Origin of the sequence: Nocardioides pocheonensis (assembly GCF_003725535.1) — a bacterium.
GTDB lineage: Bacteria > Actinomycetota > Actinomycetes > Propionibacteriales > Nocardioidaceae > Marmoricola > Marmoricola pocheonensis.
Map to the genome: position 1 here is coordinate 193924 of NZ_RJSF01000047.1, position 163457 is coordinate 357380.

The following is a 163457-nucleotide window of genomic DNA, read 5'->3' on the forward strand; positions in this document are numbered from 1 at the left end:
GCGATCACGGAGCTGTCCCAAGGCGCCGGATCCCGCAAGGCTGCCGGCGCTGCAACCGCGGGGTAGGACCCGGCCGATGTGCGCAGGTGAGCTCCACGGTCGCCATCTCGACCGTGGCGTCTTTCTGGACACGAGAGTTCACTGGTTTCGCTACTTCGCCGACGGGCTCTCGTGGTGACTGCCGCCATCCAGGCGCGGACGCACCAGGAGCGATTGGGTCACACCTTCTACCGAACGATTTGCTGAGAAACATCCTCACGCGAGGCGTTTGCAGATCAGCGCGAGGACAAAGACAAAGTTCCCGACACGACCGCCTGTAGAACGAGCGATTCCCGCATCGCGCCGCCGGGTCGTGGTGGTGAGGCTGCCTGCGGCCGGGTGAAGACTGCTGGCCAGGCGCACCCCACCCAGGACGAGTGCTGTCAGCCAATTTTCCACACCAGCCGCGGCCGAGTGAGTGTTACGACGGTACTAGTCGCAGTACCCCGTGGACGGCGGCACAGCCTGCTCATTGCGACCCGCGGCCGCGACCTCGCGTTCGAGGCGCGGCACCCACTTCCCCGCAAACCGCCGCGCCCACTGCCAGGCCGCAGGAGAGCTGATCGCCGCCTTGCCCCAGCTCGCTGCGCCGACGACGCGCGGGACGTAGACCCGGGCACGCTGATTCACCAGGCCGTCGACGATCGCCGCCGCCGCCTTGTCCACGCTCGTCGTCACGTTTCCCGGATAGGGCAGTTCTCTGCGCATGCGGACGAAAGACGGGATGTCCCGCTCAATGCTCGTCACAAGATCGGTCTCGACCCACGACGGGTGCACCAGCCCAACCGTGATACCGAGGTGCGCCACCTCCTGCCGGTACGCCAGCGCCAGCATCTCGACGCCCGCCTTGCTCGCGCCGTAAGACGCCATCGACGGCAGCGCCAAAAACGACAACGCCGAGGCCACCACCATCGCGTGACCACGGCTGCGCTCCAGGTGGGGAGTTGCGTGCTTAAGAGTCCGGAAGGTGCCGTTCAGGTTCACGTCGACCACCCTCTCGAACGCCGCGTCATCGGCCTGGCGCACCGTTCCGTAGGCCACTACTCCCGCATTCGCGACAAGGAGGTCGATGCCGCCCATGGCTCCCGCGCTCTCGTCGAGAGCATGCTTGACGGCATCGGAGTCGCGCACGTCAGCGAGATGCCACGAAGCCGTCGCGCCGAGCTCGTCAGCCAACAGCCGGAGCCGATCAGGCTCGAGCCCGACCAGCGCCACCCGGGCACCGCGCGCGGCGGCCGTTCGCGCCACGTGTTCACCGATGCCTCGTGCCGCCCCTGTCACCACGAGCCTGCGGCCGACCAGATCCGTCCCCATATGGACTCCTTGCCTCACCACTATAACGAGGTTATCGTAGTGAGGTCGTCAACCCCGAGGGAAGCAGGCCAGCCGCCGTGAAGGCATTCGTCGTCAACAAGTACGGCCCTGGCGGCCTGCGCGCCACCGAAGTGCCAGAGCCGCAGGTCCGCGCGCGCGACGTCTTGGTGAGGGTCAGCGCAACCAGCGTCAACCCGCTGGACAAGATGGTCCGCAACGGTGAGCTCAAGCTCCTCCTGAAGTACAAGCGCCCCTTCGTGCTCGGCCACGATGTCGCCGGGATCGTGACCGAGGTCGGCGCCGACGTCCGCGAGTTCAAGGTGGGCGACGAGGTGTACGCCCGCCCTCGCGACCTGCGCATCGGCACGTTCGCGGAATACATCGCAATCGACCAGGACGATCTCGCCCTCAAGCCGAAGTCGTTGACCCTTCAGCAGGCCGCCGCAGTTCCGCTGGTCGCCCTCGCTGCGTGGCAGGCGCTGGTCGACGTCGCCCAGGTCGAGCCCGGCCAGAAGGTGTTGATCCACGCCGGCGCTGGCGGCCTGGGCTCGACCGTGGTCCAACTCGCGAAGCACCTCGGAGCGTATGTCGCCACGACAGTGAACAGCTACGACGTAGACCGAGCACGCGAGCTCGGCGCCGACGAGGTCCTCGACTACACCAAGTCCGACTTCGCCGACTTGCCGTCGGACTTTGACGTCGTCCTGGACTCCCTGGGCGGATCCAACCTAGAGAAGTCTCTGAAGATTCTCAGGCCCGGCGGCCTGGCGGTCAGCGTCGTAGGTCCCCCCGATCCCACGTTCGCCGACCAGGTCGGCCAGCCGCTCCTGCGCCCTGTCATGGCCGTTCTGAGCCGCAAGGTGCGCAAGCAGGCACGAAAGCTCGGCGTGCGCTACTCCTTCTTCTTCACGAGGGCCAGCGGCTCGCAGCTGCGCGACCTCGCCGCCCTCTACGACGCCGGCCACCTCCGACCAGTCGTCGACGAGCACACATTTCAATTCGACCAGGCAGTCGAAGCCTTGGCGTACGTCGAGCACGGCAAGGCCCGCGGCAAAGTTGTCATCACGATGGACCAGGAGTCCCGATGAGCGAGACCAGAACCGTGCTGGATGCCCGTACATCCCCGACGCGGATCATCAACATCAAGGGAACGAATTTCGCCTACCGCGAGTTCGGGCCGAGCACCGGCGTACCCGTCGTCTTCCTGCACCACTTCACGGCGGTGCTCGATGACTGGGACCCCCGCGTGATCGACGGGATCGCGACGGAGCGACGCGTGATCACCTTCGACAATCGCGGCGTGGGAGGATCCGGCGGACGCACGCCCACAACGGTCGCAGCGATGGCCGACGATGCCATCGCCTTCATCCGCGCGCTCGGGCTCGAGCAGGTCGACCTCATGGGCTTCTCCCTCGGCGGATTCGTCGCGCAAGTGATCGTGACCAAGGAGCCCCAGCTCGTTCGGAGGATGGTGCTTGCGGGCACCGGGCCCGCCGGGGACATCGGCAAGGTCAGCGCGAGGCTGCTCGGCGATTTCCTGCACGGCATTCTCACTTCCACCGACCCGAAGCGCTACCTCTTCTTCACGCGAACGTCCAACGGCAAGGCTGCAGCGCTCGCCTATCTGGACCGACTGACCGAGCGGACCGAAGGTCGCGTCAAGAAGACCTCAGCACTGGGCGTAGCTGCGCAGATCGTCGCGATTCGTCGATGGGCAGCCCAGGACCCGATGGAGCTAGAGACGATCGAGCACCTGGTGCTCGTCGCGAACGGCGAGGACGACCGCATGGTTACCACTCGGAGCTCGTTCGAACTGGCACATCGCCTGCGCAACGCCTCACTCCGGATCTACCCGGACGCCGGGCATGGAGGCGTCTTCCAGTATCACGAGCGGTATGTGCCCGAAGTCCTAGCATTCCTGAGCTGATCAGCGGCTTCGAACGCGGCTTGGAAGAGCGGGGCGAGCGCTCATCGCATTCGGGCAGCGCAGCCAACCGGTTCTGTCTGATTCAAACCCGGCGGCAGGGTCGCAGAGTTGCAGAGCATTGGCGAGGCACCACGCATGGATCCGTGCGCTAAGCGCACCGTCGAGGCGCTGATGAAGGTTGCGGAGAAGGTCTGCCGAGATGCGGCACTCTATCCGGCGTCTGGCCCACGCGAGACGTCAAGCGTCGTCGGTTCGGCCACTTCGACACCTACTTCGGCGAGCCGTTCGAGCGCGCGGTCCGCGACCAAAGCCGAGTTCCTCCTCCGCCACCCTCATATGGGCGTGACCGCGGGTGTCGTGACGGTCCTTCCGGAAGCTGAGGAAGACCGACCGGTCTACCCTGCCGGTCTACCTGGATGTGGTTCTTGTTGACGGCCGTCTAAGTCGCAACTCACGTGTCGGCCTGGGTTCTGAGATTGCGGCTGCGTGGGTCGACGCGCTTAGAGATGCGCCGCGACGGGGGGCCTAGCCCCGAGCGCCACCAACGTCGCCAGGCGCGAGGCCGGCCAGCGACGCTAGCCAGCAAGTCCAATGGATCGAAGTATGTGACGCGGCCCTTGACGAGGCCGTCCTCGAACCAGAACCTGTCGCAGGTTTTCCAGGTCATTCGGCGCCCTCCAAGGGTGCCGCTCAGACGCGCCTCGATGTACACGCCGCCGTCATAGATGTTGGCGTGCAGGACCTGACCACGCAGGTCCGGGACAAGTGCGTACACCCGGGCGAAAAGGGCGAGAAGGCTGGCACGGCCCACGACGTCGGGGGTTCGCGGTTGGACGCCCGTGTACTCCGGATGGATGAACTCAACAAGGCGGGCTAATGCGGCGTAGTGGCCGGCGCCCAAGGCTTGAGTGAAAAGTTCGATCCAATGGGCGGCACTGTCCACACGTGGCACGACCGAACGCTCGTCAGAACGGTCGTCAGCAGGCGGTGAAGTCATGGTGGACTCCTCGAGCTGGATGGAGGCTCTGGTCATGAACGGAGCAAGCCGCACGGGTCATATTGCATTCGGCGGGGCAGGTTCTTGCGACGCCTACTGCTGGTCGGCCGGTCGGCGTGGCAACTGCAAGTGAATCTCGTTCACGCTGATCGTGTCGCCGTGCTGGTCGGTCGCGATCGCGCGGATGACCGCGAAATCCTTGCCGTCGCCGATCGGGTGAGTGTCGCGTACTTCGCCGCGCACAGTGACGGTGGAGCCGACCGGAACGGGCTTTGTAAACGTGCTCTCAACTGCAGTTATGCGCGCCGACGCTCCGAAGGCGCGCAACACGAGCGAGGCGGCGTAGGACATGCTCATCATGCCGTGGGCGACGGTCTCCGGAAATCCGAACACCTGGGCGCGCGCGGCCCACTGAGGGTCCATGTGGACCGGATTGAGGTCCAGGCTCGCCATGCCGTAGGCGTCGACGCACTCTTGGGTGACGTCATAAACAAGCTCAGAGAGTTCGTCACCGGTCTTGAGGTCATCGAGAAAGGGGGCTCGTGGACTGCCGAGAATCATGGCTGTGCGCTCCTGATGAGTTAGGGACGTGTGTCGTTGAGTGCGGTGGCGAAGGCGCGTGCTTCATCGTGGTTAGCGGGCAGTATTAGGGTTGCCCAGGACTCGGCCTTGACGGCGCCGCGCTGGTCAGACATCACGACGTGCGCGCTCAAGTAGTGCTTACCGCGGCGGATGTAGCGGTCGGTATTTTCCACGGTCAGCGACAACCGGTCCCCGATTTTGATCGGCTCGCGAATCACGACCCGTTGAAAGGGATTTCGCGCGCCCGGGGTGCGGGTCCATGACAATGGCGTGCCGGGCGCCGCCAGCCAGAATCCAATCGAAGTGGTGAACAGGGGGTGCACCACAACCGTGCCACCAGGAGCGTGTACTCGCGCGTACTCGGGGTCGACTAGGAGCGGGTCGGTTTCGCCAAGAGCCAGGTTGTAGGCCAAGACATCTTCTTCTTCGACGATGAACTCGCCGGGCAGCCTCACGGCTTCACGCATCGGCGCGCGGTCCCAGGTGACGTGGTCGCGCCAAGTTGCGACGAAGTCTCGGGCGTATTCGCGTTGTTTCGTCGTGCGGGCCAACGCCGTCAATCGTTCTGCGTTCGACGCGGACACTGCCATACTTCTCCGCTCGGATAAGTTCTCCATGCGGAGGAATTTATGGTTAGGTATGGCGCATGTCAAGCAATCGCGAAGACAGCGGTGAGAACCCGGTGGGCATACACCACCCGGGCCTGACCCGGCGTGGGCAGGACCGCAGGAGGGCACTGATCGAGGCGACGTTGCGCATCATCGTGCGCGAGGGTCCGGCGGCTGTCACCCATCGATCGGTGGCCGCCGAAGCTGGTGCCACGCACGGCTCGGTGGCCTACTACTTCGGCGGTCGTGATGAGTTGCTCCACCAGGCACTCGAATGCGTGGCAGACCAGAACGTGAGGTGGTTGCAGCAGGGCGAGCTCAGCGACACCGATCCCACTCGCGACATCGACAACGTCGCCGCTCGGCTGGCCGCGATGGTTGATCAGCAGCTGATCCGCGATCGCGCGATGGGATATTCGGTTCTGGAGTTGCATCTGGCAGCGGGCCGAGACCCCAAGCTGCGCCCGTTGATTCGCGCGTGGGGCAAAGCCTATGTCGCCAGCGCCACACCCGTCCTTGAAGCGATCGGCTCGACGGACTATGTGCGCGACACCCGCATGCTCGCTGCTCTGATCAATGGCATGGTTCTCGAACAACTGGCTTCACCGCGTCCCAGATTTCGGCCCGACGTACTTGAGCCCGCGCTACGACAGGCGCTGACGGCGATCGCATCAGCTGCGACGGCCGGGCAACTACGAGCACCGTGACCATGCGATTTCGGGCAGGTGGCATGGCTGGCACTTCTCCGTGGCGCGGAGATCGACATTGGTGACCTGCTGCCACTAAGACACGGACACGACACGACCACTTCGCGGAGCGGCCCCTCGAGGTCCGAGTCCGCGATGAACTCAGCGACTTGAAGTCCGGTGAGCACCAGATAGGGCCTCATGCGCCCAACGATGCGATGGAACCGAGCTGGATTTGGACTTTCCGAGACGGTGGGCAAAGTTGTCGATCGTCCCCGAAGACACGTCGGCCTGGGCTCGCGCACTATTGCCGTATTGCGATTGGTGCCGCCAAACAGTCAACCCGCCGAAGCAAATCGCTCGACCTACGGCGCGGCCGCCGGTACGTGCCGGCCCCAAGCCGTGACTCGTCACGTCGATGCGCAGTGGGCCTTCGATGATGGGAAATCGGCGGTTCAGTCCGTCTTTGTGGTGACGACTGCGGCGTCTCCATTTTGCAGGGCTGCGGCATACCCACCCGGCTGGTACACCAGCAGTTCGCCGACGCTGGCAGTATCGCGCACATAGTGCGACATGATCGACTGGGCCTGTCGCTCCGGTAGCAAGGCGAGGAACTCGGCGCGCTCGAGATGCAGGCCTTCCGCCATTGACAAGGACCCACCTACGTTGACCGCCCGTTTGATGGCAGCGATCGCCTTCGGTGGCCGCGCTGCCAGATACTTGCCGCGCTCGATCGCCCGGGCAATGAGCTGGTCGGACGGGACGATTTCGTCGATCGCCCCAATCGCCAATGCGTCTTCAGCGGAGAAGGGTCGACCCTCCAACATGGCCACCAAGGCACGATGTGAGCCGATAAGTCGGGGAAGGCGCTGGGTGCCGCCGGCGCCGGGCCCAAACCCGAGCAGAACCTCCAAGTGCCCGATGACGTAGTCTCCTTCAGCCATCAGCCGCAAGTCAGACGCCCACGAAATCTCAGCCCCCAAACCGAGGGCGGAGCCGTTAATGGCCGCCACGAAAACTGTTGAGCTCGTCGTCATCCGAACAAACGTCTCATGTATCTGATCCAGTTGGATTGCCCCATTCAATGGCGTCTTTCTCGCCACCCACCGCGTGAACCTTGTTCGGCGGGCATGGTGAGCGACCCTGGCCACCAAACTCGTGATACGGCGGCTCAACGGAGGAATGCCGGAACCATCCTTTTGTAGCCAGTCAAGGTCTGCGTGGCTGATGAATCGGTGCGGATGAGACCCAGTGAGCACAACCACCCGTACCTCAGGATCACGGTCGGCGTGCTCGATGAGATCAACCAGTTCGGGGGCAGCCTCACGCACAAAAAGTCCCAGGTCGTTACCCACGAAACGAGCCAAGACCACACCGCTGCCGAGATCTTGAATATCGATGTGCTGCCCGCGGCGATCCTTCCAAGACACCGGCGTCTCCTCATTCTTGTTTGGCGGCGTGTCGCCGGGCTAGCAGGCTCGTGGAGGCGGTCCCGCACGAAGGTTCATAACTTCGTTACACAACGATAGGCGCGTGCGGGACATAGGACAACCCCCTCGTGGGGCAACTCGCCTTCCACGCCATGGGCGACCCGCGGCCGCGACCCCAACCGCAGGCTGCGTTGCGTGCATTGCTCTAAACAAGCTTTTGGCGCTCGGTAACCCGGCAAGCTCCCCACACTCGGATCGGTCATCACGGACGTGCCGGCACTCAAGCAAGCTGACGCTTGAGGATCTTCCCAGTTGCCGTCATCGGAAGTGAGTCGACGAACTCGACGATGCGCGGGTACTTGTACGCCGCGAACTGCTCCTTGGCCCAGGTCACGAGCTCAGCCTCAGTGGTCGCGTCCCCGGCGGTCTTGACGACAACAGCCTTGATCTCCTCGCCATGCGAATCGTGCGGGACACCGATGACTGCGACCAGCGAGACGGCCGGATGCTCGATGAGCACTTCCTCGAGCTCGCGCGGATAGACGTTGAATCCACCGCGGATGATCATGTCCTTGGATCGGTCGACGATGTAGTAGAAGCCGTCCTCGTCTTTGCGGGCCAAGTCGCCGGATCGGAACCATCCGTCACGGATCACCTCTGCAGTGGCATCCGGTCGCTTGTAGTAGCCCTTCATCACGTTGTGCCCCTTGATGGCGATCTCGCCGATCTCGTCGGGCGCATCCTTCGTGTCGGACCAGTCGTCGTTGATGAGCTTCATCTCCACGCCCGGGATCGGCACCCCAATCGATCCGACACGGGGTTCTTCGCCGAACCGCGCGAAAGATGCGACCGGTGAGGTCTCCGAAAGTCCGTATCCCTCCAGGATCGTGACACCGAAGCGTTCCTTGAACTGCTTGTGGACCTCGGCCGGGAGCGCGGATCCTCCTGCTACCGCCACGCGAAGGTTCGCAGCGAGGCGGGCGACGTCGATCGAGTCATCCAAGGCCGAGAGTAGGGCCCAGTACATCGTGGGTACGCCGCCGAAGAACGTCACCTTGTGCTCCAGCATGAGCTTGAGGGCCGACGCGGCTTCGAACCGCGGCTGAATTACGAGCGTGCCGCCGTAGGCAACGGCCCCGTTCTGGAGAACCACTTGGCCGAAGGAGTGAAACAAGGGCAGCACGCACAGGTAGGTGTCAGGACGGTCGGCATCCGCGTCGAATAGGTCGCGTCCGGTCAGGGCGTTGTCGTAGACGTTTCGGTGCCTCAGTTCCGCACCCTTGGGCTGACCGGTCGTGCCCGAGGTGTACAGGATCACCGCGGTGTCGTCGTCGTCGCGCGCGATCGTTTTGAACGTCGTCGAGTGCTCGGCGACCGCCGGCTGGTACAACTGCGAGGCCTCGACCCCGTCAAGGGAGCCGCCGGTGCCGATCAGGAAGAACTCGGTACACCCGTCGGCATCCTGGAAGCCGCCCCAGGCAGCTTCACCGATCGGCAGCTCCGGTGTGCCCTCGAAAGCGAAGTACGCCTTCGCGTCGGAGTCATTGAGGTGGTACGCGACCTCGCGTGCCTTCAGCAGGACGTTCAGGGGCACGACGGTCGCGCCTGTCTTGAGAATCCCGAAGTAGATCACTGTGAAGTGCGGAAGGTTGGGGCACGACAGAGCGACCTTGTCGCCGGGCCTGACACCGCGCGCGACGAGGAGGTTCGCCACCTTGTTGGCCGCGGCCTCTAGCGCGGCGTAGGTGATCCGTTCGTCGCCGAACACGATCGCCGTTCGCTCTGGATATCGATTGACTGATCGGGTGAGCAGGGCGGAGAGATTGCGGGTCGAGTCGTTCATCAGGCTCCTTTAGAGATGGGCGTGAGAGTTCAGCAGTACCGACGGTCGCGGGAAGCCGCTCAAGTTCACCTCGGATGTCATTGATCGGCTAGCACACGATGTCGGGGGCGTCGTAGGCAGCAAGGCCCCGGACCTTCGGCACGACGCGCGCACGCTGCTGCAGCCGGCTACCGGCCCCACCACCTCGCTGGGGTCGATCATCACCCCGGCGTTGAAGCGGTTCTGCGGCGCGATTTTGACGAGAGTCGTGATGCAGGCCTTATCCGGTAGCTGGAAACCCATCGCGTCTCCTCGTTGATTGCGACCACATCGCTGCCGGTAGGATCACCAGTAAAGGAACACTCTTGTTCCTTTGTCAAGAGGCATCCTGCTTCAGGGAGGATGTGGCTGTGAAAGGGTTTGACCTGTGACGTCGAGAAGGCCATCCAGAACGGCTAAGGCACAGGGGCAGCGGGCGGTGAGCCCCGGACGCCCTCCCAAAACGGAGGTGGCCGGACGACTCCAGCACATCCTTCGAGTCGCATCCGCGGAGTTCGTCAACCGCGGATACGCCGACGCCAGCGTCTCCCGCATTGCCGCAGACGCCGGAGTCTCCAAGAAGACGATCTACGCGCGCTACCCAAACAAGGACGCCCTGCTCATGGCCGTGGCCGGGGAACTCGCCACCAGCGTCTACGACGTGGTCATGACGGCAATGGGCGGCGCGGCCGACGGTGAGCCTGAGGAAGTGCTGACCGCCTTCGGCACCGCGATCGCGACAAACTGGGCAACGCCTGAGACGATTGGCGTCTACCGCTTGTTTGTGGCCGAGGCCGTCCGGTTCCCGCAATTGGGTTCGATGTACCGCGAGATCATGGCCCGATTCCGCTCGGCCCTCGCCGACTACCTCCGAGAGCAATGTGATGCCGGCACTTTGCACATCGTCGATGTCGATGCGGCGTCACATCAGTTCGGGATGCTCGCCTACGGTGATATCCGCGAACGGCGGCTACTCGGCGAGACGGTGACCGAAGACGACATCGTCGAGACAGTGCGCCAAACCGTCGACGTGTTCCTCCGTGGCTACTCGACTACAGACCCGGCAGGCGTCCACGTCGGACCGTCGATCGCAGAGTAGGTCTCACCGCGGCCGTCCAGCCTCTTCATCCTCCGACCGGTGAGCTCGACCATGAGATCCTCGGCCAGCGGCGGCACGAACGCGTTGTCGACCAGGGTGTACTCGGCCGCGAGGCGGCCTATCGGGTGTATCCCGCCGAAGTCGACACGACCATTGACGTATAGGTCGTCACGGATGTTGAAGCCCACGACGTCGCCGATCACGAGATTGCTCATCCCGTCGGGCGACGGCGCAATCATTGCGACTTTGCACTCCAACGCGATCGGTGCACCCTTGATCCGGGGCGGCTTGACCATCGCCGACGCCTCGCGCTCGACCCCGACAGCCTCGAACTCGTCGACGTCAGGCTCGAACTCGATGGCACTGCGGTGGAGTGCCCCCACCTGCGGCAAGGTCGCCAGGTTCGTGACGAACTCCCCTGTATCGCGGATGTTGACGAACGTGTCCTTCAGTGTCACCCGGTCGGTGCGCGGCTGGATCGACAGCGAGATGCGTGGTGGCTTCCGCCCCACACAGGTGAAGAACGAGATCGGGGCGATGTTCCCGATCCCTTCGGTCGACAGCGTGCTTACCCACGCGATCGGACGAGGAATGATGCTCCCGATGAGCAACTTGTAGGCCGAGGTCTCGTCGAGGTCTTCTGAGTCGATGATCATGGGAGCTTCCTTCCAGCAGGTCGCGACTGGAATCGCGATCGCCCATTAAAGGAACCTTAGCGTTCCTTTGTCAAGGACGCGTTCTCTCAGCGTCGGCCGGATCAAGTCGGAGGCGCCAGGGCGTGCACGGCCGCTGATCCAGTCCTCGAACGCACAGAGCAAGCGACAGTTCAGCCACCCGCTCCCCCAGCTTCGCCCGCCGCCCTCCCGATTCGGCCCCCCGGGGGCCAGCAACTCCAGTTCCCCCGCCTGGACCGCGACCCGTGGCACTATCCGGCCCTATCGGATCGTTGCCTAGTCGTAGGGACTGGACCGCAGACGGCGTGCGCCAGGCTGCGCCACTGAACCAACGCCAAGTTAGATCGTCCGACGCGTTGTCCCCGGTGCCGCCGGTATGACTGCGCGTCAGTTGATTCACGATCGGGGTGATTGACGAGCGCGTATCCGGACCCCGGTCGAACGTCCCGGACGCCTCGACGGGACGGCACAAGCCGCAGAGCTACGCCTATTGACAAAGGAACAGCCTAGTTCCTTTAATGGCGCCATGATCATCGCCACAGACGCGCTGCCCCCGGAGCCGCAGCTCGTGAAGGGCACGGACTACGACGTGATCGTCGTTGGCTCTGGATTCGGCGGAAGCGTCGCGGCGCTCCGGCTGACCGAGAAGGGATATCGAGTCGCGGTGATCGAGGCGGGGCGCCGCTTTACCGACGACGAGCTCGCCCGCACCACATGGAACCTACGCCGGTACCTGTGGGCACCGGCACTAAGATGCTTCGGCATCCAGCGCGTCCACCCGCTCAAGGACGTCCTGGTGATGGCTGGCGCCGGCGTCGGCGGCGGGTCCCTCGTCTACGCGGCCGCGCTGTTCCGTCCGCACGACGCCTTCTACAGCGACCAACAGTGGGCACATATCACGGACTGGCGATCCGAGCTCGCGCCGCACTTCGACCAAGCCAGTCGCATGCTGGGCGTCGTGACGAATCCCCATCTCGCCCCGACCGACACCGCGATGCGCCAGGTCGCCGACGACCTGGGGGCAACGGATACCTTTCATCCCGCCCCGCTCGGCGTGTTCTTCGGGGTACCCGGCGAGTCCAACGCCGATCCCTACTTCGGGGGCGCGGGGCCGCAGCGCCGCGGCTGCACACAGTGCGGTTCGTGCATGTCCGGCTGCCGGGAGGGCGCGAAGAACACTCTGCTCAAGAACTACCTCTACCTCGCCGAACGTGGCGGCGCGAGCGTTCTGCCGATGGCGACGGTCGACACCATCCGCCCGCGGCCGGACGGATCCTTCGTGGTCGACCTGCACAAAACCGGCACTCGGTGGCGCCGCCACCGGCGCAGTCTGACGGCAAGCCAGGTTGTGCTCGCGGCCGGCACATGGGGAACGCAGCGACTGCTGCACCGGATGCGTGATGACTCGGTGCTGCCCGACCTCTCGCCTCGTCTAGGCGAGCTCACCCGGACGAACTCGGAGAACATCCTCGCCGTCAGCCGCACGTCGCGTGACCCTGACCTCGAGTTCACCAAGGGAGTGGCAGTCAGCTCATCGTTCTACGCCGACGAGCACACTCATATCCAGTCCGTGCGGTTTGGCAAGGGCAGCAACGCGATGAGCCTTATGCAGACCGTCGCCACCGATGGTTCATTGACCAGGTCACGACTCGCGCAAGCGCTTCGATCGATGGCTCGACACCCGGTCACCTGGCTCAAGATGGTCAACCCGCGTAGGTGGAGCGAGCGGACCCTTCTCCTGCTGGTGATGCAGAGCCTGGACAACTCCATCACCACCTACACCAAGTCCGGTCTGTTCGGCCGACGAAAGTTCACCTCGAAGCAGGGGCACGGCGACCCGAACCCGACCTTCATCCCCGCCGGGCACCAGGCGAACCTGCGCACTGCCCAACACATCGGCGGGCTCCCCGGCGGCTCCTGGGGCGAGGTCTTCGGGATGCCGATGACCGCCCACTTCCTGGGCGGCGCCCCGATCGGCACCAGCGCCCACGACGGAGTGATCGACCCCTATCACCGGGCGTTCAACTACCCCGGCCTGTCCATCGTCGACGGAGCCGCGGTGAGCGCGAACTTGGGCGTGAATCCGTCCCTGACTATCACCGCTCAAGCCGAGCGCGCGTTCTCCTTCTGGCCGAACAAGGGCGACCCCGATCCGCGCCCGGCGCAGACCGAGCCCTACGTCAGGCTCGATCCGATCGACCCGATCGCGCCAGCGGTCCCAGCCCACGCACCAGCGGCGCTGCGATTCACCAGCCGGCAATGAGCACCTTGTCGCGATCGACCCTGTCACCTGAGTGCCTGCCCGAAGGAGAAGCCATGACCGCCATCGACACCCCGACCGACCCGACCACGGTCCCGGATCTGATCGATACCGTCGCGCGCGTACGGGCAACCTTCGCGAGCGGACGAACCAAGCCGCTGGCATGGAGGAAGCAGCAGCTTCGCGCTCTACGACGCCTGCTGATCGACCACGAAGTTGAGTTCGCCCAGGCGCTGCGCGCCGATCTCGGCAAAAGCGCCACCGAGTCGCACGTCATGGAGCTCGGGTTCCTCGTGCGCGAGATCGACCACACTCTGCGTCACCTCGATCGGTGGCTGCGTCCCCGCCGGGTCTCCGTACCCGTCTCGCTGATGCCCGCCCGAGCCCGAACCGTGATCGAGCCGCTGGGCACCGTTCTGATCATCAGCCCGTGGAACTACCCCATGAATCTCGCGCTGGCTCCCCTGATCGGCGCGATCGCCGCCGGCAACGCGGTAGTCCTCAAGCCCAGCGAGGTCGCGCCCGCAACCTCTGCAGCACTCGCCCACTGGTTGCCAAAGGTCCTGGACGCAGAGGCCGTCGCCGTGGTGGAAGGAGGAGTTCCGGAGACCACTACCCTGCTTGAGCAGCAATTCGACCACATCTTCTACACCGGCAACGGCATCGTCGGGCGCATCGTGATGGCTGCGGCGGCCCAGCACCTCACGCCGGTGACCTTGGAGCTCGGAGGAAAGTGCCCAGCAGTCGTCGAGCCAGGCACCGATCTCGCGACGGCCGCTCGTCGCGTCGCCTGGGGCAAGTTCATGAACGCCGGCCAGACGTGTGTCGCTCCTGACTACGTGCTGGCGATCGGCCGCGCCGCCGATGAGATCCAGGCGCACCTGAGCGCCGCGATCCGCGAGATGTACGGCGAGAACCCCGCCAAGAGCGCTGAGTACGGCCAGATCATCAACGAACGACACTACGAGAGACTCACCCGTCTGCTGGCCGACGGCCGGACCGTCGTGGGCGGCGAGCACGACCGACCCACGCGCTACATTGCGCCGACCGTCCTCGCGGACGTCGACCCAGAATCGGCGGTGATGGGCGAAGAGATCTTCGGTCCGATCCTGCCGATCGTCCGCGTCCCCGATCTGGACGCCGCCATTGCGTTCATCAACCGGCGAGCCAAGCCGCTCGCCCTCTACGCCTTCACCTCGTCGGCGCAATCGAAGCGTCGACTGACCCATGAGACGTCGTCGGGCGGGCTCAGTTTCGGCGTGCCGACAGCCCAACTCGGTGTACTCGGCCTTCCGTTCGGAGGTGTCGGCGAGAGCGGCATCGGTCGATATCACGGAAGGTACTCCCTCGATACCTTCAGCCACACCAAGTCGGTCGTGGACAAGCCGCTGCGATTCGACACACTCCGGCTCGCCTACCCGCCGTACACCCGGAACAAGGACCGGATCCTGCGTCGGCTCACCTGAGGCGGCGGCCGGTGCCGTACACCAGATCTCGGCTGGGTCGCTTCGAGCACTGCATTCTGCCCGCGTCGGCGGAACCACCAGTCACGCCGCTGTGACTGCCTTGATGAAACCCGCCTGTGGGATCCAACCGCGATATGAGCGCGGACCAATGAGGGCGCCAACAAGCACAACGAGGAGAGAGCATGAAGGACCACCACGCCCGGATCATCGCCCACGACGTATCACGGATCGAGATTGCCGTGGAGCAACCGTTCGATGCATTCCGCCAACGGTACGAGGATGCGGTTCCGGCCTTCGACCTCAGCCGCTATGGCGCCCTGGATCCGGACAGCGTCAATTGGGACACGATCTGCAAGATCACCGCGGAGCAGGCTCCGCACGACTTCATCCTGTATTGGCGCGCCGAAACCGACCTGATCATGCGGTTCGCCGGGCACAGTCGTCGCTGCACGTCCTACCTCATGGGCAACCACACGATCGCCGAGCGCATGTACCGCCACAACGCCGGGGTGATGCTCTACGCTCCGTTGCGCACGAGCATCTATGAGGACCAAGAGGACCAGGTCTGGTTCTCCATTGATCAGCCGAGCACACGTTTCGCGAGCTTCGGTGATCCGGAAATCGCCAACGTCGGCGTGGACCTGGACAGCAAGCTCGCAAAGCTTCTCACGACTCTCGATCTCGTCGTTCCAGCAGAGTTGACGTCTTAGGACGGGCAAGCACGTCGAGTACGGGCAGGTCGCCACAGCGGGTCTTGTTCCGCCGCCCGTGAACGTCGGGTGGGATGCGGCTAGATCCGCGGTCTGAGCGTTCTGGGGCCGGTTCGACGCTGGCCACTTCATCAGCCGGCGATGCCCGCGCTACTCCTCGCAGCCTTCTCGGCCGGGTCGAACCCGGCACCTGATGCGCTCCCGAGGCTCCGGTCCTCTAGTGAATGACGGCAGGCTTCGTGACCGCGCCGCCCGGCGATTGCAGCGAGACCGGTACCGGATCCTCTTGGAAGGGACGGGTCGGAGCCACCCTGTCACGTGGCATGAGGAACCCGTGTGTCCTGCTCGGGGTGGCCCACATCGAGGCGCCCGCGCCGATGGGCATGGCGACCCTCACCTGCGATCCTCGTCGAGTCTGGAAGGCGGGCTACGGGAGGCGTTCGCCTTCGGGCTACGGGAGGCGTTCGCCCTACTTCGCCCACGCCGGGAGCGGGTTGCCGACAGCTTGATCGGCCGGCGTGGCGGCCACAGGAGCACCTGCGCGCCGGTCGTGACCAGCTGAGCCGGCCGGCAAGCCCCGCGGCCCTGGAACTGCCGTGCGGATCATGGGGTGTGCGCCCTTCGGTCGCCCACCGTTCTTTCGCTGCCACCACGGTCCGCACAATGCGCTGCAGAGAATGCCGATGTCGCCGCTCTTGATCAGCGCCCCGCGAACGTGCATCCAGCGGTGCATCGGCGCCGATCAGCACTGCGACCCGAGTCTTCCCCGGCGCGGAAGGCAACCGTCATGCCGGTGCCGTCGTCGACGAACGCACGGTCGGATGGCAGCGCAGGACAGCCCCGCAAGCATTGCAAGCGGGTCTGGGGCGATGAAGCATGTCAAGGTGCCGTAGAAGATCGGTCATCGCCTCGCCCGAGGGGGTGGAGCTATCCAGCGGCAGCGAATGGATGGGCGATGGGCGTCGCGTTCCCGCATCACGATCGCGTTGACCGACACGTAGCTTGCACGAGCACCGGTGCGACCCGAGCGTGGTCATGACCCTGCGGCATCCGCGATCTGCAGGCGTGTTCGCTCGTGACTTGCCCGGGCAGTGCGGTCGCTGTGCATCGCGATCGCGCTGGGTGGGCGCCACCGACGACGGCGGGGTCAGTGGGCGGAGAAGTTCGCCTCGACGTCGGCGGCGGCGTACGCACTGACCATCTGGTCGGCGGACACGACAGATTCGAGTCGGGCCACGATTGATGCGAGGTCGCCCGCCGGGATCGCGCACGTAAGGTCGGTATCGGGCAGTGAGGTGCGGGTGCGGCTGACCGCGCAACCGGGGCTGACGGCCACTTGGCCCGCGTGGGCGAGCGGCACGATCATGCATTGGGGCTTTTGGGCGAGAGTGAGTTCGGGCACAGCAGCGTGCAGCCTCATAAGGGCGGCCGGGGTCAGCCGCGCGAGCACGACATCCGGGTCCGATGCGTCGGCGAGCGGCTGGTAGGTGATCGATTCTGGCTTGAAGTCCAGAGCGGGAGTCGCCTCGAGGTCCTCCTCGGTCACCCAACCGCTGCCCACCAGGGCGCCGGTGTCGTCCTGGGCGGCTGCGATCTCCAATGGGATGAGCCCATGGGTGTAACTGCCAACGCTGCAGTTGGCGTGATCCGATGCGACGGTGTCCAGCCTGGCGCGCTGGGCGGGTTCCCAGAAGCAGCAGCCTGCAGGCTGCGATGGGACCGGGGCTGCTCGGTCGGCGTCGGCGGCGTCGAAGGTGACGCCGACGGGGGCATCGCCCAGCCCGAGGAGAGTCCTCAGCTTGTCGGCCAGGGTGGGGATGTTGCTCATGTCAGGCCCTTCTGTCGTACGGATCGAGGTTGGGTCGCTGGGCGTACGCCAGCTCAAGGTGGTGGCTATCGACGGCCAAGTCGATTTCGACCTTGTCCGGTCCGGTGCGTCGCCAACCGTCATGGGGCCGGCCATCGAGACGCACGCGCAGCGCGTCGACCGGAAGGTTCTCCACGGTGAACGTTGTCGGACCGCCCCGATGCGCGGGGGTCGCGGCGAAGGTGTCGACCTCGAGTACTTGTCGCTCCAGATCGTGGTGGGTGCGACGGACGCCGATCGTCGGGTAGTCGACTCCGCGGAGCGTCGGTTGGGCATGCAGGTGCGTGCGCGGGGCGTTGAAGACGCGGGACCAGGCGCCGGGCTCGGCGCACTCGATCATGGCCATCGTGGCGTTGAACTGGCCCCGCGGCCAAGGTTCGTCAAGTCCGAACCAGTAGGCGAAGCGGGTGTTGTCCTCGCCGAAGAACCGCGGCTCGAACTGAGACTCGGAGATCTCGCGCAGCCTGTCCCAGGTGGTGGTGTCCCCGAGTTCGCGGGCCATCCACATCGCCGTGGACAGCATCTGTGGGTCGTCTGCCCATTGGATCACCGGCACCGACGGGTCGTTCCAGCCGAGCTGACGCATCGCGCACTCGTAGAGTTCCTCGCCGAGTCTGGCGTCCTGCGGGTACAGGTAGTGCAGCAGGCACAGTGCGCCGTACCCGCCCAGTCGACCGGGGAAGCTCAGCATGGAGGCCTCGATCGGGTCGTAGTAGAACGCGACCCAGTCCAGCCGGCCACGTCGGTCGCGGCCCATGTAGTGCTTCTCAGCGAAGGCGACCCAGTCCAGGAACGGCTGGTTGACCGTGGTGCCGAGCAGGGCGTCGTAGAGCTGCAGCCCGAGCCCGGCCGCGCTCATGCAGAACATCCACACTTTTGTGTTCTCGCAGTGGGTGCCTTGCGGTCGCGCAACCAGCTGGTCGGAGATGAAGTGCGCAATCCTCTTGTGGGTCCAGGTGAAGGTTCGGTTCTGGTACCCGGAGACCTCGAAGGGGGCGTCTTCCTGTGGCTCGGCCGAGACGTAGCGTCGGATGCTCAACAACAGATTGAGCCAGCCGCGGTAGAAGAGGTTGCCGTCACTTCCAACCGGGTCGGGCTGGAGTCCCCAGGGCTCAACACCGTTGGCGGTCCACCCGGGCAGTGCGTAGCGGCCACGGAGCTGCTCAGGGGCCATGGCCAGCCACTCGGGGGGGTATTTGTCGACGTTGGGGTCGGGCCCGATCAGCGTGTTCCAATCCGCGGCGCCCCAGAACGTGGTGTAACGACGCGCGAGCTCGTCGAGGATGCGGACGTAGGGCTCACGCCAGGCAGGCGTGGCCTCGAGCATCATCGGCAGCACGTAGGACATCTCCGCCAGGTCGAACCTGGGGAAGGCGCACATCGGTGGTTCGCTGTAGCGGTCCCACCACGGGTGGGGCTCGCCCTGATCGCTCCAGTCGTCGGGTGTGGTGGCCTTGTCCCACATGAACCTCAACCAGCCCAGCGACCTGTCGTTGAGACCATCTGCCCGTGTCGAGGTGTCCATCGACTCCGCTGAGCGAGAGACCCCGACATTGTTGTTCACGGCTCACCCACCGGCTCGCCGATGGCTGCTCGAACCATCAGCAGGGAGGATCGCGCCTTCCAGGCGTCGCGCCACGCCGGGTCCAGCCGGGTGACTGCCGGCTCGATGAGGATCTTTTCCGCCCCGTTGGCTCTCGGATCGTGCTGCAGGTATGCGCCAGGGATCGGCTGTCGTGGCTGCCGTTCGGCGCCGAGACGCACGAACATGCGCGTCAATCCATAGAACCACAGCACGATGAACGGACTGCCGTCGATCTGGACGGTGCCCCGGTTGCGGCTTTCGACGAGCTTGTCCACCGTCCGGGTGGATACGAGCACCGCCAGCGCCTGCCGGCTCGTGGCGAATCGCAACCGATTGTCGGCCTCGCTCGCCGGCCCTGCCACACTGCGGACCCGCCTGGATGGGGCATCGAAGATCCAGTGGCGCGCCACGTTGCCACCGGAAAGCTCAAAGATCAGCGTACGAGTGATCTGCGAACGCAGCCCCGGCATGAACCGAGAGCCGTGGGTCATGCACTGCCCGAAGACCCACAGCAGTACCCGTAGGAGAACGTTGGACATCGACTAGGAGTCCAGGCCGGTGGGCTGCGAGGTACTGCCGGCGAGCTGCGGCCTGAGGTGGGAGACGAGGAACTCCGTTTGGTCGGTTACGAGCTCCTCGAACGCCTCGCCGAGGTAGAAGCCGAAGTGGCCGGCCTCGTAGTGCCGCACGTCCCCCAGCGGCGCCTGTCGCGCGTAGGCGTCGGCGACTTCGCCCGGCGTGACGGTGTCGTTGTCGCTGATACAGATGAGGATCGGAATCGCGATCCGCTTCGCCGACCGACCCGGCCGATAACGCAAGATGCTCAGCAAGCTGCGGCCGGCGGCCTCGTTGACCCAATCGTGGCCGGGGGGAACCAGGGCGAGCATGCCCGGCAGAGCATCCGGGGCAACCATGAAGCCCCGTTCGCCAGGATTGGCCGCGATCGGCACGGTGACTGGCCGCCGCCCGAGCGCCGCTGCGACCAGGTCGCGCATGATCGGACCGGTCATCGACAGCACCTCCCCGACCCCGAGCGCCTTCGCGGAGACGATCCCGTCGGTGAAAGGGCATTGGGAGACAGCGGCGCAGAGCTCGGGATGCCGCGAAGCCACCTCGATCGCGTGCCCGCCGCCGATGGAGGAACCCCAGATTGCGACCCGTTCGGGGTCGACCTCAGGTCGGCTTCGTGCGTGCTCGATCGCCGCGTCCCAGTCGGCTAGCTGCTTCGGCATCGACAACACTTGGCGCGGCTCACCGCCGCTATCACCCAGGCCACGATAGGTGAACACCAAGGCGCCGAGACCGGCCTCGACGAAACGCTCGGCATAGCGGTCCAGCCCGAGCTCTCGAGTGGCGCCGAGGCCGTGTCCCAAGACGACCAACGGCACCCGTTGATCGGCCGACGCGCCCTCGGGCAGGTAGAGCCAGCCGGCGCAGTAGGAATCTCCTGAACGGAAGGTGACGTCCATGCGCTGAGCCGACGCGGCGGCCCTCTTGGGTCGCGTACTGGTCCGATCCTTCACTGGGTCACCGCCACCTTCCGCGCGCGCCCAGTTTCGGCCGGTACAGGGCACCCGTGCTGAAGCGCCGTGGCGTAGCCATCGGGCTGAGGGAGCGTCAATTCGCCGTGCTTGCGCGTATCGCCACCAAACAACCCCTGCGGGTTGCTCGCCAACCGCGCGACAAGCACCTGGTTGCCCAACTCGCTAACCCTGATCCAACTCGACGACCAGTCCGCTGACATTGCGGCTCCTCTCAGCGCGGGTACGCTCAGACTAGTGGAACTTCGTTATAAACTTCGTTACACACTAGACGCCGGTCACACACGTGACAAGCCCCGAGACCTCGAATTCCACAGCGCCGGAGGCGTCTGGTCTCGCTAGGAGATGCACCGATGCCGTCACGCCGCACGAACGCCGATAGCCGCAGTTCTTCAGAGGAGACAGTTCGGCGGCTCATAGGGGCAGCGACACAACTGCTGTCCGACAAGGGGCCATATGAGATCAAGGCACGAGCGGTCGCCGAGATCGCCCAGGTCTCGACTACCGCCGTGTACTACCACCTCGGCGGCCTACCCGAACTCCTTCAAGCGGTCGTCGATCGGGCGTTCCGCGAACTCGACCTGCATTTCTCCACAGCCGTCTCGATTGGAGACCCGGTCGCCGAATTGTTCTCCATGGCGCTGGCTGCCCGACGCCTGGCCAAGGCCAACCCACACCTCTACGACCTGATGTTCGGACTGTCCGCCCGGGGCAACTACCGGGCCCCCGAGGCGACATCCGAGCAAGGCGGCAGCCGCACGGGGGCGTTCGCGGATGCCTACGCTCACCTGGTACAGGCGTGCGCCCGATTGCATGCCCAGGCCCCCATGTGTGAAGGCGCTGAACCAGAGCTTGTCGCCAGTCAACTGTGGAGCTGTGTGCACGGGTTCATCACCCTCGAGCTCGGCGGACAGTTCACAAACCTTCACGACCCGGTTCGCGAGATTCTCGTCCCGATGACCACCGGCGTACTCGTAGCAGCGGGCGAGGAGCCCTCGCGCGTAGCGGCGTCGTACCGGGTTGCGTTGGCCGACGACGGTGCTCCCACTGAGGGCATTGTCGGATCCTGACGGCCGCGACCTCCTGAGGCGGCGCATCCTCCCCGCCGAGCCGGTTCGGCAGGCGGCGATAGATCAGTCTCATTGACCTGCGGGCAGGTGCTCGAAACGGGCGTTAGCCACCACAACGGCGAGCCCTCGGAACTGTTGACCGTGGACTGCAGCATCGCCGAGTTGCCTCTGACCTGGCGCGTGTAGCCTCGCATCACTGAAGAGGGGAAAAGCGAGGTGGCGAGCGGCATGTCGCGATCCAAGACGACCTCGATCGCCAGTCGAATGAGTTCCGAGGAGGCCGTGCCGCGACTCGTCGAGGCGACGATCCGGCTCCTGGCCGAGGAAGGGCCAGCGCAGATCAAGGCCAGGTCGGTCGCCGACGCGGCGGGCGTCTCGACTCAGGCGCTCTACTATCACCTCGGCGGACTTCCGGAGCTGCTGCAGGCGGTCATCGACCGCGGATTCGGTGAACTAGGTTCGGCGTTCGCTGCGTTAACAATGACGACGGACCCGGTGACCGACCTGTTTGCAATGGCCCTGACCAGCAGGCGTCTAGCGCGGGAGAACCCTCATCTGTACGACGCCATGTTCGGGTTGTCCACGCGCGGCAGCTACCGAGTGCCGCACTCCCCGGCCCCCGCGCCGGCCGCGCGATCGGCGGCGTTTCAGGCTGCCTATGACCAGCTTGTCGGCGCCTGCAGGCGGCTCGTGGAGATCGGGCGAGTCGATCCGGGCGTCGACGCCGAGGTGATCGCGAGCCAGTTGTGGTCCGCGGTCCACGGCTTCATCACACTCGAGCTCGGCGGGCACCTTGACCAGTTCCACGAACCGGTGCGCCAGGTTCTCGAGGCGACCACCGTGAACATCCTGGTCGGACTCGGAGACGATCGGTCGACCTCAAAGAAGTCCCATGATCTCGCCATTGAGATGCTCGGCATCGGCTGATCATCGGGCAGAACCGAGCGAGTGGACCACTTTGCATCTCGTGATCACGAGGAGCGCAACGTCGTGGCCGCGTGCGGTCAACAAGTAGGCGAGCGCGGCCGGTGCTCGCCGCGTCGTCCGGGTCCAGGACCGCTACGGCGTTAGGGTCCTGGTCGATCAGGTCGTATCGAGGACGTCGCCGCCGCGGGCGTCCTGGTCGACCGTGCCGTTGCGGGTGCAAGCGCCTACCTGGTTGGCCATGGACAAGAAGCAGGCGCCCCCCCAACTCCATGATCACGGAGGTCTCATCGTCCGCATCGGGGAACGCCCCTCCCCGGGTCTGGAAGGCGCGCACACGTGCGGATCGCTCGGCGCCCTCATTAGAGAAACAGCGTCGCGTGCCCTGGTTAGATCATCTGCTCGCCGGGAACGGGGCGATCAATGACCAGACATCCCGCCATCCACGGCCAGCGTGATGCCGGTGATGTACGACGACGCCGAACTGGCGAGGAAGACGACCGCAGTGTCGAGCTCGTGCTGACGACCCAGGCGGCCGAGTGTCGAAGTCTGATTGACGTACGCCTGCAATTCGTCCCCGCGGATCTGTGCCGTCAACTCGCTGTCGAAGTATCCCGGTGCGATCGCGTTCACCCGGATGCCCTTACGACGCGACCACTGCTGAGAAAGGTCGCGCGTGAGCCCGATCAATCCGGCCTTGCTCGCGGAGTACGCCGCCTGTGGGCTGTAGGACTTGATCAGACCGAGGACACTGGCGATGTTCACGATGCTGGAGCCGGGCTCCATCACGCGAGCGGCCGCTTGAGCCGCCCAGTAAGCGCCCATCAGGTTGACGTCGACAACGCTACGGAACTCGGACGGGGTCTCTTTCAACGCAGGCACCGCGCTGCCGACTCCAGCGTTGTTCACCAGCACATCGACGCGGCCGAATCGAGCCATGGCGGCTTCTGCCAGGCGAGCGCACGCACCTGGATCGGTCACGTCGGTCTGTACGCACAGCACCGAACGCCCGCGTGCCGCGACCGACGCCGCGCTGGCCTCGAGTCGATCCGCGCGTCGTGCCGCGAGGACCACATCCGCGCCGGCTTCGGCCACGGCGACCGCGAAGCCGGCACCCAGGCCGGAGCTCGCGCCGGTGACGATTACGACTCGGCCATCCAGGGAGAAGAGATCGAGCAAGGTGTTGGTCATGGGGTTCCTCTCGAGCGGGTGGGCGGGTTCAGCCGGCGCGCATGAGCGCGATCGCATACTCGGCGTACTGCCGGGCAACCTGGTCGGCAGCGAGCTCACCGTCCGGCCGGAACCATGACGGCAGCGACGTGCACAATGTCGCGATCGCCCTGGTCGCCGTGCGCGGGTCGCGTGTGCTGAGCTCTCCGGCCGCGATCGCACGTGCGGCCTGGTCGTCGAGCAGGTGTTGCACGTCGTCGCGCAAAGCGGTGATCCTTGTGCGATCATCGGGGTCGAGACCGCGCATTTCGCTTGCCCCCAAGAACGCAAGATCGCCGCGGTGGGCATGGAAGAGGGCCAAAGCCTCCACCATCAACGCGAACGACTCAGCCTCACTCGCGCCATCGGCCCGGGCGGCGAGGAGGCGCCAGCGGATCTCGGCCATGGTCAGGTCGAGCAGGGCGGCCAGCATGCCGGTCTTGCTCGGGTGGTGGTGATAGACACCCGCAACGCTGAGGCCGGCTTCGTCGGCGACCTCCCGCATCGTGGCGGCATGGAAGCCGCGCCGCACGAAGACCCGCGACGCCGCCAGGAGCACCGGGTCGAGGTTGACCGGGTCGAAGGACCTCCACTGCTGCGCGATCTGCTGCGGAGGCGGCGCGCTCGGCGGCGGAGCAGCGTGGAGCAGGTCCGTGGTCGAGACCTCGAGCAGCCCGGCGATGCGGCGCAGACGTGCAACCGTCACCTCGGTCCGCCCCGTCTCGATGGCGCTCACAGTCGCAGGGCTCACGTCGAGCGCCCCCGCGAGGCGGCGCAGGCTCAGTCCGCGCGAGACACGGGCGGACCGGATTGCGGCACCTATCATGTGTTCAGCCATGCCGAACAAGATATCGCACACTGAGCGGACTGAACACGTCCGTACATTCATTCGGTACTGTTCAGCCATGTCGCGGACAAACAACTCGTCGAGCACCAACGACCTGGTTAGCCTCGACCGGATGGCGCCCGCGCTCGCCGCGGCCCTGGGCGACGACCGGTGGCTGGGGGTCGGTGCCCAGCTGATCAGCGGCGGCAAGTCCAACCTCACCTTCATCCTCGCCTGCGACGCCGGTGAGCTGGTGCTACGCCGACCCCCGACCGGTGACCTGCTGCCCAGTGCCCACGACATGGCCCGCGAAGCGCGGGTGCAGCGGGCCCTCAGCGGCAGCGGAGTCCCGGTCGCCGAGGTGGTTCTCTCCGACGACGGCGCCCTCCTGGGGGTGCCCTGCTACGTGATGAGGAAGGTGACCGGCCACGTCGTCCGCAGCACACTCCCACCGGGATACGCCAACTCTGCGTCAGCACGGGAGGCGATGGCGTGGGCGTTCGTCGACACCCTCGTTGCGATCCACTCCGTGGACGCCGTCATGGTCGGACTCGGCGACTTCGGGCGTGCCGAGGGCTTCATGGAACGACAGGTGCGTCGATGGGGTGCCCAATGGGAGTCGAGTCGTACCGAGGAGGTCGCCGAGATGACCGAACTGGGCAGACGGCTTGCAGCGCGGGTCCCTGCGCCCCAGCCAGGCGCAGTCGTGCACGGCGACTACCGGATCGACAACGTGATCTTCGACGCCCAGGACGTGGGTCGCGTCAGGGCCGTCCTCGACTGGGAGCTGTCCACCCTGGGCGACCCCCTGGCTGATCTCGGGATGCTCATGCTCTTTTGGCGAGAGGCCGGAGAGCCACCCATCGAGCTGATCCCTGGTGTCACCCACCTGAGCGGCTTCCCGTCCAGGGCCGGTGTGGTTGAGCGGTACGCCGCCGCGAGCGATCTCGATCTCAGCGCCCTGAGGTTCTATGAGGCCTTCGCCCACTACAAGTTCGCGGTGATCGCCCAGGGCGTCGCCGCCCGATCGCGGACCGGTGCGATGGCCGGGCAGTCGTTCGGCGATCTAGACGGCCAGGTCCGTCAGCTCGCCGCCAGCGGACTCACCAGGATCTGAAGGGACACGACATGGATTTCGCTCTTTCCCAGCAAGCCGAAAAGATCAGCGAGAAGATGTGGGAGTTCATGTGCGAGCACGTGTTCCCCGCGGAACCCGTATGGGCGGCTTACCTGCGCGAGCACGGCGCACACACCCACCCCCCGGTGATGGAGGAGCTCAAGGCGGTGGCCAGACGTCGCGGGCTCTGGAACCTCTTCCTCCCGTCGCTGTCAGGGCTGTCCAATGTGGAGTATGCCGCCGTAGCCGAGATCTCCGGCTGGTCGCCGGTCATCGCTCCGGAGGCGATCAACTGCCAGGCGCCGGACACCGGCAACATGGAGACCCTCGAGCTCTTCGCCACTACCGAGCAGCGCAAACAGTGGCTCGAGCCGCTGCTCGCCGGCGAGATCCGCTCGGCGTTCGCGATGACCGAGCCCGACGTGGCCTCCTCTGATGCCACGAACATCACCACGCGGATTGCTCGCGACGGCGACGAATACGTGATCAACGGCCGCAAGTGGTGGATCACCGGAGTCGCTGACGAGCGCTGCCATCTGTTCATCGTGATGGGAAAGACCGACCCCAGCGCCGAGGCGCACCTCCAGCAGTCGATGATCCTGGTCCCCCGCGACACTGCCGGGGTGACCATCGAGAGACACCTGCCGATCTTCGGCTACCAGGACCAGCACGGCCACTCCGAGATCACGTTCCGCGACGTGCGGGTGCCGGCGAGGAACCTGCTGGCAAGCGAAGGAGACGGCTTCGTCATTTCCCAGGCTCGCCTCGGGCCCGGTCGTATCCACCACGCCATGCGTGCCATCGGGATGGCCGAGAGGGCGCTGGCCCTGATGGTCGACCGGGCCAAATCCCGGATCGCGTTCGGCAAGCCCCTCGTCGACCAGGCGAACGTCCAGGACCTCATCGCCGAGTCACGCATCGACATCGACCAGGCTCGCCACCTCGTGTACAACGCCGCCTGGCTGATCGACCGACACGGCGCCAAGGGAGCACGTACCGAGATCGCCACCATCAAGGTCGCCGCCCCCGCCATGGCGTGCCGGGTTATCGACCGAGCGATCGAGGTCTTCGGCGCGGCCGGCGTATCCGACGACACGCCACTCGCCTACCTCTATGCGTGGGCTCGAGTGCTGCGAATCGTCGACGGACCGGACGCCGTCCACCGTCTGACCATCGCCCGCATGGAGCTGCGCAAGCAACCCCGGTACCTGGGCTGAAGGAACCCACGCAACTTCGACGGGCTCTGTGAAAACTTTGCAGGCCCACGGCAGGGCGGGGGCAACCTGCTGGACGATCCCTCGAGACTCAGGGTGAACACCCGACGAACATGCTCGGCCATGGCGAGACGGCCTTCACCTCGCCGACGGGTGACCCGTCCCCAATCTGCATTTGGTGCAGATTGCTTCATGCAATGCATCTTTGTAGCATCGGTGCATGCTCCAGTCCGCTGTCAGCAGGTAGTGGAGTGTCAGGTCATCGAACCAGGTGATGGTGACGCGTACACGATCCGGAAGAGGAGTTCGGCGTCGCCGCTGATCGCAACATCACTGTGGCGCCACGCAGATTCTGCGTCGCCAACGAGGACCCGTCGCGGCCGGGCGCCCTTGTCTCGGCCGCGACGGGACCTGCCCGACGAAGCCAGTCCCCGGTGTTGGTCGGGCCGCTACCGGCCCATCACGACCCGTGTTACCAACCCGCGGCATCTCCAAGAACAGGAATCTGAAATGAACAGCATCAGCCCGGACAGTGAGCGGCACCTTCTGGAGGAACTCGAGCCCGTGGTAGCGACGAACCTCGACCGCCATCTCGACGTTGCACAGGAGTGGCATCCCCACGACTACATTCCCTGGAGCCGCGGACGCGACTTTGCCTTCCTAGGCGGCGAGGACTACGACCCCGAACAGTCGGACCTCACCGAGACGGCAAAGGCGGCGATGCTGACGAACCTGCTCACCGAGGACAACCTCCCCTCTTACCACCGGGAGATCGCAACCCGCTTCGGTCGTGACAGTGCCTGGGGCACATGGGTCGGACGTTGGACGGCAGAGGAGCATCGACACGGCATCGCGTTACGGGACTATCTCGTCGTGACGCGCGGAGTCGACCCTGTCGAGCTCGAACGGGCCCGGATGGATCACATGACGGCCGGCTACGACTCCGGCGACAAGACACCACTGGAAACGGTCGCGTACGTCTCTTTCCAGGAACTCGCGACCCGCGTCTCGCACCGCAACACCGGCAAGGTCACAGGTGACCCACTTGCAGACACGTTGCTCGCCCGGATCGCGAAGGACGAGAACCTCCACATGATCTTCTACCGGAACATCGTGGCCGCAGCTCTCGACATTGCACCCGAAGAGACGATGCGCGCGATTGCAGACGAAGTGATCGGCTTTGAAATGCCTGGCGCAACGATGGCTGGCTTCCGCCGCAACTCTGTGATCATCGCGAGGGCCGGCATCTACGACCTTCGGCTTCACCACGACGAGGTGATCATGCCTGTGCTGCGATACTGGGACGTCTTCGAGCGGACCGGACTCGGTCCTGGCGGAGAGCAGGCGCGCGAAGAGCTGGGTAGCTTTCTAGAAGTCCTCGACGCCCAGGCCACTGCGTTCGTGGATCGCCGAGCCGAGATCGGCGACCGGTTCGCACAACGCTCGGAACAGCCGGGAGTCATCGTTGCGTGAGTCAACCACGAACGGCTTGCACGGCTCTGTCGTAGAGATCGAAGACGTCGCCCTTTCCGCGCAGCCGAGCCCACTCCTCGTTCGCGGTCTGGAGACAGGTGATCGCCGCAGCCGCGATCGCGCGTGCTTCGAGGCTGCGGTGCGCGGACTTCGGCAGTCGCGGCTCGATCAGAGGAGCAAGTAGGTTCTGCCATCGCGCCTGCTTCTCCGCATGGCCGGCGCGCAGGGACTCGTTGCCGTCCCCGAAGAGGAGCGTCACCATGTCGATCCGACGCTCCACCGCGACGTCAATCTCGTCGAGAACCTGGAACGCTGCGCGCAGAGAGTCCCAGACGTCCTCGTCGGTCGGCCGCTCGGCGAAGCGTGCGGCGATGAGCTCGCCCTGTTCGGACAGGCTGCCGAGCGCGAGGTCCTCCTTGCTGCGGAAGTAGTTGAACAAGGTCCGCCGAGACACGCCGGCAGCGGCAGCAATGTCATCGATCGTTGTGTTGTCGAACCCCTTTTCAGCGAACAAGTCGAGAGCGGTCCTGGCGAGCAGGGACCGCACCACCGCGCGGGTCTGTTCACGAAGAGAGGTTTGTGCCATCCGCTGAGATTACAGCCCCTGCCCATGATGTACGAACATGCACTGTAGGCATCTTCGTGCATATAGTGTTCCGCCATGGCACAGAAGAGGTACGGTGTCGATTGCGCGACGGCCGCGGGTCTTGATCTCGTCGGCGACCGATGGACGTTGCTTATCCTGCGCGAGTTGTCGTTTGGCGAGCAGCGGTTCACCGACCTTCAAAAGGCGTTGCCCGGCATCGCCTCGAATCTGCTGGCAGAACGGTTGCGGGACCTTTCGCGACGCCGCCTCATCGAGCAGCGTGAGCTGCAAGTTCCGGCGGCTCGCATGGTGTATGCACTTACCCCCGATGGCGAACGTGTTCGACCGGTACTGACCGCCTTGGAAAGGTTCGGCATGCCGTACTTCAGGAAAGCTCCCCGAAGGCAAGGCGTGTCCGAGATGGGGCGATGAGGAGATCATCCTCGGGTCGAAGCGATCGCGGCGGCGATGGAGCGGCCGTCACGTTGAGGCGCGTCTCCGAGGCCGACCGCGACGTGATTCATCAGCGACGCGAAGACCTCGGTGACCGGGTCCGCAAACTGAGAGCCAGTAGCCGGCCAGTTCGAGGGTCGTGAACGCATGGACGAGGCCCAGACCTCGGCCGCGACTCGTTCGAGATCCTGACAGCGGAAACGCTTGCCACGGATTGCTCGCTGCGCGTTCTCCACGAACGGGCCGGTAGGCGTCGTCCAGCGCATTGGCCGCCTCTGCTCGCGGCGTACGGCGCTGTCGTGCGATCTGGCGGTAGCCACCGGGTGTTGAGAGACCGAACATGAGGTCGAACAGATGCGGATTCTGCCTCGTGGTACGCGAGCGCGTGTCGGGCCATGTCTGCGACGGGGGTCCGCAGAGAGCTCGAATCCGGCGACGCAAATCGCCAGCCTTTCAAACCCCTCTTCAACTGCGGCCCCGACCAGCTGCGGGCATCCCGCCGAAACGGCCCTACACCACTTAGGAGACCCCGACCGTCGCGGCGACCCGCCGTACTTGCAAGGCCTGCGGGCCTTCTTCGGCAAGCAGCTGGATCGTTGCGTTCACCATGCGCTGACGCACCTCCGACTGTCGGAGGAGGCTCTGTGGGCTGGCCACGCGCAACGACGCGAGTCCGTCGGTAAAGGGACACTGGCTGATCACAGCCGCGACCCCGCCGTCATGAGCGGCCACTTCGATCACGTGGCCGCCGCCGAAGGAGGTGCCCCACACGGCAATCCGGGTGGGGTCGATCTCCTCAATGGTGCGGGCGTAAGCGAGCGCCGCGATCCAGTCACCGAGCTGGTGGTCGACATCGATCAACCGGCGCGGCATGCCCTCGCTGTCTCCGAAGTGCCGATAGGTGAAGACGAGCACGGCCATGCCCGCCAATGCAAAGGCGCGGGCGTACGGTTCGAGGCCCATTTCACGAGTTCCGCCGAGCCCGTGGCCCATGACCACCAACGGCGGCCGCTCGGTGTTGGTCAGGAACAGCCAGGCCTTGCATTCTTCCCCGTCAGACGAGAACGCGACGTCTCGCCTCGTGGGTTCGCGCGGCGCCATGATTGACACCGTGTGTAACCTCGTTATTCTCGTCAATGATTGTTATGCGCGACCCGAAGGCGAGGAGAGCGAGATGACCGAGCCGGGGAAGCATTGGACCGGGATTGACGTGGATCAACGCGGACGAGTGCTCCTGGCCCGGATCGACGGCGGACCGCGGGCAGAGTTCAGCCGCGAAATAGCGGCAGATCTGAGTGAGCTCGTGACCCGCGCGACCGAAGACGAAGGCGTCGGTGCAGTCGTGCTCACCGGGACGCACCCGACGCGGTTCATCGGCCACGCGGAGGTCGGGTGGCTCAAGGAGCTGGGCGCGGCCAGCCCTCCTATCGGACGACGTGCCGCCTCTGTGGTCTTGCGCGCTGCAGGCGCCGGGCGCCGCACACCCGGCGTGCGGCACATCATCGAACGATCCCGGCTCGGCGACGCGGTGGGCTACCTCTCCTTCCACGACACCATGCTGCAGATGAACACCAGCGGTGCAGCGTTCGTTGCCGCGCTCAATGGCTCGGCGCTCGGGGCTGGTTCGGAGTTGGCGCTGGCATGTGACTACCGGTTCATGGCGGACGGCGATCACGTCATCGGCCAGCCCGAGATTCTGCTCGGCTTCCCCCCGGGCGGCGGTGGAACCCAACGCCTGTCCCGGCTAGTAGGGACCCACCGAGCAATGACCATGATGCTCGAGGGCGCGGGCCTCGACCCCCAATCCGCGGCACAGATCGGGTACATCGACGAGGTCGTCGATCCCGACAGCCTGATCGAGCGCGCGGTCGCCCATGCCGATCGGCTCGCGCGGCGCGTCAAGGATGCCGTCGCGGCGGTCAAGCGCTCGGCCTACCTCGGAGGCTCCCAGACCCTCGAGCGTGGCCTGCACCTCGAACGCGCAGAGTTCCTTTCGAGCATCGGCCAGCCTGGAGCACAGCAGGCCATGGCCGCCTACATCGAGCAGACCGCCGTGCTCGACGACCTACCGGCCTACGACAAGGACACCTTCGCGCGGATGCGGGCCGACGGCACGTCTGGTCTAGGAAGCGACATCGCCGGAACCAACGCCTCGCCCCCGACTTAGGAGGCCGGCATCCCTGCCCCTCAGCGCCGAACAGGAAAGACCACCTTCCATGTCCCGACACATCCGGGTGACCCGAACCATCCCGGCCCCGGTCGCTGAGGTCTTCGCCATGTTTGCAGACTCCGACCGGTTGAGCATGCTGCCCGGCGTTCGCGTCACCGTCCTCGAGCCGGGCCGCGAGTTCCGAGACGGGGTGGGCTTGCGCCGGCGGCTCGATCTGGGAGGAGGTGTGTTCCTGGTCGAGGAGGTGGTCGGTCTCGAACCGCCTCGCCTCTTCAGCTACCGCATTCGGGAAAGCCGTCCCGCATTCCGCCATGAGCAAGGCGACATCTCCTTTACCGAGCGCGGGTCCGGCACCTTGGTGGACTGGACGTCGACCTTGAGCACCCCGGCCGGACCGTTCACCCCCCTTGTCGAGGTTGGCGCGTCCCTCCTCGCGCGCACAGGATTCAGCGTTGTGCTCACACGGATCGCGCGAACGCTCAGCCTGCGCGGGAAATGACGCACAGTCTCGACGACAGTCGTCGGGTCTCACGGCGACGCCCGGCCCGAGGGAGCGCTCCTGAACCACGACCGCGTACGAGTTCCTGCTCATAGTCACCAGGATCGCGCGTTCTTGATAGCGGCGTGGCGGTACGGCGCGGCCGGCGGGAACGCGCCGAACTGAGGCCGTCGCCGCGGTCGGGGATCGCGACGAGTTGGCGGCGCACCATGCGTGCGTCACTCCGGCCATTACCGCGGTGCCATGGGTGCCGGCGCCCCCTTCAGGCCCTTGACTACGGCCAAGCTATTACATTAACGTTCGTTCAACCGCGAATACTCCGTGTCATGCCCCACAAACAGCGCTTGATCCGCCGTAAGGAAATGGGCAGCGCGCGTTCGGCCGCCACGCCTAACAACATCCGAGATCGCTCCGAAGGTTCGCCGCCGCATGTCGGCGGGCGCCTCACTCGGCGATGTCAGCAACTTCGAAGGAACTGATCGAATGAAGATTCCTACCGCCGTCGCAAGACCAGACCTTCCTACTTGCGACATGGGCCTCAACGAGGATGCTTCGCCTCAGGCACCCCTCAGCGGATTCTCACGTAGGACTCTGATCGGTGCTGGAATGGCAACGGCGGCGTTCGTCGCCCTCGATCGGGCAACTCCCGCCATGGCCACCGGCTCGCAGGGCGGTGGCGGGGATCGGCTGATCTTCCTCGGGACCATGGGCGGCCCGGTGATCAATACCAAGAGAGCGCAGACAGCCACCGTACTCGCGGTCGGCGGATCCCAATACCTGATCGACTGTGGCTACGCGGTTGGACGGCAGATGGCCGCGGCAGGTCTTGGCATGCAGCAGATCTCCGACATCTTCATTACCCATCACCACTCCGACCACGTAGCAGACCTTCCTGGCCTTCTACTGCTTACCTGGTACGGCGCGGGCCGCACCGGCACCCACGTGTGGGGTCCGCCGCCCGTCGAGCGCATGATTGGCCTCATCCCTGAACTGTTCTCCGTCGACGTCGAGTCACGCGTGGAGGAGGGGATGGACATCCCGTTCGACGAGTCGGTAACTTCCCACGGCTTCACGCTGCCGGCCGTAGGGACGGTTCGCGTGATGGAAGATGACAATGTCACGGTTGACGCCGTCCGCGTGCCTCATGGTGACGACATTCATGACGCGTATGCCTACCGGTTCGACATCAAGAGCACAGGCCGCTCCGTCGTCTTCTCGGGCGACTGTCGAGCTAACGAGAACTTGATTGCTCTGGCCGACGGGGCCGACTTCCTAGTGCACGAGATCATGTCGGTGCCCGGCGCCGAGGCACTCATCCAGACTGTGCCGCCAGGACCGGCCCGCGACGCATTTCGTGAGCACCTCTTCACTTCCCATACGACGGCCCAGGGCCTCGTTCACGCAGCGAAGGCAGCGCAGGTCAAGGCGATCGTTCTCTACCACTATGTGCCCGGATTCATGCCTACCGGCGACTTCGTGGCTGAGGTCCGGGTCGAGGCAACCAAGCAGGGCTACCAGGGGCGAGTCATCGGAACGAGCGACCTCACAGAGGTGGGCGTCTGAGGTCTGCGCCCATTTTCACCGAAGCGGGCGAGTTTTCGGCTGCGCCGGGAGCCTGAAGACCCCCGCGTCCGCTCGGAGCGCACTCTTTCGCTTCGCAGGGGCCTGGATTGTCGCCTGATGGCGTGGACCGGTGGCTCTTCGAATGTGCAGCGCGACCTTTGCGCGACGCGCGGGCGCGCACTAGTTGCCGCCTGACCGTGTGCACGTTCGCGGTTCACTGGCTCAACCAGAAATTCGCCGCCGGCGTGATGCGGAGTTTCGACGTCGCCAATGCGGAGGCGACATCGGCTAGTAGGTGACAGCCCGTTCCCCGCATGACAACTCCGGCAAGCCGCTTCTAGGCAGACGGCTCAAGCCGGACGATCACAGACTTCGACGTGGGGGTGTTGCTGTCCAGTGCTGCGGAGCCGAGCGGTACGAGGGGGTTGGTCTCGGGATAGTAGGCGGCGGCGGTGCCTCGTGGGGTCTCGTAGTCGACGAGCCGGAAGTTGCGGACGCGGCGGTCGCGGTCGTCTTCGGGCCAGTGCGCGACGATGTCGACGAGTTGACCGGGATGGAGCCCGAGGGCTTCGTGGTCGCGGGGGTTGACCATCACGATGTGCCGGCCGCCCTCGATGCCGCGGTAGCGGTCGGAGAGGCCGTAGATCGTGGTGTTGAACTGGTCGTGGCTGCGCAGCGTCTGCAGCACCAGATGGCCCGGGGGTACGTCGAGCAGCTCGATCGCCGAGACCGTGAACTGTGCCCTCGCCGACGGGGTGGTGAAGGTGCGGCTGTCGCGCGGCGGGTGCGGCAGCACGAACCCGCCCGGACTGCTGACCCGCGCCTCGTAGTCGGTGAACCCGGGCACCACCCGTTCGATGCCCTGCCGGATGGTCCGGTAGTCGCCGCGCATCCCGGCCCAGTCGATGGCCGGGTCGCTCGTGCTGTCGACGGATCGCGACCCGAGGGTGGCCTCGGCCAGCCCGGTGACGATCGCAACCTCCGAGCGCAGCTGCTCGCTGGCCGGCGCCAGCCGGCCCCGGGAGGCGTGCACCACCGACATCGAGTCCTCCACGGTCACGTGCTGCGGTCCCCCGGCCTGCTCGTCACGCTCGGTGCGACCCAGGGTGGGCAGGATCAACGCGGTCGCCCCGGTGATCAGGTGCGAGCGGTTCAGCTTGGTCGAGACCTGCACGCTCAGCGCGGTCCGCCGCAGCGCCTCGGCGGTGAGCTCGGTGTCCGGGGCCGCGTGCAGGAAGTTGCCGCCCAGAGCGACGAACACCTTCGCGTCCCCGGCCAGCATCGCGTGGATGCACTCCACCGTGTCATAGCCGTGCTCGCGCGGCGGCTCGAAGCCGTACTCGGCGGCGAGCGCGTCGAGGAACCACGCCGGCGGCTTCTCCCAGATCCCCATCGTCCGGTCACCCTGGACGTTGGAATGCCCCCGTACCGGGCACAACCCGGCACCGGGCTTGCCGAGGTCACCACGGGCCAGGGCGAGGTTGACGACCTCCTTGATCGTCGCCACCGCGTTGCGGTGCTGGGTCAGCCCCATCGCCCAGCAGTACACGGTGGCCTTCGAGGCGGCGATCATCCGCGCCGCCTCGGTGACCTGGTCCCGGGTCAGCCCGGTCGCCTCGGTGACCTGGTCCCAGTCCACGGCCCTGACGTGGTCCCGCCACGCCTCGAAACCCTCGGTGTAGTCCTCGACGAACTCGTGGTCGACCGCGTCCCACTCCACCAGCAGCGAACCGATCGCCTGGAACAACGCCAGGTCACCGTTCAGCCGCACCGGCAGGTGCAGGTCGGTCAGGCCGGTGCCCCGCCCGAGCACGCCGCGGGCCTTCTGCGGGTTGCGGAAGTTCACCAGCCCGGCCTCCCGCAGCGGGTTGACCGCGATGATCCTCGCACCACGCTTCTTGGCCTCCTCCAGCGCCGACAGCATCCGCGGATGGTTGGTGCCCGGGTTCTGCCCGGCGATCACGATCACCTCCGCCGCGTGCAGGTCCTCCAGGCTGACGCTGCCCTTGCCGATCCCGATCGTCTCGATCAACGCCACCCCACTGGACTCGTGGCACATGTTCGAGCAGTCCGGCAGGTTGTTGGTCCCGAACGCCCGCACGAACAACTGGTAGACGAACGCCGCCTCGTTCGACGCCCGCCCCGAGGTGTAGAACACCGCCTCATCCGGAGACGACAGCCCGTTGAGCTGCTCCGCGACGAGCGCGAACGCGCCCTCCCAGCCGATCGGCTCGTAGTGCGTGGCGCCCTCCCGACGGACCATCGGCTCGGTGAGCCGGCCCTGCTTGCCCAGCCAGTGGTCGGTGCGCTGCAGCAGGTCACTGACCGGATGCTCGGCGAAGAACCCCGCCGTGACCCGCGCCTTCGTCGCCTCCTCCGCGACCGCCTTCGCACCGTTCTCACAGAACTCCGCACGATGCCGATGCTCCGGATCCGGATCCGGCCACGCACAACTCATGCAGTCGAAACCATCAGCCTGGTTCAACCGCAACAACGTGCGCGCCGACCGCGACGGACCCATCTGACGCAGCGCACGCCCCATCGCCACCCCGACCGCCTTCACCCCCGCCGCATGGTCCTGCGGCACCTCCACGTGCAGCCGCGACTCGTCCGAGGACCCGAGGAGCTCCTCACCCATGCCCGTCACGCTCACCCGCCGGCGGCCCGTGGTTCAGGGGGTTGCCTCCTCGCCGCGGAGCCGTCGGCTACGACTCAGGATCCTCCTGCTCATCAGTCGCGTGCGTTCGGCGCCGATGGTCGTATCGTCCCCGTGCCCGGCGTGGACCACGGTCTGCAGGGGCAACGTGAACAGCCGATCAGTAATCGATCCCTCGAGGATGGAACGGTCGCTGTAGGACCGGCCGGTTGCGCCCGGTCCGCCCTGGAAGAGCGTGTCACCGGTGAACACGCTGCCCAGTTCCGCGGCGTACAGGCAGATTGCGCCGGGCGCATGCCCGGGTGTGTGCAGCGCCCGGAGTGTCGCGCCGCCGATCTCGATCTCTTGGTCGTGGGACAAATCGTGGTCCCACCGGTCGTCGGCGTGGGTGAGGTCCCACAGCGGCTTGTCGTCCGGGTGCAGGAATATCGGCGCACCGACCGCCTCGCGCAGCGCGGGCGCGGCCCGAACGTGGTCGTCGTGCGCGTGCGTGCAGAGGATCGCTTTCACCTTCCGGTCTCCCGCGACAGCGAGGATGGCTTCGACGCTGTGCGGAGCGTCGATCACCACGCACTCGGCATCGTCACCGACGACCCAGACATTGTTCTCGACCTGGAACGTCTGCCCGTCCAGGCTGAACGTGCCCGCAGTGACGGCGTGGTCGACCCTGGCTCGGACTCTCGACATCAGAAGATCACCACGGACCGCAGCACGTCACCGTCGTGCATCCGGGCAAACGCCTGCTCCACCTCGTCCAGCTTGATCTCCTCGGTGACGAAGCCATCCAGGTCGAGGCGACCCTGCAAGTACAGATCGACCAGCATCGGGAAGTCACGCGACGGCAGGCAGTCGCCGTACCAGCTCGACTTCAGAGCGCCTCCCCTGCCGAAGACATCGATGAGCGGCAGGTCGGGAACCTTCATGTCCGGTGTAGGAACACCGACCAGTACGACGGTCCCGGCGAGGTCACGCGCGTAGAACGCCTGCTGCCACGTCTCCGGACGGCCGACCGCCTCGATGACCACATCGGCTCCATCGGCGCCCGGCTGAGCCTGCCGCGCGATCGCCCGGATCGCCTCGACCGGGTCGACGCGGGACGAGTCGACAAGGTGGGTCGCGCCCATCTCCTGGGCCTTCGCGAGCTTGTTGGCGTCGATGTCCACCGCGATGATCGGCGAGGCACCTGCCAGCGCGGCACCCGCGACGGAGGCGACTCCGACGCCGCCGCAGCCGATGACGGCCACCGACTTGCCCCGCGTTGCTCCGCCGGTGTTGATGGCAGCACCGAGCCCCGCCATGACCCCGCAGCCGAGCAGACCTACCGCGGCCGGTCGGGCCAGCGGATCGACAGGAGTGCATTGACCGGCTGCCACCAGGGTCTTCTCAGCGAATGCGCCGATGCCCAGCGCGGGCGAAAGCTCGGCGCCGGCATCGGGTCCGTCGGCCAATGTCATCTTCTGGGTCGCGTTGTGCGTCGCGAAGCAGTACCAAGGCTCACCCCGATTACAGGCACGACACCGACCGCAGACGGCACGCCAGTTGAGGATCACGAAATCGCCGGGCTTCACCGAGGTCACCTCCGGCCCGATTGCCTCGACAACGCCCGCCGCCTCGTGGCCCAGGAGGAACGGAAATTCGTCGTTGATCCCGCCCTCCCGGTAGTGGAGGTCCGTGTGGCAGACCCCGCAGGCCTGGACCTTCACCACCGCCTCCCCCGGACCCGGGCTGGGCACATTGATCGTGGCGACTTCGACCGGCTGACCCTTGCGGCGCGCGACGACTGCCTTCACCTGCTGCATCGCTATCTCCTTTTCCTAAGCCCGGACACCCACGGATTCGGTCGCCCTTTCGCGGAGAGACCCGAGCGGTTCTTGCTCAGAGTCCCCGTTCGGCGATCGACACGACGTTGGCCAGCAGCATCGCCCGGGTCATCGGGCCTACGCCCCCGGGATTCGGGGAGACCCAGCCGGCGACGTCCCAGACGTCCGCGGCGACGTCCCCGGCGATCCTGCCGTCGACGCGCGAGACCCCTACGTCGAGCACCGCGGCGCCGGGCTTGACCATGTCGCCGGTGACGATGCCCGGCACTCCCGCGGCCGCCACCACGATGTCGGCGGTGCGCACGTGCGCGGCCAGGTCGCGGGTGCCGGTGTGGCACAGCGTGACCGTGGCGTTCTCGCTCTTGCGGGTCAGCAGCAGCCCGAGCGGACGCCCGACCGTGACCCCGCGACCGACCACGACCACCTCCGCCCCGGCGATCTGTACGCCGTGCCGGCGCAGCAGCTCGATGATGCCGTTCGGCGTGCACGGCAGCGGCGCGTCCTGCCCGAGCACCAGCCAGCCGAGGTTCGTCGGGTGCAGCCCGTCGGCGTCCTTGGCGGGGTCGATCAGGCCGAGCACGCGGTTCTCGTCACGACCCTCCGGGAGTGGCAGCTGCACGATGTAGCCCGTGCACGCCGGGTCGGCGTTCAGCTGCGCGACGGCCGCCTCGATCTCCTCCTGGCTCGCGGACTCGGGCAGGTCGATGCGGATCGACTCGATCCCGACCTCCGCGCAGTCCTTGTGCTTGCCGTTGACGTACCAGCGCGAGCCGGGGTCGTCGCCCACCAGCACGGTGCCCAGTCCCGGCACGACGCCCTGCTCGCGCAGCGCGGCGACGCGGGACTTGAGCTCACCCTTGATCGCGGCCGCAGTCGCCGATCCGTCCAGCGTCTGAGGGGCCACGGGTCAGAACACGACCGTGGTGTTGCCGTGACGAAGCACCCTGTCCTCACAGTGCCAGCCAACTGCGCGCGCGAGGACGGTTCGTTCCACGTCAGCGCCAAGGCGAGTCAGAGCACCGACGTCGTGGCAGTGGCTCACGCGGTTGACGTCCTGCTCAATGATCGGCCCTTCGTCGAGATCCTCGGTGACGTAGTGGGCCGTAGCGCCGATCAGCTTGACGCCGCGTTCGCGGGCTCGCGCATATGGGCCGGCCCCGGCAAAGGCGGGCAGGAATGAGTGATGGATGTTGATCACTGGTACGCCGACCAGCCGAAGGAAATCTCCGGAGAGAATCTGCATGTAGCGCGCAAGTACGACCAAGTCACAGGTGCCGTCGAGCAGCTCGAGCAGCTGACGCTCCGCTTCGGGCTTCTCCGCGGGGTTTGCAACCGGGATGTGATGGAACGGAAGCCCTTGGGCCTCAACTGCTTCCCGGTGGTCGGCATGGTTGGAGGCAACCAGGACGACCTCCGCCTCGAGCTCGTTGCGCCGCCACCGATACAGCAGATCCTGAAGGCAGTGGTCCTGCTTGGACACCAGAATGGCGACTCGCTTGGGTACGGCTGGGTTGCCGAACCGCCATGTCATGCCGAATCGCTCGGCGACCGCTCCGAAGCGCTCTGCGAGACCTTCGACGACGTGATCGGTCCCGGCGAACTCCATGCGCAGGAAGAAGGTGCCCCCGAACGGGTCCGATGAGTACTGGTCGGACTGGATGATGTTTGCGCCCGCATCGTGCAACAAGCGGGAGACCGCAGCAACGATCCCGGGCTGGTCGGCACAAGAGGCGAGGAGGCGACGTCGCGCAAGCGGTTTGGCCTCGGCAGGAGCCGCACTTGCAACTCGTTCTTCGAGTACGGTGCGGGTCGGGGTCATGAACGGGGCCTCTTCTTCTCGGGATCGTAGGCAGGGTGGCTGCCGTGTACCACGGCGCCTCGCAACGAACCGCCGACTTCCACCTCGAGCCGCGTACCAGGCAGGGCGAGTGAAGCCTCGACGACCGCCAGGGCGATCGGCCCTGCGTAGGGGCTGAGTGTCGGGCTGGTCAACATGCCGATCTGCTCCCCTCCGCGGACCAGAGGACTTCCGTACTCGGGAAGCGCCTCAGTTTCCAGGCGGAGTGTGATCATCTGATGGCCCCGCGACTCCGGCTCGAGGCTCGCAAGCACGTCACGACCCAAGAAGTCACGACGGAGATCGACGAGGCGGTCCAGGGAAAGGTCGTACGGCGTGTAAGTGTGTTCGGGGTAGTCGGTATCGGTGACGATGATGCCCGACTCGATACGGACGATCTCAATTGCCGTCAGACCGTACGGACGGGCGCCGGTCTCCCGGATCACCCCTCGCAGGAGTTCGGGGGCGACTTCCGGCCGACAGAACAGCTCGTAACCCAGCTCGCCGGAAACTCCTGTCCGCGACAGCCAGACCGGGACGCCAGCGACGGTGACCTGCTCGGGGAGGAAACGGAACCAACCGAGCTTGGTCAGGTCCGCGTCCGTGATGGCTGCCAGCGCGTCGCGCGACGCGGGGCCTTGGAGGAAGAGGTGCGGGAGATCCTGGGTGATGTATTCGATCTCCACGTCCAGGTCACTGGTCGCCTCGGCGAAGTGCTCGGCTCGGGTGTCCTTGTTGGTCATCACCCACAGGTGGTCGTCGGCGAGCTTGAACACCGTGCCGTCGTCGATCATCCGGCCCTCGGCATCGCAGAAGCCGCCGTACCGAACCTGTCCGATCGCCGCGCCGACGATGTTGTTCGTGTGCACGCGCTGGGCAGCTGCCACGGCATCCGGCCCGCGGAAGTCCCACTTGTTGATCGGTGAGGCGTCCATGACCCCGACGCCCTCGCGCTGCGCTCGGTACTCGCCCTCGACATCGCCGAAGCGGTCGGGCCACAACGAGCCGAAGAGCTCGGTGAACTCAGCTCCCAGGTCCGTCATGACGTCGTGAAACGGAGTCTTGCGCGCCGTCGTCTGATTGGTCTCCATCGGGCTTCCTTTCTGTGGCCAACCTTCGTCAATCCACGGCTTCTCGCGGATACCGAAGGCGGCTATGCGAGCGGGGGTTCGGATTTGTCCCGCACCTCGTCCTCGGTCACGCCAGGGGCCACTTCTACGAGCCGGAGGCCCGCGCTAGTGACGTCGAGAACTGCGAGGTCGGTGATGATTCGCTGGACGACACGACGGCCGGTGTAGGGCAGCGTGCACTCGTTGACGATCTTGTAGGCGCCGTCCCTGGCGACGTGCTCCATCAGGACGGTGACCCGCTTGGCGCCGTGGACTAGGTCCATCGCACCGCCCATGCCCTTGACCATCTTCCCGGGAATCATCCAGTTGGCGATGTCGCCGGTGGCGCTGACTTGCATGGCTCCGAGGATCGCCGCGTCAATCTTTCCGCCGCGGATCATCCCGAAGCTCGTGGCCGAGTCGAAGAACGAGGCGCCCTTGCGGACCGTCACGGTCTCCTTGCCAGCGTTGATCAGATCGGGGTCTACGGCATCCTCGGTCGGGTAGGCGCCGACGCCCAGGATCCCGTTCTCCGACTGCAGCACGAGCTCCACGTCGTCGCCGACGTAGTTCGGCACAAGCGTCGGCAGTCCGATCCCGAGGTTCACATATGACCCGTCGGTGAGCTCGGCGGCCGCCCGGGCAGCCATCTCTTCACGCGTCCACGCCATGTCAGCGCTCCTCGACTGTGTCGAGCATGGCCTGAGCCCACTCAGCAGGAGAGAGCGGCTCTGGTTGTTCGATCGCCGGAGCGCCGCCTGGCGCGGCTGTCGAAGCGGCCGTTGTCATCGGACGGTCCTCTTCTCGATCCGCTTGTCCGCGGCATGCTGCGCTGTCAGCGGGACGACCCGCTGCACGAATACGCCAGGGGTGTGGATCGAGTCGGGGTCCAGCTCGCCAGGCTCAACGAGTTCCTCGACCTCAGCGAGGGTGATGCGGCCGCTCATCGCCGCCAGGGGATTGAAGTTGCGCGCGGATTTGCTGAAGACCAGGTTCCCGTGGCGGTCGCCCTTCCAGGCGCGCACGAGCGCGAAATCGCAGACTATGGCCCGCTCCAGCACGAACTCGCGTCGACCCTGCGCCGTATCGAAAGGGCGGACCTCTTTGGGGGGTGAAGCAACCTCGACGTTTCCGTGTGCGTCGTACTTCCAGGGCAGACCGCCTTCGGCGACCTGGGTGCCGACGCCGGTGGCGGTGAAGAAGGCTGGGATCCCCGACCCACCCGCGCGTAGCCGCTCGGCGAGCGTGCCCTGCGGGGTCAGCTCGACCTCGAGCTCGCCGGCGAGGTACTTGCGCGCGAACTCCTTGTTCTCGCCGACGTAGGACGACACCATCCGGCGGATACGGCCCGCACCCAGAAGCAGGCCCAGCCCGAAATCGTCGACACCGGCATTGTTCGAGACTGCCTCGAGGTCCGTGACGCCGGTGTCCAGCAGGGCCTGGATCAGGATCGATGGGATCCCGCACAGGCCGAAGCCACCGACAGCTAGCGAGGAGCCAGAGGTGATGTCCGCAACGGCGGCGGACGCGGACTCGACAACTTTGTCCATCGGTCCTCTCTCGGGCTCGAAGGTCTTTACGCGTCTGCGAAGTTGAGGCATGTGCTGAATGAATGTTTATTAAGTATCGAAGTCGCGTCGACGTCTGTCAAGGACACGACTATTCGCGTCGGCGATCCGGCTGCAGGGTCACGCCTGGTCGTCGATCTCCCAGTAGTCGAGGTACTCCGAAGCCGCGCCGTCGGGATTGGGGCCGTAGATGCCGAGCATGCGGGCGTACGTTGGCGCCCAGTAGTGACCGGTGCTTCCGGCCGGCACCGTGATCGTGTCTCCCGGCCGACCCACAACAGTGGTCTCGTCCACCCGGATGCGGAGCTCGCCCTCGAGGACGAAGGTGACCTCGTCGTGGGGGTGGTAGTCGGACATTCCCGCGCGCGTGAGCTCCCACTCGGAGAGGGCGTAGTCGTCCCAGCCGGTCGCCTTGGGCTCGACGATCCAGCGACCCTTCACTCGCGGCGTGTCCGACGAGAAGACTTCGAGGGCACTCCTGTTAACGGTGACCGGTTCGATGAGCTGGCAAGGGTCGTCGGATTTCATGAGATCTCCTCGGGGGTGCTTTCGGATGCATCCGGTAGCCAGAGCTTTTGCCAAGGGCCCTGAGGCGCATAGGCCACGTGTGAAGCGATGCCTGCGGCGCGGCGTGCAACTCAGCTCCGGGTTCGCCGGTTGTCGGCAGGAGAGCCCTCTAATGAATGTTCATAAAGTACAATCACGGGGCAGCGCGGTCAACGCCTGACGCGGGGCGAACATCGACCCGTCGTCCCTACACCGACGGTCTCGCGTCGCGATCGCAGGCGACCGTGGCGGTCCAGCGTCTCGGACGACCAGAAAGCTGCTTAACCCGTGGAGCGTAGCGGCGACTAGACCCCCAACCCGCGCGTCCTTCAGGGCGATGCAGCCCCCGAAAGCGACACCCAGGATCAGAATGGAGTCGTCAGAAGTCCACGACACGGCTTCGCTCATGAGACCTCGATGGATCGGTGCCTGGTATTGGCTCCCGGTTTCAGTGCGCCGGGGCCAGGCGACGATCTCAGGCGGTCGAAGCCCCACGCGTTTGCGCGCTGGCGGCTCGACATTGAAGTTCCCGGATCCACGGCCGTGGGTTCGGAAGCAAAGACCAGGCTGGTTGTGTTTGCCGTGTCTCGACACGGCGCTCGTGTCGAGAACCTGGCTTCCAATGCCTGAGGAGGACGGTAGGCACCTGGCGACGAGTTGCGAAGCCAGATCGCAGACCTTGGGACGTCCTCTGGCACGCAGGCGCTTAGCCCTCAGGTGGAGTCGCCTCCGGGGGCGCCGCGGGCTTCACGAGCGCAAGCCTCGTTTCGTATGAGACCCGCTGCGATTTGTCGATTCGTTCGAGAACCTCGTGAGCCTTCATCGCACGGAATATGGCTGCGCGTGCGCCAAATGGCAGGACCTGGTTCAACCAGAGCATCCTCCCGATGCTCTTCGGCACAGGCACTTCGAACCTCGGGTGCTGAAGAGTCTCGACGATGCGATCAGCGACATCCTCTGGTTCAATCAGAGGCATCCCTCGCAGGCGTTCGATGCCCAGCGTCATGTCTGTCCTGCATTGGTGTGGCAGGATCACCGAAATATCGACTCCGGTGTCGCGCAACTCGAGGGCGACGGCCTCCGAGAAACCCAACACGCCGAATTTTGATGCCACGTACGGCGCGAGGCGGGCGCCAGCGAGGCGGCCGCCTGTAGAGGCCATGTTGATGATGTGACCGGTCCCTCGTGGCTTCATGCGTTGGACCGCTTCACGTGTCCCATGGATGACCGCGCCAAGATTGATCGCAAGAAGCCGGTCTGTCAATCGTTGGTCCGCGTCCTCGATCGCGCCGACGGTAAAGATGCCCGCGTTATTGATCAGGACGTCGAGGGGCCCAAGGCGATGTTCAACATCGTCCAGCCACGCGCTAAACGCCGCCGGATCGCTCACGTCAACGCCAACTCCGAACGCCTCACCACCGAGTTCGATGGCCACGTTCGCCGCCAACTCTGCGTCAAGGTCCGCAATCGCTATTCGAGCGTCCGCGACTGCAAGCGCTCGAGCGGTAGCAAGACCAATGCCTCGTGCGCCGCCGGTGATCGCAACGACCCGCCCCTCGATGGGGCGCTCGTGCAGATGCTGAATCATTCGATGAAACCCCTTACACGCATAGCGCATTTCCGATTCCGACTCGATTTGAGTTCTGCTTTGACTGCAGCAACCAGGCCAACCCCTCAGGTTCGTGACGTTGCTCCGCGGTCGCGGCATCGAGCGCCCATTTCGCGGATGACTAGAGGTCGGTCGGCATGCTCGGGTTGCGACGTGGCTTCCGCGGCTGGTTGGCGCGATCAACAGAGGCGAGGAAATCCAGAACGAGCGTGGCGAACTCGTCGGGGCGCTCGATCTGTGGCATGTGACCGACTCCCTCAATTAGATGACTCGACGCATGGGGAAGGAGCCGGCGTGCCTCTTCGAGCTGCCGTGCCGGCAGGATGCGGTCACGGTCGCCCCAGAGGACGAGCGTCGGTTTGCCTGCGGCAGCCACGCTGGTGGACAGCGCTTCGCGCCACTCGCGCCGCACTCCGCCGCGTAGCGTCGCCAACGCCTGCGCGGTCTCCCACACGACCTCGGCAGTGCCTGGCTGTCGTGCGATGGCGATCGCGTGCTCGACGCGCGAGGCCGTGGCGAGCTTCGGGTTCGCGAACAGCATGCGCTCGGCCATGCGAGCGCTTGACGTGGTCGTGTGGGTTGCCATGAACCGTCCCAGCACAGGGGCTGACAGGAGTCGCAGCGGCAGTGCGACCTCCTTGCCAAAGCCTGCGCTGCTCACGAGCACCAGACTTGCCACCCGTTCGGGGGCGAGCATTGTCAGCTGCTGTGCGACCGCTCCGCCGAGCGAGTTCCCCATGACGTGCAGTGGTCGCCCCTCACCCAGTTCGTCGAGGGTCGCGAGAACACCCCGTGCCAGGACCGGAAGGGAAGTCGGCGACGTGGACCGCTGTGTGAAACCTGAGCCCGGCAAGTCCATGGAGATGACTCGGTGGCTTCCTGACAGCCTCCAGAATTGGGGGGCCCAGTCCTCCAGGCTTCGGCCGATGCCGTGAAGGAGCACCACACGCGAGTTCGTCCGATCTCCGTCGACACGAACTCGCGTTCGTCGCCCGTCGACGTCGATGATGGCGGTCGAGTTGCTCATCGGGCGGTCGCGAAGGTCTTTGCCGTTGCCGACGTGAAGAACAGGGCCGGGTCCTCAATCGGATCCTTGCCAAGGAGTTGGCAGTCGGCCTTGTAGTCCTGGGCGACGACCCAAGGCCCCGCAGAACCCTGTTTGGGGAAGAGGTGCATGGCTCGGTTCACATAGCCAGTTCCCATGTCGATGTAAGGACGCCGGGTCATCGTGTGGTCGTCGATGACTGGGGTCGCCGTCGAGTAGCCGTGTCGATCCATGTGTGCCAGCAGGCGGCACGTCCATCGCGCGACGAGTTCCGCTTTCAGAGTCCAGGCCTGGTTCACGTAGCCCACAGTGAACGTGAAGTTGGGGATGTCGCTGACCATTACCGTCTTGTAGAACAGGTGGTCGGGCAGATTGACCTGCTCGCCGTCGACGCGCAGCGGAATCTTGCCGAACGGCACCATGTTCAGACCAGTAGCAGTGACGATGACGTCGGCCTCGAGCTCGTCACCAGATTCCAGCAGGATGCCGGACTTGGTGAATCTGACGATCCGATCGGTCACGACCGAGGCCTTCCCGGCCGTGATGGCCTTGAACATGTCTCCGTCGGCAACGATGCACATGCGCTGGTCCCACGGCGCATAATCGGGATTGAAGTGGGTGTCGACGTCGTAACCCTCGGGCAGTGCTTTGATGTTGACCCGGCGAACCAGCGCGCGCATCTGATTCGGGAATCTGCGACTCGCGTTGTAGAGGAGCGTCTGCTTCTTGATGTTGACGTAGCGAGTCACCCTGTGCGCAACAGCGTTCGGCAGCATGCGGCGCAGGAACAACGGCAGCGGGTCCTTTCGCGGTGCGGGCATGACATAGGACGGTGACCGCTGCAGCATCGTTACGTGCTCGGCGTTCTCGGCCATCGCGGGCACGAGAGTCACAGCGGTTGCCCCGCTGCCGATGACCACGACCTTCGTGCCGGCGTAGTCGAAATCAGTTGGCCAGTGTTGCGGATGAACGATTTCACCGCGGAACTGGTCTCGATCCTCGAACTTCGGCGAGTAGCCCTCATCCACGTCGTAGTAGCCGGCCGCCGACGACAGGAAGTTGCAGGTCAGCGTAAACCGCTTGCCGTCGCTGACGCGCTCGACCATGACATTCCATCTCGCGTTCTCCCTGGAGAAGTCGGCCGAGACGACCTTGTGACCGAGATGGATCTTCGGGCCGAGCTCGTTCTCGTCGATCGTCTCCTGCAGGTATTCCAGGATCTCGTCGGCGTCGGCGATCGCGTTGTCCTTGTCCCACGGCTTGAATCCGTATCCAAAGGCGTAAAGGTCTATGTCTGATCGAACACCCGGGTAGCGGAACAGATCCCACGTGCCACCGATGGCGTCGCGAGACTCAAGAATGGCGAAGGTCTTCCCCGGCTGCAGCGTTTGGAGGTGGTAGCCCATGCCGATACCGGTCAATCCGGCGCCGACGACGAGGACGTCGACGTGCCGCGGCAGTGCGGTGGCAGATGAGGATGCGGTCATGAGCGTTCGTCCTCTTGGCGGGTCCGGAGGGTTGGGGAGGTTCAAGCGTCAGTGCGGCATCACGAGTGAGACGATTTCGGGCACCTTCGAGATGTCTGGGACGTCGAGGAAATCGGCCGCCGCGAAAGACGGGTTGGGCCAGCTGTAGTAGCCCCGGCCCGCCTGAGCCCCCAGGAAGCCCCTGTCGAGCAAGTTCTTCTTGATGTACTCAGCGTTTGCCGTCATCTGAGCTTTGCCGTCTACGCCGCCCCAGTACGCAAGGATGTCGTGAGTGGTCTTCATGCCGACCTGGTCAAGCATCCCGAACGGCCCGATCGGGAAGCCGAACTTCATGAAGGAGCGGTCGACGTCTTCGTGGGTGCTGATGCCGTTAGTCACGAGCGTCTGCGCTGCATTGGAGAGGGCGACGGTCCAGGTGTTGACGACATATCCGTTCTGCTCCTTGCGCACGGGGATGGGCATCATCCCGATCTCGATCGCGAACTCCGTAATCTCGGTCAAGGTGTCGCGCGTCGTGCCCGCATGGGCCATGATCTTGGCGAAGTTCATGGCCCAGATTCCGTTACCGAAGTGCAGGGCGCAGAACTTCTCTGGCCGGCCGGTCGCCTCGGCGAAGGTGCTGGGGAGAAAGGTCGAGGAGTTCGAAGCGACCAGCGTCTTCTCCGGCAGGAGGCCGGCCATCTCCTCGTACACGGAAGTCTTCACTTCCGGGATCTCGGGGACGGCCTCGATGACCAGATCGGCGTGACCGACGGCTTCGGCAAGATCTGTGCTGTAGGTGAGCCTTGCGCGGGTCGCCGCGATGCCTGCGGCGCTGGCGCCCACGTCGGCGCGGTAGATCGCGGCGTACTGGTCGTGCATGTGGCGACAGTGGTCGAGTGCACCTTCCGCGATGTCGTAGACCGTCACAGTCTTGCCCTTGTAGGCACTATGCCAAGAGATCTGGCCGCCGAGGTCACCAGATCCAAGGAGAGTCACCTTGTTCAGTGGAGACAAGCTGCGCGGCTTCCTTCGTGAGTTGGGGGGTTGGCGCCGTCGGTGATTTTCGGCGAGGAACGTGCTTCCCAGAGCCATGTGCTCGCTGCAATCGCGGCCTTTGAGGGGTGCCGGCGGACACAACCTATGGCGACGCAGCTGTGTGACGCTCGTCGCGTCGTGCCAAACTTTCGACGGCGGGTTGTCGCCGCGCAACAAGCGGTGTCCGCTGCCCGGAGTCAAGATGAGTTGCACTCGGAACCGTTGTCTGCCGAGGTGTCGGACGCTACGCAAACGACCGAGTTTTCGGGTCGGGATGTGCGGATGGTGCAGACCGTTCGGAAGAGCGTGTTGGCCAGGGGCTCACACCAGAGCCGAAGCGGTCGAGCCCAAGGTAGAGGTGGCGACAATGAATAGAGCGATCGAAGGTGCGGAGCCGGAATGGCCACCGCTGCACGAGGCGACCGCCGAGCGGGTGTGGCGCGACGTCCTCCAGCCGATCGCTGGAGATCTCCGGCAATCTGCTGCAGGCGTGTCCGCCGACACGGTTTCGCTGGTGCGTGGCGAGGTCCCGGAACTGTTCGTTGATTCGCAGAGGGTGGCCGAAGCGATGTCGAGCACAGAGGAGAGCGTTCGGCTCTTTGCCCAGCTCTTGGAGGTCGGTGGGAACCCCGCACACAGCGATCTTCCGCCATCGACCCTTGCGATCATGCGGTCGGCGGTCTGGAGGCAGATGCCACTGTCGTGGCACTCACGCTTCTATCGACTCGCGCAGGAGCATGTATGGCGTTGGCTGCACAGCCGGATCCTTGAACAGACAGTGGAAGGTGCGCAGCGCGCTCTGGCGGTGGATCTTGCCACCATGATGCTCTTCCAGTTCATCGATCGCGCGATGACTCGCGCTGACGAGGCGTACGAGGTCGAGCGGGAGACCTGGTTGCAGGGCGCTGCGGCATCGCGGGCGGCGGCCATCGACGACGTCCTGGCCGATCGTGATCGAGATGTTCGCTCGCTGTCAGCGAGACTCAGGTATGACCTGACCCGTCACCACGTGGGCGTCATCGTGTGGTGGGATCACCCATCGCATGGGGCTGCTTCGCTGCCCGAGCTGAGCGAGGTTGTGGCAGAGGTTGCGCGAGCGAACGGCGCCGAGTCCAGCATCACCCATCCACTCGGCTCCTTGGCGGTGGCCGGCTGGTTCAGCAGCCGTCGCAACTTTGGACCTAACGTGGAGCTCGGTCTCGGGAAAAGGGGCGCCTCGCTGCTGCCTGAAGGAGTCAAGCTGGCGGCAGGAGAGCCGGCTGCCGGCATCGAAGGGTTCAGGCTCACGCACGCTCAAGCCGGGCATGCGCGCCGAGTGGCCGCGCTCCGGCCCCCGGACGCCGTTGGCGCCACGCGATATCGCGACGTTGCGGTGATCGCGTTGTGTGTCGCCGATCCGGAGCACGCGACGCGATTCGCCAGGCAGACGCTCGGCTCGCTGGGCGCCAATGACGAGACGACGTTCCGCCTGGCCATGACGTTGAACGTCTACCTCCGTGAGAACCGGAGCCGAACGAGAGCCGCAGCCGAACTGTCGGTTCATCCCAACACGGTGAACTACCGCGTGCGTCAGGCCGAGGAGCGTCTTGGCCGAAGCATCGACGAGAACTCGCTCGAACTGCGCCTTGCATTGACGATGCTCCCGGTGCTGAGGGGGCTCGACGCGACGGGGTCGGGCACCGGGTGAGGGACCAGACTCGTGACCTCATTGGCCGCTGACATGTGACGTGATCGGTCGCGTGCTCGACTGAGGAAGCTGCCAATCGACGTGCTCGCCGCGCTTGCTACTGGGCGACGTAACCGCCGTCCACGGTCAGCTCCGCGCCGGTCATGTAGCTGGCGGCGTCCGACAGCAGGAAGCGGACAACAGCCGCGATCTCGCTCGGGACTCCGTAGCGGCGCAAGGGAATGGAACCGGTATCGGCGACGGCATCGCTGCCAGAGCCCTCGATCATGGGGGTGAGGGTGTCCCCGGGAAACACCGCGTTTACGCGGATGTTGTGGCTGGCCAGCTCCAGCGCGGCGGCCTTGCTCATGCCGCGGACGGCGAACTTGCTCGCCGTGTACGCGAACGCTTCGCGGAAGCCGACCATGCCGGCAACGGATGAGATGTTCACGATCGATCCGCCACCGGCCGCCTCCATGAGCGGAGCAATCGCGCGCATGCCAAGGAAGACGCCGGTTTGGTTCACGGCCACGACCCGGTTGAACTCATCGACGCTAGTCTCACGCAAGCTGCGTTCGAGAAGAATGCCGGCGTTGTTCACGAGGCCGTCGACCCGGCCGAATCGTGCTTGCGCCACGTCGACCACCCGATCCCAGTCACCTTCTGTGGAGACATCCGCGTGGACGTAGACAGCCCGTCCGTCGGGCAGGCTGCGACAAAGGTCCGCCCCGAGGTCGTCCAGGACGTCGGTGAGCACGACGCGAGCGCCTGCTTCGATGCAAGTCTCTACGTGGGCGCGGCCCATTCCTCGTGCCGCACCGGTGATCACGACCACCCGATCGATGAGTGACAGGTTGGGCGGCACCTCAGGGGAATACGACATAGAACTTCCTCAGCTCCTCTGTGACATCCCACTCGCCGGTCCAGCCGAGGGGGAAGACCGCAACGTCGCCCGGGCCCAGCGCTACCGGCTCGCCACCGTCCTCGGTCACGACCACTCGTCCGGCGAGAACCAGGATCGCCTCGCTGTAGTCTTCGAAGTTCCAGTGAGATCGGCCAACGGAGGCCTGCCAGAAGCCGACGGAGGACTTGGCGCCGGCGGGCGCGAACAGCTCACTGGTGCGCGTGTGAATGTCTCCGCTGAGCGGCGTGGCCGTGGGTGGAAGCAGCAGGCCCGAGTCGGGAATGCCTTCGAAGACACCAGTCGAACTGGCGTGGATGGTCATGAGATCCTTTCGATAGCGGTAGCAGACGAGCGCGAGGCCCGCCCGTCAAACGGGCACCTTCGCGAGCGAATGCACGATGTCGTCTACTCGCTGTTTGGCATCGCCAAAGAGCATCGCGGAGTTCTCTCGGAAGAACAGCGGGTTCTGGACGCCGGCGTAACCCGACGCCATCGAGCGCTTGAACACGATGACGTTGTCGGCATGCCACACCGTAAGCACCGGCATGCCTGCAATCGGGCTCCCGGGGTCCTCCGCAGCGGCAGGGTTGACCGTGTCGTTGGCACCAATGACCAGAACGACCGAGGTGCCCTCGAAGTGGTCATTGACCTCGTCCAGGTCGAGCACGATGTCGTAGGGGACCTTGGCCTCAGCAAGAAGCACGTTCATGTGGCCTGGCAGGCGACCGGCAACCGGGTGGATACCGAACCGGACGTCGACCCCGCGGTCACGCAGGGTCCGAGTCAGTTCTGCGACACCGTACTGCGCTCGGGCGACAGCCATGCCGTAGCCGGGGGTGATGATCACCGAGGATGCGGAGCTGAGCAGTTCGGCCGCGCCTTCCGCAGTGATCTCGCGGTGCTCGCCGTGGTCGCTGTCGTCGGAAGCTCCGGCAGTGATGCCGAATCCGCCTGCGATGACGGAAAGGAACGACCGGTTCATGGCGCGGCACATGATGTAGGACAAGTAAGCGCCTGAGGAGCCGACGAGCGCACCGGTGATGATCAGCAGGTCATTCCCCAAAAGGAAGCCTGAGGCAGCCGCGGCCCACCCCGAGTAGCTGTTGAGCATGGACACCACGACGGGCATGTCGCCACCGCCGATGGACGCGACCAGGTGCCAGCCCATCAGGAGAGCGAGGATGGTCACGATGCTCAGGAGCCACAGCTGCGGGTCGATCACGAACCACACGGTCAGCGTCGCGGCCAGGACGAGCGCACTGACGTTGAGGAAGTTCTTGCCTAGGAGAATCAGTGGGCTGGACCTGATCCGGGCGCTCAGCTTGAGGTTCGCCACGATGGAGCCCGTAAACGTCACTGCACCTATGACGATTCCTACGAACAGCTCGGCCGAGTGGACCCCGAGCAGGCCCTGGGCCTGCAGTGCCAGCGCCTCCTGGCCCTGCGCATCATGCTCGACCAGGTAATAGCCGCTCCAGCCCACCAACACCGCAGCCAGACCGACGAACGAGTGCAGCAAGGCGATCAGTTCGGGCATGCCGGTCATCTCCACAACCCCGGCGCGCCACAGGCCGACCGCGGCACCGATCACCACCGCAACCAGCAGCACCACGCCCGCGCCGCCTGCGCCGCCCAGGTCGCCACCGACCGCGACCGCGATCGTGGCGGCCAGGGCCACCGCCATCCCCGCGATTCCGACGGAGTTGCCGAGCTTGGCCGACTCGTGCTTGGAGAGTCCAGCCAGTGCCAATATGAACAGCAGCGCAGCGACGAGGTACGCCGATGGCGCAGCCGTCTCTACAGAGAACATGGATCCACACCCCTTACGACCGCGAGAACATGGCCAGCATGCGGCGCGTTACCGCGAAGCCACCGAAGATGTTGATGCTGGCCAGCAGGATGGCCACGAACGACAGCACAGCGACCCCGCCGCCGCCGTGCTGATCGGCGTAGCCGAACTGCAGCAGGGCAGCGACGACGACGACCCCCGAGATCGCGTTGGTCACTGACATCAGCGGCGTGTGCAACGCGTGATGGACCTGTCCGATCACGTAGAAGCCGATCACGATCGCCAGTGCGAACACGGTCAGGTGCACCTGGAGCGGCGCCGGGCTGATCGCGACCAGCCCGAACAGGAGCGCAGCACCAGCGAACACCACGGCTAGACGACGACCGGGCGAGATTGGTGCATATGCCGCGGAGGGGGGCGACTCATCGGCTGCTGCGCCCGTACTCCCTTCAGCGGCAGCGGCATGAGCCGCCGAGACCTGCACCGGCGGCGGTGGCCACGTCAGCTCCGATCGTCCACCCACATGACGTACGACGGTGACGCACCGCTGCACCACGTCGTCGAAGTCCAAGACGAGCTCGCCGTCCTGCTGCGGAGTCATCAGCTTGAGCAGATTGACAAGGTTGGTGCCGTACAGCTGAGAGGCCTGAGCCGGGAGCCGGCCTGCTAGGTCGGTGTAGCCGATGATCGTGACTCCATTGCGCGTCACGATCACCTCGTCCGTCACCGTACCCTCAACATTGCCGCCGTTCTGCGCGGCCATATCGACGATCACACTGCCGGGCTTCATCGAAGCGACCATTTCCGCGGAGATGATGCGCGGCGCCGGACGGCCAGGGATCAGCGCGGTGGTGATGATGATGTCAACATCTCGGCATTGCTCGGCGTACAGCTCAGCCTCGCGCTTCTTGTAGTCCTCGCCCATTTCCTTGGCGTAGCCGGTTGTGGAGACCTCGACGTCTGGGGACTCGATGGATAGGTACTCCCCGCCAAGCGACTTGACCTGGTCGCCGACCTCCGGCCGCGGGTCGGTCGCCCGCACGATCGCCCCCAGTGAGCCGGCCGCACCGATCGCGGCTAGACCCGCCACACCTGCACCGACGACGAGCACTCTTGCCGGCGGCACCTTTCCCGCCGCTGTCACCTGCCCGGTGAAGAACCGGCCGAAGACGTTCGCCGCCTCGATGACGGCGCGGTAGCCGGCGATGTTCGCCATCGAGGACAGCACGTCCAACGACTGCGCCCGGCTGATCCGCGGAACCGCATCCATCGCCAACGCGGTCAGCGGGCGCTCGGCCAACTCATCCACCAGAGCCGCATCCAGGGCTGGTGACAAGATTGCGATCACGGTCGCCCCGGGCCGCAACCCATCCAGCTGCGTCGAGGTCGGCGCGTTCACCCCGAGCACGACATCGGCCGCCCTCAAGTCTCCCAAGGTCGCTCCTGCAGCCGAGTACGCGTCGTCGGAGAAGCTCGAGCCAGCTCCGGCACCAGGCTCGACCTCCACGTCGTACCCGAGTTTCAGCAGCTGCGAAACTGTAGCTGGCGTTGCTGCCACGCGTTTCTCACCTGGGCGCGCCTCGTTGAGGACACCGATCAACATCAGAAGTCTTCTCCGTGGTTTTGACGCTTACCGCGCTGACGATTCCGCTTCGAATCGTCAGGCCAGCGGCACCCACTCCTCGGGGAGCGTCTCCATGACGTAAAGGTTCGACGTCAGACCGCCGTCCACAACGAGGTTCGTGCCGGTGATCGCCGAAGCCTCGTCAGAAGCGAGGAAGGCCACAGCGGTGGCGATTTCCTCCGGCTCTACGAGCCGACGCAGCGGCACTCTTTGGAAGTCGTTCAGCATGTGATCCATCACTACCGGTGTCGATGTCTTCTGTGTCATGTCGGTGTTCACAAAGCCCGGTGCAACGCAGTTCACGCGGATGCCGAGCGGTGCGAGCTCCATGGTCATGGTCCTTGCCAGGCTCACCACCGCTGCCTTCGTTGCGGTGTAGGCAGAGACCGGCCCGTCGGCTCCGAGCGCATCGATCGACGAGATGTGCACGATCGAACCCTGCCCGGCGCTGATCATCTCCTTGGCCACGGCCTGCGAGAGCAGGAAAGTGCCCGTCACATTGATGTCAAAGGTCTTGCGGAACGTCTCGGGGCTGATCTCGAGGAACGGCGGCTCCTCAAAGACTGCGGCGTTGTTGACGAGAATGTCGATCGTCTCCCAGCGTCCCTTGGCCTCGCGCACGACGATCTCGACATCGGACTCCGACGAGATGTCCGCTGCAACCGCCCAGGCCTTGCCTCCTGCTTCGGCAATCGACTCGACGGTCTCGGCGAGCGGAGCCATTGATCGCCCGACGACGAGCACCTCAGCGCCTTCCTGCGCCAGTCTGAGGGCGATCGACTCGCCGATGCCGCGGCCGGCGCCGGTCACGATCGCACTCTTGCCTTCCAACCTCGGGTAGATGCGCTTGGTCACGAATTGGTCCTTTCTGGGGCGGCGAATGCCAGTTGGAGTTGGACGGCTACGGCACGAGGCGTAGCGGCAGGCTCTTGAAGTGCCGTGAGAAGTCGGTGTTCTCCATGATCACCTCATCGGCCGGCTCGATCCGGCGGAATCGAGAGGCGACCACTTCGAACACGGTCAGAGCCTCTGCCCGGGAGATGACCTGGCCAGCGCACGAGTGCAGTCCGAGTCCGAACGACAGGTTGCGGCTTTCACCCGTTGGGCGGTTGTAGTCGAACACCTGTGGGTTCTGGAACACCTCGGGATCGCGGTTTGCCGCGCCGATCATGAACCGAATCGTCGACCCCGCGGGGATTTCCACGCCGCGAATTGTGAGGTCCTCGGTCGTAGTGCGATAGAAGGAGAGTTCGGGAGGGTCGAAACGAACAACCTCGTTGACGATCTGCTCGCGCAGGTCCTCCCGGTTCCGGAAGGCTTGGTAGACGTCGGGTCGCTGCGCGAAGACGCACAAGCCCGAGGCGATCGTGTATCCCACGTCCATGTGCCCGAGGCCGTAGAACATCGCGATCGTCGCGAGTGCCTCCTGAGGACTGAGCTCACCCCTTCCGGACGCGGCGAGCAGTTCGTCTGCCAACCCGTCGCCGGGCGCCGACCGTTTGGCGTCGAGGAAGCTTTCCATGCGCCCGAGGAGAAACTCGAAGGCGGTCTCGGCCAGTTCCAGCTCGCCGGGCCTGGGATGGACGCGGAGCATCAGCATGGCCTGCTCCATTGCCTTCTTCACCGCCTCGGCGTCGCCGTCCGGCAACTGAAGCACCCGGCACATCGTCCGGTGCGTCGGGATGACAGAGAGCTCATGCCACCCGTCAACCGTGTCGCCCGCGAGTCCATCGAGTACCTCGCTGGTGACAGCCGCCGTGGTGGTCACCCAGTCCCGGACGACCTTCGGCGTGAACCAACGATTCGTGAGCCGCCTCAGTCTTGTGTGGTCAGGTTGGTCACGTCCGATGATCGTGTCACCCGCAATCGCCCACGGTCCGGCTTGGTCCCACCCAGGCTCGACCGACATGGCGGGGTGCTTTCCGAACTCGAAGACGTCGTCATACCTGGTGACGACGTACATCCCGGACGGATCGCGGAAGACCGGGGCATCTCGTTGGACGCGAGCGAACCACGGGTAAGGATCCTGGAGAAAGTCAGGGTCGTCCCAGGGCAGGTACTCCCCCGGCCGCATGCTCTCGGGCGGAACTGAAGGGACGAAGGTCTCGGGCATTGGGTGATCCGTCACCTTTCAGGTGGAGGCCGCGTTGTTCGCGAGTCTAATTAACGTTCAGTTATCGGTCGGTGTCAAGACCTCGAGCTTGCCCCATCGACCCCACCGAGCGTTTAGGGCGTCCGCTCAGACCACGGTATGCCCACGCAACACCCTTGCTCCACCTGCGAAAATCGTTGGGCTTTTGCTTGATGAACGTTAAGGTGGCCATGCCGGCGCGTTCGTGAGTTGCAGCGACGACCACGTCGAGCCATTAAGGGCCGTCACGTTTTCGGCCGCCAGATGATCCGAGAGGACGCGCATGGCAACCAGTCGAACCAACGGCGCAACTGGGGCGCGGGGCAAGCGCAACGGCGCAGCTCGCGACGTCGTGGGCAAAGAGCGCGTCATGCAGGAAGCTCTCCGCATGTTCCTGCAGCGCGGGTACCCAGGGACGAGCATGAAAGCCCTGGCACAGGAACTGGGAGTCTCCGCGCCAGCGCTGTACTGGTACTTCCCTTCCAAGGAGGATCTATTCGTCAGCGTGATCGAGACGGCGATGAACGACTTCGTCGCCCATGTCAGGAGGTCGATCACCGAGACGGATCCTGTACTCAAACTCGGTCAGCTGGTCCGCGCGCACGTCACGTGGCAGCTCCAACAATCGGACGCCGCGCGCGCTTTCGACCTCACCATGAGCGTGCGATCGCTGGCCAATGACATCCCCCAAGAGCGCCTCGCCCCGATCGTGGAGATGGAGCGCGAATACGTCTTGGAGTTCCGGACTGTTCTCGAGGAGGGCCACAAGAGGGGCTCGATGGTCATCGACGACGTCAAGACGACCGCGTTCGCGATCATCACCCTCTGCGAGTACGTGCACACCTGGTTCAACCCGCAGGGCGATATGACCGTGGCCGCAGTCGCCAACCGATACGAAGGATTGGTGCGCAGCATGGTCGGCGTGACTGCCTCGAGCCGTCCAACAGACATTGGCTCTAGCTCGACGTCGTGAGGTGAGCGGCGACGGCCCGCCGATCCACCTTCCCGCTCGCAGTTCTTGGCAGTGGGTTGACCACGGCAATGCGTTCGGGGACCGCATAGTCAGGAAGACAAGCACGCAACGCCTCGCGAGCAACGGTCTCGTCGAACGTCGTACCGGGGCGCTCTTCCACGGCCGCCCAAACCCTGTACTGAAGGATCGGGTCAGGTACGCCGAACACACAGCTGAGTCCCACTGGGCCGAGTGTTGCCAGTAGCCCCTCGACGTGCGACGGGAGCACCTTCTCGCCACCACGGTTGATGACGTCGTCGACCCGGCCCTCGATGTAGTAGAGGCCGTCCTCCTCGCGAGCAAGATCACCGGTGCGCAACCAGCCATCGTGGATCTTCTGGTCCGTGAGCTCGGGTTGGTGCCAGTAGCCCTGCATCATCGTTGGGCCTTGGCACCACAGCTCCCCAACTTCACCGGGCTCGACATCGCGCAGGTCTTCACCGACGATCCGTACGGTGGTCCCCGGCACGGGGAAGCCGACCGACTCGCCATGCTCGCGAGCGAACTCAGGTAGCAAGAACGAGATGGCCGATCCGTACTCGGTCAGCCCGTAGCCGTGGAAGAGCTGAAGGTGTGGCCAGTTTGCCAACAACTCCTCGATCCAGGCCGCCGGCATCGGAGAACCGCCGTAGAGCAGTGTGCGCAGTGGCTCCAACGCCTTCCTGGCACCGTCGGCGACCGAGATGAGCCGGATGATGCTGGGAACGGCTGCCAGATACGTCACGGGACGTGCTGCGAGTGCGGCGACAGCATCGGCGGTGTGGAACTTGGGGAGCAGGTCGGTGCGCCCGCCCAACAGCAGCATGTGGCCGAACTGATCCACGAACCCGGTGTTGTGGAACATCGGAACGACGACCAATGTGGAGTCGTCTCGGGTGGTTCGCAGGACGCGGACGAACGCCCACGACGCCTCGCTGAGCGCCCGTTGCGTCAGCGTCGCCCCCTTGGGCTTGCCGGTCGTTCCGGACGTGAAACTGATGAGTGCTGGCACATCTGGAGCCGGGAACACGAGCCCACCGGCTTGGGCGAGTTGATTGCCGTCAGCGAGGAGTCTGAGCCGGCCGCGGTCCACCTCGGCGACCGTCTTCGCGTGGGCCTCGTCCGAGAGGACGAGGGCGGCGTCGAGCAGTGCCACCTGGTCTGCGAACTGCCGCGGATTGAGCCGGTTGTTCGCCGGAGCGATCACCGCCCCGAGCGCCAGCACAGCCAGGTAGTGCACCACCCAGGCGAGACTGTTGTGGCCCACGATCACCACGCGGGCCCCCGGCTTGACCCCTTCGCTCTCCAACCATGCAGCACATCGGAGAACACGGTCGGACAACTGCGCGTACGTGAGCTCCTCCGAGCCGACGGTGAGCGCCAAGGCTTCCGGTGTGTTCTCCGCCCAATGGCTGAGAGCCGCCGTCAACGTCGGGAAGGGCAGCGGGCGGTCATCGAGATGCTGCTTCACGCTTGTCTGCTCCTCCTGGGTGTGTGACTTCAAGGTCGTTGCGGCGCGTTCACACGGTCAGGACCGACCGGCCGATGGAAGAGCGGGCGGCCAGCTCCTCCAGCGTGGCACCGTAGTCATGCAGCGCGCCACCTTCGCGGACCAGGGGTGAAATGTGGCCGGCCTCGGCGAGGTCCATGATCTCGTCCCACGCCTTGCGGCTCAGGCCGTGGTCCCACAGGTAGGCCGACTCCACGCCGCGTACGTCAGTGTTGGTGAGCAGCAGCCTGTTCACCTTGACCATGGGGATGTCCCCGGAAGCGAACCCGACAGCCATGACGCGGCCGAACGGGGCCAGGGACCGCAGGGCATTGGTCATGTCGCCTCCGACGACATCGATGACGATGTCCACACCCCGGCCGCCAGTCAGCTCGCGGACCGCGTGAGGGACGTCGTCGCGCAGCACGGCGTGATGAGCACCAGCCTGCAACGCCACGGCCGCCCGGTCATCGGTGGAGACGACAGCGATCACGTGGGCACCGAGACCCGCCGCGATCTGGACGCTGGCGAGGCCGACTCCCCCGGAAGCGCCGAGCACCATCACCCAGTCACCAGCATGGAGGTTGCCACGGGTGACAAGAGCGAAGTGAGACGTCAGATAGTTCATCGGCAGAGCTGCCGCGTCGACGAACGACAGGCCCTCCGGCAGCGGATACAGCCTGTCATCAGGCACGGAGAGGACCTCGGCAGCAGCTCCGAAGCTGAGGCAGCCTGCGACCCGGTCGCCCGGCGCAAACTCCGAGCCCTCGGATGACTCGATGACGACGCCGGCGAAGTCCGAGCCGGGGCTGAACGGCAGCTCTGGCTTGATCTGGTACAGGCCCTGGGAGAGCAGAAGATCCGGGAAGGCGGGTGCCACCGCGCGTACCTCCACGAGGGTCTCCCCCGGCCTCCGTTCCGGTGTCCTCACCTCCAGAACCTCGAGACTGGCGGGGCCTCGGAGATCTGTCACCTGCACAGCCCGCATGGTGGTGTCCATGGCTTCGTCCTTGTCGTCTTGATACGGGTTGGCCCAGGGGCTGGGCCCGTCGCAGACTGCGACGGGCCCTCCCCCGTCGGTCGCGGTCAAGCAGTGACCGGGACGGACCTTCGTTCCGGAAGGCCGAGCATGGTGCGGTACTCCTCAGGGGTTGCAACCGGACGGCCCACGACCTGGGAGATGAGCTGGCCCATCTGGAGCGCCTGCAGGTTGCTCTGGACCCGGTCCTCGCGGTGCGGCCAGAGCCAGTAGGTGTCCTCCATCCCGACACGGATGTGCAGGCCCATGAGGGCCGCCAGCGCCGCAACGTGCGTCGACGCCCGGCCTGCAGCGCACACCATGATGAAGGCGTCGGGGTCTATGTCCTTGATCGCAGCAACCGTGCGGGTCAGGCTCTCGATCATCTGGCGGGGGTTCTCCATCGGACTGCAGCCCGGCAGAGCCGGGAGGACCAGCCACACTGCCGGCGTCTGGATCAGACCACTCTTGATGAGGAACCGATCAGCGTTGGAAACGTCCGCGTCCGTGTAGACCGCAATCTCTGGGACTGATCCGGCCTCGTTGATCAGCCGCACCTTTTCGATCATGATGGGTGCCGGCTTCACGAAGAGCGAGTCACCGATGTAGGTGGCAGTCGTGTTGATTGGTGCCGCATCGAGGATCCCTGCCTGAAGGACCTGCTTCATCAGCTCCCACTCGCCGTCGAGGGCAGGCACCAGGCAGCCGTCGATCGCCAGCGAAGGGAACTCCTCGCGCAGCGGATCAATCACGGCCCGAAAACGCTCTGGGGAAAGGACGTTGTAGCCGTCGTCGTCACGCACGTGCAGGTGCACGGTGGAGGCACCCGCTCGGGCCACCTCGCGCGCCGAATCAAGGATCTCGTTCGGCGTCAACGGCTGGTTCGGGTTCTGGTCGTGCTTGAAGAACGCGCCGGTGATCGCGACCGAGACGGCCAGCTTCTCCGGCACGTCCCAGGGGGTGGAGATGGGCGCATCGTGGAACGACGAGTTCTCCAGGTCCAGCACGGTCGGTAGCCCGTACGGCCGCCAGATCATCTTCTCCCGCTCACGCGCGACGCCCGATGTCACGCGATCCCAATCAACGTTGGCCATGTTCATATTCCTTTCGGTCAAAGCAACAGCACGCCGACACGACGGCCGAGCCCGATGTGTTTGCTCTGTGTGGAGTGCGCCTTTTCAAGCGGTCGCTAGCCCGCGACGGCTTGCGCCTGCTCGAGGAGGTCACGGATGCGGACGGACTCCGTCACCTCACCGCCGTTTGTGCGGAAGGCCGTCATACCGCCTCCACCGGCCGACACGTCGCGCAGGGCGCTGAAGAAGTCGGCAGGACGAAGTACTTCGGGACATACGACTCCTGGACCTGGGACCTGACCGGTCAGTGCGATCAGGCAACCAGCGGCTGCTGGAGTACCGGTGGCGTCGTCCTGGCTCATCTTCCCTCCGGACACGAAGACGATCCCCTCGTCCCCGACCCGTACGTCAACGATCAGGCCGGACCCCACGGGTTCGCGATCACCGTGGCTGACCCGTGCCGTCTCAAACATCGAGTGCATCGCCGCCGTACGTGCATCGCCTTCAGGCAGGCGCGAGATGACCCAGCCAAGGTGGGTGAAGTCCTCCGGAATCAGGCCCCCCTGGTTCGTCGCCTCGGTGACACGGGTGAATCGGGGAAGCGTCAGGACCTCCGGGTGACTCAGTGTCACTACCATCTGCTCGCCGACCGGGTCGGGGAATCGAACGCGCTTCGGTCCGAGCGCCTCCCACGAAGGCGTGCCGCCGGCATCGGGAATGGCCGTCGCGAACGAGTGTGCGAAATGCGGGACCACGGCGCCGACCATGTCGGAGGCGTCGACACACCAGCTGATCGCGACCGATGCATCCCCCGCAGGGAGAGCGTCCAGCGCGAGCCGGACAAGCACGTTCGTGGTGCCGGGCGCTGACCCCATGCCTACCAGCGCGGTGACCCCGGCAGCCCGGGCCGCCTCATCACGGCGAAGCAAGAGATCGGTAGCGTCCGCGTCATCGCAGATGTCGAGGTAGTCGGTGCCCGCAGCGATGGCCGCGTCGAGGATCATTGGGCCGAGCGTGTAGTAGGGACCCGTGCAGTTCACGACCAGGTCGGCACTCTGGAGCAGGTCGTAGAGCTGGTCCGGACTCGCCATCAGGTCGAACTCGACCTGCGTGACCTCCTGGGCGCCGGCGGTCACCACCCGGCCATCGCGGAACTCGCGATCGCAGCTCACGATGCGCATCGGGGTGGAGGACCGTCCGAGTCCGCGCAAGACCCCTGATGCCTGGGCGCCGCCCGCGCCGAGTACGACGACCGTTGGCTTGCTCATCCTGGTACCTCACCTCTACTGATTGACATTCGTTCATGGAGCCGCCGCGCCCGCCCCGCGCGCCCGGCCGGCGCGCTCTCGGGGGGTGTCGAACTAGGCGGAGTCGGACATGGCTGCGGAGCGCCTGGACGCGGTAGCGATCTCGTCCACCGCGAGACCATCCGATGCTTCGATGAACGCGACGCCGTAGGTCTCCGTGGCGTGCGACGCGGTTTCCCACCCCTCGAGCACGTCTTCGAGGACCAGAGCAGGGTCGCGCTCGAGCGGGGACCCGTATCCCCCGCCGGACGCGTCGAAGCCATGGATTACCTCGCCGGCTTTCAGCACCAGCGTCGCGGTGTTCGGCAGTCGCGTGCGCGAGCCATCCGGCGTTTCCAGCCAGGACTCTGCGGTTCGACCGTCCGCGCCGCCAGCGACGCCCTTCGACGGGTTGACCTGTCCGTCGCAGGGGTAGATCACCGTGATGGGGTTCTCTTTCGGCGTGTATGCAAGCTCGAAGGATGGGCCGCCCCGGTACTTCCCGGCACCACCGGTGTCGGTTACGAGGCGCAGGTGCTTGTACACGATGGGCATCTTGATCTCGTCGATCTCGACTGAGTCCCTGTACATCAGACCGCTCACGCACGGGACGCCATAGGTGACCCAGCCATCGGCATGGGCGCTGCCCGGTCCGCCGTTCGCGGTGACCACCAGCTGGTTCACGAACGCGTCGCCGGTGCGAGCGTCAACACCCGAGAGCACGGCGTACCCGACTCCGACACCGACCGCACCCTCGGCGACGCCGTACGGTGCCCCGAGCTGGGCGAATGCGGCGCCGACGCAGTTGATGAGGCGGTCGGTCACGTTGGTGGTGGCGAGCGAGCAGCTGTGTGGGAACTGGGGCTTGCCGACGGCTGATCCGTCGTTCATGTCGATGACCACCCGCCGGAACGCGCCTGAGTTCTTGGGGATGCTCATCGGAATCGCGTTGAAGATGCCCCCGAAGACGGCCGCTCGTGTGGTCGCCTCCGTCATGTTCAGGCCGCAGTCGACGTTGGGGGCGTTCTCGGTCAGGTCGACGTGGATGATTCCTTCATCCGGCTTGATCTCGATGGTGACCCCGATCTCCAGCCCGTCGGGCAGGTAAGGCTCGAAGGCGTCATGCTTGCCGGTGTTGTGAAGGGTGGCGGCGGGAAGGCTCTCGATCGCGTTGACCATCACCTTCTCGCTGTAGTCCAGCCAGTCGCGGATGAACGCCTTGATCGTGGCCGCTCCGTACTTCGCGACGAGCTCCTTGAGCCGGCGTTCTGCGATCCGAGCTGAACCGATCGCGGCGAGAAAGTCGCCGTACCACTGAGACGGCACCCGGATACGCGAGCGGCACATGCGGATGACGTCATCAACGTTTTGGTAGTCCGACTGAACCTTCACGGTCGGGAAGATGAGAGCGCCTTCTTCGTACACGTCCTTCGCAGCGGCGTGGTAGGTCGTCGGGATGGAGTTCCCGATGTCGGCCTGGTGCGCCTTCGAGACGGCGGTGAAGAGGTGCTCGCCATCGACGAAGACGGGCACCAGGATGGTGTGGTCGGCGGCATGCGAGTTACCGATGTACGGGTTGTTGTCGAGGAAGGCGTCACCCTCCCGCAGATCGGGGTGAGCCTCGCTCATTGCTGCGGCCTGTAGCTGTGCGCCGAAGATGTGGACCGGGATGCCCTCGGCAGCAGCCAGCAGTTCGTGATCGGCCGTGAGGATGGCGCAGGAGAAGTCGCGCGCGCTGTTGATGACCGCTGACCGTGCCGATCGGAGGAGGGTGTTGGTCATCTCCCGGACGATCCCGTCGACCTTGTTGGCGATCACTGCCGTCCGGACCGCATCGAAGGTGGTGTCGTTCATGGTCAGGCCCCGTTCGTGATGTGAAGGAGGTAGTTCCCGCTGTCGCTGACTTCGGCCGCCATGCCCGGGTATACGACGACGGTCGTGGTGGGCTCCTCGATGATGGCGGGGCCCTGCAGCCGAGTTCCGGGTAGGAGTTGGTCGGGCTTGAACACCGGCGTGTCGAGCTCGCCCGCCTCGCCGAAGTAGCACCTGCGCACGGAGGCGGGCTCCCCGATGCGCTCGGTGGAGACGTCGTAGGTCTTCTGTGCGCGCGGAAGGCATACGGTTACCCGAGCTCGCCAATTCAGGAACTCGATCGTCGATCCCGGATCCCGGACAGCGAGGATGCGGTCGTGCAGGTCGTGGAAGGCCTCGAACAATCGTCGCTGGCCGGCCTCGTCAACGACGTCCTTGCTCGGGAGCGGGAGGTCGATGGTCCAGATCTGGCTCTGGTAGCGCGCCTCGACGCCGAACTCCATCGAGTAGTCGGGGTAGTGGTCTCCGAAGCGCGACGCGAACTCCGCGAGGGCGGCTTCCAGGTCAGCTAGCACCTTGGCGACACTCTTGGCGGCGAATGCCTCGGACGAGGTGATCAGAGCAGCCGACTCCTCCTTCACGATGTCAGCGAAATGCATGCCTGAGGCCGACAGCGCGGAGGCGACCTTGGGGAGGATCACGCGCTGCGAGCCGAGCTCGTTTGCGATCTGCATGATGTTGATTCCGGCCGCTCCACCGCCGGCGACCAGCGTGCTCTCCTGGGGGTTGAGTCCCTGCGCGATGGTGATCTCATGCACGGCCTTGACCATCGACTCGCTCGCGATGGAGAGAATCCCCCACGCCGTCTCGCGGACGCCGAGACCGAGCACCCCTGCGACCTTGGCGATCGCCGCCTCGGCGGCGGCCGTATCCAAGGCCATCCGGCCCCCGAGGAAGTAGTCGGGATCGAAGTAGCCGAGGACGCACGCGGCGTCCGACAGGGTCGGCTCCATGCCGCCGTTGCCGTAACAAGCAGGTCCAGGTTCGGAGCCGGCGGACTGGGGGCCGACCCGGAGGAGTCCGCCGCCGTCGACCCAGGCGATCGAGCCACCGCCAGCACCGATCGACCGGATGTCAACGGAGGAGATGCCGAGGAGGTCACCTTCCCACTGGGGTCCGATCCAGGTGTCTCGGGAATGGACGACGGCTCCGTCGCGGGAAAGTCCGACGTCGAAGGTGGTGCCGCCTGTGTCGCAGACGATCATGTCACCGCCGAGTTTCTCGAGCAGCGAATAGTTCAGACCGGCCAGCGGCGCCATGGAAGGACCGCTCTTCGCGGCATGTATGGGCGACTCGATGACCTCCTCGATCGTCATGACACCACCCATGCTGGTGGACACCAGGATCGCGCCGTTGTAACCGAAGTCACGGAGGTCCTGCTCGAGCTCGGAGAAGTGCGCTTGCATCAGTGGCTTGAGGGACGCGTCGATCGCCGCCGCCGACGTGCGCCGGTACTCACGGATGATCGGGGCGATCTTGTGCGACAACGTGACCGGGAGCTCGGGAGCAACCTTCTCCAGCAGTTCCGCGACGCGCAGCTCATGGGCAGGATTCGCGATGGACCACAGGAGTGAGACGGCCACCGCCTCGAAACCCTCGTCACGGATCATCGTGAGCGTCTCGAGCAGTCGGTGATCGTCGAGCTCCTCAAGAACGCGGCCCTCGGAGTCGACGCGTTCCGTGATACCGAACGTGTGACGTCGCGGGATGTACGGGTTGGGATACCGCCGCGTGAAGTCGTAGCCGTCCTGCTTTCCGCCTTCCTTGAGGACGAGAACGTCCTCGAAGCCAGCCGTGGTCAACAGTGCAGTCTTCGCGACGTTGCGCGTGACGATCGCGTTGGTGGCCCGCGTCGTGCCGTAGACGAAGAGATCCGTCTGACTCAGCAGCGCCTTCCCAGTGAGCCCGATCTCGCCGGCGGCCGCGTCCAGGGCGGCGGACAGACCGCGGAAGACCCGGTCATGGGTGGTGAGCGCCTTGCCGATGACCTGCTCGCTCGCGGCGTCCTGGATCACCACGTCAATGAAGGTGCCGCCCGTGTCTGCGGAGACTTGGTATGCCATCGAAACTCTCCCTGCTGGTCGTCCTTGCGGCAGCCGGCCCCGGCTCTCTCGAGCCGGACGACTACCCTCCTTATTAAACGTTAAGTAAACGGAGCCGTCAAGTGCCCGCTGCGGCTACGAGAGGTCCCCGAAGAAGCCTTCAACTTCGGCCTGGTTCATGTCGTTGAAGTAGCACTCGACGATCTTTCCGCCGGCGAACTTGTAGGAGCCCAGGCGCTTCGTGGTCACGGCGCGGTCCCCTCGGGTCCATGTTTCGCGGACCATGAGCAAGACCCCGTCCTCACCGGCGATCAGCAGATCGTTCCCCTCGACATCCCACGAATCCGTGTAGTCGGCAACTCGGCCGATCCAGTCGCGCGTGAAGGACTCGCGTCCGTGATAAGTGCCTGCCAGAGGCCCACTCCCAGCCATGTGGACGACCACGTCGTCGGCATAGAAGGCCATTCCGGCCTCTTGGTCGCCACGCTCCCAGGCATCGTGGTACTCCTTCAGCAGAGCCAAGGTCGATTCGGTGCTCATCGGATCTCCTTCGAGTTCGCCACGCGACGTGGCATGGTCGGGTAGTTGGGGCCGCCCTCGGGGGTTCGCCCCTAGTGACATATGGCGCAGTGGTCAGATCGGATTCCTGGCTGCGGCAAGCCAGCCGCCGTCGATGACCATCGCCGCGCCGTGGATGTAGCCGGCGTCGTCGCCTGCGAGGTAGACGGCGAGCTTCGCGATCTCCTCCGGAGTGCACCAGCGCTGCGCTGGAATGCGACCGAGCTCTGCCTCGGTGTCCGGCAGGAAGTCAGAGCCACCTTCGGGCATCGTCAGGCCTGTCGCCGTCGCGCCTGGACAGATCGCGTTGACCCGGATTCCGCGACGGCCGTAATCGAAGGACAGCTGGCGGGTCAGACCCAGGACGCCGTGCTTGGCAGCGGTGTACGCCGAACCGCCCCCGGCGGCGCTGAAGGAGGAGATGCTCGCCGTGTTGACGATGACGCCTTCGCCGCGCTCGAGCATGCCGGGGATGACTGCACGGGCCATCAGGAACGGGCCGGTGAGATCGACGGCGATGGTGCGGTGCCATTCTTCGAGTGGGATCTCGTGCGCAGGCCGGAAGCTGTCGACGATGCCGGCGTTGTTGCACAAGACGTGAACACCACCACCCCATTCGGCGATCTCCGACATGGCGCTGTCGACCGACTCGACGCTGCTCACGTCGACATGCACAGGCAGGCCCTGATCTGGATTCTCCAGAGCCTTCACTGTCGCGACAGCGCTGACCTCGTTGATGTCCAAGGCGGCAACACGGGCCCCTTGAGCGACGAACTCTTGGACCATCGCTCGGCCCATGCCGGAACCAGCCCCGGTGACGACAACTACCTTGTCGTGAAATGACATGCTGCTATCTCCTTGCGTTGATGAGACTGATGAGCGACTGTGAGCGCTCGCAGTGGGGTCGTCGTCGAAGGCTGGGCACCGTTACCGGCCGGCCCAATTCGGGGTGCGACCCTCTGCGAAGGCACGGGCGCCTTCCTGAGCGTCAGCGGTCTCGCTGATGCCGGACACAAGCGGCACAGCTTTGCGTAGCCGGTCGAACGCCTCCTGGTCCGACAAACCCTCGACTTCGCGGACAGCCTTCAGCGTGGCTTCGACGGACAGCGGTGCCGAGAGACAGACCTCTTGGGCCAGCTCGAGAGCGGCACCCAGCACGTCGGCCGGCGAGACGATGCGGTTGACGAGGCCCCATCTCAGCGCCTCATCGACCGAGAACGTCCGAGCCGTCAGTAGCAGTTCGAGTGCCAACGGCCGGGGAAGAAGCGCCGGCAGTCGGTTGAGCCCGCCCGCATCCGGCAACAGGCCCAGTCTGGCCTCAGGAAACGCAAAACGAGCTTCGGACGAAGCCACCACCATGTGCGCAGCCAGCATCAGTTCTACCCCGCCTCCGTAGGCCGCGCCGTTCACCGCAGCTATGACGGGCTTCTTGAGGCCGGGGAACTCCGTCAAACCGGCGAATCCTCCGGGCCCATGGTCGGCGTGGTGAGCCTCACCGTCGGCTGCCGCCTTGAGATCCCATCCGGCGCTGAAGAAGCGGTTGCCCGCAGCCGTGATGACACCGACTCTCAGGTCATCACGTGTGTTCAACTCAGCGAACGCTTCGTAGAGCGCTCGGCTCGTCCGTGCGTCGATGGCGTTTGCTTTCGGCCGATCGAGCGTGATGATGAGCGTCGCGTCCCGCTGCTCGGTGCGAACGCCTTGATGCATGGCCACGTCAGTCCTTCTCACTGTTCGATCTCGAAGCGCGCCGCCTTCAGGAGAGGCGCACGGTGAGGCCCTCGCAGTTGCGGTGGCGGTCCGAGAACACCCAGTCCGGTTCACCAACAACCTCGACCCGCTCGAAGCGCTCGGTAATCACATCGAGCACCGCGGTGGCCGTGGCTCGAGCGATTGCCTGACCAGCACAGTTGTGCGTACCGACACCGAAGGCGAGCGCCATGCTCGCCTCCTTGGGCCGTTCCCAGTCGAACTCGTCCGGATTCCTGAAAACGTCGGGGTCACGCAGCGCCGCACCGAGGATGAACCTGATCTTGGCGCCTGGCGGGATGGTCACGCCATGGATCTCCAGGGGTGCCGTGGTGAACCGATCCAGGAGTACCTCTGGCAGTGCCCGGCGGATCGTCTCGTTCAAGATCGCCTCACGCACGCTGGGATCCTTCTTGTAGGCCGTGAAGGCGTGCGGATTGTTGGCGAAGTCAACCAGCGCGGAGCTCACGTGGTGCCCGGGGTTGTGAGCCGCAGATCCCCAGAGGATCTGGATGGACTCCTTGAGCTCGCGCTCGGTGAGCTGCCCCTCGTCCGCAGCACGGATCATGGTGTCGAGGAGCATGCCGTCACCAGGGTTATGCCGCTTCTCGGCGATCAGTCGCTCAGCCTGGAACATCATGAAGCCGAAGCCCTCGCGAGCCCTGACGACCTCGTCGTCGGTCGGTTGCCAGCCCATCGCCACCATCGTCTGGTTCGTCGCCCTGATGTACGGGAAGCCGTCTTCGCGCTCAACGCCCAGCGCATGTGCCATGGCGTCCTGCGCCGGCTGCACACCGAGGTTGCGATGCGCGTCGATCAGACCGTCGTCTTCGATGCGGTCCAGGGCCTCCTTGGCCGTTCGAGCGGCGGTCTCAGCCCAGGTCCTGACAGCCTTGGGTGTCAGCCAGCCACTGAAGGTCCGTCTAATTCGTGAGTGCCGCTCGCCTTCGGTGAGAAGCACGGAGTTCTCGTTCGCAGCCCAGGGATCGTCGCCCATTCCCTCTGGCGGAACAGAGACCAGGGAACGGTCCTTGGCGTAGGTCATCACGTCGTGGTAGCGGCTCACGACGAACGTGCCATCCGACAGTTCAAACAGTGGGTGGTCCCGCAGTACGCGGTCGAACCACGGCCAGGGCGCGCGGATGAACTCCGGATCGCGCCACGGGAGTAGCTCATCGCTCGTCGCCGTGGCGTCAACAGCCCCGTGCTGCTCCATCAATTTCTCCATTCCACGTTGCGGCAGGGCACGTCGAGCCCCATGTCTGCCTTCCTCGGTGCGAGCTTGCGCACTAGTCGAGAGCCACGTCGTCGAGCAGTTGCTTCAACCAACCCAGCGCCGTGTCGCTGTAGGACTCGCCGCCCGATGCGTCGTGTCGGCCGGTCTCACCGACCTGGGTCGCCCCGAGCTCGGTCAACGTGCTGGCGAGCACCGTGACGGCGTTGTTGTAGGTGTCGTAGGTCCGGTCTCCCAGCCCGAAGGCAGCGAACCGCAGGGACCGAAGGTCCGGCTTCGCGGTCACCAATGCGTCGTGGAACGGAGCGGTGGTCATCGGGAGTTCGCCATCGCCGTAGGTCGAGGTGATGAAGATGGCGAAGTCGGCCGACGTCAGTAGGTCGACTTCGAAGTTCTCCATGGCACTGACCTCGTGCTCGAGCCCCCTGCCCTCGAGAGCATCGGCAATGTCATCGGCGACCATCTCCGCGTTGCCTGACTCGGTGCCGAAAAGAATCTGAATCGGTCCCACGTATGGTGTCCTTTCATGCTGGGTTGACCGGGACTCGTCGAGCGCCGACGAGGTCCCTGAGCTATGTCGACTGGAGTGCCGGACGACCAGAACCGACGGCGACGCCGACCATCTCGTCCAAGTCGGTGACTTTCCTGCGGCAGCGACTGTCAAGAGCCAGCCCGCGCTCGTGCTCGTCGAGCCTGCGCCAGTCGTCGAACTCCACGACGAACGGGGCGATCTGCGACCAGACGGCGGACAGGCCCGGCTTCCCGGGGGCGAGGAGGCCCTCGCGCAGGGCCGCACCGATGCTTTCGCTAATCTGCGACGCGTCGCGTCGGTTCTCCGGAATCGTGCCGCGGGCACCCCGGCGCAGCCATCCCACACGCCACACATTTGGTGCGCTCCACGAGACGGGGGCAGAGTCGTCACCCGCAACGAACCCGGCCGCAGTAATGATCGAATCCGCTTCGTACCGCCTGATCCGCGACGCGTCGTCGGTCCCTTCTGTCTCCAGCACCGCGCGACCGTCGGCGTACGTCACAGCCGTCGGAGACTGACCGAAGTGGAAGGTCACCTGGATTTCCTCGCCGGTCTCAACCCCACGCGCCTTGTCTCGAGAAGCGGCGAGGTCGCGCAAGAGGCCGATGACTGGATTCTCCTCGTCGCCGGCCGTCTCCCCAATGGCGAGGTCGACGTTCGACAGGTGCCCGAGCTCGCGCAGCATCGCGAGGTCGAATTTTGCGTTCGAGGCGGTCGAACGCCCGATGACTTCGATCTGCTCGACGGGTAGGGGGCGCAGGAGGTCCAGCACCCGATCGTCCACGTCCGACCCAGCCAGGGCGCTTCGGTCCTTCGCCAGCAGGCGCAGTGCGTCTATGGCGACATTGCCGTTGCCGACGATCGCGATCCGACTTCCCAGAGGGGCGCTCAACTCAGGCGAGCGACCCAGATCCGGGTAGCCATTGAGCCCGCGGAGCAAGATGCCCGCACCGAGCACCCGCGCCCGGGGATCTTGCCGCACACCAAGCGGACGGTCCTGCATCAGGCCGGTGGCCAGGACGACAATGTCGAACGCCTCGACCAGTTCCGCGAAGTCCAGATCGGTGCCGATCCGCACGTTACCGAGGAACCGAACCCGGTCCCGTTCGAAGAGCCGGTCGAATTGGCACGTCACTGCCTTGGCGCCCTGATGGTCCGTAGCGACGCCGTATCGCACAAGGCCGTAAGGGGCGGGCAGCGCGTCGAATACGGCGATCTCGCTGGTAGGCCACAGCTTCCTGAGGAACTGCGCGGTGTAGCAACCCGATGGGCCGCTTCCCACGACGGCGATCGTCGGGGAACTCCCGCTTGGCGGTCGGTTCACGACGGCTACCCCTTCTGCTCAGCGGATCCGGATCGAAGGCATTCCACAGTGTTCTTGAATGAACGTTAATGTAACAGCGCCGAGTGACCCAGACAACATCGCGTGACACCGATCACCCTCGCTTCGTCTGCCAGAGTGGAGGACTTCTCGATCGAGGACATCTGGGAATGCACGTAGAAGTCACACGTAGATCGGTCCCGTGCAGGCAATCGGAGCCGCGGCGTCATCTGGAGGGAGAAGTAGCATCTTTATTGCTATGTCGGCCTCCTCAGCGCCCACCAAGGGCAACCTTCCTGCCGAGCTGACCAGCTTTGTCGGTCGGCGTGAGGAGCTTCATGAGGTGCAGCGACTACTCGGCTCCTCGCGCCTGGTGACGCTGACCGGAGCAGGTGGTTCCGGAAAAACGCGGCTTGCATTGCGGGCCGCGGCCACCCTTGCTCGAGGGTTCACCCACGGCACGTGGTTCGTAGATTTGGCCCAGTTGGAGGATGCGGCACTGCTTGACCAAGTCATCGCTGCCACGCTGGGCCTCCACGACCGTCGAGCGACGTCACCCTCAATTGCTCTAGGCGAGTACCTGGCCAACAAGAACCTGTTGCTGATCCTGGACAACTCTGACCACCTCAGAGACCGTTGCGCTCAGCTGGCGGACGCCTTGCTCCGGCAATCAGCACATCTCCGGATACTCAGCACGAGCAGGCATACGCTGGGTGTAACGGGAGAGCACGTCTTCCGCGTGCCCCCGATGACCGTTCCCGATCATGGCGCCGTCGTGCAATCTGCCAGCCTCGCTCATTACGAGGCCCTGAATCTGTTCGTCGAACGAGCCCAAGCGGTACGTCCAGGTTTCGAACTGACCGACAGCACTGCGTCAGCCATCACCGCGATCTGCGAGACCCTCGACGGGATTCCGCTTGCCATCGAACTCGCTGCAGCGCGAGTCAGCGCGCTTTCCGTGCACGATCTTCTGGAGCGGCTCGAGGACCGCTTCGGGTTGCTGGTGGGCGGCAGCCCCAGCGCCCTGCCAAGGCACCGTACGTTGCGTGAACTCGTGGGCTGGAGTTGGGACCTCTGCAGCGAGGTGGAGCGCACCATATGGGCGCGCCTGTCGATATTTCCATCCAGTTTCGACGTCGCGGCCGCTGAAGCGATATGCAGCGGGCAACCATTGGACCGCGCGTCGGTCTTGGACACTGTCACCGCGTTGGTGGACAAATCGATTGTCACGGCACAGGAGGAGGCCGGCAGAATCCGGTACAGAATGCTGGAAACCCTTCGCCGGTTCGGGCTGGAGCAACTCGATACCGCGGGAGAGCGCGCAGACCTTAGAGGTAGGCACCGGAATTACTACATCGACATGGCTCATGAGGCCGGGGTCGACTGGCTGAGCACCCGGCAGACGACGTGGCTGGAAAGGCTTCAGCTCGAGCAGAGCAATCTGCGAGCCGCACTCGATGCCAGTCTCGACAACCCAGACGAGGTCGATTCCGGCCTGGACGTGGCATCGGATCTGTGGTTCTTCTGGATCGCCAGCGGGCAGACCCACGAGGCGCGCCGATGGTTCGAGCGGGGACTCGCATCGTCTTCCCTCATGACAACCGCGCGGGCGCGGGCGATGGCGATGTGTGCATACATCTGCGTACAGCAGGAGGACCTCGCTGCAGCGGTGCCTCTGATCGAGTCCGCTCAGGCCGTCGCAGAGGAGCAAGGCCACCGCTCGAACATCGCTTGGGTTACGCAGGTGCGCGCGATGGCCGCCATGTGCGAAGGCGATCTGCGAGTCGCCGAGCGGCTGTTCGGAGAGGCGCTCGATGCACACCGGGCGAACGACGACTTGGTGGGCGCCATCGACACCACCTTCTTTCTAGCCGCCGTTTCTTCCCTGAGCGGATCACCCGACCGCGCCGAGATGCTGTACCGCGAGGGGATCATCAGCTGCGAAGAGCGCGGTGAGACCTGGTACAAGGGATATCTGCTCTGGGGTCTGGCTCTGGTGGCATGGCAACGCGGTGATGTCGAACGGGCCGCGGCGCATGCAAGTCAATCACTTCGCATCGGCAGGGCGCTACGGGAGCGTTGGGTCATCGCATTCTCCGTCGAACTTCTGGCGTGGACCACCGCGGCAGCGGGGAAGGACAAGGAGGCCGCACGCCTTCTCGGAGCCGTCGTCGAACTCTGGCGGGCAGCCGGGTGGCAACAGGCCGGCGTCCCACCCTTCTATGGCATGCACGACCTGAGCGTCTACCACGAAAAGTGCGTCGCGACGGTCGAGGGGCGGCTGGGTGCCGAGAGCCTCGAGACGAGGATGCAAGACGGCGCTGCCCTCGAGGAGGACGACATTCTGTCCGAGGCGCTCGGAGAATCGCGCGTCAAAACTGCCAGTGCATCACACAAGTCAACGGGCGCGCTGCCCTCACTCACAAGGAGGGAGGCACAAATCGCCGAACTCGTGTCGCAGGGCTTGAGCAACCGAGAAATCGCGGCCGACCTCGTCATCTCCCCCAGGACGGCCGAGGTCCACGTGCTGAACATCCTCACGAAGCTGGGCTTCAAGTCTCGAGCGCAGGTGGCGGCATGGGTCGTGTCGGAGCGAGCTCGGCGGGGTGGCGACGCCTGAACGTGCCACTGGCCCGGCGTGCGACCCGCCACCCATCAAACGCGACGCCTCTGGTTACTACGTCTAGCGCGCGCCGCTCCCCGCGTCACCTGTTGTCCAACAGCACACCCTCGAAGTCCGACCACCGCTGGCTCTGATCGACGTCTACCACGTCCCCGAGGTCACGTCCTTCAGCTTCGCCGGCGTCATCGAGCTCAAGCTCCATCACGATTCCTGCTTCCGCAGGACGTTCAACACAATGGCCCACAAAGGCCCTCGGCGGAAGGCCCGCAGCGTGCTCACCCGGCTCGGCTCATCTTGACCGCGCAACCTTATGCCTGGGCCTCGCTGGCTCGAACTGCAGCCGCGCCTAGATCAACGTCGCCCGTGGGGCTGAGTTTGGGCGAGCGCGCCGACGCCGGGGGGTCCGCACGCTCAGGCACCAGGTCGCTCTCATCAGGGCGGTGCTCATCCACAACGACACCGAAACTGGACTCGCGCTGCTTGAACCAGTAGTACGTGACCCCCGTGACCAAGAGCAGGCCGACCACGACGAATGCGCCGTACTGCAGGTACCAGTGGTCGTTGCCGTAGATCGCGGCTCGCGGCCAAGCGACATCCACGACAACTGCGGCACATCCGATCACAGCGAGCAGGTTCGACGCCAAGCCGTATCGACCGAGCGAGAAGTAGCCGTGCCTCTGCTCGACCGGCCAACGGCCGCGAAGGCGAGCAACCAGCATCGGGACCATGACGAACAGGTACGTGATGTAGAAGAGCAAGATGACGACAGCTGCGATGGTGCCGAAGATCCGCGGGTTGCCGTAGTTGACGCCCAGGAGCCCGAGTCCCACGACGGTGACGAGGATCGTGGGAACCACCGGGGTGTGATGCCTCGTCGACACGTGCGCAAGGGTGCGGCTGAACGGCAGTGCGCCATCGCGGGCCATGGCGAAGATGATCCGCACGCCGGTAGCCATGATCGCCGTGCCGGCACCGAACACAGCGATCGCGATCGCGATCAGCACAATGTCTCCGAAGGTCCCGCCCAGCACGCTTTGGATCACGTAGGGGAAGCCAGTTGTCGACAACTGTGGCGCCTGGAGGTCCTTGGCCGACATCAGGGCTAGTAGCACCAGAACGATACCCATCGCGAGCGAGACAACCAGAGCCCGCAGGAGCGCAGTCGGTCCAGCCCTGCGCGCGTCCTTCGTCTCCTCGGCGACCATCGCGGCGTTCTCGAAGCCGAAGAACACATACGCAGCAGCAATGCCGGCGACGAGGAATGCGCCGAGATAGCCGAACTTGTCGTGCGCGCCCAGGCCATTGGTCTCAAAGACGACGCCGGGCCCCCGGTGCACATGGACGGCCAGTCCGATGACGACTGCAAAGACCGCGATGATCTCGATCGTGACGACGACGGCGGCGACCCGTGCCATCAAGCGCACACCGACGATATTGATCATCATCTGGAGGACGAGCGCGATGCCGCCAAGGATGATCGCATTGATCGCACCCGAGGGCGTGACCGACGTGCCGATATCGTCCGGACCGCCGACGAACTGCAAGCGGTGGAAGACGCTCGTCAGCACCTGCTGCCACGTCGGTCCGACGACCGTGACGGTCACCAACATGGCGGCAATGAGGAACCAGCCGGTCAGCCAAGGGATGAACCTCGAACCGGTCAGATGCTTGCACCATTGGTACATCGACCCCTCGACGGGGACCTGCGCGGCCATCTCCGCCAGGTTGAGCGCGATGAGGGTCGTGATGAGTCCAACGATCGGGTACACCCAGAAGAACGCCGGACCGCCCGTGCTGTAGCCGAGGAAGAACAGTGCCGAAATTCCCGTCAGGATGGCGACCCACCCATACGAAACGGAGAACGCATGCCATACGCCGAGGGACCGTTCCAGGCGGGGCTTGTACCCGAGTTGCACGAGGTGCTTGTCGTCGTCACCGTGTGTATGCAACATGCGGAAACCTTCCAACTCGTCCATTTTGGTTGAGTGCGTGAGCTGTGGCTAGAGCGCCCAGGAACAGGAACCTGTGCGGGAACGCGGATGACTGGTCGCCGGTTCTCGGCCCGGGGCGCAGGTCGTCGTTGCCCGTGCCCCCGTCAGTCGCTCGCGCGTCAGCCGCGCTGGCGGCCGATGCGGGCGTATACCTCAGGACGCTTAGCCCGGTAGAAGAGGGCGAGGAGCATACCGAACGCCAAGACGCCCCAAACGAGCACTTGGTAGAGGATCGCCTCGCGGGTGGACCCGCCGGTCATCAACTTGAAGTGCGTGAGCGCGAGATAGAGGACCACTGCCATACCCAGCGCACTAGCGACTGGTGCGACGAGGGTCTGCCAAACCGCGGACCCCAGGTTGCCGCGACGGCGGAAGAAGACGACCACCGCAACGCTGGTCAGAGTCATCAGCAACATCACGCCGAACCCACCAGTGCCCGCGATCCGGCCGTAAAGCGCCAACGGATCTTGGTTCCACAGCACGAACACGGAAATCGTCATCAGGGCCGTCACAGCGAGCGAGCTCACATACGGCGAGTGGTGTCGGGGGTGAACCCTTCCCAGGACGGAAGGCATTACTCGGTCGACGCCGAGGGAGAAGCTGTAGCGCGACATGATGTTCTGGCATGCGAGTGTCGCCGCAGCGGCAGAGGTCACGACAAGGATCGAAACCGCGTCGCTTGCCCACGCGCCGACGAACCGCGTCACCGCCGCCGGGAACATGCCGACGGGATCGCTGGTGGCAGCGCCGAGCGCCTTGTCCGAGCCGTAGGCAGCAATGAGGCACCAGGTGGCCAGAATGTAGAAGACACCGATCGACAGCACCGCTGCGAACGTCGCACGAGAAACGGTCTTGCGAGGGTCCTTGGTCTCCTCTCGGAAGATCGCGGTCGCCTCGAATCCGCCGAAGCAAGTCGCAGCGAAGAGGATCGCAATCGGCGCTCCCGACGAGCTCAGTGACGAAGGAGCGAACGAGTCCAGGGCGAGTCCGTGCTCTCCGCCTTGGAAAAAGACCGCTGCGTCGAAGATCAAGACGATGAGCACTTCGAGCAACATCGCCACGCCCAGAACCTTCGCTGAGAGATCGATGCGGAAGTACCCCAGCGTTCCCACAAGGAAGATCCCACCGAGGGTGTACACGTGCCAAGACAGTGTTGGCCCGCCAAGGACCTCGGCGACCACACTGGAGGTCATGGCGCCGAAGAAGGTGTAGGTCCCCAAGCCCATCAGGTAGTAGGACAGAAGCGCCACCAGACTGGCGCCCAACCCGGGCACCCGACCGAGCCCTTGCGTGATGTAGGCATAGAACGCTCCCGGATTGCTGATGTGGTTGGTCATCGCGATGTAACCGACTGCAAACAGCAGCAGGACGCCCATGGACACGGCGTACGCCAGCGGCGCGCCGACGCCACCGTAGATGACGATGATCGGCGTGAACGCGGTGACGACCACGATTGGTGCAGACCACGCAAGCACGGTGAGCACGAGCTCGATGACACCGACGCGTCCCTCGAGGTGCTCACGGCGCGCCGGGCGTGCGTCAGAGGCGCGGTCCGGAGGGGCGGCGCTCGGGGTGGTTACCAACTCGCTCATAGAGATGCCTTTCGTGCACGTTGCATGGCGTGGGCTGACCAAGCTCGCTGTCTGTCTCCGGCCGTGAGGCAGGTCACTCGCGATTGGCCTTAATGAACATTAAGTCGAGCCTTCATGTCAATACCCTGCGACCAAGAGATGTCCGATCCCGGCGAGTTCGTTCGTCTCGACGCCCGTCCGTCTCCCCGCCCGCGGGTCCACAACACCCCAGTTGGCGCGACCCAGCGAGGGGCGCTTGTTCACACGCCACTTGCCGGGAGTCCCGTGCGACCAGATTGCAGGGCGCAGGACGTTAGGGGATCAGGCAGCCAAGACCCTGAAACCGGCAGCTGGGCCCTAGCCACTGGCGGGCGACTGCTGGTCCGGCCCGCCTCAACATGCCAGCCGAGCTGTCGGCTGCGCTTCCCGATGCCGGATATGGCAACCACATTCTCGCAGCCAACACGCGTCAACCGGTTCAAGAATGATCAGGTGTGATCGAACAGGACGCCCTCAAAGTCCAGCCAGCACCATGGCGAGTCAGCACCGCCGACATCCGACCCTGCAGCTCGAGCACAGTGGTTGTCCTCGATCTCAAGCATGCCAACTCCGAACCTTAATTAGGATTCATTCAAGGTACCGAACTTCTTCGACTGAGTCAACGACCCCGCGGTCGTCCGCGTCCACCAGTCGACCGGTTGTGGCGCCGCGCGAGAGTTGCCGGGTACGATATAGCCGTCGAACGTACCCGCTCACGTACTAAGGTGGAGTTCCATGACGCACCGATCACTATCGCCGGCCGATGGTGGACCGCACGACGCGTCCCCGTTCATCCGTGAGCGGCTAGCTGCGATCCTGAACGACTTCCACGACCCCGAAGCCTCTGCTCCAGCGCTGCTATGCGACCGGCACGATCCAGGCTCGGTCGCGTTCCGGTTCGTCTCCGAGGACCTCGAGGTCTCGGAGATGACCTTCGGCGAGCTGCGGCTTCGGTCCGAGCGGGTCGCGCACGCCCTGGCATCTCGTGGGATCCAGGCTGGAGACCGCGTTGCTTCCTTGCTCGGAAAGGGACCTGACCTTCCCGTGCTGATCCTCGGCATCTGGCGTCTGGGCGCGGTCTACGTGCCCCTGTTCACCGCGTTCGCGGCTGGCGCGGTGGCCGACCGCGTCGCCGCGGCCGATGTCCGCCTGATCGTCACCGACCGGGACCAGCTCCCGAAGGTCGACGGGCTCGACTGCACGATCATGCTGGCCAACGAACGAACCGATGCGCCAGCGCTGGAGACCGACTTGACCGACCTGAGTGCCGCGATCACGGCCGGTGAGCGCTGGACCTCCGACGTCCCAGTGCGCGGACCCAACGCTCCTATCGTCCAGATGGCGACCTCTGGAACCACTGGCAAGCCCAAGGTCGTGGTCCATCCGCTCGCCTATGCGGCCGGCTGGCAGTCCTACCTGGAGCTCGCGATCAATCCGGGGAAGGTCTTCTGGTGTGGTGCCGACCCCGGTTGGGCGTACGGGCTTTACCTGCTGATCGTGGCACCGCTTGCCTCAGGCATCCCTGCCGTGTTCACGTGCGGGACCTTCAAGCCCGCCCTGACATGGCGGGTCCTCTCCGAACTGGGGGTCACGGACTTCACCGCGGCGCCCACGGCACTTCGTGCCCTGCGGACCGTCGACGACGGGACCCCACTCCCCCATCTGCGCGGCCTCTCGAGTGCAGGTGAGCCGCTCACGCCAGAGGTCATCGAATGGTCGACGGCCCGGTTCGGGGTAGCCGTCCACGACCACTTCGGTCAGACCGAGCTCGGCATGCCGGCAGGATTCCCCCACCATCCCGACCTGGCAATCGACGTCGTTGCCGGCGCCATGGGCACCTCCCTGCCAGGTTGGTCGATGACGGTGCTGAAGCACGACGCCGACGCGCCTGCCGCGACCGGGGAGGTCGGCCGGCTGGCGGTCGAGGTCGCCGAGAGTCCCTTCTTCACCTTCACCGGCTACGGGATCTATCGCGACAACCGCAGCTCCCGCTTCACCGGGGACGGTCGGTACTACATCACCGGCGACCTGGCCTCGCTCGGTGCTGACGACCTGATCCGCTTCTCGTCGCGAGACGACGACGTGATCCTCATGGCCGGCTACCGGATCGGCCCCTTCGACGTCGAGAGCGTCCTGGTCACCCACCCCGGCGTGGCGGAGTGCGCGGTCGTCGCGGCACCTGACGAGGTGCGCGGCGAGGTGATCCACGCCTACGTCGTCCCGTCCGGCCCCGTCGAGGACCCCGACGCGCTTACTCTCGACCTCCAGGAGTGGGTCCGAACGAAGTACGCCGCCCACGCCTACCCGCGGCTGGTCTCCCTCGTCGATGCCCTTCCCAAGACCCCAAGCGGCAAGATACAGCGAGCCGTGCTGCGTCAGCAGAGCCAGGCCCTCGCGGCCGCCGGCAAACAACCGGTGCCGGACCGGTGACCGATCTGATCGTCTCGCGTCGTGACCGCTGCTCCACCTGGACGCTCAACCGACCCGGCGTACGGAATGCCCTGGACCCTGGCCTGGTCGAAGCACTGACCGCCGCCTTGCCGGAGGAGGAGCGGTTAGGGACCGAGGTCGTCGTGCTCCGCGGTGAGGGGCCGAGCTTCTGTGCGGGAGCGGACCTGAAGTTCCTCCAGACTTACGGCGCCGACCCCAGCCACACCCCGCGGGCATTCCTGGCCTCCATCTGGGACCTCACCCTTGCAATGGAGCGCAGCTCGGTCGTCTTCGTCGCCGCGCTCCACGGGCACGCGATCGCCGGCGGCATGGAGCTGGCTCTTGCCTGCGACATCGTGCTGGCTGCCACAGGGACCCTCATCGGCGATGGCCACGTGCGCAACAACCTCCTGCCCGGCGGCGGTGCGAGCGCGCGGATGGAGCGCGCAATCGGACGCGCCACCGCGACCTGGATGGCGCTCAGCGGACGCTCCCTGACAGCGGAGGATCCGCGCCTGGCCGTGTGGTTGCACGAGGTCGTCCCCGCGCAGAAGCTGTCGGAGGCAACCGACCGGGTGGTCGAGCAACTCCTCGGCGTTCCAGCCTCCGCCCGCCGCCATTACAAGCAGCTCATCAATGCAGACCAGCAAGCGCTGACGACCTCCGACCGAGACCGCGAGCTCGACGCTTTCGAGCAGCACTGGTCCAGCGAAGACGTTCCGGCAGCGCTGCGCACCTTCCTCGCAGGAAACCGAAAGGCATCATGAACTTCTCCCGATACACCGACCAGGTCGTCCTCGTCACCGGCGGCGCGCAGGGACTCGGGCGGGCCATGGCCGAGCGATTCGCCTCCGAGGGGGCGTTGGTGCACGTAGCGGACCTCAACGAAAGCGCCGCGGCCGATGTCGTGGCGGCCGACGCGACAGGGCGGTTGTCCTGCAGCACGCTTGACATCGCTGACCCGGTCGCGGCGCGCGGCTGGATCGACGGGATCGCGGACCGTCATGGCCGTCTCGACGTCATGGTCAACTGCGCCGGCATCATCCGCGACAACCGGATCGAGAACATCAGCGTCGACGACTGGCACGCCGTCATCGCGGTCAGCCTGTCCGGAACCTTCTACTGCACGCAGGCCGCCTTCGCGCACATGAAGGAGCGCGGGTACGGGCGCGTCCTGTCGTTCTCGTCGATGAGCTGGCGCGGCAATTTCGGCCAGGCCAACTACGTCGCTGCAAAGGCGGGTGTGGTCGGATTCACCCGCGGGTTCGCCCTGGAGGGAGCGCGCCACGGCGTCACCGCGAACGCGATCGCCCCCGGTCTGATCGACACTCCGATGCTCGCCTCGATGAACGGGCCCGCTCGCGACAAGCTGATCGGCAAGGTGCCGATGAGAAGCGTCGGAGAGCCGGCGGACATCGCTGCCGCGGCCACGTTCCTGTGCTCGCGCGAGGCCGGCTACATCACCGGTGTCGTCCTGGACGTCGACGGCGGCATCGGCATCGGTTCCTCAATCCGCTAGCGCTCAGGAAGGACGGCGTCCGCGGATCAGCGGCTGTCGCCGAGACATATGCGACCGACGCCGAACAGATGGTGGGCAGACCGCTCGACATCTACCAAGAGCCGTCCAGACCTGCACCCGCCCACGGGAGGACAAAGCCCTTTCTCTCCTTGCAGGTACGGCGTCACGTCGGGCGAGCCTCTCCAGGGGCCCTACCGTCCCCGTTCGCCGCGACACGGCCAACCGGAACAGCCCTCGCCACGGATGCAGATTTGCCCTCTGAACAGGACGTCTTGGCCCTTCGTCCGGCGGCTTGGGCAATCTTCGGGTACGGCTCTGACCTCTGATGTTTTGTCGTAGGGGCTACGACTGCCTTTTCTGGCCGTCGAAGAGTTGAGGAGCGGCTAGACACCGCTCCTCAACTCTTCGCATCACCGCTGGCCTCGCTTCGGCGAGGACCGTAGCCACGGTTGACGTCTTCAGCCGCACACGCACCGTTCGGGCGCTGGAGTCAACGAGTGTGGGGCCGACGTGGACAGTTCCACCTTCCCCAGCCCATCGCGCGGCCGATCACCTCACGTCTTAGCGGCTGATGATGGGCAGGATCAGTCGGCTCGGATGGTCGGGGCCGTGCAGGACGCGATTGTGAGCGACCACGACATCGTTGGCGCCTTCGTGTGCGATTACGCCTCCGGTGTTGGTGTTGCGGTCGAAGCGGGGGAAGTTGCTCGAGGAGACCTCCAGTCGGATCCGGTGCCCGGGCAGGAACACGTTGGAGGTCACCAACAGGTCCAGTTCCACCTCGTAGACCGTTCCAGGTTCGAGCGGCTCCGGTTGGGCCAGTGAGTTGCGATACCGAGCCCGCAGGATTCCGTCGGTCAGATAGATGGCTCTCCCGTCCGGAAACACATCGACGAGCTTGCCGGTGAAGTCGGTGTCTGGCGTGGTTGAGTCCACATGCAGCACCAGCGAGACGTGGCCGGTGACCTCCACCGGGTGCTCGAGTTCCTCTGTGGTGAAGCAGAGCACGTCCTCACGGGTTTCGACCGGTCGTTGATCGACCGGCCCCGTGCCGTTGACGGTTGCGGGGATCATGACGCGGCCGCCGAGAGTCGGTACCGGGTTCAACGGGTCGTATTCGTAGCTGTCGATTGCCTCGGTGGTCGGCGGCTCGGTCGACAGCACGCCGTCGCCGTCGGCGGTGTTGGCACGACCGCTTCCGTGGAGGTAGTAGTCGGTGTACTTCGTGTCCGGAAGCGGCCAATCCTGCTCGTCGCGCCATTCATCGATGCCCATGACGAAGATTCGCACCCGGGACGTCCCGGCCAGCGCATCGAGATCACCTTTGAGGTAGCGGTCGTAGAAGGCGATGTGTGCGGCAGTGAGGTCAGCCATGGCGATGTCGGCCATCAACCCGAACTGGCGGTCGTGGTAGGCGCCGGTGAACGAGATGTGGTCCCAGGGCCCGATGATGAGCCGCTGACCTTCGCGAGCCTCGCTAGTGCCGGCTTCGCGGCGCATCCGGGTGAAGGTCCGCGCGGTGCTGCCGACGAATAGGTCGTACCACCCGCCGATGTTCAGGGCCGGCACGGTGACGTCGCCGGGTCGTTCGTCAACCGCAAGAGATCGCCACCACTCGTCGCGCTCGGGATGCGCGAGCCACTCCGACCACCAGGGCCACTTCTTTTCGAACACGGGCTGGTCGCTCAAGGGCAGCCGTTCCAAGTGCGGATCCGGAGTCCCCATCAAGTCCGCGGCCTCCATCAAGGCCTCGAAATCACCGCCTGAGCCGAGCGCCGTCTGTGCGGCCAACACTGTCATCAGTGTTGTCCACGACCAGGTCGTGTGCCAGGACAGGGCACCGCCCTCGGAGTACCACGGAGTCATGTAGTAGTCGGTCGAGGTTTCCGTGGGGACGATGGCCTTGAGGCCCTCGGGCGACTCCGCCGCGCTGGCCCACTGCACCATGCCGAGGTAGGAGTGGCCGTAGGCGCCGATGTTGCCGTCGCACCAGGGCTGCTCCATGAGCCAGGCGATGGTATCGGCGCCGTCGTCCGGTTCGTTGACCGTGGGGTCAAAGTCGCCACCGGAGCGGAACGCCCCGCGGCAGTCCTGCCAGACCACCGCGTAGCCGGCCTCGAGCAACGTGAAGATGTTCGGCTGTGTGGGCCAGGTGATGTCGCCTGGAATCAGGTCCTTGCCATAAGGAAGGCGCACCAAGAGCACCGGTGACGGCCCGCCGTCCGGGAGCCACAGATCGGTGGCCAACTCGACCCCGTCTCGCATCGGCACCATCACGTCTTTTTCAACTCGGAAGCTCACCGCTGCCAAACCTTTCGCTCTCATCTCAATAGTCGTTGTCGTTCACGCCTGCGTGCCGAGGGGCATGACTACATGGCCAAGCAGGGCCAAGCAGGCTGGTCAGCCAACCTTCTGCCGACCGATCCGGGCGTAGGTGTCTGGACGGGTGGAACGGAACACTGCGGCGGCAACCAGGCCAGCGACGAAGATGACCCAGAGGGCGACCTGGAGAATGATGGCCTCCTCCATGGAGCCACCGGTCACGAGCTTGAAGTGGGTGATGGAGAGGTACAGCACCGCACCCATGCCGGCCGAGCCAAGAAGCGGGGCAACGACCGTGTGCCAGACGGTCGCATGTGCGGCGTGCTGGGGATGGCGTCGGAAGAAGGCGACGACAGACACGCCGGTCAGGAAGATGAGCAGCATCAGGCCAAATCCACCGATGCCCGCGATCTTGGCGTACAGCGCAATGGGATCGGCCCCGACGCTGAGGAGGACGCCGATCGCCGACACTGTAGTAATCAAGAGCGAGCTGAGGTACGGCGAGCCGTGCGTCGGATGCACCTTGCCCAGGGCCCTCGGCAGGACTCGATCAGTGCCCAAGGAGAAGATGTAGCGGGCCAGGATGTTTTGAACCGACAGCACCGCGGCAAACGCGGAGGAAACCACGAGGATCGTCACGACGTCTCTGGCCCAGACCCCCACATACTGTTCTGCCGCGTGCGGGACCATGCCCGACGGGTCCTTGAAGGCCACCTCGAGCGTCTTCGAATGGCCGAAGGCGACCGTGGTCAGCCACGACGTGACGACATAGAGGACACCGATCAGGACGACGCAGAGATAAGTAGCCCTGGGGATTGTCTTCAACGGATTCTTGACCTCGTCCCTGAAGATCGCGGTGGCCTCGAACCCAAGGAAGGATCCCGCGGCAAACAGGAGTCCCAGCCCGAGGGAACCGGACGTCACGGCGTGCAATGTGAAGGGCTCGAGTGAGCGGCCCTGCGGGCCTCCATCCCGAAAGACCGCCAGGTCGAAGATGGCGACGATGGCTACCTCACAGAGCATCGCGACTGTCAACACCTTCGCGGACAGATCGATTCGGAAATAGCCCAGGACTCCGGTGAGCGCGACACCCACCAGCGACAGCCAGTACCACGTGATCGTCGGCCCGTGGAACGTCGTATCAACGAGGGAGGACGCAACCACGCCCAGCAACAGATAGGTGCCGACCGCCATCATCACGTAGCCGAAGACGGCGATGAAACTGGACGCCAATCCGAGCGGTCGCCCCAGACCCGCGGTGATGTAAGCGTAGAACGCCCCGGGATTTGGGAGGAAACGAGACATCGTCGTGTAACCGACGGCGAAAAACAGTAGCAGTACAGCAGCGATGCCGAAGATGGCAGGGGCGCCGATGCCGCCGAAGACCAGGACGAACGGGATGAACGCCACCACCACCACGATCGGTGCCGTGAATGCCAAGACGGTCATCATCAACTCGAAGGTGCCCATATGCCCCTCGAGCGTGTGCGTGTCACCCTTCGCAGCCTGCACGTCGTTGTCTTGTCCCTGCGCGAGGCCAGTAGGAGGCGGCAGCGTTGAATCTGCTGCTCGGAAATCGGGGCTCATGAATGCTCCTCGCTATCGCGACATTGGCTATGCGGGCCTGCTGAGTGCCAGCAGAGCCTTCCGGGTCGTGCAAGTTGGTCAGCCACCAACTCGGTCATTGAGTCGCCTTTCATCCATATCCGACTGACGCGGGCTACCCGAGGACTCGCTACGTGTCGACTACGTGAGGGACGGTCACAGCGTTAATGAACATTAAGTCGAGACCTGATGTCAACACTTGGCGGGCATCATTCTTCCGGCTCCGCGTCCGACACGCGTCACGGGTTCAGACGCTTCGGGAACAGCCGCAGATTGTGCGTGCGCGCGCGGCTTTGGCACACCTGTCCGAAGCATGGACCTCGCGACGCGAGCACAGAGGGCGCGCTCCCTTTACCCACGTTAAGTTTAGGCATCTTGAGTCGGTCCACTAGGTGGGCCCGACGTTCGTTCATGGCGCGCGCCGCAGGTGCACGGGCGTTGATCAGTACGATATTGAGTACGTTTGGAAGGCTGATCGTACCTTGTTGCCTCGGATCGTGCTAGACCGATCCTGCGAGGAACTATGACGGGTCGGTACGGTCATGCAGTCGGTACGATCATGAGTACGTCCATACCGAGATGCAGGTGTGCACCGTCGAGGAGCGTGGATGACAGCGGACCCCAGGACGCGCCAGATTGGCCGTTCGACGCCAGCCGGCGGAAGGCGACGGCTGGCCGAGGCCCGCCGCGAGGAGATGCTGCGCCGGCTCTTGGAGATGTTCCTCGCCGAGGGCTTCAGTTCCTTGACCGTCGAGGAGATCGCGTCCCGACTGCGATGTTCGAAGTCGACGCTCTACGCGGTGGCTCCCGGCAAGGACCAGCTGGTCGCGGCCGCCATGAAGTGTTTCTTCCGCGAGGCGACCACGTACGTCGAGGACAGCGTCGCCAGGGTCGAGGATCCCAGGGACCGAATCGCGGTCTACCTCGCATCGATCGGCGATCGCATGAGGCAGATGTCGCCCGCCTGCTACAGCGACATGACGGCCTCGGAGACGGCAGGCATGATCTACCAGCTCAACGCGCGTGCGTCGGCCCGACGGGTCCGGGAGCTGATCCATGAAGGCGTAAAGGCCAAGATGTTGAGGCCAGTCCACGCCGAGTTCGTGGCCGAATCGGTCGGACTCCTCATCGACGGGATCATGCACGGCCAACTGCTCGAGCGAACTGGCCTGTCCTCCGGCGACGCCTACCACGAACTAAGCACGCTCGTGTTGCAGGCGATGGCGATCGACGGAGACCGGCGAGCCAGTCGACCGACGCGGAGCGATCTGCCGGCGACGTAAGGGTAGGCCGGCTCGTCGGCATGTGCGCGCGCTCCGCGGCAGATCCGGTGGTTCAGTCGCCGGGCTCGCCGCCAGCTTTTTCGATGGTCAGCGAAAGGCCTCCCCTTGCGTGCGTCGTCGACCTGCCTAGGACGAGCTCCCGACGCGGGAATCCGGCTAACCGGCAGGACTCCCCCACGAGTCTTCCAACTCCTACGCAAGTGACAAACAACTGCGTGCACAGGGGCTCGGACCCCATAGCATCGCCACCACCTCGGCCCAACACCACCGAAGTCCAGACCCTCATGCCCTGACTCACCCTTAGGGCACTCGTTGGCAAGCCAGGCACAACAAGGGACTGCCAAAGGCGCCGAGCCGCACATCGATCACGTCGTGCTACGGGGCCAACCGCGGGCATTCAGGTTCGCCGACGCAGACTTGCTGGTTGCAGAACAACACGGCGCGGTGGAATCGGGGTCGGTGTACTCGCCGTGAAGGTGCCCGACGCGTTACGCAACGGCGTTCGAGGAAGAGCCGGGGGGAAGCCCTCAGATGCCATGCGGTTCACCTCTGATGGGGGATCTGGCAGGTGGCTACTCGCCCAGTTGAACACCGCCCATATTCGCTCGGTACGAACTCTCGTACGTTCGTACTCAGTTTTGGTAGCGTGATCGGCGCCGCGTTCGAGGCCTCCGTCCCGACGGGGTGCCGCCATCAACCACTTCCGAGGAGCACACCCATGAGCGACATCGAGATCGAGCTGGACGTGCCTGTCCCCATGCGCGACGGCACTGTCTTGCGGGCAGACGTCTACCGGCCCGCCAGCGAGGGCCGCTTCCCGGTGCTGCTGAGCCGTGGGCCGTACAACAAGCGGTTCCGCTTGGACACGGTGCTCGACTTCGCCGAAGCGGTGGAAGCCGGGTACATCGTGGTGCTCCAGGACACTCGAGGCCGGTTCGCCTCCGACGGTGAGTGGTTGCCATGGAAGTACGAGCGCAATGACGGCTACGACAGCGTGGAGTGGGCCGCCAACCTGCCGGGAAGCAACGGCCGTGTGGGGATGTTCGGGGGCAGCTACCTGGGCAGCACGCAGTGGAGCGCCGCCATTGCCGGCGCGCCGAGCTTGAAGACCATCGTGCCAAACGTCACCTGGAGCGACCCCGAGAACGGGCTGATGTTCCGCGGAGGAGCGATCGAGCACGGTCTCAACACCTGGTGGACACTCATGATGTCCATGGAACAGTTCCCAAAGGACGGCCTGGACCCCGACACCACTATGGGCAAGGTCGTCGGCGCCATCACCGCCATGGACACCCTCGACGAGCAGACCTACTGGCAGCTGCCGTCGGGGGCGCTGCCGGCGCTGAAGGGAACCGGGCACCCCGACATCGGCGTCGACCGGGCGCTGGTCGACCCCGCGACCACAACCGACTGCCGAGTCGACGGCATCCACGACGCGATCGAGCTGCCGACCCTGAGCATCGCTGGCTGGTACGACGTGTTCGTGCAGGGCTCTCTGGACAACTACACGGCCATGCGCCAACGTGGACGCACGGCCCGGATCATCGTCGGCGCCTTCGACCACTACACCCACGTGTCGGCATGGCAAGGCGGTCGAATCGGCGACGTGAACTACGGACTGATGAGCACCATGCCCGGCGGACAGACCATCACCCAAATCCACCGAGAGTGGTTCGACCACTGGCTCAAGGATGAGCCGGCGACCGCCGCCCACGAGTCGGGCGTCCTGCTCTTCACGATGGGGGCCAACCAGTGGCGGGTCGAGCCCGAGTGGCCCCTGGCGCGCACGGTCGCAACCCCCCTCTACCTCACCAGCGACTCTGCCCTAACTTGGGAGGAACCTACCGCCTCCGCAGACAGCACGAAGTTCACCTACGACCCGGCCAACCCCGTCCTCACTCGAGGCGGAAACGTCGTCATGGGCGTCGGCTACCCAGCCGGACCAGTCGATCAGCGCGAGGTCGAAGCACGCGATGACGTCCTCGTGTTCACCTCAGCGCCCCTGGACACCGACGTCGAGATCACCGGCAAGGTCACCGCCACTCTGTTCGCAGCAACCGACGGCCCATCCACCGACTGGGTGGTCCGCCTGTGCGAAGTCGACCAGGGCGGCGTCTCACGCAACCTCGTCGACGGCATCACCCGGGTCCAAACCCAACCCAACCGCATCGAGGAGGTCGAGGTCGACCTGTGGTCCACATCGGTCCTGGTCAAGGCCGGCCACCGGCTTCGTGTCCACGTCACCTCCAGCAACTTCCCCCGCTGGGACCGCAACCTCAACACCGGTGAGCCTGTCACCGAAGGCACCCAGATGCGCGCAGCCCAGCAACGCATTCTGCACGACAACGAGCACCCGTCTCGGCTGGTGCTACCCGTCATCCCCGCTATCACGGCCGAGGAACCCGCGGCGGTGCAGGCGTGAACGGGCCCTGGCACCTGGACCCGGCGCTCACCAGAGGGCGGGGTTGGGCGGCATGGGTCCTGCGAGGGACCCCAGAGAGATGCGAACACTGATTCTTATGGAGTCTCATGCCATCGGCGAGACGACGCCGGCGCTCATCGAAGAGACCATCGGTAAGAACTTCGAGCGCGTCGCGGCCGAGAACGCCGACCGGGAGGCGCTCGTCGAGGTGGCCAGCGGCCGACGTTGGAGCTACGCGGAGCTCAATGCCGACATCGACCGAGCAGCCCGAGGATTGATGGCGGTCGGGATCGAGAAGGGCGATCGCGTCGGCATGTGGTCGCCGAACTGTGCCGAGTGGACCCTCATCCAATACGCCACCGCCAAGATCGGCGCCATCTTGGTGAACGTCAACCCGGCGTACCGGACACATGAGCTCACCTACGTCCTCAACCAGGCCGGAATACGCCTCCTTGTCTCTGCGACGGAGTTCAAGACCTCCGACTACCGCTCCATGGTGGGGGCTGTCGCGGAAGAGGTTCCCAATCTCGAGAGGGTCGTGTTCGTCGGGACGACGGACTGGGACCATCTTCTCGCTGCAGGGGAACACCTCCCCGAGTCCGTGGTGCGCGACCGGATGAGGACGCTGCAGAACACCGATCCCATCAACATTCAGTACACGTCCGGGACGACCGGATTCCCCAAGGGCGCCACGTTGTCTCACCGGAACATCCTGAACAACGGCTACATCACGACCGACCTGCTCGTGTTCACGGCTGAGGACCGCCTGTGCATTCCCGTGCCGTTCTACCACTGCTTCGGCATGGTGATGGGCAACCTGGGATGCACGACTCACGGCGCAACGATGATCATCCCCGCGCCCGGCTTCGACCCCGCGGCCACACTCCAGGCCATTCAGGACGAGCGCTGCACCGCCGTGTACGGCGTTCCCACCATGTTCATCGCGATGCAGAACCATCCGGACTTCGCGCGATTCGATCTGACCTCTCTTCGGACTGGCATCATGGCGGGCGCGGTCTGCCCCGTCGAGGTCATGAAGCGCTGCGTGAGCGACATGAACATGGCGGAGATCTCCATCGCCTTCGGCATGACCGAAACGTCGCCAGTCGCGTGTCAGACGCGCATCGATGACGATCTGGAACGGCGCACCGCAACCATCGGGCGCGCGCACCCCCACGTCGAGATCAAGATCATCGACCCGGCAACAGGCGAAACCGTCGAACGGGGAACGCCCGGCGAGTTCTGCACACGGGGATATTCCGTCATGGTCGGCTACTGGAATGACGCTGAGAAGTCCCTCGACGCCATCGACTCCGAAGGCTGGATGCACACCGGCGACCTCGCCGTCATGCGCGAAGACGGCTACTGCAACATCGTCGGGCGCATCAAGGACATGGTCATTCGTGGGGGCGAGAACGTCTATCCCCGTGAGGTGGAGGAGTTCCTCCACGCACATCCCGACATCGAGGACGTGCAGGTCATCGGCGTCCCCGATGAGCGGTACGGCGAGGAGTTGTGCGCCTGGGTGAAACTGCGATCAGGCGCTCGATGCTGCTGCGGTGCGCGACTTCGCGAGCGGGAAACTGGCCCACTACAAGATCCCGCGCTATGTCAAGGTGGTCGAGGAGTTCCCGATGACGGTTACTGGCAAGATCCGCAAGTCCCAAATGCGTGAGGAGACAGCCGCCGAGCTTGGCCTTTCCTGACTCCAACGAAACTTGGAAGGCGTGACAGGGCGGGTTGGTAGAACCCGAGGTAGAACAACTGGCAGTCGTCGCCGCCGCGGGCATGCGGAATGTCATAGGGCTTCGCAACGGGATCGAGAACGCCGCCCGGGGCCTCGGCGAATCATCCAATGCAGGGCCGCGATGCAATCGGGGGCATCAACCTTAGTTCGACCGCCCTTTGCCCACCAGATCTGATCGTCATCGTGGGAGTACGTCTCGCCGTGAGTGGCGTAGCCGCCACGCACGGGCGATTCCCAGCAGCGGCGGACGAGTTCCCGGCCGGACAGGTCGCCCCAGCAGTGCTCGAGGTCGCCTTCGTAACCGCACTCGTCCACGACCACGGGGCTTGCGCGACGCCACTTGCTGACCTTGGTCGTCGCCACATAGGGGCGGGGGGCCTGCAAGCTCGCGTGGGTGATCCATTCCCGGCCGGCGTCGTAGGGGATAACGAAGTTGTGGATCGACCGCAGGTGACGGGCGGGATTGTTGGCGACGACCAGACCGGCAAGACGCTCCCAATCGCTCTCGGTCGTGGCATCGACGAACTCGTACTCGTTGGCCACGGACCACGATACGTTGGCGAACGCCGATCGCCGGCGGACGACGTAGGGCACATGACGGTCGTCGACCGCGCTCTCCAGCTGCACGAAGTACGAAGGGTTGAAGCCGGTAAGGTCGAATCGGCCCGCATGGCTTCGCACGAACGGGTGGAGCTCCGGTTCGTCAATGTTGAACAGGAACGGCTGCGGGAACACACACGTCCGCAGCTTGGTGAACCCGGCGTCGCGAAGACTGCGGAGGGTCGCCGTGCGCACTCCCTGGGGTTGATGGACCCACGCGTACGCGGTCCTACCAAGCGGTGCGTGGCGGGTGCTGTTGGCGTGGGCGAAAGAGAACCGGTCGGCGCGTACCGGCCCGTGGTCCCCGAGTGCGCAGGCATGCACTGATGGTATGACGTCTCTTATAGTGCACGAATTTGCACGCTGTGCAGCGTACGCGTAGAGTGAAATCATGAAGAAGATGGACTACCGCCGCCAGACGGTCATCGTCACCGGCGCCAGCTCCGGCCTCGGCGCCGAATTCGCCCGCCAGCTGGCTCGCCGCGGCGCAAACCTTGTGTTGGTCGCCCGTCGGGCGGACCGGCTTGAGAGCCTTGCTGCAGAGCTCACGAAGGCTCACGGGGTCGCGGTGACCACCCTCGCCCGCGACCTCGGACTGCGCGACGCCGGCCGTACGCTGCGGGTCGAGCTCGAGTCCCGCGGCATCTACGCCACCGGGCTGGTCAACAACGCCGGCTTCGGCAGCCACGACGCTTTCACCGACGAGGATCCCGAACGTCTACAGGACATGATCTCGCTGAACATCGGCGCCCTGGTAGACCTCAGCCGCTCCTACGTCGCGCCCCTGGCCGCGGCGGAGAACGGTTTCCTGATCAACGTTGCGAGCCTCCTTGGTTTCCAGCCGATGCCCTACATGAGCGTGTACGGCGCCACCAAGGCGTTCGTGCTCAGCTTCACCGAAGGTCTGTGGGCAGAAGCCCGTGGCACCGGGCTGCGCGTGCTCGCGGTCTGCCCGGGCGCCATGGATACCGAGTTCTTCGATGCTGCCGGCAGCCAAACAGCCGACTTCGGAGCGAAGCGGCTGACCCCGGCGGCAGTGGTCGACAAGGCGCTCGCCACTTTGGACCGTCGCTCCGCACCGCCCTCGGTGATCACCAACGGCCGGCCGCTCGCGCTGGCCAGCAAACTCCTGCCACGCGGCCCGATGGCCCGGCTGATGGGCTGGATGGGCCGCCGCCGGCATTCGCAGCCCGCAGCCGTCCCCACCAACAGCTGAGGAACACCGTCATGACCGTCAACGACCTCGCCACGCAGTCCATCGACGCGGAGCGCTTCAATCACCTACTCAATTCGCAGCGCGCCGCCTATCTGCGCGACGGAGCGCCTTCCTTGGCAGCGCGGCGCAACGATCTGGACAACCTCAAAGCCGCGCTCATCGCCCGACGCGGCGCCATCGAGGAGGCGATCAACACCGACTTCGGTCACCGCTCGCGGCACGAGACCGCGACGATGGAACTCGTCGGGGTCGTGCAAGGCATCGACTACCTGCGGCGCAACCTGCGCCGATTCATGCGCCCGACCCGCCGCCACATCGACGTGCAGCTGCGATTCGGCAGCAACCGGATCGAGTACCAGCCGCTCGGCGTGGTCGGCGTCATCTCGCCGTGGAACTACCCCATCAACCTTGCGTTGATGCCGGTGGTGACGGCGATCGCCGCGGGCAACCGGGTCATGCTCAAACCCTCGAACGTGACCCGGGCGACGAACGCGGTGCTGGCGGAGATGCTTGGCGAGCTCTTCGCGCCGGATCAGGTCGCGATCGTCAGCGGCGACGGCGCCGCGTTCTCCTCCCTGCCGTTCGACCATCTCGTCTTCACCGGCAGCACCGAGGTCGGACGCGCCGTGATGAAGGCCGCGAGCGACAACCTCGTCCCCGTCACGCTGGAGCTCGGGGGGAAGTCTCCGACCATCGTGGCCAAGGGACACGTGCGGGACCAGGTCGTGTCAGACATCGTCTTCGGCAAGCTCCTCAGCGGAGGGCAGACCTGTATCGCGCCCGACTACGCCCTGGTGCACGAGTCCGAGGTCGACGCGTTCGTCGCCAGCTACGACAGGCTGGTGAAGGCCGCCTACCCCGACGGGCCGACGAGCACCGACTACACCTCGATCGTCAACGAGAAGCAGTACTCGGCCCTGGCCGACCTGATCGACGACGCCCGGCGTCACGGGGCGCGGATCATCGAGGTCGGACACCGGCCGGGCGACGCGGCCCATCGTCCGCACACCCTCGCGCCTACCGTTGTGCTCGGCGTGACCGACGACATGAGCATCGCGCACCAGGAGATCTTCGGCCCGATCCTGCCCATCTTCGGATACCGGGACATCGAGGACGCCATCGACTACGTCAACGCCCGCCCGCGGCCGCTCGCGCTCTACTACTTCGGCGACGTCGGCCCTGAGCGGCGCAAGGTCCTCGACCGCACGACCTCGGGCAACGTGACCATCAACGGCACGATCATGCACGTCGCCCAGGACGACCTTCCCTTCGGCGGCGTCGGTGCCAGCGGAATGGGCAAGTACCACGGCATCGAAGGTTTCCGCACGCTCAGCCACCCCAAGGGCATCCACACACAAGCACGGTGGAACGCGACCCGGCTCCTGCGCCCCCCGTTCGGCAAGCGCACCGAAGCCCTGCTCGACTTCTTCCTCCGCTGAAGCGGACGTCAGCCTCGCACTTCGCTACGGCGTCATCACAACGTGGAGTTGGTCATGAACACTGTCAGTCCCTACAGCATCCTGCGGGACAAGCGTCTCTGGATGGTCATCGGCGTTCCCGTGGGCGCTCTCGCCTTCCTCTTCGCGGTGCTCTACGTCGGCGCGAACGTCGATCCTGGCGACCACCTTCACAAGTTGCCGATCGGCCTGGTGAACGCCGACGAAGGCACCATCGCCGGCGGCAAGCAGGTCAATCTGGGCGCGGACATCACGTCCTCGATCCAGGCTTCTGCCGCCGGTAACGACAAGTTCGAGTGGAAGCTGATGACCTCCGACGAGCTTCACGACCAGCTGGGTCAAGGCAAACTGTATGGCGCGCTGGTCGTTCCACGTGACTTCTCTGCCTCGGCAATCGCACTCACCAGTTCCGTCCCGACGGCCTACCCGGTTCGACCGCAGCTGCAGGTCCTCACGAACGCGTCCGCCGGCAGCATGGGTTCGAGCATCGCCCGAACTGCTACAACGGCAGCAGCTGAGATCGCCTCACGAAACCTCGGCGACCAGCTCTCCCGTACCGCCGGGTCGACGGCGCTGCCCGACGCGTCCCAGGTCACGCTGGCCGACCCGATCCTGGTCAAGGTGGCTGATGGGCACCCGCTTCCCGCCAACAGCGGGCTCGGTCTGACGGCCTTCTACTACGCACTTGCTCTCGTCGTTTGCGGGATGCTCGCCGCCAACGTCATCAACGGGCAGGTCGATCACGCGCTCGGCTACGCCCACACCGACCTGGGTCCGGTTCGGTCGCACCGGCCAAGGATCGACGCCACCCGGGTCCAAGCCTTGGCGATCAACACCGTGACCATGGGAGCCATGTCGGTGCTCATCGGCACGCTGGTGCTCGCTGGCGCCGTGGCGGTGATGGGCATGGACGCCTCACACCTGCCTCTCCTGTGGCTCTTTTCGGTTTGCACGATCGCCGCGACCGGGGCAGGAGCGTTGGCGCTGCTCGCTGTCTTCGGCACCCCGGGGATGCTCGCGGCCGCTGTCGTGTTCGTGGCGATGGCTGTGCCGACAGCCGGCGCGACCACACCGCTCCAGGCGCTGCCCGACGTCTACCGGTTCCTAGCCGAATTCGAGCCCTTGCGACAGGTCAATGGGGCGATCCGTGCCATCCTCTACTACGACGCCCAAGGCGACGCCGGCCTGACGCGAGGCTGGTCCATGCTGGCCGCAGGGCTCTCTGCCGCCTTGGTATTCGGCTTCGGAACGACGGCCCTCTATGACCGCAACGGGCTTGACCGAGTTCCGCCACCGTCTGCCTGATCGGGCAGGGTGGTGCCCCGTAGCCAGGCCTGGCCGCGGGGGGCGCCCTCTGGGGGTCCGATTGGTGAATCTTGGAGCCGACCTCCGTGGCGCCGGCACTTCCGAGCGCATCACGTGCTCGCTCGGCTCCGATGCCGGACACAGCCAAGCCGGTTCCCACGCGACAACTCCTGATGGATGGGGAACACGCGACGCCCAGGGTCGTCCGCCCGTACTCGACCGCGTCCCAGGCGAGGCAGCACGACCACGGCTAGACCTCATCGCTCCCCTCCCGCCGTGAAACCGAGGAGCGCACTGACCAGGGTTGAAGCGGTGGGTGGAATAGAGATCGCGCTGCACACCGGGCTGAGCTGGTCGCAGAGCTTGCCAATCAGACCGCTCAGTCCTGTGAGAACAGACAGGTCCAGCTGGACGCGAACCCTGCCGTTGGTGACGGCGCGCTGGATGTTCTGTCCCGCCAACGGGAACGTCTCGAGAACCTCTTCAGGGCTTGCCTGGGCTGGCCGTGGTCGTGGGCAGCACCTTAGTCATGCCTTCGACGTCCTTGCGCAGGAGCGTCGGATTCGTGCGTGCCAGGCGGCTGATGTCATCGATTGCTGCGGATAGCGACGCTCCGAGGTTGAGCCGTTCGCTCGACAGCAGGTTGGCGTCGTCGGAGAGATTCAGGATGAACCGCCTCACGGTCCCTTCGTTTCGCGTTTAGAGTCGAGGTGAGATCGGTCAGCGCTTGCGAGGACGGCGACCGCTGCAGCCATCTCCTCGGGCTCCGCGAGGCGACTGGGTGGGTGCTGGCTCGGATCGATGGTTCGGCGTCGACGTCGTCGCGACCCATGGGGGTGCGCCGTAACTCGGTCGGCAAGCTCCGCGTCGACGAAATCCCCCGCCATGCCGGTCGGGGAGGTAACCATGGCCTGAAGTGTCCAGTAGCGCTGGGTCAGCAGCAGGGGCTCCAGGTCTGCCTTCTTGACCTGGAGGCGGAGCAGCCGAACCGAGTTCGCCACCCAGGCAATGTAGTTGGTGAAGCGGTCGGTGACTGACGGAGACTTTCCCGGCACGTTGATCAGCTCGGTCTGCGCCTCGACGAGGTTGCGCATCAGCATGTCGCGATCGGCACCGTGCCGCGGAGTAGCAAGCACGAGCCGAGTCTGGCGACTTGGATCGACAGTTCGCGATGCGGTGGACGCTCTGACCGCGACGCGACGCGGTTGACCACTCGCCATGTGTGTGGTCCGCGCTACCCCTCACGCCGAACCAGACCTACCCGAACACCGCGCGAGCAGGCCCATCACCCCGGCGTGATCTCTCGTCTTCCTGACAGCCACATTGCCGGTGCCAACACCGTCATCCAGGCGAACTTGACGGCATTCCAGAAGAAGAGCAGAACCAGCACGTTGAACCAACCGAAGCCGGGACGAGCAGCGAAATCGATGGCGAGGGCGGTCAGTCCGAGGTAGGCGGTGGTGACGATGATTGCAACGGGGATCGCCCACTTGAGTCCGCGCGGGCTGCGGAGCCAGTCGGCGGCTCGGTTGGTGGGCATGTACTCGCGCAGGCAGCCGCGAATCGCCGCACTGAAGTTCCAGAGCAAGGTAAGCATGAACGTTCTCCTTCGGTCCGCTCCCTTGACAGGTAATCCGCGAACCGCGCAGCCGCCAACATCAGGGGCTTCCTGTGGACGGCGGGCCCGACGTTGGAGCTATGGGCCTTGGTCAGCCCAGAACCTGCCCTTCGAGCGCCGGCGGGGCCGCTCCGAGACTGGCGACGGCTGAGATGCCAACGGCGTGACGGACAGCCTGCCGGGCCCGAGCCGCGTCGAGACCTTCGACATCGGTCCGAACGTCCGCGCCGACCGGCGCGTGGCCCCCAACGCCGTACCGGTCACGGTAGGCGGCGACTATCCTGACTTGCGCCATCCACTGATCGCGCAACCGGAGGTCAGCCGGCGGCTCGCCGAGCCGCTTGACCCACGGCACCCGTTGGGAAACCGCCGCTTCGCCGATTTCTGAGGCCCGAGACTCCATCAACTCCTGACGCTCAGCAAGGGCGCGGCGCATGTCGTCGGCCATGGCTCCGTCCGCGACGGGCACCAGGCCGGCGATAAGTCGATTTCGACGAGGCTTGGTTCGCCTCGACCCGGAGGTCGTGTGGCGTAGGCGGCTGATGAGCACGGCGCCGATGTCGTCGGCGTCATCGAGTGACCGCTGAGCGACGATCCTCGACAGCACCTTGGCGATGTCGTGGTCGTTTGCCTCGGCCCGGCGCAGGTCGGACGCCAGTGCGCCGAATGAGTCGGAGGCCGTGATGGCATCGACTTGGTCTTCCGAGAGCCCGGCGGCGCGCAGCTCGGCGATCCAGTGGTCGCGCTGGGCCTCGGCGGCGATGGTGAGGTATTCGGCCGCGAGTTGGGCGAACGACGACCAGTGCTCCTGCTCGGTCTCGATGGTCTGGTGTGCCGACAGCTCGACGCCCGAGTGCTGGAGGACGCCGTACAGGATTGTCTTGGCGGTCACTTCGTCGGGTGATGGTGTCGCGTGGATGTCGTCGGGGCGGTCGAGGGCAACGTACGCGATGTTGGAATCGCGGCCCCTTGTCATGGCGACGTAGAAGTTCTCCCGGGTCGTCGATCCGGTCACGACGGCGTGGGAGGTTTCTACGGTGATGCCTTGGGCGCGGTGGGCGGTGATCGCGTAGCCGAGGTCGACGTGGTCGGCGACGTACGGCGCCGGCAGCACGACGGAGGCACCGACCCCCTTGCCGAGGCGTTGGACGACCACCGATCCGTCGGTGAGCACGTCGGTAACGCGCCACCGATCGCCGTTGCGGATCCAGCCGCTGCGCATCGGTCGGATTCGCCGGTCGTTCTGTCTCGTGATGACTAGGTCGCCCACCGATGCCCGCGTGCCGTCACGGAGCTCAGCCTCCCGGCTGGGTCGAGTTTCGCCCTCCAGGATCCGCTCGGCGCGGGCGCGTTCGTTCAGCTCGACCATCGCGTCGGTCGATTCGGTGACGAGCACGCTGCTGCGACCGGCCCGCAGGTCGGCTCTCCAGGCGAGGTAGGCGGCGTCGACCATGTCGTGGTGGGTGCCGTCCTTGACGCGGTCGTGCCGGAAGTAGGTGCTGATGGCCTTGGCGCGTCCGTTGCGCAGGTCGATCGAGGCGAGCTTCTCCCAGTCGTTGGAGAAGCGGTGGACCTCGGTCAGCTCGGGGGTGTCGTCGCGGGCCGCCGCGAGGAGCGCGAACGCGCCGCCGGCATCGACCGACTGCAGCTGCGCCCAGTCGCCGACTAGGAGCACCTTCGCACCGGCGTCGGCGGCAAGGGCGGCGAGGCGGTCGAGGGTCAGCGTTCCTGCGAGGGTCGCCTCGTCGACGATGACGAGCTGCCCCTTCCGGAAGGTGGCTCGCCCCTGGTCGAACTCGTGGAGCCACTTCGCGGTGTTGTCGCAGGCCACGCCGAGGTCCTGGGCGAGTACGTCGGCGGCCGCGGCCGACGGGGCGAGACCGACGACGCTGTCCGTGCCGTGGACGCTCGTCCAGGCCGCGTGCAGCCCACGCATCGCGGTCGTCTTACCCGCGCCCGCGGGGCCGATGAGGAGGTCGACCTGACGACCAGATATGGCGATGGTGGCCAGCGTCGCGACCTGCTCCTCGGAGAGAAGGTGTCCAAGCACCTCTCTCCGGGAGACTTCCTCGATCACGTCGAGAACAACCGTGGGCGCCCCTCGGTCCTCGCCACGGGCGAGTAGCCGATCCTCGGCAGCGAGGATCTCCTCAGAGGTCAAGGTGACCGAGTGCCGGGGACGAAACAGGCTGGTGCCGTCGGTGCGCCGGAAGATGCCCGGGCTGTGGGCCAGCTCGGGCGGGGTCAGCGCGATCGACAGGCGCTCGGCCTCCTCAACGATCGAACCCACCGCTCTCTCGCGATCCTCGACGGTCGCGAAGCGCCACTCCATCGTCTGCCGCGAGGCTTCGGCCCAGAGGTTCCAGTGCCGCCAGGAAGAGCGCTTGACGCTCACCGCGCCTACCGTGGCACGGGCGACCTCGGCGACCGCCACGGGCGAGACATCATCAGCGCGAAGGAGACCCCGGGCGAGTCGACCGGAGTCTGTGCGCGCACCCCGGGCGAGCAAGGCGCGCGCCCACGAGGTTGTTTGTTCGCCGAGCACCCTAGTAGCCCTGGCGCGCCAGCCGCCCGTGAGTTCGGCAAGCGAGTGGATCTGCTTGGGCGGGCGGGTCACTCGAGTCGCCTGCGCCCGAAGCTTGATGACCGTCGCCGTGCTCGGGGGACGCCCGTGGTTGCGCTCGTACTCTTCGATGAGCTGGTCCTTCTCGACCTCGATCGCGCGCGAGCGACTGGAGAACTCGGCCACCAGATCCTCACCAACCCCGGTCAGCTCGAAGGCCAGGTTCCGGTTCGCGCCTCGGGCCCGCCGCTCCCAATCCAGCCCGCAGGTTCGCGTGAGGATGTCGGCCAACACAGCGTTGTAGTGCTCCGACAGCGCGACGACCGAGCGGTACAACGACTGGCCGTCGAGCGTGCGCCACTTCCCGTCGTCGCTGGTCCGGACCCGGTTGGCGATCACGACATGGGTGTGGAGCTGCGGGTCGCCCAGCCGCGAGTCCCAGTGGTCGTACGCCGTCGCCGCCACGCCCCTGATCTTCTTGGTCAGCACCGCTCCCGCTCGGCCGTGGGCGCCCGCCCTCGTGACCGCGACCTCTCGCTCCAGCATCGCGAGCACCTCGGCGACTGCCTCGTGGTGCGCCTCGACGAGGAGGGCCTGGGTTCCTGCGTCGGCGACGCCCCAGAGCACCGAGACCGATTTCGGGACGCTGAACGTGAAGTCGAAGCCGGCGACAGCCGTACGGGTCCCGATGCTCTGCTCGTCGGCCTCGATCTCGTCGACCGGGGCAGCAGGCTCTTCGTCGGTCAGGTGCGGGTTGAGGCTATGCGTGCGGTCCGCGACGCGATCGCCGACCTTCGCGAAGGACCGGTACGGCGTCCCCAGCTGGTCACCCGTTAGGGGGTCGCAGCCCATCCCGAGCAGGAGTTGGAGCTGCTTCTCCAGGACGACGCTGCCGACCGTGATCTCTCCGTGCCCGAACTCACCGACGCCGGACCCCATCCAATAGCCGGGCGGCGTACCGGCCTCGGCGTAGTAGCGAGTCAGTGGCGTCGAGAGACTCCGGTTGCCGTCGCCAGCGACCACGCTGCGCAGTAGGTACTGGTAGCCCTTTCCCGCCGACATCTTCCGCATCGACACGGTCACCGACGCACACCTCCTCGGCATGCAGGTGTGCGTCCACAACCCCGGAAACCGACCGGGTTGTCCACAGAACCCCCCTCGCGTTGCAAGACGTGTGGGGTTGACGGACGAGGGTGGAGTCCAGGTGGGAGCGACGGCGCACCTGGGGATCAGGACTTCCGGCGTCGAGGAGATGGGAGCAACGAGGTGAGGAAGGCCAGGGTTCGGAGTTCCGAAAGTGGCGTATGGTTCAAGAGCGGCGTCCTCGTTGACCCCAACGGCGAGGCGTCGTCTGGTACTCGGACCATGACCTACGTACGGCGAATCTCGGCGCTGGCGACCGCTCTCCTGCTGGCCGCCTTAGCGGGCTGTGCCGGCGGCGATGATCCGGCGGCGACCCAGAGCCCAACTCCGAGTTCGCCGGCCCCCACGACAGCCACCTCAACGCCGCCGACTGACAGCGAGAAAGCCTCAGCGGCGGCGTCCGCCGTCCTGCGTGAATACAACGACGTCGGCAACCAACTCCGGCAGGACCCGAGCCAGCCGCTGAGCCGCCTCCAATCGGTGGCGACCAGCACCGAGCTTGCGGCACAGCGGAACCTCCTGCGGAACGAGCGCAAACGGGGACTCCACCAGGTTGGCGACACGAAGATCGCCGTACTGAAGGTCGAGTCCGTCAACCTCGACAACTCAGACCCGAGCACGGGGAAAGTCCCGACCGTTCAAGTCGACGTCTGTTTCGATGTGAGCAACGTCGATGTAGTCAACGCGAACGGCGAGTCGATCATCAGTCCCGACCGGCCTGACACGAGTTGGATCCAGTTCCTCGTCTCGAACTACCGGTGGGACAAGGATCCCGATCGCGCGTGGCGTGTTGCCTCCAGCCAGGACCTTAAGCGCAAGCCATGCGACGCCTCGTAGCTCGTGCTCTGTCCATCTCACTCGCGACCGCGGGCCTCGTCGCCTTTGTCCATGGGCCGACGTACGCCGACACCGTCTGTCAGCGCACCGACCCCGCGACTGGCATCTGCCTGATCACGGTCGAGGTGCCTGGCAACCCGGGTGAGCCCGGCACCCCTGGCGATGGCGGTCCCAAGGACACCGGGACAGGCAGCGCCTGCTGGTGGGACGGCAGCGCCCAGGGCATCTCGAAGCCTCCACCGGGTCCGGTCCCCTGCAGTTCGCCGGACGGCTACTGGTCAAACGGGTATCGGTGCTACATCTCGCTGGCCAAGCCACAGCCGCCGGCCGGCGATCCGAACTGGCAAGGGCACGAGCCTGGCGACGGTGCGGTCTACAACTGCTATCAGCCTCAAACCGGGATCCTGGTCTTGATCTGGTCGCCAGATCCGCCGCCGAACTCCGGCCAAGGGCCGACGCCTCGCGACGTGGCGCAGCTCGCCATCAAGCAGATGGCCCTGCGGGCGATCGACATCGGCATCACGCCGAGCCCGGGAGCCGACAGCATCGGCATCGTGGGCATGCCCGTTTGGATGTGGGCGGCGAACCCCGACGCTCACACCGTGGGGCCGACGACGGCTTCGGCGACGGCCGGCGGCATCACGGTCAGCGCGACCGCTCGGATCCAGCGGATCACCTGGGACATGGGTGACGGCCACACCGTCATCTGCAACACCGCCGGCACGCCGTACAAGGCGTCGTACGGGAACAAGAAGTCCCCGGACTGCGGGCACGTCTACACAACGTCCAGCTCGTCGAAGCCTGACCAGAAGTTCACGGTCACGGCGACATCGGACTGGGTGATCACGTGGGCAGGCGCAGGACAGACGGGGACCATCCGGCTGAGCGGGCTCACCCGCTCGGTCCAGATCGCAGTTGGGGAAGCGCAGGTGCTCGTGCAGTAACTCGAGCACAAGGAGGGCAGTCAGCGTGCGCAGTACAGCCACCCGAGACGACAGGACACTCGACCAGGAGTCAGGTCCCGCCGCGACTCAACTTGTGCCACCACCGAAGCTCCGGCGTCGCCCGGCCTTGGTCGGCGCCGCACTTGTCGCCATCTGTCTCGGTGCGCTGCTTGCGGCTTGGGCTTGGACCGCGACCACGAACACCGAGGAGGTCCTCGTCGCGCGGCAGACGATCGAGCGCGGCGCGGTCATCCAGTCCGGGGATCTCGCCCGTGTGCGGGTCAGCGTGGACCCGGCGCTCCACCCGGTGCCGGCCAGCCAGATCGACGACATCGTCGGTCAACGGGCCGCGGTAGATGTGGCAGCGGGCGCGATGCTCACTCCGGACTCCTTCACCTCAACCGTGGTTCCGGCGGGCAACAACTCGATCGTCGGCGTCGCGCTGACCCCCGCACAGGTCCCCGGCCTCGACCTCGCGCCCGGCGACCACGTCAGAGTCGTGGTCACCCCCGCACAAGGTGCAGGGCCTCCCGCGGGTGCGCCGCCAGTCAGCGATGCCGAGGTCGCCGGCGTCCATGTCGATGGCGAGACCGGTCAGCTCATCGTCGACCTGCTCGTTCCCCACGCCGACGCCGCCGTCCTGGCCGCTCGCGCGGCGACCGGCAACGTGGCCTTGGTCCTCGACTCGCGGGAGCGTTGATGGCCGTCATCGCCCTCACCTCTGCCTCGGGCTCGCCCGGGGTAACAACAACGGCGATCGGCCTCGCGCTTCACTGGCCCCGGCCGGTGCTGCTGGTCGAGGCCGACCCGACCGGCGCCTCCGGATTGCTGGCCGGCTACTTCCGCGGCACCCGCGAGTACGTGGCCGGGCTGATCGAGCTGGCCTTGACGTCGAGCAGCATCCACGACGGGCTTGCCGAGGTAGCCCAACGGATCGATGGCACGCACGTTTCGTTCGTGGCCGGGACTCGGTCACACACCCAGGCGCCCGCCCTCCGGGACCTGTGGCGCCCGCTCGCCGACGAGCTTGCCGACCTGGAGGCCACCGGCCAGGACGTGATCGTCGATGCGGGACGGCTCGGACTCGTTGGCTCGCCAGAGCCGCTGCTCGCGGACGCCGACCTCACGCTGATCGTCACCCGGATGACCCTTCCGGCTCTCGCCGGGGTCCGCTCGTGGGCCGACTCCGTGCAGCGCGGCACCTTCGACTGGCGGCAGCCCGGAGTGCTGGTCGTCGGCGACGGCCAGCCCTACAGCAGCCGCGAGGTCGCCGGAGTCCTCGGTCTGCCCGTGGTGGCCACGCTCGCCGACGACCCGGAGTCCGCGGCTGTCTTCTCCCGGGGTGCCGCGCCTTGCCAGAAGTTCGAGACCGGGCCGCTCGCCCGTGGGCTACAAGCCGCGATCGCCGCGATCCACTCGACCGTGTCGCACCACCGCGGCCAACTCCTGGAAGGAGCCCGCTCGTGACGAGCGATCGACTCGACCAGGCATCGAACTGGGCATCGGACCTGACCGCCCTGCCGCTGTTCGCCCAGCCGGTGCCGACGAACGGGAATCGGCCTCCCGCCCCAGGGCGGGTGCGGCTGAATGGCGCGAGCCGACACCTGCCTGCGACGCCGTTGGACTGGTCGATAGTCGCCTCGTTGCGGGCTCAGGCATCCGAGCAGCTCAGCCAGGCGGTGGCCGCCGACCGGGCCCGCCTCGACAGGTTCGCGCAGGAAGAGCTCGGTCTCTCGATCGTGATGGACCTGATCGAGGCCGCCATGGCCGAGCGGGTCAACACCGGCAGCGCAGCGTGGTCGCCGGCGGAGCAGGACGCACTCGCCCGGGCGGTCTTCGACGCGCTCTTTCGTCTCGGGCGACTCCAACCCCTGGTCGATGACGACGAGGTGGAGAACATCATCATCTCCGGCCACGACACGGTCCTGCTCGAACTCATCGACGGTTCGTTGGTCGACGGCCCGCCCGTGGCCGACTCCGATGAGGAACTGATCGACTTCCTGGTCTTCCTCGCCTCACGCAGCGAGGTCAACGCTCGCGGCTTCTCCGAGGCACAACCGCGCCTGCATCTTCGTCTCGACGGAGGTGCTCGCCTCGCCGCCGCGGCGTGGGTCACCCCCCGACCGTCGGTCGTGATCCGGCGTCACCGGCTGCTGGAGGTCACCCTGGATGACCTGGTCGACCGGGAGATGCTCACTTCGGTCGCGGCGTCGTTCCTGCGGGCCGCGGTACGGGCTCGCAAGAGCATCGTGGTCGCGGGCTGCCAGGGCGCGGGCAAGACAACCCTGGTCCGGGCGCTGTGCGCAGAGATCGACCCGATGGAGGCGATCGGCACCTTCGAGACCGAGTACGAGCTGCATCTCCACGAGCTGAAACGGCACCGGATCGTCCACGCATGGGAGGCACGCCCCGGCTCCGGCGAGCGAGGGCTGGGTGGTCGCCAGGCCGGCGAGTTCACGCTGGATGAAGCCCTCGTGGACTCCTTCCGATTCAACCTCTCCCGCCAGATCGTCGGCGAGGTTCGCGGCAAAGAGATCTGGGCGATGATCAAGGCAATGGAGTCGGGCACCGGCTCGATCTCCACGACGCACGCTTCCGACGCCGTGGCCGCGGTTCGCAAGCTCGTCACGTGCGCGATGGAAGCCGGGCCGCATGTCACCCACGAGCTCGCCACCAGCAAGCTGGCCGCCACCGTCGACCTGATCGTCCAACTCGACCTGCGCACGACCACCGTCAACGGCGTCTCTCACCGGCGACGGTGGGTCACCGAGATCATCGCTCTGGCCCCGGGCGAGCGGGAGACGGGCTACGCCACGACCCATGTCTTCAGCTCCAGCCCGGACAACACGGCCGGAACGGCGGTTCCGGCGGTCCTTCCCGACGAGTACCGCCAGCTCACGACATACGGCTTCGACCTACCGGGCTACCTCATGGAGCAGGGCGTGCCGTCGTGATCGCCCTCGTCCCAGCGCTGGCCGGCGCGCTGATCGTGGCCGGCATCATCGGCGTGGTCATCGGCCTGCGTCCCACGCCGGTTCGTCCCGCGCCCTCTTCGTCCCGCCGCCCGGGTCGGCTACCGAAGCTCGACCGCACCACCCGAACCCTGCTGCTCGTCGGCTTCGCTGGTGGCGTGGTCGCCTGGCTCCTGACCGGCTGGCTGCTGGCCATCGTCGCAGCGCCGGTCGCCGCGGTCGGGCTACCGAAACTGCTGTCCTCGGGCTCGGCCGCGATCCGGATCGAGCGGCTCGAAGCCATGGAGGAATGGACCCGGTCCCTCTCCGGGGTCCTCACCGTCGGAGTCGGGCTGGAACAGGCGCTGGTGGCCACCCTGCGCTCAGCCCCGACGGCCATTGCTCCCGAGGTGACCCGACTCATGGCTCGACTTCGCGCCCGGTGGGCCACCGAAGATGCGGTGCGCGCGTTCGCCGATGAACTCGACGACTCGACCGGCGACCTGATCGCGGCGAACCTGATCCTCGGGGCTCGCCGGCGCGGAGCAGGGTTGGCCAGCGTCCTTGAAGGCCTCGCAGAATCCGTGGCCGCCGACGTACGGGCACGCCGCCAGGTCGAAGCCGACCGCGCCAAGCCACGGGCAACGGCCCGTTGGGTCACCCTCATCAGCACGGGGGTACTCCTGATCCTGGCCCTGTCGGGCACCTACGTGGCGCCATATAAGAGTCCGTTCGGCCAGGTCGTGCTGGTCGTCCTGCTTGCGGCCTACGTCTCGACGCTTCTGTGGATGAAGCACATGGCGATGGGCCGCAGCCTGCCGCGCTTCTTGGACGCCCGTGCGACAACCGGGGGTGCAGGGTGACCACCGGACTGCAACTCGCGCTCGCCGCAGGCGCGCTCCTGGCGCTTGGCCTGGTCCTCCTGGTGGCCCGGCTGATGCCTGCGGAGCCCGATCTCGCCGATGCGCTGAACCGGCTGACACCCTCCCGGGGGCACGCCGCCGCAGCCGACCCCGGCGCGACCACCGGCAAGGAGCGCATCGGCGTGTGGGCGATGCGGGCGCTCCCGTCCGCGCTGTGGGTGCGGACGCCGAAGCGGGAGCTGGCGCTGTTGCGCATCCCGCTGGCCCGGTTCTACGGCGACAAGATCACCTTCGCCTTCCTCGGGCTCCTGATCCCGCCACTCCTCGCGTTCTTCTTCGACGTGATCGGCCTGGGCTTCCCGATCGGCATACCCGCGATGGCCTCAGTGGGGCTGGCGTGCGTCATGTTCTTCCTGCCGAACTACAACGCGGTCGACGACGCGAGGCGGGCCCGCCTCGAGTTCAGCCGCGCGCTCGGCGCTTACATCGACCTCGTCGCGTTGGAGCGCAACAGCGGCATCGGCGTCCGGCAGGCCATGGAATCGGCGGCCGAGGTCGGCGACTCCTGGGTCTTCACCCGGCTCTCCGAAGAGCTGAGCCGGTCACGTTGGTCGGGGCTGCCGCCCTGGGACGCCCTGCACGCCCTCTCCGAGGAACTGGGGCTTCCCGAGCTCGACGACTTCGCCGACATCATGCGGCTCTCCGGCGAGGAAGGCGCCGCGGTCTACAAGACCCTGCGCGCCCGCTCCGCGGCGATGCGCGCGGCGATGCTCAACGACGAGATAGCCGAGGCCAACGCGATCGGCGAACGGATGACCATCCCCGGGTCGCTCCTGGGCGTGATCTTCATGGCCCTCCTCGTCGCCCCGTCTCTGCTCCGGATGTTCAGCAACACCTGACCTCCGGGACCCGCACACAGGAAGGAACACCGATGAACCCACTGGACCGAATGGCTGGGGCGCTCATCGCGCTCATGCTCGCCTTGGAGACCCGGATCTATCGGCGCGACGAGCGGGGCTCGGTCACCACCGAGCACGTGCTCTGGGCGGTCGCCGTGATCGCCATCGTCGGGATCGTCGTCGCGGCGGTGAAGGCATATGTCGAGCTGCAGGCCGGGAAGATCAAGTAGTCCGCGCACAGGCCGGGACGAGCGCGGCTCGGTGTCCATCGAACTCGTGATCCTGCTCCCTGCACTGTTCGCCGTGATGTTCCTCGGGATGCAGGCGGCGCTGTACTACCACGCCCGAACCGTCGCGATCGCGGCCGCCCAGGAGGGCGCCCGGGCCGCCGGCGGCGAGCAGGGCAAGCAGGTTGACGGCGTGCACGCCGCCACCGCGTTCGTCGACGACGCGGGCGGCGATGACGTGCTGTCCGGTTTGACTACGACAGCAACGCGGACTGCGACGACCGCCACCGTCGTCGTCCAAGGACACAGCCTGAGCGTGATCCCGGGCTGGTCACCGGCGGTCCGGCAGGTCGCGACCGTGGAGGTGGAGAGGCTGACGGAACCGTGATCCGCCTCCGGCGCCATCACAGGGATGAACGCGGTTCGGCCGCCATCGAAGCAGCCGTCGGCGTACCCGCCTTCGTGCTCTTCGTCGGCCTCATCATCTTCGGCGGGCGAACCGCCACAGCCCATCAGTCGGTCGAGTCGGCCGCCGCGGACGCCGCTCGTGCCGCATCCATCGAACGCACCAGCACCTCCGCCCGCGCTGCGGCGATCAGCGCCGCCACGACCAGCCTGTCCAACCAGGGCGTCCCCTGCCTCGACCTCGACGTCGCTGTCGACGCGAATCAGTTCATCAACCGCACCGTCGGCGAAGCCGCGACGGTGTCGGTCCAGGTCCAGTGCCGGATCGACCTGTCCGACCTGTCGGTCCCAGCAGTACCAGGCAGTCGCCTGATCTCGGCAACGATGACGAGCCCGATCGACACGTTCCGGGAGCGCGCATGAACCGGATCTCCGCTGACCGTTGGGCTTCCCGGGACGAGCGCGGGTCGATCTCGCTGTGGATGGTCACCGCGAGCTTCGTGATGATGATGCTCGTCGGCCTCGCAGTCGACCTCGGCGGCCAGGTCCACGCCCAGCAGCGCGCACACGACATCGCCGCTGAAGCCGCCAGGGCCGGCGGCGAGCGGGTGCAGGCGGCGCCCGCCATCGAAGGGCGCTACGTCGGCGTCGATACCGCCGCCGCGCGGATCGCGGCCGAACAGTACCTCGCCTCGGCCGGCGTGACCGGGACCGTGCGCATCACCGGCGGAGACACGATCACGGTGGAAGTCACCGACACCTACACCCCGGACTTCTTGAGCTTCATCGGGATCGGAGACCTGACCGTCACCTCCGATGCCTCCGCCCGCCTCATCCGCAGCCTGGGAGGGACCGAACAATGAGCCCGACAGTGAGTACGACGCGCAACCGTGTCGCCGCACTCGGCGCGAGCCTGCTCATCCTCGCGCTCGTGGTCGGGACGCCAGCGCTGCTCCTCGCGATCGGCGTGACACCGTGGCGCGAGGACCTCGGCGAGCTGAGCACCCTGCTGACCAGCCCCGACGATGGAACCCTCGCGCTGCTGGTCATCGGCGTCGTGGCGTGGGTCGCGTGGGCCGTTGTGGCGGTCTCGCTGGTGGTCGAGATCGCGGCAGCGACCCGCGGCGTCAGCGCGCCGCGCCTGCCGGCTCTCGGGATGCCGCAGCGGCTCGCAGGCCGACTCGTCACGGTCGCCGCCTTGCTCTTCGCCGTTGCCCCGAGCCTGGCGCCCATGTTCACCCCGATGGCCGCTCACGCGGCTGCCGTACCAGAAGCCCCAAGGCACGACCCGGTGCCAGAAGCCGCTCCGATCGCGCCCGTGCAGCAGTCGGCCCCAGCGCCCGCAGCCGTCGACCACCACGCGCAACCAACTGTCGACTACACCGTGCGCCGGGGCGACAGCCTCTGGAAGATCGCCAAGGAGAAGCTGGGCGACGGCACGAGGTACACCGAGATCGTCGCCCTGAACGAAGGTCTGCTCCACGGGCAGCCCAACTTCATCGACCCCGGTCTCGTGCTGCACCTCCCAGGCGACGCCGCACCAACCGAGCGGACGGCGGACGCCGAGGGTCGAGCCGACGCCGAGTACGTCGTCGAGCCGGGCGACTCGCTGTGGGCCATCGCCGAAGAGCAACTCGGCGACCCGACCCACTACCCGGAGATCTTCGAGGCATCCAAGGAGACCCTCCAGCCGGACGGTGCCCACCTCCGCGACCCGAACCTGATCCGACCCGGGTGGAAGCTGACCATCCCCGAGGACAAGCCTGCCGATGCGACCCTCGACCCGCCGGCTGTGCCGTCGCCCGGCGGCAAGCACAGCGGTCCCGCGCCGGACATGACCAAGCCGTCGGGCGATTCACCGAACAGTCCCACCGACATCTATCCGCCCGACCATGACCCAGCACCCTCGACGTCGGACGCCGAGGACGACACGGACACCTCCGTCGGCTGGCTGCTCCCTGGGCTGGCCGGGGCGGGCGCACTGCTGGCCGGGTCGCTCTTGATCACCGTTCGCGCTCACCGGCGCACCCAGCAGCGCTACCGTCGCCCAGGCTTCACCCTCGCCCCGCCGCCACCCCAGGTGCGAGACATCGAGAAGACCGTCACTGCAACCGGGGGCCCAGCTGCCAAGTTCGTCGAGCAGCTCGACAAGCTCCTGCACCACCTCGCGGCCACCACGGATCCGCTGCCCAAACTCGAGTCGATCGAGGTCGGCAAGCACGCCGTCACCCTGCACCTCGCCGAGCCGATCAGCCTGCCCGAGCCGTGGAGCGGATTGGACACGACGTGGACTGCCGACCTCGACTCGCCCGTGGGCGAGGTGGACACGCTCTCGCCGTACCCGCTCCTCGCCAGCGTCGGTCAGGACGACGAAGGCCACCTCTGGTTGCTCGACCTCGAACACCTCGGCGTCGTCAGCCTCACCGGCGACGCCGAGCACGCCGAGGCGCTCGCACGACACCTCGCGGTCGAGCTGACGCTCAACCCATGGTCGGTGATCGCCGAGATCAACACCATCGACCTGGCACCCGAACTGACGCCGCTCGAATCCTGGCGGGTGAGCCAGCACACGGTTGACGACACCGACTTCCTCTCGGACATCCGCAAGCAGACCGAGCCCGCTACCTACTCCACGTACAGCGACCCCGAGCCGTACTACGCGGTGCTCTTGCCAGCGGCGGCGCGAGGCGCCGACGTGACCGCGCTGGTCGACATCGTCCGCCGCCAGAGATCTCGCTCCGGGCTGGGCATCATCACGGTCGGGGAAGCAGAACCTGGTGACGTCGTCCTCGAACTCACTGCAGGTGGCCGCCTGCGGACTCCTCACCTCGGGTTGGACCTCACCGCCGCCGGTCTCACGGCCGATGAAACCGCCGCCTGCGCCGCGATCGTGGACCTCACCTTCGACGCCGAGGCGACCACCCCGATGCCCCGCCACGAAAGGGCCACCGGGTGGAGGGCCCTCGCCGACCAGGCCGGCGCGCTCGTCGACGACCTCACTGAGCAACGCCCAGCAGGTGTAGCCAGTGCGGCCTCACTCCTGCCCGAAGCGCCGCAGCGCTACGAGGCCGTGGCTGCGGCCACCGCCGAAGACGTCGCCACGCTGGCACCAGTAGTACCGGAGACGACCCGCAAGCTTGTCGAGGACGCCGACCCACAGCTCGACGACGACCTGACCGAATGGCGCAACCCGGCCAGCGCCCTGCCGAAGCTGCACTTGCTCGGACCCGTCACCTTGGAGGCCGAAGCGGTGACGGAGCGGCCGGCGTACTTCGCCGAGCTGGCCACCTACCTCGTCCTCCACCCTGCCGGCGTCTCCTCGGCGCAGATCGAGGAAGCCCTCGGCGTCAGCAAGTCCCGGGCACGTACCGACCTTGCGCTCCTGCGCCGCTGGCTCGGCACCGACCCCCGCACCGGTGGCCTCCACCTCCCGACAGCCACGACTTCGCCCGCCCCCGCCAACGGAGGCACAGGCGGTTACCAACTGCACGACGTGCTCGTCGACCTCGACCTCTTCCGCCGGCTCCGCGGCCGCGCCCAGGCCCGGGGGGCTGATGGCATGCCCGACCTGGTCGCCGCACTCGAACTCCTCACTGGGCCCCCGTTCAGCAGCCTGCGCAACCACGGCTGGAGCTGGCTCCTCGACGGCGAACGGCTTCACGAGCTCGCCGCCTACGCGGCCGTCGACGTCGCCCACATCGTCACGACCGACGCCATCTCCCGTGGCGACCTCGCCCGAGCACGATTCGCTGCCGAAACCGGCTGCAAGGCCGCGCCGTACGACGACATCTGCCGCCTCGACCTCGCCAAGGTCGAGGAAGCTAGCGGCCACGCAGACGCAGCCGAGCAGATCGTTGACAAGGACGTCTGCAACCGATCTGACGACCTGCTGCCGCCCATCGACCTCCCCAAACGGACCAACGAGGTCATCAAGAACAACGACTGGGGCGGTCCCAAGAGGCGCAAAGGCGGCCAGACCGGGCGGACCTGAATCCCGCTCCAGCGATGACACCCGGGATGATGACAGGGGCTCGGTCCAACGGATCAGGCTCCGAGTCTTGCGGGCCTGTTGGACTGACTGACGGTGGGACGGCTGCGGGATGACGGCCTCTTTCGAGGATCGCGTGAACTCGCCCGAGATGCGGTACGCCTACCAGTTGGGTACTCGATGCGCATGATCGGCGAGATCGGGGCGCGCTACCGGGCCGCCCAGGACAGCGCCGACCTGATCCCGGCAATGGCGATGCTGGATGCCTTCTATGTGCACCTACGACTCGTGGCCGAGTTCCTGACGCGGCCAACGAACGGTCGCGACTTCGGTCCCATTGACCTCGGCGTCGTCGACTGAGTCGCGCCCAACACACGCGCGGCGAAGCGACTCAGGCAGTACTGGGATCGCGCCAGCAAGTACGTGCACTTCGGCCATCCCCGGGTTCCGGAGAACTTGGAGGAGCTGCAAACGTTCGAGGTAGGCGCGGATGCCTTGAAGTCGATGGCAGGTGACGCCTTCGAGGTACTGAAGGTCTTTGTCGCGCAACTACAGGACGTGGATTACGCGGGACCCGTGCTCACGGTCGAGCGACTCCGCGCGCAGCTCCTGCGGAACGAGTTGGATCGGTCGATAGAACTGCTCCGACACGACTGACAAGCCCAGTCGAACGTGACGCGCGAAAGTACTTGAATTTCCTTCCCGGGCGGGGTTGACCTGCGCAAACGCCGCTCGGCAGGCTCGCCCGTGGCGCCGAGGGCGGGGCGCCCATGGGCGGTGATTGGTGCGAGCAGCGGTGCAGGGTCGTGGCCATGAACGACTCAGCACCGATGAATGTGCCCCCTCCGCGGTGGAGTCCGCGGCTGGCGAAAGCCCTGTCCGGGGTTGCGGATCTCGCGACCGCCTCGGTGTTGCTCGCCCGCCACGACGTCCCGGTGTTCCCGTGCGCGCCCGGCGGGAAGCAACCCCTGACGGCCCATGGCTTCCATGACGCCACGGCCGATGTCGCCGCCGTTCACGAGTGGTGGCGGCGTTGGCCCGACGCCAATCTCGGAGTCCCGACCGGGACAGCCTCGGGGGTGGATGTCGTCGACGTCGACGTCCACACCATGGGAAGTGGGTTCGCCGCGTTCGAGCGGGCCAGGGGTGCTGGCGTCGCCAATGGCTGGGCCTGGCTGGTCCGTACGCCGTCGGGCGGCGTCCACGCCTACTTCCTCCGGCGGACTGCCGAGGTGCAGCGGTCGTGGCAGGTACCGAGTCAGCACGTCGACTTTCGCGGTGATGGCGGGTACATCGTCGCTCCGCCCTCGCGGGTCACCCGGGCCAGCGGGCAGAGTCGCGCGTACGAGCTGATCGCCATCGGCCAACACCAGGGCGGACCCGTTGACTCCCGGCAGCTTCGCGAGTTCCTCGAACCCCCTCGGCCGACCGGACCTCCGGCAGGAATGCCAGCCGTGGGCGCGCGGCCGGACAAGCTCGCCGCCTGGGTGGCGTCCAGGCCGGAAGGCGCGCGCAACCACGGGCTGTTCTGGGCGGCCTGCCGCATGGTCGAGGACGGCCACCCGTTCGATACGACCGCCTCCGTCCTCGGTGAGGCAGCCCAGGCGGCTGGCCTGCCCGAGCGTGAGGCCACGACGACCGTCCGATCGGCGTACCGGATCGCGTGTCGTCTCGGGACGGCACCGGGCCCTACACGACCGGTTGAGGCGGTGTCGCTGTGAACAACAACGAGTTCTACGACCGGCGCGATGACCGGGCGCTGGCGTCCGAGCAGACCCCGCCTCAGCCGCATCCCCAGGAGGCGGTCGCCGCCCTCGCGGTCCACCGTGACCCATCGGTCCCGGACGCTGCCCCCAGCAACGACCCGAAGCCCCAGCGCGGGATCGCCTGGGTCCGACCCACCGACCTGCCAACAGTGCTCGGCTCGAAGTGGGCCGGCCGCGGCATCGACCTGCACTCGGACCTGGTGCGCCGCTCCCGACGGGTCCCGATCACCGCAGCAAGGACCGGGCGTCGGATCAGCCGGTCCGCCATCGCCCGTCCCGAGCCTGCGTCCTCGACTGTGGCCTCGAGAGAGGAGCTGGGGCTGTGACCTCCGCGCCCGAGACGCCGTTGGACTTCAGGACCACCGAGGGTCTCCGGCTGATGTTGGTGCGGCTCCGCTATGCGTCTGACGGCTGGAGCCACGATCCCGATGCATCCGATCTGATGAGCTACGCGATGGAGAAGTACGGCGCGCTCGCCCGCAAGTACGGCTACGAGCCTGTCGAGGCAGCGATCGCCGCGTTCGACGCGATGCACACCCGTGCAGTACGCGTCGCCGAGGATCCGTGGGCCGTGGTCACCCGCGCGGTCGAGCTGACTCTGATCTACGACCATCGCGCCGATGGGCTCCTCTGCTCCAACCAGCAGGCGCGGCGGGAGGTGGATTTCCAACGTCATGACGCCGAACGGTTCAGCGACCGCGAGACTGACCTGGCCGACTTCCATCCTGCTTTCGCGATCCCGGCTCCTCAGGAGTTCCTCGAGTTCGATGACGGGGAGTCGGACGACACCGAGGAGGACGAGGAGCCGACGAACGCATGGTTCGCTGTCGACGACGCCGTGGCCGTGTTCGTCGCGCTGCGATGGCCGGAGGAGGTCGCGCGCCCCGCGATCGAGTACATCTGCACCCGCCTGATGCGGGCAGGCAACCGCGGAACAGCCTTCGAGGCGTTGCGTCGAGACTCTCACGCCCAAGCCATGCTGGACGTCGACCAGCGGGCCTGGCTCGTCTTCCTGCGAGTCATCCTGGGTAACCAGCATCCGGACCGCCGCCTGACCTCGGCGGGCCGCGGAATGCTGCTTCGGCTCGTCATCGGCGACGAACCGCAGACTCTGCTCGCCGACAGGGCGCTCGTCGCCCAGATCGCGAGCATCCGCCACCCGGCTCGGCTCCGGGTCGCGGGAGGTCGCCGTGTCTGAGCATGACGGTCACATCGAACTTGAGCGCAGCGTTGACTCGATCGTCGTCGGCGTACGCCACCGCAAGGACCCCAGCGACGACATCGAGCCGTTGATGGCCTCGATCAAGAAGCTCGGGCTGCTCCAACCGGTAACGATCACCCCGGATGGCGTGCTGGTGTGTGGCGCGCGTCGGCTCGCGGTCGTCAAACGGCTCGGGTGGCGCACCTTGAAGGTATGGGTACGGTCCGGGATCTCCGACGAGCTGAATCGCCTGCTGGCCCAGCAGGACGAAAACGAGCAACGCAAGCCGCTCAACCAGTTGGAGCAGGCAGCACTCTTCCGCGAGTTGCGGAAGCTGATGCACGAGGACGCCCAGCGGCGTCAGCGGGCGTCCAGGTTCGGGCCTGACGGCCGACCGCCGGGATCTGGCGGTCCCGGCGAGTCGCCGGGACCGATGCCGGGGCACGGCGACAGCCGACACCAGGCCGCGATCGCGGTCACCGGCAAGGCGTCGTACCACCTGCTCGAAGAGATCTCCGCCATCGAGCGCATCGCCGCCGATCGCACCCTCCCTGAGACGCTGCGTCGGCTGGCGGACATCGAGCTCGAGGCAATCCAGAACGGTGGCGACGTCCACCCGGCGTACGAACGCATCCGCTCGGCGAAGGCGTTGATCGATGCCGACGACACCCCGATGCCGACCGGCCCGGTCACCGATGAGGAGGTGGAAAGCCTCGCCAACGAAGCAATAGACCTCCTCGGACAGAAGCCAAGCCGGTGCGGAACCCAACGCCGCAAGCCCACGCCCGGCGCATCGGGGCGGACCCTGCGGGCCTTCCTGTTGACCTGGCGTGATCTCGACGGCTGGTCGAGGCACTACAACCCCTCCGACATCGCGGCCCAGCTCAAGCAGTCCGACTGGGAGATGTTCGAGCGAGTGCTCGCCGAGACGATCGCCTTCGCCGACGAGGTTCGCCAACTGCGGACCGCGCCCACAACGGCATCGGCCTGATCGGGTCCGCTGGCATACCTCGCTGTTGTCCCAATTTGCCAGCACAGAGGTGTGCCGATGCTCTACCCGACGACTTCCGAGGTCCTCCGCCGTCGCCGCCTGATCATGGCCGGGGTCGCGGTCGCTCTTCTCCTGATCGCCGTCGTGACCTACGCAGTCGTGGCCCATCGCTCGGCCTCGACTACCTCCCCGCCCAGCGACGATGTCGCCGGCGCAGCAGCACCGAACTCTGGGGCGGGTGAACAACCCGCAAAGCTCGACCCCCTCACACCGACGAGCGACCCGGAGACCTTCGCCCAACAGGTCGCCCGGGCGATCTTCGCCTGGGACACCACGGGCATGGTGAGTCCCGCCGACCACGTCGTGCAGCTCGTCGCGCTCGCGGACCCCACCGGTGAGTCGACCCCTGGCCTGGTGGGAGATCTCGGCAACTACCTGCCGACTGCGGAGGCCTGGACGGTGCTGGCGCAGTACCAAACACAGCAGTGGCTCACGATCACCTCGCTCACCACACCGACCCTGTGGCCCCAGGCAGTAGCTCAAGCCGGCCCCACCGGGCTCCTACCCGGAACGACCGCGTTCACCATCGACGGCGTACGCCACCGCTGGGGAGTCTGGGAGGGCGAGCCCGTCAGCTCGTCGCACGACATCACCTTCACCATCTTCATGGTCTGCGGACCCTCTTACCCGCGATGCCACCTACTCCGGCTGTCGATGCTCGACAAGCCCCTGGACTGACACGGTCCGATGCGCAAGGCGGTCATCGGCTTCGTCCTCGTCGGACTCTTCTTCGGCCCTGCCTCGTGCCTGCTCGGCATCGGAGTCCTGCTGAACCCGGCCGCACAAGCCGCCTGCCTCCCATCGAGCGTGGCCGTCGAGCAGACACCCGACCACCTCACCGTCCGGACGTCCGACGACATCGCGGTGACCCTCGACCAGGCACAGCTGACGCACGCGGCCACGATCGTCAGCGTCGGCGCCGGCACGAACGACGTTGGTCGCGACGGGATCCTCGTCGCCCTGATGGCCGCGCTGACCGAGTCACACCTGCGGATGCTGTCCAACACCAGCGCCTACCCAGACTCGGACAGCTATCCCCACGACGGCAACGGCGGCGACCACGACTCGCTCGGTCTCTTCCAGATGCGACCCAGCACGGGCTGGGGAACCGTCGCCGACCTCATGGACGCCGAGTACCAGGCGGCGGCCTTCTACGGCGGTCCGACCGGCCCCAACGCCGGATCCCCGCGCGGACTGCTCGATATCGACGGCTGGCAGCAGCTCCCCAAGGGTGCCGCTGCCCAGGCGGTGGAGGTCTCGGCCTACCCGGACCGGTACGCCGCCTATCAACCCGTCGCCGAAGCAATCCTCGGCGCGATCGCCACGGGCATGTCAACGAGCTCGTGCGACGATCCGAACGAGGCCGGCGTCCCGCTTCCCGCCGGATTCGCCGGCTCCTTCATCGCGGCCGGGCGCACCCAGCTCGGCAAGCCCTACGTCTGGGGCGGCGGCAGCTACTCCGGACCTTCGGGGATCGGCTCGGATGGCCGGGGTCCCGGCTTCGACTGCTCCGGGCTGGTCCTGTACGCCGCCTACCAGGCGTCCAACGGAAAGTTCCGCCTGCCGCACTACTCCGGCGCCCAGATCACCTTCGGCCACCAGATCGCATGGGACGACAAGCGACCCGGCGACCTCGTCTTCTTCACACGCCCCGGCGCCTCCGCGCCGCACCACGTCGCGATCTACCTCGGCGGCAACAGGATCCTGCAAGCCCCACACACCGGCGACAACGTGCGATTCGGGACCATCGCGGAGTTCGCCGGAGAGGTGTTGACGGTACGTCGCCTCGGTGGATGACGGTGGGCATAACGCACACCTGCCCAGCATGAACACCCTCGCCGCCTCTGTCGGCCCCGACTTCGGTGCCGTCGGCGACTCCAGCCAGCTCCGCGCGATCGTCGGAGCCCTCCTCACCTACGGGCTGTTGACCGCAGTTCTGATGATCGTGGTCTGCGCTGCTACGTGGGCAATGTCGTCGTCGAGTGGCAGCTGGCATGCGGCAAGCAAGGCGAAGGCCGGCCTCTTTGTCGCTGTCGGTGGCGCGGCCCTCACCGGTGCCGCGCTCGCGTGGGCGAACTGGCTGCTGGGCGTGGGCGCCCACCTGTAGGACGTCCACCCGACTCGACAGGAGACTGACCATGCGCTTCCAACTCCCATCGACGATGCCGCTCGACATCACCATCAGCCCGAACTCCGACGGCCTGCCCGGCATCGGCCAGCTCCGCGGGATCGTCGGCGCCTCGATGACGGTCGGACTGATCCTCGCCGTACTCGCCCTGATCGTCTCGGCGATCGTCTGGGCTCTCGGGGCCAACTCGTCCAACCCGCACCTCGCCGGGAGGGGCAAGTTCGGCGTCCTCGTCGGCCTCGGCGCCGCGATCATCACCGGCGCGTCGGTGGCCCTCGTGAACTTCTTCTGGAACGTCGGCCAGTCCGTCTGACCGACCCCCACCGCCCAGAGGAGCGACTCGATGACCGACGTGTGCGACGTACCCGTCATCTCCAGCGTCTGCGACGCCGCCGGCGACGCAGCCGGCTCGCTCGTCGCCGCCCCCTTCGACTACCTCGCCGCAGGAATGGGAAACGCGGCAGCATGGATGTTCGAGGCGGTGTGGAAGGTCTTCGACACCACGACGATGGTCGACGTCACCAGCAGCGGCTATACCAAGGTCTACAACATCCTCTTCGGTGTCGCCGTCTTCGTGATGCTCGGCTTCTTCATGCTCCAGGTCATCGGCGGCATGATCCGCCGAGAACCAGCGGCACTATCACGTGCCGCGCTCGGGCTCGCCAAGTCGATCCTCGGCTCGTTCGTCGCGCTCGCGATGCTTGCGACCGCACTCGAGATCACCGACCAGCTGTGCATCGGGATCGTCAACGCGGCCGGAACCAACATGACCGAGATGGGCGACCGGATCGCCCTACTCGTCGCCGGCCTCGGCGGCATCAGCCTGGCCGCGCCGGGAGCCGGCGCCATCGTGACCATCTTTATCGCGGGCCTGGCCATGGGAGCAGCTGTGATCGTCTGGATCAGCCTGCTGGTCCGCAAGGCGCTGCTGCTCATCGCCATCGTCTTCGCACCGATCGCGCTGGCCGGCTCGAGCTGGGACCACACACGCGCCTGGGTCAGCAAGTGGGCAACCTTTGTGATCGCGATGATCGTTTCCAAGGTCGTCCTGGTCGTGATCTTCCTTCTCGCGACGACACAGGTCTCGGCACCGATCGACGCCGACCTCCAGTCGGTGAGCCAGCCGATCGCCGGGGTGGTGCTCATGCTCATCGCGGGGTTTGCGCCGTACATGACCTACAAGGCGATCAGCTTCATGGGCTTCGACATGTACCACGCGATGTCGGCCGAGCAAGAGGCCAAGTCCTCGCTCAACCGACCCATGCCGATCCCGATGAGCCGCCGTCTTGGGTCCGAGCCGAGAAAGGTCCTCGACGGCGGGGCAAGCGGCGGAGGGGGCAGCGGTTCACCCACGCCGCCGGCTCCCGCCTCGGGCTCGGGAGCCGGCCCGTCGGGCGGAGGTGCTGGGGCTGGCGGCGCGGTCGGCGCTGCCGGTGGTGTTGCAGCTGGCGTCGTGGTTGCCAAGGAGGCTGCGAGCGCCGGGGTGCGCACCGGGCGCTCGATCGGCGCCGCCGCGTCGCAGCAGACCGATGCCGCGAACCAGGCACCACCGCAGTCCGGTGGCCCGATGCCTCCGCACGTGGCCGATCCGTTGCCGGCGGCCGCGAACGGTCGGAAGGCCTGACCGGCAATGCACACCCAGACCTCCGGCGGGCGCCACCATGAACTCGCGCCGGTGAAGTTCTCCCGACTCACCCAGCGCGGCGTGCTGCTCGGCCTGTCGGGTTCGCAGCTCGTGGTCGTCGGCATCGGCGCGGTGACCCTTGTCTTCGCGCTCTACGTCGACGGTGGCGCGGCACTGATCTACGTCGCCCCGATCCTGCTTCTCTGCGGAACACTCGCCTGGGTCGGAGTCGGGGGCAGGAAGCTCGTCGAGTGGCTCCCGATCGGGACGCGGTGGCTTCGGCGCTCGGCTGGTGGGCAGCTCCTCTTTCGCCGCCGAATCGTGAAGCCTCGTCCGGCCAGGACACTGTCGCTGCCTGGTGATGCGGCGCGGCTGCGTCAGTGGCTGGACCCGGACAGCGGCGCGGTGATGGTCCACGACCCGCACCGGGCGACGCTGACCGCGATTGTCGGCGTCACGCATCCGGCATTCATCCTGCTCGACCCGCTCGAGCAGCAGCGTCGGGTGACGAGTTGGGGCCGGGTGCTCGCCACCGCCTGCAGGTCCGGGCGCATCGCCGCGTTGCAGGTCATGGAGAGAACCCTGCCCGACTCGGGCAGGGGCCTCGCCGAGTGGTGGTCCCAGCACGGCAGCCAGGACGGGAGCTGGACGTCGACGACGTACGGCGAGCTGATCGACCGCGCCGGGCCGGCTGGCGAACGTCACGCGAGCACCGTTTCGATCACCCTCGATCTCAAGACGGCCGCGCGCGCGATCCGGGCTGCGGGTGGCGGCAACCGGGGCGCGGCCGCGGTGCTCCGGCAGGAGATGTCGACCATGACCGCGGCCCTCCGTGCTGCGGATCTCGCGCCATCAGGCTGGCTGGAGCCGGGCGACGTCGCCCTCATGCTCCGTATGGCGTATGACCCCGTCGTCGCCGGTGCGCTCGAGCGACACGGCGACCTCGGCCGCGACCTCGCCACGGCCGGCCCTGTCGCGGTTACCGAGAGCTGGTCCAGCATCCGTAGCGACTCCGCCCACCACTGCGTGCTCTGGATCAGCGAATGGCCGCGATCGCTGGTCTACCCCGGCTTCCTCGCCCCGGTGCTTTTGTCCTCCGGGGTACGCCGCACCTTCACGCTGCTCTACACGCCGATGCGCACCGACCAGGCCGCTCGCGACATCCGCAAGAAGAAGACCGAGTACGTCTCCGACGCGGCCCAGCGTCAGCGGATCGGGCAGATCGAGGACGCCCAGCAGAGCGCCGAGTACAAAGACGTCCTGCAGCAGGAGGCCGACCTCACCGCCGGCCACGGCATTCTCCGCGCGACCGGGCTGATCGCCGTCACTGCCCCGGACTCCGAGCAGTTGGAGCGTGCGGTCGCGGAGATCGAGCAGGCTGCGATCCAAGCGTCGTGCGAGACACGGCGGTTGTGGGGACAACAAGCCCAGGCATTCTCGGCCGCCGCACTGCCTCTGTGCCGACCGGTGTAGCGACGGACTTTGTTGTCCACAGATTCGAGAAAACCGCTGACACTGTTCCCTGCCGAGCGGCATGCTTGGCCGCAGACCTCGCAGGTGACCCGAGACGCCTGCGAGGTCTCTCATTTCCGCGGCGCACAGGCGACGGCCTCCCGGCCCGACTCGTCGGTACGACGGACGAGTCCGCGCACCTCCTCGATGACCACTGACCATCGAGGAGACGCACATGCCGACGTTCACGAACCCGAACGACGACGCCGAGGAGGCCCGCGAGGCTCTCCGTGGTCTCGCCCACGCCACACGGTCCATCGACGACCCGACCGACATCTACCCCGTCCTCGGGTCACTCACGAACGGCCTGGCGTCGCTGGCCCAGGCGCTGCATCAGCTCGGCGACTTCCACGACGGCCCCGCGCTCAAACGAACGTGGATCACCAACGACGCACGCAAGGGACGGTCGGCGTCGTACCAGGCGTCCTGGGAGCTGCACCGTGCGGCCGAGATGCTCCGCCTGGTCGCCGAGACCATCGACCGGGCACACGAGGCCGAGGCGACGATCGCCTACGACAGCACCGACTTCCCGACTGCGCGACCGACGGACCGGCTGTCGCTGGATCACGGCATCGGGCTATGAACGCCTGGACCGACGGCCGGCTGCACAGCGCGGTGCTTGTCTCGCCGCGGCGTGAGCGGCGAAGCGACCGCCGCATTCGGCGAGGCGCGGCGAGGTTGTTGCTGGCCGAAGACCGCGAGTCCCGGAAGGCTGCGGCCAGAGCGAAGGCCGAAGAACTCGCGGCCGAGCGACGCGCCACCGTCGTGCTGCCGAGGGCGGGTGAGCCTGGCCCGGCAGCGCTCCGCACTCCGGGTCGCCTCCGGATCCCACGGCATCAGGACACTTCGGCCACCCTTGCGGGCGCGTACCCGTTCCTGGCCGAAGGCGGTCTGGGAAGCGACGGCGTCTTCGTCGGCCAGGATCTCTACTCCGGCAGCTCGTTCGTCTACGACCCATGGGTGCTATACGCCCGCGGCATGATCACCGCCCCGAACGTCGTGCTCGCCGGGATCGTCGGAGCCGGCAAGTCAGCCCTAGCGAAGAGCCTCTACACCCGCTCCATTCCCTTCGGCCGCCGCGTCTACGTGCCCGGCGACCCGAAGGGCGAACACACCGCCGTCGCCGAGGCGGTCGGAGGGAAGGCCATCGCCCTCGGGCATGGCATGGCGAACCGGCTCAACCCTCTCGACGAGGGTCACCGGCCCGGCGGTCTCGACGACGCCCAATGGGCAGCACAGGTGACCGCTCGTCGTCGTGAGCTCGTGGGGGCTCTTGCCGAGACCGTGCTCGACCGGCGCCTGACCCCGTTGGAGCACACCGCGATCGACATCGCCCTCACCGACACTGTCCGGTCCTCGGAGGTGCCGGTGTTGCCGATGGTCGTCGACAGACTCCTCGCGCCGGATTCGGCGAGCGACGCTGACGGGCGCCTGACGGAGGACGGCCGTCTTGTTGGGCATTCGCTGCGGCGCCTTGTCGCCGGCGACCTGGCCGGGCTGTTCGACGGCCCGAGCACGGTGCGGTTCGATCCGACCTTGCCGATGGTCTCCCTCGACCTGTCGCGGGTCACCGAGAACGCGACGCTGATCTCGGTGCTGATGACGTGCGCGTCGGCGTGGATGGAGTCAGCCCTGCTCGACCCGGCGGGCGGGCAACGCTGGGTGGTGTACGACGAGGCCTGGCGACTCATGTCCCACCCCGCGTTGTTGCGGCGCATGGACGCCCACTGGAGGTTGGCGCGTCACTACGGGATCGCGAACATGCTGATCTTCCACAAGCTCTCCGACCTCGACAACGTCGGCGACCAAGGCTCGGCGATGCGAGCGCTGGCCTCTTCGCTCCTCGCGAACGCCGAGACCCGCGTCGTCTACCGGCAGGAGTCCGACCAGCTCGGATCCACGGCTGCCGCGCTCGGGCTCACCCAGACCGAGCAGTCGCTGCTTCCCACGCTGGGCACCGGCCAGGGGCTGTGGCGGATCAAGCACCGGTCCTTCGTCGTACAGCACCAGCTCCATCCAGCCGAACTGGCGCTCTTCGAGACAGGTGCCCGCGCGAGGGGTGTGGCGCCGGAGGCGCACCTGGCCTCCGAGGAGACAGGACCTGTCCGATGAGAGTCCAGAAGCGAGACCTCGCGGCCCGCGAGGCCAAGCTCGAAGCACTGCAGCATCGGCTGACCGAGTCAGTCGGCACACTGGTGACCGGCGAGGACTGGAAGCGGGCGTTGGAGTTCGCCGCGAAGTTCCGCGCACGGTCATTTGGCAACACGATGCTGATCGCAGCCCAGCACTTCGCCGCCTTCCAGGAGGGCCGCGTCCCCGAGCCGGCGCCGACCTACGTCGCCGGGTTCAAGCAGTGGCTCAACCTCAACCGCGCCGTCGTGAAGGGCCAGTCCGGGTACGCGATCCTCGCCCCGGTCACTGCACGGTTCGCGTCGTCAAACCCCGCCGACCCTGACTCGTGGCGGCGACTGGCGCGTGGCGAGAAGCCTGCCTTCGGCGAAGCCGTTCGATCGAAGCTGGTCGGCCTCAAACCCGCCTACGTCTGGGACATCTCGCAGACCGACGGCGAGCCGATCCCCGAAACCCCACGCCCGACGCTCCTGCAAGGGCAGGCACCGGAGGGATTGTGGGACGGGCTGGCGGATCAGATCACCGCGCGCGGTTTCGAGCTGCGGCTGGTCTCGAACTCGAAGTCGATCGGCGGCGCCAACGGACTGACCGACTTCACGACCCGCGAGATCTCGGTCCGCATGGACATGGACGACTCAGCGCAGGTCAAGACGCTCACGCATGAGCTTGCCCATGCAATGCTCCACAGCCCGGACGACGCCGACGCGGCCCTACACCGAGGCATCGCCGAAGTGGAGGCCGAGTCCGTCGCCCTGATGGTCGCGGCCGCCCATGGTCTGGCGACCGACGACTACACCATCCCTTACGTTGCCTCGTGGGCCAGCAGCGTGCCGGGCAAGACACCGGTCGAGGTCGTCCAGTCGACCGCCGAGCGGGTCCGCGGAGCCGCAGTGACGATCCTGGACGGACTCGATACCCCACAGATCGGGGACGGCAACCCTCCTGGCCTGGACCGCGAGGCACTCGCCGCTGGGCGCAGCGCGCCGGTCGTGGAGCCGGCCGTCCACCGACAGGCCGAGGTGCTGGGACGATGAGCATTCTCAACTCAGCCGCTCCATACCGTCGCGACGAGCGCTCGACCATTCGCGTTCCGGTCGTGATGCCGCTGGTCGAGGTCACGGTCGCTACCGACGGCTATCTCGCCGTCACTCTGGACCGGGAACCGTATTCGGCTGACAGTGCCCTTCAGCGTGGTGACCTTCAGCGTCTGGTCGATGGCATCGTCTCTGATCTGGGGACGCCGGTACGGGTTGAAGTCCACGAAGCCGATGGGTCGACGTTCACGGACATCGTCACGCCGGAGCTTCGTCCAGCAGATCCCCCGACGAAGCAGGTCCAGCACAAGGCGCTTGCCTCAGCGTTCGGGATTTCCGGCGGCGGGTTCCTGGCGGGCGAGACAGTCGAGGTTTGCGTCGTCGTAGCTCGGCGAGTCGCCGACGACGAAGGCCTCGCACAGCTTCGGCTTCCGCCGGCGGTCCTCGCCGACCACCCCCACGTCGTCCTCATCGGACGCACCTCTGGCGCATTCGCCGTCAGCCAGGGCTCAGCATGAATGCCCGCGGGCAGGGCGTCGACGACGAGCTGGTCAACCTCGGACTCATCCTCATCGCCGTCGCCACGGTCCTCGCCGCGATCCTCCGGCTGGCCGGTGCCGTTGCAGCCTGGCTATCAGGGGCACCTCAACCGACGCTCGGGTGGGCGGCGGGCTTCCGGGTGCTGAACCATCCGGGTGACCCCGCGGAGGCGCTGGGCGCCCAAAGTCTCGTTGCGTGGGTCTACTGGTTGGTCCTCACCCTCATGGTCGCCGCCGTCGGCGCGAGCGCGCTGCTGGTGTGGCGGCGGATCGGCGCCCTCAAGCACAAGACGACCCACGACCCCCGGCGCCTCGCGGGTGTCGCTACTGGCCGCGACGTACGGACCGTGGCCTCACGCAAGGCGTTGCTGAAACGCGGTCGGACGCTCCGGCCGTCCCTCGACCATCCCGAGCCATCTGACGTCGGCTACCTGCTCGGCCGCTCCCGCGGTCAACAGGTGTGGGCGTCGGTGGAGGACTCGATCCTGCTCCTCGGACCGCCCCGCTCGGGCAAGGGGCTCCACGTCGTCATCAACGCCATCCTCGACGCACCCGGAGCATTGATCACGACGGCGACCCGGCCCGACAACATCGCCGCCACCATCACCGAGCGTCAACGGCGCGGCCCAGTTGCGGTATTCGATCCGCAACGGCTCGCGGAGGGGATGCCCGCCGGCCTGCGCTGGTCGCCCGTCCGGGGCTGCGAAGACCCTCTCACGGCGATGATCCGAGCAACCGGCCTCGCGTCAGCCACGGGCCTCTCGACCGGTGGCGTGGAGTCCGGAGGCTTCTGGGAAGGCAAGACCCGGACCGCACTCCAAGCCCTGTTGCAAGCTGCCGCCCTCGACCACCGGACGCCGCGAGAGCTGTTCGGCTGGACGCTCTCGCCATCGGCCGCCGCCGACGCCGTCGCGATCCTGTCCACCAACCCGAACGCGGCGCCAGGCTGGGCCGACTCGCTGGAGTCGATGATCCACGCCGACCCGCGCACCCGCGACTCGATCTGGATGGGCGTCTCCCTCGCGCTCTCCTGCCTCGCCGACCCACGCGTCCTGGACACCGTCTCTCCCGGTGCTGGCGAGCAGTTCGACCCGGTCGATTTCCTCACCAGCAAAGGCACCCTCTACCTGCTGGCTACCGGCGCCGGAGCCAGCGCGTCCTGGTCGCTCGTCGCTGCGTTCATCGAAGACCTCATCGAGACCGCCCGCCACCTCGCCGCCGCTTCACCAGGCGCGCGGCTTGATCCGCCCCTCCTCATGGCGCTGGACGAGATCGGCAACCTTTCGCCGCTGCCGTCGCTACCCGTGCTGATGGCGGAGGGCGGAGGCACAGGTGTCACGACGATGCCGGTTCTCCAATCCCTCACGTGGGTGTGCAGCTGAGGGTCGCCGGCACGAGAGTCCCAGTGGTCGTACGCCGTCGCTGCGACACCGACGACATCGTGATGCGCGGAGGCTCCGTCTCGCGCGTTGGCGCCGGCCCGCGTCACCGCAACCTCGCGCTCCAGCATCGCCAGGACCTGGGAGACGGCCTGGTGGTGCGCATCGACGATCAATGCCTGACTACCCGCATCCGCTACGCCCCACAGCACGGAGACTGACTTCGGCACGCTGAACGTGTAGTCGAAGCCAGCGGTCGCAGTCTGGGCCTTCGCGAGTTCCTCGGCCTCGATCTCGTCGAGGGTCTGCGCGCGCTCCTCATCCGACAGGTGCGGGTTCAGTCTGGCAACGCGCTCGTCGACTCGCTGCTTGTGAGTGGCGAAACGCTGGAAGGCCGTCCCGAGTTGCTCCCCGGTGACCGGGTCACGCCCCTGCCCGATGAGCAGCACCAGTTGGGGCTCGGAGACCGTGGTGCCGACGGTGAGCTGCCCTGCGCCGAACTCGCTGACCCCCGCGCCCATCCAGACGCCGGGTGGGGTTCCGGCCTCTGCGTAGTAGCGGGTCAGCGGTGTCGCGAGGCTACGGTTGCCGTCGCCGGCGGCGACGCTTCGGAGCAGGTACTTGTAGCCCTCGCCTGCCGACATCTTGCGCATCGAGACGGTCATCGCCGCGCACCTCCTCGGCATGCAGGTGCACGCGCGGTTCCACAGTCGCCCACACGCCGCTGCCCATCCACAGGCCCGGCCACTGAGCCCTCCTCACGGTGCCAGAGGTGTGGACTCTGGAAGAGGCAGGCGTACGTGGCGCGGGAAACCGTGCGCACCTGCCGAACGATCGGCGGCGCTGTCGGCCGCGAGTTGGAAGAGGTGAGGAATGAGAGACGGTTGCGCTTGGTGGGTCACCGATGCCTCAATAGGACATGACGGTGCCTTGCCAGTCCGTCAGCAGGGCGTCGTTCGCACTTCCGTGACCCAACCCCACGGAAGGGAACGGTCTCGGGAAATGACGCGAAATCGGGGAACAGCACTTGTAGCGACAGCAGTCATGCTGCTGGTCGCGGTGACCGCGTGTGCCGACGACGGCAATGATCCCGCGGCGCCTGGGAGCACCGCCCCCAGCACGCCGGCCCCGACCACAAGTTCATCGACGCCGCCTTCCGAGAGCGAGATTGCCTCCGAGGCGGCGTCCGCCATGGTGCGCCAGTACTTCGAGACGGTGGGCCAGATTCGGCGGGACCCGAAGCGTCCGGCGTCCGATCTCGACGCCGTCGCGTCGAGCACCCAGCTTCTCGCGCAGAAGAACCTGTTGAAGCGCCAGCGAGCCGACGGACTGCACCAGACCGGCATGACCAAGGTCGTGAAGCTGAACGTGCAATCCGTCAGCCTCGATGAACCGGCCACTGCGGTGATCGACGTCTGCTGGGACGTCAGCGGCGTCGACGTCATCGATCGCAGCGGCACGTCGGTGGTGACGCCAGAGCGCAAGGACATCGGTTGGACGCGCTTCACCGTCACCAATGACAAGTGGAAGACAGCACCGGCCGACGGTTGGCGGGTGTCCGGCGGCTCGGACCTGGAGAAAGAGCCGTGCGCCGGATCCTGACCGTCGCGGTCACCGTCGCAGCCCTCGCAAGCGGGCTGGTCGGTCTGGTGTCGTCACCGGCGTATGCCGACACCGTCTGCGGTCAGACCGACCCCGACACCGGGATCTGTCTGATCTGGATCGAGGTTCCTGGCACCCCAGGCACCCCCGCTGATCCGGGAGACGACGGGCCGAAGGACACAGGATCGGGCGCGGCGTGCTACTGGGATGGGACCGCGCAGGGCGTCAGCAAGCCACCGCCCGGCCCAGTGCCGTGCAGTTCCGAGTACGGCTACTGGTCGAACGGCTACCACTGCTACATCCAACTGCTCGATCCCCAACCTGCTGCCGGCGACCCGAGCTGGCAGGGCCACGAGCCCGGTGACGGCGGCGTGTATCAGTGCTACCAGCCGCAGACGGATCTCATGATCCTCGTGTGGTCGGCAGACCCTCCGCCCAACTCAGGAAGCGGTCCCACGCCCCGAGATGTAGCGCAGCTCGCCATCGCCGACATGAAGCTGACCGCCATCAACATCGGCATCGCTCCGAAGGCGGAGGACGGGCGCATCGGCCTCGTCGGCATGCCGATCTGGATGTGGGTCGCCAATCCCGATGCGCACACCTGGGGTCCTGCCACCGCCTCGGCGACCGCGGGCGGCATCACCGTGACTGCCACCGCTCGGGTTCACCAGATCACCTGGGAGATGGGTGACGGCCACAAGGTCACGTGCAGGACCGCTGGCACGCCTTACAAGCCGGCCTACGGCAACAAGAAGTCGCCCGACTGCGGCTACAGCTACACCACATCCAGTGCGCCGAAGGCGGACCACAAGTTCATGGTCACGGCGACGTCGGACTGGATCATCGACTGGGCCGGGGCGGGCCAGACAGGAACCATCCGGTTGAACGGACTCGTCCGTGAAGCCCAGATCGCCATCGGAGAAGCACAGGTGCTCGTGCAGTAGCTGGGCGGAGGGAGTAACGGACCATGAGTAAGACGGCCACCCGAGACGACAGGACACTCGACCGTGAGTCGGGTCCCGCCGCCAGTCCGCTTGTGCCGCCGCCGAAGCTCCGGCGTCGACCAGCTCTGATCGTCGCTGCGCTCGTGGCGATTTGCCTCGGGGCTCTCCTCGCCGCTTGGGCTTGGACGGCCACCACGAACACCCAGGAGGTCCTCGTCGCGCGGGACACGATCGAGCGCGGTGCAGTGATCCAGGCCGACGATCTCGCCCGGGTGCGGGTCAGCGCTGACCCGGCGCTCCAACCGGTGCCGGCCAGCCAGTTCGACCAGGTGGTCGGGCAACGAGCGGCGTACGACGTCGCGGCCGGCGCGATGCTCACCCCCGAGTCGTTCTCTCAGGCTGTAGTGCCGGACGCCGACAACTCGATCGTCGGGGTCGCGCTGACGCCGGCCCAGGCGCCCGGGTTGGACCTCGCCACTGGGGATCGAGTGCGCGTCGTCGTAACGCCTCCTGAAGGGGCGGAGATGCCGGAGGGTGTGCCGCAGTTCAGCGAGGCGACGGTCGCCGGCGTGCGCACCTCAAGCGAGACCGGCCAGCTGATCGTCGATCTTCTCGTGCCTCACGCCGATGCCGCTGTCCTCGCTGCCCGCGCCGCAACCGGCAACGTCGCCCTCGTCCTGGACTCCCGGGAACGCTGATGGCTGTCATCGCCCTTGCCTCGGCATCCGGTGCGCCCGGGGTCACCACGACGGCGCTCGGACTGTCGTTGCTGTGGCCGCGCCCGGTCTTGCTCATCGAGGCCGACCCGACAGGAGGGTCGGGTCTCCTGGCCGGCTACTTCCGTGGCACTCGGGAGTATGAGGCCGGGCTGATCGAGCTCGCGCTCACATCGAGCAGCATCCGCGACGGGCTCGCCGAGGTCTCGCAGCGGATCTCGGGCACGACCGTGTCCTTCGTCGCGGGAACCCGGTCGCACACGCAAGCGCCCGCTCTGCGCGATCTCTGGCTGCCGCTCTCAGAGGAGCTTGCGGACCTGGAGTCGACCGGTCAGGACGTCATCGTCGACGCCGGTCGGCTCGGACTCGTCGGTTCACCGGAACCGCTGCTCGCGCACGCCGACCTGACACTCATCGTGGCGCGGACGAGCTTGCCTGCCCTCTCGGCGGTCCGGTCATGGGCCGATTCGGTGCAGCACGGCACGTTCGACTGGCAACAGGCTGGACTCGTCGTGATCGGGGACGGTCAGCCGTATAGCGCGCGTGAGGTGGGCCGGGTTCTGAACTCGCCCGTGGTAGCAGCCCTACCCGAGGATCCCGAGTCGGCAGCCGTCTTCTCCCGCGGAGCTCAACCACCGAAGCGATTCGAGACCGGCCCACTCGCCCGTGGTCTCCAAGCTGCGATCGCCTCGATCCATTCGGCCGTCTCACGCAGTCGGAGCGAGCTGGAAGGAGTCCGCTCGTGACCAGCGAGAGCATCGACGCGACGCCCGACCTCACTCGGCTTCCTCTCTTCACCCAGCCACTGCCCACGATCGGACCACGGGCGAGTTCGACGCCGCGGTTGTTGGGCACGCCAAGGGCGGCTGACGACTCGCCCGCGGTCGGGGTCGACTGGACGCTCGTGGCGTCGCTGCGCGCCCAAGCCTCCGAGCAACTCAGCCAGGCCGTCGCAGCCGACCGGACTCGGCTCGACCGAGCAGCGCAAGAGGAACTCGGCCGCTCAATCGTGCTTGACCTCATCGAATCGGCCGTCGCCGACCGGGTCAACGCTGGCGACCGCGCCTGGCCACTCGGACAGCAGAAGGCACTCGCTCGGGCTGTCTTCGACTCGCTGTTCCGGCTCGGCCGACTCCAGCCACTCGTCGACAACGACGACGTCGAGAACATCATCATCGCCGGCCACGACAACGTGATGCTGGAACTCATCGACGGGTCCCTCGTCGACGGACCATCTGTAGCCGACTCAGACGAGGAGTTGATCGACTTCCTCGTGTTCCTGGCCTCCCGTTCGGAAGTCAACGCTCGCGGCTTCTCCGAGGCCCAGCCCAGGCTTCACCTCCGCCTCGATGGCGGCTCCCGTCTCGCCGCCGCCGCGTGGGTGACGCCCCGGCCGTCGGTGGTAATCCGCCGCCACCGGCTGATGCAGGTCACCCTCGACGACCTCGTCGAGCGACAGATGCTGACGCCAGTCGCCGCTTCGTTCCTCCGGGCCGCGGTTCGGGCTCGCAAGAGCGTCGTCGTCGCCGGCAGCCAGGGTGCAGGCAAGACAACCATGGTTCGTGCCCTCTGTGGGGAGATCGACCCCATGGAGGCGATCGGCACCTTCGAGACCGAATACGAACTGCACCTCCACGAGCTGAAGCGTCACAAGATCGTCCACCCATGGGAGGCACGCCCGGGCTCCGGCGAGCGCGGACCGGACGGCCGGATGGCCGGCGAGTTCACCCTCGATGACGCACTCGTCGACTCCTTCCGCTTCAACCTCTCCCGGCAGATCGTCGGCGAGGTCCGCGGCAAGGAGATCTGGGCGATGATCAAGGCGATGGAGTCCGGCACCGGTTCCATCTCCACTACCCACGCCTCCGACGCGGTGGGCGCCGTCCGCAAGCTGGTGACGTGCGCGATGGAGGCTGGCCCTCATGTCACCCACGATCTGGCGGCCTCGAAGCTGGCTGCGACGATCGACCTGATCGTGCAGCTCGACCTGCGCACCTCGACGGTGAACGGCGTCTCGCAGCGCCGGCGCAGGGTCGCCGAGATCATTGCCCTCGAACCCGGCGAGCGCGAGACCGGCTACGCGACCACCCACATCTTCGCCCCGGACCGGGACGGCACCGCGGTCCCAGCGGTCCTGCCCGAGGAATTCCGGTCGCTCGCGTCGTACGGCTTCGATCTCCCGAGCTACCTGATGCATCAGGAGGTGCGCTCATGATCGCGCTCGTCCCTGCTCTCGCTGGCGCGCTGATCGTCGCTGGCATCATCGGAGTGACCCTCGGACTGCGACCGACGGCGGTCCCGGAGAAGCGCCCCTCCTCTCGTCGGGTGCGGCGATTCCAGAACCTCGACCGCACCACCCGTTTGCTGCTATTCGGTGGACTCGCCGTCGGAGTCATCGCGTGGCTGGTCACCGGGTGGATGCTCGCCCCCATCGCGGTTCCGGTCGCAGCCGTCGGCCTACCGATGCTGCTGTCGGCGGGGTCGGCCGCATCAAGGATTAAGCGGCTGGAAGCGATGGAGGAATGGACCCGCTCCCTCTCCGGCGTACTCACGATCGGAGTCGGGCTGGAGCAGGCATTGGTGGCAACGCTGCGATCCACACCCGCTGCCATTACTCCCGAGGTCACTCGATTGGTGGCACGGCTTCGTGCCCGCTGGGTCACCGAGGACGCGCTGCGTGCCTTCGCCGACGAGCTGGACGACTCCACGGGCGACCTCATTGCTGCCAACCTCATCCTCGGTGCGCGCCGTCGCGGCGCTGGTCTGTCGAGCGTTCTCGAAGGGCTCGCCGAGTCCGTGGCTGCCGACGTCCGCGCGCGGCGGCAAGTGGAAGCTGACCGAGCCAAGCCGCGAGCGACCGCACGCTGGGTGACGTTGATCAGCGCAGGCGTGCTTGTGATCCTCGCGATTTCCGGGTCATACGTCGCGCCGTACAAGAGCCCGTTCGGCCAGGTCATCCTCATCAGCCTCCTCTCGGCTTACGTCGCGACGCTGGTCTGGATGAAGCGGATGGCGTTGGGCCGCAACCTGCCGCGGTTCCTTGGCACACCTGGCGGTGCGGCATGACCACGGGACTCCAACTCGCTCTCGGCGCGGGCGCCCTCGTGTCGCTCGGCGTCGTCCTCCTGGTCATGCGGCTCATGCCGGCGGAGCCGGATCTGGCCGAGGCGCTGGGGCGGCTGACACCCACTCGCAGCCGGGCTCACCTGCTCGCCACGGCCACGGCTACCTCCGGCAAGGAGCGAGCGGGCGTGTGGGCTATGAAGACTCTGCCAGCGGCGATGTGGGTGCGTACGCCGAGCCGCGAGCTCGCGATCCTCCGCATCCCGTTGGCTCATTTCTACGGCGACAAGCTGGCCTTCGCCGGGCTCGGCCTGGTGATCCCGCCGCTGCTCGCCTGGTTCTTCGACCTCATCGGCCTGGGGTTGCCGATCGCCGTCCCGCCGCTGGCCTCGCTCGGACTGGCTGCCCTGATGTTCTTCATGCCGAACTACAACGCCATCGATGACGCGCGGAAGGCCCGGCTCGAGTTCGCCAGAGCGCTTGGCGCGTACATCGACCTCGTCGCTCTGGAGCGGAACAACGGCTCCGGGGTCCGGCAGGCGATGGAGTCGGCGGCCGAAGTGGGCGACTCGTGGGTCTTCAGTCGGCTGGCGGAGGAGTTGACGCGCTCTCGCTGGTCGGGTCTCCCGCCTTGGGACGCGCTGCACACCTTGGCAGACGAGCTCGGCTTGCCTGAGCTCGACGACTTCGCCGACATCATGCGGCTCTCGGGTGAGGAGGGGGCCTCGATCTACACCACACTCCGTGCCCGGTCCGCCGCGATGCGCACGGCGATGCTCAACGACGAGATCGCGGAGGCCAACGCCGTCGGCGAGCGCATGACCATCCCCGGCTCGCTCCTCGGCGTCATCTTCATGGCGCTGCTCGTCGCCCCGTCACTGCTGCGGATGTTCAGCAACACCTGACCACCAACAGATCAACCAAGGAAAGGAGCCCACCAATGGAACGACTCATCGGAGCGCTGTTCGCGCTCACGTTCGGACTGGAGTCGCGACTCCAGCGCCGTGACGAGCGCGGCTCGGTGACCACCGAGCATGTGCTCTGGGCGGTGGCCGTGATCGCCATCGTCGCAATCGTCGTAGCCGCGGTGAAGACATATGTCACGAACCAGGCCGGCAACATCAAGTAGCCGTCGCCGACAGGACGAACGCGGCTCGGCGACGATCGAGCTGATGATCCTGCTGCCGGCGCTCTTCGCCGTGATGTTCCTCGGGATGCAGGCGGCGCTGTTCTACCACGCCCGTTCCGCGGCAATCGCGGCTGCGCAAGAGGGCGCCCGGGCTGCCGCCGGTGAGCACGGTCACGAGTCGGACGGCGTACAGGCAGCTAACGCATTCATCGAGCAGGCCGGCGGTGACGACGTGCTCCCGGGCGCCACCACAACGGCCAACCGCACGGCCACAACGGTGACCGTGGTCGTCCGAGGGCACTCGCTGAGCGTCATCCCCGGCTGGTCACCCGTCGTCCGCCAAGAAGCCTCCGTTCCCGTCGAGAGGCTGACGACACCATGACTCGCCCGCGGGCGCGCGACGAGCGCGGATCGGCAGCTATCGAGGCTGTCATCGGCGTGCCCGCGTTCCTGCTCTTCGTCGGACTCATCATCTTCGGTGGGCGCACTGCTACGACGCACCAGTCGGTTGAAACTGCCGCGGCTGACGCTGCCCGCTCGGCATCCCTTGAGCGCACGAGCGCATCGGCCAGAACGCAGGCGATCTCAGCGGCAACCACCAGCCTCTCCAACCAAGGCATCCACTGCCTCGACATCGACGTCACCATCGACGCCAGCCAGTTCAGCCGTACGGTCGGCGAGGCCGCGACCGTCTCCGTCACCGTCCAGTGCCGCCTCGACCTGTCAGACCTGTCCATTCCCGGGGTGCCAGGTAGCCGCCTGATCCGAGCGACCAGCACCAGCCCTATTGACACATGGAGGGAACGCGGATGATGCGACGAACTCGCGACGAACGCGGCTCCATCTCACTGTGGATGGTGACCGCCAGCTTCGTGATGATGGTCCTCGTCGGACTCGCCGTCGACCTCGGCGGACAGATCCATGCCAAGCAGCGTGCCCACAACGTCGCCGCCGAGGCCGCCCGCGTCGGCGGTGAACAAGTCGAAGCCGGGCCGGCCATCGAGGGCCGCTACGTGAGTGTCGACACCGCGGCGGCTCGAACCGCCGCCCAGGAGTACCTCGCAGCGGCCGGCGTCACCGGAACCGTGACAGTGACCGGCGGCGACACGGTCCACGTCGAGGTGACCGACACCTACACGCCCAAGTTCCTGAGCTTCATCGGCATCGGCGACCTCACGGTGACGTCCGAAGCCTCCGCCCGCATCGTCCGCAGCCTGGGAGGTACCGAACAGTGACCGCACGCAACCGTGCCGCCGGGCTGGGAGCCACCCTGCTCATCGTCGTGATGGTGGTCGGGACTCCGCTGCTGCTCCTTGCGATCGGAGTGACCCCGTGGACCGAGGACCTCGGCGAGCTCGGCACCCTGCTGACCAGCCCGGACGACGGCACTCTCGCGATGCTGGTGATCGGCGTCGTTGCATGGGTCGCCTGGGTGGTTCTCGCTCTGTCTCTCCTCGTCGAGATCCTGGCCGCGATCCGCGGCGTCACCGCACCCCGGTTGCCCGGTCTCGCAATTCCGCAGGGTCTGGCAGGGCGGCTCGTCGCGACGGCAGCGCTCTTCTTCGCCGTTGCGCCGGTCGGCGCGCCGGTGTTCGCCCCACAGGTGGCGCACGCAGCGCCGGTGGTCGAGGCACCTCCGATCGCCAACCAGCCGGAGGCGTCTCTCGCTCCTTCGGCGGCTCCGGCCCCGGAAGCCGCGACCCATGAGGAGACACCCACGGTCGATTACGTCGTGCGTCGAGGCGACAGCCTGTGGAAGATCGCGCAGGAACACCTCGGCGATGGCATGCGTTACCGCGAGATCGTCGCTCTGAACGAAGCGGTCCTCCATGGAGAACCCAGCTTCATCGACCCCGGGCTGACTCTGCGCCTCCCCATTGACGCCGCGCCAGCTGTCGACCCGACCGATGAGCCGAGCTCGGACAACTCGTACGTCGTGGAGGCTGGCGACACGCTCTGGGACGTCGCAGAGGAGGAACTGGGTGACGGCAAGCGGTACCCGGAGATCTTCGAGGCGTCGCACGACACGGTGCAGGCGGACGGTCAGCACCTAACGGACCCCAACCTGATCCGGCCCGGCTGGGAACTGACGATTCCGGCCGCGGTCGACTCGCCCGTGGTCGAGTCTCCTTCCGTCGAAAACCCGCCGGTACAGACACCGGGCGGAAAGCATCTTGGTCCAGATCCCGTCGAAGATGCTCCGCCGATCGAGCCGCCCGGCAACGCCGACACTGCCGAGCCGGCCGAGCCTCCCGCGGTAGCAGAGCCGAACCAGGTCGACGACGCAGATGGCGCCACGGTGACGTGGCTGCTACCGGGCCTGACAGGAGCCGGAGTTCTTCTCGCCGGCTCGGTGCTGCTCTGCGTGCGCGCGCACCGCCGTACCCAGCAGCGCCACCGTCGCCCCGGCTTCGGCATTGCACCGCCCCCAGCCGAAGTCCGAGCCATCGAGAAGACCGCCACCGTCGCTGGTGCGCCCGCCGCAGAGGTGATCGACCAACTCGACCGCCTGCTCCGTCAACTCGCCGCGGCCATGGACGAGGTGCCCAAGCTCAACGCTGTCGAGGTTGGCAGGGAGACGGTCACGCTGCACCTCGCCGAGGCGGCCGACCTCCCGACGCCGTGGACTGGATCGTCGTTCACATGGGCGGCGCACCTGGACTCGCCGGTGGGCGACGAGGACGTCCTCCCGCCGTACCCGCTCCTCGCCAGCGTCGGCCAGGGAGACGACGGGACATTGTGGTTGCTCGACTTCGAGAGGGCTGGATCGACTGCGCTAACCGGCGACGCGGACGTGGCGACGGCACTCGCTCGCCACCTCACAGCTGAACTGGCGCTGAGCCCGTGGACCGTCATCTCGACGGTCGACGCGATTGGTGTTGCTTCTGAGCTGTCGTCGCTGGACTCCGGCCGACTCCGATGCCACGCGCAGGACGACACGGCGTTCCTTGCTCACCTCCAGCGGGATCTGGCCGAAGCTCAGGCTCTCGGGCAAGGCGACCCTGAGCCATTCCACGCCCTGCTCGTGACCGGTCCGCGAACCAGCGAAGTTCGCGCGCTCGCCGAACTCATACGGCACCAGACGTCCAGGTCGGGCTTCGCGGTCGTCGACATCGGAGATGCCGAGCCGGAAGACACGGTGATCGAGTTGACCCACGATGGCCGGCTGCGGGTGCCACACCTCGAACTCGATCTGGCGGCCGCCGGGCTCACGTCCACCGAAGCAACTGCCACCGCGGCGATCGTCGACCTGACCAGGGAGGCAGTCGTGGTGCCGATGCCCCGGGACGAGGGTGCGACTGGTTGGCGGGCCCTCGCGGATCACGCCGGGGCGCTGATCACCGACCTGACCGAAGCACGTCCGCAGGGAGAAGCAGGCGGCACGTCGCTGCTGCCCGAGGCGACACAGCGATACGAAGCCGTGGCACCGACGACGGCTGACGATGTCGAGGTCCTTGCCCCGGTCGTCTCGGCACAATCCCGACGGATCGTCGAGGAGTCGGACCCACAGCTCGACGACGACCTGGCAGAGTGGCGAAATCCGGAGAGTGCGTTGCCTAAGTTGCAGCTCCTCGGTCCCGTAACCGTTATCGCGCGGGGCGATCCGCCATCGGCGGTTGCAGAGCGGCGGGCCTACTTCAACGAACTCGTGACGTTCCTGGCCCTCCACCCGACCGGGGTCTCATCGCGGCAGGTCCGTGAGGCATTCGGCATGACCCAGTCCCGCGCGCGAACCGACCTCGGATACATCCGGACATGGTTCGGCACCGACCCACGGACCGGTGAGCTGCACCTGCCAGCAGCTACAACATCTCCGGCTCACCGCGACCGCGGCACTAACGGCTACCAACTGACCGACGTCCTCGTCGACCTCGACCTGTTCCGTCGCCTCCGTGCCCGCGCTCAGGCCCGCGGCACCGACGGGATGGGCGACCTTGTTGCGGCGCTGGAGCTCGTCAGCGGCGAGCCGTTCAGCGACCTACGCACTCCTGGCTGGAGCTGGCTGCTCGATGGCGAGCGCGTTCATGAAATCGCGGCGTTCGCCGTGGTCGATGTCGCCCACATCGTCGCCACCGACGCCTTCTCGCGGGGCGACCTCGATCGCGCCCACATGGCGGCCGAGAAGGGCTGTGCGGCTGCACCGTACGACGAGGTCTGCCGTCTCGACCTCGCCAAGGTCGCCGAGGCTGAGGGGCACGACACCCTCGCCGAACAGATCCTCGACGAGCAGGTCTTCAACCGGACCGACGACAACCTTCCGCCGATCGACGTCCCCAAGCGCACAAGGACGGTGGCGAAAAACAACGCCTGGGGCGGCGTGAAGCGCGCCGGCGAGCGCTGATACGGACCGCCCCCGAACTTCTTTCTGAGACGACCACGGGCGGGGCTGACCTGCGAAAACGCTCGACCGACAACTCGCCCGTGGCCGCCTGAGCGACTCGCCCGTGGGCGAAACTTGGTGCCCCCTGCAGCGCAAAGTCGTGCGCATGAACTCGGCACAACGGCAGCCCCGGTCTTCGCGGTGGAATCCGCGGCTGCCCGTCTCCCTGTCCGACGCCCCGGACCTCGTCACCGCATCCACGATGCTCGCCAGCCGCGACATCCCCGTCTTCCCGTGCATCCCGGGCGGAAAGCAGCCGCTTACGAGCCACGGCTTCCTCGACGCAAGCTCCGATCTCACGACCGTGAGGACCTGGTGGCAGCGCTGGCCCGAAGCCAACATCGGCATCCCCACAGGCGCGACCTCTGGCGTGGACGTCGTCGACATCGACGTACACCCGGGCGGCAACGGGTTCGGGGCGTTTGAGCAGGCAAGATCCGCTGGACTCACTGAGGGTTGGGCGTGGCTGGTCCGCACTCCGTCGGGCGGAGTTCACGCGTACTACCTGCGCGGGCGGGCCGACGAGCAACGCTCGTGGCAGGTGCCCGGCCAGCATGTCGACTTTCGTGGGGACGGTGGCTACATCGTCGCGCCGCCGTCGCAGGTCGCCGGAAGGTCTTACGACCTGATCGCGGTTGCCCAACACCGCGCAACCCCCATGGATGCGACTGCCCTCCGCTCCTTCCTGGAACCCCCTCGTCCGACCCGACCGCCGGCCTCGATGCCAGCGATGGGCTCGCGTCCCGACAAGCTCGCAGATTGGGTGGCGTCCCGCCCCGAGGGCGCGCGTAACCACGGACTCTTCTGGGCCGCCTGCCGGATGGTCGAGGACGGACATGCCTTCGACGCGGCCGCCGGCCTGCTCGGTGAAGCGGCCCGATCCGCGGGCCTGTCTGACCAAGAGGCGATGACAACGATCCGGTCGGCGTACCGGATCGCAAGTCGGCTGGGGGCGGCGCGCACCGCGCGCCCTATGACCGCGGCTGAGGCGTTGGCGCTGTGAACAACAACGACCACTACGAGCGTCGCGACAACCGGGTTGTGCCCGAGCACGCCGCGACTCAGCCGCAGACCGACCAGGCGGTCTCTGCGCTCGCGCATCATCGGGATCCCTCGGTACCGACCAGGCCGGACGGCCCGGCTCCGAAGGCCGAACGTGGAATCGCCTGGGTACGGCCCAGCGAGCTGCCCACCTTGATCGGCTCGAAGTGGGCTGGCCGAGGAATCGACCTCCAAAGCGAGCTGGTCCGCCGATCGCGGCGTGCGCCGGCCAAGGCAGGCCGGGCGGGCCACAAGATCAGCCGGACCGCCATCGCTCGACCGGAATCGGCCACCCCGACGGTGTCCACGACGGAGGAGTTGGGGCTATGACCACAGCAATCAACGAGGCCCCGCTGGACTTCACGACGACGGAAGGACTCCGGCTCATGCTCGTCCGTCTCCGATACGGCTCCGACGGGTGGAGCCACGACCCCGAGGCATCCGACCTGATGAGCTACGCGATGGAGAAGTACGGCGCACTGGCTCGCAAGTACGGCTATGAGCCGGTCGAGGCAGCCATCGCGGCATTCGACGCGATGCACACGCGAGCTGTGCGCGTGGCCGACGATCCCTGGGCCGTGGTGACCCGCGCCGTCGAACTCACCCTCGTCTACGACCAGCGAGCCGACGGGCTCCTCTGCTCTAACCAACAGGCACGCCGCGAGGTAGACATCGAACGTCACGACGCCGAGCGGTTCAGCGACCGAGAGGCCGAGTTCGTCGACTTCCATCCAGCGTTCGCGATCCCCGCACCTCAGGACGTTCTCGACTTCGGTGACGCGGAGGAAGGGGGAGACGAGCCGACCAATGCCTGGGTCGCGGTCGACGACGCCGTCGCCGTGTTCGTTGCGCTCCGCTGGCCCGAGGAGGTGGCACGGACAGCGATCGAGTACATCTGCACCAGGCTGCTGCGTGCAGGCAACCGCCACACCGCGTTCGAAGCACTACGTCGAGATCGCCACGCGCAGGCGATGCTCGACGTGGAGCAACGCGCCTGGCTGGTGTTCCTACGCGTGATCCTCGGCAACCAGCACCCTGATCGCCGCCAGACCTCCGCAGGCCGCGGGATGCTCCTTCGGCTCGTCATCGGCGACGATCCCGAAGCACTGCTAGCGGACAGGTCGCTGGTCGCCGAGATCGCCAGCATCCGTCAGCCGATGCGCTTCGAGGCGAGAGGGCGCCACCATGTCTGAGCACGACGGGCATATCGAGCTCGAACGCCGCATCGACTCGATCGTCGTCGGCAACCGGCACAGGCAGCATCCAGAGGACGACATCGAGCCGTTGATGATGTCGATCCGGAAGCTGGGGCTTCTGCAGCCCGTGACGATCACTCCGGACGGAGTTCTAGTCTGCGGCGCTCGTCGGCTCGAAGCCGTGAAGCGGTTGGGCTGGCGCACCTTGAAGGTATGGGTGCGTTCCGGGATCTCCGACGAGCTGAATGGCTTGCTCGCCCAGAACGACGAGAACGAGCAGCGCAAGCCGCTCACCCCGCTGGAGCAGACGGCGCTGTTTCGCGAGCTCAAGGAACTGATGCGCGAGGACGGGAAGCGGCGCCAGGAGGCGAGTCGCTTCGGCGTGGACAGCGAATCGGATGAAGCCGACGGTGCCGCCGCGGCGGCGGCACCGCGCGGCCAAGGCGACACTCGCCGCCAGGCAGCCGAGGCAGTGACCGGCAAAGCGTCGTACAACATGCTGGAGCAGATCTCCGCGATCGAGCGAGTGGCAGCCGACCGGGGCCTCCCTGACACCGTGCGGAAGATCGCTCAAGCCGAGCTGGAGAACATCGAACGTGGCGGTGATGTGAAGCCGGCCTACTTCACGGTCCTCGCAGCCAAGGAGCTGATCGCTGTCGATGACACCCCAATGCCCTCCGGCCCGGCGACATCCGAGGAGCTGGAGCAGCTCGCTAGGGAGGCGCAGGAAAGGCTCCGCCAGAACCGTGTCCGCGGCGGAACGAAGAGCAAGCCGAAGAAGACCAGTTCGGCGCACCGAAGCCTCCGAGCTTTCGTCCTGACCTGGGGCGACCTCGACGGCTGGTCGCGGTTCTACAACCCGACCGAGATCGCCTCTCAGATCAAAGCGAACGACTGGGAAATGTTTGAGCGAGTGCTCGCCGAGACCATCACGTTCGCCGACGAGGTCCGCGAGCTGCGGTCCGCACCGATATCGGCCTGACCGGACCGCCCGGCACACCTCTCCGCCATCCCTGCGAGAGAAGACCTGAGGTGGAAGCTGATGCTCTATTCGACCGCTCCCGACGACCTCCGTCGACGCCCCCTCATCGTCGTCGGCATCACGTTTGGCTTGTTGCTGATCTCCGTAGTCGCATACGTCGTCCTGATCCAGCGTTCACCAGTTGCCAGATCCTCCCAGCCGGACGTCGGTCACCGGACAGGCCCAAGGCCCGAGGCCGGGGCGACGCCCCTGAACCAGATCGCACCGTTGCCTGACATCAGCGATCCCGAGACCTTCGCCCGACAGGTCGCCCAAGAGATCTTCGAGTGGGATACCGCGACGCTCATCACCCGCACAGACCATGTCGAGCAGCTCGTCACGGTCGGCGATCCAACCGGCGAGTCGACTCCCGGCCTCGTCTCGGACCTCGACAACTACCTTCCGACCCCGGACGCCTGGAAGGAGCTCGCGAAGTACGAAACCCGTCAGTGGCTCTCCGTCGAAGCGGTCACGACCCCGACCAAATGGCCCGAAGCGGAAGCCGAAGCAGGCGACTCGCTCCTGCCCGGCACGACGGCGTTCACGATCGACGGCGTCCGCCATCGAGCAGGGGTCTGGGAGGACGCGCCCGTCTCGTCGGAGCACGACGTGTCCTTCACCGTGTTCGTCGTCTGTGGACCGTCGTACCCCGAGTGCCATCTGCTGCGGCTGTCATTGCCCGACCAGCCGCTGGAGTGATCAATGTCCAAGGCTGTCGTCGCGGGGGTGACCGCCATCTTGTTCGGGCCGGCCACCGTTCTGCTCGGACTGGCTGTGTTGCTCAACCCGGCCGCGCAGGCCCAGTGTCTGCCGTCGGGTCTGGTCGTCGGCCAGACTCCCGCCAGTCTGACAGCCACGAGGAGCGACGGAATCGAGGTCACCCTCGACAAGGCTCAGCTCACCCGCGCAGCGACCATCGTCAGTGTGGGCGGAGGAACGAAGGATGTCGGACGCGACGGCATCGTCATTGCCCTCATGGCAGCGCTCACCGAGTCGAGCCTGCGGATGCTCTCCAACACCAGCGCGTACCCCGATTCCGCGAACTACCCGAACGACGGGAACGGCGGTGACCACGACTCCCTCGGACTGTTTCAGATGCGACCGAGCACGGGGTGGGGCAGCGTCAAGAATCTCATGGACGCCGAGTACCAAGCCCTGGCGTTCTACGGTGGGCCCAACGGACCGAACCACGGTTCGCCTCGCGGACTGCTCGACATCCCCGACTGGAAGCTGCTTCCGAGGGGCGTGGCGGCCCAGGCCGTTGAGGTGTCGGCCTACCCCGACCGGTATGCCGCCTACGAGCCCGTCGCCGTAGCGATCCTCCACGCGATCGCGACCGGCACATCGAGCGATTCGTGCGGAGACGAGGCTCATGGCCTTGGCGTCCCACTGCCGCCCGGGTTCGCGGGAGCCTTCATTGCCGCCGCCGAATCGCAGACCGGGAAGCCGTACGTCTGGGGCGGCGGCACCTACACCGGACCCTCCGGCATCGGCTCCGACGGCCGCGGGCCTGGCTTCGACTGCTCAGGACTCGTGCTGTACGCCGCCTACCAAGCGTCAGGCGGGAAGCTCAAGCTTCCGCACTACTCAGGAGCGCAACTCGCCTTCGGCCAAACCGTGGCTTGGGACGCGAAACAGCCTGGCGATCTCATCTTCTTCTTCCACGCGGGGGCATCGGCGCCCCATCACGTCGCAATCTACGTCGGCGAAGGCAAGATCCTGCAAGCTCCGCACACCGGCGACAACGTGCGCCTCGGGATGGTGGCTGAGTTCGCCGGCGAGACGATGGCGATTCGCCGACTCGGTGGATGAGGCGCACCTGTTCGGCATGACGATCTCCGGTCTTACTCCCCTGGTCGGACCCGACTTCGGTGCCGTTGGCGGCTCCAGCCAGCTCCGCGCGATCGTTGGCGCGCTACTGACCTACGGGTTGATCGTCGCCGTCCTGATGATCGTCATCTGCGCAGCGACCTGGGCCATAGGCTCGGCCCATGGAAGTTGGCAGACCGCGAGCAAATCGAAGACTGGACTCTTTGTCGCCCTTGGCGGGGCAGTACTCACCGGTGCTGCGCTCGCTTGGACCAACTGGTTGCTCGACGTGGGCGCGTCGTTGTGAGCGACGAACAGCTCGCCCAGATGGAATCGCACCACTTCCTGGTGCGTGCCAGGTCGGTCTCGGGAAGCGCCACGGTCGCCCTACGCGTTGAGGTCTTTGTCGTTTGCCGACCGGGCCACGACGACGCTTGCAACCGATACCGCCACCGCGCCGACTCCGTACAAGGCCTTCGTTCCAGCCTCCTTGGCCGCCACCCTCAACTGGTCGGGCTTCCCCAGAGCAGCCCGCCAGCCGGCGGATGAGACAGCCTCACGCTCGATCTCAATACCCAGCGGCGCTTGGAATGCCATGACCGAGTCCCCGACCGCGTTGCTCGACTGAACGATGGCCCGAACGCTGCGCGAGTGAAGCAGGATCTCCAAGTCGGCGTCGCTTGCCGCTTGATCAAGCCTCCGGACCAGACCCACAGTCGTTTGCGTGATGCGCCCGCGAAGTCCGTCCCTCGACTCGTTCAACGCGAGGCGGTGACCGTCCAGATCCAGTGGCGCCACCTCCCGAACATGATCGAGTTCGAGAACCGCGGCCTCCTCGTGCAACTGGAAGCAGCGAGCGAGAACGGACAACCAGACGTCCACCTCGCCGGCGATCTCTGGCGCGTGCTTCGCCAGCTCCCGAACCTTCGCGGCAGATCCTGCCTTCGACGCCAGCGCATCCAGGGCGCGAAGCGCATTGGATGCGATCTCCGCGATGTCCGCAGTGAGATGCTGAACCTTCGACCACGACGGCGCGGAGACATGTCCCGTCTTCTCTCGGATGCTCATGGCTTCGCTGATCGCAAACGAGACGCCGTCCAGCTTCGCCAGGACCCCGTCCCGTTGAGTCCTTCGTACGTCATCAAGCTTCCCGTCGATCGCGGTGAGGAGCTCCGTGATCTCACGGACCTCGTGCCTCCGCTCAAGCTGAGCCATCGCGCCTGCGGCGTTCGAGAGGAGGGAAGCAAGTCCGGAGAGAGCCTCCGGGTTAGTGGCGGCAGACGCCATCGGCCCGGTCTCGGTAGCAAGCCATTTGCTGATGTCGCCGGGCTTCCCTGCCATCAACCAACGCACACCAGGCGTCTTTGTGTCCATGAGGCCGTGCTGTTTGGCGTCCTCCGCCGACTCCACGGTCAGTTTCACCCATCGGCCCGAGCTGGCGACTGCCTCGGCGGCCGAGTGGACCGCTTCAGCACCGAACGTAAGCACTGGACGAAGCCAACTGAGGTCGAGCCCCGTCGATGCCTCCCATAGACCCTTTCGGCGGAGGTACTGCTCCACGGCCTGCGGGTTCCCGATTACGGCAAGACCATCTCCGTCGCTGATTACGACGTGCTCGCCGCCTTCAACGGGAACCAGTTCGCCGTCGTCGGGCTGCTCGTCGTCCATGCCCCACATTGTTCCGTACACCTCCGACACTCGTGGCGGCACTGCCCGAACACCTGAGCGAGTGAACCGTCCACTCACTCAGGAGGAATCGTGATCAACCTCGGTCTACCCGCAGCCGTCCTTTCGCTCGTGCAGCAGGACATCAACATCGGCCCGAACTCCAACGGGCTGCCGGGCATCAGCCAACTCAAGAGCATCGTCGGCGCGACGATGACCGTCGGCCTCATCCTCGCCGTACTCGCCCTGATCGTCTCGGCGGTCGTGTGGGCACTCGGCGCGAACTCGTCGAACCCGCACCTGGCTGGTCGCGGCAAGTTCGGCGTCCTCGTCGGACTCGGGGCAGCGATCATCACTGGCGCCTCGGTCGCCCTCGTCAACTTCTTCTGGAACGTCGGCCAGGCGGTCTGACCCGCCAGACGCGAGAGGACAGCCAATGGTCGACGTGTGCGACGTACCCGTCATCTCCGGAGTCTGCGATGTCGCCGGCGACGCCGCTGGCGCGCTCGTCTCAGCGCCGTTCGACTGGCTCGCCCAGAGCATGGGGCATGCGGCGGGCTGGATGTTCGAAGCCGTCTGGAACGTCTTCGACTCGACCACCATGGTCGACGTCACGAGTGGCGAGTACACGAAGGTCTACAACATCCTCTTCGGTGTCGCCGTGTTCGTGATGCTCGGCTTCTTCATGCTCCAGGTCATCGAAGGAATGATCAGACGCGAGCCCGCGGCCTTGTCACGCGCCGCCCTGGGCCTCGCGAAGTCGATCCTCGGATCCTTCGTCGCCCTCACGCTCTTGGCGACTGCGCTGGAGATCACCGACCAGCTCTGTATCGGCATCGTCCACGCCGCCGGAACCAACATGGACCAGATGGGCGATCGAATAGCTCTTCTCGCCAGTGGCTTGCTCACGCTCAACATCGCGGCACCGGGCGCAGGCGCGATCGTCACGATCTTCGTCGCCGGCCTCGCCATCGGCGCAGCTGTGATCGTTTGGATCAGTCTCCTCATCCGCAAGGCGCTGCTACTGCTTGCGATCGTCTTCGCACCCATCGCGCTCGCGGGGTCCAGTTGGGACCACACCCGCGCTTGGGTGAGCAAGTGGGCGTCATTCGTGATCGCGCTGATCGTGTCGAAGGTTGTGCTGGTCGTGATCTTCCTGCTCGCCACGGCCCAAGTCTCAGCGCCCATCGACGGCGATCTCCAGTCCATCAGTGACCCCATCGCAGGGGTCGTACTCATGCTCATCGCCGGCTTCGCGCCCTACCTGACATACAAGGCGATCAGCTTCATGGGCTTCGACATGTACCACGCGATGTCCGCCGAGCAAGAGGCGAAGTCCGCCCTCAACCGGCCGTTGCCCATCCCGATGAGCCGTCGCCCCAGCGCCGAGCCGAGCAAGATCCTCGACGGCGGGACGAGTAGCGGCAGAGGCGGTGCGTCGGGTGGCGGCTCACCGACCCCACCGGCTCCCGCATCGGGTTCCGCGCCTGCGGGTGGCGGGTCGGCCAGTGCCGCCTCAGGGGGCGGGACAGTTGCCGCTGGAGGCGCGGCTGCGGGCGGTGTTGCGGCCGGCCTCATCGTGGCGAAGGAGGCTGCGGCAGCAGGAGTCGGCATGGGTCGCTCCGTGGGAGCGGCGGCCTCACAGCAGACGGACGCCGCAAACCAAGCGCCGCCCACGGCGGGCGCCCCGATGCCACCTCACCTGGCGGATTCGTTCCCTGCGCCTCGGACCAGCGGAAAGGCTGATCGATGACCCACCAATCAGCCGTTCGCGATTACGAACTCGCGCCGGTGAAGTTCTCCCGGCTGACCCGTCGCGGCGTTCTCCTCGGCCTGTCAGGAGCTCAGCTGGTCGTGGTTGGTGCCGGGGCGATCACCCTGGTCTTCGCGCTGTACTTCGGCGGCGCCGCATCCCTTGTCTACGTCGTCCCGATCCTGACGCTCTGCGCAACGCTCACCTGGGTCGGCGTCGGCGGCCGCAAGCTTGTGGAGTGGGTGCCGACGGTCAGCCGATGGCTACGCCGGTCGATCCGCGGCCAGCTGCTATTCCAGCGCCGCGTCGCCAAGCCGCGCCCCGCTGGAACGCTCTCCCTTCCTGGAGACGCAGCACGGCTACGCCAGTGGGTCGACCCCGAAACAGGGGCCGTCATGGTCCATGACCCGCATCAGGCGACGCTCACGGCGATCGTCGGAGTCACGCACCCGGCGTTCATCCTGCTCGACCCGGTCGAGCAGCAGCGGCGTGTGACGAGTTGGGGTCGGGTACTGGCCACCACCTGCCGGTCCGGCCGCATCGCCTCCCTGCAGGTGATGGAGCGGACCCTGCCGGACTCCGGAAAGGGCCTTGCGGAGTGGTGGTCCCAGCACGGACGCCAGAACGGCTCCTGGACTTCCACGACGTACGCGGAACTGATCGACCGCGCAGGCCCGGCCGGCGAACGGCACGCGAGCACCGTGTCGATCTCCCTCGATATGAAGGCTGCCGGGCGCGCGATCCGCGCTGCCGGCGGAGGCAACCGCGGTGCCGCCGCGGTACTCCGGCAGGAGATGTCCACGATGACCGCGGCGCTCAGGGCGGCCGACCTCGCGCCCTCGGGGTGGCTGGAACCCGGTGACCTCGCGCTGATTCTGCGTTCGGCGTATGACCCTGTAGTGGCCGGTGCGCTGGAGCGCCACGGCGACCTCGGCCGCGATCTGGCCACGGCCGGCCCGGTCGCGGTTACGGAAAGCTGGTCGAGCGTACGAAGCGACTCCGCCCACCACTGCGTCCTGTGGATCAGCGAATGGCCACGGTCGCTGGTGTACCCCGGCTTCCTCGCCCCTGTGCTCCTGTCGTCCGGGGTACGGCGGACCTTCACGCTGCTCTACACGCCGATGCGCACCGACCAAGCCGCACGCAACATCCGCAAGAAGAAGACCGAGTACATCTCGGACGCCGCCCAACGTCAGCGCATCGGGCAGATCGAGGACGCCCAGCAGTCAGCGGAGTACAACGACGTCCTTCAGCAGGAGGCCGACCTCACCGCCGGCCACGGCATTCTCCGGAACACCGGCTTGATCGCGGTGAGCGCCCAAGACCCAGACGAGCTTGAGCGTGCCGTCGCCGATATCGAGCAGGCAGCGATCCAAGCCTCGTGCGAAACCCGCCGCCTCTGGGGGCAGCAGGCACAGGCGTTCTCGGCTGCCGCTCTGCCTCTTTGCCGCACGGTGTGACCCGCGCACCTGCGTCTCGAACGGGTCGAGAAGGAGACACCGATGCCCACATTCGAGAACCCGGCGGCCGACGCCGATGAAGTCCAGGCAGCGCTTCGCGCGCTCGCGCACGCGACCCGTTCCATCGAGGACCCGCGCCAGATCTATTCGGTTCTCGGGTCGCTCACGTCCGCGGTGGCGTCACTGAGCCAGTCGCTCCATCAGCTCGCGACCTTCCATGACAACGCGGCTATGAAGGGCGTCTGGGTCGCGGGTGACTCCCGGGCCGGACGCGCGGCGACGTTCCAGGTGTCATGGGAACTCCACCGGGCCGGCGAGATCCTCCATCAGGTGTCGGACTCGATCGCCAGCGCCCACAACGCCGAGTCGCGGATCACCTACACCCACCGCGACTTACCGGGGTTCGCTGAGGCAACCAACCGGTCAGCTCACAACGGGCTCCAGTTGTGAACGGTTGGAAGGAGGGCCGGCTGCGCAGTGCAGTCCTTGTCTCCCCGCGACGTGAGCGCCGACGGGATCGCCGTACGCGTCGGGCCGCAGCGAGCGCACTGCTCGCGGACGACCGCGACGGCCGGAAGGCAGCAGCCAAGGCGAAGGCCGACGAACTGGCGGCCGAGCGTCGCGCGACCACTGTGTTGCCCAAGGCAGGCGAGCCCGGCCCGGCGGCTCTCCGCACACCGGGGCGACTGCGGCTCCCGCGGCATCAGGACACTTCTGCCACGCTCGCGGGCGCGTATCCGTTCCTGGCTGAGGGCGGACTCGGTAGCGAAGGCGTGTTTGTCGGCCAGGACCTCTACTCGGGCAGCTCCTTCGTCTATGACCCGTGGGTGCTTTACGCCCGCGGCCTGATCACGGCGCCGAATCTCGTCCTTGCTGGAATCGTGGGCGCCGGCAAGTCAGCGTTGGCGAAGAGCCTTTACACACGCTCGATCCCGTTCGGCCGCCGCGTGTACGTCCCCGGCGACCCGAAGGGCGAGCACACAGCGGTCGCCGAGGCCGTGGGCGGCAAGGCGATCGCTCTCGGACACGGGATGGCCAACAGGCTCAACCCGCTCGATGAGGGCCACCGACCCAACGGGCTCGACGACCTCCAGTGGGCAGCGCAAGTGACCGCTCGACGTCGAGAGCTCGTCGGCGCACTCGCGGAGACAGTGCTCGACCGGCGACTCACTCCGCTGGAGCACACGGCGGTCGATGTCGCCCTCGCCGACGCCGTCCGCTCGTCCGAAGTCCCCGTCCTGCCGATGGTCGTTGACCGGCTCCTCGCCCCCAATCCGACCACAGATACTGACGGCCGCCTCGCCGAGGACGGCCGCCTCGCGGGACACGCCCTGCGACGTCTCGTGGCGGGTGACCTAGCGGGTCTCTTCGACGGACCGTCAACCGTGCGGTTCGACCCGACCTTGCCGATGGTGTCGCTCGACCTGTCGCGCGTGACGGAGAACGCCACGCTGATCTCGGTGCTGATGACCTGCGCTTCGGCCTGGATGGAGTCCGCGCTGCTCGATCCGAGCGGGGGCCAGCGATGGGTCGTGTACGACGAGGCGTGGCGACTCATGTCGCACCCCGCCCTGCTGCGACGCATGGACGCCCACTGGCGCCTCGCGCGGCACTACGGGATCGCGAACATGCTGATCTTCCACAAGCTCTCCGACCTCGACAACGTCGGCGACCAGGGCTCTGCAATGCGCGCCCTCGCCTCATCCCTGCTCGCCAACGCCGACACCCGCGTCGTGTACCGGCAGGAGTCCGACCAGCTCGGCACAACCGCTGCCGCCCTGGGACTCACCGGCACCGAGCAGTCGCTGTTGCCCACGCTCGACACCGGCCAGGGGCTGTGGCGGATCAAGCACAGGTCGCTCGTTGTCCAGCATCAGCTGCACCCAGCTGAGCTGGACCTCTTTGAAACCGGTGCGCGCGCGAGGGGTGCGGCTCCGGCCGCACACCTGACCTCCGACACAGGAGGCATCCGATGAGAGTCCAGACCCGCGATCTCGCGGCCCGCGAGGAGAAGCTCGAGGCCCTACAACAGAAGCTGACGGAGTCGGTTGGCGCTCTGGTCACCGGCGACGACTGGAAGCGCGCACTGGCGTTCGCGGCGAAGTTCCGCTCGCGGTCGTTCAACAATACGTTGCTGATCTACGTCCAGCATTACGCCGCGTTCCAACAGGGCCGCGTGCCGGAGCCGATGCCGACGTACGTCGCCGGCTTCCGCCAGTGGATGAGCCTCAACCGCGCCGTAATGAAGGGACAGTCCGGGTACGCGATTCTCGCCCCGGTCACCGCCAGGTTCGCCTCATCCAATCCCGCTGACCCCGACTCGTGGCACCGACTTGGTCGCGGCGAAAAGCCCGGCTTCGGAGAAGCCGTCCGCTCGAAGCTGATTGGTCTGAAACCGGCGTACGTCTGGGACATCTCACAGACCGACGGCGAGGACATCCCCGAGACACCTCGCCCGACTCTCCTCCAAGGTGTGGCACCTGATGGCCTGTGGGACGGCCTCGCGGACCAGATCACTGCGCAAGGCTTTGAACTGCGGCTCGTGTCGAACGCGAAGTCGATCGGTGGCGCTAACGGGCTGACCGACTACATGACTCGCGAGGTGTCGGTGCGCATGGACATGGACGATGCCGCCCAGGTCAAGACCCTCGCTCACGAACTTGGCCACGTGATGCTCCACGGACCCGACAACGCCGACGCCGCGATGCACCGCGGAATCGCGGAGGTTGAAGCCGAATCCGTTGCCCTCATGGTCGGCGCAGCGCACGGGCTCGCGACCGACGACTACACGATTCCGTACGTCGCCTCCTGGGCCAGCAGCGTTCCGGGCAAGACACCCGTCGAGGTCGTCCAGTCGACCGCCGAACGTGTCCGCGGCGCTGCTGTCACGATCCTCGACAAGCTCGACACTCCGCAGGTCGGTGACGGCAACCCGCCTGGCCTCGACAGAGAGGCCCTGGCCGCAGGCCGTGCCACCGGACCTATGCAGACGACCGCCCAGCGACAAGTGGAGCCGGTCGGACTATGAGCATGCTCAACCCTGCCGCGCCCTATCGCCGAGACGATCGCTCGACTCTGCGGGTGCCAGTCGTGATGCCGTTAGTCGAGGTCGTCGTCGACGCGGACGGATTTCTGACCGTCACACTCGATCGAGAGCCCTACTCGGCAGACGGGGCCCTGCGACGCGAGGACCTGCGGCGCACCCTGGTCGATATTGCCTCCGACCTTGCGACGCCGATCCGAGTCGAGGTGCGTGAGGCAGACGACTCCACCTTCACCGACATCATCACCCCCAACCAACGCGATGCTGAGCCTGCGCCCGCCGCCCGTCGCGTGCTCGCCTCTCCATTCGGCATCTCTGGCGATGGGTTCACGGCCGGCGAGGAGGTGGAGGTCTGCGTCGTCGTCGCGCGGCAGGTGGCTGCGGACGACGGCAGTACGCAACTGCGCCTGCCACCTGCTTTGCTCGCCTCCCACCCGGAAGTCGTCCTCGTTGGTCGAACCTCGGGTGCCGTCGCGCTGAGTGGCGGTGCGGCGTGAATCCCCGCGGGCAGGGCGTGGACGACGATCTGGTCAACCTCGGGCTCATCGTCATCGCCGCTGTCGGCTTCATCGCCGCGATCCTGCGACTCGCCGGCTCGGCCGCTGCTTGGCTGTTCGGCGGTTCCCAACCGAACGGCGGCTGGGAGTCCGGAATCGGTGTGCTGAGCCACCCGGGCGACCCTGCCTCAGCCCTCGGCAGCACAGGCCTCTCGCCGTGGGCCTACTGGTTGGTGTTGATCGTGATGGTCGCGGCGGCCGTCGCCCTCGCAGTCGTGGTGTGGCGGCGCATCGGATCGATGAAACACAAGACGTCGCACGACCCGCGTCGCCTAGCCGGAGTCGCCACTGGGCGCGACGTACGAGCCGTCGCCTCACGACGGGCACTCCTGTCACGCGGCAGGACGCTCCGCCCATCGATGGATAACCCGTCGCCCGCCGACGTCGGCTACCTGCTGGGCCGCTCACGCGGCCAAGGAGTGTGGGCATCTGTCGAGGACTCGATCCTGCTGCTCGGCCCACCCCGCTCAGGGAAGGGCCTGCACGTCGTCATCAACGCGGTCCTCGACGCTCCCGGCGCAGTCATCACCACCGCGACCCGACCCGACAACATCGCCGCGACGCTGACTGCGCGGCAGGCTCGCGGCCCAGTCGCTGTCTTCGATCCGCAACGCCTCGCCGACGGACTGCCTGCTGGACTTCGCTGGTCTCCCGTCCGTGGATGCGAGGACCCGCTGACGGCGATGATTCGCGCCACCGGTCTCGCCTCGGCCACAGGTCTCTCGACGGGAGGCGTCGAGTCGGGCGGCTTCTGGGAGGGCAAGACCCGCACCGCGCTTCAAGCTCTGCTTCATGCGGCGGCGCTCGACAACCGGACGCCGCGTGAACTGTTCGGCTGGACACTTTCGCCATCGGCCGCGGCAGACGCGGTTGCGATTCTGTCGAGCAACCCGAATGCCGCGCCGGGTTGGGCCGACTCGCTGGACTCGATGATCCATTCAGATCCACGCACTCGAGATTCGATCTGGATGGGTGTCTCCCTAGCTCTCTCGTGCCTTGCCGATCCGCGGGTCCTCGACGCCGTGTCGCCGAAGCCAGGCGAGCACTTCGACCCGGTCGACTTTCTCACGACCAACGGCACGCTCTACCTGCTCGCGACTGGCGCCGGCGCGGGCGCATCGTGGTCGTTGGTCGCCGCGTTCATCGAGGATCTCGTCGAGACGGCACGTCACTTGGCCGCCGCGTCGCCCGGGGCACGACTCGACCCACCGCTCCTGCTCGCGTTGGACGAGATCGGCAACCTCTCGCCACTACCGTCGCTACCTGTGCTCATGGCCGAGGGCGGCGGCACAGGGATCACGACGATGCCAGTCCTTCAGTCGCTGTCGCAGGCACGCGACAAGTGGGGCGACCACGCGGCCGGCGCGATCTGGGACGCCTCCATCGTGAAGGTCATCCTCGGGGGCACGTCCTCGGCGCGTGACCTCCAGGACCTGTCCGTGCTCATCGGCGAACGCGACGAACGCACCGACACCGTCTCCGTCGGCGACTACGGCTCCCGCTCGTTGCAGCGGTCCACCCGACGGGTGCCCGTCATGCCACCCGAATCCATCCGGACGCTCTCGTTCGGCACCGCGCTCGTTCTGCTCCGCAGCGCCCCTCCACTGGTGACGGACCTTCGTCCCTGGACGGCACGCAAAGAGGCAGATCAGCTCGGCGCGGACCGCACCGCCGTCGAGGGAGCCCTCCGCCGACGTTGAACCAGCGGATTCGTCGGTGCGGCCCGCTACGGTCCCGACTTGAGGCAGGCACCAGCCGGCTGAGGACGAGAGGGCACCAATGTTTGACCACGACCGTGATATTCCACGCGCCTACACGGTGCCCGGTCTGGCCCACACGGCGGCGAGCGCGCTGGCGGTGACGTGGGCGCTGGAGCAGGCGAAGACCCTCGGTGAGCAGGTCGCGTTGTACGCCCCCGGCAAGCAGAACCTCAACGACGTTCAGCGCGACCATCCAGCCGTCCACGCTCTCATTTCGCGGGGGGTGCCGGTTCGCACATGGCGCGATCATCATCCAGGTCATGGTGTGGTGATCGCGTTGTGGCCGGACGAGAAGCACTTGTTGGAAGCCGACGAGAGCAGTGCCACGCAGGCGCTGGTGTCGGTCACCTGGAACGCGAAGGACACGCTCGCGTGGGCGCAAGCCAAGAACGCGGCGCCCCTCGGTGGTACTCGTCCTGACATCAGCCCGATTCGGGCACTCGACCCGGTGGTCGCTGTCGCGATCGATGGGCTCGGTGTCGTTGTCGGACAACACAAGCCCGTCGACGGCTACTACCGCGGCGCTATTGGGAAGGGGCTAACCATCCTGCTCCGGGCCGGTTACGCGCTGGACCCCACGGCGCTGCACGCACACGCTATCGGCCACGGTTGGCGTGCCGACAACGCTCACACCCTCCGCGAGGTCGCCACCCGGATCAATGAAGGTCGTGTCATCCAAGGGATGAAGACCGCGCCCCTCCGCGACGACATCCTCGACCACTGGCGCGCAGGCGCCGCCGATCCCGACGAGGACGAGGCATGAGCGGCACGCGGGACATTGCGTTCGGCAATCTGGATCGACCGGCAGCTCGCGTTAACCCGCCCTCCGGGCCGAGCTTCGGAGATGTCGTCTCGGCAACCAGCCGCCCGACGTCCAAGGTCGAAGACAGCGTGAAGGACTTCCTCCGTGAATCCGGGTTCCGTGTCACGAAGGGCCCAATGGGCGTGGTTTGCCATCACCCGGACGAACGCGGTCGCAGCCTCACCCTCACCCCCGACATCGTTCTCCGCGAACTATGGCTCGCCATCGAGGTCGACCCGTGCGGTCCCGTCGGGAGCCATGGCTACAGCCACGCTGGCGCCGAGGAGAAGGACCGGACCCGAAACGCGCTCCTCGCCGCCGTGGGCTGGACCGTCATCCGTCTCCGCCTCGGAGCGACGGAGGGCGCACAAATCGGTGAACGCGACCTCATCATCGAGTCGAGCGGGTTCACCAGGGCAGCGCAGACCGCGCTTCTCGAAGCGATCGAGGACTACCGCCAGGAGCGTCCTCCCCGTGTGCGGGTCGTCCCCAAGGGCAAGACCCCGGCGACTGCCGCCCGACGCTCACATGTGGTCAACATCGGGCTCGACCGATACAGCGACGACACCTACTGGTTCACCTGGTACCCGGTCCTCGACGAAGCCGAGAACCACAAGTACCGGCTCGCTGCCGATGGCCGCTACCTCTACGCCCGCACCGGCCGGGGCTCCGCGTTCGTCGCCGAAGTCGGCCTTCACCAGGTCGACCGGGCCGACTGGAGGGCCAGGCTGACCGACTACCTCGCCGACAAGACCCCGGCCAGCCTCCGAGGTACCACCAAATGGCCCTGGGGCGACACCCTTCTGATTCCAGCCCTACCAGACGACCAGGTAGGCAATGAGATCATCCGAGCCAGCGACCACGAGAAACAGACCATCGACCGCATCGAATTCTGGTTCACCATCAGCGGCGACTCCATTGGCGGCTGGACATCAGACGCCTTGCGCCGTGCGGACGAGACGCCAATCGTGACAATCCACCCCGCCGCGGCCGCCCTCGGCTACCGATTCGTTGAGGTCACCCTCGATCGCGGCCACCGAGGTTCCTACCAGCGCATCACCGTCAGCCGCGCCGCCGCCTGAGTCGCGGTCGGCGGAGGCTACTGATGGACTCCTCCCGCCGGCGTCCCCTCCTGCGACCGAGCCGACGGGCTCCGAACGATGGACGGCCACACGCAGAACTGCGCTGAGCTACCAGCACGACTACAGGGCGAACGGATTAGATCGCACACCTGACTTCTGAGAGCGGTCGCCACCCGAGGCGCCGCGCGACATCAGGAGTCAGCATGACGATTCCCATCCAGATGAGCCTGCACGGGTTCATCGCGACTGCGCCGCAGCTCAACTTCACCGGCAACGGCGCGGCGCGCTTCTACGCCCGAGTCGGTGTCGAGCACTACCGCAAGGAGACCGACGGCAGCTTCACGAAGCTGGACTCGACCTTCCACGACATGGTCGCCTACGCCAAGACGGCCGAGCGCGCGTACGCGAACTTCAAGGTTGGCGACAACTTCGTCGCGTCGGGCTACACGAGCGAGTACGAGGTCGACCGCAACGGCCAGGCCGAGGCCCGCGAGGAGTTCGTCGCCCGCCGGATCGGGCACGACCTCGCCCGCACCAAGTACGACGTCGACCGGACGCCGTCGCGTCAGCTCGACCCGCCGAACCTCGATCTGCCAGTGGGCAAGGAGCCGGCCAAGGTCGTCGGTCTCTAAGGCTGCGCGATGACCACCGACATCGAGCAGGACCAGCTCACCTTCATCGAGCCGGACGACTACGCCGTTGGTGGCGACCACCCGAGCGGCAGCCCCGAGCGTCCCAGGGCTGCCGGCTCGGAGGACGAGCCACCGCGCCCGATCAACTGGAACCTGCTGACGGCTGACGAGGCCGAGGCCGAGTGGCTCGACCTCAACGCGTGGGTGAACTGGCTGCGGACGACGTACGGACTTCCGCCGACGGTCGTGCCGCCGTACTGGCATCGCCACGACGAGCTGGTCTGGGAGCTCTCGGCCCTGCACACGCACTGGCTCAACGCCTACGACCAAGAGGGCAGCCCCTCGGCGCCGTTGGCGTGGCACCGCGACTTCGCCGACGCCCGGAACCGGCTGCGCGAGTGGGTCTCCACCTCGGGCACGAAGCTCGACCGCGACCGGCCCACACGGCTCACGACGTGGCCGGGCGAAGAGCCGGCCGAGTCCGGCAGCGAGACCGAAATCGAAGACCGCGACGCCGACTTCATCGCCTACGTCCTCGAAGACGTCGCGGCTCGACGTCGCATCGAGGAAGACGCTCGGCTGCTCGTCCGAGCGTCCTGACTCTCCTCGCCCCCGCCTGTCCACCGAGTTGTCCACAGCTCGCACAACCGGATCGGCGCCATCCCACCACCCGGCCAGACGGTGAAAGGCGATCCACCCCACGAAAGGACCTGGCATGTTGCTCGCCCACGCGGTCACTCTTGCAGAGGCGCGGTCATACCTCGCGGCTCTCGCCGATCGAACACTGACCTTCGACGCATCGGTCGAGTACGAGCGCGTCCTGCTCCAACTCGACTTCCTCCACGGGGACTTCATCCCCGGCATCTCGCGCGTCCCGGCATACAGCCGCGACGTCCTGTTCGACGTCGCGTATGCCGCCATCGAAGAGCTCGGCGAGCACGGGATCGACCTTCTCTCCGTCGAGCTGCTGGTCGACATGCTGGAGGTGGCCTGGGCGAAGGACCTGCCCTGATGTACGGCGAGAACAGCGGCCATCTCCGCGACGCCATGGGCGCGCTCCTACGCGAACACCGCATCCAGCAGCGCCTCGGCGGCAAAGGCACCCACACCGTGCCCGAGACCACCACCCTCGCCGAACGCGAGGAACTCGGCCGGCAGATCCGCCGTTACCGCGAATGCGTGCTGACCTGGAGCCTGCAGGCCGTCCGCGCCGCCAACCCGCGCGCCGACCTCGGAGGCACCACCGTCCACAGCCGGGGGCCAGCCGAAGAGCTGCGGTTCCGACTCACGGAGGCACTGACGGCGTCGAGTGCCGACCTAGCGCCTGCCGTGGAACTCACCACCGAACAGCAGTTCGCCACCGTCGAGGCCTGGCGACAGGCCGCCCGTGCTGCGGTGCTCGGCGAACACGACTTCCCAGCCGGAGTTCGTTACAGCGACCTGACCGACCAGCAGTGCATGACGGTACTCAAGGACGCCGCCGACGTTGTCCGCGGACTCATCGCGCTCGACCGCCGCTACTCGAACGTGCCCGGCTGGGAGAAGCTCCACAACCAAGGGTGGCTCGGCCGCGCCGCGGAGACGTGCGCCGCTCACGCCGGGCACGACGAGCCCGACTACGCCGTCGACCGCCAGGGATGGCAGCCGAAACCTGAACCAATGGACGGCCCTGCGATGCCGGGCCTGGCTGGAGTTATGCAGGCGGAGTACAACCTGCTGTTGAACCTCGACGAGATCCCCGACGCCCGCAGCCTCCGCGTCGTCATGGACTCCCAGCGCGTCATCACCCATGAGGCAACGCTGCGGGTGGCCGAAGCCGAGTCCGACCTGACATCGAGGTGGACGGCCCGCGTGACGACGTACACGAAGCTGGTTCAGGAAACCCGTGATCTCGGCGGCGTCCTCGGCAGAAACCGCGCCGCAGGCCACGGCGCGCTCGCTGCCAGCCGCGCGCAGAAGCTCGGCCCCAAGCCGCTGACCGATCCCAATCAGCTCCGGCAACTCGACCGCCTCTTCAACCGCATCGACCAACGCGTGTACGCGGCAGTCGAGCACGGGGTCCGCGAACGGCTCTACTTCCTCCGCGTCCCCATCGCACGCATCGATGACCACTCGCCTGGCCCCGTCAAGGGACAACGGCAGCGCTATGCGCCGATCACGTCACCCGCCCAGACCGACCTCATCGCCATCGTCCGCAACGAGCTGCGACCCGGGCCGATCCGTCTGAGTCCGCCAGACGGTTCCGCAAGGAGCCGCGCCGACTTCGATGCCGCGATCAATCACCGGCCCGGGGATGACCCGGGACCATCGCTTGCGCTGTGATCAGGCGCTGAGTGCCTTGCGACGTACTGCCGCGAGGTCTGTCTCCAGCTTGTCCAGCGCGGCCTTGAGGTCGTCGACCGGGGCGATTGCCTGGAGCACGAGCGAACGCACCACCGTCGAGATCGGCAAACCTCGCTGCTCGGCGTACGCCGTCAGCTCGTCGAACTCATCCTCACGGAAGCGAACCTGAAGGTTGCGAGCCCTGGGATGTCCACTAGTGACTTTGACGTGGGCAGGCAACGGAGCGCTGGGGTCGCTGGTGAGCTCCGCTTCCTCAGCCGCCTTCGCCTCGGCGGCGATCAGGTCCTCAATCTTCGTGCCCATCGTCGTCTCCTTCCTCTCCGTCGTCGTTTCCTCGGCTGTAAATGCTGCGGTCCTTGCTGTTGGACACCCAACCGTTCGCGCCGAACTCGGTCCCGTCGTGCACAACGACGATGACAGTGATGATGTCGTCTGCGGCGACCGAGAACCCGATGATCCTGACGCTTTGCCCGCTTCTGCTGTTGTAGTCCGGGTCGATCACAATCCGGTTCGGGTCTCCGAGCGCTTCGTTGGCGACGTCAGGCGTGATGCCGTGGTTGGCCTTCATGTGCGCTGCGCCGTGGGTCCAGTCGACGCGCTCGAACCCTCGGTTATCGTAATGCATTTCATTACGAATAGGTAGTGGCGTGACTTCGGCCTCGGCCTCGGCCGGCCGCTCGCTTTCAGACGACATCCCCATCACCGCCCCTCCGGGGAGCCAGTGCCTCCAAGATGTCGGCCGTCACCGGGTCGACGTTCTCGTCCGGCTGGATGTAGTGCTCCTTCGTGATCTTCGTCGACGTGTGCCCGAGCATTTCGGCCGCGAGATCGGGGCCGCTAGCGCGGTCAAGGAAGGTCGCCACTGTCCGTCGGAAGGAGTGCGGGGTGACGCCTTGGATCTCGACGTCCTCCAGCACCGCCCGCAGGCGGCGACGGATGTTATTGGTGGTCAGCGGGGTGTGGTTGCGGCTGAAGAAGATCAGGTGGTCCGGGTCTTCCTCGGAGATCAGGACGAGACGCTGCCGGAGCACCTCAGCTACGAAGGACGGGACGGACACGGTCCGGGTCGACTTCTGCGTCTTGGGGTGGTGCTGGCGATGGGTGGGCTTTCCCCTCGGCGACACGATGGTCCCGCAGATGCGTACCGTCGCAGGGGAGACGGTGACATCGACGTCGCACTTGCGGATCGCCAGTACCTCGCCGATGCGGGCCGACGTCCCGAGCAGGACCTCGATGATCTGCTCCAACTGCCCGTCTGGCGGCGGGCCGGCGAACCCAACACCTCGACGCCAACTCCGAGCTGCCTCCCGGATCGCTTCGATCTCTTCGATGGTGAGCGCCTTGGCCTGCGAGGGCGGCTTGTGGAGCTTCGCGGTGTCACGCACCGGGTTCTCCCGCAGGGCGTCGTACCGAACAGCCAGACCGAACGCGAGGCTAAGTACCGTCTTAGCCTGCTTCGCGGTGCTGTAACTCTTGCTCGCCGCCAGCGCCTTAAGGAAGCGGTCGACCCGACCGACCGTCACCTCTCTCAGGGCATAGTGCTCGAACACCGGCAGCACGAGCTGGCGCATGTTGCGCTCGTACAGCGCCCGTGTGCTCTCAGCCACCTTTCCCGTCAGGTCAAGGTCATCGAGCCACAGGTCGACGAGCTGCTTGAACGAGCTGTCCGGGGTGATCTCGTTGTAGTTGGTCCGGCTCGTACGGGTCCCGAGCTGCTCCTTGAGGTTTCGCTCGGCAGTCTTCTGCGTCGCGCCGACCGCCGAAACCCGACGGACCTGGCCGTCATCGTCGCGGTAGCGAGCCCGAGCCCGGACCAGGCCGGACGGCGTCCTCTCGAAATGAATCTCCCCGAAGGTCCCGATAGGTGTGCGCGGCCTACCCATGACCGATCACCCAGCCTTGTCCGCCGAATCGATCTGATCGAAGCCGCGCTGCTGGCTGAGCCAGTCCCGAACGTCGCAGACGAAGTACCGGACGTGACGACCGACCCGCACCGAGCAAGGGCCGGTGCCTTCCTGACGCCACTTGTAGAGCGTCTTGATGGGTACGCCGAGATACTCGGAGAGCTCCTCGATGCCGATCAACGGCTCCAGGCCGTTCAGTGTGTTGGTCTCCATGACCAACAGGTGCGCTTCCATGCCCGCGGCTGCGGGCAACATCGAGCACCGACGGGCACAGATTCCGCGGGAGACACCCACGCCGGGCGTTCAGCCCGAGTATTTGGACACTTTCTGCCCACACGATCAAATCACCAAACCAAACAGGGCCGTGGATCCACTGGATCCACGGCCCTGACGAGTAGCGGGGGCAGGATTTGAACCTGCGACCTCTGGGTTATGAGCCCAGCGAGCTACCGAGCTGCTCCACCCCGCGTCGGTGAAGAAAAGGTTACCGGCGGGCGCTGCGTACTCCAAATCGAGGGGGCCGCTCGATGTGGTCGGATGCTCGTGCAACCCCGGCGGGTGCGAGATCCGTCTTCGGGGCATGAGACCACCATCCGACCGGAGGTGCCGGTGAAGCGCGACCGCGAGTTCGAGGAATTCGTGCGCCGCCGACGCCGCGCCCTGCTCACCACCGCGACCGCCCTGACCGCCGGGGACGCGTTCCTGGCTGAGGACCTCGTGCAGGGCACGCTGGTCCGTCTCTACCTCGCCTGGAGGCGAGCGCGGTCGGGGAACGTCGACGCCTACGCCCGGCGGGTGCTGGTGAACGCGTTCATCGACCACCGTCGTCGCCCGTTCGTACGCCGGGAACAGGTCGTCGCCGCTCCCCCGGACGCCCCGGCGCCCGGTGACGGCGACCTCGACCACACGCGGCTTCTCGCCGCGCTGGCCGCGCTGCCGCCACGGATGCGCGCCGCGGTGGTCCTGCGCCACGTCGACGACCTCAGCGTCGAGGACGCCGCCGCGGCGCTGGGCTGCAGCACCGGCACCGTCAAGAGCCAGACCGCCCGAGCGCTCGCCAAGCTGCGCGACGCCCTCGGTGCGCCCACCGAACCGTTCGTCACCTCTGTCCAGGGAGACCGCTCATGAACCACGTCATCGAAGACCTCGGCCGGCTGCGTACCCGCACCGCCACCGATCAGACCGTCCCGGACGACGTCGTCCGTCGCGACCTGGCGCGCGGACGGGCCGCGCTCACCCGTCGCCGCGCGCGCCGCGCGGTCACCGGCCTCGGCGCGACGGCGGCCGCCGCCGTGCTCACGGTCAGCGTGATCTCGGCAGGCTCGACCTCGGACCCGCGCCCGCGTGGTGGTTCCGGCGTCGACCTCGTCGCCTACACCGGGGCCCAGCTCCCCGGGTTCACGGTGGCGAAGGTGCCGGAGGGTTTCGTCCTCCAGGGTGCGAACGAGTACAGCCTCGACATCGCCCGCCCCGACGACCACTCCTCGCTCGACGACTACCAGGGCAAGCTCGTCGTGATGCTCCAGTCCCGCGACGCCACGGGCACCCCGACCGGCACACACGTCGAGATCAGCGGCAGGCCCGGCACGATCTCGACGTACGACCCGACCGCGAAGCAGCTCTTCTACTCCGACGGCACCCACGACATCGTGGTGCAGGCGCCGACCGGGCTCGGGTTGTCCGACGCGGAGCTCGTCGAGTTCGCCTCGGGAGTCACGGTCACCACCGAGGCCGTCGCCGGCGTCGGCTGAGCCGAGCCGGCCGAGGACTCAGGCCAGCAGCAGCTCGCAGGCGCGGCGGGTGTCCAGCTCCGCCTCGCCTGCGGGCGTGCGGCCGTTGAGCACGGTCATCAGCACGCCGAACCAGCACAGGATCACCAGGCGCGCGCGGCGACGCGCGTCCTGCGTGCGCTCCTCGTCGAGACCGGCGGTGCGCATCACCAGCTCCTCGAAGACCGCGTCGATCTGGTCGGACGCCGAGCCGGGCACCTTCTGGGCCAGGTTGTTGGCCTGGATCATCGACAGCGAGAGCTGCGGGTGGTCGAGCATGTCGCGGCCGATCCGGATCAGCAGCTCGGCGACAGCAGCGACCGCGTCGTCGCCGGGGGCCGGGCTCACCGCCTCGTCGTGCAGCCGAAGGACCTGGGAGCGCATCACCGCGGCGAACAGGTGGATCTTCGACGGGAAGTAGCGGTACAGCGTCGCGATCGCCACCCCGGCCTCGCGGGCCACGTCCTGCATCTGCACGCGCTCGAGCTCGTCACGCTCGCCGAGTCGCGCGGCCGCACGGAGGATCCGGCGATAGCGTGCTTTCTGGCCCGCCGAGCTGGGCTCAGCGGGGACGCGTGACTCGCCGACGCGCGGCACGGAACCTCCCGGGTTGCAGGGGACGGTCGCCACCGGCGACCAGAATGGCCTTCAGTATGGCGGAACGAGGAGGCTCCATGACGGACCGCGACGACATCGTCGAGGCGCTGGCGGTCGTGGCGGCCGCGATCGACGCGCGCGACTGGGACACCCTCCGGGCGCGCTTCACGCCGGACACCGTGGCCTACGGCGCCCGTGGCGTCGACGGCCTCGTCGCGCAGCTGGAGGCCTTCATCGGCGGTGTCGGCGTGACCCAGCACCTGCTCGGCAACCACCGGGTCACCGTCGACGGCGACACGGCGCGCTCGCTGACCTACGGGAGGATCCACCACGTGGGCGCGGGCCCGAGGGAGGGCGCGTTCTACGAGTGCATGGGTGAGTACGACGACCACTGGGTGCGCACCGACGCGGGCTGGCAGATCTCCCGCCGCTGGTTCGAGATCAGGATCGAGCTCGGCGACGTGGCCGTGCTCCGCCCGGCCCAGTAGGGCCCGGGGGTTTCGAGGTGGTTCCTGAGGAGGTCGCGCAGCGAC

At 66.4% G+C, this 163457-nt stretch carries 156 protein-coding genes, 1 tRNA gene and 1 pseudogene (1 of these 158 running past the window's edge); 94 read left to right on the top strand and 64 right to left on the bottom strand.

Translation table 11 applies throughout. The features are described 5' to 3' along the window. Nucleotides 1-66, top strand: partial view of a PadR family transcriptional regulator gene (locus EFL26_RS21610; protein WP_123225143.1) — the 3' portion only. The gene continues 507 nt to the left of window position 1, outside the view; 66 of the gene's 573 nt are visible here — the last part of the coding sequence; its start codon lies off the left edge, out of view; the stop codon is at nucleotides 64-66. Nucleotides 67-471: 405 nt separating this feature from the next. On the opposite strand, the gene EFL26_RS21615 is transcribed toward EFL26_RS21610, so the two are convergent. Next, nucleotides 472-1353, bottom strand: a complete 882-nt coding sequence (locus EFL26_RS21615; RefSeq protein WP_123224987.1) for a short-chain dehydrogenase/reductase — start codon at nucleotides 1351-1353, stop codon at nucleotides 472-474. Between the two features lie 77 nt (nucleotides 1354-1430). On the opposite strand from EFL26_RS21615, the gene EFL26_RS21620 reads away from it, so the two are divergent. Next, the gene (locus tag EFL26_RS21620; protein WP_123224988.1) at nucleotides 1431-2441 is read left to right on the top strand and encodes an NADP-dependent oxidoreductase; all 1011 of its coding nucleotides are present in this window, start codon (nucleotides 1431-1433) and stop codon (nucleotides 2439-2441) included. Further along, nucleotides 2438-3280, top strand: a complete 843-nt coding sequence (locus tag EFL26_RS21625) for an alpha/beta fold hydrolase (protein ID WP_123224989.1) — start codon at nucleotides 2438-2440, stop codon at nucleotides 3278-3280. Before EFL26_RS21620 ends, EFL26_RS21625 begins: the two co-directional genes overlap by 4 nt. A gap of 451 nt (nucleotides 3281-3731) precedes the next feature. On the opposite strand, the gene EFL26_RS21630 is transcribed toward EFL26_RS21625, so the two are convergent. Genes EFL26_RS21630 through EFL26_RS21640 form a run of 3 tightly spaced genes read right to left on the bottom strand, consistent with a single transcriptional unit; the run spans nucleotide 3732 to nucleotide 5443 of the window. Beyond that, nucleotides 3732-4313 (bottom strand): nuclear transport factor 2 family protein, encoded by a 582-nt coding sequence (locus EFL26_RS21630; RefSeq protein WP_123224990.1) that lies wholly within the window; start codon nucleotides 4311-4313, stop codon nucleotides 3732-3734. Between the two features lie 57 nt (nucleotides 4314-4370). Then, a complete protein-coding gene (locus EFL26_RS21635) occupies nucleotides 4371-4838 on the bottom strand; it encodes a MaoC family dehydratase (protein WP_123224991.1) in 468 nt (155 codons plus the stop codon). Nucleotides 4839-4858: 20 nt separating this feature from the next. Next, on the bottom strand, nucleotides 4859-5443 hold the full coding sequence (locus EFL26_RS21640; RefSeq protein ID WP_183408319.1) for a MaoC family dehydratase: 585 nt from the start codon (nucleotides 5441-5443) through the stop codon (nucleotides 4859-4861). Nucleotides 5444-5505: 62 nt separating this feature from the next. Between EFL26_RS21640 and EFL26_RS21645 the strand changes: the two genes are divergently transcribed. Beyond that, nucleotides 5506-6174, top strand: a complete 669-nt coding sequence (locus tag EFL26_RS21645; protein WP_123224993.1) for a TetR/AcrR family transcriptional regulator — start codon at nucleotides 5506-5508, stop codon at nucleotides 6172-6174. A 434-nt stretch (nucleotides 6175-6608) separates the two neighbouring features. On the opposite strand, the gene EFL26_RS21650 is transcribed toward EFL26_RS21645, so the two are convergent. Further along, nucleotides 6609-7583, bottom strand: a complete 975-nt coding sequence (locus EFL26_RS21650; protein WP_123224994.1) for an enoyl-CoA hydratase/isomerase family protein — start codon at nucleotides 7581-7583, stop codon at nucleotides 6609-6611. Nucleotides 7584-7863: 280 nt separating this feature from the next. Further along, nucleotides 7864-9426, bottom strand: coding sequence for a long-chain-fatty-acid--CoA ligase (locus tag EFL26_RS21655; protein ID WP_123224995.1), 1563 nt, complete (start codon nucleotides 9424-9426; stop codon nucleotides 7864-7866). Nucleotides 9427-9913: 487 nt separating this feature from the next. Here EFL26_RS21655 and EFL26_RS21660 point away from each other — a divergent pair, with 487 nt between their 5' ends. Next, nucleotides 9914-10543: a TetR/AcrR family transcriptional regulator gene (locus EFL26_RS21660; protein WP_183408320.1), complete on the top strand. Its 630-nt coding sequence runs from the start codon at nucleotides 9914-9916 to the stop codon at nucleotides 10541-10543. Here the strand turns inward: EFL26_RS21660 and EFL26_RS21665 are convergent. Then, nucleotides 10489-11199: a flavin reductase family protein gene (locus tag EFL26_RS21665; RefSeq protein ID WP_123224997.1), complete on the bottom strand. Its 711-nt coding sequence runs from the start codon at nucleotides 11197-11199 to the stop codon at nucleotides 10489-10491. The two genes, EFL26_RS21660 and EFL26_RS21665, sit on opposite strands and share 55 nt — an antisense overlap. A 544-nt stretch (nucleotides 11200-11743) precedes the next feature. On the opposite strand from EFL26_RS21665, the gene EFL26_RS21670 reads away from it, so the two are divergent. The 3 genes from EFL26_RS21670 to EFL26_RS21680 all read left to right on the top strand — a co-directional run bounded on the left by EFL26_RS21670 (nucleotide 11744) and on the right by EFL26_RS21680 (nucleotide 15653). Continuing rightward, nucleotides 11744-13480: a GMC family oxidoreductase gene (locus EFL26_RS21670; protein WP_123224998.1), complete on the top strand. Its 1737-nt coding sequence runs from the start codon at nucleotides 11744-11746 to the stop codon at nucleotides 13478-13480. Between the two features lie 53 nt (nucleotides 13481-13533). Then, nucleotides 13534-14943, top strand: coding sequence for an aldehyde dehydrogenase family protein (locus tag EFL26_RS21675; protein WP_123224999.1), 1410 nt, complete (start codon nucleotides 13534-13536; stop codon nucleotides 14941-14943). Nucleotides 14944-15125: 182 nt separating this feature from the next. After that, nucleotides 15126-15653 carry a DUF302 domain-containing protein gene (locus EFL26_RS21680; RefSeq protein WP_123225000.1) on the top strand — a complete coding sequence of 176 codons (528 nt, stop codon included), beginning with the start codon at nucleotides 15126-15128 and terminating at the stop codon, nucleotides 15651-15653. A gap of 1147 nt (nucleotides 15654-16800) precedes the next feature. Here EFL26_RS21680 and EFL26_RS21690 read toward each other — a convergent pair. From EFL26_RS21690 to EFL26_RS21705, 4 genes are read right to left on the bottom strand one after another with little or no spacing between them, the layout of a single operon-like run. Continuing rightward, nucleotides 16801-17481, bottom strand: coding sequence for a DUF169 domain-containing protein (locus EFL26_RS21690; protein WP_123225002.1), 681 nt, complete (start codon nucleotides 17479-17481; stop codon nucleotides 16801-16803). Between the two features lies 1 nt (nucleotide 17482). Then, entirely contained in the window at nucleotides 17483-19045 is a 1563-nt protein-coding gene (locus EFL26_RS21695; protein ID WP_123225003.1) for a linalool dehydratase/isomerase domain-containing protein, read from the bottom strand. A gap of 35 nt (nucleotides 19046-19080) precedes the next feature. Next, nucleotides 19081-19644 carry a hypothetical protein gene (locus EFL26_RS21700; RefSeq protein WP_123225004.1) on the bottom strand — a complete coding sequence of 188 codons (564 nt, stop codon included), beginning with the start codon at nucleotides 19642-19644 and terminating at the stop codon, nucleotides 19081-19083. 3 nt (nucleotides 19645-19647) lie between these two features. Continuing rightward, nucleotides 19648-20574: an alpha/beta hydrolase gene (locus EFL26_RS21705; RefSeq protein WP_123225144.1), complete on the bottom strand. Its 927-nt coding sequence runs from the start codon at nucleotides 20572-20574 to the stop codon at nucleotides 19648-19650. A gap of 425 nt (nucleotides 20575-20999) precedes the next feature. Here EFL26_RS21705 and EFL26_RS21715 point away from each other — a divergent pair, with 425 nt between their 5' ends. Together EFL26_RS21715 and EFL26_RS21720 are read left to right on the top strand one after the other, a co-directional pair. Then, nucleotides 21000-21716 carry a TetR/AcrR family transcriptional regulator gene (locus EFL26_RS21715; protein ID WP_123225006.1) on the top strand — a complete coding sequence of 239 codons (717 nt, stop codon included), beginning with the start codon at nucleotides 21000-21002 and terminating at the stop codon, nucleotides 21714-21716. 228 nt (nucleotides 21717-21944) lie between these two features. After that, the gene (locus EFL26_RS21720) at nucleotides 21945-22643 is read left to right on the top strand and encodes a TetR/AcrR family transcriptional regulator (protein ID WP_123225007.1); all 699 of its coding nucleotides are present in this window, start codon (nucleotides 21945-21947) and stop codon (nucleotides 22641-22643) included. Between the two features lie 417 nt (nucleotides 22644-23060). Here the strand turns inward: EFL26_RS21720 and EFL26_RS21725 are convergent, their stop codons facing one another. After that, entirely contained in the window at nucleotides 23061-23831 is a 771-nt protein-coding gene (locus tag EFL26_RS21725; protein ID WP_123225008.1) for an SDR family NAD(P)-dependent oxidoreductase, read from the bottom strand. Nucleotides 23832-23859: 28 nt separating this feature from the next. Then, nucleotides 23860-24687, bottom strand: a complete 828-nt coding sequence (locus tag EFL26_RS21730; protein ID WP_123225145.1) for a TetR-type transcription factor C-terminal domain-containing protein — start codon at nucleotides 24685-24687, stop codon at nucleotides 23860-23862. Nucleotides 24688-24754: 67 nt separating this feature from the next. Between EFL26_RS21730 and EFL26_RS21735 the strand changes: the two genes are divergently transcribed. The 3 genes from EFL26_RS21735 (at nucleotide 24755) to EFL26_RS21745 (ending at nucleotide 28479) form a co-directional block, all read left to right on the top strand. After that, nucleotides 24755-25792, top strand: a complete 1038-nt coding sequence (locus EFL26_RS21735; protein ID WP_123225009.1) for a phosphotransferase family protein — start codon at nucleotides 24755-24757, stop codon at nucleotides 25790-25792. Nucleotides 25793-25803: 11 nt separating this feature from the next. Beyond that, the gene (locus EFL26_RS21740; protein WP_123225010.1) at nucleotides 25804-27009 is read left to right on the top strand and encodes an acyl-CoA dehydrogenase family protein; all 1206 of its coding nucleotides are present in this window, start codon (nucleotides 25804-25806) and stop codon (nucleotides 27007-27009) included. Nucleotides 27010-27516: 507 nt separating this feature from the next. Continuing rightward, complete coding sequence (locus tag EFL26_RS21745; protein ID WP_123225011.1) at nucleotides 27517-28479, top strand: acyl-ACP desaturase; 963 nt, start codon at nucleotides 27517-27519, stop codon at nucleotides 28477-28479. Nucleotide 28480: 1 nt separating this feature from the next. Here EFL26_RS21745 and EFL26_RS21750 read toward each other — a convergent pair whose 3' ends face one another. Further along, nucleotides 28481-29065 carry a TetR family transcriptional regulator gene (locus tag EFL26_RS21750; RefSeq protein WP_123225012.1) on the bottom strand — a complete coding sequence of 195 codons (585 nt, stop codon included), beginning with the start codon at nucleotides 29063-29065 and terminating at the stop codon, nucleotides 28481-28483. A gap of 75 nt (nucleotides 29066-29140) precedes the next feature. Here EFL26_RS21750 and EFL26_RS21755 point away from each other — a divergent pair, with 75 nt between their 5' ends. Beyond that, nucleotides 29141-29497, top strand: a complete 357-nt coding sequence (locus tag EFL26_RS21755) for a winged helix-turn-helix transcriptional regulator (RefSeq protein WP_123225013.1) — start codon at nucleotides 29141-29143, stop codon at nucleotides 29495-29497. A 5-nt stretch (nucleotides 29498-29502) separates the two neighbouring features. On the opposite strand, the gene EFL26_RS23945 is transcribed toward EFL26_RS21755, so the two are convergent. Then, complete coding sequence (locus EFL26_RS23945) at nucleotides 29503-29754, bottom strand: hypothetical protein (protein ID WP_148046799.1); 252 nt, start codon at nucleotides 29752-29754, stop codon at nucleotides 29503-29505. Nucleotides 29755-30037: 283 nt separating this feature from the next. Then, entirely contained in the window at nucleotides 30038-30619 is a 582-nt protein-coding gene (locus tag EFL26_RS21760; protein ID WP_123225146.1) for an alpha/beta fold hydrolase, read from the bottom strand. 73 nt (nucleotides 30620-30692) lie between these two features. Between EFL26_RS21760 and EFL26_RS24850 the strand changes: the two genes are divergently transcribed. From EFL26_RS24850 to EFL26_RS21775, 3 genes are all read left to right on the top strand, one after another. Continuing rightward, complete coding sequence (locus EFL26_RS24850; RefSeq protein WP_183408321.1) at nucleotides 30693-31685, top strand: enoyl-CoA hydratase/isomerase family protein; 993 nt, start codon at nucleotides 30693-30695, stop codon at nucleotides 31683-31685. A 49-nt stretch (nucleotides 31686-31734) separates the two neighbouring features. Continuing rightward, nucleotides 31735-32187: an SRPBCC family protein gene (locus tag EFL26_RS21770; RefSeq protein WP_123225015.1), complete on the top strand. Its 453-nt coding sequence runs from the start codon at nucleotides 31735-31737 to the stop codon at nucleotides 32185-32187. A gap of 531 nt (nucleotides 32188-32718) precedes the next feature. Next, the gene (locus EFL26_RS21775) at nucleotides 32719-33750 is read left to right on the top strand and encodes an MBL fold metallo-hydrolase (protein WP_183408322.1); all 1032 of its coding nucleotides are present in this window, start codon (nucleotides 32719-32721) and stop codon (nucleotides 33748-33750) included. A gap of 337 nt (nucleotides 33751-34087) precedes the next feature. Here the strand turns inward: EFL26_RS21775 and EFL26_RS21780 are convergent, their stop codons facing one another. The 13 genes from EFL26_RS21780 to EFL26_RS21840 all read right to left on the bottom strand — a co-directional run bounded on the left by EFL26_RS21780 (nucleotide 34088) and on the right by EFL26_RS21840 (nucleotide 48501). Further along, nucleotides 34088-36388 carry an FdhF/YdeP family oxidoreductase gene (locus EFL26_RS21780; RefSeq protein ID WP_123225147.1) on the bottom strand — a complete coding sequence of 767 codons (2301 nt, stop codon included), beginning with the start codon at nucleotides 36386-36388 and terminating at the stop codon, nucleotides 34088-34090. Between the two features lie 33 nt (nucleotides 36389-36421). Next, complete coding sequence (locus EFL26_RS21785; protein WP_123225017.1) at nucleotides 36422-37093, bottom strand: MBL fold metallo-hydrolase; 672 nt, start codon at nucleotides 37091-37093, stop codon at nucleotides 36422-36424. Further along, nucleotides 37093-38205, bottom strand: coding sequence for an S-(hydroxymethyl)mycothiol dehydrogenase (locus EFL26_RS21790; protein WP_123225018.1), 1113 nt, complete (start codon nucleotides 38203-38205; stop codon nucleotides 37093-37095). Before EFL26_RS21790 ends, EFL26_RS21785 begins: the two co-directional genes overlap by 1 nt. Nucleotides 38206-38281: 76 nt before the next feature. Beyond that, a complete protein-coding gene (locus EFL26_RS21795; protein ID WP_123225019.1) occupies nucleotides 38282-39130 on the bottom strand; it encodes a bifunctional methylenetetrahydrofolate dehydrogenase/methenyltetrahydrofolate cyclohydrolase in 849 nt (282 codons plus the stop codon). A 3-nt stretch (nucleotides 39131-39133) separates the two neighbouring features. Then, nucleotides 39134-40045, bottom strand: a complete 912-nt coding sequence (gene purU, locus EFL26_RS21800; RefSeq protein ID WP_123225020.1) for a formyltetrahydrofolate deformylase — start codon at nucleotides 40043-40045, stop codon at nucleotides 39134-39136. Beyond that, nucleotides 40042-41154, bottom strand: coding sequence for an aminomethyl transferase family protein (locus EFL26_RS21805; RefSeq protein WP_123225021.1), 1113 nt, complete (start codon nucleotides 41152-41154; stop codon nucleotides 40042-40044). Before EFL26_RS21805 ends, purU begins: the two co-directional genes overlap by 4 nt. A gap of 62 nt (nucleotides 41155-41216) precedes the next feature. Next, complete coding sequence (locus EFL26_RS21810) at nucleotides 41217-41843, bottom strand: 3-oxoacid CoA-transferase subunit B (RefSeq protein ID WP_123225022.1); 627 nt, start codon at nucleotides 41841-41843, stop codon at nucleotides 41217-41219. Between the two features lie 114 nt (nucleotides 41844-41957). After that, complete coding sequence (locus EFL26_RS21815) at nucleotides 41958-42722, bottom strand: CoA transferase subunit A (RefSeq protein ID WP_123225023.1); 765 nt, start codon at nucleotides 42720-42722, stop codon at nucleotides 41958-41960. A gap of 138 nt (nucleotides 42723-42860) precedes the next feature. Next, complete coding sequence (locus EFL26_RS21820) at nucleotides 42861-43268, bottom strand: cupin domain-containing protein (protein ID WP_123225024.1); 408 nt, start codon at nucleotides 43266-43268, stop codon at nucleotides 42861-42863. A gap of 724 nt (nucleotides 43269-43992) precedes the next feature. Beyond that, on the bottom strand, nucleotides 43993-44874 hold the full coding sequence (locus EFL26_RS21825; protein ID WP_183408323.1) for an SDR family oxidoreductase: 882 nt from the start codon (nucleotides 44872-44874) through the stop codon (nucleotides 43993-43995). 142 nt (nucleotides 44875-45016) lie between these two features. Continuing rightward, entirely contained in the window at nucleotides 45017-45922 is a 906-nt protein-coding gene (locus tag EFL26_RS21830; RefSeq protein ID WP_123225026.1) for an alpha/beta fold hydrolase, read from the bottom strand. Next, on the bottom strand, nucleotides 45919-47427 hold the full coding sequence (locus tag EFL26_RS21835; protein ID WP_123225027.1) for a flavin-containing monooxygenase: 1509 nt from the start codon (nucleotides 47425-47427) through the stop codon (nucleotides 45919-45921). Before EFL26_RS21835 ends, EFL26_RS21830 begins: the two co-directional genes overlap by 4 nt. 48 nt (nucleotides 47428-47475) lie before the next feature. Continuing rightward, a complete protein-coding gene (locus EFL26_RS21840) occupies nucleotides 47476-48501 on the bottom strand; it encodes a 3-hydroxyacyl-CoA dehydrogenase (RefSeq protein WP_123225028.1) in 1026 nt (341 codons plus the stop codon). A 310-nt stretch (nucleotides 48502-48811) separates the two neighbouring features. On the opposite strand from EFL26_RS21840, the gene EFL26_RS21845 reads away from it, so the two are divergent. Next, nucleotides 48812-50131 (top strand): PucR family transcriptional regulator, encoded by a 1320-nt coding sequence (locus EFL26_RS21845; RefSeq protein WP_123225029.1) that lies wholly within the window; start codon nucleotides 48812-48814, stop codon nucleotides 50129-50131. 97 nt (nucleotides 50132-50228) lie between these two features. Here EFL26_RS21845 and EFL26_RS21850 read toward each other — a convergent pair whose 3' ends face one another. The 6 genes from EFL26_RS21850 to EFL26_RS21875 are packed head-to-tail and all read right to left on the bottom strand — an operon-like array spanning nucleotide 50229 to nucleotide 56540. Next, entirely contained in the window at nucleotides 50229-50975 is a 747-nt protein-coding gene (locus EFL26_RS21850) for a glucose 1-dehydrogenase (RefSeq protein ID WP_221177099.1), read from the bottom strand. A gap of 1 nt (nucleotide 50976) precedes the next feature. Next, nucleotides 50977-51336 (bottom strand): cupin domain-containing protein, encoded by a 360-nt coding sequence (locus tag EFL26_RS21855; protein ID WP_123225031.1) that lies wholly within the window; start codon nucleotides 51334-51336, stop codon nucleotides 50977-50979. Nucleotides 51337-51381: 45 nt separating this feature from the next. After that, nucleotides 51382-52824, bottom strand: a complete 1443-nt coding sequence (pntB, locus tag EFL26_RS21860; RefSeq protein ID WP_123225032.1) for a Re/Si-specific NAD(P)(+) transhydrogenase subunit beta — start codon at nucleotides 52822-52824, stop codon at nucleotides 51382-51384. Between the two features lie 13 nt (nucleotides 52825-52837). Continuing rightward, complete coding sequence (locus EFL26_RS21865; RefSeq protein ID WP_123225033.1) at nucleotides 52838-54406, bottom strand: Re/Si-specific NAD(P)(+) transhydrogenase subunit alpha; 1569 nt, start codon at nucleotides 54404-54406, stop codon at nucleotides 52838-52840. A 57-nt stretch (nucleotides 54407-54463) separates the two neighbouring features. Continuing rightward, nucleotides 54464-55282 carry an SDR family NAD(P)-dependent oxidoreductase gene (locus EFL26_RS21870; RefSeq protein ID WP_221177100.1) on the bottom strand — a complete coding sequence of 273 codons (819 nt, stop codon included), beginning with the start codon at nucleotides 55280-55282 and terminating at the stop codon, nucleotides 54464-54466. Between the two features lie 46 nt (nucleotides 55283-55328). Further along, complete coding sequence (locus EFL26_RS21875) at nucleotides 55329-56540, bottom strand: cytochrome P450 (protein WP_123225034.1); 1212 nt, start codon at nucleotides 56538-56540, stop codon at nucleotides 55329-55331. A 301-nt stretch (nucleotides 56541-56841) separates the two neighbouring features. Here EFL26_RS21875 and EFL26_RS21880 point away from each other — a divergent pair, with 301 nt between their 5' ends. Beyond that, nucleotides 56842-57531 carry a TetR/AcrR family transcriptional regulator gene (locus EFL26_RS21880; protein WP_123225035.1) on the top strand — a complete coding sequence of 230 codons (690 nt, stop codon included), beginning with the start codon at nucleotides 56842-56844 and terminating at the stop codon, nucleotides 57529-57531. Here the strand turns inward: EFL26_RS21880 and EFL26_RS21885 are convergent. From EFL26_RS21885 to EFL26_RS24590, 12 genes are all read right to left on the bottom strand, one after another. Beyond that, nucleotides 57515-59020: a class I adenylate-forming enzyme family protein gene (locus EFL26_RS21885; RefSeq protein WP_183408325.1), complete on the bottom strand. Its 1506-nt coding sequence runs from the start codon at nucleotides 59018-59020 to the stop codon at nucleotides 57515-57517. The genes EFL26_RS21880 and EFL26_RS21885 overlap by 17 nt on opposite strands. A 49-nt stretch (nucleotides 59021-59069) precedes the next feature. Beyond that, nucleotides 59070-60038, bottom strand: a complete 969-nt coding sequence (locus tag EFL26_RS21890; protein ID WP_246000322.1) for an NADPH:quinone oxidoreductase family protein — start codon at nucleotides 60036-60038, stop codon at nucleotides 59070-59072. An 86-nt stretch (nucleotides 60039-60124) separates the two neighbouring features. Next, the gene (locus EFL26_RS21895) at nucleotides 60125-61150 is read right to left on the bottom strand and encodes a beta-keto acid cleavage family enzyme (protein ID WP_123225037.1); all 1026 of its coding nucleotides are present in this window, start codon (nucleotides 61148-61150) and stop codon (nucleotides 60125-60127) included. 95 nt (nucleotides 61151-61245) lie between these two features. Further along, entirely contained in the window at nucleotides 61246-62397 is a 1152-nt protein-coding gene (locus EFL26_RS21900; RefSeq protein ID WP_123225038.1) for a saccharopine dehydrogenase family protein, read from the bottom strand. Nucleotides 62398-62490: 93 nt separating this feature from the next. Then, on the bottom strand, nucleotides 62491-64269 hold the full coding sequence (locus EFL26_RS21905; RefSeq protein ID WP_123225039.1) for a hydantoinase B/oxoprolinase family protein: 1779 nt from the start codon (nucleotides 64267-64269) through the stop codon (nucleotides 62491-62493). Nucleotides 64270-64271: 2 nt separating this feature from the next. Then, entirely contained in the window at nucleotides 64272-66350 is a 2079-nt protein-coding gene (locus EFL26_RS21910) for a hydantoinase/oxoprolinase family protein (protein ID WP_123225040.1), read from the bottom strand. 114 nt (nucleotides 66351-66464) lie between these two features. Next, nucleotides 66465-66869 (bottom strand): nuclear transport factor 2 family protein, encoded by a 405-nt coding sequence (locus tag EFL26_RS21915; protein ID WP_123225041.1) that lies wholly within the window; start codon nucleotides 66867-66869, stop codon nucleotides 66465-66467. A gap of 93 nt (nucleotides 66870-66962) precedes the next feature. Then, nucleotides 66963-67733, bottom strand: a complete 771-nt coding sequence (locus EFL26_RS21920) for an SDR family NAD(P)-dependent oxidoreductase (protein WP_123225042.1) — start codon at nucleotides 67731-67733, stop codon at nucleotides 66963-66965. Between the two features lie 81 nt (nucleotides 67734-67814). Then, entirely contained in the window at nucleotides 67815-68597 is a 783-nt protein-coding gene (locus tag EFL26_RS21925) for an enoyl-CoA hydratase-related protein (RefSeq protein ID WP_123225150.1), read from the bottom strand. Between the two features lie 46 nt (nucleotides 68598-68643). Next, nucleotides 68644-69852 carry a cytochrome P450 gene (locus EFL26_RS21930; RefSeq protein WP_183408326.1) on the bottom strand — a complete coding sequence of 403 codons (1209 nt, stop codon included), beginning with the start codon at nucleotides 69850-69852 and terminating at the stop codon, nucleotides 68644-68646. Between the two features lie 73 nt (nucleotides 69853-69925). Then, complete coding sequence (locus EFL26_RS24585; protein ID WP_221177102.1) at nucleotides 69926-70381, bottom strand: flavodoxin domain-containing protein; 456 nt, start codon at nucleotides 70379-70381, stop codon at nucleotides 69926-69928. Nucleotides 70382-70442: 61 nt separating this feature from the next. Continuing rightward, on the bottom strand, nucleotides 70443-71684 hold the full coding sequence (locus EFL26_RS24590) for a ferredoxin--NADP reductase domain-containing protein (protein WP_221177103.1): 1242 nt from the start codon (nucleotides 71682-71684) through the stop codon (nucleotides 70443-70445). A 298-nt stretch (nucleotides 71685-71982) separates the two neighbouring features. Between EFL26_RS24590 and EFL26_RS21945 the strand changes: the two genes are divergently transcribed. Beyond that, nucleotides 71983-74343 carry an ATP-binding protein gene (locus EFL26_RS21945; RefSeq protein WP_123225046.1) on the top strand — a complete coding sequence of 787 codons (2361 nt, stop codon included), beginning with the start codon at nucleotides 71983-71985 and terminating at the stop codon, nucleotides 74341-74343. Nucleotides 74344-74654: 311 nt separating this feature from the next. On the opposite strand, the gene EFL26_RS21950 is transcribed toward EFL26_RS21945, so the two are convergent. Both EFL26_RS21950 and EFL26_RS21955 read right to left on the bottom strand, forming a co-directional pair. After that, nucleotides 74655-76322 carry an amino acid permease gene (locus EFL26_RS21950; protein ID WP_123225047.1) on the bottom strand — a complete coding sequence of 556 codons (1668 nt, stop codon included), beginning with the start codon at nucleotides 76320-76322 and terminating at the stop codon, nucleotides 74655-74657. A gap of 134 nt (nucleotides 76323-76456) precedes the next feature. Continuing rightward, nucleotides 76457-77929 (bottom strand): APC family permease, encoded by a 1473-nt coding sequence (locus EFL26_RS21955; protein ID WP_123225048.1) that lies wholly within the window; start codon nucleotides 77927-77929, stop codon nucleotides 76457-76459. A 753-nt stretch (nucleotides 77930-78682) separates the two neighbouring features. Between EFL26_RS21955 and EFL26_RS21960 the strand changes: the two genes are divergently transcribed. The 3 genes from EFL26_RS21960 to EFL26_RS21970 are packed head-to-tail and all read left to right on the top strand — an operon-like array spanning nucleotide 78683 to nucleotide 81896. Then, nucleotides 78683-80377: an AMP-binding protein gene (locus tag EFL26_RS21960; RefSeq protein WP_123225049.1), complete on the top strand. Its 1695-nt coding sequence runs from the start codon at nucleotides 78683-78685 to the stop codon at nucleotides 80375-80377. Beyond that, nucleotides 80374-81144: an enoyl-CoA hydratase/isomerase family protein gene (locus EFL26_RS21965; RefSeq protein ID WP_123225050.1), complete on the top strand. Its 771-nt coding sequence runs from the start codon at nucleotides 80374-80376 to the stop codon at nucleotides 81142-81144. Before EFL26_RS21960 ends, EFL26_RS21965 begins: the two co-directional genes overlap by 4 nt. Next, nucleotides 81141-81896, top strand: a complete 756-nt coding sequence (locus EFL26_RS21970) for an SDR family oxidoreductase (protein ID WP_123225051.1) — start codon at nucleotides 81141-81143, stop codon at nucleotides 81894-81896. The genes EFL26_RS21965 and EFL26_RS21970 overlap by 4 nt, the downstream gene beginning before the upstream one ends. 561 nt (nucleotides 81897-82457) lie before the next feature. On the opposite strand, the gene EFL26_RS21975 is transcribed toward EFL26_RS21970, so the two are convergent. Together EFL26_RS21975 and EFL26_RS21980 are read right to left on the bottom strand one after the other, a co-directional pair. Then, nucleotides 82458-84197 carry a CocE/NonD family hydrolase gene (locus tag EFL26_RS21975; RefSeq protein WP_183408327.1) on the bottom strand — a complete coding sequence of 580 codons (1740 nt, stop codon included), beginning with the start codon at nucleotides 84195-84197 and terminating at the stop codon, nucleotides 82458-82460. Nucleotides 84198-84296: 99 nt separating this feature from the next. Continuing rightward, a complete protein-coding gene (locus EFL26_RS21980; RefSeq protein WP_123225052.1) occupies nucleotides 84297-85805 on the bottom strand; it encodes an APC family permease in 1509 nt (502 codons plus the stop codon). A 626-nt stretch (nucleotides 85806-86431) separates the two neighbouring features. Here EFL26_RS21980 and EFL26_RS21985 point away from each other — a divergent pair. The 3 genes from EFL26_RS21985 (at nucleotide 86432) to EFL26_RS21995 (ending at nucleotide 91203) form a co-directional block, all read left to right on the top strand. Beyond that, nucleotides 86432-87106, top strand: coding sequence for a TetR/AcrR family transcriptional regulator (locus EFL26_RS21985; protein WP_123225053.1), 675 nt, complete (start codon nucleotides 86432-86434; stop codon nucleotides 87104-87106). 718 nt (nucleotides 87107-87824) lie between these two features. Then, a complete protein-coding gene (locus tag EFL26_RS21990; RefSeq protein WP_123225054.1) occupies nucleotides 87825-89528 on the top strand; it encodes a CocE/NonD family hydrolase in 1704 nt (567 codons plus the stop codon). 97 nt (nucleotides 89529-89625) lie between these two features. Beyond that, a complete protein-coding gene (locus EFL26_RS21995; RefSeq protein WP_281273825.1) occupies nucleotides 89626-91203 on the top strand; it encodes an AMP-binding protein in 1578 nt (525 codons plus the stop codon). Between the two features lie 123 nt (nucleotides 91204-91326). Here EFL26_RS21995 and EFL26_RS22000 read toward each other — a convergent pair whose 3' ends face one another. Continuing rightward, a complete protein-coding gene (locus EFL26_RS22000; RefSeq protein WP_123225055.1) occupies nucleotides 91327-92070 on the bottom strand; it encodes a hypothetical protein in 744 nt (247 codons plus the stop codon). Nucleotides 92071-92266: 196 nt separating this feature from the next. Between EFL26_RS22000 and EFL26_RS22005 the strand changes: the two genes are divergently transcribed. Genes EFL26_RS22005 through EFL26_RS22015 form a run of 3 tightly spaced genes read left to right on the top strand, consistent with a single transcriptional unit; the run spans nucleotide 92267 to nucleotide 95853 of the window. Next, nucleotides 92267-93091, top strand: coding sequence for an SDR family NAD(P)-dependent oxidoreductase (locus EFL26_RS22005; RefSeq protein ID WP_123225056.1), 825 nt, complete (start codon nucleotides 92267-92269; stop codon nucleotides 93089-93091). An 11-nt stretch (nucleotides 93092-93102) separates the two neighbouring features. Continuing rightward, nucleotides 93103-94530, top strand: a complete 1428-nt coding sequence (locus tag EFL26_RS22010) for a coniferyl aldehyde dehydrogenase (protein WP_123225057.1) — start codon at nucleotides 93103-93105, stop codon at nucleotides 94528-94530. Between the two features lie 54 nt (nucleotides 94531-94584). Beyond that, nucleotides 94585-95853, top strand: a complete 1269-nt coding sequence (locus EFL26_RS22015; RefSeq protein WP_123225058.1) for a YhgE/Pip domain-containing protein — start codon at nucleotides 94585-94587, stop codon at nucleotides 95851-95853. 483 nt (nucleotides 95854-96336) lie between these two features. Here EFL26_RS22015 and EFL26_RS22020 read toward each other — a convergent pair whose 3' ends face one another. The 4 genes from EFL26_RS22020 to mobF form a co-directional block, all read right to left on the bottom strand. Beyond that, nucleotides 96337-96534: a hypothetical protein gene (locus EFL26_RS22020; RefSeq protein ID WP_123225059.1), complete on the bottom strand. Its 198-nt coding sequence runs from the start codon at nucleotides 96532-96534 to the stop codon at nucleotides 96337-96339. After that, nucleotides 96531-96953 (bottom strand): hypothetical protein, encoded by a 423-nt coding sequence (locus EFL26_RS22025; protein ID WP_123225060.1) that lies wholly within the window; start codon nucleotides 96951-96953, stop codon nucleotides 96531-96533. Before EFL26_RS22025 ends, EFL26_RS22020 begins: the two co-directional genes overlap by 4 nt. Before the next feature lie 185 nt (nucleotides 96954-97138). Continuing rightward, entirely contained in the window at nucleotides 97139-97450 is a 312-nt protein-coding gene (locus EFL26_RS22030) for a sulfate permease (RefSeq protein ID WP_123225061.1), read from the bottom strand. Between the two features lie 112 nt (nucleotides 97451-97562). Beyond that, nucleotides 97563-101138 (bottom strand): MobF family relaxase, encoded by a 3576-nt coding sequence (gene mobF / locus EFL26_RS22035; protein ID WP_342773545.1) that lies wholly within the window; start codon nucleotides 101136-101138, stop codon nucleotides 97563-97565. A gap of 162 nt (nucleotides 101139-101300) precedes the next feature. Between mobF and EFL26_RS22040 the strand changes: the two genes are divergently transcribed. From EFL26_RS22040 to EFL26_RS22180, 29 genes are all read left to right on the top strand, one after another. Further along, nucleotides 101301-102014: a hypothetical protein gene (locus EFL26_RS22040; protein ID WP_246000323.1), complete on the top strand. Its 714-nt coding sequence runs from the start codon at nucleotides 101301-101303 to the stop codon at nucleotides 102012-102014. 467 nt (nucleotides 102015-102481) lie between these two features. Beyond that, on the top strand, nucleotides 102482-102958 hold the full coding sequence (locus EFL26_RS24855; RefSeq protein WP_246000324.1) for a hypothetical protein: 477 nt from the start codon (nucleotides 102482-102484) through the stop codon (nucleotides 102956-102958). A gap of 94 nt (nucleotides 102959-103052) precedes the next feature. Continuing rightward, entirely contained in the window at nucleotides 103053-103658 is a 606-nt protein-coding gene (locus EFL26_RS22050) for an SAF domain-containing protein (RefSeq protein WP_123225064.1), read from the top strand. Continuing rightward, the gene (locus tag EFL26_RS22055; RefSeq protein WP_123225065.1) at nucleotides 103658-104425 is read left to right on the top strand and encodes a CpaE/TadZ family protein; all 768 of its coding nucleotides are present in this window, start codon (nucleotides 103658-103660) and stop codon (nucleotides 104423-104425) included. The genes EFL26_RS22050 and EFL26_RS22055 overlap by 1 nt, the downstream gene beginning before the upstream one ends. A 176-nt stretch (nucleotides 104426-104601) precedes the next feature. Further along, a complete protein-coding gene (locus EFL26_RS22060) occupies nucleotides 104602-105912 on the top strand; it encodes a TadA family conjugal transfer-associated ATPase (RefSeq protein WP_246000325.1) in 1311 nt (436 codons plus the stop codon). Continuing rightward, nucleotides 105909-106772: a type II secretion system F family protein gene (locus EFL26_RS22065; protein ID WP_123225067.1), complete on the top strand. Its 864-nt coding sequence runs from the start codon at nucleotides 105909-105911 to the stop codon at nucleotides 106770-106772. The genes EFL26_RS22060 and EFL26_RS22065 overlap by 4 nt, the downstream gene beginning before the upstream one ends. Then, on the top strand, nucleotides 106769-107671 hold the full coding sequence (locus EFL26_RS22070) for a type II secretion system F family protein (RefSeq protein WP_123225068.1): 903 nt from the start codon (nucleotides 106769-106771) through the stop codon (nucleotides 107669-107671). Before EFL26_RS22065 ends, EFL26_RS22070 begins: the two co-directional genes overlap by 4 nt. Nucleotides 107672-107703: 32 nt before the next feature. Then, nucleotides 107704-107901 carry a hypothetical protein gene (locus EFL26_RS22075; protein ID WP_246000326.1) on the top strand — a complete coding sequence of 66 codons (198 nt, stop codon included), beginning with the start codon at nucleotides 107704-107706 and terminating at the stop codon, nucleotides 107899-107901. 31 nt (nucleotides 107902-107932) lie between these two features. Next, nucleotides 107933-108286: a TadE/TadG family type IV pilus assembly protein gene (locus EFL26_RS22080; protein ID WP_246000327.1), complete on the top strand. Its 354-nt coding sequence runs from the start codon at nucleotides 107933-107935 to the stop codon at nucleotides 108284-108286. Then, nucleotides 108283-108726, top strand: a complete 444-nt coding sequence (locus EFL26_RS22085) for a TadE/TadG family type IV pilus assembly protein (RefSeq protein WP_123225071.1) — start codon at nucleotides 108283-108285, stop codon at nucleotides 108724-108726. The genes EFL26_RS22080 and EFL26_RS22085 overlap by 4 nt, the downstream gene beginning before the upstream one ends. Next, a complete protein-coding gene (locus tag EFL26_RS22090; RefSeq protein WP_123225072.1) occupies nucleotides 108723-109166 on the top strand; it encodes a pilus assembly protein TadG-related protein in 444 nt (147 codons plus the stop codon). Before EFL26_RS22085 ends, EFL26_RS22090 begins: the two co-directional genes overlap by 4 nt. After that, nucleotides 109163-112294, top strand: a complete 3132-nt coding sequence (locus tag EFL26_RS22095; protein ID WP_123225073.1) for a LysM peptidoglycan-binding domain-containing protein — start codon at nucleotides 109163-109165, stop codon at nucleotides 112292-112294. The genes EFL26_RS22090 and EFL26_RS22095 overlap by 4 nt, the downstream gene beginning before the upstream one ends. 183 nt (nucleotides 112295-112477) lie before the next feature. Beyond that, nucleotides 112478-112651 carry a hypothetical protein gene (locus tag EFL26_RS24410; RefSeq protein ID WP_183408328.1) on the top strand — a complete coding sequence of 58 codons (174 nt, stop codon included), beginning with the start codon at nucleotides 112478-112480 and terminating at the stop codon, nucleotides 112649-112651. A gap of 63 nt (nucleotides 112652-112714) precedes the next feature. Continuing rightward, nucleotides 112715-112948: a hypothetical protein gene (locus EFL26_RS22100; protein ID WP_123225074.1), complete on the top strand. Its 234-nt coding sequence runs from the start codon at nucleotides 112715-112717 to the stop codon at nucleotides 112946-112948. Between the two features lie 155 nt (nucleotides 112949-113103). Next, nucleotides 113104-114012 (top strand): bifunctional DNA primase/polymerase, encoded by a 909-nt coding sequence (locus tag EFL26_RS22105; RefSeq protein ID WP_246000328.1) that lies wholly within the window; start codon nucleotides 113104-113106, stop codon nucleotides 114010-114012. Beyond that, nucleotides 114009-114383 carry a hypothetical protein gene (locus tag EFL26_RS22110; protein ID WP_123225076.1) on the top strand — a complete coding sequence of 125 codons (375 nt, stop codon included), beginning with the start codon at nucleotides 114009-114011 and terminating at the stop codon, nucleotides 114381-114383. Before EFL26_RS22105 ends, EFL26_RS22110 begins: the two co-directional genes overlap by 4 nt. After that, a complete protein-coding gene (locus tag EFL26_RS22115; RefSeq protein ID WP_123225077.1) occupies nucleotides 114380-115255 on the top strand; it encodes a hypothetical protein in 876 nt (291 codons plus the stop codon). The genes EFL26_RS22110 and EFL26_RS22115 overlap by 4 nt, the downstream gene beginning before the upstream one ends. Continuing rightward, nucleotides 115248-116249 (top strand): ParB/RepB/Spo0J family partition protein, encoded by a 1002-nt coding sequence (locus EFL26_RS22120; protein WP_246000329.1) that lies wholly within the window; start codon nucleotides 115248-115250, stop codon nucleotides 116247-116249. The genes EFL26_RS22115 and EFL26_RS22120 overlap by 8 nt, the downstream gene beginning before the upstream one ends. A gap of 57 nt (nucleotides 116250-116306) precedes the next feature. Beyond that, a complete protein-coding gene (locus tag EFL26_RS22125; RefSeq protein WP_221177104.1) occupies nucleotides 116307-116987 on the top strand; it encodes a hypothetical protein in 681 nt (226 codons plus the stop codon). A gap of 9 nt (nucleotides 116988-116996) precedes the next feature. Next, nucleotides 116997-118106 carry a C40 family peptidase gene (locus EFL26_RS23950; RefSeq protein ID WP_183408329.1) on the top strand — a complete coding sequence of 370 codons (1110 nt, stop codon included), beginning with the start codon at nucleotides 116997-116999 and terminating at the stop codon, nucleotides 118104-118106. Between the two features lie 28 nt (nucleotides 118107-118134). Further along, nucleotides 118135-118416 carry a DUF6112 family protein gene (locus EFL26_RS22140; RefSeq protein ID WP_123225078.1) on the top strand — a complete coding sequence of 94 codons (282 nt, stop codon included), beginning with the start codon at nucleotides 118135-118137 and terminating at the stop codon, nucleotides 118414-118416. 31 nt (nucleotides 118417-118447) lie between these two features. After that, complete coding sequence (locus EFL26_RS22145) at nucleotides 118448-118750, top strand: DUF6112 family protein (protein ID WP_123225079.1); 303 nt, start codon at nucleotides 118448-118450, stop codon at nucleotides 118748-118750. Between the two features lie 156 nt (nucleotides 118751-118906). Continuing rightward, entirely contained in the window at nucleotides 118907-120061 is a 1155-nt protein-coding gene (locus tag EFL26_RS22150) for a TrbL/VirB6 family protein (protein ID WP_246000330.1), read from the top strand. A 51-nt stretch (nucleotides 120062-120112) separates the two neighbouring features. Further along, entirely contained in the window at nucleotides 120113-121534 is a 1422-nt protein-coding gene (locus EFL26_RS22155) for an SCO6880 family protein (RefSeq protein ID WP_425464123.1), read from the top strand. Nucleotides 121535-121748: 214 nt separating this feature from the next. Continuing rightward, entirely contained in the window at nucleotides 121749-122156 is a 408-nt protein-coding gene (locus EFL26_RS22160) for a hypothetical protein (protein ID WP_183408330.1), read from the top strand. A gap of 95 nt (nucleotides 122157-122251) precedes the next feature. Then, nucleotides 122252-123685 (top strand): ATP-binding protein, encoded by a 1434-nt coding sequence (locus EFL26_RS22165; protein ID WP_425464124.1) that lies wholly within the window; start codon nucleotides 122252-122254, stop codon nucleotides 123683-123685. Beyond that, the gene (locus EFL26_RS22170; RefSeq protein WP_123225083.1) at nucleotides 123682-124737 is read left to right on the top strand and encodes a serine/arginine repetitive matrix protein 2; all 1056 of its coding nucleotides are present in this window, start codon (nucleotides 123682-123684) and stop codon (nucleotides 124735-124737) included. Before EFL26_RS22165 ends, EFL26_RS22170 begins: the two co-directional genes overlap by 4 nt. Further along, complete coding sequence (locus tag EFL26_RS22175) at nucleotides 124734-125255, top strand: hypothetical protein (RefSeq protein WP_148046801.1); 522 nt, start codon at nucleotides 124734-124736, stop codon at nucleotides 125253-125255. The genes EFL26_RS22170 and EFL26_RS22175 overlap by 4 nt, the downstream gene beginning before the upstream one ends. 245 nt (nucleotides 125256-125500) lie before the next feature. Further along, nucleotides 125501-126658, top strand: a complete 1158-nt coding sequence (locus tag EFL26_RS22180) for a type IV secretory system conjugative DNA transfer family protein (RefSeq protein WP_246000331.1) — start codon at nucleotides 125501-125503, stop codon at nucleotides 126656-126658. Between the two features lie 41 nt (nucleotides 126659-126699). Here EFL26_RS22180 and EFL26_RS22185 read toward each other — a convergent pair. Further along, nucleotides 126700-127341 (bottom strand): annotated as a pseudogene (locus EFL26_RS22185) (relaxase domain-containing protein); the annotation flags it as partial. A 358-nt stretch (nucleotides 127342-127699) separates the two neighbouring features. On the opposite strand from EFL26_RS22185, the gene EFL26_RS22190 reads away from it, so the two are divergent. The 19 genes from EFL26_RS22190 (at nucleotide 127700) to EFL26_RS22275 (ending at nucleotide 143864) form a co-directional block, all read left to right on the top strand. Further along, complete coding sequence (locus tag EFL26_RS22190; protein WP_148046802.1) at nucleotides 127700-128257, top strand: hypothetical protein; 558 nt, start codon at nucleotides 127700-127702, stop codon at nucleotides 128255-128257. Continuing rightward, nucleotides 128242-129201: a hypothetical protein gene (locus tag EFL26_RS22195; RefSeq protein WP_123225087.1), complete on the top strand. Its 960-nt coding sequence runs from the start codon at nucleotides 128242-128244 to the stop codon at nucleotides 129199-129201. Before EFL26_RS22190 ends, EFL26_RS22195 begins: the two co-directional genes overlap by 16 nt. Before the next feature lie 143 nt (nucleotides 129202-129344). Then, nucleotides 129345-129899, top strand: coding sequence for an SAF domain-containing protein (locus EFL26_RS22200; RefSeq protein ID WP_246000332.1), 555 nt, complete (start codon nucleotides 129345-129347; stop codon nucleotides 129897-129899). Further along, nucleotides 129899-130663 (top strand): CpaE/TadZ family protein, encoded by a 765-nt coding sequence (locus EFL26_RS22205; RefSeq protein ID WP_085871750.1) that lies wholly within the window; start codon nucleotides 129899-129901, stop codon nucleotides 130661-130663. The genes EFL26_RS22200 and EFL26_RS22205 overlap by 1 nt, the downstream gene beginning before the upstream one ends. 263 nt (nucleotides 130664-130926) lie before the next feature. Next, nucleotides 130927-132132 (top strand): TadA family conjugal transfer-associated ATPase, encoded by a 1206-nt coding sequence (locus EFL26_RS22210; RefSeq protein WP_246000333.1) that lies wholly within the window; start codon nucleotides 130927-130929, stop codon nucleotides 132130-132132. After that, nucleotides 132129-132983, top strand: a complete 855-nt coding sequence (locus tag EFL26_RS22215) for a type II secretion system F family protein (RefSeq protein ID WP_123225090.1) — start codon at nucleotides 132129-132131, stop codon at nucleotides 132981-132983. Before EFL26_RS22210 ends, EFL26_RS22215 begins: the two co-directional genes overlap by 4 nt. Next, nucleotides 132980-133885: a type II secretion system F family protein gene (locus EFL26_RS22220; RefSeq protein ID WP_123225091.1), complete on the top strand. Its 906-nt coding sequence runs from the start codon at nucleotides 132980-132982 to the stop codon at nucleotides 133883-133885. Before EFL26_RS22215 ends, EFL26_RS22220 begins: the two co-directional genes overlap by 4 nt. Before the next feature lie 35 nt (nucleotides 133886-133920). Then, the gene (locus EFL26_RS22225) at nucleotides 133921-134109 is read left to right on the top strand and encodes a hypothetical protein (RefSeq protein ID WP_123225092.1); all 189 of its coding nucleotides are present in this window, start codon (nucleotides 133921-133923) and stop codon (nucleotides 134107-134109) included. After that, nucleotides 134078-134491 carry a TadE/TadG family type IV pilus assembly protein gene (locus EFL26_RS22230; RefSeq protein WP_123225093.1) on the top strand — a complete coding sequence of 138 codons (414 nt, stop codon included), beginning with the start codon at nucleotides 134078-134080 and terminating at the stop codon, nucleotides 134489-134491. The genes EFL26_RS22225 and EFL26_RS22230 overlap by 32 nt, the downstream gene beginning before the upstream one ends. Further along, on the top strand, nucleotides 134488-134922 hold the full coding sequence (locus tag EFL26_RS22235; RefSeq protein WP_123225094.1) for a TadE/TadG family type IV pilus assembly protein: 435 nt from the start codon (nucleotides 134488-134490) through the stop codon (nucleotides 134920-134922). The genes EFL26_RS22230 and EFL26_RS22235 overlap by 4 nt, the downstream gene beginning before the upstream one ends. Further along, nucleotides 134922-135344 (top strand): TadE/TadG family type IV pilus assembly protein, encoded by a 423-nt coding sequence (locus tag EFL26_RS22240; protein WP_281273827.1) that lies wholly within the window; start codon nucleotides 134922-134924, stop codon nucleotides 135342-135344. Before EFL26_RS22235 ends, EFL26_RS22240 begins: the two co-directional genes overlap by 1 nt. Beyond that, nucleotides 135341-138451 (top strand): LysM peptidoglycan-binding domain-containing protein, encoded by a 3111-nt coding sequence (locus EFL26_RS22245; protein ID WP_123225096.1) that lies wholly within the window; start codon nucleotides 135341-135343, stop codon nucleotides 138449-138451. Before EFL26_RS22240 ends, EFL26_RS22245 begins: the two co-directional genes overlap by 4 nt. Before the next feature lie 145 nt (nucleotides 138452-138596). After that, the gene (locus EFL26_RS22250; protein ID WP_123225097.1) at nucleotides 138597-139493 is read left to right on the top strand and encodes a bifunctional DNA primase/polymerase; all 897 of its coding nucleotides are present in this window, start codon (nucleotides 138597-138599) and stop codon (nucleotides 139491-139493) included. Then, entirely contained in the window at nucleotides 139490-139861 is a 372-nt protein-coding gene (locus EFL26_RS23955) for a hypothetical protein (RefSeq protein WP_148046803.1), read from the top strand. Before EFL26_RS22250 ends, EFL26_RS23955 begins: the two co-directional genes overlap by 4 nt. Before the next feature lie 119 nt (nucleotides 139862-139980). After that, on the top strand, nucleotides 139981-140724 hold the full coding sequence (locus EFL26_RS22255) for a serine/arginine repetitive matrix protein 2 (RefSeq protein WP_246000335.1): 744 nt from the start codon (nucleotides 139981-139983) through the stop codon (nucleotides 140722-140724). Continuing rightward, nucleotides 140717-141709 (top strand): ParB/RepB/Spo0J family partition protein, encoded by a 993-nt coding sequence (locus EFL26_RS22260; protein ID WP_123225099.1) that lies wholly within the window; start codon nucleotides 140717-140719, stop codon nucleotides 141707-141709. The genes EFL26_RS22255 and EFL26_RS22260 overlap by 8 nt, the downstream gene beginning before the upstream one ends. A gap of 60 nt (nucleotides 141710-141769) precedes the next feature. Continuing rightward, nucleotides 141770-142447, top strand: coding sequence for a hypothetical protein (locus EFL26_RS22265; RefSeq protein ID WP_123225100.1), 678 nt, complete (start codon nucleotides 141770-141772; stop codon nucleotides 142445-142447). 3 nt (nucleotides 142448-142450) lie between these two features. Further along, nucleotides 142451-143560 carry a C40 family peptidase gene (locus EFL26_RS22270; RefSeq protein ID WP_123225101.1) on the top strand — a complete coding sequence of 370 codons (1110 nt, stop codon included), beginning with the start codon at nucleotides 142451-142453 and terminating at the stop codon, nucleotides 143558-143560. Next, nucleotides 143553-143864, top strand: coding sequence for a DUF6112 family protein (locus EFL26_RS22275; RefSeq protein ID WP_246000336.1), 312 nt, complete (start codon nucleotides 143553-143555; stop codon nucleotides 143862-143864). The genes EFL26_RS22270 and EFL26_RS22275 overlap by 8 nt, the downstream gene beginning before the upstream one ends. 80 nt (nucleotides 143865-143944) lie before the next feature. On the opposite strand, the gene EFL26_RS22280 is transcribed toward EFL26_RS22275, so the two are convergent. Further along, entirely contained in the window at nucleotides 143945-145225 is a 1281-nt protein-coding gene (locus EFL26_RS22280) for a hypothetical protein (protein ID WP_148046804.1), read from the bottom strand. 90 nt (nucleotides 145226-145315) lie between these two features. Here EFL26_RS22280 and EFL26_RS22285 point away from each other — a divergent pair, with 90 nt between their 5' ends. The 14 genes from EFL26_RS22285 to EFL26_RS22350 all read left to right on the top strand — a co-directional run bounded on the left by EFL26_RS22285 (nucleotide 145316) and on the right by EFL26_RS22350 (nucleotide 158633). Continuing rightward, the gene (locus tag EFL26_RS22285; RefSeq protein WP_246000337.1) at nucleotides 145316-145633 is read left to right on the top strand and encodes a DUF6112 family protein; all 318 of its coding nucleotides are present in this window, start codon (nucleotides 145316-145318) and stop codon (nucleotides 145631-145633) included. A 25-nt stretch (nucleotides 145634-145658) separates the two neighbouring features. Further along, nucleotides 145659-146975 (top strand): type IV secretion system protein, encoded by a 1317-nt coding sequence (locus tag EFL26_RS22290; protein ID WP_123225103.1) that lies wholly within the window; start codon nucleotides 145659-145661, stop codon nucleotides 146973-146975. After that, entirely contained in the window at nucleotides 146972-148435 is a 1464-nt protein-coding gene (locus EFL26_RS22295; protein ID WP_123225104.1) for an SCO6880 family protein, read from the top strand. The genes EFL26_RS22290 and EFL26_RS22295 overlap by 4 nt, the downstream gene beginning before the upstream one ends. Before the next feature lie 42 nt (nucleotides 148436-148477). Beyond that, on the top strand, nucleotides 148478-148885 hold the full coding sequence (locus tag EFL26_RS22300; RefSeq protein ID WP_123225105.1) for a hypothetical protein: 408 nt from the start codon (nucleotides 148478-148480) through the stop codon (nucleotides 148883-148885). Between the two features lie 323 nt (nucleotides 148886-149208). Further along, nucleotides 149209-150411 carry an ATP-binding protein gene (locus EFL26_RS22305; protein ID WP_342773546.1) on the top strand — a complete coding sequence of 401 codons (1203 nt, stop codon included), beginning with the start codon at nucleotides 149209-149211 and terminating at the stop codon, nucleotides 150409-150411. Next, nucleotides 150408-151463, top strand: coding sequence for a serine/arginine repetitive matrix protein 2 (locus tag EFL26_RS22310; RefSeq protein ID WP_123225107.1), 1056 nt, complete (start codon nucleotides 150408-150410; stop codon nucleotides 151461-151463). Before EFL26_RS22305 ends, EFL26_RS22310 begins: the two co-directional genes overlap by 4 nt. Beyond that, complete coding sequence (locus EFL26_RS22315) at nucleotides 151460-151975, top strand: hypothetical protein (RefSeq protein WP_148046805.1); 516 nt, start codon at nucleotides 151460-151462, stop codon at nucleotides 151973-151975. Before EFL26_RS22310 ends, EFL26_RS22315 begins: the two co-directional genes overlap by 4 nt. Nucleotides 151976-151992: 17 nt before the next feature. Next, nucleotides 151993-153735 (top strand): type IV secretory system conjugative DNA transfer family protein, encoded by a 1743-nt coding sequence (locus EFL26_RS22320; RefSeq protein WP_246000338.1) that lies wholly within the window; start codon nucleotides 151993-151995, stop codon nucleotides 153733-153735. Between the two features lie 79 nt (nucleotides 153736-153814). Further along, the gene (locus tag EFL26_RS22325) at nucleotides 153815-154558 is read left to right on the top strand and encodes a hypothetical protein (RefSeq protein WP_123225110.1); all 744 of its coding nucleotides are present in this window, start codon (nucleotides 153815-153817) and stop codon (nucleotides 154556-154558) included. Continuing rightward, nucleotides 154555-155679, top strand: a complete 1125-nt coding sequence (locus EFL26_RS22330; RefSeq protein WP_148046806.1) for a PDDEXK family nuclease — start codon at nucleotides 154555-154557, stop codon at nucleotides 155677-155679. Before EFL26_RS22325 ends, EFL26_RS22330 begins: the two co-directional genes overlap by 4 nt. Nucleotides 155680-155882: 203 nt before the next feature. After that, nucleotides 155883-156311: a single-stranded DNA-binding protein gene (locus EFL26_RS22335; protein WP_123225112.1), complete on the top strand. Its 429-nt coding sequence runs from the start codon at nucleotides 155883-155885 to the stop codon at nucleotides 156309-156311. A gap of 9 nt (nucleotides 156312-156320) precedes the next feature. Next, a complete protein-coding gene (locus EFL26_RS22340) occupies nucleotides 156321-156911 on the top strand; it encodes a hypothetical protein (RefSeq protein ID WP_123225113.1) in 591 nt (196 codons plus the stop codon). Between the two features lie 115 nt (nucleotides 156912-157026). Beyond that, entirely contained in the window at nucleotides 157027-157323 is a 297-nt protein-coding gene (locus EFL26_RS22345) for a hypothetical protein (RefSeq protein WP_123225114.1), read from the top strand. Next, complete coding sequence (locus EFL26_RS22350) at nucleotides 157323-158633, top strand: hypothetical protein (protein WP_123225115.1); 1311 nt, start codon at nucleotides 157323-157325, stop codon at nucleotides 158631-158633. Before EFL26_RS22345 ends, EFL26_RS22350 begins: the two co-directional genes overlap by 1 nt. On the opposite strand, the gene EFL26_RS22355 is transcribed toward EFL26_RS22350, so the two are convergent. The 5 genes from EFL26_RS22355 to EFL26_RS22375 form a co-directional block, all read right to left on the bottom strand. Next, a complete protein-coding gene (locus EFL26_RS22355; RefSeq protein ID WP_123225116.1) occupies nucleotides 158634-158957 on the bottom strand; it encodes a CopG family transcriptional regulator in 324 nt (107 codons plus the stop codon). It lies immediately after the preceding gene. Further along, a complete protein-coding gene (locus EFL26_RS22360; protein ID WP_221177105.1) occupies nucleotides 158941-159354 on the bottom strand; it encodes a hypothetical protein in 414 nt (137 codons plus the stop codon). The genes EFL26_RS22355 and EFL26_RS22360 overlap by 17 nt, the downstream gene beginning before the upstream one ends. Beyond that, nucleotides 159338-160537, bottom strand: coding sequence for a tyrosine-type recombinase/integrase (locus tag EFL26_RS22365; protein WP_123225117.1), 1200 nt, complete (start codon nucleotides 160535-160537; stop codon nucleotides 159338-159340). Before EFL26_RS22365 ends, EFL26_RS22360 begins: the two co-directional genes overlap by 17 nt. 6 nt (nucleotides 160538-160543) lie before the next feature. Further along, nucleotides 160544-160792, bottom strand: coding sequence for a helix-turn-helix transcriptional regulator (locus EFL26_RS22370; RefSeq protein WP_246000339.1), 249 nt, complete (start codon nucleotides 160790-160792; stop codon nucleotides 160544-160546). A gap of 161 nt (nucleotides 160793-160953) precedes the next feature. Further along, nucleotides 160954-161027 (bottom strand) — tRNA-Met (locus EFL26_RS22375). A 140-nt stretch (nucleotides 161028-161167) separates the two neighbouring features. Here EFL26_RS22375 and EFL26_RS22380 point away from each other — a divergent pair. Continuing rightward, nucleotides 161168-161686 carry a SigE family RNA polymerase sigma factor gene (locus tag EFL26_RS22380; RefSeq protein ID WP_342773547.1) on the top strand — a complete coding sequence of 173 codons (519 nt, stop codon included), beginning with the start codon at nucleotides 161168-161170 and terminating at the stop codon, nucleotides 161684-161686. After that, entirely contained in the window at nucleotides 161683-162309 is a 627-nt protein-coding gene (locus tag EFL26_RS22385; RefSeq protein WP_123225119.1) for a hypothetical protein, read from the top strand. The genes EFL26_RS22380 and EFL26_RS22385 overlap by 4 nt, the downstream gene beginning before the upstream one ends. Before the next feature lie 18 nt (nucleotides 162310-162327). Here the strand turns inward: EFL26_RS22385 and EFL26_RS22390 are convergent, their stop codons facing one another. Beyond that, nucleotides 162328-162924, bottom strand: coding sequence for a TetR/AcrR family transcriptional regulator (locus EFL26_RS22390; RefSeq protein WP_123225120.1), 597 nt, complete (start codon nucleotides 162922-162924; stop codon nucleotides 162328-162330). 77 nt (nucleotides 162925-163001) lie between these two features. On the opposite strand from EFL26_RS22390, the gene EFL26_RS22395 reads away from it, so the two are divergent. Next, on the top strand, nucleotides 163002-163412 hold the full coding sequence (locus EFL26_RS22395; protein ID WP_123225121.1) for a nuclear transport factor 2 family protein: 411 nt from the start codon (nucleotides 163002-163004) through the stop codon (nucleotides 163410-163412). Nucleotides 163413-163457: the final 45 nt, after the last annotated feature.

Excerpts from the sequence above, each read along its gene's own strand:
- EFL26_RS21615 (WP_123224987.1), bottom strand. The coding sequence starts at position 1,353 with ATGGGGACGGATCTGGTCGGCCGCAGGCTCGTGGTGACAGGGGCGGCA.
- EFL26_RS21625 (WP_123224989.1), top strand. The coding sequence starts at position 2,438 with ATGAGCGAGACCAGAACCGTGCTGGATGCCCGTACATCCCCGACGCGG.
- EFL26_RS21630 (WP_123224990.1), bottom strand. The coding sequence starts at position 4,313 with ATGACCAGAGCCTCCATCCAGCTCGAGGAGTCCACCATGACTTCACCG.
- EFL26_RS21635 (WP_123224991.1), bottom strand. The coding sequence starts at position 4,838 with ATGATTCTCGGCAGTCCACGAGCCCCCTTTCTCGATGACCTCAAGACC.
- EFL26_RS21645 (WP_123224993.1), top strand. The coding sequence starts at position 5,506 with ATGTCAAGCAATCGCGAAGACAGCGGTGAGAACCCGGTGGGCATACAC.
- EFL26_RS21655 (WP_123224995.1), bottom strand. The coding sequence starts at position 9,426 with ATGAACGACTCGACCCGCAATCTCTCCGCCCTGCTCACCCGATCAGTC.
- EFL26_RS21665 (WP_123224997.1), bottom strand. The coding sequence starts at position 11,199 with ATGATCATCGACTCAGAAGACCTCGACGAGACCTCGGCCTACAAGTTG.
- EFL26_RS21670 (WP_123224998.1), top strand. The coding sequence starts at position 11,744 with ATGATCATCGCCACAGACGCGCTGCCCCCGGAGCCGCAGCTCGTGAAG.
- EFL26_RS21675 (WP_123224999.1), top strand. The coding sequence starts at position 13,534 with ATGACCGCCATCGACACCCCGACCGACCCGACCACGGTCCCGGATCTG.
- EFL26_RS21680 (WP_123225000.1), top strand. The coding sequence starts at position 15,126 with ATGAAGGACCACCACGCCCGGATCATCGCCCACGACGTATCACGGATC.
- EFL26_RS21690 (WP_123225002.1), bottom strand. The coding sequence starts at position 17,481 with ATGAGCAACATCCCCACCCTGGCCGACAAGCTGAGGACTCTCCTCGGG.
- EFL26_RS21695 (WP_123225003.1), bottom strand. The coding sequence starts at position 19,045 with ATGGACACCTCGACACGGGCAGATGGTCTCAACGACAGGTCGCTGGGC.
- EFL26_RS21700 (WP_123225004.1), bottom strand. The coding sequence starts at position 19,644 with ATGTCCAACGTTCTCCTACGGGTACTGCTGTGGGTCTTCGGGCAGTGC.
- EFL26_RS21705 (WP_123225144.1), bottom strand. The coding sequence starts at position 20,574 with ATGGACGTCACCTTCCGTTCAGGAGATTCCTACTGCGCCGGCTGGCTC.
- EFL26_RS21715 (WP_123225006.1), top strand. The coding sequence starts at position 21,000 with ATGCCGTCACGCCGCACGAACGCCGATAGCCGCAGTTCTTCAGAGGAG.
- EFL26_RS21720 (WP_123225007.1), top strand. The coding sequence starts at position 21,945 with ATGTCGCGATCCAAGACGACCTCGATCGCCAGTCGAATGAGTTCCGAG.
- EFL26_RS21725 (WP_123225008.1), bottom strand. The coding sequence starts at position 23,831 with ATGACCAACACCTTGCTCGATCTCTTCTCCCTGGATGGCCGAGTCGTA.
- EFL26_RS21730 (WP_123225145.1), bottom strand. The coding sequence starts at position 24,687 with ATGGCTGAACACATGATAGGTGCCGCAATCCGGTCCGCCCGTGTCTCG.
- EFL26_RS21735 (WP_123225009.1), top strand. The coding sequence starts at position 24,755 with ATGTCGCGGACAAACAACTCGTCGAGCACCAACGACCTGGTTAGCCTC.
- EFL26_RS21740 (WP_123225010.1), top strand. The coding sequence starts at position 25,804 with ATGGATTTCGCTCTTTCCCAGCAAGCCGAAAAGATCAGCGAGAAGATG.
- EFL26_RS21745 (WP_123225011.1), top strand. The coding sequence starts at position 27,517 with ATGAACAGCATCAGCCCGGACAGTGAGCGGCACCTTCTGGAGGAACTC.
- EFL26_RS21750 (WP_123225012.1), bottom strand. The coding sequence starts at position 29,065 with ATGGCACAAACCTCTCTTCGTGAACAGACCCGCGCGGTGGTGCGGTCC.
- EFL26_RS21755 (WP_123225013.1), top strand. The coding sequence starts at position 29,141 with ATGGCACAGAAGAGGTACGGTGTCGATTGCGCGACGGCCGCGGGTCTT.
- EFL26_RS21760 (WP_123225146.1), bottom strand. The coding sequence starts at position 30,619 with ATGGCGCCGCGCGAACCCACGAGGCGAGACGTCGCGTTCTCGTCTGAC.
- EFL26_RS24850 (WP_183408321.1), top strand. The coding sequence starts at position 30,693 with ATGACCGAGCCGGGGAAGCATTGGACCGGGATTGACGTGGATCAACGC.
- EFL26_RS21770 (WP_123225015.1), top strand. The coding sequence starts at position 31,735 with ATGTCCCGACACATCCGGGTGACCCGAACCATCCCGGCCCCGGTCGCT.
- EFL26_RS21775 (WP_183408322.1), top strand. The coding sequence starts at position 32,719 with ATGGGCCTCAACGAGGATGCTTCGCCTCAGGCACCCCTCAGCGGATTC.
- EFL26_RS21780 (WP_123225147.1), bottom strand. The coding sequence starts at position 36,388 with ATGGGTGAGGAGCTCCTCGGGTCCTCGGACGAGTCGCGGCTGCACGTG.
- EFL26_RS21785 (WP_123225017.1), bottom strand. The coding sequence starts at position 37,093 with ATGTCGAGAGTCCGAGCCAGGGTCGACCACGCCGTCACTGCGGGCACG.
- EFL26_RS21790 (WP_123225018.1), bottom strand. The coding sequence starts at position 38,205 with ATGCAGCAGGTGAAGGCAGTCGTCGCGCGCCGCAAGGGTCAGCCGGTC.
- purU (WP_123225020.1), bottom strand. The coding sequence starts at position 40,045 with ATGACCCCGACCCGCACCGTACTCGAAGAACGAGTTGCAAGTGCGGCT.
- EFL26_RS21805 (WP_123225021.1), bottom strand. The coding sequence starts at position 41,154 with ATGGAGACCAATCAGACGACGGCGCGCAAGACTCCGTTTCACGACGTC.
- EFL26_RS21810 (WP_123225022.1), bottom strand. The coding sequence starts at position 41,843 with ATGGCGTGGACGCGTGAAGAGATGGCTGCCCGGGCGGCCGCCGAGCTC.
- EFL26_RS21815 (WP_123225023.1), bottom strand. The coding sequence starts at position 42,722 with ATGGACAAAGTTGTCGAGTCCGCGTCCGCCGCCGTTGCGGACATCACC.
- EFL26_RS21820 (WP_123225024.1), bottom strand. The coding sequence starts at position 43,268 with ATGAAATCCGACGACCCTTGCCAGCTCATCGAACCGGTCACCGTTAAC.
- EFL26_RS21825 (WP_183408323.1), bottom strand. The coding sequence starts at position 44,874 with ATGATTCAGCATCTGCACGAGCGCCCCATCGAGGGGCGGGTCGTTGCG.
- EFL26_RS21830 (WP_123225026.1), bottom strand. The coding sequence starts at position 45,922 with ATGAGCAACTCGACCGCCATCATCGACGTCGACGGGCGACGAACGCGA.
- EFL26_RS21835 (WP_123225027.1), bottom strand. The coding sequence starts at position 47,427 with ATGACCGCATCCTCATCTGCCACCGCACTGCCGCGGCACGTCGACGTC.
- EFL26_RS21840 (WP_123225028.1), bottom strand. The coding sequence starts at position 48,501 with ATGGCTCTGGGAAGCACGTTCCTCGCCGAAAATCACCGACGGCGCCAA.
- EFL26_RS21845 (WP_123225029.1), top strand. The coding sequence starts at position 48,812 with ATGAATAGAGCGATCGAAGGTGCGGAGCCGGAATGGCCACCGCTGCAC.
- EFL26_RS21855 (WP_123225031.1), bottom strand. The coding sequence starts at position 51,336 with ATGACCATCCACGCCAGTTCGACTGGTGTCTTCGAAGGCATTCCCGAC.
- pntB (WP_123225032.1), bottom strand. The coding sequence starts at position 52,824 with ATGTTCTCTGTAGAGACGGCTGCGCCATCGGCGTACCTCGTCGCTGCG.
- EFL26_RS21865 (WP_123225033.1), bottom strand. The coding sequence starts at position 54,406 with ATGTTGATCGGTGTCCTCAACGAGGCGCGCCCAGGTGAGAAACGCGTG.
- EFL26_RS21875 (WP_123225034.1), bottom strand. The coding sequence starts at position 56,540 with ATGCCCGAGACCTTCGTCCCTTCAGTTCCGCCCGAGAGCATGCGGCCG.
- EFL26_RS21880 (WP_123225035.1), top strand. The coding sequence starts at position 56,842 with ATGGCAACCAGTCGAACCAACGGCGCAACTGGGGCGCGGGGCAAGCGC.
- EFL26_RS21890 (WP_246000322.1), bottom strand. The coding sequence starts at position 60,038 with ATGGACACCACCATGCGGGCTGTGCAGGTGACAGATCTCCGAGGCCCC.
- EFL26_RS21895 (WP_123225037.1), bottom strand. The coding sequence starts at position 61,150 with ATGGCCAACGTTGATTGGGATCGCGTGACATCGGGCGTCGCGCGTGAG.
- EFL26_RS21900 (WP_123225038.1), bottom strand. The coding sequence starts at position 62,397 with ATGAGCAAGCCAACGGTCGTCGTACTCGGCGCGGGCGGCGCCCAGGCA.
- EFL26_RS21905 (WP_123225039.1), bottom strand. The coding sequence starts at position 64,269 with ATGAACGACACCACCTTCGATGCGGTCCGGACGGCAGTGATCGCCAAC.
- EFL26_RS21910 (WP_123225040.1), bottom strand. The coding sequence starts at position 66,350 with ATGGCATACCAAGTCTCCGCAGACACGGGCGGCACCTTCATTGACGTG.
- EFL26_RS21915 (WP_123225041.1), bottom strand. The coding sequence starts at position 66,869 with ATGAGCACCGAATCGACCTTGGCTCTGCTGAAGGAGTACCACGATGCC.
- EFL26_RS21920 (WP_123225042.1), bottom strand. The coding sequence starts at position 67,733 with ATGTCATTTCACGACAAGGTAGTTGTCGTCACCGGGGCTGGTTCCGGC.
- EFL26_RS21925 (WP_123225150.1), bottom strand. The coding sequence starts at position 68,597 with ATGCATCAAGGCGTTCGCACCGAGCAGCGGGACGCGACGCTCATCATC.
- EFL26_RS21930 (WP_183408326.1), bottom strand. The coding sequence starts at position 69,852 with ATGGAGCAGCACGGGGCTGTTGACGCCACGGCGACGAGCGATGAGCTA.
- EFL26_RS21945 (WP_123225046.1), top strand. The coding sequence starts at position 71,983 with ATGTCGGCCTCCTCAGCGCCCACCAAGGGCAACCTTCCTGCCGAGCTG.
- EFL26_RS21950 (WP_123225047.1), bottom strand. The coding sequence starts at position 76,322 with ATGGACGAGTTGGAAGGTTTCCGCATGTTGCATACACACGGTGACGAC.
- EFL26_RS21955 (WP_123225048.1), bottom strand. The coding sequence starts at position 77,929 with ATGAGCGAGTTGGTAACCACCCCGAGCGCCGCCCCTCCGGACCGCGCC.
- EFL26_RS21960 (WP_123225049.1), top strand. The coding sequence starts at position 78,683 with ATGACGCACCGATCACTATCGCCGGCCGATGGTGGACCGCACGACGCG.
- EFL26_RS21970 (WP_123225051.1), top strand. The coding sequence starts at position 81,141 with ATGAACTTCTCCCGATACACCGACCAGGTCGTCCTCGTCACCGGCGGC.
- EFL26_RS21980 (WP_123225052.1), bottom strand. The coding sequence starts at position 85,805 with ATGAGCCCCGATTTCCGAGCAGCAGATTCAACGCTGCCGCCTCCTACT.
- EFL26_RS21985 (WP_123225053.1), top strand. The coding sequence starts at position 86,432 with ATGACAGCGGACCCCAGGACGCGCCAGATTGGCCGTTCGACGCCAGCC.
- EFL26_RS21990 (WP_123225054.1), top strand. The coding sequence starts at position 87,825 with ATGAGCGACATCGAGATCGAGCTGGACGTGCCTGTCCCCATGCGCGAC.
- EFL26_RS21995 (WP_281273825.1), top strand. The coding sequence starts at position 89,626 with ATGGAGTCTCATGCCATCGGCGAGACGACGCCGGCGCTCATCGAAGAG.
- EFL26_RS22005 (WP_123225056.1), top strand. The coding sequence starts at position 92,267 with ATGAAGAAGATGGACTACCGCCGCCAGACGGTCATCGTCACCGGCGCC.
- EFL26_RS22010 (WP_123225057.1), top strand. The coding sequence starts at position 93,103 with ATGACCGTCAACGACCTCGCCACGCAGTCCATCGACGCGGAGCGCTTC.
- EFL26_RS22015 (WP_123225058.1), top strand. The coding sequence starts at position 94,585 with ATGAACACTGTCAGTCCCTACAGCATCCTGCGGGACAAGCGTCTCTGG.
- EFL26_RS22025 (WP_123225060.1), bottom strand. The coding sequence starts at position 96,953 with ATGCTGATGCGCAACCTCGTCGAGGCGCAGACCGAGCTGATCAACGTG.
- EFL26_RS22030 (WP_123225061.1), bottom strand. The coding sequence starts at position 97,450 with ATGCTTACCTTGCTCTGGAACTTCAGTGCGGCGATTCGCGGCTGCCTG.
- mobF (WP_342773545.1), bottom strand. The coding sequence starts at position 101,138 with ATGCCGAGGAGGTGTGCGTCGGTGACCGTGTCGATGCGGAAGATGTCG.
- EFL26_RS22055 (WP_123225065.1), top strand. The coding sequence starts at position 103,658 with ATGGCCGTCATCGCCCTCACCTCTGCCTCGGGCTCGCCCGGGGTAACA.
- EFL26_RS22075 (WP_246000326.1), top strand. The coding sequence starts at position 107,704 with ATGAACCCACTGGACCGAATGGCTGGGGCGCTCATCGCGCTCATGCTC.
- EFL26_RS22090 (WP_123225072.1), top strand. The coding sequence starts at position 108,723 with ATGAACCGGATCTCCGCTGACCGTTGGGCTTCCCGGGACGAGCGCGGG.
- EFL26_RS22095 (WP_123225073.1), top strand. The coding sequence starts at position 109,163 with ATGAGCCCGACAGTGAGTACGACGCGCAACCGTGTCGCCGCACTCGGC.
- EFL26_RS24410 (WP_183408328.1), top strand. The coding sequence starts at position 112,478 with ATGATCGGCGAGATCGGGGCGCGCTACCGGGCCGCCCAGGACAGCGCC.
- EFL26_RS22105 (WP_246000328.1), top strand. The coding sequence starts at position 113,104 with ATGAACGACTCAGCACCGATGAATGTGCCCCCTCCGCGGTGGAGTCCG.
- EFL26_RS22125 (WP_221177104.1), top strand. The coding sequence starts at position 116,307 with ATGCTCTACCCGACGACTTCCGAGGTCCTCCGCCGTCGCCGCCTGATC.
- EFL26_RS23950 (WP_183408329.1), top strand. The coding sequence starts at position 116,997 with ATGCGCAAGGCGGTCATCGGCTTCGTCCTCGTCGGACTCTTCTTCGGC.
- EFL26_RS22140 (WP_123225078.1), top strand. The coding sequence starts at position 118,135 with ATGAACACCCTCGCCGCCTCTGTCGGCCCCGACTTCGGTGCCGTCGGC.
- EFL26_RS22145 (WP_123225079.1), top strand. The coding sequence starts at position 118,448 with ATGCGCTTCCAACTCCCATCGACGATGCCGCTCGACATCACCATCAGC.
- EFL26_RS22150 (WP_246000330.1), top strand. The coding sequence starts at position 118,907 with ATGTTCGAGGCGGTGTGGAAGGTCTTCGACACCACGACGATGGTCGAC.
- EFL26_RS22160 (WP_183408330.1), top strand. The coding sequence starts at position 121,749 with ATGCCGACGTTCACGAACCCGAACGACGACGCCGAGGAGGCCCGCGAG.
- EFL26_RS22170 (WP_123225083.1), top strand. The coding sequence starts at position 123,682 with ATGAGAGTCCAGAAGCGAGACCTCGCGGCCCGCGAGGCCAAGCTCGAA.
- EFL26_RS22175 (WP_148046801.1), top strand. The coding sequence starts at position 124,734 with ATGAGCATTCTCAACTCAGCCGCTCCATACCGTCGCGACGAGCGCTCG.
- EFL26_RS22180 (WP_246000331.1), top strand. The coding sequence starts at position 125,501 with ATGGTCGCCGCCGTCGGCGCGAGCGCGCTGCTGGTGTGGCGGCGGATC.
- EFL26_RS22190 (WP_148046802.1), top strand. The coding sequence starts at position 127,700 with ATGCTGCTGGTCGCGGTGACCGCGTGTGCCGACGACGGCAATGATCCC.
- EFL26_RS22205 (WP_085871750.1), top strand. The coding sequence starts at position 129,899 with ATGGCTGTCATCGCCCTTGCCTCGGCATCCGGTGCGCCCGGGGTCACC.
- EFL26_RS22215 (WP_123225090.1), top strand. The coding sequence starts at position 132,129 with ATGATCGCGCTCGTCCCTGCTCTCGCTGGCGCGCTGATCGTCGCTGGC.
- EFL26_RS22220 (WP_123225091.1), top strand. The coding sequence starts at position 132,980 with ATGACCACGGGACTCCAACTCGCTCTCGGCGCGGGCGCCCTCGTGTCG.
- EFL26_RS22225 (WP_123225092.1), top strand. The coding sequence starts at position 133,921 with ATGGAACGACTCATCGGAGCGCTGTTCGCGCTCACGTTCGGACTGGAG.
- EFL26_RS22230 (WP_123225093.1), top strand. The coding sequence starts at position 134,078 with ATGTCACGAACCAGGCCGGCAACATCAAGTAGCCGTCGCCGACAGGAC.
- EFL26_RS22235 (WP_123225094.1), top strand. The coding sequence starts at position 134,488 with ATGACTCGCCCGCGGGCGCGCGACGAGCGCGGATCGGCAGCTATCGAG.
- EFL26_RS22240 (WP_281273827.1), top strand. The coding sequence starts at position 134,922 with ATGCGACGAACTCGCGACGAACGCGGCTCCATCTCACTGTGGATGGTG.
- EFL26_RS22250 (WP_123225097.1), top strand. The coding sequence starts at position 138,597 with ATGAACTCGGCACAACGGCAGCCCCGGTCTTCGCGGTGGAATCCGCGG.
- EFL26_RS22255 (WP_246000335.1), top strand. The coding sequence starts at position 139,981 with ATGAGCTACGCGATGGAGAAGTACGGCGCACTGGCTCGCAAGTACGGC.
- EFL26_RS22260 (WP_123225099.1), top strand. The coding sequence starts at position 140,717 with ATGTCTGAGCACGACGGGCATATCGAGCTCGAACGCCGCATCGACTCG.
- EFL26_RS22265 (WP_123225100.1), top strand. The coding sequence starts at position 141,770 with ATGCTCTATTCGACCGCTCCCGACGACCTCCGTCGACGCCCCCTCATC.
- EFL26_RS22270 (WP_123225101.1), top strand. The coding sequence starts at position 142,451 with ATGTCCAAGGCTGTCGTCGCGGGGGTGACCGCCATCTTGTTCGGGCCG.
- EFL26_RS22280 (WP_148046804.1), bottom strand. The coding sequence starts at position 145,225 with ATGGACGACGAGCAGCCCGACGACGGCGAACTGGTTCCCGTTGAAGGC.
- EFL26_RS22290 (WP_123225103.1), top strand. The coding sequence starts at position 145,659 with ATGGTCGACGTGTGCGACGTACCCGTCATCTCCGGAGTCTGCGATGTC.
- EFL26_RS22295 (WP_123225104.1), top strand. The coding sequence starts at position 146,972 with ATGACCCACCAATCAGCCGTTCGCGATTACGAACTCGCGCCGGTGAAG.
- EFL26_RS22300 (WP_123225105.1), top strand. The coding sequence starts at position 148,478 with ATGCCCACATTCGAGAACCCGGCGGCCGACGCCGATGAAGTCCAGGCA.
- EFL26_RS22310 (WP_123225107.1), top strand. The coding sequence starts at position 150,408 with ATGAGAGTCCAGACCCGCGATCTCGCGGCCCGCGAGGAGAAGCTCGAG.
- EFL26_RS22315 (WP_148046805.1), top strand. The coding sequence starts at position 151,460 with ATGAGCATGCTCAACCCTGCCGCGCCCTATCGCCGAGACGATCGCTCG.
- EFL26_RS22325 (WP_123225110.1), top strand. The coding sequence starts at position 153,815 with ATGTTTGACCACGACCGTGATATTCCACGCGCCTACACGGTGCCCGGT.
- EFL26_RS22330 (WP_148046806.1), top strand. The coding sequence starts at position 154,555 with ATGAGCGGCACGCGGGACATTGCGTTCGGCAATCTGGATCGACCGGCA.
- EFL26_RS22335 (WP_123225112.1), top strand. The coding sequence starts at position 155,883 with ATGACGATTCCCATCCAGATGAGCCTGCACGGGTTCATCGCGACTGCG.
- EFL26_RS22340 (WP_123225113.1), top strand. The coding sequence starts at position 156,321 with ATGACCACCGACATCGAGCAGGACCAGCTCACCTTCATCGAGCCGGAC.
- EFL26_RS22345 (WP_123225114.1), top strand. The coding sequence starts at position 157,027 with ATGTTGCTCGCCCACGCGGTCACTCTTGCAGAGGCGCGGTCATACCTC.
- EFL26_RS22350 (WP_123225115.1), top strand. The coding sequence starts at position 157,323 with ATGTACGGCGAGAACAGCGGCCATCTCCGCGACGCCATGGGCGCGCTC.
- EFL26_RS22355 (WP_123225116.1), bottom strand. The coding sequence starts at position 158,957 with ATGGGCACGAAGATTGAGGACCTGATCGCCGCCGAGGCGAAGGCGGCT.
- EFL26_RS22360 (WP_221177105.1), bottom strand. The coding sequence starts at position 159,354 with ATGGGGATGTCGTCTGAAAGCGAGCGGCCGGCCGAGGCCGAGGCCGAA.
- EFL26_RS22365 (WP_123225117.1), bottom strand. The coding sequence starts at position 160,537 with ATGGGTAGGCCGCGCACACCTATCGGGACCTTCGGGGAGATTCATTTC.
- EFL26_RS22370 (WP_246000339.1), bottom strand. The coding sequence starts at position 160,792 with ATGGAAGCGCACCTGTTGGTCATGGAGACCAACACACTGAACGGCCTG.
- EFL26_RS22385 (WP_123225119.1), top strand. The coding sequence starts at position 161,683 with ATGAACCACGTCATCGAAGACCTCGGCCGGCTGCGTACCCGCACCGCC.
- EFL26_RS22395 (WP_123225121.1), top strand. The coding sequence starts at position 163,002 with ATGACGGACCGCGACGACATCGTCGAGGCGCTGGCGGTCGTGGCGGCC.